The sequence below is a fragment of the Agathobacter sp. genome, from assembly GCF_977054825.1.
In genome coordinates this window covers 57,672-288,357 of the sequence record NZ_CDRTEH010000002.1, presented here as the reverse complement: position 1 = coordinate 288,357, position 230,686 = coordinate 57,672, and the positions used below count along the sequence as shown (strand labels likewise).

The window sequence follows — 230,686 nt, the reverse complement described above, 5'->3', positions numbered from 1 at the left end:
GTGTGCGCTCTATTTTTTTGGCGAAGGCATCAAACTGTCCGAAGACGTTTGGTATATATTCGCCGGGTATTTTTATAGATACTTCATTTAAACTCATTAGTTTATGTGCCTTTCAATCAAAAATATTTTTCATTATAACATAAAAATAAGATTTGTCATAATTTACCTGTAATTTATTCCCTCTGATATATCAATTTTCAGGGTGTTTTTTTCTATGTATATGCTGCACCAGGTGATATCGGGATATTTTTCTTCAAGCTTTTTTTCAAGAAGGCTGTAATCTGCTCTCTTGTGACTGCCTATTGTTACATGTTCGCTCTCCAAAAGTGAGATGACTGACTCATCATAAGTGAAACGGTTTCCATCAGGCACAATATGCCAGATTCTCATGCAGATGAGTGCATATATACCAAAAACACCGACAATGGCAGCCGTAATAATACGTATCTTATATAGGAATGCTTTTATAGCAAAGTATCCCTGCCTTTTTACCACGAGAAGCTTCGTATGTGTCTTTTTCAGGTGCGGCTTCATGAGAAAAATATCGTTTGTACTGCAGCAGGCCTCATATTCCTTTGGACTTACATACTTAAGGTTCCATATTTTAATATGGTTTGCCGTGCACAGATTTGTGAATCGCCTGATATTGCATCCTGTAAGCCTCACCCTTGCATAAGCTCTAATACTCATATATGACACCCTTTAAATGACCGGCTATTATTATTAAATCCTTTGTAAATTCCTTTATTTCAAGGCGGCTGCCGGATATTTTGATGGTACTGTCTGCTGCCCTTACAGTCACGGCCTTGTCCGAAAAAGACAGAATCCCCTTGTGATTTTCTATAGTCAGCTCATTATAACCATATGCTGTTACAATTGGAAGCCCAAGAACTATGTCCTTTGGAAGCTCGAACGAATCAGTTACTTTTTGCATCTTCATATATTAACATATGTTTATTTCGTCTGAATTATGCCGGCTATTTGTGGTACGGCTCATTATTGCTGATACGGAATGACCTGTAAATCTGCTCTAATAAAATTACGCGCATGAGCTGATGTGGGAATGTCATTTTAGAAAATGACAGCTTATAGTCAGCGCGCTTCAACACATCATCGGACAGCCCCAGAGAGCCTCCTATTACAAATATAAGATGACTTTTGCCTCCTGTCATAAGCTTATCCATCTTCTGCGACAGCTCAACCGAATCAAGCTGCTTTCCATCTATCGCAAGACAAAATACATACGCATCGTCTTTTATATTTTTAAGAAGCCTCTCACCTTCTTTATTTTTTACGATGTCTATCTCTGTCTGTGTGGCCTGCTCGCTTGTCTTTTCATCGGAGACCTCAGTGATTTCAAGCTTACAGTAGCGGCTTAGACGCTTTGCGTACTCAGCAATCGCATCCCTGTAAAATTTTTCTTTAACTTTTCCTACACATAATATTGTAATTTTCATCGTTTCATTATAACATATAACTATAATTAAACAATATGGAGGCCGTATGAAAATATACGTTGATGAACAAAAAAGATACGAGGATACCAAGGCAACCGGACAGTGCTTCACCGCAGTCGGTGCGATAGGGCTTATTGCTATTGTGCTGCTTGATACAGGAGTTATAAGCCTTGCCGCTTTAGACTCTGTAAACAAGCTCATGATTTCTATCGTAATGGGGCTTGTTTTCTTGATATTTTTTATCATAGGAATCAAGTCATTTATGGAGCTTAAGGACATTTCAAAAAAGATGGATAAGAATAATTCCCTCGAAAAGGAAATCATGGAGTATGTGACCGTCACTCATAGGGACGAGCTTATGGCTTTGGCATCATCAGATGAAAAAAGCGATGTAAGCTCAGGTGATTTATACTATAAAAGAGCTGAGCTTATCACATCAATCATTACCGAAAAATACAGCCTGCTTGAGGAAAGCTTCCTCGATCATATGGTTGAAGAAATTTATTCTAAAATTTATAGTGATATTGTCGAAGAATAGTGCTATAATAATTACAATTTATTTTTTATGAGGTGAACAAAATGAAAGAACTGCAAGATCGAATTCTCAAGGATGGCCAGGTAATTGGCACAAATATCTTAAAGGTCAACAAATTTATCAACCATCAGGTGGATCCGGTGCTTATGGAGCACATCGGTGAGGATTTCGCAAATCACTTTGCTGATAAGGGAATCACAAAGGTTGTCACAATAGAAAGCTCAGGAATTGCTCCTGCACTTATGGCAGCAGCCAAGATGAATGTACCGCTTGTTATTTTAAAGAAGCAGCCATCAAAGACATTACATAATGATCTGTACCAGACACAGGTTACTTCCTTTACAACAGAAAAGAGCTATGAGCTTACACTCGCGCGTGATGTTATCTCAGAGGATGACAATATTCTTTTGATTGATGACTTCATGGCTGATGGAGAGGCCGCTACAGGTGCTATCAGACTTCTTCGCATGGCTCATGCTACAGTTGCAGGTATAGGAATCCTCATCGAGAAGTCCTTCCAGCCGGGCAGAAGAAAAATCAACGAGCAGGGCTATGAGGTATACTCACTTGCACGAATCAAGTACATGGATGAGTATCAGATAGATTTTATTGAAGAAAATTAACTATTCAGAACAACTGAGAAAAAAGGCTGATGCGTCATGCTTGCATGTATGCATCAGCCTTTTTTTCTCAAGGTGGCTCGAATAGAGCTACCCAAACACATATGAGTAAAATTAGCTGCGTAGCAGCGAGAAAGCACGAGTATCGTGCGGTTTTGCGAATATGTGTGTGGTAGTTCTGAATGGTTATAAAGAAAATCAGATTTATTGGTTTTATGCTAAGCTGCCAGATTATGCTCCAAAATCGAAAAGTGAAAGCTGGTTTGACTCCGGCAGTGAACCAAGCAGTCCCAAATCTGACATAAGGTCTACGGCTGTTCGTGATACATGAGTTCTCTCCCTGAAATCGTCCTTTGACAGGAATGGACCGTCCTTTGCCGCTTCTGAAATATAAATAGCGGCATTGTCACCGAGTCCGTCAATACTGTTTATGGCAGGCATGAGCTTTCCGTCAATTATCTGGAAACGGTTAGGATGAGCCCTGTATATATCAAGAGGCATGAAATCAAAGCCTCTGGCATACATCTCCTGTACGATACGCATGTCCTTGAATACATCCTGCTCCTTATTGGACAGAGTATCCTTTCTTTTCTTATAGTCCTTCATGTAGTTTTCGAGCCTGTCCTTTCCCTGACACATGAGCTCATATGAAAAGCCTGTGGCACGGATTGAAAAGTATGCAGCGTAGTATGCAAGCGGATAAAAAACCTTACAGTAGGCGATTCTCCATGCCATCATAACATATGCTGCAGCGTGGGCCTTTGGGAACATGTACTTGATTTTCTCACATGACCAGATATACCAGTCAGGTACGCCGTGCGCCTTCATATCCTCCTTCCACTCTGGCCACTGAGGACATTTGCCCTTTGCGATAATACCCTTTCGCACCTTCTCCATGATATTGAAGGCTTCCTCCGATTCAAGTCCCATGGAAATCAGATAAGTCATGATATCATCTCTGGTACAGATACAGGTTGAAATGGTAGCTGTGCCTTCCTCGATAAGAGTCTGTGCATTGCCAAGCCATACGTCGGTACCGTGTGACAGTCCTGCAATACGAATGAGGTCAGAAAACTCCTTTGGCTTTGTATCAAGGAGCATGCCCATGGCAAAATCGGTACCAAACTCCGGTATACCTAAAGCTCCAAGCGGACAGCCATCGATGTCCTCCGGCTCTATGCCCAAAGCAGAGGTATTCTGAAACAGTGACATGACCGCCTTATCGTCAAGTGGAATCTTTGTAGGGTCAACTCCTGTCAGATCCTGCAGCATACGAATCATGGTAGGATCATCGTGTCCGAGTATATCGAGCTTTAACAGGTTGTGGTCGATTGAATGGTAGTCAAAATGCGTTGTCGTGATGTCAACAGTCATATCATTGGCGGGATGCTGTACAGGTGTAAAGGTATTAATCTCCTCACCCATCGGCAGCACGACTATACCACCCGGATGCTGTCCTGTAGTACGGCGCACACCGACACAGCCCTGCACTATCCTGTCAATCTCACAGTTACGCTTTCTGACACCGCGCTCCTCGTAATAGTTTTTGATGTATCCAAATGCGGTCTTGTCCGCAAGTGTACCTATGGTTCCGGCTTTAAAGGTCTGTCCCTCTCCGAAAATAACCTCGGTATACTTATGAGCCTTTGACTGGTACTCACCGGAGAAGTTCAGATCAATATCCGGCTCCTTGTTTCCCTTGAAGCCTAAGAAGGTCTCAAATGGAATATCAAAGCCCTCCTTGCTTAACGGTCTGCCGCACTTTGGACAGAGCTTATCCGGCATATCACAGCCGCCACGGCCCGAAAATGCCTTAACCTCAGGCGAATCAAAATCACTGTATTTGCAGTGAGTACAAAGGTAGTGCGCATGCAGCGGGTTAACCTCTGTGATACCTGACATGGTTGCGACAAATGAGCTTCCTACGGAGCCTCGCGAGCCAACCAGATAGCCGTCCTCATTTGATTTCCACACAAGCTTCTGTGCGATGATGTACATTACGGCATAGCCGTTTGAAATAATAGAGTTAAGCTCTCTGTCAAGACGCTCCTTAACTATTGGCGGCAGCGGATCTCCGTACATCCTGTGAGCCTTGTTGTAGCAGATTTCACGAAGCATCCCGTCAGAGTTTTCAATAACCGGTGGACATTTATCAGGCCTTACCGGTGAGATACGCTCACACATATCTGCTATTTTATTGGTATTGGTGATGACTACCTCCTCAGCCTTTTTGCTTCCGAGATATTCAAACTCCTTAAGCATCTCCTCAGTGGTCCTTAAGTAAAGCGGCGCCTGCTCATCTGCGTCCTTAAAGCCCTTTCCTGCCATTATAATACGGCGGTATACCTCGTCCTCTGGATTTAAGAAATGCACATCACAGGTTGCAACAACCAGCTTTCCGAATTCCTCTCCAAGCTTAACAATACGCTTATTTATGTCGATAAGGTCATCGTTTGAAGCAATATCAGAATCCTCGTCACGTATCATAAATGCGTTGTTTCCAAGAGGCTGTATCTCCAGATAATCGTAGAAATTCACAAGTCTTGTGATTTCCTCCTGAGGACGTCCGTTTAAAATAGCCCTGTAAAGCTCTCCTGCCTCACAGGCTGAGCCTATCAAAAGTCCGTCACGGTACTTGTTAAACTCAGATTTTGGTATTCGTGGCCTCTTGTTGTAATACTTGATATGCGACAGCGAGATAAGCCTGTATAGATTGGTACGCCCCTGGTCGCAGGTTGCGAGAATGATGGCGTGATATGTAGGCATCTTTCTTATCATCTCAACAGATGATTTAGCCAGTGCATTTACCTCATCTAAGCTCGATATGCCCCTGTCCTTCAGCTTTTCAATGAATTTGACAAATATCTCCGCGGTACATGCGGCATCATCCACTGCTCTGTGATGATGGTCAAGCGATATATTTAAAGCCTTGGCCACTGTATCCAGCTTAAATCTGTTCAGCTGTGGCAGAAGCACTCTCGCAAGAGCCACTGTGTCCACTATTGTAGGATTACATTCCATGCCAAGCAGTGCGCAGTTTCGCTTTATAAAGCTCATATCAAAGTCAGCGTTGTGGGCAACCATAATACAGTCCTTGCAAAACTCCATAAACTGTGGCAGTATGACATCCACAGTAGGCGATGAGATAACCATGTCATCTCTTATCGAGGTGAGCTCCTCAATCCTGAACGGAATAGGCACCTCAGGGTTTATAAATGTGGAGTATCTGTCTACAATCTCGCCACCGATGACCTTCACAGCACCTATTTCTATGATTTTATTTTTTTCAGGAGAAAAGCCTGTTGTCTCTATATCAAATACCACGTATTTATCATCCAGCGACTGACCGGCTGCATTCTCCACAATATCCTTTGTATCATCGACCAGATATGCCTCCACACCGTAAATGACCTTAAATTTGTCGTCCACCGTATGGTTAGCGTCAGGGAATGCCTGCACATCACCGTGGTCTGTAATGGCAATGGCCTTGTGCCCCCAGCGCATTGCACATTTCACAATATCTTTTACGTCAGATACGCCGTCCATGTCGCTCATCTTGGTGTGACAGTGAAGCTCAACACGCTTTTCGGCAGCAGTATCCTCCCTCTTTGAGGTAAAATCAGGTATCTTTTTAAGTCCGACAATTGAGCTTATTGACAAATCACTGTCATATTTATCTATAGTCACAACTCCCTTTGCCTTAACAAAGTTGCCTGGGGCAATATATGCAAGGATGTCTGCTACATCGTCATTTCTGGCAAAGAGCTTGAGCATGATGGTGTCTGTAAAGTCAGTGACAGCAAACATTATGATGGTCTTTTCATTTCTGATTTCACGTGATTCTACAGTAAGGATCTTGCCCTTTATTGTAACCTCACCGATAGGACCGTCAATTTTTTCAATGGCCATCTCCTCATCATCAAAGCTTCTTCCGTACACGATATCCGGGTCATTGTCATATTTGCGTCTGAAATCGCCCCTGCGCTCGAACTTCTTTTCAAATTTCTTTTCAAACTTCTTCTCAGGTTTTTTCTCGGATTTTTTATCAGTATCCTGGCCTGTTTTTGATTCATTTTTCTTGTCTGAAGCTTTAGGCGCATCTGATGTGACACCATTTTTTGCAGAGGATGCATTTTCATTGCCTCCTACAAACATTGCACCGTCATCGACAGCCACCTTAGCTTCTTCATCACCGTCATCCTTTGCCATGGCAAATTTAGTGCGGGCAACAATATTTTGTACCTCCTGCTCAATCTGCTTGTCTGCATTCTGACGGTATTTGCTGACCTTTGGTTTTTCGTACTGCAAATTAACGATAAAATCCATTCCACAGCGCTCACAGAACACCTTCTCAAGAAATTCTATGACAGTATTGCCTCTGGTCTTTGCGATTATTGTCTCCTCGAGTGTGACTGTGACATGTGTATCATCTGTAAAGCTCCATTTTGAGGTGCGAAGCAGATTGTACAAAAGCACGCTGTGACTGTTTATTTCGTCAAGAATACTGTCAAAATAGACATCAAAAAGAGTCTTCGGTGTGTACTGCGAAGACAACTCGTAAGACTCTATAATTTTTACTGTGATATCTTTACTTTTAAAGATCTGTTTTTTAATGCTTTCCTCAAGCTTCCAGATATTTTTTTTGAAAATAAGGCGTTTTGCTTTTACATATATTTTGTAAAAATCTCTTGCATGGTTGACGGAAATTCTGGTGACATCTGCAGTTTCCAGCAGATTCTCCATATCCTTGTCCAGCTTAAGTGTAGGGAAAACTTCCTTAAATGTCTTTGTCAAAATTATTCACCCCAATGGTCAAGCTCATATTTCAATGCACCTAAAAGCTCGCTCTCAGGCACCTTTTTAAATACCTCACCGTGCTTTATGATAAGGCCCTCGCCGATTCCTCCGGCTACACCAAGGTCTGCTTCCTTTGCTTCACCCGGTCCGTTTACGACACAGCCCATGACAGCAACCTTTATGTCAAGGTCATAGCCTGAAACCATTGTCTCCACCTGATTTGCAAGCCCGATAAGATCTATCTGTGTACGGCCGCAGGTAGGACATGAAACAACCTCTATGCCACCCTTCCTAAGCCCAAGTGTTCTTAAAATGAGCTTAGCAGACTTGATTTCCTCGAGAGGGCTTCCAGTGAGAGATACACGTATTGTATCACCAATGCCCTGACTTAGTATCAGTCCAAGTCCGATGGCTGACTTTATATTGCCGCTTATTATTGTGCCTGCCTCTGTGATACCCACATGGAGAGGATGATTGGTTTTATCTGAAATAAGCTCATGTGCTTTCACACACATCATGACATCGGACGATTTGATGCTAATTACCAGATTGTCATAGCCCATATCCTCTATGAGCTTTACCTTGTCTAAAGCACTCTCCACAAGTCCCTCAGCTGTCACACCATGATACTTCTCTACCAGATCTTTTTCAAGGGAACCGCTGTTTACACCGACACGGATAGGGATATTTCTTTCCTTTGCCGCATCCACCACAGCCCTTACTCTTTCAGCACTTCCTATGTTGCCGGGGTTTATTCGGATCTTGTCGGCTCCGTTTTCAATTGCAGCTATTGCAAGCTTGTAATCAAAGTGTATATCCGCAACAAGCGGTATAGTAATTTGTTTCTTAATCTCCTTAAGTGCCTTTGCAGCCTCCATAGTAGGCACAGCACATCGGATTATGTCACAGCCCAAGGCTGTCAGGGCATTTATCTGTGCCACTGTGTCAGCAACATTCTCAGTCTTTGTATTTGTCATTGACTGTATGAGAATCGGGTTTCCTCCACCGATTACCTTATTTCCGATTTTTACTATTTTTGTCTCCATGTGTATATCTCCAATCTGTTATAAAATCAGACAATTAGCTTTCTGATATCATTGAACATGACAACAACCATAAGAAGAAGTAAAAGCACGATGCCAACAAGATGTACATAGCCCTCCTTCTCAGGGTCTACTCTCTTTCTTCTTATAGCTTCAACTATCAAAAATACAAGTCTGCCACCATCAAGTGCCGGCAGCGGCAGCAGGTTCATCACACCGAGGTTTGCAGAAATCAACACTCCCCAGTTTAGCATATTTAGTATGCCAAGCCATACTCCCGACATCGAAACCGCCTGCTCATAGGTGTCTCCCATGTTCTTTACTATGCCGACAGGTCCACTTAAATTATTTACAGAGGCTGCTCCTGTGCAAAGCATCTTAAGCCCCTCTATTGTTGTATAAATGTTGTACTTCACCTCATAGCAGCTATATAGCAGCGCCTTTCCAAAGCCGGGCTTTGTACGCTCTCCCGATACATTGAAGCCATACAGATATCTCTTTGTTGTCTCATCATATTTAGGCTTCAATGTGGTGGTATGCCTTTTGCCGTCCCTAAGATAGGTCACATCAACTGTTTCACCCTCATGAAGCATCGAATAGAGGCTTATCTCACGGTAAAAGTGTATATTTGTATTGTTCAGCTTTACAATCTCATCACCGGCCTTAATACCGGCCTCCTCAGCCGCATAGCCCTCAATAACACCGGCAAGCTTTGGACTGTCATAGCCTACAGAGCAGATAATAATGAGAGCAAAAATAAATGCCATGATAAAATTAAAAAACGGTCCGGCAAAAACAACACTTATTCGCGCCCACACGGATTTGTTGTTGAAGGCTCTGTCATCACCTGAGCTTTCATCCTCGCCCTCCATGATACACGCTCCACCAAACGGAAGCAGCTTTATGGAGTATTTGGTCTCTCCACGCTGCACTCCAAAAAGAGTCGGTCCAAGGCCCAGACAAAATTCATTGACCTTTATGCCATTTGCTTTTGCAAGCCAGAAATGTCCGAGCTCGTGAAAAATTACTATGATGCTGAATAATATGATTGCAATAATAATACTAATAATGTTCAAAATTACCACCTTTTACTGATATAGTCATACGCACACTGTTCTGTATCAAGTATCTCATCCACTGAAGGATTCTCAGTAAATGATGCATTTTCCATACATGCCTCGATTATATCAATTATTTCCAGATATTTAATCTTTTTATTCAAAAACAGTGCCACTGCCCTCTCATTTGCAGCATTGAAGGCCGTTGGAATATTGCCTCCCGCCCTTGCAGCCTTCATGGCGAGTGCAAGCCCTTTAAAGGTGTCAAGATCCGGTGCCTCAAAGGTCAGATCCTTAAGCTTAAGGAGATCAAGCCTGTCACCGGAAAGAGCCGGTCTGTTCGGATAATACAGGGCGTACTGTATAGGTATACGCATATCAGGAGTACCAAGCTGTGCTATAACTGCTCCATCCGCATACTCGACAGCCGAGTGAATGACGCTCTGAGGATGCACCACAACCTGAATCTGTGACAAATCGACATCAAAAAGCCATTTTGCTTCAATCACCTCAAGACCTTTATTGACCATGGTTGATGAATCAATAGTGATTTTCTGACCCATTGACCAATTTGGATGCTTTAATGCATCCTCCACCCTTATACCTTCAAGCTCAGAGAGCTTTTTGCCTCTGAACGGACCGCCGGATGCTGTCAGAAGAATCTTTTTAATCGGATTCATAGAATTTCCCTGCAGTGACTGGAAAATGGCACTGTGCTCACTGTCCACCGGTAGTATGGACACGCCGTATTCCTTTGCAAGCGGTATAATGATATGACCCGCTGTAACAAGAGTCTCCTTATTTGCAAGTGCGATGGTCTTTTTTGCCTTGATTGCGGCAATTGTAGGACGGATGCCAAGCATACCGACAATTGCGGTTACAACTATATCGCAAGGCTCAATGGTGGCACATCTGATGAGACCATCCATGCCATAGCCCACCTCGATATCTGTGTCCGCAAGGCTTGTGCGAAGCTTTTTCGCATCGTTTTCATCACTTACACTGACAAACTGTGGCTTGAATTCTCTAGCCTGTTTCTCTATAAGCGAAAGATTTTTTCCACAGGAAAGTGCTACAATCTGCATATCGCCGTGCTCTCTTACCACATCAAGTGTCTGTGTTCCGATAGAGCCGGTAGAACCAAGTATTGATATTTTTTTCATGATAATTCCTCGATTTTTATTTTCTCAGTGGTTCTGAATAATTAACTTAGTTTTTTGTTCTCAATGGTTCTGAATAGTTACTTTTTAACTTAAAAAGTAGCTTGCCAGATAATAAATGATTGGTGCTGTGATAATCATGCTGTCAAAGCGGTCTAAAATTCCGCCGTGTCCGGGAATCAGATGTCCGTAATCCTTGATATCATAGTTACGCTTAATAGCTGATGCACACAAATCTCCAACCATTGAGATAAGGCCTGCAACAGCAGCGATGACAGCAAGTATAGCAATCTCTGTACCGTCTATATTCATGTGATTTCTGAATATAAAGCAGTATAAGGCTGTAAGAAGAGCGCTGCCAAGCACACCACCTACTGCACCCTCTATGGACTTCTTTGGTGAAAGCTTTGGTGCCATTTTGTGCTTTCCAATCAGCACTCCGACACAGTAGGCACATGTATCACAGCCCCATGAGCACAAAAATACCAAAAATGCAAGGTAAAGCCCGTTGTTGAGTGTGCGAATCTGGTAGACATATGAAAGCATTGCTCCCACATAAAACATACCAAAAAAGGCTGCCATGAGCTGCTTTGCATCATATTTCGGATATGAAAGCACATACACGAACATCAGTATGATAAGAAAGCCCATGAAAAGCATCATTACATCAGGTATAAAGCTCCACCTCAAGTTAATGTAATACAAAATCAGAGCAATATACGGTACAACTGATAAGAGTGATTTTTCAAACTTAAACACTCTGAAAAGCTCAAACATACCTATACACGAGATCAGAAGTGTAGAAAAAAGAAGCACCTCGTTTCCCGTTACTATAAGAAATATAGCGGCAATTACAAGAACTATACCGCTAAGAAGTCTTGTCTTAAACATTATTTATCCTCCGTGTCGTTTGTATCTTTTAATCCACCAAAGCGACGGTCTCTTTTATTATATGCATCTATAGCCTTTTTAAGCTCATTTTTATCAAATGCAGGCCATGGAACGTCTGTAAAATAAAACTCAGCATAGGCAAGCTGCCAGAGCAGGTAGTTTGACAGGCGCTGCTCACCGCTTGTGCGGATAAGTAAATCAGGATCCGGAAGCTCTTTTGTGTCAAGATATGATGAAAAGGTATCTGCATCTATATCATCTGCTGACAGCTTTCCCTCATCATGGTCGGCTATCATATGCTTTACAGCTCGTATCATCTCATCACGGCTTCCGTAATTAATTGCTATTGTCAGGTTAAGGCCTGTATTTACTGATGAAACTTCTTCAAGGTTTCTTATTTTCTCTTGAAAATTCTCTGAAAGCCTGCTTATCTCACCAATTACGCGCACACGCATATTGTTTTTATTGGCAGTCTTTATACAGTTTTTAAGATAGCTTTCAAGAAGCTTCATTAGTGCAGCAACCTCAGACTCAGGACGATTCCAGTTCTCGGTAGAAAAAGCATAAAGTGTCAGATATTTAACACCGAGGTCATTTGCAGCCTTACAAATATTTTCAACATTTTTGGCACCTACAGTATGACCGTAGTTTCTTGGCATACCCTTGCTTTTGGCCCAGCGGCCGTTTCCGTCCAGAATGATTGCTATATGTTCCGGAGTACTCATATTTAATTTCCTTTCGTTTATGTATATTATATGTCTATACGTTCAATAATCCAGGGATAGTAACTATTTAGCTACCGGGAATAAGGTGACTAAATAGTTACGAAATAAGCAAATAAGGGACACGAATAACATGTCCCTTGTTTGTATACGTGATATAAATACTATACAGTAAGTATCTCTTTACATTTTGCATCAACCGTGGCGTCAACCTTTGCAACAAACTTGTCGGTAAGCTTTTGAGCATCATCCTCAAGGCCTTTAATCTCGTCCTCTGAAATGCCCTCCTCTTTGCCGGTCTTCTTGATGCTGTCGATTGCATCCCTTCTGATATTGCGGACAGCAACCTTAGCTTCCTCACCCTTTTTCTTGATGTCCTTTGCAAGCTCCTTACGTCTCTCCTCTGTGAGCTCAGGGAAAACAAGTCTGATAAGCTTTCCATCGTTTGTAGGATTGATTCCGATGTCAGAGCAGTTGATTGCTTTCTCAATCTCCTTAACCATAGAAGCCTCCCATGGCTGAATCTGAATCATTCTAGGCTCCGGAACACTTACATTGGCTACACTCTGAATTGGTGAAGGTGTGCCGTAATAATCTACACGAAGCTTGTCAAGAATATGTGGATTGGCTCTTCCAGCACGGATGCCTGCATACTCTTCCTCGAGATTATTTAATGTTTTTTCCATTTTATCCTGGAAAGGGTTTAATCTTGAATCCATATTATCCTCCTGATATGCATTATATGCAATTTACTATACAGTAACCTTTGTACCGTTGAATTTGCCTGTAAGAGCATTTACAATGCTGTTTTCCTCATTGAGTCCGAATACATACATAGGCATCTTGTTCTCAAGGCACATGATAGACGCTGTGAGGTCTACTACTGCAAGCTTCTTCTCAACAACCTCTTCGATTGAAAGCTCATCATACTTCTTTGCAGCAGGATTGGTCTTTGGATCACTGTCATATACTCCGTCAATAGCCTTGGCAAGGTAAATACCATCTGCCTCAATCTCAATAGCACGAAGCACTGTAGCTGTGTCTGTTGAAAAATAAGGATGACCTGTACCACCGGCAAAGAAAACAACCATATCATGTGCGAAATACTTGTTTGCTCTGTCCTTAGAGAAAAGCTTTGTCATATTGCCACACTCAAACGGAGTGAGAACCGCTGTCTTCATTCCGACATATCTGAAAATCTCAGATACATAAATGCAGTTCATAACTGTAGCGAGCATGCCTATCTGGTCAGCCTTTGTGCGGTCGATGGTCTCACTTGTTCTGCCTCTCCAGAAGTTACCACCACCGATAACAATACCTACCTGTGTACCATTATCAACAATCTGTTTAACCTGTTTTGCAACTTCAATGACTGTTGCTTCGTCAAAGCCGTGGTGCTTATCACCGGCAAGTGCCTCACCACTTAATTTTAATAATATTCTACTCATATTTATTTACCCTCGAAAAGTCCCTGAACATCGATATCAGCGTATGTCTGAGAACAGAAGCCCTCGATAACGGCACCGTTGTTAATCTGTACTGAACGTGACTTGATATTACCCATGATAACTGCAGAAGTATCTACTACAACCGGTCCCTGAACATCAATATCACCCTTTACAGCGCCTGCAATAACTGCTGAAGCTGCAGAGATATTGCCGATAATAACAGATCCTGCACCTATCTTGACAGTTCCTGTTGAAGCAATTTCTCCCTCAACCTTTGCTACATCAGCGAAAAACTCTGAGGAATTTGTGTTACCGTTGACAGTTCCTGTAACAACAATTTTACCGTTACACATTACGTTTCCATTGATGGTTCCCTGAATATCAAATGATCCTGATGACTGTAAATCACCTGTGAGTACAGTGCTTGCTGTGATGACAGATGTCTCATCCTGTACATTTCCTGATAAAACGTTGTTGTTAACTGGCTGTGTGCTTACTGGCTGTGGTATCTCATTCATTGGTAGTATCTGCTCCTCTTTTTGTGTATTGATTGTCTGCTCTGCGAAATTCTCGCTTGGAGTTGGTCTAGGTACAGCTGTCTCCTGTGGCTGCTCCTCGACATGCTCAAGTAATCCGTCGAGCTTTGAAAGCTCTGATGCAACGTCAACATTCTCACCTATAGTATCTACTACAAGGTTGTCCGCTGTCTGAGCCTTTGGCTCTACTTCCCTCTCAGGCACATCTCCGGGTACAAGCTCGTTTACTGCCTGCGAAAAATCATCCTTAAATTCTTTGAATAATCCCATGAATATTTCCTCCATTTATTATCTTATCCAACAGTATCTGATTTGATATATTGAACTTTATATGTATTGTTATCAATCGGCAATATTTCGGCACCCTGCGCTTTTATGCTTTCAACAAGCGGCTCAATAGCCTCTGCCGTGGTTGATCGGTTTGAATCATCATGTAATAGCACAACTGAATTGTCATATTTGGCAATACCTGAGGTGACATTATTGACAATATCATCGACACTGCAATTGTCTGCCGTATCACCCGAATTGACATTCCAGTCAAAGTATGTGATATGCTTTGAATTGAGTATCTTTACAAGCTCAACCATGTCTACATTGCTAATCTGGTTCATGCTGCCACCGGGAAAACGATAAATATCCGGTGCTGCTCCGGTCAGATTAGTAATATAATCACAAATCTGTGTCAGGTCATCGGTAAATGCCTCTGTGGATTCATAAATCTTACTGTATGAATTACTGTAGGAAGCCATCGCAATAGTGTGGCCGTCCTGCACTATACGCTTATAGACATCATCATACTTGCCGGAGGTATCTGCTGTTACAAAGAATGTGGCCTTAACGCCACATTTGGCCAGCGCATCTAAAATAGCCCCGGTGTTATCACCGGGAATACAATCAAAGGTAAGATATACCTTTCTTGTATCCCCCTCATGATACACGTTGTCTTCTGACTCAAGCTGTTTTACAACAGCCTGAGTTTTCGCGCCAGAGTTTTCATCATCAGAAGCGGTGTCACCATCATCAGACTCTGTATCAGGAACTGTGCTTGATATGGCTGTGTTTAACTGCAGCTCGAGCTTGTATATTCTCGAATTCAGTTTTACGACCATGATGCCCAGTACAACTATGGCGAGGATAGATATCGCCATCCATATTGCTATAGTCATAATAATACTTGTCTTAATGCGGCTCACACGTTTACGACGCTCCTGTTGCTGTCTGGCTAATTCATTATCCCTTGAGTCCATATGCGTCTCCCATTATGAGTGATTTTGTTTCCTTTAACTATTTTACCATATTTTTATATCTTGTAAAGATAAAAAAATTCCGCAAAAGTTTAAAATTTAAACTTTTGCGGAACAGCATTCGTTTAATCAGTATAAAGATACAGTTTAGACTCCAGCCATCTGGGCAGCAACCTCAGCAGCGAAATCCTCCTGCTTCTTCTCCATACCCTCACCTACCTCGAAACGAACCATCTCGGTAATTGTAAGATCCTTAGAAACAGACTCAAGATACTTTGCAACTGACTGCTTTCCATCCTCTGCCTTAACATATGTCTGATCAAGAAGACAAATCTCTTTTAACTGCTTTGATACACGACCCTCAACAAGTCCGTTGAACATCTTCTCAGCTGCGATAGACTCCTTGTCTGCCATAGCAAGCTCACCAAGCTTTGCCTTAGCAGCATCTGATAAGAAGTTCCATACATAGTTCATGTTGTTCTTGTGCTCGTTGAAGTTGTTGATATCATCATCGCTCCAAAGATTCTCATTAATAGCCTTGTCAATTAACTTGTTGAGAATAGGCTTTGGAAGAGTTGTAGCATCATTTAATGCACTGTCAACAGTAATCTCTCTAAGCTTTGCAAGCTCATCATCAGAGATATCGTTTCTGCTGATGTACTGTGGGTTCATAGCTGCAACCTGCATAGCGATATTTGTGATTGCCTCTTTAGCTGCATCATCTGTTGCACCATTTGCTGCAATGATAACACCGATTCTTCCACCACCATGGATGTAAGATGTAACAACATCACCTGTAACCTTTGCAAATCTACGAACAGATAACTTCTCTCCGATTGTAGCTGTCTTCTCTACAAGAAGCTCGCTAAGTCCGTTTGTTGCAAGAAGAGCGTCGATATCCTCTCCGTTTGCACCACCATTTAAATCAGAAGCAAGTGCTGTATCAGCTACAGTCTGAACAAACTCCTGGAATGTCTCGTTCTTAGCAACGAAATCTGTCTCAGAGTTAACCTCTGCTACAACTGCAACGTTTCCGTTTACGGCAACACGTGCAATTCCCTCAGCGGCAATTCTGCTCTGTTTCTTTTCCATCTTAGCTGCACCGCTTTTTCTTAATACCTCAACAGCGGCATCCATATCACCGTTTGTCTCTGTTAAAGCCTTTTTGCAGTCCATCATACCTGCGCCTGTCATTTCACGCAGCTCTTTTACCATACCTGCTGTAATAGCCATTTGATTATCCTCCGATATTAATCTGTTTTATTCCTCAACTGTCTCTTCAGAAGCTTCCTCAGCAGTAACCTCTTCCTCAGCTCCCTGCTTTGCCTCGATAACAGCATCTGCCATCTTAGATACGATTAATTTAACGGCTCTGATAGCATCATCATTTCCAGGGATAACATAATCTAACTCGTCAGGATCACAGTTTGTATCAGCGATACCGATAAGAGTGATTCCAAGTGCCTGAGCCTCTTTAATACAGATACGCTCCTTCTTAGGATCTACTACGAAGATTGCATCAGGGATTCTCTTCATATCCTTGATTCCGCCAAGGTTCTTCTCAAGCTTATCCCACTCCTTCTTGAGTGCGATAACTTCCTTCTTAGGAAGAACATCGAATGTGCCATCCTCTGCCATTGTCTCGATAGCTTTAAGTCTTGCAATACGGCTCTCGATTGTGCGGAAGTTTGTAAGCATTCCACCTAACCATCTCTCGTTTACATAGTACATACCGCAACGCTCTGCCTCAGTCTTGATAGCATCCTGAGCCTGCTTCTTTGTACCTACGAAAAGGATTGTACCACCCTGAGCAGCGATATCAGATACTGCATCATATGCCTCATCAACCTTTCCTACAGACTTCTGTAAGTCGATGATGTAGATACCATTACGCTCTGTGTAGATGTAAGGAGCCATTTTAGGGTTCCATCTTCTTGTCTGATGTCCGAAATGAACACCTGCCTCGAGTAACTGTTTCATTGAAATTACGCTCATTTTATTTACCTCCGTTTGGTTATTAATCTTCCGTGTGTTTCCAATTAGATCAGCCACCGGTAAGCGTTATCCGGCACCGGCGATCATCCGCACACGTGCTTTATAGTATTTAAGCCTTTGGAATTATAACATACCAAAGGCTTATATGCAAGTAAAAAATTTATTTCTGTGTCAGAATTGTGATTATGTCATCATATGATGCCCCCTGCGGGATTGAATGATCACCATCTGCTATAAAATGATCAGCTCCCTTTTGTCCCATATAAATGCGAAATTGTTCAGCATCATCCACAAGCCCTAAAGCTTTAAGCTTTTCCGCAATGGTACGGCAGGTGTCCTGCCTTGTTACCGTAATGGTGTATGTTGTAGTGGCAGTATCCTGTGGTGCTACAGTCTCAGGCTGTGCATCTGCCGCCGGAACTACAGCTTCCTGCTGTGTGTCCTCCTGCGTGGTCTGGCTGTCCTGCATCTGACTGTCCTGTTCAGCTTCGGATTTTTTGGAAGAATCGTCGGAATTTGCGGCAGATGAGTCTGTTTTTTCACTATTATATTCGTCTGCAACTGTCCCGGAAGACTTCTTTGCTTCAACCATACCAAGTGTTTTGGCTTTTTCTATTATTTCTGTATCAGACATGGACTGCTTATTGCCGTGAAAACCAATCGTCATGATTATTACCGCAAAAATAATACCAAGACCAAGTCCTCGCAAATAGTATTTTAATCTCACTTTATTTGCCCTCTTTATATAAATCTATTATAAGCTTTACTTCTCCGGTACCAAGAGACAAAAGCTTCGCTATCTCTACATTGCTCTTGCCGGCCTTATAAAGCTTAAGGATTTCATGTGTGTGGTTTATTATATCAGCGTTTGCATTGCTGCCTGCAGGTGTACCCAAAGCAGCATCAGAGGCTTCGACCGATATAGAGGCTGCGGCAGCCGGTGCAACTGTTGCTTTTGTCTCTGACACACGGACAGCTTCGGCAGGCTGGGTTCTTTTGACACCGGAAATATCTATACCTGTCGTCTGCTTCATGGCAGGCTTTGTATCCTGCTGCATTGCGCCGGGCTTAGGCTCTGCAGGCTTTTGTACGGCTACAGCCGGTTTTTCAGCCTGCTTGACAGAGTCAGCAGAAAGAGGCTCAAAGGAGCTTCTAAGTCTTGATGATGCTTTTTCAATATCCCCTGAAAGCTGTGTAAGCTCATCATGCTTGTCATTTAGCATACTGTATAAAAACATTATTTCATTGTGAGCCTTATTTATCGAATCAAGCACTGTATCGGAATATTCATTTATCGCCATTATTTTGGAATTTGCTTCCTTTTCAAGACTTCGCTTTGTCTCATCCTGTTTTTGTGTTATTTCCTCGTCCAAGGCATCACTTAAGTCCTTTTTGGCTGCAGTCACTTCTTTTTCAGTTATTATTTTTAGTTCCTCAGCACTCATATCTGCTATTTTGTCTAAATCCTTATGTGAAAGCTTGTCATTTACCATAAAGCTTCCTATAAGAAAAACAACACCTATGATGATGAGAGTTATTTCTAATGTTGTCATATAAACCTCTGCACTCTTATGCGTTTGTAAGTATATTCATATAAGGACCCATGACCTTACGCATTTTAATCAGTCCCTTTGTGTGAAGCTGTGATACTCTTGATTCTGAAACCTCGAGGATATTGCTTATTTCTTTGAGGGTAAGATCCTCATAATAGTATAATTCAATAACCCTTCGCTCCTTCTCGGTCAGATTGTCAAGCGACTTAACAAGCATTGTTTTCAGCTCTTCCTGTGTAATAATATCCTCAGGCTGTGCATAATGTGAATTGTGTACAGCATCCACGACAGGCTCAGGTCCTGCCTCTTCAAATTCGTCGAGAGATACTATATTTGTTACTTTAAGCTGTGACTGCCAGCTGCAAAGCTCATCCTCTGAGATAGAAAGCTCCTTTGCCAGATCGGTATCATTTGCTGTTTTGCCTGTACGCAGCTCTATGTTCTTTATTGCCTCGTCTATTTTTCTTTGTCTTTGTCTGACTGTTCTTGGAATCCAGTCCATTTTCCTGATCTGATCAAGTATGGATCCGCGGATTCTCAGACTTGCATATGTCTCAAATTTGACATTTTTTTCAAGATTAAACTTGTCTATGGCATCAATGAGGCCAAATATCCCATAGCTTACCAGGTCATCATACTCCACATTATGCCCCAGATACATACTGAGGCGTCCTGCCACAAGCCTGACCAGCTGTGCATATTCTATTATGAGCTGTTCCCGTAGCTTAGGAGTGGGATTTTTTTGATATTCCTCCCACAGCTTTTCCTTTTCTATAGCTTTCATTATGCCCCCTGTTTATCAGTTTATTATTCTGCAGCTAGCCGTTTTGCTTATCATCGTCATTATCGCTATCCAAGGCTATTGAATCATCCGGCTGTGCTTCATCCGCCTCTGCTTTACTTTGTCTGTCTTCCATCGCCTTAAAAGCACAGCTTAAAACAGCTTTAAGTATTGCTCCGATTATATAGAATACCACAAGCACAGCTAAAAGTCTTGTGGTAAAGCTCATCAGATCAGCCTTCTGCTGCAGGGATATAATACTGCATATGAAGCCTGCTAAAAGCATAACAAGAGATGGTAATAAATTATTCTTCATGTTAAATCACCTTTTGCTCTTTTCCGACTGCTTTGATGATATAGTCACCGGTTTCACAGTCAAGTATAACAGTTCTTCCGTAATTGAGACCGGTATCCTGTGCCTTAAGAGGAATTTTAAGCTCCGAAAGCACATGCTTTGCCATATCTGTATTGCGATCCCCCACATTCCCGATTGTAGAATTGCCTGACATTTCGAACATCTTAGCTCCACCGGCAATCTTTGCAACCATACGTCTGGGATTTGCCCCATTGCTTATCATTTGATTATAAAGCTCCCTGATTCCCGTATCACCAAACTTGGCTATATTTGTATTATTTCTGAGTTTGGTGCTGTCAGGCAGCATATAGTGTACAAGCCCGCCGATTTTTGAAACCGGATCATAAAGTGTAAGTCCTATGCATGAACCAAGTCCAAGTGTGGTCAGAGAATCAGGGGCTTTGGCAACCTTAAGGTCTGCCATTGATACTTTAATAGTACTTGCCATATAGATTCTCCTAAATACTAATTCCTAAAGCCGATAAAATATTATCATATGAATCCGGATCAGGCATAAGGATAAAGTATCCGTTCATCATTATATCATCACCAAACTCCGTTTCTATAAAAAGTGCATTGTCACCGTATTGTCCAAACTGAATTGCCGGCACACTTAATATGGAAGCCGCCATATCTACGGCAATATACGGAACAGAAGGCAGAATCGTAAGATTTGTCATAGTTGAAAGCGCTGACAAATATGCGCCTGCTATTATGTTTCCTATCTCCTTCATGGCAGATAGATCCATCTCGTCAAACGGCTCATTATAGTCCTGCGGTCTGCCCATCAGCTTGTTTACCAGAAAGTGTGCTGCAGGAAGCTTCATGAGAAACATCATACTGCCTGAGATATCGTTGGTAACCTCAAGAAATATACCAACTATTGTCTCTTCCTCCGGACATATGGCATCTCCCAGCTTTGTCGCATCCATTAACAGAACTCTCGGAACCTCCATTTTCATGGTAGTGCCAAGCATGCCGGCAATCGCTGTTGTGGCATTGCCGGCACCTATATTTCCGATTTCCTTAAGGACATCCATATACATCGAATTAACATTATCTAAAGAAAATTCACTCATCGTATTCACCCTTTTATTTATTAAAACTTATATAGTGAGGCTTTCACACCTCACTATACACTGCTTCAAATCAGTTGTTGTCCTTATCTGTGACGATTGAGCCTATTTCAAACAGAGAAATCAGTTCATCTCCGTTTTTACCTATACCGTTTATAAACAGCTCCTTCCCTGTAGATGAAGCATCAATATTAGGCTTGTCTATTTCGTCAACCACAAGTGTGACAACTTCACAAACCTCATCGACAATCAGACCTATCTCGCCCTTTTCCTCGAGCTTTAGGATAATTATTCTGGTTGATGATGTATATACATCATCGTCCAGTCCCATTTTTATACGGGCACTCATTACCGGAACGATATCTCCGCGCAGATTTATGATACCCTTAAAGTACTTCTGTGCCTTTGGCACTCTTGTAATCTTTTGCATTCTGACTATATTATCAACATAGCCTATATCAATTCCGAATTTTTCTTCGCCTATTTTAACTGAAATATATTGCTTTGTTTCTTTTTCCTGTATATCAAATTCATTGTCTGGCATGTACTTCCCCTCCATTACATAAGTGTATTTACATCAAGTATCAAAGCTACATCACCATCTCCAAGTATTGTCGCTCCGCTGATAAGCTTGTTGCCGTTTATGTATTTTCCTAAAGACTTGATTACAATCTCCTGCTGTCCGATCAGATTGTCAACCACAAGACCTGCCTGCTGATCTCCCTTTTGGACAATTACTACAGTAAGATGATCCGGCTCCTGCTCCTTTGGCTCAATGTCAAGCATCTTGTCGAGGCGGATGATCGGAATAACGCTTCCACGCAGGTGGATAACCTCCTTGGCCTGTACATATTTGATATCCTTTACAGGAATATCCTCTATATTTGAGATAGAACCAAGTGCGATGGCATATATTTCATCACGGATTTCGACCATGAGAGCCTGAATGATTGCAAGTGTAAGAGGAAGACGTACAGTAAATGTAGTACCCTTACCAAGCTCGGTTGAAACCGATACATCACCACCCAGCTGTTCAATGCCGGATTTAACAACATCAAGACCAACTCCTCGTCCGGAGATATCGGTAATCTGCTTTGCCATTGAAAAGCTTGGCATGAAAAGAAAGTTGATGATATCCTTCTGAGATAGATTTTCAGCCTGTTCAGCTGTCACTATGCCACGCTCTATAGCCTTGGCCTTTACGGCTTCGGTATTGATTCCGTTTCCATCGTCACCAACCTTTATGACTACGTTGTTGCCCTCCTGGTATGCATTCAGGAAAATAGTACCTACCTCAGGCTTTCCGCGCTCAAGTCTGACCTCATTGCTTTCAAGTCCATGGTCAGCACTGTTTCTAAGCAGATGCTGCAGAGGATCTCCAATCTGATCAACAACTGTACGGTCCAGCTCGGTATCTTCACCGGTTATGACAAGATTCATCTTCTTATTCAGAGTACGGGAAAGATCTCTTATCATTCTAGGATATTTCTGTGTAACACTTTCAATAGGAACCATTCGTACCTTCATGACAGATTCATGAAGATTGGTTGTGATTCTTTCCAGATACTCAATCTGTTCATGGAATGACTGGTTATTATTGTTTTCTCCATCAGATGAGCTCATGGCTACAAGAGAGTTCTTTGCAATAATAAGCTCAGATACCTGATTCATAAGCATATCAAGCTTTTCGATATCTACTCTGACAGTTCTGCTTGTAGTAGCTTTTTTGTGAGAAACTGCCTGCTTTTGAGAGTCATTTGATGTCTTTGGCTTTGCAGTCTCGGTCTTTGCTGCCGGAGCCTTTTCCTCTTTCTTTTCCTCAGAAGCCTTTTGTGTCTCTTCAGAAGCCTGTGCTGTCTGCTCAGCTTCACCCTCTATGTGAAACTCAGTGATTTCTTTTCCGAAAACCTTATCTATCTCAGATACGTTTGAGGCTGCATGCTCTAATTTATCAAAGGACTCGCCGGATGCAACATAAAAGCTGAACGATAAATCAAATTTCTCGTCCTCAATATCCTGTGAGCTTGGTCTGTAAACCACAATCTGTCCCAGCTCCTCAACTGCCCTGAAAACAAGAAAAGCCCTTGCAGCCTTGAGCAGACAGTCGCTTGCTACTGTAACTGTCATGCCGTATATTTTAAGCCCTGCTGAAATTGCCTCGTCAATTAGATTTTTCTCGTTATTTGTCAGTTCGATTGTATCAAGTACGTTTGGAGAAGCATCTGATGAAGCCTGTGCTTTTGCTTCAGTCACTGTTTCCTGAGCCTCAGCCTGTTTGCTTACAGGCTGTCCGTTTGCTTTTGCAATAAAATCGTTGAGCTCCTTTATGATAACCTCATTGTCATCAGTACCCTCATCAGATGTAGATTTGATATTCTCGACGTAGCTGTCTATAGCGTCAAGACACTTAAAGAGCAGATCAATCATTGAGCTGTCCACTTTTATTTTATCGCTTCTGACCTCCTGAAATACGTTTTCCATATCATGGGTAAGGTGCTGCATGCGCTTAAAGCCCATTGTACCTGCCATACCCTTTAAGGAGTGAGCCGCACGGAAAATCTCATTTATAGTGTCTTTGTTTTCCGGCTCCTGCTCAAGAGTCATGATACAGTCAGATAAAGTCTGAATATGCTCTGAACTTTCATCAATAAAAATTTCTAGATACTGGCTAACATCCATTTTATTTTACCCCCACATTTTTTGTGATAGCTTTGGCAACATCTGATAATGTAACGACTTCATCAACCACACCTGCCTCATAGATAGCTCTTGGCATGCCATACACCACACTTGATTTCTCGTCCTGTGCAATGACATAGATAGGCTTTGATTTGCCAAGTGAGAGAATGCCGTTCGTGCCGTCTGCACCCATACCTGTAAGTACAACACAAACAACCTCATCATAATTAGAGGATGTTAGTGAATCGAACATGATATTGGCACAAGGCTTTAGTCCTCCGATAGGTGGCATATCGTTAAATGATATAACGTGTGAAGCACCTGATTTCTTTACAGCTATATGTGTACCGCCCGGAGCTATATACACTACTCCGTTTTTAAGCACCTCACCGTTTGAAGCCTCCTTCACCTGAACCTGACTTAGCTCATTAAGGCGCTCAGCCATGCTCTTTGTAAAACCGGCAGGCATGTGCTGTACTAAAACAACCGGTGCCGAAAGATTGGCCGGAAGAAACGGTATCACACTCTGCAGTGCCTTTGGACCACCTGTAGATGATGCAATTGCAACGATTTTATTGCTGCCTGTTGCTTTGTGTTTGTTTACAATAGTACCGGCTTTCTTTTCAACAGCTGTGACATTGCGTGAAGCACTATGGACAGTTGCGGTTCTTATGGCAGCTTGTACAACCTTTAGTAAAGTTTCCTTAAACTGATTTCCCTTTGCCTCTATGATATTGTTTGGTTTTGTGACGAAATCAAAGGCACCAAGCTCTAACGATTTGATGGCTTCATCTGCACCCTTGACGGTCAGAGTGCTAACCACCACTACAGGTGTTTTTATGCTCTCCTTCTGCAGATGTGAAAGCAGCTCGAGTCCATTCATCCTCGGCATATTTATGTCAAGAATAACAGCATCGTACTTTTGTGTACGGAGCTTTTCAAGCGCTTCAAGCCCATCCTTACATGTATCAGTTGCCTGTAATTTATTGTCTGAATTGATTATATCACACTCAACCCTTCTCAGGAGTGCAGAATCATCAACTATTAAAATGTTAGACTTCATATTATTACTCCATTTCCCTTCTTCGTATGCGTCGTTCTTCCTCAAACACAAATCTGACTATTTTCTCCCGTTCTGCCATGCGGTCAAAAATAAACTTTGAGCGTGCAAAATATCTGTCTGTATGGTCCAAAGCAGGAGTACAGCTTATCACCTTACAGACGATATTGAATTGCTGTGTGCTTTCTTCAAGTGCTAAAGAAAACTGTGCCATGAAATATGCCCCCTCCTCCAAAGGTGTGCGCAGAGAAAATCTGATGCCACCGCCGCTTATATCAAGGATAACAGACTTGACGGTCTGCATATTTTTGCTGTTTATTGCATGATTCTTATACATGCTTTTACAAAACTCAGACTCACTCTCAGCTTTATCGTCATATCTGACCTCATAAAAGCTCATGTCTATAGTACATGGAAGCCTGAAAAACTGACGCCTTTGAATCTTTTCCAGATTGTTTGTGAGCTCTATGGCAAGAAAATACATATTTCCTTTACGATAACGCTGTCTGACTATAGCAGCGCTTTTTAGTATGGTTTTGTTTTGGGTATATACTATAAAATCAAATTGCATGCCCAGCTGAAATAAAACCACTCTGCCGTTGTCAACAGGCATGGTTATCTCCCACCTGCTGTCTGTCAGATTGTCAGAAAAGCTGCTCTTATATGATGTGCTGTTATCGGATAAACCGGATGCAAGGATATCAATTTTGTCACCCGGAAAAATCAAACTTGTATAGTCCATATGTCTTCCTCTTAAATTAACTATTGCTTTCTGTTAAAAAAATTTGAAAAAATATGTGAGATTGTTCTTTTCTCTTCCAAAGCAGCGGACTCATTATCCAAAAGTCTTTTTGCAATTTCTTCAAATGACCGTGCAGCCTTTGAAGTTGGATCATAAATTGAAAGTATCTTCTGCTGCCTGACAGCCTTTTCAACCATTGTATCAGACGGCACATATCCCAGATACTCGAGGCTTCCGTTTAAGAATTGCATAACAACGGAATTAATCTTGTTGAACACTATACTGCCATCCTCTTTTGACGCAGCCCTGTTGGATATAACACGTATACATGCTTTTGACGGATCAAAATCAGGCCGCTTATACAGTGCTTTAAGCAATGAATATGAATCAGTGATGGAGGTCGGTTCAGGGGTTGTAACCAGCACAATTTCGTTACTGGCCGCAACAAATTCCATGACCTGCTCAGATACTCCTGCGCCGGTATCGATTATTATAAAATCGTACATGCTGTTTAACTCATTTATTGCAGAGACAATGAAATGAATCTGTTCGTGGTTTAGGTTATTAAGTCCTACAACACTTGAGCCGGCTGAGATAAAATCAATGCCCAAAGGTCCGTTTGATATGATGCTCTTTATCGTTTGATTTTCATATATCACATCAGCAAGAGTGTACTTAGGAATGACTCCAAACATCACCTCGACATTGGCGAGGCCGAAATCAGCATCAAAAATAATCACTCTCTTGCCGAGTCTGCTGAGCCAGACTGCCAGATTAACAGAGGTATTGGACTTGCCTACGCCACCCTTGCCACTTGTAATGGTAATAACACGGGCCGGTTCTATGTAATTTTGATTACGCTGCTTAATGACATTTCTAAGCTGCTGTGCCTGGTCCATTATTGTCTGCCTCCCAGTAATTGTTTGACAATCTTTTGTGTATCAAATACCTCAATATCATCCGGAACGTTTTGTCCATTGGTCACGTATGATATACCGGCATCTGAGTATAGCTTTATATTTAAAAGATTGCCGTAAGATGAGGTTTCATCAAGCTTTGTAAATATCAGCTTGTAATCGTCAATATCCTTATATGAATCGATTATAGATATAAGATCCCTGTACTTGGTTGTTGCACTTAAAACGAGATATACAGATTTCTCGTATTCAGGTGAAAGACCTGCAAGAAGCGCTCTCATATCACTTCGCTGTGTCTCGTTCTTATGGGAAAAGCCGGCTGTATCAACGAAAATCACATCTGCCTGCTCATATTCAGCCACTGCACTATTTAACTCTGCGGCAGTGTAAATGACAGACATAGGTGTATCCAGAATATTTGCAAATGTGCGCAGCTGATCTGTTGCGGCTATCCTGTATGTATCTGCTGTGATAAATGCAATGTTTTTATTATAATTCACCTTGAATTTTGAAGCAATTTTAGCAATTGTGGTTGTCTTTCCGACACCTGTCGGTCCGACAAAGAAAACAACTCTTGGTTTTTTACCGTTTACCTTTATAGTGTCAGGCTGCCCGAATCTTAAAATGAGCTTCTGGTATACATTTGACAGAATCACATCAAGACTGTTGCCGGGACGTAAGAATTTCTCAATTTCATCCAGAATCTGATTGATATATTTCTCATCCACCTCATTATCGAGCAGTGTCTTGTATAAAATGCGCACAAATTTAAGCTCCTGTGCACTCTGAGGCTTTGATGTTTCATTTTTTTGAGGCTTATCAAATGTGCTTTCCATCATTTTGGCAATGGAATCAAGCTCCTTTATTTCCTTTTCAATATCGCCGGTCTGCTCAGCCGTCTTCGGAACTGCCGGTGCAGGGGAAGGCTTTAAGGTCTCAGGTGCAGGTTTTGCAGCGAATGAAGGCATCTTTATCTCTTCATCTGCCTTGTAATCAATTTTACCGGGAAGTGTAGTCCTTGCAAGCTGCGAGGCCGTTATTGTCTGTGTCTGTTTTTTTTCATCCATAGCCGCAGTCACCTCATAGGTTGAGCTTTTGAATATACCAAATAATCCCTTTGGCTTAATCTCCTTGATATTCATAATCACGGCATTTGCCCCAAAGGCCTGCTTTGCACATTCAATCGCTTCTTCTTTTGTTTTTCCAGTGAATTTGTTAATAGTCATTTATGCAGTCACCATTCCTACCGACTGAAGCTCTACATTTGATTCCACCTCATTGTAGGACAATACAATGAGATCCTTGAAATAGTCCTCAGTCATTTTCTTAAAGTACATTCTAACAATTGGGGATGTAATAATAATAGCACTCTTTCCCAAACTTTCCAACTTACCAATTTCAGTTTCGACAGATTTTATGATAGCCTTTATCCTGTCTGGATCAAGGGAAAGGTAAGAGCCCTGCTCTGTCTGTTTGACAGATGACATAATTTCCTGCTCCACAGAAGGGTCAAGTGTGACGACACTTGTGGTTTCATTTGCAGGAAAATACTTGCTTGATATGGCTCTCTTTAAGCCCTGACGCACATATTCGGTAAGTACATCCGTATCTCTGGTGGTTTGTGCATGATCTGCAAGTGTCTCAAAAATTGTAAGCAGATCCCTGATAGAAATCCCCTCGCCCAAAAGATTCTGAAGCACCTTCTGAATCTCACCAAGACCAAGAAGCTTCGGTATAAGCTCGTCCACAATGACAGGGTTTGACTCCTTGAGATTGTTGACCAGATTCTGTACATCCTGTCTGGTGAGAAGCTCTGCAATATGAGATCTGATAACCTCAGTCAGATGCGTTGCTATGATGGATGGCGGGTCAACAACCGTATATCCAAGACTCTCAGCACGCTCTCTCTGACTTTCCGTAATCCATATGGCCGGAAGATGGAATGAAGGCTCAAAGGTAGGAATACCTGTTATCTCCTCCTCCACATAGCCCGGATTCATAGCCATGTAGTGATCAAACAGTATCTCACCCTCTGTCACCTGTATGCCCTTTATCTTGATGATATACTGATTAGGATTAAGCTGTATATTATCCCTTAATCGTATGATAGGTACGACAGTTCCAAGCTCTAAAGCAATCTGTCGTCTTATCATTACAACTCGGTCAAGCAGATCTCCGCCCTGATTCACATCGGCAAGAGGTATGATACCATAGCCGAACTCAAGCTCAATAGGATCAACCTGCAGCAGTGAAACGACATTTTCGGGCTTTCGTATTTCCTCGGCATCACTTTCAGCCTGTGCTGTTTCATCCTCAATGCTTTCAACACCGGCCTTTTTATCCAGATTTTTAGCTGTTACAAAGAAAGCAACTGCAAGTCCTATGAAAAGCCACCACTCATTGCGAAGCGGTGTGAGCACGCCTAAAACCACAAGCACAATTGATACAATATAAAGCACCTTGGCTGTGCCAAAGAGCTGACCTAAAAGCTCACCGGAAAAATCATTTTCATTGGAGCCCTTTGTAACAAGAATACCGGTTGAAAGTGAAATAAGTAACGACGGTATCTGTGATACAAGTCCGTCTCCGATTGTGAGCAGACCAAACTTTTGTATGGCCTCATTTGCATCAAGTCCCTGAAACATAACGCCCATGACGGTACCGCCAACCAGATTGATAAGAGTAATGATAATACCTGCTGTTGCATCTCCCTTTACGTACTTTGTAGCACCATCCATAGCTCCGTAGAAGCTTGATTCCTTCTGGATTTTATCACGGCGGGCCTTTGCCTCCTTGTCAGTGATGGCACCGGTGTTTAAGTCAGCATCGATTGCCATCTGTTTACCGGGCATCGCATCGAGCGTGAATCGCGCAGTTACCTCAGCAACACGCTCAGATCCCTTGTTGATAACAACAAACTGGATGATAATAAGCACTATAAAAACGATTGCACCGATGACTAAATTACCGCCACCGACGAACTGACCGAACACATTTACAACAACACCCGGATTTCCGGTTGATAAAATAAGTCTGGTAGATGAGACATTAAGTGAAATCCTGAATATGGTCGTAAAAAGTAAGAGTGTCGGGAAAAATGACATATCAAGCACTTCTTTTACAAACAGCACCTTAAAAAGTATTATGAGTGCTATTGAGAGGTTGAATGCAAGCATAATATCTAAAAGGAATGAGGGAATAGGTATGATAAAAAATAAAACAGCACATAACAGATATACTCCAACACCTAAATCTGTCTTTTTTAACATATTCTATTCCTCCTTTCCGTTAAATCACGGACTGCATATATAAATAAAGTCCGTATTTATCTTTTAGTTTTATAATAATATATTGGATTAATTATTTTCCCTGTAAATCATAGCAAGTATTTCCGCAACCGACTGGTAAAGCTCAGGCGGTATCTCAGCTCCAAGATCCACATTATGAAAAAGCATTCGTGCAAGAGGTTTATTCTCGACTATACGTATATTATTATCTCTTGCTATTTCCTTTATTTTCTGTGCCACATAATCCTGGCCCTTTGCAACAACGACAGGAGCCTCATTTTTTTGTGCATCGTATTTTACGGCAACAGCAAAGTGGGTAGGGTTGGTGATGACAACATCAGCCCTTGGCACATCCTGCATCATCCTTCGCTGTGAAGCCTCCTGCATACGTTTACGCTGCTGACCCTTTATAACAGGATCTCCCTCTGTGTTTTTAAACTCATCCTTGACCTCCTGCTTGGTCATCTTCATATCCTCATTAAACTTGTGCTTATTGTAAGCAAAGTCAGCAATACCGACAATCAGATAGACTATGCTGATCTTAAGTCCGGTATTTATGATGATATCACCAATCAATACTATTGCCTGTTTGAGCGGAAGCTCATAGAGTATAAATATATCATTCTGATGCGATTTAATCGATGAATAAGCCACATACATAATGATTCCAACTTTAAGTACAGACTTAAGAAGCTCGAAAATGGAGTCCTTAGACAGTATTCTCTTAAATCCGTTTATAGGATTAAACTTGCTAAGCTTTGGAGCCATCGGCTTAGTGGATATTTTAAATCCGACCTGAATGATACTCACAAGTATCGTGATTGCAACTCCAAAAACAAAAAACGGCAGCACAGTTAATAAAAACTGAAGTATCACATTGTTTAAATAATGTGATACCGAAACAGATGAAATCTGCTCCTGAGCCTCCTTTAAAAAATCAGGCATTTTCTTATATACAACAGAAAACAATCCAATCAGGTTGCCACCTACAAAGGATATAAATATCTTTAATACTAAAAACAGAACTATAAGATCAAAGGCAGCTGTAAGCTCCTTGCTTTTTGCAACCTTGCCCTCTTCTCTGGCATCCTTTAACTTCTTTTCGGTTGCCGGCTCTGTTTTTTCGCCACCTTCACCATCCTGTGCAAACCATTGCAGATTGTAGCGCATCACTGTATGCAATTTGGAAAATTTATCTAAGCTGTCAGTACATTCCATCAATTATTGAAACCACCATAGTCTTAATTTCTGTAATAATAAAATTGGCAATGCTCGGAATTAGATATACTATCAAAAATAATACAATAAATCCGACTACAATTTTTAACTGGATACCTACAGAGAACATATTCATCTGAGGCGCGACCTTTGCCATGATGCCAAGTATACAGTTCATTATCATCATGCACGCAAAGACCGGAAGAAATATCCTGAAGCCAATTACAAACATATCACCCATATACTTAATAATTGTGGAGAGCATATTGTCAAACTGAAACTGTGCTCCTCCAAGCGGTACAACTGAAAAAGAGTCACAAACTGCCCTTATAAGATACGTATGCATATCAGAAACAAGAAGCAGGACAAGAACTACGTAATAATAAAAGTTACCTGTAACAGTTGTCTCTGAATTCATAGATGGATTAAATTCTGTAGCCATGGACAGACCGATATCCATATCAATCAGATTTCCCGCAAAAATAACAATGGAATTACATATATTGGCTGCAAAACCTATGAGCAGTCCTGTAATTCCTTCTTTTACGACCAGTACAGCAAAACCTACTGCACTGACATAGGAAAGCTGTGGTCTTTCTATGATATTGTACATAAACAAAGCAACAAAGGCGGATAAGCCGGTCTTGACACGTGCCGGAACCGCATTATCTCCAAAAAACGGAGCTATGTACACAAACGATGCAATACGCACCAGAATCAGCAAAAAATATTCAAAATTCGCAATAGAAAAAGAATAATTAATCATATATCATCCTATCCCATGCTTATATAATAACTGAATTTGGACCACAAATCAGTCATGAAGCCGGACATAGTGTCGAGCATCCATGAGCCACAGAGCATCATTACAAGAAAAATTGCAATAATCTTAGGCACAAAGGTAAGTGTCTGCTCCTGAATTGACGTAACTGTCTGAAATATACTGACTATAAGTCCGACAATCAGTGAAACAAGCAAAAGCGGAGCCGATGTAATGATTGTAGTGTAAATTGCCTCTCTGGCAATATCTAAAACAGCTTCCTGGGTAATCATATGTACACCTCCTAGTAAAACGTCTTGACCAGATTACCAATAACCAGATCCCAGCCATCCGCCAGGATAAACAAAAGAACCTTGAACGGCATCGAGATGGTAGTCGGCGGAAGCATCATCATACCCATTGACATGAGCACTGATGAAACAACCATATCTATTACAATAAATGGAATATATATTAAAAAGCCCAATATAAAGGCTGTTCTAAGCTCACTAAGTATAAAGGCAGGAACAAGTGTTGTAAAAGGTACATCATCATAGTCATCGTACTCTTCTCCTGAGATATCCACAAACAGCTTTATATCCTTGGTCTGTGTCTGTCCATACATAAACTCCCTGAATGGACCCTCAGCCTCCTTTATAGCCTCCTGCTGTGTGATTTTACCCTCATCAAGGGGCTTTATAGCCTTTTCGTTAATCTGTGAAAATGTTGGCCACATAATAAAAAGTGTCAAAAACAAGGCAAGTCCGATAAGCACCTGATTAGGCGGCGCTGTCTGGGTACCGATAGCTGTTCTGACAAAATGCAGTACGATTATAATTCTTGTAAAAGAAGTCAGCATGATGAGAATAGAAGGTGCTAAAGACAATACCGTAAGCACCAAAAACATCCTGACCGGTGTGGACAGAGAGCCTGATTCATTGTTGTAATATATGTTCAGACCGTTTGTGCTGTCAGAGGTGGCATCGGCTAAATCCTTGTCGCCACTGTCAAGACTTTTAACGTCATCTAAATCCTTTGTCACATCATTTGTGCTGATATCACCGGATGCTGTGCCTGTCTGACTGGCATTTACACTGTCAGGATAAAATATGCATAATGAAATTGTTACCGTAAGTACTGCAATTGCAAAAATAAATGACGCTTTGCAATATACAGCCTTGAATTTCTTCATGAATTTATTCATGTCTGCTCCTGTTACTGTACTTTTCTTTCAATTTATCCATAATCGCAGAAAAGGATTCCGTATTCTGAGTCGTGTTTTGAGGATCCTTAAATGATAAATCCTTTAATTCATCCTCCTTAAGCTCAGTCAGAAAATTCACTTCATCCTTTCCGATTGAAACAACGATATATTTGGTGCCGGCTTCGACAATACTTATCATCTTATTGTTTCCGACACTTATTGTTTCAATAATTTTAAGATTCCTGTTAAAGCTTCGCCCCTTCTGGATGCCTGCCATCCATCTGGTGGTAAAATACGTCAGGATAAGCACAAAAACAAAAATTATTAAAACTGTGATAAGCTGGACAAAGCTGTCCAGTGATGTTGCTGCTAATATCATTTTAATTCCTCTGTATTGTATTGGTTAAATATCAGCCGACACTATTTTGTTTTTCCGGTGTTTATCTTTGAATTGACTATCTCAGTGATTCGCACACCAAAGCTTTCCTCAATTACGACAACCTCACCCTTAGCTACATATTTGCCATTGACAAGAATGTCTATAGGCTCTCCCGCGAGCTTGTTAAGCTCTATAATCTTGCCCGGGCCAAAATCAAGTATCTCGGAAATAGACTTTTTGGTGCGGCCAAGCTCAACAGTCACCTCAAGCGGGACATCCATGATTAAATCAATGTTTTCCGGCTGGTAAACCTGATTTGGCATGGCTCCAAAAGGGGTGAATTGAGCAGTCTGTACATTTACCTGATTGCCCATCATATTCTGTGCCCCCATATTCTGGTTCATCATTCCCTGATTCATCATGTTCTGACTATTCATATTCGGATTCATCATATTTTCGTTTATCATGCTCTGATTGTTTGCGGAAGCATTATTCATGCTGCCACCATCCTGTGGCTGTTGTATAGGCGCAGCCTGTGTGGCGGTGTTTGAACTTTGAGGAACATCCTCTGTCACACTTTGTGTATCAAGCTCCATATTCTGAGATACCCCCTTACACATATCCTTTACAAATGTCGGCGGGTAAAGCTGCATTATTTCACTGTCTACAAGATCTCCAATCTCCATACGGAAGGAAATCTTTACAAACTCTTCAGACAGGAAGCTGTCAATTTCGCCCTCGTTTAAGGTATTTTTCAAATCAACTACCTCTGCAATAGGCGGGCTGATATCGATAGTGCGATTGAGCATAGATGAAAGAGATGTAGCGGAAGAACCCATCATCTGGTTCATAGCCTCACTTATAGCACTGAGATGTAATTCTCCGATTTCACCATTTATATTTGTTCCATCCCCACCCATCATAAGGTCTGTTATAATCTTAACATCCTTTTCTTTCAGGACGAGGATATTGCTTCCGTTCAAGCCCTGTGTGTATCCGATTTTTATAAATACGCACGGCTTTTCGTACTCGTCAACAATTTTGTCCCAATTTGAAAATGAAACTACAGGTGTAGAAATCTCTACTCTTCTATTTACAAGTGAAAACAGTGTGGTTGCAGCTGTTCCCATACTGATATTGGCAATTTCTCCAATCGCGTCCTTTTCGGATTCCGTCAATATCTCATCGCTCGAATCCGCAGCATCGTTATTGTTTAACAATGCATTTATTTCCTCCTGCGATAAAACTCCATCCATGATTTATTGCTCCTCTCTGACTACTGATGTAATTCTTACCGCATATTTCTCACCGGAAGAACCAGGTAGTGCAGTAAACTTTTTGATATTTCCTACATAGATATCCAACTCATCATCCACACTGGTGTCAAGCCTTATTACATCCCCCGGCACAAGTGTAGAAAAATCCTTTACTGATATAAGACTCTTGCCAAGTACCGCCTTGACCGGAATCTGCGATTTTTGAATAAGGCTTTCTATGGCATTTCTATAGTTGGTTTCATCATGATTTTGTATGTTAGAATACCAGTATCTGGTATTCAGCTTATCTATAACAGACTCAAGAGTGATATAAGGCAGACATATATTCATCAAGCCCTCAACATCACCAATCTTTATATTCATAGTGATAATAGCTATCATCTCGCTTGGAGATATAATCTGTGCATACTGGGAATTGGTCTCAATCCGCTCTAAATGAGGACTTATATCAAGCACATTCTGCCACGGCTCATTGAGCAGATTGATGCATATAACCAAAATACGCTCAATAATCAAAAGCTCAATCTCTGAAAACTCTCTCGTCTTATCGAGAGAATCTCCCCTTCCGCCCAGCATGCGGTCTACAATAGCATATCCAAGGCCGGAAGCCATTTCAATTATTATGTTTCCCTGCAATGGTGCGAAATTGACAATGCCAAGTAGCACCGGATTTGAAAGTGCATTTGTGAATTCAGAATATGTAACCGCCTCCGAGTTCATCACCTCTACCTGCACTGATTTTCGCAGATAAACGGGAAGGTTCGTTGTAAGAAGTCTTCCATAATGCTCAAATATTATTTCAAGGGTCCTTAGATGTTCCTTTGAAAACTTAGATGGGCGGGCGAAATCATAGTCTTTGACCGTCTGTTCACTATTTTCTTTTATTTCATCTACATCAAGCTCGCCGCTGCTTAGGGCATTGAGCAGATTGTCTATCTCACTCTGAGATAAAACATCACCCATCTGTTAATCACCACCTGTATCCAAATTATTAAATATCTGCCTGTTTTAATACCGGCATAAGTATTTGTAAAGAAATCATCACTGGGTAAGTGAAGATACAATGTTTACATCTACTATATAGTCTGCTCCGAATTTCTTCTGGAGAGTTTTGAGAATCTTATCATGAACAGCACTCTTATCGGTGTTGTACTGTTCCATTGTATAATCGCCTATTATGTCTGTAATGTCTGCTAAGATAACATTTTTCTTGGTGGACAGATCCTCGCCGTAGGTCTTATATCCATCACTCTTTTTGTTGAGTGAAAGTGATATGCCACAAACCAGATAATGAGTATTGCCATCCTCAGATGGGGCAAAATTGAAGGTAAGTGTATCACCATCGGCTGTAAGTGCATAATCAACAATCTGATCCTGTGGCAGCTGTGAACCACTTGTGGCAGCGCCACTGTTTAAATCCAGTGATATAGCCTGACACACCTGATCTATCAGGTTATTTGCTTTTTTTGTCTCAGGTATTATTGTAAATATAAGCAGTGCTGTAAGCACAAGGTTTGCAAAGCAAAGTGCTAAAATCAGTACTGAAATTAAATTCTTTTTCATATGCATTCCTTTCCGGATTAATTGGTATTGAACTCTGAATTGTAAGAATTATACACCTTAATCTCTACACGTCTGTTCCTTGCTCTTCCCTCAGGAGTGGAGTTATCCGCAACCGGATCATAGTCTCCTCTGCCGGACGACTTTATATGGGCAGGATTTAAGCTTGTGTTGTCCCTTATATAATTTGCAACGCTCAGTGCTCTGTACATAGAAAGCACATCATTGCTCTCATACTTGGAGCGTGATGAAACCGGAACATTGTCAGTATGTCCTTCAATCTCTATCAGATTATCCTGATATGTAGCTAAAATAGATGAAATCTTGTTCACTACAGGATATGCCTCTTCCATTACATCAGACTTACCCGATTCAAACAATAGGGCACCATTCAAGCTCAGCTGCACGTACTGTGCATTGAAATCAACCTCAACAGCATCCTGTAAGCTTGTGTTTTCAAGCTGTTTTTCTATCTGCTCCGACATTTTCTCAGATTCAGAAAGCTCCATCTGCTCATACTGCTCTTTTGCGTTCTTGTCATCACCCTCTGTGGTGCTTTCGGTGTTTGACTTGGAATTGGCCAGATCGTTATAATACTTGTCCAAAAACTCAAGCTGGCTGACTCCTGCTCCCACAAGCCTGCCATCACCTATAGATGAACTGCCTCCCGGCAAAACGCTCACACTGCTTGTCAGTGACGCAATGACGAGCTGGAATTTCTCAGCATCAACAGTTGACATAGAGAATAAGAGCACGAAAAAGCATAAAAGCAGGTTCATAAGATCCGAGAAGGTCGACTGCCAGGCCGGCGCTCCCTTTGGCGGATCCTCAGGTCTCCTTTTCGCCACTATTCCTCACCTCCGCCTTCTGGTGAGAGAGCCTCTCTCTTGTCAGGTGAAAGGAAGGACTTGAGCTTTTCCTCAATAACTCGTGGGTTTTCACCCGCCTGAATGGAAAGCAGACCTTCTATGATAAGAGTCTTGAGAGTGAGCTCAAGCTCGTTGTTAGCCTTCAGCTTGTTTGCAAATGGGGCACACAGCCAGTTGGCAATAAGTGAACCGTAGAATGTAGTAACAAGGGCAACAGCCATGTTCGGGCCTATTGTTGAAGAATCCTCGAGGTTTTTAAGCATATTGATAAGACCGATAAGCGTACCTATCATACCCCACGCAGGTCCCTGCTCTCCCCAGAATTCCCAGAAAGAAATTGTTTTCTTATGACGATCCTCCATGCTCAGCATATCTGTTTCAAGAATGCCTCTTACAAGCTCTGCATCCGTACCGTCAACTACAAGCATAATGCCCTTCTTTAGGAATTCATCGTCTATGCTGCCGGCAGCCTCCTCGAGTGCTAAAAGGCCCTCCTTACGGCTGACGTTTGACAGCTCAATTATTTTATTTATTGTCTCTCCCGGGTCTATGCTCTTTTCCTTAAAGGGAAGTGCAAATGACTTGATTCCGGCTATAAAGCCCGAAAGCTTATTAGAGCAAAGCACAGCCGAGAGTGAACCACCTATCGTGATAATTGCCGAGGGCGCATCAAGAAAGTTTAATAATGCTGGTACCCCACCATTTTGAATGATACCGAACAAAACCATTCCGATACCAAGAATTACTCCTAAAAGAGATGCTATATCCACTTATACACACCTTCCATAAATAAATATTTGTCGAATGACCTTAGTTATAATTTTACTAAATTTTAGTGTAAATGTCTATGTAAAAATAATATTTTTGTCAAAAAATACACAAAATATTGGGAAATGGCCTAAGCCATCCCCCAATACCTTGCGAAATTATTATCTCTTAAGATTGATAAGCTCCTCGAGAAGTGTATCAGATGTAGTGATGACACGTGAGTTTGCCTGAAAACCACGCTGAGTGACAATCATATCTGTAAACTGTGAAGATAAATCTACGTTTGACATCTCAAGCTCTCCTGATGAGATAGAGCCTCCGTCAGCCGATATTTCTACTCCTATTCCATCAAACTCACCTGAGTTTAATGTGCTCTGGTAGCAGTTGTCTCCGATTTTTTCAAGACCAGATGCATTGGCAAACTGTGCTACAGCTATCTGGCAAAGCAGAACTGTATTACCATTGTCGTATGAACCATAAATCTTACCGTCATCACTGACAGATATACCTGTAAGTGCTCCGAGTGCTTTTCCCTTGCCATCACCCTGCAAGTCACCGTTCATACCACCGATAGTAGAGGTTCCGTTGTTGTTATAGTTCATGCACTTGCTGAAATCCACCTCTATATTGCTGAAATTACTTCCGTTTATTGAGGCATCCTGTGTGTTTAAGACAGAAAGATTCAGGTTTATTGTCTTTTCAGCCGGTGAGTTTGCACTTGAAATTGATGTAAAGGTACCCTCACTCTGATCAAACACAAGTGAAGCGTCCTCGAATATAGTCTGTGGATCCACAGCCCTTCCTTTATATGAGTACATTGTCTGTCCGTTTGGACCCTGGCTTGTAATAAAATTACCATCCCTGTCCACATCGAATATGGAATTACCCTTAGAATCAACGATATCCTTGAGAGTTACATCGTATGTACCATCGGTATTCGTCTTTTTAATACCAAACTTTGCAGTATAGTTATATCCCAGATCATCAAAAAAGCCTATGGTTATGATTCTTCCGGTGTCGGCTGCCTGGGCATCATTTTTGTCAAGCACTCCTGATACATATGCCTTTGTAGTAGCCTCAGGTGCTGAGGTTTTAGTAGCAGACGACATAACCTGCAGTGATGACACGGTATCCTTCATCACATTGCCCTTTGCATCTACCTGCCAGCCCTGCAATGTGTATCCTGTAGAGCTCATGCACAAAAAGCCGTTGCCATCCACATAGAAATCGCCGGCACGGGTGAAAAGGCGGTTTGTTCCATCACTTACCACAAAAAAGTTGGTCGAATTTTTGTCATTTAATCGAAGATCAAATGGATTGCCGGTAGTCTCAGCCGAACCTGCTCCTGTAATATTTACAGCTGTGGCACCCGACTTAACACCGAGACCTATCTGCTTTGCATTCTTTCCACCGGTGCCTGTAGCTCCGTTTCCGGCCGAAGCGCCCGATGTGGTCTGGTACATAATCTCACTGAAACGCACTGAAGATGCCTTAAAGGCCTCAGTATTTACGTTTGCGATGTTGTTACCAATAACATCCATTCTTGTCTGATGTGTCTTAAGTCCTGACACAGCAGAATAAAGTGATCTCATCATAGTTGTTTGTCCTCCTATAGTATGGATGGACGGTATGGGCTTTTTCTGTCATTCGAAAGCCCTCTGCCTCCTTAAAAGGTCCGGCTACATAATTACCGCTCCATCAATATTTGTAAATACATTTGAATTAGTTTCTGCCTGATCCATTGCAGTGACAACAGTCTTGCTTGGCACATTTACTATAAATGCCATATCATCCACAAGCACCAGTGAATCGTTTACACCCTTGCTATTTGCTGCCGCTATCCCCTTTTGAAGGCGCATGCTCTGGTCGTCGGAGAGATTAATATTTCTCTGTGTCAGCCGCATTGCTGCATGCTTTGAAAATTTAACAGGCTGCGTCTGCTGCTTTAATATATCCTCAAAGGATATACCATTTGTCTTCGTGTCTGTAGATTTTTGCTTGTTTAGATATTGGTTTGTCAGCTGCTCTATGGATGAGTAATTATTAATGATATTCTTCATAATTCACCTCACGCAGTCTGATTTGTATCGTTTTCTTTGCTGTCCGACTGATTATTTTTTTCTGCCGCAATAAGCTTCTTTAGCTTATCCTCGTAAGCCTGAAGCTTGCTGTAATCACTCGCATTTATAAACTGCTTTCCATAATCCGAAAGCCCGTCATACAACTTTCTTGCTTCCTCTATGATGTCCTTTGAAGCTGTTGTCAGATTCTCTATCTTTGGAAGCTTTGCTATAAGACTTGAAAATGTACTTGAATTTACAATCGCATCATAGTACTCGTCTGTTGAAACAGAGTAGAGACTTGAGTAATCGTACATTTTTTCATTGATAGACAGCTGAATCTTGCCATCCTTATATGTAACATAGTCTACCTTGCCACTGTAGTATCCGGAAGCACTGTCCTTATCAGTCACAATAACCTCCTTGCCCACAAGTGAAAGTGCTGCACTCTTTGTAGTCTGGTCATATGACGATGCCATGGATTCCTTCATAGAAAGAGTTGCCTCCAGCTGTGAGAATGTAGCCATCTGTGCCACATAGTCGGTGTTGCTTGTCGGCTCAAGTGGATCCTGGTACTGCATCTCTGCACTTAAAAGCTTTAAGAAATCATCATAGCCCAGATTTGAGCCACTTGCTTTTGTACTGCTTTTTTTTCTGTTTTGTGTCGGAGTGGTATTTGTCTTGTCTAGCTTTCCGTTTGTAACATTTGCTGTAATTGCCATTTGTCCTCCTTTTTCATGACACCTTATGCTGTGAAATCTACCGAATTTCCGTTATCTCTCATAATCTGTGTCACAAGTCTTTCTTTATCACTTGCCTGCATCATATCGCTGTCTATTCCTCTGTCAGAGCTGCTTGAGCCATTATAGGAATTTGTGCTCTCCTGCTGTCTGCTGTCGTTTGCAGCACCCTGCTCGAGATTTCTCTCAAACTCATGTGATGCAACGGTGATTTCCACCTCATTTACCCTGATACCGGAATTGTTCAAGGCTTCCTTGAGATTGACCATCTGCGTCTGTAAGGCTTCCTTTACAGCCTCATTGGAAACTGCAATTCTTGCTGTTATCTCGCTGTTCTTCTGAGATATGTTGATATACATTCTTCCCAGGCTTTCAGGTGTAAGCTGAAGCTCAATCGCCGATTCTTCAGTGGTATTTGATATGCTTATACTGTCGACAATCTGTCTGATGATATCTGTCGTATCAATATGTGAACGGTTTTGCGACTGTGACAGCTCAAATGAAGTATCGGTATTAAGCTGTTCGCTGACAGATACATGAAGCACTGAATTGTCTGAGTGTGCGACATCTTCATGCTGCAATATTCGTTCATCAGAATTATCAGGGCTGCTGTCAGCCTGTACCTTCGTCTGAGACTTGTCGGTATTTTCACCTGATGTAACACCATTGCCTGTTTCGCCTGAAGAAGTGCCTTCGTCTGTGTTTTGGTATGAGCCATCCTGCGTACTGCCATCATATACCTTAACAGCTTCATCCGCAGTGTCGTTTATATTTTGATTCGAAGCAGTGGCATTGTCATAGCTTATGTCAACTGTTTTTTCAGGTGTGGTTACGCCATCTGCAGCTTCAGCGGTCTCCGGTGCATCAGCCGAAGAAATTATATCTGTATTTAGTATTTCACCATCATCTGAAGCAGTAAGCTGTGACAATAAATCAAGCTGTGCAGCATTTTCAGATGCAATCTGAGACATATCATTAAACAATGCAGTAAAGTCAGCATTTAGCACAAGCGCCTGTGGATCAGATACACTTCCTGTAACCTCACAATATAAGGCTGCCAGATTTGCAGGATTGAGTAAATCCATAGCTGTCAGTCCAAGAAGCTGCATTGCATTATTAAGCTCATCCTCAGATATATCGAGGTCATCAGTTACCTTTTCAACTATCTGCGAAGATATATCATCTGTGATTTCCTGTGCTTTTTTGTCTGTGATGCTGCTATTTGAAGCAGTTTTGATGCTCATTTCCTTTGCAGTATTTTTATTTACAGCATAAGAACTGCTTTGGTTTAAAAACGTAGTACCATTATCCTGCACTACTGTTCGGCTGCCAAGATAGCTTTTAAAGTCAATACCGGACTGCTTGGCTGTTTGTGACATAGCCTTCTGCCCTGTCGAAGCTGTCATACCGCCTGATATATTTGGTACAACAGGTGATATTGTATTGTCCGCCATATTCTCCTCCTTTCTTTTATTATTATAGTCAGATATGCTATCAGTTCTGTGAAGGATTCATGATCTTAGTAACCTTTGCCGCCGTAGCCGAATCCATTTTGCCAAGGATATTACCTCTTGACTGGGCATCCATGGCATTTAATATCTTGGCAACAAGTGACAGATTGTCGGTCATGCTGTCAAAAATAGCTGCGGCCTCCTTAGGCTTCATCTTGGAATATGTCTGGGCATAATCCTTTATCTCATCGTCCTGTTCAAGCTGTTCACATACCTGTTTATATAAGATTTCTGCATTGGCAGGATCTACCTGCTCGTAGAATTTCTTATATTCTTTTATATCGGGTGCTTTATCGGAAAAAACAACCTCCTCGTAGTATTTTTCTTTTTCCTCCTCAAAGGCTGCCTGATCCTCCTTATAGGTGCTCAAATCCTGTATCTGGGCATTTAAGTCATTGATTGTCTGGGCATCCGCCTGATTCTTGCTATTGGCATCATCCAATTGTTTTTCAAGCTCCTTAATTCTTGAAACCGCGTCGTCCAAATTTGTGTAGCCTGCGGTCTCTGTAGACTCAGATGCAGTGATATTGCCGGAATCAGGAAGTATCTTACTTAGTACAGGCACATCCTTTAGCGCCGGCGCAAGTACAGTCGAGCCAAAGCCACCCACATCTGCTTTTACAAAAACTGCAAATATTCCAAGCCATATTGCGATAATAAGTATAGTAACAAGCACCATGACAATCTTGCTTGAGACAGAATCACCGTCATCATTTTCTGTATCGGGCTTATTGGTGTCATGATTCTTCTTTGCTTTTTTAGCAGCCTTTTTAGCGGCTTTTTCCTCCATTTTCCTTTCTTTTTTAGTTTTCTTAGCATCCATATTTTCTTCTGCTTCGTTTAGTTCTGCCATATTTCCTCCGGACTACGAATTATAGGTAAAGCTCACAAGCTGGTCTATTTCTTTGGATTCGTTGTCTTTTTCCTCTTTTTGAAAATCCTCAAATTTCTTATCGCGCAGCTTCTCATGTGTCTTGCGCTCCTTCATAAGCTCATTCAATGCCACTCTTTTAACCTCAAGCATATCCTCTGCTTTTTTAACATTCATAAGCTGTGTGCGGATAGCTGATTTGAGTGAATTTATGTTTTTTTTGCAAATATTAATCTCAGATATATTTAAGCTACCTGAAAGCTGCTCCTTAAGAGCTGCTTCATAGGCTGCACGCTTTTTAAACAGTGCTTCGAGCTTTTCTTTTTCAGTCAGATACGCACGATTTGCCTCAGAAAACTCGTTTTTAGCCTGCGTTTCAAGCTTAATCTTTATATCAAGTATATTTTGCATGCTGTATTTAAATTTTCCCATACTACTCGAACACCTTCTCTAAAAGCTCAAGCTCTTCCTCAAAGCTGAATTTCTCATCTGTTCCCTGACAAAGGAATGAATTAACGGCACCAATTTTTTGGATAGCATAGTCGATATCGGGGTTAGAGCCGTTTTTGTATGCGCCGATATTGATAAGGTCCTCCGCCTCTGTGTATGTGGCTAGCACGTTTTTTAATCTGCCGGCTAGATTTTTGTGTTCCTTTGTTGCTATAGCACTCATAACCCTCGAAATACTCTGCAGTACATCAATAGCCGGATAATGATTTTTATGTCCCAGCTTTCTATCGAGCATGATGTGGCCATCCAAAATAGAACGTGCCGTATCTGTAATCGGCTCGTTGAAATCATCTCCGTCCACAAGTACAGTATACAGCCCTGTGATAGAGCCTTTATCAGCTCTTCCGGCTCTCTCTAAAAGCTTTGGCATCTCGGAATACACACTTGGTGGATATCCTCTGGTCACAGGTGGCTCTCCCGATGCCAGTCCTATCTCTCTTTGAGCCATGGAAAAACGTGTCAGTGAATCCATCATCAAAAGCACATCTTCACCCTTATCACGAAAGTACTCAGCGATACTGGTAGCTGTCTTTGCAGCCTTGTTCCTTATAAGAGCCGGCTTGTCAGAGGTTGCAACTACTACGACGGAGCGCGCCATACCCTCAGGGCCGAGATCCCTTTCTATGAACTCTCTAACCTCCCTGCCTCGCTCTCCAATCAGGGCAATTACATTGATATCTGCCTTTGTATTGCGGGCAAACATACCAAGAAGAGTACTTTTACCGACTCCTGAGCCCGCAAAAATACCGATACGCTGCCCCTTTCCTACAGTGATAAGTCCATCTACCGCCTTTACTCCCAGAGGAAGCACATCACTTATAATTTCTCTGGACATCGGATCAGGCGGCGGTGCTTCTATCGGATATGCACTGTCAAGCTTCAGGTCTTTTTCATCGCAGTCGGTTACACGGCCTATTCCGTCAACTGTATGGCCTAAAAGCTCATCTCCGACAGCTACCGTGAGAGGATGTCCTGTATTTTCAACTATACAGCCGACACCAACTCCCTCAACATTGTCAAACGGCATTAGAATAAGATGTGAATCTTTAAACCCTACCACCTCTGACATGACATAATCCCTGCGTTCCTTGTCAAGAAAAATCATGCAAAGATCATTGAGCTTAGCCTTGGGACCGATTGATTCTATCGTAAGACCTACTACTTTGGCTACCTTGCCAAAGCATTTGTAGTACTCACCGTTTTTTAATTGTAAATACTTTTGTGCTACCTCTAACAATTAAAATCCCTTTCTCTCAACAATCATACAGCTATATCAGCTGCAAAGTGAGCGTATATCCTTCACCAGATTGTTGAGTTCCATATCAATTCCACAATCAAATACTCCAAAGCTTGTCTCAATAAAGCAGCCACTTGTGTCAAGATTTGCATCATTTACAACCTCGATATCAATATCATTGCCTATACGCTCCTGAATCTCAGCCAGATGCGACATCATAAACTTGTAGTTTGAATGAGCTACATGGATACGGAACTCTTTGCCCACCTCTATATTTGACATGGTATTTTCTACCAGATGAAACAAAATATCCTTTTTATCATCGAACTGTATTTTAAAAACCTTGTTAAAGACCTGGATTATTGCATCAATCAGATCTGATTCAAGCTCCTTTGAATAAGCATCGTATTTTGATTTTAAAGAGCTTTCTTTATCCGAAAGCTCCTGTCTTAAAGAAATTTCTTTTTCGTCAAAAGCTCTCTGACACTCAGCCAGACCATCCTCATAGCCCTTTGACTTGTTGTCAGCATACAGTATCTGTGCACGCTGCTTTGCCTCATCCAAAAGTCTCGAGGCCTCTGCCCTTGCTTCTTTCACTATACTGTCAGCCTCAAGCTTTGCGCCCTCTAAGAGCCTTTCTTTATCAGCTGACACATCAATTTCCGAGACCACAGCAGCATTTATGCCCTCATTGAAGTCAGCCTCCTGCGCATCAGAAGTTATGGATTCTGCTCCCCCCGGGCTTACCTGTAAATCAGACGTCATGCCTGCATAGTTGTCAGCGGTGCGACTTACGGAATCGGCAAAAATCTGTTTTATCGTGGAATTGCTGTTTATCACGCGGACATTTTTATCTTCTGTGGCAACACGATACTGCTTTAATATATTAGACAACTATATCATCACCTCCGCCTCTTGAAATGACAATATCACCTGAATCCTCAAGCTTTCTTATAACTGCAACAATCTTTTGCTGTGCCTCCTCAACATCCTTCATACGTACAGGACCCATGAAATCCATATCCTCTTTTATCATAGCGGCAAGTCGTTTTGAAAGATTCCTGAATATGACATTTTGTACTTCCTCAGTAGAGCTCTTGAGAGCAAGCTCAAGATCAGCATTCTCCACATCGCGAAGCACTCTCTGGATAGATCTGTCATCAAGAAGAAGTATATCCTCGAATACAAACATCTTCTTTCTGATATCCTCGGCAAGCTCAGGCTCATCAACCTCAAGTGACTCCATGATACGCTTTTCTGTAGCACGGTCTACACTGTTTAATATATTGACGATAGAATCTATGCCACCGACAATCGTATAGTCCTGATTGACAAGAGATGAGAGCTTTCTTTCAAGCACTCTCTCGACCTCCTTGATGACATCCGGCGATGTTCTGTCCATCTGGGCAATACGTCTTGCAACATCAGCCTGCTTTTCAGGAGGCAATGCTCCAAGTATCATGGCAGCCTGTGAAGATGACAGATAGGATAAAATCATGGCTATTGTCTGAGGATGCTCATCCTGTATGAAATTAAGCAGCTGTGCAGGCTCTGTCTTTCTGACAAACTCAAATGGTCTGACCTGCAATGACGCTGTAAGCTTGGAGATAACTCCCTGAGCCTTTTCATTGCCGAGAGCCTTTTCAAGGAGCTCCTTGGCATAGCCGATACCACCTTCAGCAATATACTGCTGCGCGAGACATACCTGATAATACTCATCCAAAACAGACTCTTTATCCTGCGGTGAGACGCTTCTGGTGTTGGCTATTTCAAGAGTCAGACTCTCTATCTCATCCTCCTTCAGATGCTGGAAGATAGCGGAAGCCTTTTCCGGTCCAAGTGTAATTAAAAGAATAGCAGCCTTTTGTAAACCACTGTAATCATCTATCATATGTAACTACTCCCAATCCTCATTAAGCCAGTTGCGCAACAACTGCGCGGCTGCCTCGGGATTTTCATCAACAAATTTTTCTATCAGAAGACGTGTCTCAGTCTTCTCGTTATATCCAATATCCTCAAGAGGCTCATTATTCTCAGCCGTCTGTTCTAAAAGAGAATCTACAGACAGCTCCTCCTCCTTTGGCTCTTCCTCACTGCTTCTTGTACTCTTAAATACTACAAAGCCAAGCAGTGCGAAAATAAGGACAGTGATTGCAATCTGTAATATATCACTCCATGAGCGCATGCCCGATGCCTTATCAACAAACTCAGGCTGTTCATATACAAGGAACGAAATCTGTGAAATACCTGTTGCATTCTGCACAGATGTCACAAGATCCTGGTCTACATCCGTCACCTTGACCGGATCCGCATGCTTTACTTTGTATTCCTCCCAGCTTGTATCCTTGAGCTTTCCGCTCTTTTCAAGGGCACTCTCATCATATACCTTATACCTGGTCGCAACCACTGTAATGGATGAAGAATCATACTTGATGGAGCCACCATCGTTTTTACTTGTTGTGATTTTCTCATCATTTAAGTACTTTTTGTCAGTATCGGTGATTGATGACTCTGATGGAGTGCCATCCTGTGTAGTGTATGTAGTGTCATCACTGTTTGAATCAGTTCCAGGAACCGCAGCCTGACCATTGGTTGCATCCGACTGATAATTCGACTCACTGTCCAAAAGGCCTGTATCTGTCTGACCGTCAGGCAGCGTGTAATTTTTCTGGGCTGTTTCAGTCTTGCTGAAATCTATGTCCAGATTCATGCCAACCTCAATATTCGAGAAAATATTTGAGCTCTCTAAGGTCTTTTTAACTTCATTTTTTACCTGCTCCTCAAGCTTTTGCTTGTAGGAAAGCTGTGATGTCGCAAGACCTGCCGAGGTATCGGAATCTCCACCCGAATAAAGTACATTGGCTTTTTTATCGATGATAGTAATGCCCTTTGTGGTATCGTTTCCAAGAGCTGTTGCAACAAGACGTGCTATTGCGTAGGCCTGGTCATCTGTAATCGAATCCTTAAGTCCAAGAGTGACAGCCGCAGTTGCCTCCTCTTTCGATTTAAGAATTGTTCCATCCTTATCAGGCATAGTGATATCAACACTTGCCTCATTTACGTATGACTGTTTTTCCAGATGATCCTTAAGCTTATCCTCCAGATATACCTGGTACTTTTTTTGCTTATCGGCCTCTGTTGTAGAGAAGCTTCCGTCTGTTACATTGTCTATCGAGTATGCCTGCGCCGGGATACCGTTATCGCCCAGTGCCATAATAGCATTTACCTCATCTGATTTATTGACAAAAAAGACCAGCTTGCTATCCACCTCATAGCTTATATTGTTGTCCTCAAGTACTCCCTTTATTGTTGAAGCCTCTGATGCACTTTCTGCCTCGACCAGCTCAACCTGTGTAGGTCTTGATATGACCACACCAAGTATTACAAGAGCCACTATAACCACAGCAGCTATGCTTATGAGTACAGAGCGCTGCTTTGTATTGAATTTTTTCCACCATGCAGCTATTTTATCTAAAATAGCCTTTAAACGTTCCGGCATTTTGTATTACTCCTTATATTGACATCTGCATAAGCTCTTTGTATGCGTCAATTATTTTGTCCCTGACAGCAACAGTGTACTGCAATGCCACAGCCGCCTTTGTTTCTGCAACAAGCAGATCGTGTGTATTGTCAGACTCGCCAAGTGCAAATCTCACTTCCTCCTGCTCTGCCGCATTCTGCAGATCATTCGTCTCGCCTATGCTCCCCATGGCGGCAGATAGCACATCGGAAAATGAATCGGTCTTGTCAGTTTTGGTAAGAGATGTATTGTTAAAAAAAGATTTAATATCTCCTGTTGAAATTCCATTAATGTTTGAAATATCCATTAAAAAACTCCTTTATGTAAGTATCTTTCAGACTATTTACCTATCTGTAAGCCCTTCTCTGCCATTGACTTGCTTGCCTCAAAGGCTGTTGCGTTGGCTTCATATGCACGTGTGGCATCTATCAGATTGGTCATCTCTGTAACCGTATTGACGTTTGGATAAGAGACATAGCCGTCTGCGTCAGCATCAGGATTTGAAGGATCATACTCCTTAATAAAATCAGTTGAATAATCTGATGTCACGCTGCTTACCTTTACGCCGTTTCCAACAGCCGCCTTCTTTGATGAAGAGTATATCTGAGAAAACGGTGTGACGTTTTTCTCGGAAAAGGTCACAATCTTTCTGCGGTATGGTGTGCCATCCTTGGTGGATGTGGTGTTGACATTAGCAATATTCTGCGCAATGATATCTGTTCTGAAGCGCTCAGCCGTCATGCCGGACGCACTTATATTAAATGATTGAAATAATCCCATATCATTAAACCTCCATAATTACTACAGTACGCTTCTCATACGTGAAAACTGCGAGCTTATACTGCTTGTGAGTGCCTCGTACTTAATCTGTTCAGACGCCAGCTCGACATTTTCAGTGTCTATATCCACGTTGTTGCCATCCATCCTGTATGAGTAATTTGAATGGTCTGTGTATACGTTTGCATTCAGCTTTGAGGTATCAAGCTCACTTATTTTCTTGTCAAGCGACTGATGCTTGCATCTGCCAAGCTCCTGCGAAAGCACTCCCTCAAAATTCAAATCCTTGCGCTTGTAGCCGGGAGTATCAACATTTGATATATTGTTTGCCAGTATAGCTTCTCTCTGGTAGCTTGCATCAGCTGCTTTGGTCAATACATTGACATAATCAAAGGCCGTTGAGTTTATCATAAATATTCCTCCAATACACTTTTTGCATATCATAAAAATACCACATATGTACCCTAATATATATATTATAAAGTAAAATCGACAAAACACAAGATGTTTTTGTTGTTTTTTACATTATATTGTATTATTTTGTCGATAGACGCACTATATATATGCCGAAAACATAGAAAAGACCTATGTTCTTTCAAACATAAGTCCTTAAAAATAATTTATTTACTTGTTTTTATTCCGGATTCTGTCAAGCTCATCAAAGACCACATCATTTACCACCTTGATATATGTGCCCTTCATGCCTGATGAACGCGATTCGATAACACCTGCACTTTCAAACTTGCGCAGGGCATTTACGATTACCGAGCGGGTAATGCCTACCCTGTCAGCTATTCTGCTGGCAACAAGTATACCCTCATTGCCGTCAAGCTCATCAAAGATGTGCAGAATTGCCTCAAGCTCTGAGTAAGAAAGTGTATTGATAGCCGAACGGACAATGGCTACCTTTCTCTTTTCCTCTTCATTCTCCTCATTTACGGATCTCATCATCTCAAGCCCTACTACTGTCGTGCCATACTCTGTAAGAATGATATCGTCAATGTCATACTCTCTGTCACTTCTGTACTCAAAAAGAGTTCCAAGCCTCTCACCGGCTATATCAATCGGAGTGATAATAGCCTTGTACATTCTTGTATCCTCACCAAAGCCAAGTGTTTCTAGGTTTACATTCTCCTTTGTTGACAGGATGCCAAGAAGCCTTTCATTGAGCTCAGTGTCAATATAGCCTCCAACCTCATCAACGATCAGCTCATGAAGCTCATCCACGCCCTTGCAGATACTCGAGCCAAGCACCTTGCCCTTTTTGCTGATTACAAGTATGTCCGAGTCGAGCACACCGGTGAGCACCTGACATATATCATTGAACACAACCTTTGATGAATTGTTGTTGTGAAGAAGCTTATTAATCTTACGTGTCTTATCTAATAATTGTACTCCCATTAATTGTTATTCCTCTCTTTCGGGCTTTTTATCTGTTACGTAGCCGCACTGCTCATCTGCGCAGGCAATCTTGTTTCCCTTTACAATCATATATCCTCCACAACGAGGGCATTTCTCTTCAACAGGCCTGCCCCAGCTCATAAAATCACACTCAGGGTTGTCTATACAGCCATAATATTTCCTGCCCTTCCTTGTTTTCTTGAGCACAACATCCTTACCGCATTTAGGGCAATTGACGCCGATTTTCTCAAGATAAGGCATGGTAAATCTGCAGTCAGGGAATCCCGGACATGCTAAAAACTTGCCGTGCGGACCGTATTTTATCACCAGATTGCGTCCACATTCAGGGCAGATTTCATCTGTCACCTCATCTTGTATTGTAACCTTCTCAAGCTCGTTTTCAGCCTTGTCTATAGCCTCCTTAAGATCAGGGTAAAAGTTCTCAACAACTGCTTTCCAATTAACCTTACCCTCAGCTACCGCGTCTAAAAGCGACTCCATATTGGCTGTAAAATGCTCATCGACAATAGTCGGAAAGGATTCCTTCATGATGGAATTTACAACCTCTCCAATCTCTGTCACGTAGAGATTTTTACTCTCCTTAGTGATATAACGTCTAGCAAGTATTGTAGAAATGGTCGGAGAATAGGTACTTGGACGTCCTATTCCAAGCTCCTCAAGTGTCTTTACAAGAGAAGCCTCTGTGTAGTGTGCCGGTGGCTGTGTAAAATGCTGCTTAGGCAAAAGTTCCTCAACTGTAAGAAGCGATTCTTCTGTCAGAGGATTTTTAAGCACAGGCTGCTTTTCCTTCTTTGCATCATCTGCAGCGGTATATGCAAGCTCAAAACCATCAAATAAAAGCCTTGAGGTAGCAAAGCTGAATATATACTCTCCGACAGAGAGCTTTACTGTAGTAGTCTCATACTCAGACTTTGCCATGCGACTCGCCGTAAAACGCTTCCAGATAAGCTGATACAGCCTGAACTGATCTCTTGACAGTGACTCCTTAATCTCAGAAGGCACTCTGTTTATATCAGTAGGCCTGATTGCCTCATGGGCATCCTGGATATTTTTGCTGCTCTTTTTAGCACCCTCACCGCTTGACAGGTATTTGTCTCCATAGCTTTTTGAAATAAAATCCTTTGCCATGGCCTCAGCCTCATCTGACACACGGACAGAATCAGTACGCAGGTATGTGATGATACCTACCGTACCCTGACCCTTTATGTCAACGCCCTCATAGAGCTGCTGTGCTATACGCATAGTCTTTGATATCGGGAAATTCAAGGCCTTTGAAGCCTCCTGCTGTAAGGTACTGGTTGTAAAAGGAAGCGGAGCCTTATTGCTGCGCTGTCCTTTTTTGATATTCTGCACCTTGCAGGCCTTCCCCTCTATTTCGCTAAGCACCTTATCCATCTCTTCCTTTGAGGAAATGGCTATCTTGTCGTCACCCTTGCCGTATAGCTTTGCAGTAATCGGCTTCTTCTCGCCCTCCACATCAACCGTGGCATCAAGGCTCCAGTACTCCTCAGGGATAAATGCATTGATTTCATCCTCCCTGTCGCAGATGATGCGAAGCGCAACAGACTGTACTCTTCCCGCACTAAGCCCTCTCTTGACCTTGGCCCACAGCAGCGGACTGATTTTGTAACCTACAATACGGTCCAAAACTCGTCTGGCCTGTTGAGCGTCCACAAGATCCATATCTATTTTTCTTGGATGCTTTAAGGATTCCTTGACTGCATTCTTCGTAATCTCATTAAAGCTGATACGGCTGACATCCTTGCCCTCAAGCTTAAGCGCGTGAAGCAGATGCCATGAGATGGCTTCTCCCTCACGGTCGGGATCGGTTGCGAGATATATCTTCTCGGCTTTCTTAGCTTCCTTGCGAAGCTTAGCGAGTATTTCACCCTTTCCGCGGATTGTGATATATTTCGGCTCAAAATCACCGTCCACATCTATTCCAAGGCTGCTCTTTGGCAGATCCCTCACGTGACCGTTTGATGCCATTACCTCATAGTTTTTTCCCAAGAATTTCTTTATAGTCTTTACTTTTGCAGGCGACTCTACGATAACCAGATATTTAGCCATTATAAACTCCTTATATAGTAATTTGGAATTGTCTCCTTAACAAATCCTTTTTGTATAAGATTCTCTAATAATTCAAATAGTTCCGATAATTCATACGGCACTTTTTGAGACAATGTCCCGATTGCGATAGGACAAAAATCGAGTAAACTATACACCAATGCTTCTTTTTTATCAAGTATATTTTTTCTGAAATCCATCTGTGTGCACTCTGTAAACCCAGTCATTGTAATGTCTGAGACAAATTCATCAATATTATAAATAATGTCTGCGCCCTGTTTAATCAGGCTGTTGCAGCCATAGCTTAAGGTGTCGGTGATACGCCCCGGAATGACATATACATCCTTTCCCTGCTCCATAGCTAAATCAGCCGTAATCAGTGATCCGCTTCTCTTTTTTGCCTCGACTATAACTACTATATCGGATAACCCAGAAATTATTCTGTTTCTCATCGGAAAAAACATTTTTTGAGGGTCTGTGCCCGGCATAAGCTCGCTGATTATTCCTCCGGATAGCTTTATTTTATCATACAAAAAGCGGTTTTCTTTAGGATAACAGATATCGGCTCCCGAGCCAAGGACTGCATATGTGTTTCCACAAGCCTCCAGACACCCCATGTGGGCGTCTCTGTCTATTCCTCTTGCCATGCCGCTTATTATCTGTATTCCCTGCCTTGAAAGTGCTGCTGCCAGTGCCTTTGCTACCTCACAGCCGTATGCGCTTCTGCCCCGGGCTCCGACTATAGAGACACTTTTTCTTGATTTGTCGGGAAGAGCGCCTATGTAAAATAGGCCATACGGCGGATTGTGTATGTTTCTAAGCTTGTCCGGGTAAGCCTCATCCTCTATTGTTACAAAGCCTATATCCTTCTGCTGAAATAATATCCATTCATTCTCCACATCATAGGAAGCCCTTGATTCAAGGATTATTTTTCTGTCATCATCTGTGAAAAACAAAATATCAAAAAGCTCGTTCTTTGGCATAAAAAACAGCTTTTCCGCCGTTATATCGCAGTCAAATAAAAGCTTTTTCTTTGCATTGCTTATTTCCGTAAGGCCTGTGAGCCAGTATTTAAACCTCATGAAACAGCACCTCCCCAGAACTTCTCATTGATGCTTCTGTAGCATATGGCTTCGTTCAGATGCTTTGTCTTTATGTTTTCACAGCCATCCAGATCAGCTATAGTACGTGCAACCTTAAGTATCTTGTGGTATGTGCGTGCTGTCAGTCCAAGCTTGTCAAACATATTTTCCATGTAGCTTTTCTCACGACCTCCAAGGAAGCAGTATTTTTCCAGCTTGTCGGTAGATATCTTTGAGTTATACGAAAAGCCCTCGTCTTTAAACCTCTCCTTTTGAAGCTCGTGGCAGTGCATAACACGCTTTCTGATGTCCGCAGACGATTCATTGGTTGTAGTACTGTTTATATCCTCAAAGCTAAGAGGTGACGCCTCCACACATATGTCAATCCTGTCTATTATAGGCTGCGAGACCTTATCAAAATACCTGCGCAGGGTAGGCTCTGAGCAGCGACACCTTTGCATATCGGGATAATAGCCGCAGCTACATGGATTCATCGCGCCAAACAGCAGAAAATTAGCCGGATATGTCACGTTTCTGCCGGCTCTCGAAAGCCTGATACAATGCTCCTCAAGCGGAGCCCTGAGCAGATCCAACAGACCTCCCTTAAACTCAGCCAGCTCATCCAAAAACAAAACGCCATTGTGTGCAAGCGATATCTCGCCCGGATTGATTCTCGTTCCTCCGCCGATTAATGCCGCCTGAGTGACGGAATAGTGAGGATTTCTAAAGGGTCTGTTGTCCCTTAAGGAGCTGTCATTGTCCAAAAGACCGCAGATGCTGTATATTTTTGACAGCTCAAGTCTCTCATTTTCACTAAGAGGAGGCAGAATGGACGGCATACGCTCTGCTATCATTGTCTTGCCTGCACCCGGAGGTCCAACAAGCAATATATTGTGCATACCACCTGCAGCCACCTCACAGGCTCTTTTAATGAATTTTTGTCCGTTAACATCGCAAAAATCGGCGTATTTTTCATCTTGCTGCAGCGCATGTGCTGTGCTCATTTTCTGGCAGGTAAATGACGCGTCATCAAACTGTGCAATAACATCATTCAGATGGCTTATTCCAAATATTTTTGCACCGCAGACCAGCCTGCCCTCATTTTCATTTTGTTTTGGAATAATAAACTTTCCAATGCCTCTGTTGTACTCATCAAATACAATCGGCAGTATGCCGCTGACCGGCAGGATTTCACCGTTTAGATTAAGCTCGCCTGCCAGTGTGCAGCCGTTTATGCTTTCCGCGTCAATTACTCCCATAGCTGTTAAAATAGCGACAGCTATTGGCAGATCAAAGCCTGTTCCTGTCTTTTTAATATTTGCAGGCGACAGGTTTACCGTGATCCGCTTCGCAGGCAAAACAATCCCAAGGCTGTGCAGCGCTGTTTTAACACGCTCCTTTGCTTCCCTCACCTCTGAGGTGAGATTTCCAACCATATCAAAAACAGGCATACCGGTTGAAATATCAACCTCCACCTGCACCGGAATCGCACTGATTCCGTCCAAAACAGCCGTTCTGACTGTACTGTACATATATACTCCTATTCCAATTGGGGTAAATGCATAGACAAATGCACAAAAGACATGGCTCTATGATAACATATTTTTGCCTTTTGTAAACACCTATTCGAGCAGTTTTCGTAATTTTTTTAACCCGGCCTTTTCTATTCTTGAAACATATGACCTCGAAATACCAAGATTTTTCGCAATCTGCCTCTGTGTCAGCTCTTTTTCGCCGTCAAGCCCAAAGCGTTTTGTAATAATATAGTATTCTCTGTCAGACAGAACACTTCTCATATTTTTCTTTAAAATCTTAAGCGATTCAGATGCCTCAATATCCGATACCACGTCAGATTGTCCGTTCTCAATCACATCCACCAGATGAATCTGGTTTCCCTCCTTGTCAGTGCCTATTGGTTCAAATATGGACACATCACCCCGGCTCTTTTTACGGCTTCTGAAATGCATCAGAATCTCATTTTCGATACATCTGATTGCAAAGGTTGCAAAACGGTTTCCGTAATCAGCCTTAAATGAGGACACTGCCTTTATCAGGCCTATGGTGCCTATGGATATGAGCTCTTCCATCTCATCCTCGCTTACCGCATATTTTTTTGTAACATGTGCCACAAGGCGCATATTGTGTAATATAAGCTCATCCTTAGCCTCTTTGTCATTTTGAGCCACTTTTTTCAGGCATTCCGTCTCACGTTCCAAACTAAGCGGTGATAAAAATGTATTCACATAGCACCCTGCCATTATTTGCTTATAATATATTATGTTCAAATCTGTATTTTGTGATATAATCTTTGCCATGAATAGAAAATTAGACTACAAAATCACTGAAAATGATACAGGAAAAACAATAGAAAGCTTTTTGAAGGAGCTTGGCTACACACATCAGGTGCTTGTAAGGCTTAAGCAGACAGACCATGGCATACTAAGAAACGGTGTATGGGCCTATACAAACGAAAAGCTATGCAAGGACGATTTAATCACAGTCTGCATTGTCGAAAACGAGCGCTCTGATAATATTGCGCCTGTAAAGCTGCCTCTTGATATAGCATATGAGGATGATGATATCATCGTAATAAACAAGCCGTTTGACATGCCTGCCCATCCCTCCGCCGGAAACCATGACAACACACTTGCAAATGCGCTCATGTACTACTATGACAGTCAGAAAAAGCCGTTTACATACAGATGCATTAACAGACTGGACAGGGATACCACAGGGCTTACAATTGTCGCAAAGCACGCACTTGCAGGAGGGATACTCGGCAATGCTGTCGCAAAACGTACCATACACAGGACCTACTATGCCGTCTGCAGCGGGTGTACCCCGGAATGCATGCGCATCAATGCTCCGATCGCAAGAAAGGACGCTTCCACAATAGAGCGGTGTGTTGATTTCAAGCGAGGCGAATATGCTGTAACCGATTTTATCAGGATTAAATACAACCCGGATAATGATTTATCACTAATCAAGCTAAGGCTCCTTACCGGACGCACTCACCAGATACGTGTCCATATGAAGTATATCGGATTCCCACTGATAGGCGACTTTTTATATAATCCGGACTATACATATATATCCAGACAGGCACTGCACTCAGGCCGTCTTGTGTTTACACATCCTGTCACAGGGCAAAAAATGGACCTCAGGTCTGATATTCCATCAGACATGAAGTCCTTGTTCTAGTTGATTTATTTTATCCTTTTCGTATGGGATATGTCCCTTTAAAACCTCTTTCTTTATATAGCGATACGTATATTCCTCTCCCTTTACAGAGAGCATGACAAGCAGATACTCAAGCATCGCCTTTGTATCGGGATGAATCATGTAGTGATCCACGCTTTTTTCGTAGTATTCCAGTGCGCTTTTGTCGGTGTACTTTTCCTTCTGATAATTCTTAGAGGCGCTCACACGGTCTATAAACATCTCACAGACATACCTTATTGGCATTTTCATGCCCTCCATTTTGGTATGCTCTTTATCGTCACCCGGCTTTGAAACAGCATAGTCAATCCAATACTCCAGGTGATGCTTATTGCGCCCCTTATGATGAAGCCAGGCGGATGAATAGCCTCTGTCTGCTCTTTCTGCATTATTCGGACTCATATACCCCTTATAATACTTACAGCCAACAAGAAACTCTGTCGGTGAATATTTTGACAGGTCATGAAGAAGCCCCTGCTTATAAAGCCCTATCTTAAAACACCCCTGCAGGACTAAAAGCTTGTGATGTGTAATTGTTATAAAATGTCTTATTGCTTTCATATGTTTATCTGCCTATGAGGATGTATACCGACTGCGGTGAGACATCTGCATACTGCTGGTTTTCACACAGCATCGGAGTGTCATAAAACGGTTCCTTGAGCGCAGAATCGCAGACTGCATACCATTTCATTCCTTTCTTTAGCTTAGGGAGAGCCAGTTTCTCCCTGGATGAATAAAAATTGTAGGCTACGTATACATAGTCCTTATTAATTTCATTGTAATCCCCACAGTACATCACACCCACACAAAGCTTTGTGGCATCGCATTCGCCTATCCATGCATTCTTGCAGTGATAGGATAAATCAGGATACCCCACAGCCTTATAATCGCTGAATTTAAACGGCTTTGGACAGGAAATAACAGGATGCTCATTCCTGAATTTGATAAGTCTGGTTAAGAACCTGATATTTTCCCTTCTGCTCTTCTCATTTGACCAGTTTACCCAGCCTGTAGGATTGTCCTGACAGTAGGCATTGTTGTTGCCGTCCTGCGAATTGCAGATCTCATCACCCGCCATGATCATAGGCACTCCCTGTGCCAAAAATAAAAGAAGCATGGCATCCTTCCACTTAAGCTTTCTTATCTCACGGATAAACCTCTTTCGCGAAGGACCCTCACAGCCGTAATTATTGCTGAAATTCCAGGAAGGACCGTCTGCATTTTTCTCGCCATTGGCCTCGTTGTGACGGTCATTGTACATGAATAAATCGCTCAGTGTAAAGCCGTTATTGCTTGATATATAGTTTATAAAGCCGGCATTCTCCCCCTGCTTTTTCTGCTGGTTTAAAAGCTCATACATATTGCAGTTGATATGGTTTAACATCATACGCGCCGCAAACTGATACTCCTCCTTGTCGATGTAGAGATTTTCATATGTCCTGTTTTGCGGCACGACCGACATATCAAAGCCATCATAGAGTATCTTTGTACGGCTAAGAAGGGCATCCTGCACTATCGCAGTAACAGGCAGCTTATCCCCAAGAAGCTTAAAACCATCTACATGAAAGCTCATGACCCAGTATCTGAGCGCATCGAGTATCAGATTATGGTCAGTTCTATCAGGAAAATACATTTCTACGATACATTCCATGCCGTTTTTGTGCAGCCTTTCGACGAGACGCCTAAGCTCATTGGAGGCATTTGAAGCGTCACTAGCATACGATGCTTTTACGGCAAAATAATTGCCGGCGGTATAGCCCCAGAAATTGACCTTGTCATTTTGCTTGTTTGTGGACACACTTTGCTCATCCCTTATGGAATACTTTGGCTTTGCATATTCCGGGATATCATGCTTTACAGGGATTGTCATCTCTTCAAACTCGTATACAGGCATGAGGAGAATTGAAGTAAAGCCCAATTTCTTGATGTAATTTATCCTGTCAGACACAGCCTCAAAGGTACCCTTATGCTTTTTATCCCCTGCTGCATCCATGGAAAAGCCTCTTACATGAAGCTTATACAGCTTCATCCTGTCGCGTGTAATCTCAGGAAAGTTGTCATTTTTCCAGTCAAAATCACAGTTATCTATCCCGCAGGCTATTTCGTAGTCGTTTTCACTTCTTGTTTTATCATTCCATTTTTCCCTGCCGAGGATTCTTGTGGCGTAAGGATCTATGCACCTTTTTCCATTAATTTTAAAATAATAAGCATACTCATTCCCGCAAAAGCCATGAATTCTCACAGAGTAAAGAGAGCCGGTCGAATACTCTGCAGGTATATCAAGCACACAGGCGGTATTTCCTGATTTATCAAGTAAAACAATGCTGCATGCGTCCTCTTTTTCTGCCGCAAAGGTGAATATCGCACTATCCCCGTCAATATAAGCACCTGGTTTTAAAAAGTTTCCCTTTGTTAATCGAAATTTCATGCAACACCATCCAATCAAAAATTCTAGTATTTATTTATTATACTAGTTTTGACTTTTTTTGTATAGAATAATTTGATATAATGTAATAGATTAATATAATATTTACTTTAGATTACTAAAAGAAAGAGGTACAATATGGCAGAAAAAGCAACACCTGTTACACCTGATGAGGCAGACGACATCCGCGTGACACTTGATCTGGACAACGGAAGTGTCGAATGCAAGATTATCACTATTTTTGACGCAGATCACAAGGATTACATAGCTCTTCTACCGTTAGATAAAAATGGCAACGAGAATGAGAGCGGCGAAGTGTATCTGTATCGCTATTTCGAGGACGAGGAAGGTCTTCCGAGAATTGAAAACATCGAATCCGACGACGAGTACGAGGCTGCTGCCGACAGATTCGATGAGCTTTTGGATGACGAAATGTTTGATGATATTTAAACATCACTACTATTATTTTGTCTAGTCTCTTTACTTTCACGGACAAATCTGGAGGCCTGGGCTGATTTATCGTTTACGGACTTGACCGAATAAACAGACAAGCTTGTCTTGGCACGGGTCATGCCTACATAAAACAGCCTGCGCTCCTCCTCTATGTCCTTTTCAAGCACTGCCTTTTTATAAGGCATTATCCCCTCATTTGCATCAATTATATACACATTTTCAAACTCAAGCCCCTTTGAGCTGTGAAGAGTTGCAAGTGTCACGGCATTAGGATCACTGTCTTTTGACAAAGCCATAAGCTTCATCTGCTTTGTGTATTCCTTTATATGCTCATACCACTCTTCATAGGTGGCAAAGCCCTTGGCTCCGGACTGGATCTCATCAAGTATATCAAACAAATCCTCTTTATTTATACTCCGATACTCGGCATATTCAGATAAAAAGTCATCGTAGCCTACGCCTCTTCTGATATAGTTTATACTGGCATACGGATTCATCCGGCTTATAAGCTTCATATCATACTCAAGCTTTTCTATTCTCTCGGCTATCCAGGGCTTCTCATCAAAAAGCTTAATCCACTCGTCAAAAGCCACAGTGGCATCGCACAGGCTGTCTCTTGACAGATACCGCTTTGGTCTGTTCATAATCTGCAAAAAGTCAGCTCTGTCCCTGCTGCCACCTGCAATTCTTTGGTATGTAAACAAGTCTCTGGCAATCCAGTGCTCATATATATTAGGGATATTATCCTTTGTTTTGAATGGGATATTGTAGCTCATAAGCTGTTCTATGAGCTGTCTTGGCTGGGTATTTGTCCTGAAAAGTACGGCAAAGTCGCTGAATACAGCTCCTGCCTTTATCTTTTTATCTAAATCGCGTATAAGAAAAATATTTTCATCTCTTCTGTTTTCAAAATCAGCAAACGTAACCGGCACCTTTGATTTACTTGCCGCAATAATTTTCTTATCAAACCGCTCCTTGTTGTGAGAGATGAGATTTAACGAGGTCTCCACTATATATCTGCCACATCTGTAATTAGTATCTAAAAGGATTCTCTTTGCATCAGGATAGTCCTTCTCAAACCCAAGCATTATCTCCGGCTTTGATCCTCTGAAGCGGTATATGGACTGATCATCATCACCTACAATAAACAGATTATTCTGTGGAGCGGCGAGCATTTTTATAATCTCATACTGCAGACGGTTAATATCCTGAAACTCATCAATCAGTATGTATTTATACTTATTCTGCCACAATGCCAGTATATCAGGCCTCTCCTTAAACAGCTCATAGGTATACGAAAGCATATCATCAAAATCAATGAGCCTGTTTTCCTTAAGCCTTGTCTCGTATTTTTTGTAAATATCCCTGAATATTTCCTCACCGCACACTCCTGAATAGAAATTTTCTATATCGATGCGGCTATTCTTGATCAGACTGATTTCCGCAAGCAGATTGCCTATAAACTCGTTCTCATCCTTATATTCTAGGCGGTAGTAGGACAGAATTTCCCTGATAAAGCCGTACCTCACAGACTCATCAGCAATATTGGCACTCGTGAAACGATATGCATATTTGAGTATCGTAAAAAAGACAGCATGAAAGGTACCAAAAGATACATTCACCCTCTCGCCGTCCATCAGTGCATTAAAACGCTCCTTCATCTCATTTGCAGCCGCCTTGGTAAAGGTGATGACCAAAATCTCAGAAGGCTTGACATGATACTTTGTTATTAAGTTTTTAGTCCTGTGTGTGATAACTGCGGTCTTACCTGAACCCGGTCCCGCTAAAACAAGCATAGCGCCATCCTTATGTTCGATGGCGCCAAGCTGGGCTTTGTTAAAATTCATAAATTACCCTTTAGTTAATAGATTAGTTGTTAGAAAGCTTTTCTATGCCTTTCTTAATTCTGGCTATAGACTCCTCTTTGCCAAACACCTCCATAAGCTCTGTAGCTCCACCCGGTGTCATCTGCTTGCCTGAAACTGCTGTACGGATCGGCCACATAACATAGCCTATCTTATATCCCTTTTCTGTGGCATATGCCTTAAGAGTCTCAAAAAGCGAATCATTTGAGAAATCATCACAGCTTAAAAGAATAGGAACCACATCGTTTAATACCTCAAGTGAGGTCTCCGGGTTTGTCTTCATCTTTTTATGTGTATACATGGCAATATCATAGTCCGGAAGCTCTTCAAAGAAATCAATATGCTCCTTGATATCAGGGAATATCTCAATACGTGTCTGAACCATCCTTGCTATCTTCTTAAGATCATAATCCTTTGTGACAACCTCCTTGATGTATGGCAATGCCATCTCATAGAATTGGTCAAAATCAAGCTTCTTTATATACTCACCATTCATCCATTTAAGCTTTGTGAAGTCAAATACAGCAGGTGATTTGCTCATATGATGATAGTCAAACTTCTCAACAAGCTCAGAAAGTGACATAATCTCCTGATTGTCTGAAGGGCTCCAGCCAAGAAGCGCTACAAAGTTTACAATAGCCTCTGTAAGAAAGCCCTGATCCAGCAGATCCTCAAAGGACGAATGACCGCATCTCTTTGAAAGCTTATGATGCTCCTCATCTGTGATAAGCGGACAGTGTACATATACAGGCACATCCCATCCAAATGCCTCATAAAGCCTGTTGTACTTAGGAGATGATGAAAGATACTCATTTCCTCTGACTACATGTGTGATACCCATAAGGTGATCGTCGACTACATTTGCGAAATTGTATGTTGGATATCCGTCAGATTTGATAAGAATCATATCATCAAGCTCTGAGTTGTCTACTGTGATATCTCCGTAAATTTCATCCTCAAATGTAGTTGTTCCCTCTGTAGGGTTATTCTGTCTGATGACATATGGCTTGCCGGCCGCGAGATTTGCCTCAATCTCCTCCTTTGACAGATGTAAGCAGTGCTTGTCATAGATAGAGATTTCCTTGCCTGCGACTGTTGTTCTAAGGCTCTCAAGACGCTCCTTATCACAGAAGCAGTAATATGCCTCTCCCTTGTCAATAAGCTCCTTTGCGTACTTCATGTAGACGCCCTGTGCCACACGCTCACTCTGCACATACGGACCGCATCCGCCATCCTTGTCAGGTCCCTCATCATGGACAAGTCCTGTTTCCTCAAGAGTCCTGTTGATGATATCAACAGCACCCTCCACCTGACGTACCTGATCTGTATCCTCTATACGCAGAATAAAATCACCGCCCTCATGCTTTGCAATCAGGTAAGCATACAGTGCTGTTCTTAAATTACCTACATGCATCCTTCCTGTTGGGCTTGGTGCAAATCTTGTTCTAATCTTACTCATTTTGAAATGTGCTCCTCTATATTAATATTTTTTATTCATTTTTCAACTTGAAATTATATAACAATATGGAAATTTTATCAATCCTCAGATTGAACTTCCATATCAAGCTCCGCGATTTTATTTAAAATTCTGTTTACCTCGTGGATTCTGTCACCGAGCTCACTCCTGTGTGACAGTATCTCACGCCTAAGCCTGGTTATAGTCTCCACATTGAAGGACATCCTGCCCCTTAGCTTTTGTCTCCTGACTATGAGCTCATGCTTTTGCTCAACCATCTCCTTATGGTCTACAATTGCGTTTGTATAGTTGAGCCAGACTCTGGCATCATAGAAATTATTTTTGCTCAGCACTGAAACAAGCTTTTTGCTGTTGTACTCCAGATCCTCGTTCGTCCTCCTGAAACGCTCCTTGTCTTTTACAGCAAGAAGATACTGCTCGTAGTTGTATACAAATTCCTTTGAGTTCTTTACATTATACTTCTCATATGTGTAGTCAACAGCATTTTTTATGCTTACATACTTGATTTTTACTCTGTTTTCAAGAGCTACTGCTTTATTTTTTGATGCAGCAGCGCTTTTTACTTCATCCGAATAGCTTTGATAGGTCAAAAGCACAAATGAGCCTGCAACCGCTGAAAGAAGCGCCCCTATAAGCATAAAGACAGTAGTATCAACTCCATACACAAGCTGCATCAGCGTACATACGGTTACCACTACAGCAAAAAATACTACCAAAAGCACTGCATACACTCTAAATGTCTTCTGTCTGCCCTTGGCATACTCACCATCTATATCAAACTGCACCTTTTCTCCCTCAAGATACCTTAGATCTTTATTTATCAGATTAAGACAGCTTTCGTTTTTTTCAAGACGTTTTATTGCCCGAGGAATCTCCTCCTCCAGCTGCTGCATCTGAGCATACTGGCTGTCTGATATGCGGTTTTTGGTCTTTAAAAAATCACTTCTCGTCTTTTCGAGTGTCAATATGTTTGCAGCCGCATCATTCATGGTCTTTTTATCTGTCTCTGACATATTGTCCATCCTTTCTATGTCAGTCAGATAATTTGTGACAAGCGCGTACTCTGCCCTGTTATCCTCCAGCTCTCTTGCAGCATCAACCATCTGTTCACATATCTCAACTACATTGAACCCTTTAGTACTCTCATCAGGTATACTCTCAATATGTAACTGTGTCTCATCGGTCTTTTTTTTGCGTTTAAATAACATGCGCCCTGTAATCCTCTTTGTATTTCAAAATTATTTCTTTTGGTCTGCTCTCCCCGCAATTATCTGAAGCTTCTGCATACACACCCTTTAATACACTGTCCAGATTATTAATCTCCTGCTCCGTAACACTATATTCCCTGACAATCCGGGCATATCCAATGTCATTATTATCAAGCTTATAGGCATATAGACAAGACCACAGTGATTTTCTGTCTCCGTTTTGCTTAAAAGCCTCAAGATATAAATCTGCCGCTATATCAAACAAAAACAGCTTAACATAGGCGGTAGCCAGATTGTGATATATATTTCCGAACAATACTCGCTCAGCATGCCTTGCATCCTCACATGCCAGCAGCTTTTTGTATTCAAAAATAGCTGCAGTGTACTTTTTCTTGTCCATCAGTCTGTCTGCCCTGATTTTCAAGCACTCAAACTCGCTCTTTTCCTCCAGCTCCTTAAGTGCATCATGTGTGCGCTTAAGCTCCTCCTTAGTGCAGTAGCCGGTATACTCCAAAAGCTCTGTCACAAAAGCAGACAGTCTGCCGTTTGTGGATATAATGGTTCTAAGATGCATTGCAAGCTTCGGAAGACGTGCATGGTTTTCAATCCAGGTACACAGCTCAAGACTCATAAAGTCAGCATCCAAGAGATATGTATTGTTGATTATATAATAATTAAGCTCCTCTATCGAGTAAACATTTATAGACACACCCTCTATGTAATAGGGCATGGCCGCTATAGCTTCATTACACAGTAATAATTCTCCCATATGCCCTCCTACATAGTCATCTCATAGTGCCAGACCTTGCCCGAGCCCATAAATATCTCGCCAAAGCCCAAATCCTTAATCTCTATATCTATCCTGTCATCAGATACAGGCGTTGCCGTAATTCTGATGCGTGTAGCCCGATCCGGACGAGGTGGCATATCCGTAAGTCTTAAGGTCTCAATCTTTGCCTCTCTGCTTTTAGGAAGCTGCTTCCAGAAATCCACCTCATAAGAGCCGGAAATAATAACCTCACACTGCCCCTTTGCTTCAAACCAGTTGCTTCCGGCGCTGATCAGATTATAAAACGACAATTCTCCCTTATCATGCACCTTAAGGCTCAGGTTGAACTTCATCTCATTCTCGCCCATATACACAAAGGGCCATTCTGCTTCCTTATCCCTCGTGGCTGCCGCATAGCATGCCCCCTTGGTAAAGAGGTTATTGCCCATGAACACTCGTCTGCCCTTGCACAAAAGTGCAACAGACTGCTTCATCCAGCCCTCTGCAAACGTATCTCCCACGAGAAACACCGTTGAAATAACCCGGTTTTTAAAGCTCTCATTTATTATGTCAGAAAAGCTTTTATCCTTATCATTTGTATCCAGAGTATAGCTTATGCTTTTATCTATAGATACTACCTGTGGCGTTGTGCGTAGATCCCTCTTTAAGGAATAAAAATATATGCTCTCATTTTCCTGCATAAACAGCACTACATCATGAAGCCACAGCGATTTGTCCTGATTCAGTGCAAAATAGTAAAAGCTCTCCTTACGGTCTATGACAGTAAGCTGTCTGGAATTGATGCCAAGTCTGACCGACATACCGTAAAACATGCTCATGTTCTCCTTAGTCAGCCTGTCAACACATATAACAAGCCTGTCAAAGGACGAAGGATTACCAAGCTTGGATGGCAGCTCCATCACCTTTTTAAGGAACAATGCCAAAAGCTCCTCCGCCATAAATGAATCATCATCAAGGACTATTTTTTCATTATTCAGCGCTCTCTTAAGCAGCTGGTCAATACACACCATCTCACCGCTTTTAGATAGCTTTCGCGCCTCATCGCCATAGTACCATTTACCAATACTTTTGCGGCGTGCAAGCACAAGAGGAATCTGAAACACCTCACTGCCAGCAACAGTGCTGACAGTTTCCGGCTCTTTCATATTCTGTTGAAAAAAACTAACCATCGCATAGCTGTCATTTAAGTCTATGCCTATATAGTATGAATTGCCATTATGTCCCATTATAAATCCTCTTAAATAAGCTTAAAAAGCTGCTTTGTCGCAGCATCCAGCCTTTTATATTCGTCTATATTGCTCTTTAAGGTCGTCTCATCAGACAGTGTATCTGAGATAATCATCTCATTAATCAGGTTATAGCGGCTGTGGTCATTATCCCCCGGTATATTGTTGCATGTAAGACGGCTACTCTCCTTTACCTCTATTCGGTTGTCCTGCTCCTCAGTAATATAATACCTGATAAGCTCACCGAAAAATATGACAAAGGTCTTTACGTATATGCCGTCGTACATCTCGACCATATCCTCAGAGTTAAACTCTTCACCATCCTCGTCACGGCTGTAGTGCAGCACAACATGAGCCCCTGGAGTGCTCTCATACTGCAAAAATGCCTTGTCATAGAGGAAATACTTCTGCAGCAGTCTGTGATCGAGCCTTGCAAAAAAATCAAAATACATATTGTTATATATATAATACTTAAGCAATGCATCTTCAATCTCAAGCTCTGCCTGAGAGATATCTGTTTTTTCAGCATAATTCTTCAATAAAGCTAACTGACAGGCATCATTTAGTGTTCTTTTTCCAATAAATCGCTTTTCGATAATATCGAAAATAAAATCAGCCTTGCATTTGCCACTATGCAGATATCCATGCGACACAAGAGATATGTAAGCTAAAATCAGCTTTTCATTTCCGGCTCTTTTATAGTACTCCATAAAGATATCCGATATCTTTTCGGGCTTAATCTGCGTATAAATACCCTGTTCGAGAATGCGCTCATCAAGCTTCATGGAAGATATTGAAAACTTGTCAGCGGCATGCCACAGATTTATAAGCTCATCTGTAGGCCCCGAATAATTTTCGCACAGATATTTAATCACAAGGTCACTGTATTTGCCTGTTTTAAAGGCTGATATGGCAAGCTGCACCATAAAATCATCATCTATATGCTGCACCTTAAGCGCATTCTCGCACAAAACTGCCTGCGATGAGGCTGCAAGCATGTCTATTCCATACTCCATGGCCATATCATATGCCTTTTCATAGAGCCGGTTCGATACAAGCATGTCGATAAGATATTTTCTTGCATCCTTTTTAAGAATATCAAAATCAATGCTTTGTAAAAATGGCCTGACATAATCCTCATAATCGTGAAGCTGACAGTATTTTAAAATCCTGTATCCCATAAAGGCTTTGTAGTAATCAGAAAAGGCTTCACTATAAAATACAGGCTTAAAAAGCTTTAAATCATCCTTTGTAAAATCAGAATAATCCCTTACATGCTTAAAATGAGACACTATATACTGTGGTCTCTCAGGCGAGAGGCTTATGCACCTGTCAAGGTATTTCTCGGCATCCATCAGCCTCTGAAGTCTGTATGAGATGCTTTTAACGTATCTATAGCCCCTTGAGTCCTCAAAAAGTATGACATAGTCGTTCGAGAACAGTTCAAAATAAGCACACTGATCTGTAATCGGTACAATCTGAGGCTCCTTCATTTCATTCTGATATATAATGGCTCTCACCATGCGCTTATCAAATACAATAAGCTTGTGGGTAAATATAATATCAGAAAAAGCAGCTGACAGTTCTTCATTGATAAAGCCCAAATCAAGCATATCCTCGTATAAAACAGCCAGATTGTCATCAATATGCCCAAGCTGTGCCTGATCCATGGCAAACCTGCCCATAGCCTTTCTGTACTTGTGGTAGACCTCGGGCTCTGTTTCCTTTGCAGCAATTATATTGTTGTAAAGCACCGCAAGCTTGCGGTATGGCAGCTTGTTATCATAGCTGAAATACATCTGGATGATCTTTGGCACAGGTGATACCTGTCTGTCATCCATGGTAATGAGATATGACTCATATAAGCCTGTCAGACGCAGCTTGTTCTCGATACCCAGCTCAAACCATTTATGAAAACAGGTATCATTTTTGTGTCCCTTGATCAGGTAGCTGCATATGATACCGACATACTCCGCCTCCGGGCAAATCTCATAGGCCGCTGTAAGAAGCTCATATACTCTGTTATCGAATCCGCCTGCCAGGTCAACCGCTTCAAAAATCGCTCCGGCAAGCTCCTTTGTCAGAGCCTTTTTCTTTACAACCCAGCTTAGGATGCGAAGCTCAAATACAGACAGCTCCTTTATCAGATAAGGATCCTGTGATATGAGATAATAGGCTTCAATGTACAAATACGGAGACGAACAGCCCCTAAGTATCCAGTATTTTATATCCTTAAGCTTACCGGCACTGTCATCGAAATACTGATCTCTCAAAAACAAAAGTACCCAGAATAAAAGCACAGAGTCGGGATTTTCATAGAAAATCAGCTCAACCTCGTGTGTCATATTGTCAATGTATGAAGGCTCTCTCTCTAACAGCGTCATCAGATACAGATAATAGCCCCAAATCGGTGTCTTCTTATCAGGATTACTGTGCTTGAAATCATCAAGAATCCACTTAGCCTCCTGTCGCTGCCTGTTTATGATAAATGCCTGAGCCTTCATCAGCTCATACATAGGCTTATCCGGCATGAGTGCATGCAGATGGTTTAAAATGCTGATTGTTTCGTTTGCCCATACCCCGGTCACTATCCGTTTCAGTCTGAAGCTGGTATAAAGCTCCATGATTCCGACCATGCATTCCTTTATGTCCTTTGTCACAGCTGCATCACTTATGCTGTCATCATCCTTTACGCCGGCTGTGATATCTATGTTAAAGCTCTGATATGCACCATCGATATAGATACGGCCAAAATTACGTCCGGCATGCATTGCGGATGCATCGATGATATACTCATACAGATAGGTTTTACCTATAAAATCATCAAGCGTTAAAACAGGCTTAGACAGCTTTATAAATTCACAATCCGTGCGCAAGCGTATCTCGGTATAGCCCCAGTTCTCCTTTGTTATGGTAAAGCAGCCACTCTGAGGCTCTTTAGAAGCCATAAAAATCTCCTCTGACTTGTCTACGCTTATTGAAACAGGCTGTTTTTGATTTACACCAATCAAAAACTCCTCCATATTCTGACCGGATGGTCTGGCGCATGCAAAGCCCTCATAGGCCAGCCTGTCATATACATTGTCATAAGGAATTGTGTTTAAGAAATTGCGATTGTAAAACAGATGATAAGCCTCATCCCAATTGGATGCAGCAAGCCTTGTAAAATCGCTGAGACTCTTTACAGCACCGGTGGATGCTTCTGCATATAGCCTTGTGATTCTTGCACAAAAAGAAAGACTGTACTCAATCTGATTACATACAATCACAAATTTGCCCTCACAGACATCGCCCTCCGTGAGCCCCTTACTGTTAAATTGATAACGAATCCTGACTTTCTCGCCCTCGAAGTGCGGATTCAGACACTCCATCCTCGGATTGGTTGAATAAACTATGCCACGGATTTTTATCTGATTCGTACTTTCTATCACAAAGCTTCCCGCTTCGCTTCTTCCCTCAATGACCGAAAGGTCAATTGTCTCCTCTGAAAACGCCAAAATCGGTTTCGTGCTATTAAATCTGCCGGCAGCTATCTGCCCTATACGTGCTCGCACAATTGTTACCCCGTTTACGTTAAATGTTGATTTTTTATACACTTATTATATAATGTAAATTATATACGATTTGCATTGTTGTTGCAATGCAATTAGAAAGGAAATTGCAGTTTATGATAGAACAAAAAGAACATTTTCACGGCAGTGACCTTGAAAAAATAGAAAAAATATATGGTATAAAAAAAGAAAACATTGTAAGCTTTGCAGCAAATGTCAACCCACTAGGCGAATCCGGTAAACTAAAGACAGCGCTGTCTGAGCGCATTGATGCAATCACAAAATACCCTGACAGAGAGTATACCTCTCTCAGAAAGGCTATCGGCAGCTACTGCAAGTGCGATTACAATCACATAACAGTCGGAAACGGATGCACGGAGCTCATCTCACTCTTCATTCAGATTACAGCTCCTAAAAGGACTCTTCTGTTAGGTCCTACTTACTCTGAGTACGAGCGTGACTTAAGGATAAACGGCAGTGATATATCCTACTATTTTCTTAAGGAAGAGGATGATTTTAGGATTGATCCGGATGGATTTATCTCTGCAATCACAGCGGATACCGACCTTGTCATCATCTGTAACCCAAACAATCCGACCGGCAGCCTTATCACACCTGATGAGCTTAAGACGATTTTAACCCACTGCAAAAAGACAAATACCTATGTGATGATTGATGAGACATATATAGAGTTTGTGCCGGATGTGGATGAGCTTTCGGCAATTCCTCTGACGGCCTTGTTTGACAATGTGATTATACTGCGTGGCACATCCAAGTTTTTTGCCACTCCGGGGCTGCGTCTGGGCTATGCCATCACATCAAATTCACAAATTCTTACAGACATAAACACAAACAAGAATCCATGGATGATCAACTCACTCGCCGTTGTCGCAGGTGAAACCATGTTTTTGGATGAGGAATATATAAATAAAACAAGAAGCCTGATACTTTCAGAGAAAACCAGATGCAGACAGCTGATAGAGGAATCACATAAATTCAAGCTTTATCCATCCTACAGCAACTTCTATCTGCTTAAGATACTTGATGAAAATATAGATGCACATACTCTCTTTGAACGTGCCATCAGGCAGTGTATGATGATAAGAGACTGCTCTACCTTCCCGGGGCTTGAGGAGCGGTTCATACGCTTTTGCATAATGAAGCCTGAGGATAATACAAGGCTTATTAATTGTCTTACACAATGATGCTAAATGCCTTTATATAAACATAACATAAAACTTAATATTTAAATTCTCTAAATGTATAACCAAAAAGCTTCCGGAAAGGATTTAATCCAGCCGGAAGCTTTTTTGTATGAAGCATAATAAATAATGCTTTAAGCTCTATATTATTTTGCGGATAAGAACTCGTCAATTCCCTTTGCCGCTGCTTTTCCTGCTCCCATGGCAAGAATAACCGTTGCAGCACCTGTTACGGCATCTCCACCTGCGAATACACCCTCTTTTGAGGTTGCGCCTGTATCCTCGGTAGCTACGATACACTTTCTCTTGTTTGTATCAAGGCCGACTGTTGTAGAGGAAATAAGTGGATTTGGTGATGTACCAAGTGACATGATCACTGTATCGCACTCCATCTCATACTCTGAGCCTGCTATCTCAACAGGGCTTCTACGTCCTGATGCATCAGGCTCTCCAAGCTCCATCTTGATAAGCTTAACACCCTTAACCCAGCCATTCTCATCAACAAGAATCTCTGTAGGATTCTCAAGGAGATCAAAGATAACTCCCTCTTCCTTAGCGTGATGTACTTCCTCCTTACGTGCAGGAAGCTCTGCCTCACTACGTCTGTATACAATGTGTGTCTCTGCGCCAAGACGAAGAGCTGTTCTGGCTGCGTCCATGGCTACGTTTCCACCACCGACAACTACAACCTTTTTACCTCTTGAGATAGGAGTCTCATAGCCCTCCTTAAATGCTTTCATGAGGTTATTTCTTGTAAGGAACTCATTGGCTGAGAATACACCGTTGGCCTGCTCGCCAGGGATTCCCATAAATCTTGGAAGTCCTGCTCCTGAACCGATAAATACAGCCTCAAAGCCCTCTTTCTCCATAAGCTCGTCAATCTTAACTGACTTTCCGATAACCACGTTTGTCTCGATTTTGACGCCAAGTGCCTTGACATTCTCTACCTCTGCCGCAACAACCTTGTCCTTTGGAAGACGAAACTCCGGTATTCCGTAGCTTAATACTCCGCCGGCAGCGTGAAGTGCCTCAAAAATAGTTACATCATAGCCAAGCTTTGCAAGGTCTCCGGCACATGTAAGTCCGGCAGGGCCTGAACCGATAATAGCAACCTTTTTGCCGTTTTTCTCTGCGGCTGTCTTTGGCTTGATACCGTTCTCTCTTGCTGTATCAGCAACAAATCTCTCAAGCTTTCCGATTGATACAGGATCACCCTTGAAACCTCTGATACACTTGCCCTCGCACTGGCTCTCCTGTGGGCATACACGTCCACATACAGCAGGAAGTGCTGATGACTCTGAGATAATCTCATAAGCCTTTGTGAAATCACCGTTTTTAACCTGCTCAACGAATGCAGGAATATTGATAGAAACAGGGCAGCCCTTCATACACTGTGCATTTTTACAGTTTAAGCATCTGCTTGCCTCTGCCATTGCCTCTTCTTTATTGTAGCCGTAGCAAACCTCTTCAAAGTTTGTGGCACGAACCTTTGGATCCTGCTCTCTGACAGGTACTCTCTTTAATACATCGACTTCCATTATTTGTCACCTCCGCAGTTTCCGCAGCCACCGTGATGTGTTGCGCCCTCTTCATATGCAAGCTTAGCTCTGCCTTCCTCTGTCTTGTATTGCTGCTGTCTCTTCATAGCCTGGTCGAAATCAACAAGATGTCCGTCGAACTCAGGTCCGTCAACACATGCGAACTTAACCTGTCCGTCAACGATCAGACGACATGCACCACACATACCTGTTCCGTCAACCATGATCGGGTTCATTGAAACGATTGTAGGAATCTCAAGCTTCTTTGTGAGCAGACATGTGAATTTCATCATGATCATAGGTCCGATAGCTACGCAGCAGTCATATGTATTGCCGGCATCAACAAGTGCCTGAAGCTGCTGGCTGCCGTTGCCGTGGAAGCCGTATGAGCCATCATCTGTACAAACATAGAGATTCTTTGCAACAGCCTTCATCTCATCCTCATAGAAAAGGATATCCTTATTTCTAAAGCCCATGATAACATCAGCATCCACTCCGTGCTCTTTAAGCCACTTAACCTGTGGATATACAGGAGCTGTTCCAAGTCCTCCTGCGATAAATACGATGTGCTTTTTCTTTGTCTCCTCGAGATTTTCCTCCTGACAAAGCTCTGATGGACAGCCGAGTGGTCCGACGAAATCCTCTAATGCATCTCCCTCATTAAGAGCCATCATTCTCTCTGTTCCTGCACCGATAGTCTGTACTACGATAGTAACAGTCTCTTTTTCCCTGTCATAATCACAGATGGTAAGCGGGATTCTCTCTCCTACCTCATCTGTCTTTGCGATGATAAACTGACCAGGCAGACACTCTTTTGCAACTCGTGGTGCCTTTATATCCATAAGGATAATGTTGTCAGCCAATTTTTCCTTTCGAACTATTGGATACATAGTCTTCCTCCTAGTTAAATCTTATCCCATTACATATGTAATCTGATACTCAATTTATTTCATACTTTTTTAATTTTAAATGAAATGATATAATTTTTCAATATGTTTCTTTAGATATTCCATAAAAATATGTTATAGGCTTATGAAATTGTGTTATTCTTTGACATTTGTCCGGTACTTTATATCAAAAACAGGAACCAATCCATGTAAAAATGAACCGGTTCCTGTATTTTATTATCATCTGTTATGAGAAGTATACAAGCTCATCCTGCGGCTTCTCGGCAGGCTCGATGGAAACCGGATAAAGCACCGGTCCCTTTCCTTTGTATTCCCTCGCAAACTCCACATGCACCCTTGCGGTGATGGTAATCCACGATTTGTGAGGAATGCTGCTCTCATCCTCATACTTGCACTTAAAGCCTATAAAGGTCACGTCCTCTATACAGCATGTCATTGCGAATCTGCCAGGTACCATGACACCCTTTCTAAGCTTATCAGGATTGTATACAAGCGCAAGGAATTTGACAACCTTGCCGTCGTACTTTTTGTAATTCTCCATGGCATCCATATACCAGATGGCATAGTCTGCATCGGAAAGCTCAATTACATCCTGATTTATGTCAAACGGCAGCTCCTCCGGACGCTCATCAATAGTACCGTCCTTGCGCTCATAGACTATCTGTGCCTTGCGGTTGATATTCTTGATGGTGCGCCTTAAGTGGCCTCTGTCTGTATCATCGTCTGTCCTGTTAAATATGACAACATCACTTGCAAACACCTGCTCCTGCATCATCGCACGCATATTGTTCATATAAAGGTCAAATGTGGTGGAATCAACTGTGGCGAGCGACTGCACGATAACCCAGCCCTTTGGCAGCTTTGCTTCAATTATCTTATCAATGCCCCATGTGCCGTTGTACTCGATAAATACCTGCTCAGGCAGATACTGCAGGTTGAGCTCGTTAAGCTTAGCTTCTGTAAACTCATCCTCAGAATCTATCTCTGCAACCTGGAAATTGGCAGCCTTAAGCTTGTCCATATCATACTCCACATCACCATCCTCGCACATGATAATAAGCCCCTTTGAGCCGTTTGCAAAATCATTCTCGAAAATGGTATCCTTAATCAGTGAAGTCTTGCCACTGTCCATGAATCCGGTAAATAAATATACTGGAATCTCTTCAGCCATTTTGTTAGTTCCTTTCTGATTATTGTGTTAATGTGTAACTATTTAAAATATACTTAAGCAAGTCCGAAGAGCTCTTCAAGCTCGTGCTCGTGGATATCTGTTCCGATAACAACGATACGTCCTGTATAGTCAGGCTCTCCGTCGCGAATCTCATACTCGCCCGGAACCATATCAAAGTAAATCCACTTGCCGTCTGTTCCCTCTACCATGCCCTTTGAACGAAGAATCTTGTCATCCTCTACAAACTGCTTAAGGATTTCCTCGAGCTTAGCGCGCTCAAACTTGTGAGGAGTCTCCTTGCCCCAGCTTGTAAATACATCGTCAGCATGATGATGTCCGTGCTCATGATCATGGTCATGGCAGCCACATGTGCAGCCCTCGCCATGCTCGTGATGATGCTCGTGCTCGTCATGGTCATGATGGTGTTCATGCTCATCGTGGTCGTGATGGTGCTCATGCTCATCGTGATCGTGATGGTGCTCATGCTCATCGTGATCGTGGTGATGCTCATCATGGTCATGATGATGGTGATGATGCTCTGCCTCATCCTGTGCATGACGTGCCTCTGCAAGCACCTTCATCTCGAGATTGTCCTGACCCTCCATAGTCTTTAGTATCTGCTCTCCTTTAATAGCATCCCAGTCAGTAGTGATAACCGAAGCCTTTGGATTTAATGCCTGAATCTGCTTTACACAGAACTCAAGCTGCTCAGGTGTAGCATTCTGGCTGCGGCTTAAGATAACTGTTGTAGCATACTCTATCTGATTGTTGAAAAACTCACCAAAGGCCTTCATCTGCTTGCTTGCCTTAAGTGCATTTACCACAGTAACAAGAGCATTGAGCTTGACCGGCTGCTCTTTTTCGATATCTATAACTGATTTCATGACATCTGATAATTTGCCCACGCCGGAAGGCTCGATTAAGATACGGTCCGGATGATACTTAGTAATAACCTCATTTAAGTTCTTGCCAAAATCACCAACCAGTGAACAGCAGATACAGCCTGAGTTCATCTCTGTAATCTGGATGCCGGCATCCTTTAAAAAGCCACCGTCTATACCAACCTCACCGAACTCATTCTCTATGAGAACGATCTGCTCACCCTTAAAAGCCTCATCTATCATTTTCTTGATAAATGTAGTCTTTCCAGCTCCAAGGAAACCTGAAATAATGTCAATTTTTGTCATTGTAATTCACTCCTTTTCTTTTCACTAAGTCCTATTTTACTAGCAATAATGCAAATATGCAAATTAAATTTTTATTATTAAATTGTATTGGCACATAACAAAAGAACTACCGCACGCGGTAGTCCTCTCTAATACATTAATTGTATTTTCTTTTTCTAGCTGCTTCAGATTTCTTCTTACGCTTTACGCTTGGTTTCTCGTAATGCTCACGCTTACGGATCTCCTGCTGGATGCCTGCTTTTGCACAGTTTCTCTTGAATCTGCGTAATGCGCTATCTAAAGTCTCGTTTTCTTTAACTATTACACTAGACATAACCTAAAACCTAACCTCCCTCCAGTTGTGTATTGTGCATCAACTGTTAGGTATCTATACTTAATTGCACTAACATGTATTTTATCAAAATATCCGGATTTGTCAAGATAAATCCGGATATTTTTTGAAGAAATTATTATTTTTATTTTATTTGAGAAATCATTATCCCAAAACGGCTCTAATCAAGCTTGATAAAGATAGATGTTTCCTTTTTCAAAGAATCTGCAATCTCATAGTTTTCATCCATCTTATGTGAGATATTATCCATATCCTCAACAATAAGCTGTGTACTGTCTGCTGCCGAAACAACTCCATTAACACCCTCGCTGATAGCATGTGAAATGGTGTTGATTGAAGAAGAAATCTCAAGCATTGACTGTTTCAGAGAATCAGTCTTCTCCTTGAAATCAGTCATGGTACCCTCTATAAATGAAGCCTTGTCATTGTACTCCACACCGGACTCAACAAATCTCTCAAACTCAGGAAGAATTGAATCATTCATGTAGCTTACAAGACCATTGGCGTTGTCTGCAAGATTGTTAACCGCATTGGTAACAATTGCATTGATACGCTGGATATTGTTGGCTGCTTCCTGGCTGGCCGCTGCAAGCTGGCTGATCTCACTTGCCACAACCGCAAAGCCTCTACCTGCCTCTCCTGCTCTGGCCGCCTCAATAGAAGCGTTTAACGCCAACAGATTGGTCTGGCTTGCAATGTTTAAGATATCATTGGTAAGCGAATTGACCTGCTTTACACTGTTACTATCCTCAATAGCCTTCTGTAGTACCTCGAGAATCTCAGAAACCTTCCTGTCCGTCGTCTCCATGTTTGTACGTGCAACAGACTCCATTGACTGCGCATGAGCCTTCATATCCTTGGTGTAGCCGCTCAGCTCCTCTGTCTTTTCAGCAATAAGCTCAACCTCTTTTGCCACATTATCTGTGTTGGCATTGATAACAGATGCGTTTTCAGAGATATCCTGCATTGTAGCAGACAGCTCCTCTGTTAAAGCTGAAAGATCAGACACACTGCTGTTGCTTGTCTGAACACTCTGACGTACATCATCGACAACCCTCTCCATCTTAGCCGAGTTCATGACAACAGCCTTGAATATAGCCTGCAGCTTTGTCATAAACACATTGATACCCTTACCTACAGCGTCAACCTCAGCATTGTTGATAGGAGTAACCCTCTGTGTCAGATCGCCCTTCTTGTTATCAATATTGACTATGATACCATTGATTTCCTTCTGTGTACGAAGCAATGGCTTGATAACCATGGTGACAACAGCAAAAACAACAAACAGTAACGCTGCAATACTTATAACAATAGTAAATGTACATGTGACAACAGATGCATGATAAGTACTTTCGAGGCTTTTCCTCTCCTCCTGTGTGACAGAATTGACATGCTCACGCATTGATGAAATTGCTTTTTCAATGTTATTAGTATATTTTGCAATAGAGCCATTTGCCGTTTTATACGCATCTTCGCTTTTACCGGCAGCAGAATAAGCCATTACATTGCCACACTCCTTAACCAGGCTTGTGTAGTTTTCGCAGATAATATTGTAGTTTCTCTTGGTCTCAAGAGTGACATAAGGATTATAATCATCAAGGAGCTGCTTTAGCTTTTCCTCATGACTTCTTATCTCACTTACAATATCAATCATCGACGAAAGATCTGTCGATATAATATGAGACAGTGCCAGGGTATGGATATTCATGGTCTCCATCTCAATATCATTGAGCATCTCAGTGCCGACCATGGAGTTGTCCACAATCTGAGAAGCCGCATCATTTACCTTTGATAGGTTTTTAAGAGACAAGCCACTTGAAATAACACTTACAAATCCTACAACAAAAACAGGAATAAGTATCAATTTGGTACTTAGCTTTTTCTTTCCCTTAGCCTTTTGTTTGTTATTTAGCTTTTGAGCTTTTTTTGTTTTGAGAGTTTTTTTCATTTTTGGTGCTTTAGCCGGCTTTGGAGCTTTTGCTTTCACCTTTTTTTGTTTTACTGCGCTGTCTTTAACGGCAGCTTTACTTTTTTTTGCATCTAATTTCATGTTAAATACCCCTCTACTCAGCGACAGATTGTGTTATCCCGGCAGCAAGATCATCCATTATCTTCTGAAGGTCTGTATTTTCAGGATTACCGGCCGCCATTTTTTCTCCAAACTCTGTTGCAGCATCCCAATAAGAATTTCCAACTCTTTGGAGCTTGCCGTACTGTGCCTGATCCATAACGGCCATAATAGCGGGAACCTTTGTGACAGCATCATCTGCTGCTGCCGCTTTGTTTGCGGGACCTGCATTCTTCATCTCAAAGCGCAGCTTCTGATTATCCTCGTTTGTAAACCACTGGGCAAGCTTGTTTGCCCACTCAGGATACTTAGTGTATGCATTTACAGCCATATATTTGTAGCCCTTAAATGATGACATCTGAATCTGCTGTCCGGCACATGTGTATGTAGGAAGCTTAACAGCACCATAATCATCGCCCCATAACTCCTTGATTTTTGCCGCATTCCAGCATCCGCTGACACCGGCAATAACACTTCCATCCTGTACTCCTGCAATAAAGTCATCCTGTACACAGTTCTTAAAGCCCGGCTTAGCTGCAATATCGAGCATAGCCTGTGCTATATCAACGCCCTTGATGCTTGTGATGACAGCATTCCAGTTGCAGTGGTTTGTCACACCATCATCATTCACGCCAAAATCAAGCCCTGTATTTCCAAAAAATGAATAAAGATACCAGCCTGAGCTCCAGTCCATAGTCACGTACTTACCATTGGAGCCTGCAATGTCGAGCATACCATCAAGTGTAGCCACATCGCTGTCTGAGAAATAATCCTTATTGTAATACATGAAATATCCATTGTCAGCGGTCAGTGGATATCCATATAATTTGCCATCGATGGTGGCAGCCTCAACCGCACTCTCATCGTTAGCCTTTTTAACGGCATCCACATCCTCTATCTCATAAAGAGCACCACCTGCTACCATGGAAGCAATCTGGTCATCCGCTATAGAGAACACATCCGCACCATTATGCACATTTGATAATATATTATCTCTGGCATCAGAATCCTCTGACTCCTCGATAATTATATTAAAATCAGTTCCCTTGTTAGCCTCCTTGAAGCTTTCAATCATCTGTGTAGTAATATCCACATCATTCTTCGAACACCAGACATGCATCTTTACTTCCTTATTCTTCGTTTTATCCGAAGAATCCTCCGTTGTCCCCGCCTGTGTATTGTCATGTGATTTATTTGATACTCCACATCCTGTAAGTAATGAAACCCCCATGGCCGCCACAAGTGTTGCAGCTATTAACCTCTTCATACATATTCATCCTTTCAGTTTATTCTCAATTTATAATTTAGTACAATTTTACCATACTTTCACAAAAAAAAATAGGTCTAATTTGATTTTTTTTACAAATTTAGACCTATTTTTAAAAATATGCATTTTTAAGCACCATATATGCAATTTTTTTACTTGATCATGCCTGAAAGTGCGTCCTTTACAGAAGCAATAGCGTCAGGAATACCTGCCGGATTCTTTCCTCCGGCCTGAGCCATATTAGGGCGTCCACCGCCGCCACCGCCTACCTTTGAGGCGATTGCCTTGATTAAGTTTCCGGCATGTGCACCGCTCTTTATAGCAGCATCTGTTGCCATCGCAACAAGATTTACCTTGCCTTCATTTGAAGAAGCAAGCACGATAACTCCCTCTCCAAGCTTTTCCTTGAGGGAATCGCCCAGATCACGCAGTCCATTCATATCAACACCGTCAACGCTTGTTGCAAGAAGCTTGATGCCGTTTACATCAACCACCTGATCCATAACATCGCCGAGAGCATCCTTTGCTGCCTTGCTCTTAAGAGACTCATTCTCACTCTGAAGTGCTTTCATCTCAGCCATCAAATGCTCAAGCCTTTCTGTGAGGTTTGCAGGAGTTGATTTAACAGCCTTAGCAGCCTCCTCAAGCTCTTTCTCCATATTGCTGTAATAAGCGAATACATTGTCACCTGTGATAGCCTCGATACGTCTTACGCCTGCAGCCACACCGCTCTCTGAAAGAATCTTAAACACTTTAATATCAGATGTATTCTTTACATGTGTACCACCGCAGAACTCCTTAGAGAAATCTCCCATTGATACGACACGTACCTTTTCACCGTATTTCTCACCGAAGAGAGCCATGGCACCTGTCTTTTTAGCCTCATCGACAGTCATGATATCTGTGCGTACATCAATAGCCTCGTTGATTTTCTCATTGACAATATCCTCAACCCTTTTAAGTTCCTCAGCAGTCATAGCAGAGAAATGTGAGAAATCAAAACGTGTTCTCTCAGCATCCTGATAAGAACCGGCCTGCTCTACATGTGTGCCGAGCACCTCACGCAGTGCCTTCTGAAGCAAATGTGTGGCAGAGTGATTTCTGCATGTGTTTGTTCTTGTTTTCGTATCAACAGAAAGTGTAGCGGTCTCGCCTGTGCGGATCATGCCCTCTGACACATAGCCTACATGTGCGTATCTGTTGCCGACAACCTTTACAGTATCCTCAACAACAAATGTACCGCTCTCTGTCTTTATGATACCCTTGTCACCCTGCTGTCCGCCCATTGTGGCATAGAAAGGTGTGTTTGGTACGATCACAGAGCCCTTATCACCATCTGAGAGTGCCTCAACAACATCATCAGATGTGGTAAGAAAAGCAATCTCAGCTGTATCTGTAAGCTTGTCATAGCCTGTAAACTCTGTAGTGATTTCAGAATCTATATCATTGTAAACATTGGCATCAGCGCCCATATAGTTTGTTTCCTTGCGGGCTCCTCTTGCCTTCTGTCTCTGAGCCTCCATACAGCTCTCAAAACCGGCCTCATCATATGTGAAGCCCTTCTCCTCGAGAATCTCTGCTGTGAGGTCTACAGGGAAGCCGTATGTATCGTAAAGCTTAAAAGCATCTTCTCCTGAGAGGACCTTGCTTCCATCAGCCTTCATGCGCTCTTCCATATCTGCAAGGATACCAAGTCCCTGGTCAATAGTCTTTGCGAACTTCTCCTCCTCCTGAGTGAGTACCTTAAGGATGAAATCCTTTCTCTCCTCAAGCTCCGGATAGCCGTCCTTACTCTCATCAATGACTACCTGTGCGATTTTGCCAAGGAATGCTCCCTGTATGCCAAGTGTACGTCCATGCATAGCGGCACGTCTGATAATACGGCGAAGCACATAGCCCCTGCTCTCGTTAGATGGCATAACTCCGTCAGAAATAAGGAATGTAGATGAACGGATATGGTCTGTGATAAGACGGATAGAAACATCGTCCATCTCATCGACATGATATTTCTTGCCTGAAAGCTCGCAGACCTTATCGCGGATAGCCTTCATGGTATCGATATCGAATACCGAATCAACATCCTGCATTACAACAGCAAGACGCTCAAGTCCCATACCTGTATCAATGTTCTTGTGCTCAAGCTCTTCATATCCGCCATGTCCGTCACCGTTGAACTGTGTGAATACATTGTTCCATACCTCCATGAAGCGGTCACAGTCACAGCCTACCTTACAGTCAGGCTTGCCACAGCCATACTTCTCACCACGGTCGTAATAAATCTCAGAGCAAGGACCGCAAGGACCTGCACCATGCTCCCAGAAGTTGTCACACTCACCTGTCTCAGGATCTCTGTAGAAACGTGTAATACGATCTCCAGGCACTCCTACTTCCTTGGTCCAGATATCAAAGGCCTCATCATCCTCACCATAGATGGAAGGATAGAGCCTGTCCTTCTCAAGCCCGAGCACCTCTGTCAAAAACTCCCATGACCATGCGATTGCCTCGTGCTTGAAATAATCGCCAAATGAGAAATTTCCGAGCATCTCGAAAAATGTAAGATGACGTGCTGTCTTACCTACGTTCTCGATATCACCTGTTCTGACGCACTTCTGACATGTAGTCACACGGCGTCTTGGCGGAACCTCCTGTCCTGTAAAATATGGTTTAAGTGGTGCCATACCTGCATTAATAAGAAGCAGACTGTTGTCATTGTGAGGCACCAGTGAAAAACTCTTCATTGCGAGATGTCCCTTGCTCTCAAAGAACTCAAGGTACATACGACGTAATTCGTTAACGCCATAACTCTTCTTCATTACTTGAATCTCCTATTCTTTCGTCTTTGCGTCCTTCATTTTACGAAGCTTTACCCCAATCAGTGCCCCGCAAAAGCCTATGGCCGCCAAAACAATCATAATAATAACATATTGTGCTACGCACATGAAAAAGTCCCCCATAATTACCCTCCTAAAATTTATTGAACTAACTTATTATAAATGAATTTGTGAAATAATTCAATAGTTCTCTCCAAAAGCGAATGTCTGATTTTCACGTTCAATCTCAATAACCCTGTCAGCCATATCCTTATTGCTCAGTCTCTTCTTGTATTCGGCTATGCCGCTGTAATCCTGCCACATGTGCATAGGGAACACAAACTCTGCCGAGGTATTTTGTAAAAAGAAGTCAAATCCATTGAACTGATACTCCGTAAGCTTTGGATCCATCGGGAAAAACGCTACGTTTATTGGCCTTTCCGAAAGCTTTTTTATCTCATGCCTAAAGGCTCTGCGCACTCTGCCGTTTATCAAATCACCTGCGCCATCCCACTCCCAGTCGTTTAAATCACCGGCATGAAACAGACTTACTCCGTTTGAGGTAACATAAAATGCTACACCGGCATCAGTGGATCTAAGTGTCATTATATCCAGATCATCCACATGATATGTATTGTCAGGTGAAGCAAATGTCACGCGCTCCCTGACAGCAGGATCAATGCCGTGCTTTGACAGAAAATGCGGGCTGATACGTATATCCTTTGAAAAAATATAATGTATATTTGAATATTTATCAGCCAGGCGCAAAATATCCATATCATAGTGATCCTTATGGCTATGGCTTGCAAACATATAGATTTTGGTATCAGGCTCATAAGACGGCAGCTTGCCTGTAAAATGCACACCCTCTACCTTATCTCCGTCAAAATAATCGAATATAAGTACCTTGTCATCCAGCTCCACAAGAAAACAGCTGTGATGTATAAAAACTATCTGCATGTAACCTACTCTCTTTCGCTTTTTTTCTCTCTTTGTGCAAAGAAATCATCGATGCATAAAATTGAACTCTTTTTTTAATTATAGAACACATCGAGCTGTGAAGCAATATTTTTCACAAGCCCAGGTACCTTAATCGGCCTGATAAACAAATCCATCACCATCTGCTGCTTTCTCGGTGTAGTGCGGGTCACTAAGGTATACATCGAATTGTATGCAAGCATGCATCGATGATACCTTTTGACCCTTTTTAATCATATAATTATGCAAATCATGCCGCCATTTGAGTCATTCACAATCTTTTGCATGGTTTCCTGCAACTTTATCTGACATTCATCATCCATCTGCATTATTTTGCTTCTTATTCCATCCTCCATAAGCTCGCCGACGGATTTTCCGAATATATTGGTCTTCCAGACTCCGCTGTCACTGTTCTCACCATTTTTGATATAATCTATCAGATCCTCAGCCTGTTCCCTGCTTCCGACTATCGGTGCTATCTCTGTCTCGATATTTGCTCTTATCATGTGTATTGACGGTGAAAGAGCCTTCATTTTAACCCCAAACTTATTTCCATGCGCTATAAGCACCGGCTCCTCCATTCTGATATCCGAAAGCTGCGGCATCACAACACCATAGCCCTTCTGCTGCACCGATGAAAAGGCATCCTTAATCTTTTCGTATTCATTCTTTTCCTCAGTAAGTGAGAGAATCAGGGAAATCAGCTCCTTTTCCCCGGAAATGGTCACACCGCACAGCGCGGAAATATTTTCATAGTAGTATTTCTCTGTAATCTCGATTTTGACCTTAATAACACCATCAGATAACCCCATCGTAACAAGAGATACCGATTTTAATATATCACCGTCCGATTCAGGCATATCGTTACTCATCTGTACGATATCCTTTAGCTTTGAAGCCCTCGCAAGAAAAGTCTTTGCATATGTAATAACAGCCTGCTTTACATAATTGTCGTAAGGCAGCAGCTGCACCCACTTCGGTATATCATAATCCACTCTCGTGACTGCAAATTCGTACAACAGCTTTTCCATGATATCTGTAATCTGTCCCATGCAAAGCTTTTCACAGTCTATTGGAATGGCGGCCGCTTTGTACTCTCTGCTAAGTGACTCGCATAAAAGCCTCGTTTCTGCCGCAAAAGGCTTTGTAGTATTTACCACAATTACAAACGGCTTTCCTGAAGCTTCAAGCTGCATGACTGTTTCTCTTTCCGCCGCCTCATAGCTCTGCCTTTTTATATCGCCAATGCTGCCGTCGGTGGTCACAAGCACAGCCACTGTCGAATGCTCCTCTATTACCTTTTTTGTACCTACAACAGCGGCCTCCTCAAAAGGTATATCCTCATCGAACCATGGTGTTTTGACCATCCGCTCGCCATCCTCCTCGAGATATCCGACAGCATCTCCCACCGTAAAGCCCACGCAGTCCACAAGGCGCACCTTCACCGCACTGCCATCATCCAGACTGATAGTAACCGCATCCTGTGGAATAAATTTTGGCTCAGTCGTCATAATAGTCTTTCCTTTGCCTGATTGCGGCAGCTCATCGACCGCGCGCTTTTTGGCATATTCATTGTCCATCTTCGGGATGACGCAAAGCTCCATGAAATGCTTTATAAATGTGGACTTGCCTGTGCGCACAGGACCGACGACACCTATGTAAATCTCGCCGTTTGTGCGGCATCTGATATCTTTATATAAATCAAACTCTTTACTGTCCATTTTACTGCCCATAAAAGCTTCCTCCATACACTTTATTCTATAATCAAAGTGTATTCACCGGTGTAGTAAATTATTACAAATAAAAAGACCACAGGCATCAAAACAGATAACCTGTGATCTTTAAAATAACATATAATATTTAAGTCAAACTACTTAGCAGCCTTTTTCTTGCAGCCGCAGGCCTTGCCGGTAGAAGCATCAGCCACCTCATCGGCATCTGTCTCATCAACAGGCTCCTCGCGCAGACGTGCGTACATCTGCATACACTTGTGGAGCTTCTTTGCAAGCTTATTGTCTATCTGCTCAGGAGTAGCTCTCCACTGCCAGTTGCCACCGGTAGTTGAAGGAATATTGATACGGGCCTTTGAATCAAGTCCGAGCAGATCCTGCATAGGAACAATAGCCATATCGGCAACTGATGACCATGCTGCACGCATCATGCCCCAGTTGTAGCCCTCCTCCTTTGTGAGGTTTAGGTATTCCTTTGCAAACCTTACGCTCTCCTTTGGTGCTGTCTTCATCCAGCCCATAACTGTGTCATTGTCATGGGTGCCTGTGTATACAACACAATGCTGTGGATAGTTGTGTGGCAGGTAATCGCTATCCTCTCTTGAATCAAATGCAAACTGGATAACCTTCATGCCAGGGAAGCCGGAATCCTTTAAAAGCTTCTTTACAGAAGGTGTGAGGAAGCCGAGATCCTCCACGATGATAGGAAGCTTACCAAGCTTCTTCTCAAGGACATTGAATAAATCCATGCCAGGACCCTCTTTCCATACACCGTTCTTTGCCGTATCATCCTTTGCAGGAATGGCATAGAATGAATCAAAGCCTCTGAAATGGTCGATTCGTACGATATCATAAAGCTTTGCCATAGCACTGATACGCTTTGTCCACCAGCTGTAGTTATCCTTCTTCATAACATCCCATCTGAAAAGAGGATTGCCCCAGAGCTGTCCGTCAGCTGAGAAAGCATCAGGAGGACATCCTGCCACCTCGATTGGATTTAAGTCATTATCGAGATAGAACTGTGTAGGATTAGCCCAAACATCTGCTGAATCCATAGCAACATAGATAGGTACATCTCCGATAATTCTTATTCCCTTCTCATTGGCATATGCCTTTAAAGCAGTCCACTGCTTGAAGAAGAGATACTGAAGCATCTTGTAGAAGGCAATATCATCAGCATACTTCTCCTTTGCCTCCTCTATAGCCTCAGGCTTTCTCAGCTTAAGCTCCTCATCCCACTCGCTCCATGCTACTCCTCCATTGGCATCCTTTAATGCCATAAAGAGCGTATACTCGTCAAGCCACTCAGCCTCTTTGCTGCAGAATGCTTCATAATCATCAGGTGTCTTCTTTGAAAAACGCTCATAAGCCTTTCTTAAAAGCTCATATCTGTTAATATACATAATGCCATAGTCTACATACTGTGGCTTTTTGCCCCACTTATATGACTCGCACTCCTTCTTTGTCAGAAGCTTATCCTTGCATAAAAGCTCCAGATCGATAAAATAAGGATTGCCGGCAAAGCTCGAAAATGACTGATATGGAGAATCTCCATAGCTGGTAGGACAGATTGGAAGAATCTGCCAGTATGTCTGACCTCCCTTCTCAAGGAAATCGACAAAACGTCTTGCCTCCTTTCCCATAGTTCCTATACCATACGGTGATGGCAGTGATGAGATTGGCATTAATACACCGCTAGTTCTCATGTTATTTTTCCTCCCTTTTGTTGTATACGCATTGTATGGGCTGCGTGAGCCTGTATTTTAAATAATATATAATATACATATGAAATCATATGATATTTTCGTTTTATTTAGTTATTATAACATCATAAAGTGCAACTTGTAAATTATTTTAGTTAATGTTACTATAAAATTAATAAAAAGTTTAAAAGAGGTGTAACATAATGAATGAAACAACCAGGCAATTGATTATGCATAAGGTAAAACATAATACAAAGCGCCTTATAACCTCCATTAAGTGGGTAATCTTTTCTATCGTTGTCGGCATAGTCGCAGGAAGCTGCGGCACTGCATTTTACTTTGCACTGTCGGTCGTAACCGATTTCAGGATGAAATACCCATGGCTCATTTATTTTTTGCCAATCGGCGGACTTGCCATCGTGGGACTCTATCATCTGTGCAAAGACGATAACGATACCGGAACCAATCTGGTAATATCGGCTATCCACTCAGGCGAGAAGGTGCCCTTTAGAATGGCCCCGCTTATATTTGTATCCACACTTATCACTCACCTGTTCGGTGGCTCTGCCGGCCGTGAGGGTGCTGCTCTGCAGATGGGAGGCAGCATCGGAAGCTCTATAGGCAGAGTATTCAGATTTGATGAAAAGGACAAGCATGTCATGATCATGTGCGGCATGAGCGCTGCATTCAGTGCGCTGTTTGGCACTCCGATGGCAGCTGCTATTTTCTCCATGGAGATGATAAGCGTCGGTGTCATGTATTATATAGCGCTTGTCCCATGTGTGATAAGCTCTTTAATCGCTCACGGTATCGCAACGTACTTTAATGTTACAAATGAATTTTTTGCTATCGAAAACATACCGGATTTTACTATCTTAAACTCAATAAAAATCTCTGCGCTCGCAATACTGTGCGCACTCGTAAGTATACTCTTTTGCGTGGCTCTCCACTCCGGTGAAGCGCTGTATAAAAAATATCTGCCAAACAAGTATACAAGAGTATTCATCGGCGGCTGCCTTGTAATCATAGCAACCATACTTGTCGGAAGCCAGACCTACAACGGCACCGGAATGAGTGTTATTCAAAGCAGCATAGACGGCTCTGTCAGACCTGAAGCATTCCTGCTAAAAATCATCTTCACCGCACTAACTCTTGGCGCAGGCTTTAAGGGTGGTGAGATTGTACCGTCCTTTTTCATAGGAGCAACCTTTGGATGTCTGTTCGGCAATCTGACAGGCTTTGAGCCATCGCTGTGTGCAGCTGTCGGCATGATTTCACTGTTCTGTGGTGTCACCAACTGTCCGATCACATCACTGCTTATAAGCTTTGAGCTTTTCGGCTACGACGGCATGCCATACTTTCTTTTGGCAATCCCATTCAGCTATATGCTGTCAGGATACTTTGGCCTGTATCGCAGCCAGAAAATCGTATATTCTAAATACAAAACAAGCTACATCAATAAATCAACTCACTAGCATTTGCAAACCGCTACCAGGCATGATACCGCAGGTATTATTGCCTGGTCTTTTATTGTATAGAGAGCTTTATCTCCCGCAGCCGATTCATCTGCGAGAACCTCCCATAAAGCATCTGATAGTTTAATTGTGATTTTATTTTTGCCGGCATTGTAAGCTACGAACACCTTCTCTGTATCAGTATCAATAGTGTATGCCACCCCCCCATCAGGCATATCATCCAGGAAATTCACGGATTTCTTAATCTCATCTACTGTGTCAAGGTAAAATGCCTTGTGAGCCCTTCTTAGAGCTATAAGCCCCTTATAATAAGCTCTAAGCTCTGCAAACTGCTCTGCTCTGTCATAATCTATTGCATTGACAGAAAGCGGACTGCAGTAGCTGTTCTCTATAGGAGCCCCATCAGCTTCACTAATCTTTGTTCTCGCAAACTCCTCTCCATGCAGGAAAAACGGAATACCCTGCGCTGTAAAAAGAATGGATGCCGCAAGCTTATTCATGCGGATACGCATCTCTTCACTCTCATGTGAATTGGATATAATAAACCTATCCCAGAGAGTATAGTTATCATGACATGAGAGATAGTTGATGGACTGCATAGGTGATTTAGCCCACCTTGGACAAATCACAGCTTGCTTTAGCTCATCACTTCTATCTGTAGCTCCATTGACAAAGCCCAGCTCATCCATATAGAATACATGCCCCTTTACCACATCACGTATATCATCCGAAAACATGCCGATGCCCGGTGTTTTTTTTGCATTTATTTTCATGCCACGCTCCGACTCAGGCAAAGCACTTTCTCCACCTGTCCAGCCCTCTCCGTACATTATTATATCAGGATTTATTTTTAAGAGAGCTTTCCTTGCTTCGTTCAAGGTCTCGATATCAAGTACCCCCATCAGATCGAACCTGAAGCCATCTATGTGATACTCGCTCGCCCAGTAGCACAGAGAATCAATAATATATTTTCTGACCATAGGCTTCTCTGATGCAATTTCATTGCCACAGGCTGATGCGTCAGAATACTTTGTAGCATCCGATGAATCCATACGGTAAAAATAATTGCCCGCGGTCTTGTAAAAGCAGCTGTCATGAACATTGAAGGTGTGATTGTAAACCACGTCCATAATCACGCCAAGGCCCGCCTCGTGAATTGAGTGCACCATCTCCTTATACTCTCTCACTCTCACTGCACCATCAAACGGATCTGTCGAGTAAGAGCCCTCCGGCACATTGTAATTGTACGGATCATAGCCCCAGTTATACTGCTCCTTTAAGGCATCGCTCTCATCGATGCTTGCAAAGTCATACGAAGGCATCAGCTGCAGATGTGTCACTCCCATATCCTTGAAATATGAAATGGTTTTATCCTCAGTGAATGCCTTGAACTTACCGGGATATAAAGAATGAGCAGATGCAGCTGCAGACACATCAGCGATGGACACCTCGGTGATAACCATGCTCATAGGATCGGCAAGCTTTGGCCTGTCCTCATTCGCAAATCCATCCGGATTAGTCTTAGCCAGGTCTATAACCATAGATCTGTGCCCGTTGACACCACAGGCCTTTGCATAAGGATCATGCGAACAAAATACGCCGTCCGGGGTGTGAACCTCATATGTATAATACACACCATCCAAATCTCCCTCTTCTACAGCTGAGAAAATACTGCTAAGCTCTCCCTCGCCGCGCATCATCTCAAGCCTGCCTGTCTCGGCAGAATCATTTCCCTTATCATAAAAAATAACAAAAACACTGTCCGCAACAGGCGAAAACAGTGTAAATGTTGTCTTTTCCTTTGAATAAATCGCTCCTAATTTCATAATACTATCCTTTTCGTTTATTTTCGTATACATTATAATAAAATTTACAATAACTGTAAATAGGGCAATTCAACCAATTTTTAAAGACTTTTTAGTCAATGTGCCATTTTTTCTTTTGCTGGTGTGAAACAAGCTTAATATACAGCGACTGTGGGATAAATCTGCCACAAGTCGTAGCAAGCTTCATCCTGAGCGTAGGTACAATTACCGTTTTGTGCTTCATCATCCGGTCAATGGCATAATTGGCGCAGTACTCAGCAGAAATTCCCTTCAGTGCAAAGCGCACATTTGCCACATCATTGAACTCTGTATCAACCGGTCCCGGGCACAGACAGCCCACATATACATGGCTGTGTCTCTGTCGAAGCTCGCAGGCAACAGCTCTTGACAGGCTTGCAACATATGCTTTAGTGGCATAATATGTGGCCATGTACGGTCCTGCAGGAATAAGCCCCGCAGAGCTTGCCACATTTAAAATAAAGCCTCTGTCCTTTACCCTCAGCTGCCTTAGCAGTTTTTTGGTCAGAAAATGAACAGCACGTACATTGACATCTATCATGCCTATTTCCTTAGCTATATCAGTCTCCTCAAACAAGCCACAGTCACCGTAGCCTGCGTTGTTGATAAATATTTCTACATCCTTTTCCTCGATATAATCCGAAAGCCTCTGACACTCATCAAGCTGCATCAGATCCGCGGTAAATATATCGCACTCAAGCCCCTTATGTGCGGCTCTAAGCTCATCAGCAAGAGTTGCAAGCCTCTCCCTTCTTCTTGCAACAAGAATCAGATCATAGCCTTCCTTCGAAAGCCTTTTTGCAAACTGCTCACCTATTCCCGAGCTTGCCCCTGTAATCACTGCATACATTATATACTACACCTCTATTCTTCAATAATCAGCTCTCCTGCACTTGCATCAAGCTCTACGCTTGTGTTGTCGTTCTTATACATCTCAAGCAGTAAAAGCCACAGCGTGTGAATCTCATATGTAAGAACATTGGAAGCAGGTACCGAGTATGGAAGCAGGGTGCTGATATCAAAATATCTGATGCCAAGCGGCGGTAAAAAAACAAGATTGGTTGTCTGTCTTTTATCACCGGCAGTATGAATCATCTCATATGTAATCATCACAAAATCACTGCCCTTATAATTGCATTCATATGACACATAGCACTCATCAACAGTCCAGGTGATGCCATCCTCTGTGACTGTCGGTTTTACTGCCTCATCATTGTACTCTGTAGTCTTACAGGTCAGCTTCCACTTTAGCTGTCCCTTCTTTGTCTCTTTTACCATATCGGTAAGCTCTTTAAGTAATTCATCTTCTTTTTTCATTTTACGCACCTGTATATATATTTCAAATTATCATTAGAGAGTTTATTAATTTACGAATTAACAATCCATTCATACTGCTTATCTGCCAGCATTAATGCTCATCTACCCTCACTCCGTGAACCACAAACCTGTATGTCTCACCGCTTGTGGAGCAGGTAGAAAGAGTCACAACCTTGTCATCCTTTGTCGGGACAATGCCTGTATCCTTCATAGAAGAAGCAGCCATCCTCTGCACAAATTTGCCAAACGTCTCGTCAGGCTCAAAGCCCACGGTATACTCATCACTGTCATCGCTTACCGTCTCATATGAGAAAATCCGGTACCTGTACTTTTTGCCATCGACAAGGATCTGGAAATACTGATGGCCGTCATAGTAATTCTCATCACGGTTATAGTACTTGAGCTTTCCAAACATGGACAGATTCTTCATATTGTGTCCGTAAATGATTGTATGGCAGTCGCTGAAATCAGTCTTGTTTGAGCCCTCAAGGAAGATGGAGCCTGCAGTGGCATGCTCTCTCTTAAAGGTCTTTCTAAGGTAATAGCTGTTATCCCCTGAATACATGATAGGATAGCTGATATCCTCATTCTCAAAATAAATCCATCCAACCACATCCGGATTTTCACTTTTCAGACCGGCAAAATCAATATCTATATCATCATACCACGGTGTATCAGTAGCTTCACTATCATTGTCATCAGACTTCTTTGAATCGTCCACAGCATACTCATCCTGCAGCTTCTCATATGTCTTATCCGATGTATTATAGTCAGAATAAATCTTAAACAGATGATACCCTGAATAAGCCACCAGAGACAGACCAATTATAAGAACTATAAATCTAATTACCTTTTTAACCATTTGTTTTCTCCATTTTTTTCTCAGTCAGCACTGTAATGCCTGTAAAAACAATTAACAATGCGATAAATACAAATTTGCCCTGCGTGGTTCCTAAAAAAGAAGCAGGATAACCGAGCACCGGGATATCAAACACCGGTACTCCGACCACATCAGACCACGCAACCGGCTCTACATCATTCACCTGATTGGCATCGCCCTTTGTAGTGTAGGTCTTTTCATCTGTATTGATTTCAACCACCCTGTGAGTTACCAGCTCACCGTTTCTGTAAAAGGTAATGGCATCACCGGTCTGTACACCACCGGTGTCCTCCTTTACATACAACAGGCTTCCCTTCATGTAGGAAGGCTCCATGCTGCCGCTAACAACCACCATCGGCTCGATATGAAACAGCTTGGGAGCAAATATCGCAGCAATAATTAAAACAAGAATTAATAAAACTATACTCGAAATAATATTAATCAGTCTCTTCACGAAAACACCTCTGTACCACAAAATCATTTATCACTCACAAAGCTGCTATGGCAGCTTACCGGCTCAACGTCAAAGTGTATTGTCATATTACAATGTGCATCACATGTATGATCGAACCTATCGATAATACGCTTCATGACATCAGAAGCAGTATCGCATGAGCACTTCGATAAAAGCACAATGTACTGTGAATCACTGTACTTTGCCGCCACATCACCCACACGCAGACACTTCCTAAGCGCCCTCTCAAGCGTGACCATGGAATCCTTCATCTGACTCTGCTTCTTATCCGGCAGACTGTTGTACATTGGAGCAACAGTGACCAGAACAAGACTCTCCGAAACAGTGGAACGTGCACTCTTTCTGACCTCCAGATGATAAATCTCCTTGAATACGGGATATCCGCACATGAAAACGCCCTCCATGCTCTCCTCGTTGATATCCTCCTTCACCTCATCTATATTGTAGCTTGAAACACCCTTTGTGACAGATAAAAGCTCCTCATATACCTTGTTGAGCATGACAGTCTTTCTGACACCCAGATCGTTGTCCATAATAGCCTTGGCGGTCTCATAGGTATCGAAAGCCATCTGTACCTTTTTGGTACGCATGCGTGCCATAATCAGATAAGAGTATATCTGCTCATCCGAGCGCTCATATACAATCGCCTTTGTGCACAGCTGTTCAAGCTTCTCATAGCAGCCTGTATCAATATACAGCTTCGCCAGAGCCTTTACCGTATTCACGTATCTTGAATGGTAAAATGCATTGAGTGTCATAAACCAGTGTGTATCTGTCCTAAGAGGCAGGAAATCGCCATTGTAAATGGCTATAGCCTTCTCATAGCTTTCAATAGCGGTCTCCTTGCTTCTGCTGAATGCAAGCTCCGCCTCATTTATATATCTGTCAAACTCTTCGGCATCGATGGTTACTTCCACATCATCATTCCATTTGTACAAGCCGCCTCTTACAGAGACTATGCACTCCTCGTCAAAGGAAGCATCTCTTAGAGCCTTTCTGAGTCTGTATGCCAGATTCTTAAGTGCTCCAACCGGATTATCGGTCTCCTCCTCGACCTGCCATATAGCCTCTGAAATGTCCTCTATGCAGACACCCCTGTTTCTGTTCATCGCCAGATATACAAACAGCTTTTCAAGTTTCTCAGACCTCCATGCGCCTTCCTGTACAGAGGTTATGTCATTACCTACCGTAAAGCTGCCAAAAGTTTTTAATTTAATCATATAAATCTCCCCATTTCTGACATTAAACATTATTATATAGTCATAAACAGATTAAACTATTAAAATACCAATAAAACGCAAAAATTAAACCCTGATTAAAATTTACGTAGATCATCACTGCCGTCGTCGACAGTGTTTTCTATCTTCATAATTTTGACAAAGTATGAGTAGTCATCATTTACCTTTACCTCACACCTATCACCCACCTTGTGTCCGAATATGGCTGCACCAAGCGGTGACTCCTTGCTTATCAGATTCTTTAAGGAATTGCCCCTTACGGTTGTGACAAGCTTGTATGTCTCAGTCTCATCATCATCCTCAAAATACACATCGACCGTATTGAACATACCCACCTCATCATCCTTTGACTCATCGGATATGACAACAGCAGTCTTAATCATCTTCTCAAGGTATCTGATACGGCTCTCGTTCTGGTTCTTAAACTGCTTGGCTGCCTTGTACTCGAAGTTCTCGCTCAAGTCACCCTGGGCTCTCGCCACCTTTACGTCATCAAGAGCCTTCTTTCTGACAACGAGCTTTCTGTACTCTATCTCGTCCTCCATTTTCTTTATATCATTTGCTGTCAATTCATCATGCATATCTTAACCCTCTTCCTGCAAAATTGCGTCAAAATGTATTTAGAGAAGTCCTGCGATACCACAAAGCAGCACAATCGCGCCAAGCACTATACGGTACCAACCAAACACAATAAAGTTGTGCTTCTTTATGTAGCCCATCAGGAATTTGATAACAATAAGTGAAACAACAAATGCTACAATCATACCGATAATCAGAATGGCAGCCTCTTCTCCTGTAAAATGAAATCCAAATTTAATAAGTTTCAAAAGGCTCGCACCAAACATAACCGGAATGGCAAGGAAAAATGTATACTCAGCGGCAACAGTTCTTGATACACCGATTAAAAGAGCTCCGACGATGGTAGCACCTGAGCGTGATGTACCCGGAAAAACAGCTGCAATAAGCTGGAAAAATCCAATCATAAGAGCTGTCGTGTAGCTGATGTCGACAAGTGAATTAATCTTAGCCGACTTGCCATTATGTCTGGTCTCAATCACAATAAAAGCGATACCAAAGAGTATGAGCATGATAGCTACTGTCTGGAAATTGTAAAACAATCTCTCGAATACGTCATCAAAAAGTACTCCGATAATAGCTGCCGGAATAGTTGAAACAAGAATATGAAACCAAAGCACGAAGATATCAGTCTTGATCCATGCACCGATACCGGTCTTTGCAAGAGGAGCTTTGTTATCCTTCCTGCCGAATGGCCAGATCTGGCTCCAGAACAAAACAACAACCGCCATAATAGCTCCAAGCTGTATAACAACCTCAAACATACTGTAAAAATCATCCGGGTTCTTTCCTATTCTAAGTGGTAAAATCTCATTTAAAAGAATCATGTGGCCGGTACTGCTGATAGGCAGCCACTCTGTAATGCCCTCCACAATTCCAAATATAACAGACTTGATAATGTCAAAGATTTCCATAAATAATTTCCTTCCTTTAAAATATTTTCTACAACCAATTTATTATATTATTTTTCCAATCACAAGTCTATGGAATTTAAGAAAAATTTAAATTAAATCTTTTCATATTATAGATTTTTTTGTAAAATACTCATAGCAATTATGAAAATTTGAAAGGATAAAGACAAAACATGAAGAAAAAAATCAGTATCATGCTTTGCATAGTACTCTTCGCCCTGACAGGCTGCACCACCTCCAGCAGCACCGTACGCTTCGGAGCAGCCGATATCGGCGGAATGTACTATTCATTTGCAAATACATTTACAGAGCTTGCCAATGAGCAGGGCTATGACTTTACCTGCAAGGTTCGAACCACAGCAGGCTCCAATGCCAATATAAGGCTATTATCCGATGGCTATATAGAGATAGGCATTGCACAGGCAGACCTGATAGCCGACGCCTACAAGGCAAATGAAGATTTAAGGGCTATAGCAGGGCTTTATACCGAGACCTGTCAGCTTGTGGTCCGCGCTGATTCAGACATCCAGACTCTTGATGATTTGTCCGGACACACGGTAAGCATCGGAGCAGATGAATCCGGTACCGAGCGAAATGCCACACAGATTCTTGAATTCGCCGGTATGCCGTCATCCCTTGTTGCCACCAAAAATCTGGACTATATAGAGGCCACAAAAGAGCTTGAGGCCGGTGATATAGATGCATTTTTCTGCACTGCCGGACTCACCACCACTGTCATAGATGAGCTTTCAAAGGAATGTAACATAAGACTTATCCCGCTGACAGACACTGTGATAAGCAAGATGCTTGAAAGCAGCTCTGCCTACACAAGCGAGGTCATACCTGCCGGCACATACACAGGCCAGACTACAGATATAAGCACTATAGGTGTAAAATCCATGCTCATCACAACGGCTAATGTATCCGACGATACAATTGAGCAGCTTACATCGCTCCTGTTTGAAAAGGAAAAGGAGCTATCCTACTCCAACTCACTTAAGCTTGAGCTGACGTATAACTTTGCAACAGGCGATATACCTATTCCATTTCACGATGGAGCGAAAAAGTATTATGAAACCTGCGGATATAGTGTAAATTAATTCGCGAATTAATTTTTAGTCCAATATATAATGATATAAGGGTCAAAAGGTATTTTTCCCCTTTAATCATATAATGTTCAAAATTATAAGAAGAATATAATTAATTAAAATCGAAAGGTAACACATGAAAATACAACTTGACATGTACCAGACGCTGGCCGTCGCCGTGCTGGTACTACTACTTGGAAACTATTTAAAAAAGAAAATATATTTTCTTCAGAAATTCTGTATTCCGGCGCCTGTCATAGGCGGACTGATTTTCGCCATCATGACATGCATATGCTATGTCACAGGAATCGCAGAATTTTCCTTTGATGACACGCTGCGCGAGGTCTGCATGGTATTTTTCTTTACATCTGTAGGCTTTCAGGCAAATCTCAAGGTATTAAAAAGCGGAGGCAAATCACTCATCATATTCTTAGGACTGGTCATCGCGCTTATCATATTACAAAACCTAACCGCCGTGGGGCTTGCAAAGCTCTTAAACCTAAATCCGCTAATCGGCATGTGCACCGGCTCTATCCCTATGGTAGGCGGACACGGCACAGCAGGAGCTTTTGGCCCGGTTCTTGAGGACTTAAACATAAAGGGCGCCACAACCATCTGTACAGCCGCAGCTACCTTTGGTCTCATTTTTGGAAGCTTAATAGGCGGACCTCTTGGAAAAAGACTGATTGAAAAGCATAGCTTGCTTAATACAGTAGCAAACGATGATGACAGCCTGCTGGTGGAGGATGAGAAAAAGCATGAGCGCCACACAAATATGTATGCTGATGCCGTATTCCAGCTCATCCTGGCAATAGGTGTCGGAACCATCTTTACAATGCTCCTCACAAAGACAGGGCTCACCTTCCCGATATATATAGGAGCGATGCTCGCAGCCGCACTCATGCGAAACATCTGTGAGTACACAGGAATCGCCACCATCCATATGGGAGAGATAAATGACCTTGGAGGTATAAGCCTATCTCTCTTCCTTGGCATGGCAATGATCACACTGAGGCTCTGGGAGCTTGCATCACTCGCTCTCCCACTCGTCATACTGCTCGCAGCACAGGTGCTTCTCATAATCATATTCACGTATGTTATCGAGTTCAACATCATGGGGCGCGACTACGATGCCGCCATCTTAGTATCAGGCACCTGCGGCTTCGGAACCGGAGCCACCCCAAATGCCATGGCAAATATGCAGGCAGTCTGCGACCAATACGTGCCATCCATCAAGGCATATCTGCTCATACCACTTGTAGGAAGCCTGTTTGCAGACTTTTTGAACAGCCTTGTAATCACATTTTTTATAAACCTACTGTAAAACAACCGGAGAAAAATATGTTTGAAAAATTGAGAAAAATATTTAAAAAAAGAGAAGAAAAAGAAAAACATAATTACGATTTAACTTTTGACAACGTAGCAATACCAGAGGTGCACGTAAAAAGCACCGAAAGCCACGAGGATACGGATAAAGAAAATGCACCTATCAGCTATGACAATGTTGCCATACCTGAGGTGCATATCAGAAACAAGAGAAATAATTAAACTAAACAATATGTGTATAATGCAAAAAGGAACTCGAAGGTTCCTTTTTACATGTAAATCATCAAATCACTCCATATGCCTTTTAGGCTTTCACAAAGCTCCTATCCTTCACCGCCAGTACGATCACAAAAATTACATCCAGTGTGAAAAAGAACTGGAATATGCCTGCAAATACAGACATCACCTTTCCTTGTACTCCCTCACTGCATGCCCTTACAATATAGGCAATTGAAAAAGGTGCCGCTCCTAACAGCCCCAGCCAGCCAATAACTGATAGCACAATTGCAACAGTCGGTCCTACAAATATCATGACAACAACCGGTGTTAGCATTAAGAGAAGTGCCACTATAATGCAAAAACCACCTATTACATAAAATGGTATTAATGCATATTTGATAATCCTTGTACAAATGAGCAACTGTACTCTGCTTATTCTTTTCCCAAGGATAAGCACCACAGCCAGATTAACCAGCCCCAGAACAATCGGCATGACCATTATCCAGCCCGCATCAAAGCTGTCTGTTGATTCCTGCATATTGCATATTATCCAAAATAAAACCGGCATCATGTACATTCCAAGCACATATATTACAGGAACTACGTAAACAGCTCGTGATACTTTATTTGATTCATTCATAAAAATAATTCTCCCTTTTATAAACATTCATCTTCTAATACTCCCTTCCCTACTTTTTGTCCTTATTCTGCTTTCTCAACAGATATTATCTTTCCCTCAAACGGATCCACCTCTGAAATAGTTCCGGTATATTTTACAGTCACCTTGTCTCCGCTTGCTACACTCTCAAGTCCGTCCGGCTTTTCATCGAAGGTAAAGCTGTAAGGTGTATCCTTATCATCTGTCACTACAAACATGAAGTCCTTTATGTCATCTATTGTTCCGGTAAGCTCCTTCTCTTCCTGTGAGTCCTTATCACCTTCATCCTGTGTCTCAGCCTGCTTTGAATTTTCGGTGCCTGCTGCCTTATCCTGCTTTGTATCGCTCTGTCCACAGCCTGCAAACAAACCTGCGCAAAGCATAGCTCCTATGACAATTGTAATCAGTTTTTTCTTCATTATGATATACCTCTTTCTTTATTTATAAGCACTGCTATGAGTACGTTTTCTAAAGAGTACTCTCCTATCAGCCTAAAGTAAATAGAATACATAAAATATTAAAGAAATCTTACGAATTACTGCTTTTTTGAGCCTCTTGCGAGCCTTGCAGGATACCATTTTTCAAACCATCCTGTAAAAATGCCCATCAATACAGGCATCAGATTGTTTACGACAATAAGTGCGGTTCCAATGCCTGCCTTTTTCAGCAGAAAGGTCCATACAGCCGTCAACACATATAATATTCCCCACGCTGCCGCAAGGATATAATTCGTTTTCATAAAAAGAAGATTTTTATGTGCTGCTTCACCACCATAATTGTACTTTACATATGCTGCACATAGGGGCTCCTTTGTCATACATGAAACCAGCCAGAACAGTCCAAACACCAGGTATCCGATATCTGTTGATATGTCACCTGCTCCGGTCAGGCTTGCTATCGCAGAAAGCATGGCAACAGCCACAATTGAGAGCTGATCCCATATTACAAATTTGTGTTTTCTCATAATAAAAGGCATAGCGGCTGCCACCAAAAGAGCAATCACAGCCCCTTTTTCTGTATTGACAGAAACTGCTATCCAAAACGCAATCCATGGTATGAGCATTGTCATCATGGAAGGATTTTTCTGCACCTGAACGCCATGTGATGTTTTTTCTGTTTCTTTGACTGCTGATGTGCTTCCGAAGAATTTATCCCAGTTTACCATCAAGGAAAAATCACCTGTTACCGTATACATCTGCTTTCCCAATGCCTCTGCGCCACCTATCTCGCCTCGTGAAATGGCTGACCATACTGTAAAAGGCGTATCTATGCGGGTAGTCGGAGTAAGGCTTTGATCTGTAAGCACCTCACTGCCTTTACCATCAAGCTTTATCTGATATGTATGCTTCAAATCGGTATAGCATATCTCAAGCACACGTTCCTTTCCATCATAGGCATCCTTATTGTATAATGATGCCATCTGTCTGGTGAAAACAAGGTCATCAGCTTCATTTTCTCCTGTTGTCCTGCTGATCCCCCAGCTGGCATCCGCCATCCTTTCAAACACGTCCCTCGGATATAAAAGAGTATGTAGCGCTGCTTCTGTTTTTTCAGATATTTTTCCTGTCATGGCATATTCTGCCCCGGCATTTTTTACCGTGGCCAGATATTCGTCTGTCCTTTCTGACAGCTCCTTAACACGAAACAGTTCTCCCTGTCCGCAAAAAACAGTTGTATAATGCCCTTTTCCCAGGAAATGGTCAAACATCCGAAGTACACTGTCATAATTTCTCTCTGCAGAATAAAAACCGCAGGTAGAGATCAGCACATGCCTTTTGCCTTCCATGTCATATCTGCAATCATGGCTGCCGCTTCCGTATCCGTCCTCCTTTGTGCTCATAAACGGCAGACTCATGGGAAGCTGCCTGTCAATTAAATTCTTTAGTATTCCCGGTACGCTAAAATAGTACAGAGGAAACGACCACACAACAATATCCGCTTCAAGTATTTTCTCAATAACCGTCTGCATATCGTCCTTTATGCAGCATATGCCCGGTGTATTCTGCCAGCACGCAAAGCAGCCCTTACACGCTCCTATATCCATAGAAGCTATATGCATTTCATCAATGGATATATCTTCATTTTTGCTCTTATATCCTTCTTTGAAGCCTTCTATAAAGCTGTTTGCAAGCTTTAACGAATTGCTTCGTTTGCCCTTTGGGCTTCCGTTAATCAGAAGTATGTTCATGCTTTATGCCCTCCTATAAGTATATAGTTAATTTTAGTATAGCGGATTGACAGGCAAAAAACAATTAAAGTTTAGACTCAGAAACAATACCCTAATTATACATTCAAAATTCATTCAATTTCAAATTCTTAAGTATGCCTTGTAATTATAGTACTATGATAGTAAAATAAAGCTATATAATTTACGAATCAGGAGAATTCATATGGGTTACGATGAAAAAATTTTTAAAGCAAAGGCGAATATCAAGGCCCGCAGATTATGGCTTGTTTTTGCTATTCTGCTGACCGCCAATTATGGTACCGACACAGCAAATGGCGCTTATTCTATGAGTAATTATATCATTTTTGTTATTTTATGCTGGCTGCCTTTCGTGTGTGGTGACATACTTCTAAAAATGAAGGGGAAGGATAACGATCATTACCGGCTTGCATTTGTCATCGGATATGGTATTTTTTACGTATTTCTTTTGTGTACGACAACCTCACCGATTGCATTCACCTACATCCTTCCGATAATCAGCCTTATTGTTATTTTTAAGGATGAGAAATTCATGATTTACTGCGCTGTTGCAAATATGCTAAGCCTTATTGCAAGTATTGCATTTCACATATTAGTACTAGGTCAGAACACTGCTGTAGACCAGAAAAACTATCAGCTTCAGATAGCATGTCTTTTACTTTGCTACATAGGCTATATCATGTCGGTGCGTCACCTGACTGAGTCCGATGCTGCACTCACCGAGAGCATAAAGTCTGATTTGAATCGCGTTGTCACGACAGTTGAGCAGGTTAAAACCGCTAGCAACACTATAATGGATGGTATAACAGTGGTACGTGAGCTTGCTTCTGAAAACAAGCATGGCTCCGATGTTGTCGTTGATGGAATGAATGAGCTCACCGGAAATAATGAGCAGCTTCAGTCCCACACTGCTTCTTCACAGGAAATGACTACCGATATAAGCGCGCAGGTCGAGAATGTGGCAGCCATGATAAACGATATGGTTTCCCTGACAACCGAATCCGGCAAGCATGCCAAGGTCAGCTCTGAGGATCTTGAAGGTCTTGCCCAGACAGCAAAAACTATGTCGGAGCTTTCTACAGAGGTTGAAAACATCCTGACTACATTCAGAGATGAATTTGAGATGGTTAAAAACGAAACCGGAACAATTGATAATATTTCAAACCAGACAAATCTCCTTGCACTTAACGCTTCAATTGAGGCAGCGCGTGCAGGTGAAGCAGGTAAGGGCTTTGCTGTTGTTGCCGAACAGATCCGCACTCTAAGCACTGAGACAAGAAATTCATCCGGTCAGATCAGTGAGGCGCTCTCTCGTCTTGACGAGATTTCCGGAAGGATGACCTCATCCATTGAAGAAACACTCCGCCTCATCCAGCTTACCCTTGAGAAGGTAATGCAGACCGGCGAAAATGTAGAGAAAATCACAAAGGATTCCAATAAGCTCGGAAGCCATATCCGTGAAATCGACACCGCAATGCAGGAGGTTGAAGCATCTAACCAGCAGCTTGTTGACAATATGGAAAAGGTATCTGATATCGTAGAAACCATGACCTCATGTATCGGTGCTTCTGATGCGATAAACCGCAAGATGCTCAGTAAATATGATGAAAGTGCAACAAATATCAATAATATCGAGACTGTTATCCAGTCTCTCATGCACGAGCTCGGAGTTGGTGGATTTATGGGACTTGATGATATCCGCCCGGGTATGAAGGCAAAGGTCATTCTGACCGATGTAGCAACCGGCAACGAGTTCCATTGTGAGGTAAAGGCAGTTTACGAAAATGCTCTTAAGCTTATATCAGGCGGCTTATCTCTAGACTCATCCAGACCTTGTAATCTGTATGTTACAGTCGGCAATGTAATGTACTGCTGGAAAGACCTCACAATCACAGATGACCTTGTGGTAGCGGTCAATACACAGCCTGAAATTTTAAACCGCAGGAAATACCCTCGCATGGATTTATCAAACAATTGCACTATAAAGCTCAAAGGAACTGATACTACATTCAAGGGCACACTTGACAATATAAGTGCAAACGGATTTGCATTTTTGACAAAGGATCCTTATTTCGTGGATCATAAAGGAGCGAAGGTTACTATCTCAATAGAGAACTTTGCTCTTGCTGACCACTCAGTATTGGATGGATATGTAATCCGCTGCTCAAATAATGAAGGAACCTATATCGTCGGCTGCCAGATGCCTGAGGATAATTATTATATCCAGACATATGTCGATGAACAGCTTCGTGCTCACTCATAAAAATAAAAGCTATGAAAGCCTTTAACCGGGCTCTCATAGCTTTTTTATGAATGATAATCTTCTATCCTATTATCTTCTATCTATCATCTTCTATCTGCATGATGTTTTTCCTTCTCTGCATACATCCGGCTGTCTGCTATCTTAAGCAGGCTTTCAACCGTGTCAGCATCGGACGGATAAAGTGCATGTCCACAGCTTACTCCGATATTTATTTTATGACCATGTATATTATATGGATTGCAGATAACTTTTTGAAGTCGCTCTATGCTCTCTAAGCAATTTTCTTCATCTGCATTGCCATCTATTATACATGCAAACTCATCCCCTCCAATACGGAATGCATAATCAGCTGTTCGTATGCTATTTACAATGCGCTTTCCTACGTTGCAAAGAACCTCATCTCCGACCGGATGACCATATGTATCGTTGACCGGCTTGAAAAAATCAAGATCCATAAAAATCAGTGCGAATGCTTTTCCTTTCTGGACTCTCATATTCATAATGGTCTCAAAATATCTCTTATTATAGAGTTCTGTAAGCATATCCGTGTTTGCCAGATCTGCCATCTTATGCTTTTCGCCTATATTCTGTGAAACAAGCAGATACTGCGTCAGTCTGCCATCCTCCCATCTTGCCGGAATGACTGTCATTGAAAGAAAAAGCTTGCTGTTCTTCTCTGCACATTCAAATTTGAAAAAATCACGCTCATTTTTGATTTTTCCGTAAATATTTTCAAGAGAAAGAAGCTCTGAGATATCCTTATTCTCCTCCTCTGAAATAAGCGTATACCTGTTTGATATTGCCTCCACAAGGTCTCTGTAGCTGCCACGCTCAGGATAAAGCTTACGCGCCTGTCTCTCATGGTATTCGTACGTATCATTTTCGATATCGCACAATGCGTATCTGTCCACAATTCTCGCCAGACTGTTCAACAGCATATCAGAGATTTCCTTTTCATGAGATACTGCCATGACAGTGAGCTTCTCCTTCTGAAGCTTAAGCCTGGTATTCTTCAATACATACATAAAAATAAGCAGAATTACACAGATGAACATTATGCCTATAAGTAAAATTGTGCTGTACTGTACCTGAAACATGAACGAGCTGACAGCCTTTGCTTCAACAATACCGACTATAGACCAGTCCTTTATGCCGGTAGGCTGATATGTCATATAATAATCCTTATTATTGTATGTAAAGGAAAAGCAGCCATCACTGCCATCAGCTATTTTGTTTTTTACATCTTTAAAATCAGCTGTATCGTAATCTGTTGCGTTATCACCTATGAAATCAATCAGATTATCAACCATATCATCAATCTCTGTCTTCGGTTCGATAGAGAGTATGACATTGCCTGCAGAATCAACAATATAACAATCACTTTGGTCTTTATAGGCCTCGTCTCCGAGCATCCTTTCCACGTCTGTATTGTCATAGCTCACAGCAAGCCCGGTATATGTAATTCCATCCACAGTTATCCCATCAGATGGAAATGCAAAAAGCACCTTTCTGACACCCTTTGTTGATATATAGCTCGATATCACAGGCTCATTTGCCTTAAAAAGCTCATTGAATGCATCTTTTGCATTGTCAGCCACTCCGCTTCTGCCCTCTATGGTGATAAACTGATTCTGCTCATTAAACAGATAAAAATCACTGTAATGCCAGGTCTCTTTTTCCCTGACAAAATCATTCCACTGCAGACTACTGTCGCTATTTAGTACCTTGGTCAAATAAACATTCCAGTCCGATAGAACGTTCCAGTTGCGTTGCGCAAACATGTTAAAGGTCCGGTTCACCTGACTGTATGAGGCTTTGATATTTGATGTGCCCTCATTATATATCTGACGGCTCATATATACATTGTAGCTATGAATGCTGAATATTATGACACCTAGCAGTGCACAGGTTATCACAATTGTACGGATGTTCTTCTTTTTTATAATCATAAATGCGCTCTCTCCATACCTTAATACCTACATCATATCTGTGCTTCGTTCTCTATTCATATCACATATACTTGTATTTCTAGTACCAATTATACAACATATAGTGTCTACAATCTATAGTTTTGGCGCGAAATGTCGTTTTCAGGGTGTGAAATGCAGATTGGCAATAAAAAACAAGGGGACAAGGGAACAAGGACAAGGGAACAAGGGAACAAGGGAAAGTATTGAATACTTTCCCTTGCAAAATTTATATATAGACTTTTAAATTAGAACCTTTGTCTATTTTGCCTGCTCAGCGATAGCAGCCTGTGCTGCAACACATTTTTTGAGGTCTGTTCTGTTTGGGATATTGTATAATTATCTTTTTTTCCGTCAACCTTTATTTCATATTCTTTGTCCGGAAAAATATTCAATTTCCATTTAAAGCAATCCTTACAAACAACAATCTGTTTTACAAATACATCAATAATCTCATCCGGAATATTCTTAGTTGAAAAATCAAAATCCTGTTCCAATCCATACTTTAATATTTCGAGTTTATCTTTGTACATATCATCAGAGATATCTAACTGATCATCTAAACAAGACAATTGCTTATTAAGTTTTTCCTGCTCTTTTAATATTTCCTCACGTTTCTCGTCATATCTGTCTTTTTCAATTTCGCCTGCCATACGCATATTAAGCAAATTATCATATTTAAGATTCCATGACTGTATCTTTTCTTCTAATTCTCTCTTCTTATCCAGAGCTTCATTATCACCTTTATCTTCATAGCAGCTATCAAGCATTTCATTTGCGATAGCAATTATGCCTTCTCTGTCGTTCCAGAATTTCTGGAATATCACATCTGCCATGACCTCTAATTTCCACCTTGAAACCATTTTAGTGACACATATTCCTTCAATGCTTAGCCCTTTATTTATTCGAGTATTCACCGAACCCGTTTTGATCTGATTGTAGCATTGATATGCATACTGCCGAGAACCATCAGGATATTTATGCCATGTAACACGATTAAGTGTACTTCCACACTCGCATATCAGTTTACGACACCATACATCCTTGGACACTTTCTTGCCTTTTCGCGGACCGCCATTGTTTGATTCTATCCGACTATCTATCATCGTCTGTACTTTATCAAATTGCTCTTTAGAAATGATAGGAGTATGATTTCCTTCAATAACAACCTTTTCAAGTTCTCCATTGTTTCTCTTCCTTTTTTGCTCCAAATAATCCGGTACAAATTGTTTTCGATAAACGATTATGCCACAGTAGAACGGATTTCGTAATATCCTACTAATATTTCCTTGTTGCCATCTTGTCAATCCAGTTGCTGTCAGATGTCCTTCTTTTTCTAAAGCAAACTGAATACTTCTAACACCATATCCGTCCTCATATAGATCAAAAATACGACGAACTGTTCTAGCTTGTGATTCATTAATCACGTACTCTTTTCCTTTTCTGTCATAACCTAATATATTGCCATTTCCATATGGAACACCATTTTGAAACGAAACCATCTGTCCAGCTTTAACTCGCATAGAGGTTTTTTTACTCTCATTTTGAGCAAGCGTTGCCATGATAGTCAATCTCAATTCGCCATCTTCATCGTTCATTGTCCAGATATTATCCTCTGTAAAATAAACCTCCACACGAAAGAAATCTAGTAATGCCAACATTACATCAACCATCAAGAATCCTGAGACTTGGCTGACCAACAGTGTTTTCACGCAAAAAAGGAATTTCGTAAAACATCTACGAAATTCCTTTAATTGCAATTATAGTATATGACATTTTAGCTGGTTAGTCTACCACCATTTACCACCATTTACTGCCAGGTGCCATCAACAACCACCAAGTACCGCCAAGTACCATCAGCTACCATCAATACGCACTCTTAAATACTATGATAATGAAATTACAAAATAATAACTCTCATAACATTATCTCCAAAAGTGAAAAATAATCCAATAGACTGCTCAACAATCGTTCTATCATACTCTTTTTGAGAGCACGAAGCGTATAAAGTAACATTATTATCAATTTTTGCAACCACAAATCTATTTCTAGACCTATTAATTAAATCCTTGCTTTTCACCGACTGCTTTTCAGTAATTATGGCTCTTCGTACACTAAGAGAATCAATCTTAACACGCCTCAAGTTTTTAATATTCTTAATACAAAGTATAGCTATATATATAAATAATACTACAAATAATATATCCCAGATTACATCCTTAGAAATACTATTCATATACTCTTTTGTCAAATAAGAAATCATAATTCCTAACAGCATTATTACTATCACTAATAGAAAAAACCATTGTTTAATCTTATTGTTTCTACATTTATATATACGATTCAACTCATCCTTTGATAATACAGTTTTCTGTAATACAGTTGTATCTAATTTTTGATTTGCCATTAATTTTCACCATTTGCTTTTAAACTATCAGAATATGAGCCATAAACATGATTAACTACTGTAATAGTATTTGTTTTGGCATCAATGTCAAATACATGCCAAACATTTCCAACAGCATCACTAGGCATGTTATATGACGTAAGCAATGTATCACCTGCATATACCTGAACCTTTGCCCCAGATATAGTCATTTCTTTATCAAGTAAATCTGATCCGTTGCTATAATCTCTGACATAATAACTATATGTACCATTTTCTGCTTTTTTATAAATAGTTAATGTTTCAGGACCATAAGAAGTAGTATCATCTCTATCTAAGTCTGATAACTTCTCATCATTCTCATCATATGTATCTTTATTTGCATAATATATATGATAATTTTGGTTTTCTTCACCTTTATAAATTAAATGTGAATCTAAATCCATTGGATTTTCGCCCCATGTCAGAACAATTCGAATTTGCCCTGCCGGAATATTTTCTGTTCCATCATTTGGATTCATTGTCAAATTATTACCATCATGTATTCCAGACATCACCGCAACATTAATATGATTTGTTATATATCCAGCCTTTTCACATAAAATAGTGTAATTACCTAACGGAAGTTCCACAGTATATAATCCATTATCATCTGTTGAAATTGTAGAGATAATACTATCTGAAACATTATTCCAGCCTTTTCTTATGCTTAATTTCGAATCACCAATACCAGCTCCATTAACAGCATTTATGATTTTTCCGGAAATCGTTCCCTTAGCATTAGGATCTGAACTTCCCTCAACCATTAAATATGTTTCAACATATATTGATTGTTTATTTTCCACCGTTTCAAAGCTCTCAAAAGCTATATATCCATCCGCAGATATTCTTAATATATGAGTACCTCCATCAACCGAAATAGTATAATTTCCCTTATTATCTGTATGTGTTGTATTTTCCACTTCAAAAGTGGTATTATTCAACACTTCAATTTTTGCTCCAGAAATTGTTTTACTTCTATTTCCAGCTTCTGCAACAGCCCCCTTAATGGTTCCATTTTCTTCGTAAGTACACTTATCTACTTTTGTTCCATTTTCCCAATGAGCAGAAAAGAGAGTTTTGTCTATAATATCCCAATGTATTGAAATATCTAGCCAATCTTCTACCAGTGAATCTTTAAATGCATCCATTTCTACATAAGTCCCTACAGATCCATCCACGCACACAATACCAGTGGTTCTAACTTTTATACTTCCTGATATTTTGGCTCCTGCTCCTGCTGAAAAGCAAATCAATTTTTTATTAAATAATTCAAGTGCACCTTCAAGCTCAGGTCCAACTTTTCCTTCAGCTTCTATTCCCACAGATGCAGATGTTTTTAGTGCCGATATATTACGAGGCTTGTTATGATATATCTGACATCCAATATCTCCTGATACATTATACTCAACAGTCACTTTTCCAGTAATAGAAAATCTAAGATCTACTTCTAGTACAGCGCCGACCGCATTTGTTCCAATAAGAGGTACTTTTCCAAGAGGAATATAAGTGTCAACCATATCATTTAACATTGGATGATTTTCTCCTGGATCCTTTGTAGAAACTTCAACACCTGCACTTGTATCTTGTTTAATTTTAAAATATGCATTCTTTACATAAGGTACAATGCCATGAAAATCTACATCTGAAGCATAACTTACAGATGGAATACCAACATCTAGCGAATAGTTAATATCTATTTTCTTTCCTGCGTTTCCAAGAAATTTTTCTGGAATCGTACCATCTAAATGTACTTTTGCTCCTGTATCAATTGTTGTATCATCAAAATCAAGCAATCCACTGCGTGCTATATCTTCATCGCTTGTTGTAACATTGACATCCATTCCCTCAGCTGGAACAAATTTACTAAAATCCGGAACTAGCGTTCCCGCCATGTCAACAGAATCCAAAAATTCATTTAAATCTGGCTCACTATATGTAATTGTCGTAGTATCATCATTATTGTTTTCATATGATATTATTTTATAAGCCTTTTTATCATCTATTACTATTATTGAACCAACATCAATATTCTCTACTGCTGATGTTTTAATAATTAAAATATTGCTTTCATCAGATATAACATTACTTTTATTAGTTGTTTTTATATTATCTTTATATTTGATGATATTCTTATCTGGCACATCTAATGAACTATTAATTGATTCAAGTATTTGTAATGTGTTATTCACTTCATTCTCTGATATTGCTCTGGCTGGATAAAAATAATTATTTTCTAATGAGACAATTCCTAATTCAACAGCATTAGCATCATGAGAAACATATTTAAGTTCTTCTTTATCATTACACTCTATTGTGTTGTCCTGTGTATATCCTAATGAATTTATAACTGTAAATGCCATAAATTCTCTTGTTGCTGGTTCATTCGGTTTGAATTCAGATTCGTCTGCTTCTAGCAAACAGTAATCTTTAGCTGTTTGAATTTCATCTGCATACACAGAATCTTGTATATCTGTATAAGAGTATTCAACACTGGCATCTTTTTTATTTACAGGATATCCAAACTCATCAACTAAAATATCAATCCACTCAGCTCTTGTATAAGTCTTTTTACCTTCTGATGAGTTTGATAACTTCTTATACTTAATAGATGAGCTAATTTTTACCTTTTTATCTCCAACATTAACACTATCATTTACAACAATTTCAGATATTCCGGAATTTGTTTCTTCCGCTTTTACAGTTGATATTCCTGTTGGTAATGACGTAAATGTTGTTACTCCAATCAACATTAATGCCATTAAATTAATGTGTTTCTTCTTTTTTTGAACTCCTATAAGAATTACAAATCCTAAACCTGCTAATATAATCCATAAGCCAATCAACATATTATCACCTGATTTAGGTGTATTTGTTGATTTTATCTCACCCTTCTTTGGAGATACATCCTTTGTTGCCGGTGTATCATTTGCTCCTGGCTTTGCTTTGTCTAAATTATCGTCACTTATTTTACCATTATTTTGTGGACAATAAGTAACTTTTAGCTCTACTGTCTCTCCAGCCGATAGTGATTCTACATGTTTTTTTGATACATCACCATCCATTAGCTTATAGCCATCTGGTATAAGTGATTCAATGTCAACTCCACTCACAGCATACGAATTTTGGTTCGTTACACTGATCGAAGTGCCTATCTTTTCCCCTTTCTCATAATTTACCTTATCTGTAGATAAAGTTACCACCAATCCATCTTGGGTTGATGTCGCTGCCAAAACTGGTACCATCCATACTACTAATATAGACATGGTCATCATGAATGCAGCTATTAATTTCTTACATTTTTTCATAAGAACCTCCTTTGTTTGATTATAATAGTTTAGCATTAATGCATTATATTGTAAATACTTAATAACAAAACTTCCCACATCCCACATCATAATACGGTGTGGGAAATCTCGAAAAATCAATATTAGAATATTTATAGTAACAAGTTGCTTCTAAATAATATACTTATAGCCAACATACTAAGCTCTGCTCTCAACATAGGAAATAATCATTAAAATACCTTTTTTGTGATAACGCTCAAACTGCCCCTCCGACAGCTTCAAATCATTCTGTACATTGTAATACTGTCCATTCTCAACATACAGCTTGTTTATTACATCATAATAAGGTTCATCCAACAGAAGAAAGCCTGCCCATACTTTGTCTATTCTTTTTTCTGTTTGTTAAGATGAATTATCAGCCTGGAAAGCTCTTTACGTCTGTCGGCATTATGTTCTTCTATATCTATTATCACATCAGACAAATCACTGTGATCACCGCCCTTTGATGATGTCTGGCTGAGTTTCACTGCTGACAGACACCTCTCCTTTATCATGTCGTCATTGCTCAGTTCAGTTACAAGTGCCGCTATCTTTCTGTCTATGTCTGAGAGCATGTTGTGCTTATTCCGGAGTATTGTTTTTACTTTGTTCTGTGTTATATTCCCATTCATTTTCTTCGCCTTTCCCTTGGGTGTGGCAGATGCAAAAACGCACCTGCCACTAAGGTCTTATGATTGCTGTCATGTGACAGCAAATACACTTTCTGCTTTTGTAGCCACGTCGACTGTACTGCAAATTGTAAGATTAATTCAGGACAGTCACGGAAAGCGTATATGTATCAATGAGATACATTCTAATCGGATAACTTTTCCTGTTCTTCAAAAAGTTCAAGGCCTCTTACTATGTATTCCTGACGTATAAGGTCCTGTAATGGCTGTTTTGTATCTGCATGAGCCTTCTTCATGGACAAAAGGATATTTTTCTGTTCGTTGAGAAAATATCCTATATCTGTATGAGTGATATTTTCTGTGGTACGGCTATTATCTGTGGCACAAGTATTTTCTGTGGTACAGCTATTATCTGTGTTACTGATATTTTCTACGTGGCATACATTATTCGTACCAGTGTTGTTATGTGGTATGTTTATAACATCTGTCTCACAGATATTATCACTGTCATCTTTTGTTCGTTTAACGCTATGCTCTTTATGTTCTTTTATCGCCTTCATAGTTGTCTTTCCTTCATCCACAAGCGCATCCTGCTCTGGCTCCGGCAGGCTTGAAAGAACAAGAGCCGCACTTTTATTAATTTTTCCTTTCTCAAACTGCTCCATTGCCTTGTCACTAAGATTTTTTGAAATGCTCACATAGTCGCCTACTGTGGTTTTTCCCATTTTCATAATATTTGCTATCTTTTCAATGATTCTGCCAGAGTTGTCTGCTTCCTTGAACTGGTCAGGATATTTCTCAAGGAGATATTTCATACGTTCTATCTCATGGAGTTTCTCTGCATCGGTCTTTGGCATAAATGCATTTGTGGCATAAAGCTGAAATTCCGCTTGAACATCATCCACATTTTCGATTTTACATGGCAGGAACTCATACTCTTTCAGTCCCTCTACTTCGACAAGGTACTTACAGGCGAGCCGTCTATGGTGTCCTGCTATGATTTCATATTTGTCCGGACCGGATTTTCTGACGAGCAGGTCCTGAAGTACTTTTCCGGCCGACCTGATTACCTCTGCAAACGCTGCTATATCTTCATCGGTCGCGCTTTTCCTGTACTGGTCAGTGTTGTCGATGAGCTTTGTGTAATGCAGCCATTTTGTCTCACTGCGTGGATGTGTATTTGGCTTTTTCACTGCACTCTCTTTAAATACTTCACCAAAATTAGCCATTGTAAGCACCTCCCATCTCTACTGAAAGGATTTCTTCAGCCAGTTCACTGTAATCACTGCTGACTACGCTGTGAATGCGGTGCTTAATAATCGGCTTATATAAAAGCAAAGCATTTTCAACCGCCGATGTACTGCTCACACATGTATTTAAAAACGGATAATCGTGTCTGCCAACCATATCTACATATATCTCACGCTGTGCCCTGCGCCTCGCATTTACCTTCGTGGCAAAGACTTTCCATGTTTTGTCCGCTGTTACATCCATCTTTGACAGTTTCTCCTCCATCATTGAAAGATTGTCCCTGCAGAAATTATCAAGACATACTGGTGTAAGTATCATATCCGATGCATTTATACTGCTCACTGTCAGATTTTCCATTGCAGGCCTTGTATCAATGATACAGAAATCATATTCATCTGCTACGATATCCAGTGCCCTTTTCAGAGCCTCCCTGTCAACGGCATCATTTTCTTCAAGCTCAGTGCTTCCGGGTATTAAATCAATCGCTGTATATCTGGTTCTGTAAATACATCTCCTTACATGCTCCGGATCAGTAAGCACATCCTTTATGTTTCTGTTTTTCCAGCCATTCACAAAGAATGGCGTAGCATTTGACTGTGGATCCATATCCACGACAAGAATTCTCTTTTCCTCTGTCATGAGAGCATAATATAGATTTACGCATGTGGTTGTTTTTCCTACTCCGCCTTTTAAGTTGCTGATTGTTATAATTTTTATCATAAGACCTCTTTTCCGCATTTTTCATGCTTTTGTGTTTTTTGACCTTTTACCCTTTGATTTGATTAAATCCTAACCTGCTGTTTATGCTGCTTTTCGACATCACCTCCCAAATTGTCCAAATCAAGCCCTAGAAGTCGGATAAGTCTTTCTTCTGCCTCAGTGTCCGCTTTTCTCTTTATATCAGCGCCATTCACATAATGTGTTTTAAACACCCCACCACTATAATTGCAAAGGATTTCTGAACTATGTTCCTTACTGTCAGTGACACCTATCCATGTACCTCCGGCCTGTGAGGTAATCTTGATTGTTGAACTTTCAAGCCACTCACAACCCTCAAACTGCGAGTATGCAAGTTCTTTCAAGCCAGGCAGTTCAATGTGAAGCACATTCTCTGCCCTTCTGTAAATCTCTCTCTTCCCGATATACTCGTATTTTTTTCCTGACATATGCTACTCCTTTCCACATGCGTACATGTCATGCTGAACTTCTTGCTGATAATAGTGATTCATGGTTGCCGGCGCATTATACAGAGCCGTAATCATATATGCTTTTATGTTTGTTATCTTTGTATTCGTGTGCTTCATGCACTCCATGACATACTCTAGATGACTGTTGTTGAGCTTCAAAAACCTGGACCTCACAAGCTCGTAAGGATATTCCTGTCCTCCTACATTGACAGTTCGTCGCTTTACACAGACCACTTCACAAATGACCTGGAATAGCTCATCATACATCTCACGTATTTCCAAACCCGGGCTTCTCATGTAGCCTGCATAGTTGATGTTTTCCTTGATGATATCAACATATGCATTCGCATCATCTATCACATCAATCACATCAGTCGGTGGTATTTTATTATTCTCTTGATTGATATGATTGATATAATTAGTCTCAGTATGATTCATATCAGTATAATTATTATTAGTATAATTAGAGTCAATTTTTTTACCTCAACAGGTAAAACATCTTTACTTCTTAAATTTAAGATAGTTGACTTCTGCAAGTTAAAATTCTTTACCTCTTGAAGTAAAAGTTCTTTACTTTCAGAAGTAAAACTATTTGACTTCTTGAAGTTAAAGTTTTTTACTTCTTTGAGTTCATCAGCATTTGATGGCTTTTTATCACTTTTATTCTGACTAATGGTGGCAAAATTTTTAACATATATAATATCCGGCTTTCCAAGTCCTCTTCGTTTTTTCTCAATCAATCCAATTCCCTTTTCTGAATCAAGCTCCTTCACAATCTTCACACATGTCGGTTTAGAACATCCCAAATCATCCATTATATTTTCAATTGAATATACAATATATGCTCTATTCTTTTCATCAAACCAACCATTTTTGATTGAAAGAGACATTCTGTCAAGCATCAGACCATATAGCAGCTTCGCATCACTTGACAATTTTTTGAATCTATTATCTTTAATCAGAAGTCTAGGAATCCGATAAAAAGAAAATTGTTCAGATTCAATTCCGTAGTAATAATCGAATTTTGGATTTTTGTCCATTATTCTTCTCCTCTCAGATTTTTACTGTTAAAGCATTATTCATGATTAAACACCCCAAAATTCTTTGTTTTAAAATAGAAAAAGGGAATAAATCCACACTTTTGGATTTATTCCCAAACATAATACAAGGGAAAGTATTGAATACTTTCCCTTGCAAAATCTTATATATAGACTTTTACGTTAATATCATTAAATTTGTTAGCTTTGGTATACTCTGGGCGCTCAGCCATAAAGGCCTTAACATCATCCTTTGTTACCGTCAAGTCACAAAAATGAATGAATTTTTGTCTATTTCCCCTGTTCTGCGATAGCAGCCTGTGCTGCAGCAAGACGAGCGATTGGTACACGGAATGGTGAACATGAAACATAGTCAAGTCCAATCTTGTGGCAGAACTCAACTGATGAAGGATCTCCACCGTGCTCTCCACAGATACCAACGTGAAGGTTAGGATTAACCGGCTTTCCAAGCTTAATAGCTGTCTCCATTAATTTACCAACACCTGTCTGGTCAAGCTTAGCAAATGGATCGTTCTCGAAGATCTTGTTGTCATAGTAAGCGTTAAGGAACTTACCTGCATCATCACGAGAGAATCCGAATGTCATCTGTGTAAGGTCGTTTGTACCGAAGCAGAAGAAATCAGCCTCTGTAGCGATCTCATCAGCTGTAAGAGCAGCTCTTGGGATCTCGATCATTGTACCTACATGGTACTTGATGTCAGCGTTTGCAGCAGCGATCTCAGCATCAGCTGTCTCAACTACAATCTTCTTAACGAACTTAAGCTCTTTGATCTCACATACTAATGGAATCATGATCTCAGGCTCGATATCCCAGTCTGGATGAGCTTTCTTTACATTGATAGCTGCACGGATAACAGCCTTTGTCTGCATCTTAGCAATCTCAGGATATGTAACTGCAAGACGGCATCCTCTGTGACCCATCATTGGGTTGAACTCATGGAGTGACTCACAGATAGCTTTGATTTCCTCAACTGACTTATTCTTAGCCTTTGCAAGCTTCTCGATGTCAGCCTCCTCTGTAGGAACGAACTCATGAAGAGGTGGATCAAGGAAACGGATTGTTACTGGGCATCCCTCAAGAGCCTCGTATAATTTCTCGAAATCTCCCTGCTGATATGGAAGGATCTTGTCAAGAGCTGTCTCTCTCTCCTCTACTGTATCAGAGCAGATCATCTCACGGAATGCAGCGATTCTCTCTGGATCGAAGAACATATGCTCTGTACGGCAAAGTCCGATTCCCTCTGCACCAAGCTCACGAGCCTTCTTAGCATCTGCAGGAGTATCTGCATTTGTACGAACCTTAAGTCTTCTGAACTCATCAGCCCATGCCATAACACGTCCGAACTCACCAGCGATTGAAGCATCAACTGTTGGGATGATTCCAGCGTAGATGTTACCTGTTGTACCATCGATAGAAATCTCAGATCCCTCTGTGAATGTCTGTCCTGCAAGTGTGAACTTCTTGTTCTCCTCGTCCATGTTGATGTCACCACAACCAGATACACAGCATGTTCCCATACCACGTGCAACTACGGCTGCGTGAGATGTCATACCACCACGAACTGTAAGGATACCCTGAGCAGCCTTCATTCCTGTGATGTCCTCTGGAGATGTCTCAAGACGTACAAGTACGACCTTCTCTCCTCTTTCAGCCCATGCCTCAGCATCGTCAGCTGTGAATACAACCTTACCACAAGCAGCTCCCGGAGATGCTCCAAGACCCTTTCCAAGTGGAGTTGCAGCCTTAAGTGCAGCAGCATCGAACTGTGGATGTAATAATGTATCAAGGTTACGAGGGTCGATCATAGCAACAGCCTCAGCTGGTGTCTTGTGTCCCTCATCTACTAAATCGCAAGCGATCTTAAGAGCAGCCGGAGCTGTTCTCTTACCATTACGGCACTGAAGCATATAGAGCTTCTTGTTCTCAACTGTGAACTCCATATCCTGCATATCATGGTAGTGATTCTCAAGAGTCTCACAAACCTTAAGGAACTCAGCGTATGCCTCTGGGAACTCCTGCTCCATCTGAGCGATTGGCATTGGAGTACGAACACCGGCAACAACGTCCTCACCCTGTGCATTGATAAGGAACTCACCCATAAGCTTGTTCTCACCAGTTGCAGGATCACGTGTGAATGCAACACCTGTACCAGACTCGTTATTTAAGTTACCGAATACCATTGGCATTACGTTAACAGCTGTTCCCCATGAATAAGGGATATCGTTATCTCTTCTATAAACATTTGCACGTGGGTTGTCCCATGAACGGAATACAGCCTCGATAGCAAGCTTTAACTGCTCTACAGGATCTGAAGGGAAATCTGTTCCTAACTGATTCTTGTACTCAGCCTTGAACTGCTCTGCTAACTCTTTAAGGTCAGCTGCTGTAAGGTCTACGTCAAATTTAACACCTCTGTCCTCTTTCATCTTGTCGATAAGCTGCTCGAAGTATTTCTTTCCTACTTCCATAACAACGTCTGAGAACATCTGGATGAAACGTCTGTATGAATCATATACGAAACGCTCGAATGCTGGATCTGGGTTACCAGCGATCATAGCTGCAACAACGTCATCATTAAGACCAAGGTTAAGGATTGTATCCATCATACCCGGCATTGAAGCTCTGGCACCTGAACGAACAGATACGAGAAGAGGATTCTTAAGGTCACCGAATTTCTTTCCGTTAACCTCTTCCATCCATTTTACACCTTCCATAGTCTGAGCCATAATCTCATCATTGATCTTACGTCCATCCTCGTAGTACTGTGTACAAGCCTCTGTAGTGATTGTGAAACCCTGTGGTACAGGAAGTCCAATCTCTGTCATCTCAGCGAGGTTAGCACCCTTACCACCGAGAAGATTACGCATGGTCATGTTACCCTCTTTGAAGGTATATACCCACTTGTTTGCCATTTTGCAATTCCTCCTAAATTTTATTTCTGGTATGGTAAAAAAACCATCCATATACTTGATTAATGTGTGCCCTCATATAAGCGCACACATTAATAATACCATAATTTCAGCAAATATCAACTAATTTTTGCTATCTTTTCCTTTATGTTTCATACTATTTTTTTGAACACGGATAGACTTAGCATTCTTTACTATGACAAATATCATAATTGCAAGAATTGCAACTATTCCAAGTGCTCCTATAGCTAACGGAACGACCATTCCACTCTCGCTGATCATGGTGGCAAGCGGTACCTGCTCGTCTTCTATATCATGCCTATTATCGTTTGCCGCCTGCGGTACCTGCTCATCTGCTATATCAGTATTTGGCTGTGCCTGCGGTGCCTGAATGCCATCCTGCGGATTATTCTGTCCGTCAGGCACTATTGTATTTCCGGCATTTGCTCCATCTGCGGCCCCGTTATTTGCCGCTCCTGCTGCATTGCCCGCTGCATTAGCTGCCCCTGCTGCATTTTCTGCTCCTGCAGCTGCCTGATTGCCGCCTGCTGCAGTATTGTCATTTGCTCCATTTCCGGCAGCTGCCATGCTTGATGCAGCCCTTGAATATACAAAGTTGAACACGTTTTCTGATGCATTTGACGACAGCTTTCCTGTCTGATTATAGCTGTCCGGAATATATCCATCTATATACAGATATGCTATGACGGGCTCATCGCCCACATTACCATAATAGGTACGGCTTTCAGCAAGCTTATTGCCATCTGTATCCACATAGTTGACTGTATACTCAGCAAGCTCGCCCGGTATGCCGTATGCTACAACATAGTCCTGATCTCCCGATACAAGAAAAGCCGACTGTGCAACCGTATTATTGTCACGGCCGCTTAGTCTGATTCCCTTTACGTAGTACTTACTGTTTTCATCAAGCACCACACTGCCCTGTGCATCACAGCTGATGACATCTCCGTATTCAAGACCTGTAACAATTATTTTGTCACCTTTAACAGAAACCGAAGCCGAAGCCCCATTGCCTGATGCCTTGCGCACCTGTACACCACCATTTATGCTTCCCTGCCCGCCGGCCGAGAAGGAAACAGTGTACGTATATGAAAATGCCTTTACATCTGCTGTCTGTGAAAAAACACCGGTTATGACAACAAGAGCTGCAAGAAAATATTTAAGCAATCTTTTCATTTTGCTTAGCCCCCTTTCTGTCACTTACGAAAGCCAGTATCATCAAAATAATACCGATCACAAACACTACAGCTGATGCTATTGACCAGATATCTCCTGTCTTTACCTTGCTTGTTGTAGTTGTAAATGTAGGTGGATTTGATAAAGTCGGATTTGAGTTATCCTCTACCGCAAAGTTCATCATAAGCTTTGCAAGTGTATCCTGATATATATTACCCTGACTCTCTCCATCAAGTCCTACCAAAAGCTTCACACTGCCTCCCTCTCCCGGCTCTAATGTCTTTAAATAAAAGAACCTATCCAGAGAGTTTGTAGCCTCGTTGAGTCCTTTTCCGGCTGTTGTCTCCTTCTCACCACCTACGCTGGTGCTGCTGTATATAGTGTCCTCTTTCCCATCCGGTCCTACGAAGGTAAGAATATATGAGTATCCACCGTTTTCAGCCACGGCCTGTGTATCCTCGAGACTCTTTAATACATCATTCGACATATACCATTTCGTTGAAATACTGCTGTTATTCTTTATATCAACGGAAAATGTAACAGAATCTCCGGGCTCCATCTGTGAGACAGAGGCTGCTATTTTATTTGAATCAAATGAGCTGACCATCTCCTTGCCTGTAAACTCACACGAGCCGGCTACAGTAGTATTCTCATCAGCAAATACAGTGCCTATCGAACCAAGGATAAACAACATGCATGATAATAATGCGATAAATTTTTTCATATTGTCCTCCTTTACTCTAAGCTTAGTGCTCCATCATCTGATATATTTACATCAACACCCCACGCACTCTTAATCGCGTCCTTTGCATTGTGTGTCTGTACTGCATCAACTGTTGCCTCCAGCACAAATCTCGCCCCATCATACTCATAGGTAGTAGTAATGGTGGTAAGTCCATTATCATCAGTCTGTGATGTCTGATCCACTATTGTGGCAATATCACCGGCTATACTGATTTTGTCCGTAAAATCAGGTGAAGTCTGACCCTTTTTCAAAATAGAATTATAGTAAAATACATTTCTCTCTGTGGTCTTAGCGCTCTCATCCTCTGTCCAGCCATCGTTTGTAAAACCAATCTGTATCTTGGATGGATCAAGGTTTGCAAGCTTATCACCTGTCTCCTTGTCTGCCCAGTAATGCTGCACTGTCACTCTCACATACTCATCTATCGAGCCGCTGTTTTTGACAGCAAGCCTCTCGTCGTACTTTTTGTCGAGAATCAGCTTTTCATCTCCGGCATTTTCTAACATATCGCCAAGCAGCACTCCTGTTGCCTCGCTCCAGTCATCATCCTTATGCTTATAATCACGCCAGCTCACATCATCGCCATTCTCAGTTAAAGTGACACCGATGGATTTGATGTCAATCTGAGCCAGATAATTATCACTCATATATGTAAGAGTCGCTTTTGTAGATCCTATCGTAGATGCTGCAAGCATTATCGCAGAGGATGCTACAAGTATAATTGGAAGTTTTCTCTTCATTACTCTTCGCCCTCCTCTTTATCATATTGTGCTGTCGCATCCCATTTTGCATCAGGTGCGACACACGGATTGCCATTTTCATCATATGTGACAGGAGTACACTCCTGAACCACAACTACATTGAAGCTGGTCTTTACCTTTTCACTGACTGTGATAGCCGCAACGATTGGCTCGGTTTTGCCACCAACCTGCACTACCTGACTGTAATACCAGTAGCCATCATCGGAAAGGCTCCAGTTTGAGCCTGATGCCTGTATATCAAACTGGCTTGCTGCAATTACCTTTACCCTGACAAAACAGTCTGCTTTTCCTGTATTCTCAATCTCAATAGTTTTCTTCCAGTCCTTAAACTTCTCCTTGACATCAGTTGTAGGACCGATATCTACTGAGATACCGCCCTTTGCCGTAGCATAGGTTGTAAAATATGCCAGTGTCGGTTTAACTGAAACACCACAGACAATGAGTGTAGCAGCAAACACTGCACATACAAGAATACGATGATTTCTATTAAGTTTTTTACAAGACTCTGATAATTTTTTCATTAATTCTGCACCCATTCCCATCCGGTTCCGTCATACTCAAAATGGTTTACGACACCGGTACTATAAATCAATTTGTCGTTGTAATCGTTTGTGAAATCAACATCTGCGGTCTCACCGGCCACAATCTGTGTCTCTATGCTGTCTGAGGAGGTCACCTGATAACTGCCAGCGGCATATACCTCCTTTACAATCACCCTTGACCCTGCCGGGATATTGTCAATAACTACGCTCTTAGCTCCTGTACTGTCAAATCTGATTGACGCAATATCGGAAAACACCACATTGCCATCCCTGTCGTAGGCCTCAACATCAAATGCAAACACCGGCTCACCGAGTGCTGTATTGTATGTCTTTAATGTCTTGTTAATCTGTAAGCTTCCCATGAGCTCGGTCTGTTCAGGCTTCAGCTCGATATCGATATCATCATATATCCATGAATCTGAGCCGCTTCCTGTCATGGCAAACTCATTATTAGGAGCAGACACCAGATACGGCACAAATGTGTATCCAAATCTGGCTGAATTAGCAGACTTTGCATACACCAGATACAGTCCCGTCTTAACACCTGTGATGGTTCCCTTTCCGTTTGAGACATTTATTGTCTCGTCTGCTGTCAAAGCACCTTTGTCTGCAATGCCCGCAGCTGTCTTTGCCATCTTTTCCCAATCATCTGCGGTAGTTTTACTGCTGATATCTGATATAGATTTAGCCAACTCATCAAACTGCTTCGTTGCTGTATAGACATCATTCTCATCTACATCTGCCACTCTGTAAAGCTCTACGGGAAAATCCACAGTGTACAAATCCTCCCATGTATCAGGGATATCAACTGTTATAGAGCATTTCTTGTCAATGTCAATGTGCGTCCTTGCGAAAATGCTTCCACACGGCAGGGAAAACAGAACAATCGCTGCTATAGCTATACTGACAGCTCTTTTTATACTATTGTGCATTTTTCCTCCTTCCTGATTCTATCTGAATCTATACAATATCGTTTTACTAAGTATCTTACAAATTATAATATACAAAACCAGAAACAGAATGCCAAGCACTATGGCTTCATGTAACGGCTGTACCTGCTTTACATCCTCGACAATAAGTCCCTGTGCATCATTTGCAATCCTGTGACCTCTGATAAGAAGCCTGTGGGAATTCACACCATACGGTGTACATGTGATAAGTGTACAGTAATCCTGCCCTTCCTCAATCTTTAAGTCATTAAGCTCATCAGGCAAAACAATCCTTATCTGATCAACCTCGTAGGTCAGTGTCTCGCCAAGCACATACAGCTTAAATGTGTCACCCTCTGCCATCTGGTCAATATCCGTAAATAGCTTAGATGACGTAAGTCCCCTGTGTCCTGAAACAGCACAATGTGTGCTTGCTCCGCCAACCGGAAGCGATGTGCCCTCGATATGGCCAACACCTATCTGAAGTATTGTATTGTCTGTGCCGTGGTAAATCGGCAATGAGACATTGATGGACGGAATCTCAACATAGCCCATGACTCCTGTGCCTGATACATCAAGAAGACTTTCATACTCTGCTCTGTCTGAATCAGACATATCATATCTGTCCTGCTTGCTTAATAGCTTTTCATTGTAAGCCTCTGCCGCCTGTCTCATTTCTTCAAGCTTCTGTTCATCTGTATTGTCTACTGCATCGACATAGCTTGCAATTGCCCTTGACTGATGGAATGAATTCCAGTAATCACTCACCGTCGGATATAGCAGTAAGGACAGTCCTGCAAGAAACACTATGACAAACAAAATAGTTGATAATTTTCTTCTCATAGCACTCTCCTTACTGTTATCATTTGCATATAATTATGCCTATTGTAACTGCCACGAACCACTAAAGTGGCTCATGGCAGATATATTTTATCATAAAATGATATTATTTAACACGCTTCTTTGTTACAAGAACAATTCCGCCACCTACAACTAATATAGCACCGATTACATAAATTGCAACACGTCCGGCACCACCGGTTGAAGGAAGGACTGAGCCCTTTAAGTTCTGTACAGGTGTGCTTAAGCTGCCCTCAGCTTTATCTGCTTTAAGTGTAATATTACCGGTCACCTTATCTCCGCTTAATGAATTAAGCTCAGGAGCATCAGACTCAATTGAGTGGTCTGCTGTGATTGTGAATGCAATATCATTTGCAGTATTGTATTCATCAGGAGTCTTTGTCTCCTTAAGTACATAATCACCATCATCAAGACCGCTGAATGTGAAGACATCATTCTTATCACCGGAAATTACCGCTTTGATTTCTTTGTCTGCTTCGCCTTTAATCTTTTTATAAAGAGTGAACTCCGCACCATCGAGTGCTTTATTGTTCTCATCTACCTTGTTGATTACAACCTTGTATGTAAATACGATTACTGTATCTTCCGGAGTCTCACCTTTGTCTCCATCTCCACCATTGTTAGGGTTATTAGAGAACTCAAGCTTAACCTTATTTGGGTTTCCTTTTGAACCGATAACAGCATTCTTATTGAGAGTTGCTTTGTACTCAACTACAACCTTATCACCATTTTTAGCTTCAAATCCCTCTGCTAAAATGTTGTCACATGTAAAAGTAAGCTTTTTGCCAGCTGCGTCATAATTTGTTTTAAAGAATTCTGTAACATCCTTATCACCTAATTTGACAGTAACAGTTCCTTCATTGAAATCAAGCCCCTGTGAAAGAGTATCATCAAATTTGAGGAAATATGTCTTATATGACTGAACATTTGCAGGTAATGTGGCTGTAAGCTGGAATGGAACCACATCTCCGATATCATAATCGGCTGAATCCTGCCATTCTGTTGTATCACCTGTTGTGTCGTTTGTGTCTTTTACTTTCTTCTCAACAGAAGGTACATCTGTCTTTGGTGTGATTGTTGTATCAGCAACGATATTGAGGATATACTCAGTGTAAGCCTCGTCACCTGTTAAAGAGCTATCCTTATCCTTGATGAGATAGTAACCAGGCTCAAGTCCTGTAATCTCAGCTTTTGCATTGTCCTGTGTTACTGAAACAGAACCTGCTACTGTAGTGCTTAAAGCTGATGCAATTTTCTGTGCCTCTGCCTTAAGATCTGAAGAGTTTGTCTGCATTCCTGAAAGCTTCTCTACGTAAGCTTTTGCATCATTAGCAAGATCTGTCTTTTTGTCTGCCTTGATACCGGTACCCCAGTCAACGTTTGAAAGTGTTGTCTGTGATTTTGAAAGATCTCCCTTTAAAATCTGGTAAGCCTCATAAGTGTGGCCTGCCTTTGCCTCATTAACCGTGATGGTAAATGTTTTTTTGGCGCCTTCGCCCTCAGCAAATACTGTAACGCTCATTGCAAGTGTAAGTATCATTGCAAGAACTAAAGCAATGCTTCTTTTGATCGTTTTCATATTGCATTCTCCTTTTTATAATGTTTCATGTTTTTTATAGAAAAGTGTTATTACGGCTATTGCTATAAGCACAACTCCACTTAACATATACAACCATCTGTTACCGCTTCCACCTGTTTCCGGAAGCTCATACTCTATGAGTTTGTTTGTAATCTCAACAGTACCGGACTCTATTGCATTGGCGCTGCCCGGTGCAACGTTTGCATCGGTCTTTGACATTTGTGTACCATTTATATCCTTAAATATATATGAAACATCATAGCCTGACATACTATTGTTCTGATTTATTCCAACCTCTGTCACAAAATATTTATATGTGGTACCGGTCAGAATACCATTTTCATTTACATCCTGCAATGGCAGATTTTCAAATACATATGACCATTCACCTGCCGAATCAGCTGTCACCTCAACCGGACTGCCATACTTCTTATCATTATCAGCCGAATCCACCTGATGCAGCTGCAGAAAGATCTTTCCATCAGTCTTATCTAACGGATTATTCTTTGAATCAGTCCATTTTTTATCGACTGAGATGCTGGTGGTCGCAACTGCTACATCCTCATAATAGTATGGTGTATTTACCTTTGCCATATCACTTCCCTGTAATGAGCTGTTTTCAGCTACAACAGGATGTGCTGAGTTATCTGCACTGAAATAGAAATACTCCTTGTGTGGCTCTGCCGAGAGTATGTAACCATCCGGTGCCTTTGTCTCAACTATGTAATACTGTGTATTATACTCCAGATTGTCAGTACTCATACTGATATCAATTCTGCCGTTCTTATCGGTGGTATACTTACCTAACGGCGTATAAGAGCCATCCGGTGTGTATCCAAACAATTCAAACTCAGCGCCCTCAAGCTGCCTTCCATAATCATTCTTATCTACCTTATACAAGGTAAATGTATTGCTCTTAATTACTCCGGCAGATGATTTTGACTCTTTGTAAACTGTCCGGTTATCCTTTCTGTCTTCTCCCTTTTCGATGCCCTCAAGCTTTGCTGTATTGCTGACATCCATTATAATCGGACTATGTTCACCAGGAGTACCAATAACCTGTGCATTGACCTGATAAGTATATGTCAGCATAATGGTTTTGCCATCAGGTACATCTGCATTTATGTTTCTATATGAATAAGCACTCCTTTCATAGCTGCCATCCTGTGTACTGTAATTCCACTTACATTCATCAATCGTTTTTCCCGGCTTATATGTTCCATCGTTTTGCTTAATAGCTTCTCTAAACTTAACTGTAGCCGGCATTAAATCAATATACCATAATGTCTGAATACCATTGCCATATGTGCGTGTCGTAAATTTAAGCACATCTGTCAGCTTTAATGTATCGCTATCAGGCAGATAGTCCTTGCCATCAGGGTTTATTATAACCGTATAACGCAGCCTGTGATTATCCTCATCCCACTTGTAGTTCTTGGAAATAACCTTATCCCCCTCAGTAGGATTATCACTGCCCGATTCGTCAGGCTTTGACATGGTCTGTGTCTGATAAGCCGATCCGATTTCTTTATTTGTATTTGAAGATGCTGTGGCTGTATTCTTATAAGCCACTGTTTTACCGGCTTCAAAATTCTCAAAATCATCTATCGTGCACTTGTATACTACATATATGTGAGAGTTCTCATTCCAGCCATGTATAGTTGTATTGGCTTTATCAGGCTTTATAACCCTTGTAACCACAGTATTTGTGTTTTTATCCAGCGTAGTACCTGTTTGAATTCCATTTATAAACCAGTCGCTGCCTGATACCGTATGTGGCGTACCATCAAAGTCAGGATAACCAAAGCCCTCCTGATTAGGATATTTTAGCATTATCTTTACACTCTGCAGTGTAACACCCTCCGGAAGCTTATCAGTGATAGTATACTCTGTAGCATCAGCATCCATAAGTACATCAACGCGCCATGTGAGTGTTCCATCGCTTTCTGTGGTTTTCAAATATGTCTGACCTGTTTTACCGTTTCCATCAGTCTTTACAATCTTTGATGTCGTATGGCTATAAGATGCAGATGCACTTGAATTTAAAGCTTCGAACTTATTCACATACTCAAGCTTTCCACTTGCTGTTGTGTCGGCAGTTGTGCTGTACGTAAATACTACTTCTTTTTCACTGTTGCTTGTCGGATAATCCTTATTAAAGCTGACATTTACCGAGGTAAATCTGTAGTCATCAGATTCGGATACTTCATTAAATTTTGCTGTTTTTGAATTATTATTCTTATCCAGATATTTAACAGTAATGTCACCGATATATCCATCAAACTTTTCCTTAACCTGACTTACAAAATCATTCATCTGGGTATACGTCATGTAATGATAATTGTTCTGAGGTTTGGATGACATTGTATCAGCAATGCCAAACGCCTTAGGAAATCCCGATGCCGGAATTGTAAATTTTGCTTCCCACTTTAAAGTATACAGCCCATTATCTGTCTTTTGAGCATCAACAAGCTTCTTTGTAATATTCTGCTTTGTTTTTGGAACATTTACACTTGAAGAGCTCTTATATGACTTATCATCCTTAGTGAGAATAGCATTATTATTAAATTTCTGGTCATCAAATGTCTGCAATGCGTCTGTATAATATTTGACAGTATACTTATTACAGTTCTTATTACCATCTGTAGGATTAAATGTAACCGATGTCACCTTGCCACTGCTGTCCTCGTTAATTGTATATCCCGCACTAGGTGATATGTCAATGCCTGTAATTTTATCAAACATATCATCTGTCAGGACAGCTCCCGCAATATCCTCACAGCTTTTATTTACTGTAACCGTCCAGATAATCCGGTTATTAGTCTTATCATATTTACCGGATTTTTGTATAAGATTTTTGTAATACTTCACATAGCTGCTTGATGTATCTATGACAGTTTCTTTTGATTTTTGGTCTGTTGATTTACCGGTAACGAAATTAGTTGCCTGCCATGTAGCATTATTTCCCAAATCTCCGGCATTGGTCAGGTAATATCTGTATGTAATAGAACAGCTCTCACCTGCACTCAATTTTGGAAGCTTTGCATTAAGTGTTGCCTTTCCCGCATCTGCCGGGTCAACCTTTCCTGTCGCCTTTGCAGTATAACTACTGTCAACAGCCTGACCGTTTTTCTTTATGCTGTAGGTAAATCCGGTAGTATCAACCCTCATACCATTGCCGTTAAATTCATCTGTGATTTCGATATCATCAGGTGTACCTTTTGTAGAGGACACATCCACAGTAAACTCAACATAATAATTACCATTTTCATCAATAGCAATATTATTATTATTTGTATTGCTCTTCTTTACAGAAATATCGTAGTTTAAGGAATCATTTCCATTCCAGTGGATATTATCCTTGTCTACTGTTATTGTGACATCACCACCGATATAGATATTCACATCACCGGAATCATTGGTCTTGCCCTCACCAAAAGCTTCTACCTTTGCCCAGCCATTTATATCGCTGCTGTTACCCTCAATATAACCATCTACAAACTTGATAAGAATTGCATATGTACCATCCTCATTCTTGATATATCTGTACTGAAACTGTTCCTTATCGCCGTTGTCATCACATTTTGTCTTCCAGTAATTGCACAGCTCATCCGGAATAGTCACCGACTGATCATAGACATAATAGTAATTCTTAACAGTATTGCCATTGGCATCTACCGTATCATTCTTTCCGATTCCAAAGTCCAGCTGAACCTCAAGCTTGAACTTCTCGCCGTTCCAGTCCACCGGTTTGCCCTCACTTGACATTTTGGTATATGAGCCATTTGATTGCAGTTTTTGAAGATTAACATAGTTTTCTGTGACATTATCTATGGTAAAATCCTTCTGATTCTGATCTGCTGCTGATGCAGGTTGTATAAGTCTGTACGCAGTAATGCCCAGCACTATAACAGCCATCGATATAATAAATGTAGCAAGCTGTCTACGTCTTCTCACTCTTTTAAGCCGTTCTTTGCCGAGACGTTCCATATCCTTATCCATTCTGCATCCTCCTTTCATAGAGTTATATATAATTCATTTTACTTAATCGTTATTCAACAGCTAATATATTACACCCTTTTGGTCACACAACGGTCACACGAGACTTTAAATCGGGATTTTCTATTTTTTTACCAAAAAGTTCCAAATAACACTAATCAATTTTGCCAATTTTAGACAATGGCCAGATGGCAAATGTGATTCTGCCGACCACCTGTTCCTCTGAGACACAGCCTATAGCTGTATTTCTCGAGTCAAGTGATACGCTTCTGTTATCGCCCATCACGAAAATTTTCGACTCCGGAACCTGATAAGGCAGCTCTATATTGCAGTCTCCTAAAGCTTTTTCCTTGAGATACGGCTCATCAATCGCAATATCGTTTACATAAACCGTGCCATCCTCTGATATATTGACCCAGTCACCCGGCATCGCAATAACTCTTTTTACAAGTATCTTGTTATTGTAATAAAAAGCTATGACATCACCTGTTTTAAAGTCATGCCCCTTTGATGCCATAAGCACCTGTCCCTCCTGTAACGTCGGTGACATAGAGGTTCCGGTCACCTGCAAAATCGGAAGCCACAGGTTTGCGACCAATATTGCTGCCGCTGCCACTACCACAAGTGTTCCTACGGTATTGAAGAGTGTTGCTGCAAATTTGTTGTTATACTTCACCCTTCTTAGCTCCTGACGCAGCTCCTTTATGCCAAGATCATCGCTATAACGGTCATAGTCGTCTGTCATGATACTGCGATAGCCCGATGTATCTTCAGTCTTCTCAGCACTTTTATTCTCAACTTCTTTATTCTCAACTCTGTTTTCTTCTGAAACCTTCCTTGATATTTCCTTTTCTATATGTACAGATATATCCTCCGGCCGGTTTTCCTTTTTAGTCTGCTGATATTCCTTCTCTATTTCAATATTTTTTTCTATATCAGGAGTTATGTCTGGCGCCGGTGTTACATATTTGACCGGAATTATTTCCGCTATTTCCTGTGATATATTTTCATCAACCTTCTGTGTCTGCTTTTGTACCTGCGTTACTTTTTCAGATGAATTAACAGGTGTTTCCATCATCTGTGCCAAAAGTAAATCAAGCTTATCCTCATTGGTAAGTGGTTTCTGTTCGACATCCTTTAACTCCTTGTCTTTGCTTAAATCCACTACATCAATATTATTTTTGCTTTCTGCAACAGCTGCAGTATTGTTATGATTAATCTCTGCAACTACCTTTTTATTGTATTCAGCATCTGTGCAGCTTTTTGTCGAATTTGTGAGGTTAGCTGATTTATTCTGCTTAATTTTCTTCTGTTCTCTTTTTTTTCTTAGCTCAATGTACTTTACGGCAGCTCTTGCCAGAGCATATATTGCCTTTTTATATATTTTTTCTATCATTCTTTTGTCCAATTATCCATTTCATAACCACAAAATATTGCTTCTATATTATTTTCTTGTCAGATTATTTGAAGCCATTGATATTACGGCGGCAAATTTCTGGATTTCCTCTGTTGCTGACGTGAGTTTATTAATTGCAGCATTGATATCACCCGATGTCTTTACCTCACGCTCAAGTGTCTGAATATGTTTTTTTGTCTCGTCAAGCTCTTTTCTTAAGTGTTCAACCTCTTTACTTCTGTCTAAAAGCATCTCTAGCAGCTCACTTCTGCTAAGCTTCTTTAATTCTTTTGCTTCCATATTCACAATCTCCATATATCAAAACAACCAAAGAATAGCTTACTATATCTTTGGTTGTCATTTATTATCTGTATTATATTATAAAATTAAAATTCAAATTTCTTTGCAAAATAAGCATCAAGCTCATCAATTGCGATACGCTCCTGCTCCATTGTGTCACGGTCACGTACTGTCACACAATGGTCTTCCTCTGAGTCGAAATCATATGTCACGCAGAATGGTGTTCCGATTTCATCCTGACGACGATATCTCTTTCCGATTGTTCCTCTGTCATCATACTCACAGTTGTATGTCTTTGAAAGCTGTGCAAATACCTTTTCAGCACTTTCATTGAGCTTCTTTGACAGCGGAAGCACTCCAATCTTTACAGGTGCAAGTGCAGGATGGAAATGGAATACTGTTCTTACATCCGGCTTCTCCGGTGTACCGATATCCTCTTCGTCATAAGCTGCGCAAAGGAAGGCAAGTACTACACGGTCTGCACCGAGTGATGGCTCGATAACGTATGGCAGATATTTTTCATTCTTCTGGTCATCGAAGTATGTAAGATCCTGTCCTGAAACTTCCTGATGACGTCCGAGGTCATAATCTGTACGATCCGCAATGCCCCAAAGCTCGCCCCATCCGAATGGGAATAAGAACTCGATATCTGTAGTTCCCTTTGAATAGAAGGCTAACTCAGCAGGATCATGATCACGCAGTCTCATCTCCTCTTCCTTGATTCCGAGAGAAATGAGCCAGTCACGGCAGAAGCCTCTCCAGTACTTAAACCACTCAAGATCTGTTCCAGGCTCGCAGAAGAACTCAAGCTCCATCTGCTCGAACTCACGTGTTCTGAAGGTGAAGTTACCAGGTGTAATCTCGTTACGGAATGACTTACCAACCTGTCCGATACCGAACGGAATCTTTTTACGTGATGTACGCTGTACATTTTTAAAGTTTACAAAGATACCCTGTGCGGTCTCCGGACGAAGATATACTGTATTCTTAGCATCCTCTGTAACACCCTGGAAGGTCTTGAACATGAGGTTGAACTGTCTGATATCTGTGAAATTGTGCTTGCCGCATGATGGACATGGAACATTGTGCTCCTTGATGAAATCTACCATCTGCTCGTTTGTCCAGCCATCAACTGATGTCTCAAGCTCAATACCATTGTCCTGCGCAAAATCCTCGATGATTTTGTCGGCTCTGAATCGCTCGTGGCACTCCTTACAATCCATAAGCGGATCTGAGAAGCCGCCGAGATGTCCTGATGCAACCCATGTCTGAGGATTCATGAGGATGGCACAGTCCACACCTACATTATAAGGATTCTCCTGGATAAATTTCTTCCACCATGCTCTTTTTACGTTGTTTTTAAGCTCTACGCCCAGGTTTCCATAATCCCATGTATTTGCAAGACCTCCGTAAATTTCTGAGCCCGGATATACAAATCCTCTTGCTTTTGCTACCTGTACGATTTTGTCCATGGTCTTTTCCATAATTCTTGTTTCCTCTCTATCTTACTTATGATTTATTTGTATTCGTAACTATTCAGTACCTTCACAGCTGCAAGCTGCAGGCGCATTTGAATCAGCTGTACTGAATAGTTACTTGTATTCTTAATTATAATTAAATAACAATTCACGCCTTAATCTACTTATATATAACATATGTGATATATGATACCGGCACAGAATTATCCTCCCCGCTGTCAAAGTCGAATGTAACCTCGTTATCTTCCTTGACCGAGTTTAATATATCATCATCGCTGACACTGTCATCCGCTCCGTTTTCCGTTCCTTCCGTCGCATCGGATTTTACTGCTTCCATGCCCTCCGTGGCACTCTCTGTCCCTTTAGTCTGTGATGCAAGCAGGCTGTACTTGTCACCAATCGCAACTGTATTGTCATCTACAAGCTTTACATTGTCGACAGATGCATACAATATTTTCCCTTTCACGTGCAAATTTGAGTTGCCTTCGTAAACAACGACCCTGTAGCCGGTTTCATCCAGAAACTCAGATGATTCACATTTCTTTGCCTTGCCATCATCTATCGCTGCGAAACCGGTCTTGAAGTCATATCCGGCTGCCAGAGCCTCCGCAATCGTCCCTGAAAAAAGCTTTGTCCCATTGAAATCAGTATATTCGTCGGTTGACGCATAGCTCATGGTAAGAGATGCCTTCTTTTTCTCGACAGTCAGCTTTTTGAGCTTGATCGAACCGTCATTCTTCTTATTGTAGTCGTCTATTGACTTGTCCACATAGCTTTGTAAGTCATCCTGCTTGTATGTAGCTGTATCAAAGTCCTCGACATCTGTAGATACCACACTGCCGTTTTTTGCAACAAACACCGTGCTGTCCTTGGTATAATAATATGTACCGCACCCGGCAAGCAAACAGCATGTCGCAATAACAGGCAACAGCATTGATAGCTTTTTATTCATAGCTGCCTCCTAAAATATAATCTATGATATTATACCCTTTTGTATATATGATTTCAAGTATCATATTTTAAAGGGCAACGACATGCATAGTATCTATTAATTATTTCATGATTTAATTTCATGCTTTAATTTATCACAGAAAAGCTGCTGATTTAAAATCATGATGCACATAGATTGAAAGATATTCCTTCATTATGCTTCTCAGCTCCTCAAGCACATCGTCTGACACTGCAAATGTGTACAGCTTCGTGATATCAGCTGAAACAATATACTGCATGGTATAGAGTGTATCACTTAGTATATGCCTGCCCTGCACCTGCGTGCCACAGCTATCGCAAAACACGCCTCCGCGTCTTGCCGAAAAGACATTAAGTCCTTCCCTTGAATGACAGTGTATACATGAAAACAGCGATGGACCCTCGCCATTTATCGTAATAGCTTTAAGCTCAAAAACAGCCCTGACCAGCTCATTCTTATATGCCGGTGATTCAAGAGCCCGGAGTGATTGATAAAGGAGCTTTAACATATCCTTCTCGTCATTGTTCTCCTGACAAAAATATCCGCAGAACTCCAGAAAGTAAAACCCGGTGTATACTGCTTCCAAATCCTGTGTCAGCTCCCTGAAATAGTTGCTGATTGTGACCTTTGAAAGAGAATATGCGCTTTTACCCTCAAACAGCTCAAACTCACCGAACGAAAATGGATTGCTTCCTGCCATAAGCTGGCTGTTTGGACGTCTTGCGCCCCTTGCAAAGGCTGTGATTTTTCCTCGTTCCTTTGTGAGAATCGTTATTCTTTTGTCAAAATCCCCTACCGGCATGGCTGAAAGCACCATACCGGTCAACACTACACTCTGTGACATCTTAATCTTACTTTCAAAATACTATTCTTCCTCTTTGTATCCAAAGTTCTTGATGAGGAAGTCGCTGTCTCTCCAATCCTTCTTTACCTTGACCCATAGCTTCAGATTCACCTTACAGTCGAGCAGTCTTTCCATCTCATAGCGCGCATTGGTGCCGATTTTTTTAAGCATGCTGCCCTGCTTTCCTATAATGATTCCCTTATGGGAGTCTCGCTCGCAGACAATTGTGGCATCCATATCTATAATAGAACCACTCTTTGTCTTTCTTGTCTTCATGCGGTCAATTCCTACTGCAATGCCATGCGGCACCTCGTCATTCAGAGCATGGAGCGCTTTTTCCCTGATAATCTCAGCACAGATTGCACGCTCCGGCTGATCTGTGATGGTGTCCTCATCATAGAACTGCGGGCCATAAGGCAAATACTTAAATATAGAATTAATAACATCATCCGTATTCTGCCCTCTTAAGGCTGACGTAGGAATAATCTCTGCAAAGTCGTATACCTTGCGGTAGGTGTCTATATACTCAAGCACCTTTTCCTTTTCCACTGTATCCACCTTGTTGATAATCAATATAACAGGTGTATTGACCTTTTTGAGTTGCTCTATGATATGCTGCTCTCCCGCTCCGATAAAGTTGGTCGGTTCCACAAGCCACAGCACAACATCCACCTCATTTAATGTCTTTTCCGCCACATTGACCATATACTCGCCCAGCTTGTTTTTGGCCTTGTGTATGCCCGGAGTATCAAGGAACACTATCTGTCCCTTTTCCATATCCGTGTATACTGTCTGGATGCGGTTTCTTGTGGTCTGAGGCTTGTTTGATGTGATGGCAATTTTCTGACCGATAAGCCTGTTCATCAGTGTTGATTTGCCCACGTTTGGTCTACCGATTATTGTAACAAAACCCGATTTAAAATTCTGTATCATTTTTCCTCCTATGTGAATCTGTATTTATAAGGATATGAGGGTCAAAAGGTATTTTGCCCCTCATTTATGATTAATCAGATTACTACATGCTACGCATTCCCGTAATCTGACTCCACCTCGAAATCCGCTAATTTGCTGCATTTGGGCAGCAAATTGCTACTTTCTCGGTGTAGTGCGGGTCACTAAGGTATACATCGAATTGCATGCAAGCATGCATCGATGATACCTTGTGACCCTTTAATCATATAAGCTTTTCAACATTCTCAAAGAGCCCTGCCGACTCTTTAATCATATTTTCATTGCCGATGACACATATACTGTCCTTCTTAAGTACTGCCTCTACAAGGTCTGCAAGCCTTCTGATATCCTCCGGCTGTGCATTTAATATCTCATTTCTCTCCTTTTGAATCTGCTCGTAGGTAATACCCTCGAGATATGCAGACAGTGATCTGCTTCCCTTTGCTTCCGGATTCATAGGCGTATCAAGTGCACTGAAGGTACCGATAATATACTTGGTCATATCCCTCTCATCAGGTGAAAAGCTCTTTATATACTCAGGTATCCTGTCATAGACATCAAGTGTGTCTGAAAGGTTAGGGTCTCTATATGAGACAAAGTAGCTCTCTCCGCTTCTAAGGAATGTATTCATGCAGCCGTAAGCACCACCCTTTACCCTGACATTTATCCAGAGATAATCATAGCTTAAGATGATACGCAGCAGTCTCAGTGCTCCGGTGTATTCATAGCCCTCACAGATGAAATCACCTGTTTTTGCAACATATTGTATCTGGGATGCATCAATAAATGCTTCCTTTGCTGTATTAAAATGGACCTCTGCCTGATTGCCTACAGCACTCATTTTATTAAATCCAGTTATAACTTTTTTCAACGAAGGCTTTGCATTGCCGTAAGCCTCGTTATTTCCGGTAAAGCTGATAAGCATTCTGTTTCTTGCAAACAGCTTTTTGGCTATTGCAGCAAGCTTATCTGACACACTCTTTGGTGACTCGGAAAGCTCCTTTTCTATGCGGCATATAGAGCGGTAAAAAGCAATACCCTTTAGTTCGTCCTGATAAAGTGCATAGCGCGAGAAGCTCGACATGCTTCGCATAGCCGCAACCAAATGACCGGAACTGCTAAGGTTAGCCTGAAGCCTTGCCTTAATCTGCGCTACAATCTCGCCCAGTCTCTTTGTATCGGTAAAATCAGATGTAAGAAGCATCTGCTCCATAAGCTCAAGTGCCTTGTCAAGATTTTTCTCCAATACCTTCAGCTTCACCTCAAACTTAAAAACAAAATTATTTCTATCCTTAATATCCGGGTGGCTTGCAGTACCTGTGCTGATTCCGCCGGTATATATATTGGTCGCATTGGCTAAATCGGTATAGCTGTAATTTTCGGTACTCACCAATCCGAGTGCGTTTGTGAAAAAGCCAAGATAGCCAAGCTCGCTCTGTGCAAAATCACCTGCATCAAATAAAAATGATATATAATCAATACCGTTTGACTCTATGTCATGGCGCACAACCTTTACATCTGAAAGTGTGTCCTCAATGTTTGAAAAAGGCATAGCCTCCTTTTTCATGTCAGCTCTTGTAAGCATCGGAAGCTTACGCAGATCCTCATCTGACGAAGGCTCCTCCTGATATTTCTTTAAATGCTCTGTCTCCTCAATCAGCTTGTCAATCTCTTCATCCGAAAGAGATGCCTTGTAATCGGAAAGCTCCTTTGCCAAAGCTTCCTCCCTCTCATTGCCAAGTCCACGCTTTGGCTTAACAGTAACAGATGAACCATGGGTATTGTCAAGCAGATATTCCTGTATAAGCTTTTCAAAATAATCCGTATCAACAGCCCTTCTAAGCTTGGCAAATGTATCAAGACACTCCAGATGTATAAAAGGCTTCATATCATCAAACAGCCAGCTGTCTAAGCAGTTTAACCCAAAAAGAAGTCCCTTAGGGAACTGTCCGAAGTCAGCCTCCCTGAACTTAAACTCACTGCTGTTGATTCCCGCAAGCAACGCTTCTTTATTAATTCCTGTTTTAACAACCTCTTTAAGAGTGTTTTCTATAATGCTTTCAAACTCATCCGCCTGAGATGCATTGGCATTCTTTGCCACAAACGAGAACACCGGCTGCAGAATGCCCGCATCATATGAGCCATACACATCATCACCGATTCCCGCATCTATCAATGCCTGCTTCACCGGTGCTCCCGGTGAGCTGACAAGTGCATAGTCAAGCACATCAAATGCCTGATAGAGCATCTCATCAAGCGAATCCCCTACCACACGGTTATAAGATAGATAGGTCTTATTTTCCTGTGAATCATCCATGGTAATTGAATACTGTGCCTCAACATTCTTTATTTCATCAAATGCAGGCTGTTTATTAATTTCTGAATTAACTTTTTTATAATCATACAGGCTCAGATATTCCTTATCCAGCCACTCAAGTCTCTCGACAACATCCATATCACCATACAGATAAATGTATGAATTGGATGGATGATAATACTTGTGATAGAAGTCCAGATATGCTTCATACGTAAGCTTAGGAATATACTCCGGATTGCCGCCTGAATCCTTGCTGTAGGTATTGTCAGGGAAAAGCGAGCGGTAAATCTGGCTTGAAAGCACCTCGTCAGGCGATGAGTATGCTCCCTTCATCTCATTGTACACCACTCCGTTTATCTTAAGCTCATCATCCTTGCCTGTAAGCTCGTAGTGCCAGCCCTCCTGCTTGAAAATCTCCTCGTACTTTGTGATATTCGGATTAAACACTGCATCCAGATACACATCCATGAGATTCTTAAAATCCTGATCATTGCAGCTGGCGACAGGATAAACTGTCTTGTCAGGGTATGTCATGGCATTTAAAAATGTATTGAGCGAGCCCTTTGCCAGCTCGATGAAGGGATCCTTTACAGGGAACTTCTTTGAACCGCAGAGTGTGGTATGCTCAATAATATGCGGTACACCCGTCTCATCCTCCGGCGGAGTCCTGAAGCCTATATAAAAGACCTTGTTATCATCATTATTTGATAAAATGGCAATCCTTGCACCACTTTTTTTGTGTCTCAGAATGAATCCGTCCGACTGGACATCCTCCACTCTGTGCTCATCTAAAATCTCGTATTCAGCCAAATCGTGAATTGTCATCAATTATTCCTCCTAAAATGCGATGATGATAGTATACCACATTTTTACATATTATAGTTAAATTATAAGTATATTTACCGCAAAAAATCTGTTAAAGTAATATTCTGCAACATCCGGCTTTAAAAGTCAGAGTCTATGCTCCTCTTCTGAATATTAACATCCATCTGTGGAAACGGAATTTCGATGTTATTTTTATCAAATGCTGTTTTAATTTCTTCTGTAAGCTGCCATTTTGTGTTCCAGTAATCCTCGTTCTTCACCCAGATTCTCGCACCGAGCTCTATTGCCGAATCCTGCAGCTCACTCACAAACACATTGCTCGGCTCATCGCGAAGCATCGTATCTGCTGATGTGACAACAGATTCCAGCACACTCTTTGCGAATGCTAAATCTGTGCTGTAGGATACTGTTACTCTCAAATCAAGCATCCTCTTATCCATCATAGATACATTTGTGATACACGAATCAGCAAGCTTTCCGTTTGGTATCATAACCATCTTGTTATCTATTGTCAAAAGCCTTGTATAAAACAGATTTATATCCTTTACAGTGCCCTCTGTACCACTTGAACCGTCAACTATGTAATCGCCCACACCAAACGGCTTCATCATAAGAATAAGCACGCCTCCTGCGAAATTCGACAGACTGCCCTGCAATGCCATACCTACAGTAAGTCCGGCAGAGCCAAGAACCGCTATAACAGAGCCTGTCGCCACTCCAAATCCCGAAAGCAGTGCCATGACAAGGATAAAATACAAAAAGTATTTAATAACATTTGCTAGAAATGATGCCACTGCAGCGTCCATTCTGCTTTTATCAAATCCTTTTTTAATTATTTTTACGACTGATTTAATCACCTTAATACCTATAAGCAGTATCACTATCGCAACAACAAGCTGCACGAGAAAGCTTATAAGCGATGGCATATATTTCTCCAGATACGTCTTTACAATGCCCGGGTTTTCAATAACCTGCTGTACTTCGGTATTTGCAACCGGCACTGATACTTCACTAAGAATTTGTCTGATCATATAATCTCCTATATATCTCTTATATTTCTTATATCTCTTATATATTTTCTATATTTGTTATATTTGTTATTTCCTTATAACCCACTAAATCCCCCATATAAAATATGGGGGATCAGTATTTAAATCAAATATTAATTCACTATTTAATAACTCTCACTCTGAGCACTCCGTCAATGGCAGAAAGCTTCTCAACGGTAGAAGCATCAATAGCTGAATCAAGATCAAGAAGTGAATATGCATAGTCACCCTTGCCCTTGTTTGTCAGATCAGATACATTAATATCAGCCTCTGCAAGAGCTGTTGTAATCTGTCCAATCATACCCTTAACATTCTTGTGAAGGATTCCGACTCTGCCTGAAGCTGTGCATGCACCCATGCTGCAGTCAGGGAAGTTTACTGAATGAACGATATTACCATTCTCTAAGTAATCTCTCAACTCCTTGACAGCCATAACTGCACAATTGTCCTCTGACTCTGCTGTAGATGCTCCAAGATGAGGTGTTACGATGCAGCCCTTTGCTCCAACAGTTGTGTTGTTAGGGAAATCTGAAACGTACTTCTTAACCTTTCCCTTGGCAAGTGCATCTACCATAGCCTCTTCGTCAACGAGAAGATCTCTGGCAAAATTTAATACGATAGCGGTTGGCTTCATCATTGCAATAGCATCAGCGTTTACCATCTTCTTTGTTGAATCAAGAAGAGGTACATGGATTGTGATGAAATCACAGTTCTTGTAGATGTCCTCAACATTGCTGATATGCTTAACGCTTCTTGAAAGGTTCCATGCAGCATTTACTGAGATGTATGGATCATATCCGTAAACATCCATGCCCATATGTACTGCAGCATTTGCAACAAGTACACCGATGGCTCCAAGTCCGATAACACCGAGCTTCTTGCCTGAAATCTCTGTTCCTGCAAAGTTCTTTTTCTGCTTCTCAGCTGTCTTTGCAATATTCTCATCGTTCTGGTTTGCAAGACACCAGTCGATACCTCCAACGATATCTCTTGATGCATAAAGCATTCCGGCAAACACAAGCTCCTTAACACCATTTGCATTGGCTCCCGGTGTGTTGAATACAACGATTCCCTGCTCGGCACACTTGTCAAGCGGAATATTGTTTACTCCTGCTCCTGCTCTTGCCACAGCAAGCACCTTGTCACCAAGCTCCATGTCATGCATAGCGGCACTTCTTACAAGTGCTGCATCTGCATCCTTAATATCATCAACCTTTTTATAATCGTCAGAGAACAGGTCAAGGCCTACTCCTGCGATTGGGTTTAAGCATGTGTAATTAAACATTATGCATTCTCCTCCTCAAACTTCTTCATAAACTCTACAAGCTTCTCAACGCCCTCTTTTGGCATAGCATTGTAGATAGATGCTCTCATTCCGCCAACTGTACGGTGTCCCTTAAGGTTTACAAATCCGGCTGCAGTTGCCTCCTTTACAAACTTGGCATCAAGCTCTGCATCTCCTGTTACAAACGGAACATTCATGAGTGATCTGTCCTCTTTTCTTACTGTTCCCTTAAAGAGCTTGCTCTGATCAAGGAAATCGTAGAGAATCTTGGCCTTCTCCTCATTTCTCTCCTTCATAACTGAAAGACCGCCCATCTTCTTGAGCCATTTGAATACCTTGCCACAGATATAGATGCCGTAGCATGGTGGTGTATTGTAAAGAGAATCATTATCGGCCTGAGTCTTCCACTTGAGCATGGTTGGTGTGCCCGGTAGACAATCATCTGTGATAAGGTCCTCTCTGATAATTGCTATAACTACTCCGGCAGGTCCTACATTCTTCTGTACTCCGCCATAGATAACAGCATATTTTGATACATCTACAGGCTCTGATAAGAAGCATGAAGATACATCAGCTACAAGGTTCTTTCCCTTTGTGTTTGGAAGCTTCTTGTACTTTGTTCCGTAGATAGTATTGTTCTCGCAAATGTATACATAATCCATATCATCTGTGATTGGTAAATCTGAGCAGTCAGGTATGTATGAGAAGGTCTCATCTGCAGATGAAGCAAGCTCTACGGCGTCTCCGTAAATCTTAGCCTCGGCAAACGCCTTTTTAGCCCACTGACCTGTGATAATGTATCCTGCTTTTTTATTTTTCATAAGGTTCATCGGTACCTCAGCGAAGAACTGTGAAGCACCACCCTGAAGGAAAAGTACCTTGTAATTGTCAGGTATATTCATAAGCTCGCGGAGATCCTTCTCGGCATCCTTGATAATGTCATCAAACCATTTAGATCTGTGGCTCATCTCCATAACCGACATTCCGCTTCCCTTATAATCCATCATCTCTGCTGCTGCTTCCTGCAATACCTCCTCAGGTAAAACTGCAGGTCCTGCTGAAAAATTGTAAACTCTACTCACTCTAATTTCCTCCTTGTGTCGCATTGTAGTCCTCTTCATCGAAAGACTCGTTGATAGGCTTGCCCGGTGCAACCATAGGCCATACCTTGTCATCTGAATCAATGATACAATCGATGACAAACGGTGTCTTGCTCTTTAAGGCATCTGCAAATGCTTTTTCAAATTCTTCCTGGGTCTTAACACGTCGTGCGGTGGCTCCCATTGCCTCTGAAAGCTTTACATAATCCACCCCATCATCGAGTACGGTTGCCGAGTAATGCTTCTCGTAAAAAAGAGTCTGCCACTGGCGTACCATTCCAAGTACATGGTTGTTTATTATAACCTCGATAAGAGGAAGCTTTTCTCTTGAAGCTGTTGCAAGCTCGTTCATGTTCATTCTGAAGCATCCGTCACCTGCAATATTGACTACAGTCCTGTCTGGATTAGCTGTCTGGGCACCGATTGCAGCACCGAGACCGTATCCCATGGTACCAAGACCTCCTGATGTAAGAAGAGTTCTCGGCTTACTGTATTTGTAATACTGGGCTGCCCACATCTGATGCTGACCGACCTCAGTAACCATTATAGCATTTCCTTTTGTCATTTCATAGATTTTTTCAATAACAAATGGTCCGCTAAGTCCCTCTTTGTGATATGTAAGAGGAAAAGTCTTTGCATATGCAAGCACATGCTCAACCCATGAATTGTGGTCAAGCTGTGTGAGCTTTTTGTTGATGCGTGTAAGTATTTCCTTCACATCGCCTATAACACTCGATGTAACACGGATATTTTTATTAATCTCTGCTGCGTCTACGTCAAACTGTAATATCTTGGCCTGGTCTGCAAACTTTTTAGGATTGCCAAGCACTCTGTCCGAAAAACGCGTACCAATCGCAATCAAAAGGTCGCACTCTGAAACTCCAAGGTTTGAGGTCTTTGTGCCATGCATACCAAGCATGCCTGTGTAGTTATCACTTGTGCCGTCATATGCACCCTTGCCCATGAGCGTATCGCAAACCGGTGCATTCACCTTGTCTACAAACTCCTTAAGCTCTTTGCTTGCTCCGGAGAGAACCACTCCGCCTCCAACAAATATATATGGCTTTTTGGATGCTTTTATGAGTTCAATTGCATTATCAATGTCACTGTCTGTAATTGTTTCTGTCACACGCTCAGGAAGCTTGATTTCCTGCCTGGTGTACTCTACCAGCTCTGCCGTAACATTCTTTGGAATATCCACAAGTACAGGACCCGGTCTGCCTTTTCTTGCTATGTCAAAGGCTCTGCGTATTGTATCTGCAAGCTTCTCGACATCCTTTACAATAAAGCTGTATTTGGTTACAGGTGTTGTAATTCCGGCGATATCTATCTCCTGAAAGCTGTCCTTTCCAAGTAACGAGACTCCGACATTACATGTGATTGCGACGATTGGAATCGAATCCATGTATGCTGTCGAAATTCCTGTGACCAGATTTGTCGCTCCCGGTCCGCTTGTAGCCAGACAGACGCCAACCTTTCCGGTGCTTCTCGCATAGCCGTCGGCCGCATGGCTTGCTCCCTGCTCATGTGAGGTCAGCACATGCTTAATCTCCGGATGCTTGTAGAGCTCGTCATAGACATTAAGGATGGCTCCTCCCGGATAACCGAATACTGTGTCAACACCCTGTTCTTTTAAGCATTCTATAATAACCTGTGATCCTGTTAACTGCATCTTGTATTCCTCTTTTTCTTATACGAATCCTTTACGATAATAGATAAAAGCCTTATTCGTATTGAATTTTCTATCAAAATATATACTACGCGTTCTGCTCGCCCGGAAGTGCAAGGATGGCTCCTCTGTTTCCTGATGTAACAAGTGCTGCGTATCTCTTCAAATAGCCTGTTGTAACCTTCGGCTCTCTAGGCTGCCACTTTGCCTTACGCTCAGCAAGCACCTCATCTGACACGTCAAGCTCAAGCTTCATGTTTGGAATATCAATCTTTATGATATCTCCCTCTTCAACCAGGGCAATCGGTCCGCCTACTGCGGCCTCAGGTGAAACATGACCTATTGAAGCTCCTCTTGAAGCTCCTGAAAAACGTCCGTCTGTGATGAGTGCTACAGAGCTTCCAAGTCCCATTCCGGCAATAGCGGATGTAGGGTTAAGCATCTCTCTCATTCCAGGGCCGCCCTTTGGTCCCTCGTATCTGATGACAACCACATCACCCTCTACGATCTTGCCGCCCTTTATTGCTGCAATTGCATCTTCCTCACAGTCAAATACTCTTGCAGGTCCCTCATGAACCATCATCTCATCGACAACTGCTGAACGCTTTACTACAGAGCCGTCCGGAGCCAGATTTCCTTTAAGCACTGCAAGTCCTCCGGTCTTTGAATATGGATTGTCTACCGGTCTGATGACCTCAGGGTCTCTATTGACTGCATTCTTTATATTCTCTCCAACTGTCTTTCCTGTAACGGTCATACAGTCTGTATTTAAAAGTCCGATATCAGCAAGCTCTTTCATGACAGCCCACACACCGCCGGCCTCATTTAAGTCCTCCATATATGTAGGGCCTGCCGGGGCAAGATGGCAGAGATTTGGTGTCCTCTCACTGATTGGATTTGCAAAGCTGATATCAAAATCAAAGCCTATCTCATGAGCGATAGCCGGAAGATGAAGCATAGAGTTTGTAGAGCAGCCGAGTGCCATATCAACTGTGAGTGCGTTCATTATTGCATCCTTTGTGATGATATCTCTCGCCTTGATGCCCTTGTTGTACATATCCATAACAGCCATTCCGGCATGCTTTGCAAGACGGATACGCTCTGAATATACAGCAGGTATTGTTCCGTTTCCGCGAAGTCCCATACCGAGCGCCTCTGTAAGACAGTTCATAGAGTTGGCTGTGTACATTCCAGAGCATGAACCGCAGGTAGGACATACCTTGTTCTCATACTCACATACATCATCCTCAGTCATAGTACCGGCAGCGTATGAGCCGACAGCCTCAAACATCGATGAAAGACTTCTCTTTCTGCCCTTTACGTGGCCTGCGAGCATTGGTCCGCCTGATACAAATACTGTAGGCAGATTAAGACGTGCAGCCGCCATCAGAAGTCCCGGCACGTTCTTGTCACAGTTTGGAACCATTACAAGTGCATCAAACTGATGAGCGATTGCCATACACTCTGTAGAATCTGCAATCAGATCTCTTGTGACAAGGGAATATTTCATACCCACATGTCCCATTGCAATACCATCGCAGACTGCGATTGCAGGAAATACTACAGGCACTCCTCCTGCCTCTGCAACTCCAAGCTTTACAGCCTCAACGATTTTGTCTATATTCATATGGCCCGGAACAATCTCATTGAATGAGCTTACGATTCCTACCATAGGCTTTTTCATTTCCTCCGGTGTAAAACCAAGAGCATTAAATAAACTTCTTGCCGGTGCCTGCTGCATTCCGGCTCTTGCGTTATCACTTATCATATTTTATCTCCTTATTTATCTCCGACTATTTCTTTGAGTACTTCATCATTACTACTGTATACACAACAATCTGCATATCTATAACCTGTTAGCTGTCTATTATAAGTCATGCAGCTACACACGTTCTGCGATGAGATCACCCATCTGTGCTGTGCCTACCTGTGTGATACCCTCTGTAGTCTCACCCGGCTGTGGCATGATGTCGATTGTCCTGTAGCCCTCCTTAAGCACCTGCTTTACAGCATCCTCGATTGCCTGTGCTTCCTTGTCCAGATCAAATGAATAGCGAAGCATCATGGCTGCTGAAAGGATTGTTGCGATAGGATTTGCAATGCCCTTTCCTGCGATATCAGGAGCAGATCCGCCACTTGGCTCGTAAAGTCCGAACTTTGTATCGTTAAGGCTTGCTGATGAAAGCATACCGATTGAGCCTGTCACCATACTTGCTTCATCTGATAAAATATCTCCAAACATATTCTCTGTGAGGATAACATCAAACTGCTTAGGATCCTTTACAAGCTGCATTGCACAGTTATCAACAAGCATATGCTCGTATGTAACCTCCGGATAATCCTTAGCGACCTCCTCGACGATCTTTCTCCATAATCTGGAAGAATCAAGCACATTTGCCTTGTCTACGGATGTGACCTTTTTCCTTCTCTTCATGGCTATATCAAAGCCTCGCTTTGCTATTCTTCTGATTTCATTCTCATTGTATGTCAGTGTATCTGTGGCTGTAACAACTCCGTCCACCTCTTTTGTCTCTCTGGCTCCGAAGTAAAGACCTCCTGTAAGCTCACGCATAATCATCATATCAAAGCCATCTCCGATGATATCGGCGCGGAGCGGACATGCTGCAGCAAGCTCCTTGTACAGGTATGCCGGTCTAAGATTTGCAAACAGATTGAGCGACTTTCTAAGCTTTAAAAGTCCTGCCTCCGGACGAAGCTCAGGGGCCAGCTTGTACCATGGTGATGTGGCTGTGTTGCCACCGATAGAACCCATCAGCACCGCATCTGAATCAAGCGCAGTCGCAATAGCCTCATCTGTAAGAGGAACACCTGTAGCATCAATTGAGCAGCCACCCATAAGGATGTCTGTGTAGTTGAAGCTGTGTCCATACTTGTCTGCTATTTTGTCCAATACCTTTTTTGCCTCAGTGACTATCTCCGGTCCGATTCCGTCTCCGGAAATTACACCAACTTTATATTCCATAATTTCTTACCTCTTTTACATAAAAATACATATTCTTATATTAAAGCATTAAAGTAGTTATTTCAATATGCCGGGATATTTTACTTTTTCATGCAATTTATAACTGCAGCTTATAATAACTGCATACTATAATAACAGTTTTTTATTATTATTGCAAGAGATGCGGATAATAAGAAAACCGCCACTTATGTGACGGCTTTACAAATCTGCATTATTTAGCTGAATCCTCTGCTTTCTCAAGGTCAGCGATAGCTGCCTTCTGCATTGGGATACGGCAGTTCTTGTTGTTACCAAACTCAACGATTACAGTATCGTCCTCGATATCGATAACTGTACCGTAAAATCCACTTGTTGTAAGAACTGTGTCTCCTGTTGCAACCTCTTTAAGCATTAGCTCCTTTTTCTTCTGCTCCTTCTTCTGTGGACGGATCATAAGAAAATACATAACTGCGAAAAGTACTACTAACCAGACAATCATTCCAATTGTTCCTGCTGCCTGACCGTTTGCTAAAATTGATGTCATCAATTGTTCCTCCTAAATATTCTATAATTGATGTGTTCTAAGCACTATTACCATAATACACGTTAAACGTGCTAACGGCAAGGATTTTTTATCATTTTCGAGATTTTTTATATTTATCTGCTAGCTCTGCTCTCCCTGTGTCATTCCATAGAGCTTTTCAGCCTTGTATGAGGCAAAACGGCCTGCATCAAGTGAATCCCTTATCTCCTCCATCATGTTGTTGTAGAAATACAAATTATGAAGCACGCACAGTCTCATTCCGAGCATCTCCTTTGCCTTTAAAAGATGCCTGATATATGCACGCGAATATGTGCGGCAGGCAGGACAGTTACATCCCTCCTCAATAGGGCGCATATCCTTCTGATACTTCTGGTTGAACAGATTAAGCTTGCCGTGATTCGTGTATACATGTCCGTGACGGCCGTTTCTGCTTGGGTATACACAGTCAAAGAAGTCGATTCCTCTCTCTACACCCTCAAGTATATTGGCAGGAGTTCCTACTCCCATCAGGTATGTAGGCTTATTCACAGGCAGATGAGGCACTGTTTCATCAAGAATATGGTACATCTCCTCATGGCTCTCTCCTACCGCCAGTCCGCCGACAGCATATCCATCCAGCTCAAGCTCAGAAATGCGCTTTGCATGGTCAATTCTTATATCATCATAAATAGCTCCCTGATTGATGCCAAATAAAAGCTGCTCCTTATTGATAGTATCCGGTAAACTGTTTAAGCGTGCCATCTCCTTTTTGCACCTCTCAAGCCAGCGCGCGGTCCTGTTTACAGAGTTTGTCACATACTGTCTGTCTGCAACGCTAGATGGGCACTCGTCAAATGCCATAGCAATCGTGGAGCCGAGGTTTGACTGTATCTGCATGCTCTCCTCAGGTCCCATAAAAATCTTGGCACCATCAATATGCGAGTTGAAGTACACGCCCTCCTCCTTTATTTTGCGAAGACCTGCCAGTGAAAACACCTGGAATCCGCCGGAATCTGTAAGGATCGGTCTGTCCCACACCATGAATTTGTGCAGTCCGCCAAGCTCTTTAATGATTTTGTCTCCGGTTCTTACATGCAGATGATATGTATTTGACAGCTCAACCTGACACTTTATCTCCTTTAAATCGTCTGTAGAGACAGCGCCCTTTATCGCGCCGACTGTTCCTACATTCATAAATACAGGGGTCTGTATATCTCCATGCACAGTATGGAATGTACCTCTCTTGGCACGTCCCTCCTGTTTTAGTAACTCATATTTAGCCATATTTTCGTTTAATTCTCCTGTTTCTTTTACTTATCGTCATTGCCCACGATTTTTCTGATTAATATTCCGTTGGTCAGCAATGTGTTATCTATGCAATGCCTCTCAAAAAGCACCTCGCCGTCCTTTGGCACCTCAATATCCTCATCAGAGCAGTTGACTATAACCTCCACATATGTATCCACCCAGCCCATCTTTCTGAACTGGATTACCCTTGGATTGTCAGCAAAATCATCAGGGAAATGGAAGTTTCTGCCCTTTAAAAGCGGCTCACTCGCTCTTAAATGAATGAGCTTTGATACCATCTCAATGCGCTCCTTAAACCTGCCTGCCTCAATATCATCCCACGGCATACATCGTCTGCAGTCAGGGTCATAGCCGCCCGGCATGGCAATCTCAGTACCATAATATATACATGGGCTGCCCGGCATGGCAAAAAGCACTGCTAGCTGTGCAAAGTACTGGTCGAGATTCTTTGTATCAGAGCGAAGGCGCTTTGTATCATGTGAATCAAGCAGATTGAAAAGCACATCATTGGTCTGCTGCATGTAGTTGGTATAACATCTGTTTATAGTATACTCAAAATCCTGATTCGTCTGGCTCTTATCTATCCAGAAATCCTTGATGCTCTCTCCAAGCGGATAGTTCATAACCGCATCAAACTCATCTCCACGCAGCCACGGAAGAGCATTATGCCATATTTCTCCCAAAATGTAAATATCCGGATTGATTTCCTTAAGCCTTGCCCTAAGCTCCTTGCAGAATCGGTGTGACACCTCATTTGCCACATCAAGGCGCAGTCCGTCTATATGATAATTTTCTACCCAGTTGGCGCAGATATCGATAAAGTATTTTCGCACCGCCGGATTATTTGTATTGAGCTTTGGCATATTGTCAAAAAATCCAAACGTATAAAACTGACCCTTTTTAGCCGCTCCATGCTTAAAGTCAAGAGGCCATTCATTGATCATAAACCAGTCATAATACTCTGAATCCGCTCCCTTTGCCAAAACATCCTGCCACGGTGCAAAATAATAGCCACAGTGGTTGAACACTCCGTCCAGCATTATTCTCATATCACGCTTATGTGCTTCTAGCACAAGCCTCTTAAAGGTCTCTTCGTCGCCAAAGCTTGGGTCAATCTTTGCATAATCCGTTGTATCATACTTATGATTGCTTGGCGACTCGTTTATCGGTGTCAGGTAGATACCGTTTATTCCAAGCTCCTTTAAATAATCAAGCTTTTGAATGATTCCTGCGAGGTCTCCGCCGAAGCACTCCTCATTCTTGACCTTGCCTCTATTTCTCCACGGAACAACATAATCAGGATCTATCGAGTGGTCTCCATTGCAGAATCTATCCGGAAATATCTGATACCATATAGTGTCATTTACCCACTTCGGTGTGACCGGAATATCACACGGATTCATCCATGGAAATACAAAACACTGGCGGCTTCTGCCCTCAAGTGCCATCTGCTCTGCACTCACGAAGCCATCCTCAAAGTAAAACCATCTCTCATCTTCTGTTATGAGCTCAAAATAATATTTAAGTCTCTTGAATTGTGGCTTTACCGTGGTGGTCCACCATATCTGGTGCTTTAATTTCTTTTTAAATATAATCGGCTGCTTATCGCCATTCCAGGTCTCCCCACCGCCTAATATACCGGCTGCGAATGGGTCACCGAGTATGATATTTACTTCCTTCACATCATAACCGGTCTTTATATTTATGATTAATTCATCCTCATTTAAAGGATAGCAGTAGTTGTCGTATGCCTGGTGAAATACACCGTTAAATTCCATGTTTTCTCCCTCTTTTGCTGTCTTATTGTAGTTGTTTATCATTGTGGCGCTAAGGACGGCTCGTAAGTCGCGGTCACCGTGAGCGTCCACGCGCTGCCCTGTTCGCTACGCTGCGCTGTTAAGATTCTGTACGAATTATGCTTATAGATTTTCTCTGGCTGACGAAACCGTCGCTACTCGCCCTCCGTGGCTCGATAGCTCCTTGCCCCGGCGTCCCTGCCGGTGCATTTCTGTGTATCGAAGCATAATTCTACAGACTCTAAACAGCTTCGCTATTCGCTCCCAGGGCAACACGTGTACGCCCGCGGTGGCCGCGGCTTACGTGCCTTACGTTGTGGCAAAATTGCTACAAATGATGCTGCTTAATTATGCTTCGCTTAAATTCTGCTTCGCTTAATTTGCGCTTTGCATATACAGGCATGCAAGCATGCATCGATGATACCTTTTGACCCTTTAATCACATAATTACATACAAACATAGTTCGAAAGTTACCTAAATAAAATAATATCATAGTTTTCTTGACTATTCAACTTGCTATTAATTATAATGTATTTATTATCGTAACTATTCGAGTCACATTGAAAACCCAAAATGCTGTTTACATGCAAGCATGATGTATCATTTTTTGTTCTCAGAGGTTTAAATAGTTACCCATTATTATTTATAATAAGGAGACCATCATGGCAGGTTCATCATACGGAAATATTTTTAAGGTAACAACATGGGGAGAATCACACGGAAAGGGCTTAGGTGTCGTTGTGGACGGCGTTCCTGCGGGGCTTGAGCTGTGTGAGGAGGATATTCAGATATTCTTAAACAGAAGAAAGCCGGGACAGTCCAAGTTCACTACTCCACGCAAGGAGGATGATGCGGTTGAGATTCTCTCCGGTGTGTTTGAGGGAAAGACTACAGGCACACCTGTTTCTATGGTTGTGTGGAATAAAAATCAGAAATCAAAGGATTACAGTGAGATTGCTTCGTACTATCGTCCGGGGCATGCTGACTTTTGCTTTGATAAGAAATACGGCTTCAGAGACTACAGAGGCGGAGGTCGTTCTTCGGGACGCGAGACAATAGGCCGTGTTGCAGCAGGTGCTATCGCTGTAAAGATGCTCTCGAGCCTTGGCATAAAATTTCTTACATACACCAGATCAATAGGTCCTGTTACAATTAATGAGGTTAATTTTGATGCCCATGAGATTTACAACAATTCACTATATATGCCTGATGCCGATGCAGCGCTAAAAGCTTCTGAATATCTGGAGGAATGCCTTAAATCACTCAATTCCTCAGGCGGTGTGTGTGAATGTGTCATCACAGGTCTTCCTATCGGGCTCGGTGATCCCGTATTCGAGAAAATTGATGCCAATCTGGCAAAAGCTATTATGTCTATCGGAGCTGTAAAGGGCTTCGAAATCGGCGATGGCTTTGATGCAGCAAGGGCAACCGGACTTACAAACAATGATGCCTTTATTATGAGGGATGGCGCTGTTTCAAAAGAGACAAATCACTCCGGTGGTACTCTCGGCGGCATGACAGACGGCTCACCGCTTATTTTCAGAGCCGCCATAAAGCCTACTCCTTCAATCGCAGCTACACAGCACACTGTAAATAAATCCGGTGAAGATATAGAGATTTCCATCAAGGGACGTCATGACCCGATTATCGTGCCACGTGCTGTTGTTGTTGTTGAAGCTATGGCTGCAATTACTATTGCGGATGCACTGCTTATGAATATGGGAGCACGCATGGACCGCATCACAGATTTTTATAAAAAATTATAACTTTATCTTATAGTAAAAAGCATCTATCCTGTTTTTTCCGGACAGATGCTTTTTTATCTATTTCATTGGAACAATCTGTAATGTTTTTCCTAATGAATTTAAAATATATTTTAGAATATATTTCCAAGAAGCAGCGGATTTAACAACATATACTGCGCATTCGTCACCCCAAAAGCCACAAGCGCCAGTGGCAGCACAATAAAAAGGACGCATGATATAATCACAGACATGCCGCTTCTTAAGTATTTAAACATTGCAAAAACAAACAGGCTGACCAGTAATCCCCCTATAAAGCGCATCAGCATTATGATAAGTATATACTGCCCTACCGATATATTCTGCGAAACACGCCACAAATGCTCCATACTTGCCGCCGGAGCATTAAGCCCCTGCGTGCCATATGCCAAAAGCACATTGCACAGCCGCACAATATATACAAGTGCAAATGCTGTGACAGTGCCCAAAAAGCCAAGTATGCATTTGATTCCCATATGCTGCTTCCTGCCACGGCGGGTAGTCCTTAAAAGCCGGATTTCATGGTTTGCATAATCCGCTCCGCATATACCGCAGGCTATTGCTATTAGGAGAATAACATACACAAAGGCCTGTGCTGTATCACGGTTTTTGAAGTCTGTTCTGTCGGTAAGGATATCATAGCCCTTTTCAAAAAACAGCCAGCCCTCATTTAACGTCTTAAGATAATCCACATGTGCTGTAAGCTTGTTGAATGCCTCCTGTCTGCTCAGTTCATCCTTGTACTTTATATTGATATAGCTTTCACTCTTCCCCTGTGCCATATCGTAAGCAATGTTATCTGACAGCCGGTCGTATTTTGCTCTTTCTTCATCCAGAAGCTCATTGGTTTTGGCAGTTAAAGGTCCATAATATTTGTCCATATATTCCTTGTAATACACCTCATCAACCGAGTCATAGGAAAGCTTCTCTGCCGGATTCCACCATACCACAAAAAGAGCTGCTGCAATCAAAATAAGTAACACTTTTCCCGGAACAAGTGCCTTATAGCATTCGTGCAAAAATAAAGATGTATGGCAGCCTGTATTTTTACCGCAGGCAAAGCCGGGCAGTAAAAGCAGCTTCTTTTCATGCACCGAATTGAGATAATTTGTAACCGCAAAAATACATACAGCTATACACACAAGCCAGAACAAGCCATACAATACCCCGGTATTAAGCGGATATCCAAACAGATTGATATTGACATAATCAGAAAAAAGTCTGCCTGTCCTGACTCCGTACATGATATTTATGTACTTAAGGAAGGCTAGGAAGCTGGTTCCTGATATCGTTGTGTAGCAGATAGCCTCAATAACCACGGTCACTGCAGAAGCAACGAACACAAATATAATATTGTCAAGCGCTGCGCATATCAGCATAAAAAACAAGCCAAGCAATATAAAGCTTATTATTTTCACAGGAAAATAGCATGCCAGAAATTGTCCTATACTAAGCTTAAACGGACTGCCATAGTACAGATAAACACTTTGAAGCGGACTTTTCAGATTTATCGGATTGTAAAAGCACATGCTTATGACTGCATTGATGCCATACAACAGCAAGGTGATAAGCACGACCGCCATAATCATCACAAATGACTTTGACGCCATAAGCTGCCTTCTGCCCCTTGCAGTTGTTCTAAGCAATGCAAGCTGGTTCTCGCTTTTTTCATAAAACACAAGATTGAGCGCAATGATAAAAAGCATAATCACAGCCACATAGTCGGTAAGCTCATTGTCTGTAATATTCAAAAGTCCCGATGCATCAATAACCTCAGGCACTGTACCTTTAAGCTTACTGTAGACTCTGCTCGTTTTAGCAGCATTTTTCTCTGCGAAGCCTCCATTGCCGGAAAACTTATTCATAATCGAAATCTCGTCAGCCTTTTCATTTACAGAGTCGAGATACTCATCATAAGACAGACATGCTCCTACTTCCTTGTATACCCTGCTGCACAGACTAATCCTGCCGTAAGTTTCTGCCGTCATCTGCCTTTGTTCAATTTCCGGCAAAACCTCCTCACGGCTGTAATTGCTTATTTCGCCATACAGCGCGCTGTAGTCCTTATCTGTATACCCATCATCATTTACAGTATTCATGGTATACAGTCCAAGAACAGGATTCAGAACAAGCAAAAACAAAAGAATAAGCACTGTTCTTTTAGTCAATAGTTTACATATTTCGTTTTTTACTATATCCATTTTCAGTCCCCATTAAGATACAAATACAAGTCCTCAAGATTTGGCCGCACAGCCTCCTTCTGCCAGCTGCCATCATACGAATCGGCAATAATGCGGGCTATGACACCGTCTGCATCCCTTGAAATATTGCTCACCTTGTATCCGGTGTTCACCTCATCTATCTCATTATCCGATAAAAAAATATTCCATACCTTTCCATCCAGCTCCTGAAGCAGCTTTGACGGAGAACCACTCCTTATTATTTTACCGTTGCTTAACATAACTATCTCTTTGGCGATAAACTCAACATCCGTAACCACATGAGTCGCAATAATAACGATCTTGTCCTTTGCAACCTCTGATATCAGATTACGGATTCTGATTCTCTCCTTTGGGTCAAGCCCCGCCGTCGGCTCATCCAGTATAAGGATGCCGGGATTGCCTATAAGTGCCTGTGCTATCAGTGCTCTCTGCTTCATTCCACCCGAAAAAGCTCCAAGCTTCTTTCCAAGGACATCATCAAGCTTTACCATGCGCACATAGTGATCTATATCTTCCCCGGCTTCACTCTTTTTTAATCCTTTCAGGGATGCCATAAAGTAAAGAAAACGCCTAAGACTAAGCTCCGGATAAATATTCTGCTGCTGTGGCATATATCCGAGAAGCTTCCTGTATTCACTTCCAAGCTCGTCTATGCCCCTTCCGTCAAGCAGCACACGGCCTTTTGATGGAGTCAGATTGTCAGAAATGAGATTCATCATAGTTGATTTACCGGCTCCATTAGGTCCCAAAAGCCCATATATGCCGGGTGTAAATGAAAAAGACACATCATCCAGCGCAGTTTTATCCTTATAAACTTTTGTAAGCCCCTCCAATTCAAGTGTCATTGTTTATATTCCTCCCACTGGTTTCTTACACTGTCAAGATAGCTGTCCATTCCATCTGCTGTAAGCTTTTCCTTTGCACCTTCTATACTCTCCTCAACCGACTTACCATTTAAGCCATTCATGAAATCCGAAAGATCATTTGAGATATTGTTCAAATTCTCCGTATCAGGCTCAAAACCGATAAACGGAGATACTCCGGCATTGTCATAAAGGGCAAAAAACTCATCTTTTCGATTTTCCATGTATCTTTCACCTGTTACCGGATATACATTTATAAACAGATCCAGACAGAGCTTACTTAAATAGTCATCCTCCAGATCAGTACCATCCGTATTGCATGCAACACCGTCTACGACCTTGTAATCCGTGCCTTCCTGTCCATACAGGAGAATATCTGCGTACTTTCCGTTTCCATATAACAGACCTAAAAACTCTACCACAGCATCAACATCCTTAGTGTTTTTCGCTATACCAATGGATGCGTTTACCCTTGATGTCAGATAATGCTCTACTGTTTTTACCGCTATATTATCTTTTTGAAAATTCTCGTCTATCTCTCCGGAACACAAAGCTACAACAAAATTGCCGGACTTAACATTTTGTAATATTTCCTCATTATTTAATCCGATATTATTAAGGTATGTTATCTCACCGGTCTCATCGTCCTTCAGGTATCCGTCTTTTTTCATCTTATCGAGCCCCTTAAGATATTCCGTAAACTTTTGCGATTCCAGTGGATTTTCGACTGACATCGTATCATAATCGAAGCAAAGTCCGTTTCTTATCTCACAGCCGATCATATCTCCAAATACATATCCGTTTATGAGATATTGAAATCCCGGAGCTTTGCTGTTATCCCACTCTGAAGCCTTGAGTATCTGATAAATTCCATCTATGCTTCCATCCCACGAATTTATGACATCATCTGAGATATAATCCCTGTTAAATGCAGCATAAACTCCATTATCATCTGCAAGTGCCGATGGTATGGAATAAATATGTCCGTCACATTTTGCCATCTCCCAAAGATTCTTTGGGAAAGCATCATAAAGTGTCTTTCCCTGATCTTTCGACAAAACATCATCGAGATTTAAGACAAGATCCGAACTTATAAGGTCATATACCGGATTATTTCCATTCTCATCGCCTAAACCTAAAAATGCAACATCTGTTTCCCCGGCAGCAAAGGCACTTTCAAGCTTCTGGCTGTATTCATCATACTCCAGATATTTTATATTCAGCTCATAGTTGTAGCCATCACTCATAAGTGCAGCATTAAACTGCTTAAGGTTATTCTCATCAATCCTGCAAATATCGGGTACAGCAAATGTTATGACCTTTGTATCCGACTTTTTGACTGTTGTCTCGGTCTGTCCCTCTTTAAGTTTTCCTGAATCGCCTGCTTTTTTATTAATACATACCGCTGCTACTGCCGCCACGATCAGGGCAATCACTACAACTGCTATTAAAACACCCTTTTTCTTATTCTTCATTATAGCACCTCAATTTTCTCGGATTAAAATTGCCTTTATTCAGATTATCAAGACTTATAACTCCAAGTGAAAATTCGCCTTCATCATCAGTATAGTTGACATATACCGACTGACCGCATATGTTTTCAATACCAAATGCCTTTTCAGTAGACAGCTTCATCAGTTCTTCACTCTTATCATCCTTCAAGCGGTAATATGTCACTTCATCACTGTTTTCTTCAGAAAGGGCATAATATAGAAAATCTCCGCTCTTTTTTAATGGTCCATATTGTGTTTTTCCATCCGCATCTATCGGAAGCTGTCTTGTCTGTCTGCTTTCGGTGTCAAACACAAAATATCCATCCTTTGACGAATAATAACCATCGCCATCTAACAGCCTAAGATTGTTAATATGGTCTATTTCCGTCAGACATGTTGTCTTTTCATCTGCTATATCATATTGATATATTCCATTAAGCATATTATCGTAGGCAAAAGACTCTGCATCAGCTGTCGCGCCCTCCTCTATCATCAGCTCTGTAACATCATCTCCAAACCGCACAGTCGAATAGTACACTGCACCGTCTTCATAATATATGTCCATAATATTTGACTGTTCGCTTGTTATCTTATCACTCATATACACCTTGTAATTATCAAGATCTATAACAAAAATACCGGCTTCAGGCTTATCATCATTTATAATCTGTCCTTCATCATTAAGCTCCACACTGTTGCTGTAAGCTCCTATAACATAATTATCCCTGTACAAAACAGCCTTAACATGTTGAACATTCTCTAATTTAGCTGTTTTTTTTCGATTCTCACCATTAGAATCCATCACATACAGATACTGTATTGTCATGTCTTCATCTGACATATTTCCTATAAAATAGAGATGATCATTGTAAATTACCGCTCCAGCTTTTGACAATCCATAAAAAGCTGCAGGGCATGAAGGATTCTGATTTGTGCGTGAGTATCCTTCATGTGTGCAGTTTGGCTTGTCACAATAGACAATGTCCTTGCCGGATACTGTATCAATAAGATGCAATATTCCCGAGCCATCAAGATATAATACATTATCCTCAGAGTAGTTATAATCCGGATTTACATTGGAATATGTGTATACCGTATTAGAGGTACTGCGGTTTTTATTCTTTATTATAAAAACCGCAGTCACAATACAGGTGATAAGTATGAAGATGATGAATGCGATAAATATATGTTTTTTCTTCATACTACCTTCCCCCCCCAAAAAAAATATATATTAATTAACATGTTGCTGATGTCTTTGTACTCCATATTTGACCAAAAGCTGAAACTTTATGTGAGCTTACTATCTTAACACTATGACAATTACTTGGAGCTGAAAACTCAACTGAACAATGACTATAATGTGCATTATTCTTTGTATATGTCCCTGTAGCCAGAGTATTAACATCTACATAACTGTAAGTAGATGATACACTAACAGATCCATTATAATCATATGATGTAGAGGCACTCGCCTTTTGTTGACGAATAGTTGATGAAGCTCTAGTTGTATATCCATTGATAGCACCTGTAGCCGCAAACACTGATATACTCATGCCTAAAGTCATTACTAACGTTAATGCTAATGCTAAAACTAATTTTTTAAAATTCGCTTTTGTGATTTTGTTCATATTTTTTCCTCATCCTTTTCTTTTAATAATATTACTAAATTATACTGATAAAATCAATATACCGCTGTTGAATTTGAAGACCATGTCTGACCATATGCAGAAACTTTATGTGAACTTCTTATTCTAACACTATGGCAATTATATGGTGCTGAAAAATTAATTTCAACTGACGTATAATAGCCTTTACTTTTAGTACTACTACCTGTCGCAAGCGTATATGTGTTAACATAACTATAGGTTGAGTCTACCGAAATAGAACCTGTCCTTTTTTCATATGTTGTTGATGCGCTTGCTGTTGTACGAGTTATATGAGATGAGCCAGTAATAGCGTATCCATTAATGGCACCTGTAGCTGCAAATACTGATATACTCATACCTAGAGTCATTACTAATGTTAAAGTGAGTACTAAAACCAATTTCTTAAAATTCGCTTTTGTGATTTTGTTCATATTTTTTCTCCTTCTTCTTTGATATAATTAATTATATGTTTCTATTATTTGTTACCTGAAATCTTCCTTTTTCAGGTCTTTTAGGTTGATATAAAATACAAGCGCAAAATGAATGGGTTTCATTATCTCTTTTTATCTCGAAAATAACTACTTTTTTGACAAGTTCTAATGTTAGTCTTTTCAAACTATTCATTTTCAAATTTCACCTCCTGTTTAATAATTTTTGCCAACCCCAAAAGTAATGCGCATAATATAATAGAAGCAGACATATAACAAACACATAACCTACATACATCAAGCACAATAAGCAATACTATTATAATACTTTCTATTGCTAAAATACATCTAGCAGCCTTCTTTGACTCGTTAACTTCAACATAATCCAATGCCAAATTAGGATGATTTACTGTTCCTATAAAACTTATTACTAATACAGAGCATATAACCAGTAAATAAACAACCATCATGTAACGAACTGATATTAAACACATATGAATAACAACTATACTAATAATTATTGTTTCTATATAACAATGCAAAAATGAACTTGCATGATATCCCCCAGTCCTTTTCCTTAATAATAGAAAAAAGAATAAAAATAACATCATTTGAACAAACTGTTTAAAAATCCCGCCAACAAATAGCACTGATATAATAGTAATCCATTTTTCTATAATCATAGCTATACTATATGTGAAATATTCTTTCATCTCTATATTCAATAAATTTTCTTTTTCCATTTGTTCCACTATAGCATTAACTATATTTTTCACCATGTCTTTTTCTTCCCTTTTTTATAATTTTATCTAACATAATAGATAAAATCAATAATCCCTGCACAAATCGGACATTTTTTGCAGAAAATGGACATAAACTACGGTTACATATTATAACGGGATAATTATAGAAAAACTAAATTCATCGTCCTTATTTTCAATAACATATTCGCCATTGTATTTTTCTACAATTTGAATAATATTTTTTATGCCAATGCCATGCATTTCCGGTTCATCTTTTTTACTTGTTTTTATTTCATTATCACTGTAAATAATTGGATTACTGCATGTATTTTTCACTGAAAGAACTATAAGATTTTCCTCTATCACAAATTTTAGTTTTATAGTTTTCTTTTCCTCACATTTTTCACATGCTTCAATGGCATTATTTAGCAGATTTGCTAAAATTACTACCAGATCCTCATCCTTTATTACAATTTTTGATAAATCATTTACCTTAAACACAAAAACAATATTCTTACTGATAGCCTCCTGATACTTTGTATTAAGAATCGCATTTATTATCACATGATTTGTATTGATTACATTTTTTTCTCCAATAAAAGTATTGCTGATATTTCTTACATATTTACTTGCCTTGTCATATTCATGAGCTTCCAATAAAGATTCTATACACAATATATGATTTTTAAATTCATGTGACTTTTTTTTCTGAATTTCATAATTTTCCGAAATAGAACGGTACATATCAATTTGGTTTTTAAACTGTAGTCCCAATATTTCCTTTTCATGCAATTTAGCTTCACTGGTTACAATATCGTTAATCAGGAAATATACAAATATATTCATCACAGCCAATCCCAAAGAGATAGAATATAAAACGTTCGCCTGCACTTCATTTTTTGTATATTGAAACGTCATAATCATTGCTATAATTGTAATTATTGTAAATACAGGAAAAAACAAAAATCTTCCCCATATTTTGTCAGGTAAAGTCTCTGTTGATTTTTTTCCAAAGTGTTTTTTTAGCAGTAAGATACATAAAAATACAGTAATCTTGCTAAAAATAACAACCAAGCTTCCCTCTAACGCATATCCTTTTTGTACCTCACCCGCTTTTGAAATAATTGTGTTATTACTAATATAAGCTATATAATCAACTATGATTGATAATCCTTGATATAATAATGCAAAAATGACTGATTTTTTTATACTAATTTCAAAATAAAAACTCATAATTATAACTGCAGCCAGTACAACCAACGTCATTTTCAATATAAGCATATCAGACAAAAATAATCCGCATAAATAATAGCAGCAAATCAATGATAGCATCAGCAAAACTTTTTGACTTTTTCTTAATCTCGAATTTTCTTTGCAAAAAACATCGTAAAATAAATTACAACATATCGCTTCAAATATAATAATTACTAAACTGAAAAAATATGTAAACATATATCACAATTCTCCCTTATATGAAATGAATGCATCCTTCACATTCTTATATCTTGCCTTAGGTATGAGCAATTCCTGATTATTACATAACAGTACTTTATAGCATTTAACACTCCTAATATATTTCAAATTAGTCAAATAGCTTTGATGGATTCTAATAAAATGGAAATCTTTTAGTTCATTTTCCAGCTCATTTAATGTGCCATATAAATTATAGATTTTGATTTTATCCTCCATGATATAGAATTGCAGTTTATGTAATTTGCTTTCAATATATAGTATATTGTCTATATTAATCTCCTTTTCTCCTTCATTGAACTTGAATTTTTTCTTTTTTACTACCAAATTCATCTTATGAAGAATGGCATCCATGCATTCGCTTATGGAAGCCTCCAAATTAGTATTATTTTTCAACAGATATCTTATGGCATCGACCTTGTAGCCCTCCAACGAATAATTTATATAGGCTGTCACAAATACAATATATATTTCAGAACTATATTCCCTGATTTTTTGTGCCGTAACAATTCCATCAACATCATCCATATTAATATCCAAAAAAATGATGTTGTATTGTTTAATTTCAATTCCTAAATCTATTATTTCCTTACCTGATGAAAATGTATCTATTTCATAAGAAATCTCTTTTTCATTTAAATAGGCTGCAACATATTTATTTATATTATCTCTAAATACTTTTTCATCATCACATATAGCTATTTTTAACATTTTTTCTCCATTACTATCTGTTGTATTTCAACAAATTTTTAAATAATCTGTATATATTTTTTTACAAAAAAATCCGCAATACTATAATTTAGTATAGCGGATTCATTCCTAAAAAACAATTATTTTAATCTAAAGCGATAGCCTCATTCTCCTGACGTCTTAAAATATCAAACTCATCAGGTGTCTCTGACAGCTTTACATAGAATACCTGCTGTGGATGCGGGCAGGATTCCATCTCATTGCCATCCTCATCAACAAGTGCAAGCACTGTTGCAAGCACATTGTCTCCGTTTGGCTTCATGATTTCAATCTGCTCGCCAACTGAGAACTTGTTTCTCTGCTCCATACGGTAGAGACCTTTTTCATTTGGAGCACCAACTATTCCAAGATAGGTGTAGCCCTTCTCGTAAGTATTGTTATCGTATATCTGAGTCTCCTCCGAAGGCTTTCCGTAGAAAAAGCCTGTGGTAAACTGTCTGTAGGTACAGCTCTTTATCTGCTCTAAGTACCATGGCATATTTGCCTCGTATTTCTCAGGTGACTCAAGATAATCATCTATCGCCTTGCGGTAGGTTCTTGCTACTGTTGCCACATAGAGAGCGGTCTTCATACGTCCCTCTATCTTGTAGCTGTCTATTCCTGCATCAATCAGATCCGGGATATGCTCTATCATGCACAGATCCTTTGAGTTGAAGATATATGTGCCACGCTCATTCTCGTATACCGGCAGATACTCACCCGGGCGCTTTTCCTCCACAACAGAGTATTTCCAGCGGCACGGATGTGTACATGCGCCCTTATTCGCATCACGGCCTGTGAAATAGTTGGAAAGCAGACATCGGCCGGAATATGAGATACACATTGCTCCGTGCACAAAGGTCTCTATCTCCATCCTGTCATCTATATGCCCTCTTATCTCCTTTATCTCCTTAAGCGAAAGCTCTCTGGCTGTCACCACGCGGCTGGCTCCGAGATTCCACCAGAACTGATATGTGCCGTAGTTCGTGTTGTTGGCCTGTGTGCTGACATGTCTTTCTATCTCTGGGCAGACCTCCTTTGCAATCATGAAAACTGCCGGGTCTGCAATAATCAGTGCATCAGGTCTGTCCGGCTTCATGTTGTGAAGCTCTGTAAAATATTCACGCACTCCGTCAAGGTCATAGTTGTGAGCCAAAATATTGGCAGTAACATACACTCTCACACCGTGAGCATGTGCAAAGGCAACACCCTCTGCCATCTCCTCCATGGAGAAATTCTTAGCCTTGGCCCTTAGTCCAAATGCCTCTCCACCGATGTAAACTGCATCAGCTCCATATATAACTGCTATCTTAAGTACCTCCAGGCTGCTCGCCGGACAAAGTAATTCTATTTTTCTCATTTTTTCTCCCATACAGTTTTGTATTCATCCAATATATTCTACACCGGTTACTATAGCTTTGTTGACACCGTAATTCCATCGCCTATAGGCATCACTGCCGTCACCAGCTCATCTGAGTGTGTAAGCTCGTAGAGATACTCCCTCATACGCTTGTAGATGGTACGGTTTCTGCGCTCAACGATATAGTGCGATTCTATGATATCGCCATCCTGCAGCACATTGTCGGACACCAGCACCCCGCCTGTCTTTAAAAGGCGAAGCACCTGCGGCATAAAGTTGATATACTGTCCCTTTGCCGCGTCCATAAATATCATGTCAAACTGTCCTTCAAGCTGTGGAAGTATCTCCGTTGCATCGCCCTCTAAGAGTGTAATCTGCTCCTGCTTCCCGGCTCTTTCAAAGTTGGCCTTTGCGATAGGTATTCTTTTTTCGTAATTTTCAATCGTCACTATCTGACAACCCTTCGGTGCATACTCTGCCATCAAAACGGCAGAAAAACCAACCGCTGTTCCCACCTCGAGAATACGCATTGGTTTTTGCATTGCAAGAAGCAGCTTTAAAAAGCTCTGCATCTCTTTTCTGATAATCGGAACGAAGTCTCTTAAGGCTTCCTTCTCTATCTCATCTAATACAGGCGTGTTGCCTCTGTCCAAGGAATTGATATATGTGACAAGTCTCTCATCAACTATCATTCTTGTATTTCCTAATCTAATTATTGACACAAATGTGCTTAACGGATAATTACTGTGTATCCGAAGGCTCCGTAGTCTGTGTCTGTTCTTCATCGCTCTTGTCGGAGGACATGATTACCATCATATCCTTTGCCGTCATTGAAGTGTTGAGTGTGTATATCCCTGGCTTTATATGTCCTGAGTAAGCAGACAGCTTAAGCTGGAGATAAAATAAATTGTGATCCCTTACAAGGCCCTTGTCCTCTAAAAGCTGTCCAAGCTCCTCTGCGGAGATGCCCTTTTCCACCTGAACGAGTACATCCTGACCATCGCCATTTGTCATGGCAGGCTCAGTAAAAACTCTGTAGCCAAAATCATAGCAGATGCTGCAGATTTTTATGCCCGCAAACAGCACTAAAAGAGCAATCATTATTGAAAAAGCAACCCTTATAAAACCAAATAAAGCCTTGTTAAAATCCATAAGCTGTTCCTACACTTCCATAATTATAGGTATAATCATCGGTCTTCTCTTTGTTTCCTTCCAAACAAAGTCTCCCAATGCATCCTTTACCTCTGTCTTTATCTTGCCCCAGTCTGTCACATTGTTGTCTGTCAGACGCTCCATTGTGTCATCCAGCACGCATTTTGCCTCATCCATCAGGCTCTCTGAATTGCGCACATATACAAATCCTCTCGATACAATATCAGGACCTGCAAGCAGCTGTCCTGAGCCTGCCTCAAGTGTCATCACAACGATGATGATTCCATCCTCAGCCAGACGCTGTCTGTCACGGAGCACGATATTTCCTACATCTCCTACACCAAGTCCATCGACCATGACATTGCCCACATGCACTCTGCCTGTCACCTTGGCACCGTCCTCATTGATTTCAAGCACATCTCCTGATGAAAGGATCTTGATGTGGTCTGTATCATATCCGAGCTGCTCGGCTATTTTGGCCTGTGCCACAAGATGCTTGTACTCTCCATGAACAGGGATTGCGTACTTTGGATTGACAAGAGAATAAATAAGCTTGATATCCTCCTGACAGGCATGACCGGAAACATGGACATCCTGGAATATAACGTCTGCACCCTTCATCATGAGCTCATTAATGATACCTGTAACCGACTTCTCATTTCCCGGTATAGGGTTTGAGCTGAATACAATGGTATCGTTTGGCTTTATGGATACCTTTCTGTGGGTACCGTTTGCCATACGTGAAAGAGCTGCCATTGACTCTCCCTGGCTTCCTGTCGTGATGATGACAGTCTGCTCATCAGGATAGCTTCTAAGCTGTTCTACATCTATAAGAATATTGTCAGGCAGCGACAGATAGCCAAGCTCTGAGGCTATCGAAATGATATTTACCATGCTTCGTCCCTCGATGGCCACCTTTCTGCCATACTTCTCCGCACAGTTGATAATCTGCTGCACACGGTCTACATTTGATGCAAATGTAGCAATGATAATTCTGTTTTTCCTGTGATCCTCAAAGATGCCGTCCAATACCTTTCCGACAGACTTCTCAGACTGTGTGAAGCCCGGTCTTTCTGCATTGGTACTGTCGCACATAAGCGCGAGCACGCCCTTCTTTCCAATCTCGCCAAACCTTGCAAGGTCGATTGCATCTCCAAATACAGGTGTATAATCCACCTTGAAATCGCCTGTATGCACAACTATACCTGCCGGTGAATAGATAGCAAGCGCTGCTGCATCCTGGATACTGTGGTTAGTCTTTATAAACTCAACTCTGAAGCAGCCAAGGTTGATGTGCTGTCCGTATTTTACGACTTTTCTCTTGACAGTCTTAAGCATGCCATGCTCTTCGAGCTTTCTGTCAATAATTCCGACGGTAAGCTTTGTAGCGTATATCGGTACATTTATCTCCTTAAGTACATAAGGAATAGCACCGATATGATCCTCATGTCCATGAGTGATAAAGAAGCCCTTGACCTTATCGATGTTCTCCTTAAGATATGTGATATCAGGGATAACCAAATCTATTCCCAGCATATCGTCCTCAGGGAATGACAATCCGCAATCTACCACAATAATACTGTCCTCATACTCAAAGGCAGTAATATTCATTCCAATCTGCTCTAATCCTCCAAGTGGAATGATCTTAAGCTTACCTGTATTCTGTTTTTCTGTTTTCTTCAAAATATTACCTCCAAATTTATTTCACGTACAACTGCAATCCTAATATTCAAGTGCAGTGTCATCATCCGTAAGCTCAGAAAATACCTTAGCAATAGCCGAAAACTCAACATCGTCTTCAACCATCTGATAAAGCACCTCTTCATCCTTTGTGCTTACTTCTTTTAAAATATATGCTTCACAGTCTCCGCTTTCTTCTCCTTCGGAAACTAAAAGATATCGTGTTCCATTAAGTGTTGTCTCTTCTTCAACCGCAAACTCGACAACATCATTGGTCTGCGGATCAGTAAATTTAATTTTCTGCATAAAAACTAAGACCGACTATTTGACAGATAATCCAAATATCCCTGCAAAATAAAAATCGCTGCTATCTCATCAACAAACTCCTTGCGATTCTCCCTGCGTATGCCGGTTTCCATCATAGAACGGTCGGCTGCGACTGTAGTAAGACGCTCATCCCAGTATATGACCTCAAGACCTGTCCGCCTTGCAAGCATATCACCGAACTCCTTCGTCTTCTCGCAGCGTTCTCCTTCCGTGTTATTCATGTTTTTAGGATAGCCGAGCACAATCCTGTCCACCTTGTACTCTGCTATAATCTCCTCAATACGTGCCAAAGTCTGTCTGAGCTTGGATGGCGACTTCCTACGCACTATCTCAACGCCCTGTGCTGTGATTAAGAGCTCGTCGCTCACCGCTACTCCGACTGTCTTTGAACCAAAATCAAGACCTAATATCCTCATATTAATCCCATGCGCTGTTCTCAATGTATGTCTTGAGAACCTCCTCCACAAGCTCGTCTCTCTCAACCTTCATGATGAGACTTCTAGCGTTATTGTGGCTTGTGATATATGTTGGATCTCCGGACATAATATATCCAACAATCTGATTAACAGGATTGTAGCCTTTTTCCTTTAATGCCTTGTACACAATCTCGAGTACATCGCTTACCTGAAGCTCAGGCTCCTTTTGAACTGTAAAAAATTGTGTGTTGTTAATATTTTTTTCCATACGTTTCGCCCTTCTTGTAATATTATTTTATTATAAATGTAATAAAATTACAACCTTTTATTATTCGAAGAGTAATATTTCGTCCGTAAGCATACCCGATACACGGCCTGAAACTATCTGATTTTCAAGGTTTTCGTCAGTTTCCTTAGCGACCTTGACATATTCCTTAGTATATCCGACAAAATATTCTTTATCACCGATTACGGTCCTTTCCTCAAAAAGGACCTCCTCATTCTTTCCGATATAGAATTTCCTGAACTCCTCAGACATGGCATGACCAAGTGCTATGAGCTTTTCGCTTCGTGCCGCCTTAACCTGCTCATCTATCTGGTCAGGCATCACTGCGGCGCGGGTGCCTTTTCGCTTTGAGTACTTAAAGATATGCATCTCATAAAAATGTATACGCTCAAGATATGCCTTAGTCTGCGCAAACTCCTCCTCTGTCTCGCCCGGAAATCCCACGATCACATCGGTTGTGATGGCCGGATGAACAAAATATTTACGCAAAAGCTCACAGCCTCTCTCGTACTCTTTAGTGGTATATTTTCTGTTCATCCTCTTAAGCGTTGCATCGCAGCCGCTCTGGAGTGACAGATGGAAATGAGGACAGATTTTATCAAGCTTTGAAAGCTCGCTCGCAAAGTGCTCTGTCACAATCTTTGGCTCGAGTGAGCCAAGCCTGATACGCTCTATGCCCTTTACCGCGTTCACCGCCTGTATCAGCTCAAGAAGGCCTGTAGCTTCCTCAAAATCCACACCGTATGAGCTTAGATGGATACCTGTCAGCACAACCTCCTTGAAGCCGTTTGCCGCGAGTCTTTCAACCTCTGCTATTACATTTTCAAACATACGGCTTCTGACACGTCCTCTGGCATACGGAATGATACAATAGCTGCAAAACTGATTGCAGCCGTCCTGCACCTTGATGAAGGCTCTCGTATGCTCCTTTGTCTGGTCTATAAAGAGCTCCTCAAAATCATGCTTTCCATCATTTATATCGTCCACAGTATCGCTTACACTGTCCAAAGAGTATTCCTCAAGCAGCCTTACCAGGTCATGCTTTCTGTCATTTCCGATGACAATATCCACCGATAAGTCGTTTAATACTTCTTTTTCACTTGTCTGCACATAGCAGCCGGCTGCCACAACTATTGAGTCCGGATTGTTTTTCTTTGCCTTGTGAAGCATCTGTCTGGATTTTCTGTCAGCCATGTTGGTGACTGAGCAGGTATTTATGACATACACATCAGCTTTTTGTGTGAACGGAACTATCTCATAGCCCGCCTCCTCAAGCAGATGCTGCATGGCCTCTGTCTCATATGCATTTACTTTACATCCTAAATTATGTAAGGCTGCTTTTTTCATTTTATTTTTTTACTCCTATTTAATTGACTTTTCCTTAAAAAACTATTACTATCTATATGACAGTAGTTATTTAAGGAGGTTTTCAATATGAAAACAGTACAGATTTCATTAAATTCCATTGGGAAAGTAAAATCATTCGTTAACGCTATTACTCAGTTTGATTTCGATTTTGATTTAATATCAGGCAGATATGTCATTGATGCTAAATCAATTATGGGTATCTTCAGCTTAGACCTTTCTAAGCCAATAGAGCTCGCTATACATACAGAAACCGGACTTGACGAGATTATGGAAGTATTAAAGCCATATATCATCGACGAAGCCAAGTAATACAGACACAATGATTTGATTAATTAGGACCTGAAGCTCAGGTCCTTTTTATTTTGCTTAAAGGTGGCACTGATTACTCAGCATCCACCATAATCACCTCTGTAGTATCTATAGCTGTCTTCATAAGCTCATCTATCACATCATTAAGTCTTTCCTCAGACTTCTTAATCCTGTTGATATTCGGCTTTGTAACAGGATGCTTTGCCACGAAAATAGTACAGCAGTCCTCATACGGAAGAATCGATGTCTCATAGGTATCAATTTTGTTTGATATATCAATGATATCATTCTTGTCCATGGCAATGAGCGGTCTGTATACAGGCATATGGCACACCTCGTTTGTTGCAGCAAGTGACTGCATTGTCTGGCTTGCAACCTGTCCGATGCTCTCTCCTGTGATAAGGCCTAAGCATTTATCCTCATCGGCAAAGTGCTCTGCTATCTTCATCATGTATCTGCGCATGATGATGGTCAGCTCATCATGAGGACATTTCTCATATATGGCAAGCTGTATATCTGTAAAATTGACAACATGCAGCTTTATCCTGCCTGAATATCTGGCAACCTTCTTTGCGAGGTCTACAACCTTCTGCTTTGCTCTCTCGCTCGTATATGGCGGTGCATGGAAATATGTGGCATTGATTACCACGCCTCGCTTTGCAATCATGTATCCTGCAACCGGGCTGTCGATTCCACCGGAGAGCAGAAGCATTGCCTTTCCTGCTGTGCCAAGCGGCATACCGCCCGGTCCAGGAATCTCCTCTGAATAAATATTTATCATAGGTCTGATCTCGATATTGATCATAACCTGCGGATTATGTACATCTACCCTTGTCTCAGGAAATGCCTCAAGCACCTTTTCACCTACAGCGGCATTTATTTCCATAGATGTCATCGGATAGTTCTTTCTGGCACGTCTCGCGTTTACCTTGAAGGTAAAGCTCTTATCCTTGTATACATGGTTGATATGCTCGATAACTGCTTCACAGAGCTTATCAAAGCCCTCGTCCTCATGCAGCTCGACCGGACAGATACCCACGATACCAAAGATTCTTGACAATGTGGCAACTGTCTCGTCATAATCATAGTCTCCGTCTGTCTCCACGTACACACGTCCGCTTTCCTTTCTTACCTCAAAGCTTCCATCCACATTGCGAAGCTGATATTTGATATTCTTAACGAGCGCGTCCTCAAAAATGTATCTGTTTTTGCCCTTTATCGCAATCTCAGCATACTTGATCAAAAATGTCTTATACATGTAACTCTCCTGTTCTGGTTTTATTTACTATTTTTAATTACTAAATATTTCATTGTATACGTAACCTTTTAGCGTCTTGTATATCTTCGAAGCATTGGTATCACCTCAGCCATCACTGATACAGCGTAATCAATCTCCTCCTGGGTGGTATTGACACAAAAGCTGAATCTGATCGTGGAATCTAAAAGCGACTGCTTAAGCCCTATGCTCTTTAGTGTTGAGCTGATTGCCGGTTTGTTTGATGAGCAGGCACTTCCTGCAGACACATATATCTGCCTGTCCTCAAGAGTGTGGAGCATAACCTCTGCTCTCACACCATCCACGCTCACACTTACCACATGAGGGGCATTGGTATGATCCGTGCGTCCGTTTACTGATACACCTTCAATACGCTGCACTGACTCTATGAAATGATCTCTGAGCTCATACATATGTGCTGTTTTTTTGTCAAAATCTGTGTAAATTTCCTCGGCTGCAACTCCAAGACCTGCATATGCCGGAACATTTTCCGTGCCTGAGCGCATGCCCTTCTGCTGGCCTCCTCCGTATATAATCGGCTTGATTTTGGTCTTGTCCTTTATATATAAAAAGCCGCTGCCCTTGGGTCCGTGAATCTTGTGTCCGCTGACCGAAAGCATATCTATATTCATGCGCTTCGGCCTGATTTCAAGCTTGCCGTAGGACTGTATGGCATCCACATGAAAAAGTGTTGCAGGATTTTTCTCTTTTATAGCTGCTCCTGCCTCCTCAATCGGCATGACAGCGCCAATCTCATTGTTTACATGCATAAGCGATACAAGAATCGTATCCTCCCTTACGGCATTTTTCAGCTCCTCAACACTTATCACGCCGTCATGGTTAACAGGCAGATATGTGATTTCAAAGCCCTGCTCCTCAAGAAACTGCATCACAGACAAAACCGATGCATGCTCGACAGAGGATGTGATGATGTGCCTTCCGGCTCGCTTATTTGCCATTGCAGCACCTATTATTGCCGTATTATTCGACTCTGTGCCACCGGATGTAAAGAGTATCTCCTTGTCCTGCACCCTGAGTGTCTTTGCAATCTTTTTCTTAGCATCATTAATATAATTTTCTGCCTCAACGCCCTTCATATGAAGCGATGAAGGATTACCGTAATCCTCTGTAAGCAGCTTATAAACCATATCTGCCGCTGCCTTTGAACATCTGGTTGTGGCAGAATTATCCAAATATGCTTCCATTTTTTCTCCTGACTTCTACTTTGTAACCGATAAATATCTCTGTATTTTAATTTTTATATTATGAAAATTAAATATCTGCATACTTTAATGTTGTAACTGCTAAATATCTCTATTTAATTATTCATAACTATTCAAAACCACCATATGCATTTGCAAATCTACACGTCCAGATTGTATACAAGCATGGCAAGTGTGGCAAGCCCTGCTGTCTCCGTGCGTAAAATCCTGCGCCCCAAGCTTATTCTGTGCATTGTGGCACGCTCATCCACAAGTGCTATCTCCTCCGGCGCAAAACCGCCCTCCGGGCCCACTACAACACCAATTGTCTGACCAGACCTAAGCTGCCCCATTATCTCTCTTGTCGCATCCATGCCACGCTCATTCTCATATGGCACCAGCGTGACATCAAGCTCTGATGCGCTTTTTAATGCTTCCCTGTATGTAACCGGCTGCTTTACAGTGGGGATCACTGTGCGCTTTGACTGCTTTGCGGCGCTCTCAGCAATAGCCTGCCATCTCTGCAGCTTTTTTGCTGCCTTTTTTTCGTCCAGCTTTACCACACAGTTTTTCATGGCAACCGGAACAATCTCGGATACACCAAGTTCCACAGCCTTTTGAATAATAAGCTCCAGCTTATCGCCCTTTGGCAGCCCCTGATACAGCACAATGTGGTTGTCAAGCTCTGTACCCGCCTCATCTGCACTGTCGATAGCTGCGATGACCTCATCATCCAAAATCGATGATATATGACAGAAATATGCCTGTCCCGACTTTGAGCTCACTCTTATTTTTTCCCCGTTTTTCATGCGCAGTACATTCTTTATGTGATTTACGTCACCTCCGATGATAGAGATGCTGTCAGAATGAACCTGCTCTTCCTCTACAAAAAACTGATACATAATCCACCAAACTATTTAGCCTGCTTCTGCGCAGTGATATTGACCCATTCACCCTGATGATTGATTTCTACCACCTTAAGCCCTGCTGCTTCGATAGCCTCTTTTACTTCATTTTCCTTGAAATCTATGATTCCCGATGTGATAAAATATCCGCCTTCCTTTAGCCTGTCCGGAATAACAGGTGCCATAGGAATGATGACATCGGCAAGGATATTTGCAACAACGATATCGTATTCTTCGGTGCCGACCTTCTTTTGAAGCTCTGTATCATCTATGAGATTGCCGACATAGAACGTGCCAAGCTTCTCATCCAGATGATTGACCTGCATATTGTCACGAGTAGAAATCATGCAGTCAGCATCAAGGTCTGTACCTACAACCTCCTTTGCCCCAAGCTTTAAAGCTACAATGGAAAGGATTCCGCTTCCACAGCCCACATCAAGCACTTTAGGTGCTTCCTTTGCACCCTCAATATACTTGATAAGCTGCTTGATACAAAGCTGGGTTGTCTCGTGCTTTCCTGTACCAAAGGAGATTCCCGGATCAATTTCTATCATAAATTTATCCGCATCCTCCGGTTTTACCTCCTCCCAGGTAGGCTTGATCAATATATCTCCGATTGTAAAGGATGAAAAATACTTCTTCCAGTTATTGATCCAGTCGAGGTCCTCTGTCTCAGATGATGAAATCACACCGCTTCCCACATCAACAGTGTCTCTTAAATCCTCAAGTCCAAGCTTCACCTTCCTAAGCATATCTGACTGGTCACTGCCATCATCCTCAATATAAAAGCTGACATGGCTTATGCCCTCATCAGGAGGCAGCTCCGGCAGAAAATCAATAAACATATCCGCCTGGTCCTCCTTGGTCAAAGGAATATTGTCCTCAATCTCGATTCCCTCGATACCAAGCTCCATAAGCATGCTGCTCATGAAATCCTCAGCCGCGGTTGTTGTCTCAATCGTGTATTTCTTCCACTTCATATAAAAATCCTCTCTTAATAAAATAGATACATAGTATAAATACAGTTTTATTTCAAAACATTTCCGTACATTTTACAAGGCAGTCATACGACTGCCTCCACAACTTACCTCATATAATACCATAAAAATGTGCTGTATAAAAGCCCCAATTTTTACATTGAAATTGAATATTGAAATTGGTTACTGTTCACACCTAACAGTGTGACCAGCAACGATTACAGCCCATTTAAAATGCCTCTACGAGGCAGGGGCTGTAATCACTCAATAATTAACACTATGGCGCATAGCTTGACAGCGTGGTGTCAAGCTTGCGTCTGAACAGTAACTGAAATTGTACATATCGACTGTTAACAATAGTTTTATACGTAAAGACAGCCGAAAAAATGCCCCGCCACACATGGCGGGACATCTATCATAGAACATCTATTACAAATCATCTATTTACAGATCATCCAAAGACTCCTTGAGCTTATCCATAAATCCTTTTTTCTTTTTAGAATCAGTAGAAGCTCCGCCCTCCCTGGTCAGAGAGCCGCCTGAAAGCTCATCAAACTTCTTAAGAGCCTCCTTTGCTTCCTTAGAAAGGCCTGTAGGCGTACTGACAACGAGTGTGACATAATGGTCACCTCTTATTGCTTTATTTCTTGTTGAAGGAACACCCTTACCCTTTAAGCGGATTCTTGTACCGGTCTGTGTACCCGGTGCAACTGTGTATATAATATCTCCATCAACAGTCTTGATTCTTATATCTCCACCTAAGGCTGCAATAGCATATGAGATGGATGCCTTTGAAAAGATATTAACATCCTGACGCTCAAAATCCCTGCTGCTTGAAACAAGAACCTCAACAAGAAGATCTCCACGCGGTCCGCCATTTATGCCCGGCTCACCGTATTCACGTATTCTGACACACTGTCCATTATCTATACCGGCTGGAATCTCAACAGTCTTTCTGACCTTCTTGGTATTGTAGCCTGTACCGTGACATGTAGGACACTTATCCTTTACTACCTTGCCCGAACCACCGCAGGATGGACATGTTGTGACATTCTGCACTACTCCAAACAGAGACTGGCTCTGTCTGACAACCTTACCTGTACCATTACACTGAGTACATGTCTCAGGAGATGTGCCAGGCTTAGCTCCGTTTCCTCCACATGTAGAGCATGTCTCCTTATAGTTGAATTCAAGCTCCTTTGTGCAGCCAAATATAGCTTCCTCAAAAGAAATTCTTACACTGAGACGGACATTTGCACCCTGTGCAGGACCATTTCTTCTGCCACTGCTTCTTCCACCTCCGAAGAAATCTCCGAAAATGTCCCCAAAAATATCCCCCATATCCATGCCTGAGAAATCAAAGCCACCGGCTCCACCACCTGTGCCGTCAAATGCTGCATGACCAAACTGATCATACTGGCGTCTCTTATCCGGATCAGACAATACGGCGTAGGCCTCCTGAGCCTCCTTGAACTTCTCCTCACACTCTTTATCACCCGGATGAATGTCAGGATGATATTTCTTTGCCTGCTGTCTGAAGGCTTTTTTAATCTCTGCATCTGTTGCGGTCTTAGATACTCCTAATACCTCATAATAATCTCTTTTTTCTGCCATAATTGAAAATTCCTTTTATTATACAACTAATTCGCAAGGCCGGCCAAGCGGCCAACCTTGCGAGTGATTTTACTTGCGCAGCCATTCTGATGCTTTGATTAATAACCCGGATTACAGGTCATTAATCCTCATATCATTATGGCAGCATCTGTTTAATTATACTTCCTTGAAATCTGCGTCGATGACATCATCATCTGCACCGTTTGAAGCACCTGTATTCATATCAGGACCTGCCTGACCTGCTCCTGCGTTCATATCAGGACCTGCTCCTGCTGCACCCTGTGCTGCCTGAGCCTGCTCATACATCTTTGCAAATACCTTCTGTGCACTCTGTGTGAGCTTCTCCTGTGCTGCCTTGAGCTCTGCAACATCAGCCTCTGTCATAGCCTCTGCCTCTTTATGTGCATCAAGGAATGACTTAACTGCTGCGATATCAGCCTCAACTGCTGACTTATCAGCGGCATCAACAGAATCTCCAACCTGCTTTAATGCATCCTCTGTCTGGAATACAAAGCTCTCAGCATCATTTCTTGCATCGATTGCTTCTTTTCTCTTCTTATCCTGTGCCTCAAACTCAGCAGCCTCTTTAACAGCCTTATCGATCTCATCATCAGACATATTAGATCCTGCTGTGATTGTGATGTGCTGCTCTTTACCTGTTCCAAGATCCTTAGCAGATACATTTACGATACCGTTTGCATCGATATCGAATGTAACCTCAATCTGTGGAACTCCACGACGTGCTGGTGGGATACCGTCAAGTCTGAACTGTCCGAGTGATTTATTGTCGCGGGCGAACTGTCTCTCACCCTGTACTACGTTGATATCAACGGCTGTCTGGTTATCAGCAGCTGTAGAGAATATCTGGCTCTTTCTTGTAGGAATAGTTGTATTTCTCTCGATAAGTCTTGTAGCAACACCACCCATTGTCTCGATTGAAAGAGAAAGTGGAGTTACATCAAGGAGAAGTACTTCGCCGGCACCGGCATCTCCTGCAAGCTTACCACCCTGGATAGAAGCACCGATTGCTACGCACTCATCAGGGTTAAGAGACTTGCTTGGCTCTTTTCCTGTCATCTGCTTTACTTTGTCCTGTACGGCTGGAATACGTGTAGAACCACCTACAAGTAATACCTGTCCAAGGTCTGCATTTGTAATGCCCGCATCCTTCATAGCGTTCTGTACAGGGATTGCTGTTCTCTCTACGAGGTCATGTGTCAGCTCATCGAACTTAGCTCTTGTAAGAGTCATATCGAAATGCTTTGGTCCCTCTGCTGTAGCTGTGATGAATGGAAGGTTGATGTTTGTAGTAGTAGCTGAAGACAGCTCCTTCTTAGCCTTCTCAGCAGCTTCCTTTAATCTCTGGAGTGCCATCTTGTCTGTAGAAAGATCAACACCCTCTGCCTTCTTGAACTCGTCAATCATCCACTGTGTTACCTTGTTATCGAAATCATCACCACCAAGGCGTGTATCACCGTTTGTAGATAATACTTCGATGACTCCGTCACCAATCTCGATGATAGATACATCGAATGTACCACCACCAAGGTCATAAACCATAATCTTCTGCTCTTTCTCGTTGTCAAGACCATAAGCAAGTGCTGCTGCTGTAGGCTCGTTGATGATACGCTTTACATCAAGACCTGCAATCTTGCCTGCATCCTTTGTAGCCTGACGCTGAGCATCGTTGAAGTAAGCTGGTACTGTGATAACTGCCTCTGTTACCTTCTCACCGAGGTAGCCCTCTGCATCAGCCTTTAACTTCTGAAGCACCATAGCTGAAATCTGCTGTGGGCTGTAGCTCTTGTCATCAATCTGTACCTTGTAATCTGTACCCATATGTCTCTTGATAGAAGAAATTGTCTTCTCAGCATTTGTAACTGCCTGACGCTTTGCAGGCTCACCGATAAGTCTCTCTCCTGTCTTTGTGAAAGCAACTACTGAAGGAGTAGTTCTTGCACCCTCCTGATTTGCTATAACTGTAGGTTTTCCACCTTCCATAACTGCTACGCAGCTGTTTGTTGTTCCTAAATCAATACCAATGATTTTGCCCATTTTATTTTCCTCCTATTAAATATAGTGTTTTTACCTGTTTTATATATTATTTGTAACCATCCTATGCCTCACATGAATCACAAAATCCGATTCACTGTCATGCCGGATAGATGTACACATCATTACTGTACTACGGATACCATGCTGTGGCGTACCACTGAATCCTTGTACATATAGCCCTTCTGGAGCTCCTGTGCTACGGTGCCTGACTCAAGCTCATCGTTTTCAACCTGCATCACTGCATTGTGGAAATCAGGATCAAACTCCTGTCCTACACACTCTATAGGCTTTACTCCTACAGCATCAAGCTCTGTGAGCATCTGCTTGTAGACCTTATCCATACCTGTGATAAAAGGATCATCCTTCTTATCATCCGGTACTGCTGCAAGACCTCTCTCGAAATTGTCGATTACAGGAAGGATTTTCTCAACTATTGTCTTTGCTCCCATGTCAAACATCTGGGATTTTTCCTTCTCGCTTCTCTTGCGGAAGTTCTCGAACTCTGCCATCTGTCTTTTCAGACGATCGTTAAGCTCTTCAATCTGCTCATCCTTCTTGTCTTTTTTCTTTTTCTTGAAGAGACCTTTCTTTTCATCTGCTTTGGCTTCTGCATCAGCTGGAGCATCATCCTCTGATTCAGCTTCCTTCACATCTGTATCTTTAGCTTCTTCGGCTGCCTGAGTGCTTTCCTCATCAGCTCCTTCAATCTCTATCTCTTCTGCTTTATTCTCTGCAGTCTCATTGTCGATTGTTTCTTTTTTAATATCCTCTGGCATTTTTGACCACCTTCCTATGTTTCATCCTCAGACTTCTTATAAATTCCATCTAACTGGGATTTAAGAGTCTTTAGATTATCCATTACTTTTTCATAATCCATGCGCTTTGGTCCGACAATTCCTATCGTGCCCTTTACGCCCTCACCCAGATCATATGTCGCAGTGACAACACTGCAGTCCTTCATGGTCTGGATTGGAGATTCATTTCCTATATAAACCTGAATACCTGTTCCATTGTCCTTCTTCTCAGAATCGGAAAGGGATTCGGTAACAAGGCTTGCTAGCTCTTCCTTTTCCTCAAATGCTGACAAAAGTGTCGCTGCATTATTGGAATCCGAAAGCTCAGGATACTTCAGAATATTTGTCGCTCCGCTGGTGTAAATCTTAAGATCCTCACTCTCCGCGAAGGTCTGTGCCAATGCATCAATCACATCAGAGACTATTCCTGAATGGATACCAGCGCGTTCCTTTATGCTTGCAATGTTTCCAAGATTAATCTCGTTCATTGCGAGTCCGTTTAATGAGGTGTTAAGCAGAATGTTGAGCTTAAGTATTGTCTCATTGTCAAGCGGCTCATATAAATCAAGCATCTTGTTTCTGACCATATTGTTGTTCATAACAATTACTGCAAGCAGGTGCTGCTCATCAACCTGTGAAAGCTGGATGAACTTCACCTTGTTGTGATTGACATCCGGTGCAGAAACGAGTGTGGCGTAATTGGTATTGTTTGCAAGTACCTTTGCCGCCTGCTTTAACACCTGCTCCATCTTCTCGGTATTTTCAATGACCAGCTCCTTCATATCAGAAAGCTCTTTTTCCTTCTTATCGTTTGTCTCTATAAGATGGTCTACATATAATCTGTAGCCCTTATCCGAAGGGATTCTTCCTGCTGAGGTATGTGGCTGTACTATATAGCCCATCTCCTCTAAATCGCTCATCTCATTTCTGATTGTTGCCGAGCTTAAATTAAGGTCTGTATATTTTGAAATTGTACGTGAGCCAACCGGCTCTCCTGTGGCGAGATAATTACGGATGATCGCATCCAGTATGGTAAGCTGTCTCTCGCTCAACTCTAGTTCTTTGTTTTCATTTTCCATTGGTCACACGCTCCATCTGAAGTATGCTTTTTATTTGTTAGCACTCTATATTTTGGAGTGCTAATTTTTTATCTGTACATAACATACCACCACCTATTAGCAATGTCAACCCTTGAGTGCTAATTTTTTGAATAAAATTTTTGAAACCCTTGATTTTACTGGGGTTTCAGGCTTTATAAATTTTCTATTAAATGGTTTTTAGCGTTTACTACACCACTACTGTACCATTTTTTTCAAGTTTTTTTATTTCCGCCTTGCATCATGCATCAATTATCTAATCCCTAATATTAAAAAACAGCAGGAAATCCTGATAGATAGACTTCCTGCCATATTTTTATGTTATGCAATAATCACCAATCACTATCCCAGTCACTTCCGCCTGAATCCCAGCTATCACCGGAATCCCAATCATAGTCGCTGTCATAATCACTGCTCGAGCTGCCCGAGCTCTCATAATGGTCTTCATAATAGCCGCTATTCTCAAATTTAATAATCGAGCTGTCCCACACCAGATCTGCATAGTCAAAGCCATATAGGGATTTGTTGTCCAAAACCTCCTGCGGAACATCCGAACGGCTGATTTCATTATAATCATAGCTGTCATCATCGTATTCGAACCAGCTATAATGACTGTTTACATAGACCGTGTCATTATACTTAAAGTAATCTGTTTTGCAATAATTGTGTATAGGTGTAATGAGCACAAGTGCAATTAAAACTACAGTAATAAAATAATGCATGGCATGACGCATAGCACTGCACTTTGGCTTTTTAAGCCAGGCTGCGTACAGTCCGAACGGCTTAAACCTTTTGTGATTTTCAATAAAGTCCGTCAGAAAAAATGCGCCTACAATACCGGCAATACCCGATATCAGCAAATCCCAGCCAATGCCCTTATACGTATCATTGAGTGCAAATCCAACTATAATCAGGACAATGAACATAACAATGCCTATAACCATAGCAATAGAGGGCTTAATGATATACTCATTTACATTTTTAGATGAAAATGTATCTGAAAAAACCTTCTTCGTTTCCTGTGCAAAATTCTCATTCGTATGCTTCTGCTGATGCGCTTTTTGATTTAAAATCTCATCCTTTAATTTAAGATACAGCTCATTAACAGCATACGCCTCATCTGTACCCTGATATCGCACCGCACGAGTGCCGTCGGCCTTATTTTTGTAGACGATAAATTCATTTCCAGCCTGATAAATACCAAATGCCCTAGGCTGTCTGTAGTCGATTCCTATAAAAAATCGTGTAATTTCATATGGTGGAAGATGTCTGTCCTCGTACCATTTTGCAAGCTCTGCTATGGTCTTTGGTGTACCGTCTGCCGTCCTCTTTATTGAATTGTTGCTGGCACCACAATATGGGCACTGCTCAACATTCTCAGGTATCATGGAACCACAATACTCACATTTAATCTCCAATTTAATTCCCTCTGACTTTCTAAAACCTAAATTTCCATAAATATACTATCAAATATACTCCCAAAAGTCCATAAATCAGTTATTATTATTCCTAATCAAAATCTGTATGATTTTATCATAATTTTCCGGTCTGTGTGGAAACGTACAGTCTGTGCATACCTTGATTTTTTTACCATTCTTCTCTATATAGGTCTTACTTCCGGGACAGTTTGGCATACTATACATCGGGCAATAGCAGAACAGGCAGTTAAAGTCCTCTGATAGTCCCTTGTGACACGGAAAATATTTGCAATCTGTATTTTTAAAATATTTATAAGAGTTTTCCATTTTTATTCCTTCTATATTCATATGCTTTTCTCACAAGGCTCTCTGCAAAATGCGGATTTGACGGATAATACAGGTGCGGAAACCCAAGCCAGTAATTATCATGGCTTATCACGCAGTCGTACCTTCTACCTGTGGCCGGCTTTGTCGCAATACAATCGGCTCCGTTATCGGCGCTGTCGTAATAATGAAATTCATGCGCCTTTATTTTTTCATTTGGCAGCAAAAAATTGCTATGCTTTTCCGCAAGCTCAATATATCCGAACCTGACCAGCTTTCCCTTAAAATGACACCACCCATCAAGTACTCCAGCCATATCAAAAACACAATTTTGATTATGGATATATTTGTGAAGATACATAAATCCACCACACTCGGCAACCGTCGGCAATCCGGCTCTAAAAGCTTTTTTTATGGACTCCCGCATAGATACGTTTTCACTCAGTTCCTTTGTATACAGCTCCGGATAGCCTCCTCCAAGCAGCATTGCATCACAATCCTTTGGGAGCTTGGTATCATGAAGCGGTGAAAAATACTGTAATTTTGCACCGCATTTTTCAAGAAGCCTCAAATTATCTTCATAATAAAAGCAAAACGCTTCATCCATGGCAACAGCTATGTTTACGGTATTTATTGCTTTATTTTGTGAAAATTCATTTTGATCATAATTACCTATATTTTTTTCATTATATATTTCTGCATTTCCACTGTCACCGATTTCATCTGCCTCTGCTGCAATGTCCATAAACAAATCCATATCTATTGTCTTTTTTAGTCTGTCGGCAGTTTCATTGAGCTGTTTTTTTATATCTGAAAGCTCATCCGGCATGACAAGCCCCAGATGTCTGCTTGAAAGCCCGATATCCTTCTGTTCCGGGAAATACCCAACTACTTTTACGTAAAGCTCCTTCTCTATCAAAGGCTTAATAATGTCATAATATCCCTTCGACATCCGATTGAGCAGAACCCCCTTAATCAAGTGCTGCGTATCATACTGCAAAAAACCGGCTATAAGAGCAAGCACTGACTTTCCCATGCCCTTTGCGTCCACCACGAGTATTATCGGAGTCTGCGTCACCTTTGCCAGATGGTATGACGAACCCTGCTCATATATTCCGCCAAGCCCGTCATATAATCCCATCACGCCCTCAAGCACTGCAAAATCCCCATCAGCCTTTTTATCTAAGAAAAGCTGCACTGTTGTCTTTTCATCCGTAAAAAACGTATCAAGATTTTTTGAAGGTACACCAAGCACCTTTTTGTGAAACATCGGGTCGATATAATCCGGTCCGCACTTATATGATGATACGTTTTTTCCGCTGTCCTTTAATAGTTGCAGTAAAGCGCAGGTTATCATTGTTTTTCCACTGCCGCTTTTGGGCGCGGCTATCATAAAACGGTTTATTTTCATGTGTTCATCCTTTTCTATCTATTCAAACAAACATATCCACACCGGATTTTCTGCCTGCATCAGATGATAATGTCCTATCTGCTTTGAGCGGCTGACCTGCAGCTGCACAATATCCTCATTTTTCACATCATATGCCGCCAATATTTCCTTTATCTCACAAATTGTTTCCATGGAAATTGCATTTATCACTATACGGATGTGTGGATTTTTTGCTTTAAGAGCTTCTATTATTTCCTTTAGATTGCCGCTGCTGCCTCCGATAAATGCGTGTGTCGGCACCGGAAGATTTTCCATTCCGTCAGGAGCCTTTGCGTTTATCACATGGATATTTTCAAGTCCATGCTTTTCTTTATTTTGTGTGATAAGCTGCACGGCATTTTCCTTCTGCTCGATGGCATAGACCTCCATATCATCTGAAAGTGATGCGGCCTCTACCGCTATGGAGCCTGTTCCGCTTCCCACATCATATAGCACTGAATCCGATTTTAAATGAAGCTTGCAGATGCTTACATGCCTTATTTCCTCTTTGGTCATAGGAACCTTTTCACGGATAAACTCTGCATCTCTTATATGAGGTGTGACATTTGCTGCAACCGGATTGGGATTTTTTATCATGCAGATATACAGCCCATCCCTTTGAAGCTTTGTACACTCCTGCGGTGAAAGAACCGATATATTTTCATCCGGATATGATAGCTGGTAGCCTACAGTTACCGAGCTATTTTGTAATCCATACCTTTCGTCACTGCTTAATAGCTGTCCAAGCATATTTACATCCTTTACACCGGACATCAGCATAAATGTTTTTGCATTGCGGCTAATCCGTGATGTGATATTGGACAGCTTTACTCCGTGGATGCTGCATATATACGCATCGCTGTAGGTTTCACCGACTGCTGCCGCCATATATGACACAGATGAAATTCCAGGAAGGATTGACACATCCGCATTTAATTTTCCTTCAGAGATTTCATTTTTTATCGCCATATACAGCTTTCTGCTTCCACTGTAAAAGCCTGTATCTCCCGAAAATAATATAAGAACATTACATGATTTTTCAGTATCTTCACATATTTCATGCAGATATGGAATTATCTGCTCTGCAAGATAATACGGCTTTTTTTCTATCTTAGCACTGTATTTTTCTATCATGCGGCTTGCGCCAAGCAGTATATCTGCGCTTTCTATTGCATCCGAAACCGCCTTTGTCATGCAAGCATCATTTCCCATTCCAATGCCGGCAAGCATTATATGAAGCTTGTTATATTTACTGTCAATATATTCACAAACAGCTTCAAATGACATTCCATCATCTTTCCCACTCTGCCCCACAATATAGACCGGAATGCTTTTATTTTTGGCAGCAGCTATTTTCTCAATAAAGCCCCCTGCCGCACCGCTTTTTTTGGTGACCAGACATCTGATATCATACTGGTCAATAAGCGCCTCATTAAGCTGTGTGCTAAACGGTCCCTGCAATGCCAGAATATGCTTTCCTGCAATATCATTGTGCATGCACAAGCTTATGCTCTCAAGCCCCGGAAGCACGCGCACATACAATCTTTCCCTGACACCGGAGTTTTTACAATACACTGACAGCTCCTTGCTTCCTGTTGTGAGAAGTATATTTCCGTCTGTATTGTTAAGTGCCCTTGCACAGGCTTCATTGTCCTCAAAATAGCGGATATTGTCGTAATCTGCTGATATATCCGTATCTCTCTTAAGACGCACATATTCGATATTTTCTGATACGCAGCTATCCGCCTTATTGTCTGTAACAGCATGAGCCTTATTAAAAGCATAAACTGCCTGCTTTATATTTTCAGTAACAACTGCTGCATACGGATGTGTTGCATCCACTATAAGCTTGCATTTTTGTTCCGCAAAGAAGCTTCTCATGCCTTCGCTGTCCATGCGCCCCATATGAACATGCGCATATGGATTTTCCTGCAGCACGATTTCACCGTATTCGGTTGCCACGCAAACCGTATGCTCTATACCTCTTTCGCACAGATGCTCTGATAGCTTACGTCCCTCTGTTGTTCCTGCAAAAATCAGTATTTTACTCAATCTGATATCCTCTCCTTGTGACAAGCTTTCCGTCAATTATTTGTGTACCCTCATTGCCGATAAAGACTGTCGTAAACATGTTGACCTGTGCACTGCGAAGCTCACCGAGCGTACAGACTGTATAGCTTGTTCCCTCACGTCCGATATTTTCGACATAGCCGCAGGCTCTATCCGGCTCTATCGTGCGAAGTAAAATATCACAGGCTCTCATCAGATAGTCCTTTCTCTTGTGGCTCGACGGATTGTACAGTGCTATGACAAAATCACCCTCTGCAGCAGCCACAAGACGCTTTTCAATCTTTTCCCACGGTGTGAGCAGGTCACTTAAGCTGATGGTACAAAAATCATGGTTTAATGGTGCTCCAAGCACTGCCGCACCACTGTTTGCCGCCGTAATGCCGGGTATTACCGAAAGCTCTACGTTATCATATTCCTGTCCAATCTCATACATAAGAGATGCCAGTCCGTATATTCCGGCATCACCACTACATACAAGAGAAACTGTTTTGCCCTCAAGTGCCTTTTCAAAGCACAGGTGGCATCTTTCTTTTTCCTGACGCATTGGAGTGGTCAAAAGCTCTTTTGTCCGGAATTTTTCTCCGAGCAGCTTTATATATACTGTGTAACCCACTATGACGTCACTCGCGTCTAGTGCGTCAACGGCCTGCTTTGTCATCATGCTTTCAAAGCCCGGTCCCATACCTACTATATAAATTTTATTCATGTTGATCTCCATCTCTACTAATTTTATATAACCACGCAGCTATTTGCAATTATATTTAATCAGGATACTTTGCTGCCGCAACCGTTACCCCGTCATATTTATGTTTTTTATAGACAAGTTGTCCTGCTTTATTGCATTCCCTGCTGCATGCAAGCACTGCTGCACGTTCGCACACGTTGTCCACCCCCACATGCTCCTTAACAAACTGTGAGGCACTGAATTCACCCTTCACCGCCATGAGCTCATCTGCGGTATAAGTGACAAATTCTATCCTGTTTCTATTGCAAAATTCCTTTATTCCCGTTTCATCTTTTTTCACATCTATTGACGCGATCATGTCTATATCAGAAATATCTATTTGAAGCTCTAAAAGACTTTGTCTGATTGCCCTGTCGATATTTTCAAACACCGTCCCCCTTCTGCACCCAATACCAAGTACAAACTGTGTGGGTTTTAAGTAAATACTGCCATTTTTACGGTCCTTTGCTTTTTCGCATGATACTACAATATCAGCACCGCAAGCAGGCGGGAAATCCACTGTTTTTATTGCATCAGCGCTCATATCAGCTTCATCTAAAAATGCTTTTATAAGCTGCCTTTGCTTAGCCGGAATGTGCTCCCGATCAACCGACATAGTAACCACTTCCCCCGCCAATACCTTTGATGATACTCCTGCGATGCCATCTTTATTGACTATTGCAAGCCTGCATTTCTTTGCAAAAACATCAACTGCAAATTTATTATTGATATCAGTAGCGGTTGTTATAACAGGCGTAGCATTCATCAGTGCAGCTAATAATACCGCAAGCTCATTGGCGCCTCCCACATGCCCTGAAAGAATCGGAATAACAAACTGCCCCAGCTCATCTATCACAATAACAGGACTGTCTTTAAGCTTGTCATTTACAGAGGATGCTATAGCTCTCACCGCAATACCGCATGCCCCGATAAAAATCAGAGCCTTTTTTTCACTCATCTGTGCGGCTGTCCAGTCTGATATATTTTGCGATATGCAGCCGGTATTTCTAAAATATTCATCGTCTGTATTTTTAATATTCACATCCGATAATCTAGAGCATTTGGTAAAAACCTCCACCTCATATGCACTTTTTTTAAGCTTATAAGCTATGTCACATGACAGCTCATAGCCCTTTTTTGTGAAGCTTACAATGCAAATTTTCATATTCTCATTTCCCATAAATTTCCCATATTTATATATTCACGCCCTTTTCAATCGTTATCCTGTGGCTCTACAGAAGCCTTGCGATACTCTGTCGAAAAATCCGGTGCGTAAAGTCTTGATTTCTCATAATGCCGGTGTGCTATGACATCCCCCACAAGCACAATCGCTGTCTTTGTGATATTGTGCTCTCTCGCAGTCTGCTCCAGTGTAGCGACAGTGCACACGTATGCCTCCTCCTGTGGCCAGGTTGCCTTGTATACAATTGCAGCAGGTGTGTCAGCCTCATAGCCTCCCTCAATAAGGCTTTCTGTAAGCTTCCCTAAAAGCCCCGTGCTTAAGTAAATCGCCATGGAAGCGTGATGTGCGGCAAAGCTTGCTATGCTCTCTTTTGGTGGCACCTTCGTGCGCCCCTCCATGCGTGTAATGATGAGCGACTGCGAAATGCCCGGGAGCGTGTACTCGATATTGAGCGATGCGGCAGCGCCAAAGCATGCGCTCACCCCCGGACAGCTCTCATATGGTATCAAAAGCTCATCAAGCTCATCCATCTGCTCACGCACCGCGCCGTATATGCTTGGCTCTCCCGTGTGCAGGCGCACTGTCATTTTCCCGTCTGCCTCAGCAGCTTTCATGACTGCGATGACCTCATCCAGTGTCATTTTTGCACTGTTATATATTTCACAGCTCTCACTTGCATAATCCAAAAGCTGTGGATTAACAAGCGAGCCCGCATAAATTATCACATCTGCCTTTTGTAAAAGACGCATTCCGCGTACTGTTATTAAGTCTGCTGCGCCTGTTCCTGCGCCAACAAAGTAAACCATTTTTCTGCCTTTCTGCTTTTTGCAAGCTCTCCGAATTCGTTTGAATACATGATACAGTCTATCTCAATTCTGCCCTTTGCCCTCTTATCCAGATAAAAGCATATGCGCTCCATCGCATAATCCATCACCTCATAAAGCCTGCCGCTTTCCTTAAGTGCCGCCAAGGCCTCCTCTGTCGTAAAGCTGTCCATAATGCGCTTTATGTAAAAAGGCGCTACACCACACTTAAACGCAAATGCCGTCAATAGCTCTATCCTGCAGTCAGCCTCCCTCGAATGAGTGTTCATGATGCCTCCTGCTACCTTTATGAGCTTTCCTATATGCCCTGTCAAAAGCATCCTCTTAAAGCCCATATCTGCTGCCATATCAATTGTTTCACCGATAAAGTTGGAGCATTTGACACTCCTGTCCAGATCATAGCCATAGCTTTCCTTCATAAAGTCAAGGCCGTAATTTCCCGGAGCGACCGCCACATAATCATATCCAAGCGAATATCTCTGCCTAAGCTCCACCCTTATCGTATCAATAAGAGCCTGTGAGCTCATGGGCTCAACTATACCGCTCGTTCCAAGAATTGATATACCGCCCACTATCCCAAGCCTTGGATTAAAGGTTCTTTGTGCAAGCTCCTTTCCCTTTGGAACCGAGATTGTGATGTCAAGTGTGCCCTTAAAATCCAAAAGTTCACAGACCTCCCTTACCTCTTTTTCTATCATCTCACGCGGCACATGATTGATTGCCGCATTTCCGACAGGCTGGTCTAATCCGGATTTGGTGACTCTTCCCACTCCGTCACCACCGTCTATATTTATGATAGCCAAATCCTGCCTTTTTTTGCATAAAGCAGATGTATCGGAATGCAAAATCCGTACAGAAGCATATATATAGGCTCCGGTGGTCACATCCGGGTCATCCCCTCCGTCCTTTATCACGGCGCAGCTTACCTCGTTTTCACTTCTTTTTATATCTGTGATATCAGCCGTGTAAGCTATTCCCTTAGGTGTCTGAATCGTTATTTTATTTTTAGCCTTTCCGGTTAAAAGCATATATGCCGCCGCCTTTGAGGCTGCCGCAGCACAGCTTCCTGTGGTAAATCCGTATCTCATAATCACTAAATACCTTATCAATCAGCCTCTATCCACCAGACTGTAAATCAATGCATTGCATATAGCTGCCGCGATATTGCTGCCGCCCTTTCGTCCGACATTTACTATGTATGGCACGCCGGTTTCCATAATAAGCTCCTTTGCAGCCTCCACATTGACAAAGCCCACCGGCACACCGATTACAAATGCAGGCTTATATATTCCTTTTTCTATCATATCATACAGCTCTATAAGTGCTGTCGGTGCATTTCCTATCGCAAAAATCACAGGCTTTTCTATCCTTGATGCAAACTCCATGCTTACTGCCGCACGCGTTGTCTGTTTCTCCTTTGCAATAAGAGCGACCTCATCATCTGCCATAAAGCAGTGCGCCTGTCCGCCGAATTTTGCCAGATATTTTTTATTGATGCCTGAAAGAGCCATGTTGGTATCAGTCACTATATCAGCGCCCTCTGATATCAGCTTTTTTGCGATAGCAACGGCGTCCTTAGAGTATTTAAGCGTCTGTACATAATCAAAATCAGCACTCGTGTGTATGACTCTTTTTGTTATCAACTCCTGGTCAGCAGGCAGTGTAATCTGCCTTTCAGACAGCTCATGTGAAATTATCTCAAAGCTTCTCTTTTCAATTTCCATCGGCTTTAGCTGTTTAATTTTTTTCAATGCACTCACCTATCACTTTCAATAATCTTACATTTTCATCATATGTCTTTACCGCAACACGAAAATACCCTTCCGAAAGCCCCACATAGTTGGAGCAGTCCCGTATCAGTATTCCCCTATCAAGCAGTATATCATATAATGGAAGCTTGCTGTAAAACAGTATGAAATCAGCATCACTTTTATATACCTTAAAGCCAAGCTTTTTTAGTCCATCTGACAGCAGCCTTCTTTGTCTTCCCACATACTCCGATGTCTCTTTAATGTATCCTGATTCTCTTATGCATGCCTCTCCTGCCATCTGTGCCAAAACAGACACGTTCCACTCCGGCAGATTTCTTTGAACCTTTTTTCTTATTGTATCATTTTTACTGACCATATATCCAAGCCTTACTCCCGGAATAGCAAAAAGCTTGGTAAAGGCTCTTACAACAATCAGATTGTCATAGTCACATAAAAGTGACAAAACAGAATGCTTTTTTTCACAAAAGCCCATGAAGCATTCGTCTGCCACCACATAAATATGCTTTTCTTTGCAATGCTTTATTATTTGCTTCATGAAAGAGCTGTCTGCAAGGCGCCCTGTCGGATTGTTTGGATTTGCGATAAAAAATATATCTGTATCATCCGTAAGCATATCCATTAAAGCTTCTATCCGTGCAGCAGGAGAAAAATCATTCTGCTCATCCAGCTGGAAATATCTGATATCACAGCCAACTGCCCCAAGTACATGCTCATAGCCGAAAAAGCCCGGAGCTAAAAGCACTGCTTTTTTAGGCTTTATGGCATGAGCTATCGCCATAAAAAGCTCGGAGGCTCCGTTTCCGGGGATTATATCCTCACTTTGTATACTGCAGCCTTGCTGTGTAAAATAACCTGCCACCGCCTTTTTAAGACCGCTGCAAGCTATGTCGGGATATCTGTCTGCATACGAAAGTGCATCACTCATAGCCTCTTTAACAGTATCCGGTATGCCAAGAGGATTGATATTTACCGAAAAATCCATATTTACTTTATTGTTGTATATGTCGCCGCCATGGATGCTTTTCATTCAATTTCTCCACCAATTCTTACATCATTCTTCCATATTCAAAGCCGCATTAAAACAAGACTCATCACCGCCACCGATAAAAGCTCACACAAAAACGCAGTGATATACATCAGCCTGTTTGCACGCTTTATATCCTCGTACTCTATCTCTCGCAGCCTGTCGCCTATGTATTTTTTCTTCACAAGCTTCCCAAAATACACTGCATCACCCGCAAGCTGTACCCTTAAAGCTCCGGCACATACGGACTCTGTCTGGGCTGAGTTGGGGCTTGCGTGATTGAAACGGTCTCTTTTAAAAATACGGTATGCATTTCGTCCATCAAACTGCCTGCCACCGATAAATGCTGCAGTTATCATCAAATATGCACTGATTCTTGCCGGTATGAAATTGACCACATCATCAAGCCTTGCCGCAAATCTGCCAAAATACATATATTTATCATTTTTGTAGCCAAGCATCGAATCCATCGTATTCACGGCCTTGTATACAAAGCCAAGCACCGGCCCGCCGATTGCTGTGTAAAGCATAGGTGCAATCACTCCGTCAGATGTATTTTCAGCTACCGTCTCAACTGCCGCCCTTGTGACGCCTGCCTCATCAAGCACAGATGTATCTCTGCCAACAATCATGGAAACAGCCCTTCTTCCTGCATCAACTCCGTCTGTACTTAGTGCATCGTACACCCTCATGCTCTCCACACGAAGACATTTTGTGGCAAGAATCTGCCAGTTCATGACAGCATCTGCTATTACCCCGGCATATAAATTTATGCTGTATGCTGCCACAAGAATCATCGCTGATACTATAAAAGTGGCAATAATCACTGTGAAAGCAAGAAGCACGCCTCTTTTATATTTTGTTAAATTTGCTTCATTTTCAGAGCTATTATATCTGACATCACTATTAAGTCTCTTATCGAGAAAAGAAATGAGTGAGCCGATAAGCCTGACCGGATGCGGTATAAAATGCGGATCCCCTATTAATAAATCAAGCACAAAGCCTGCTATAAATGCAATAATATGATAACACATATGTTAATCCTTCTTAAACAAACCCATTAATAAATTTATTTTAAAATGTGTATTGGTGGTGGTTCTTAATAATTACAAAAATATATAAATCATAGCGATATGGGCTGTATTTCATTAAACACTATCTCATCGCCCTCAACCGCCACCTCGCACGAGTAGCCACAGCCGTTTTTCACCTGATAATCATAGTAATCCATATCACAGTAATGGCTCATTATCGCCATGATAGTTCCCCCATGCACAAAAAACACTATCTGTATCTCTTTATCAGACACAGCCCTCCTAAGCTCTAACGCCTGTGCGAGTGCACTCTCAAAGCCACCTATGCTTCTTTTACAGAAGTTTTCCCTGCTCTCTCCGTTTGGAAAGGCAAGTGTACCACCACTGTCAATCCATGCCTGATATGATTCCTTGAAACGTACATCTGTGCTAAGCTCCTTATAGCTTTTAAGCTCCCATTCCCCGAAATCCATCTCTGCAAACTCTTTTACGGTATGAATTTTATGGTGTTTTGAAGCCGGCAAAATAATCTCTGCCGTCTGTTTGCAGCGCTTCATTGGGCTTGTAATAATTATCTGCTCCTTTAGGCTGTTTTCCTCTAAAGCCTTGTATATACCATTATCAAGCGCTTTTTTAAGCTCAAAAACCCCGGCTTCATCGAGTGGCTCATCTGTCCTGCCCAGATATCTGTGCTCTCTGTTTGAGGCTGTGCAGCCGTGTCTTATAAAAATACAGTTTATTTTATTTTCTGACCGATTCCACATATTACGCGAACCACCTCGTCTGCTTTTTTTGCAAGCAGTATCTCAGCTCTGCCTGTCTGCTCCCTGTACTCTCTCTCAAACGCATCAAGAGGCACTATGCCGTTTCCAATCTCATCGGCAATGACTATTGTATCCGGATTTTCCTCTGCAAACTGCATGAATTTCAAAACATATTCCTGCAGCGAAAGCTTATTCTCAAGCACCGCCCTGATAAAATAATGGAATTTATCTATTATGAGTACCCGCTCATCATCGACAGCAAAATCCCATGGCCATTCCATGTTTGATGCCTTATCATTGCAGGCATTATCTTTTAGAAAAAAGCAGTCGTACACATCATATTTTTCTGATTCTTCTATCATATTTTCAAGCACATAATCAAGCTTTCCCTGTGCCACTCCGCCTATCACAAGCTTCATATTTTCTCCAATCCCAGTGCCACTGCCACTGCTATGGCGCACTCACATATACACACAAAATACCCTGCCGTATCGCCGGTGATGCCGCCAAGCTCCTTTTTGGTTTTCACATAATAATACCAAAAGCTAAGTGCTGCCGCAATGATCATAGCCACCGCATAAGGCAGTGACACAATAAACAAAACAGCTATACACAGTGCAAGCTGGATGTAAAGCGCTGCCCTGACAATCGTCCTGTGTGCAGTGTCCGCAAACATAAATAACAATCCATCGCTTTTTGCCGATTTAAATGACACAACAGCTATCCCGCTTAAGCACCTTGTGATGAAAAAGCCTGCACAAAAAACAATAAATGCTTTATCATCCATTATCTGAGAAAATGCTCCCATGAATAATAATCCGTAGGCTGCAAGCATTATAACGGCAAACGCCCCTATATGCGAATCCTTAAGTATTGCAAGCTTTTCCTCCCGCGGTTTGTATGAATGAAATGCATCCATTGTATCCATAAAACCATCTATGTGAAAGCCTCCCGTAACCGCTATCGGAATCAGCGCACCTACGCATACATAGCAGATATCCGCCACTCCAAAATGAGAGTATATATATCTCCACAGCATAAGAAGCAGTCCGATCACAGCTCCTATCCACGGAAAGAATACCAGCATGTACTTCATGTCGTCATCCTTCCATTTGAATTGTGGCATAGGTATCTTTGAATACATGGAAAAAGATACTATGCACGACCTTATTAGCTTCATAATACACTTAACCTCCACACTGCTTCACTTAACCGCAACAGGAATGCCTGCAACCACCTCAATGACACTCTCTGCCATAGCCGCAAGCCCTCTGTTTACAATTCCCATTGCCTTTATGTAATTCATCGTTGATTCATCATAGCAGACTCCGTCTTCAAATACATTGTTTGTCACAATTACAAGCTCTGCAACATTTTCACTTAAGATACTTACATCTTTTAACACCTTTTTGCTCACACGGCTGATTTGAGCAGTATCATAATCCTTCATATTATCAGGTTCATCCAATGCCTCTTTTTTAACCCCGGCTTCCTTAGTATCGGAAGCATCTACAGGTGGAAACATCTCATTTGCCACAAGGTTTGACATACACTCAAGCAGTGCTGACCGCCCTGCTTTTAAACAATTTTCTGATTGCAGCTTAGAAACCGCATCCTGGATATCACGAGGCTGTTCTATAGTAATAAAGCCTTTTCCGGCACGAAGCCTTCTGTGCCTGTCTATCTTACGCTGCCCCTCATCATCAAATACCTGCATGGTGGCAATGTAATATTTTTCTTTGCATCCTTTTTTATTTGACGCGTGACAAATATATTTTTCTGCATATGCTGATTTGCCGCTTCCGCTGCCGCCTGTTATAAGTGTAATCATCTATACGTACCTCTCATACTGTGATACCGAGATATCGTCAAAGGTTGTACGCCCCTTGTATACGCTAAGCGCCATATCCAAAAGCAAAAACATCATCACGGCGCCTGTTCCCTCTCCAAGCGCAAGGGAAGCTCTTATGACAGGCTTTACGGAAAGCGCCTCACATAAAAGCGCCACTGCAGGCTCTTTCCCCTCATGGGATGGAATGATAAAATCAACAGCTCCCGGAAGAAGCCTTTCTGCTGCCAATGCTGAAACCATGCTTATCACACCGTCCAGCACAACAGGAATATGATATATTGCACCACCTATACACACTCCGACAAGTCCTGCAATATCAAGGCCTCCGACTGTCATAAGTATCTCAAAGGCATCCTTATTATACAAATCATACTTTTCTATTGCGTCCTCAATTACACAGATTTTCCTCTCAAGCCCACTGTCGCTTAGGCCAGCACCTCTTCCTGTCACTGTGGCCACATCGCACCTTAGCATGGCGGCTGCCATTGCTGCGCTGGTGGTGGTGTTTCCTATCCCCATCTCACCGGTTGCAATAATTCTGTAGCCGTTTGCCTTGCACTCCCTAACTATATCTATACCTGCTGCAATCGCTTCAAGTGTCTCTGCCTCTGTCATGGCAGGCTCCTTTGCAAAGTTTCTTGTGCCCATACGCACCTTTCTTTGAAGCAGCCCTTTAACACTCTCGTCACTGTTTATTCCTATATCCACAGGAATTGTATCAGCCCCTGCAGTCATTGCCATGCGTCCGACAGATGAGGCCTTCCTTGCCATGGATTTTGCAACTGCAAGTGTCACCTCCTGTCCGGACTGGCTGATGCCCTCAGCAACCACACCATTGTCCGCACACATCATTATGACAGCCTTTTTTGAGATATCTATATTTTCATCTCCCAAAACAGCGCCGATTTGTGCCGTTAAAGGCTCAAAATCACCCATGCCGTCGAGCGGCTTTGCCACCGAATCCCAGTTTGAACGGATTTTTTTGTACATTTTTTCATCTGGTGGAGTTATCTTTAATTTTTTTAATTCTTCAACTGTAAAATCAATCATATCTTGCCTCTCGAAGCATGCCGTACACTGCATCCATATCCAGATACTCCCTCAGTGTATCCGCAAGCCTGTCATACTGTTTTTCCTTGAAGCTCTCATAGCTTACAATAGCGCTGTCATTCACATCAATGCCCTTTTTATCGGCAATATAATCCACTATCACTTTTGCGGCCTCTGCAGTGTCAAAAATGCCGTGGATGTACGAGCCATACACATTTCTGCCATCAGATATGACATTATTTAACTCATTTTTCCTGTCAGCACAAGATACCTGCTCATCCATATCTGCGCAATACATGCTCTTTCCCATATGTATCTCATAGCCCAAAAAGTGACAGCCTGAAAGCCTGCTCAATACACCGTCAACCTGTGCTATTTCACCGCTTGTCTGCAGCCGTGTCTTACTATTTTTTTGAACGGTATCTATAGGAAGAAGCTCCATGCCACGCATAAAGCCTCCCTCCTCGACACAGTCAGGGTCGGCTATTGAAGCTCCCAGCATCTGATAGCCTCCGCATATTCCAAAAACCGGTATCTCACAGGAGAGCTTTTTGACAGCGGCCTCAAGTCCGTTTTGTCTCATCCACAAAAGATCACCCATCGTATTCTTGCTTCCCGGCAGAAATACAATATCAGGATGACGCAGCTCATTTACTGTTGTCACATACCTCACTGTCACCTCCGGCATCTGTTCAAAGACATTGAAATCCGTGAAATTTGATATTCTCGGGTATCTGATAACCGCTATATCAATAAGCCCGTCTGTCTTTTTGTCAAAGCGCTCTGTCAGGCTGTCCTCATCCTCAAGCTGTACATCCATATATGGAACCACTCCGGTGACAGGCACCCTGCCCCTCTCCTCAAGCATCTGTATACCGGGGTCAAGGATTGTCTTGTCACCACGGAATTTATTTATAATAAGCCCGCAGACACGCTCCTTTTCCTCAGGAGTTAAAAGCATAAGCGTGCCGAGAAGCTGGGCAAAAACGCCACCTCTGTCTATATCCCCCACGAGCAGCACCGGTGCATCCACCATATGCGCAAGCCCCATGTTTACAATATCATTTTCCTTCAGATTTATCTCCGCCGGGCTTCCGGCGCCCTCAATCACTATGATATCCGCATACTCCTCAAGCTTTTTAAATGCCTTTTTTATATCCGGTATGAGAGTTTTCTTGTATGCAAAATACTCTCTCGCCGGCATGTTCTTAAGCACCCTTCCGTTTACAATCACCTGTGAGCCTGTGTTATTTGTAGGCTTTAAAAGAATAGGATTCATGCACACCATAGGCTTGATGCCTGCTGCCTCAGCCTGCATCACCTGGGCCCGTCCCATCTCAAGTCCTTCGTCTGTTATATAAGAGTTGAGCGCCATGTTCTGTGATTTAAACGGTGCCACCCTGTATCCGTCCTGTCTGAAAATGCGGCACAAGCCCGCAACAAGAAAGCTCTTGCCTGAATTGGACATTGTACCCTGTACCATAATTACCTTTGCCATATCTTTACCTGCTGTCTGAATTTATGTGATAAACTGTTGCTTAATCGTCATGAAATGGAATTTTTATAATTTTCCCTGTAGAGGCTGCATACTCATAAAGCCTGCTGTTAAACTGCTCATATGTGCCAAACTCTGTTCTGTCACATATGACGCCCTCGCATGCATCAATAAGCTCCTTTGCCTTTTCAATAAGGGCATCGTCTACAGGCTCAAACCCCTTTGCGCTGACAAGCTCTGTCGCAAGAGCCTTTGCCGCAGGATAATCCAGATCATTTTCATAGATGATTCCTGTCGCAAACGGGATGCCCTTTCGCTGCAAGCTTCTGAAGCTTTTCCTGCCCAGGCCGCCTCCTGCTATGACAAATACCCTTGCCCTTCCATCCGGTTTTTCAAGCTCCAAATCCTCTCCTGTTTCATCAAAGCTTCCGGCTTTAATTCCAAAAAGCCCGGAAACATATGAGTCTGTAAATACCTCCTCAGGAGTGCCGTATCTGTCCACATATCTGCCATCTATACACATGATATGGTCTGACACGCGCTTTGCCATATCAAGCTCGTGAAGAGACATAATAACTGTAAGGTTCTTCTGTCTTTTAAGCCTTTGAAGTATTGATAAAAACTCAAGCTTGTACTTTATGTCAAGATACGAGGTAGGCTCGTCTAACACTATAATCTCCGGCTGCTGGCATATGGCTCGCGACAACATGACACGCTGCCTTTGTCCATCGCTTATTTTTGTAAAATCCTTATCCCTTATCTGTGATACGTTGACCAGCTCCATCGCCTCATCCACAGCCTTTTTGTCCTCATCCGAAAGTACTCCGAACCGCCCTGTATATGGATATCTGCCCGTCGCAACCACATCATAGCAGGTCATAAGCTCTGTCTTTAGCTTATCGGTGAGCACAACAGCCATTTTCTTTGCAAATTCATTGCCGTTCATCGTCACTACATCACTTTTATCGAGATATACTGTACCGCTCACAAGCGAAAGCTGTCTTGCAATGCTCTTTAAGATAGTCGATTTCCCGGCACCGTTTGGTCCGATTAATGTGAGAATCTCTCCCCTTTTCAGGGAAAAATCAATATTTTCAATGAGCGGCCTGTTATCATATCCAACGGCCAGCTTTTGTGCAGTAAAATAATATTCCATCAGACATTTTTCTCCTTGCCACGTCTTATCATGATAAAAAGCACTACCGGTGCACCAAATACTGCCGTAACCGTGCTGATACTAAGCTCCGTAGGCGCAAACATCATCCTCGCAAGCAAATCGCAAAACAGGCAGAACACCGCTCCACCAAGGAAGCAGGCCGGTATCATATATATAGGCTTTGTGCTCTTTAGCATGCTTTTTACTATGTGTGGCGCAGCTATTCCGACAAACGATATCGGTCCCGCAAACGCCACTATACATGCGGAAAGCAGGCTTGAAAGCAGCACCAGAAGCACCCGGATACGCTTTATGTTTACACCCAGGTTTACGGCATATGACTCTCCGAGCTGATATGCCATAAGAGGCTTTGACATGATAAAAACAAAGATAAATGTGATTCCCACCACAATGCTCATCACCCCGACACTGTCCCAGGTCATGCCCGAAAAGCTTCCCCTCGACCAGTTGTGCAGGTTTACTATGTCTGAATCATCTGCAAATGTCACCACAAACTCGGTAACTGCAGAGCATATGTAGCCTATCATGACACCGCTCACCACAAGCATTGACATGCTGCTTACCTTTCTTGAAATGATAAGCACAAAGCCCATCGAAAGCATTGCTCCCAAAAACGCTGCTGCAATCATGGCAAGCGAGCTCACGCGTATGGCGTTTCCAAGCAAAAATACCATAACAAGTGCCACAACCATCTTGGCTCCCGAAGATATGCCAAGCACAAAAGGGCCTGCGATTGGATTATGAAAAAAGGTCTGCAAAAGGTAGCCTGCAAGCGCTAATGCCCCGCCCAATATCATCGCAGCGATAGCTCTTGGCATACGGATATCCCACACAATACGCCCCACCCTGTCTGAGTGGTCATAAAGTGTCTCAAATGCAGCCTTAAATGATATGTGTACAGTTCCTATACACACATTCATGATAAGCAATATGATAATTAAGATTATAAGGATAATAAATGTTGTAAAACACCTTATTTTTCTGGTTTTTTCCATGTTGTAGCTCCGCTTTTATCTTTTACGCTATTGGTTTTTCCTGCACACCTATCTGAGCTTAAACAGATATTTCATGCCACTGTCGGGTGCACCTGTAATCATCGAATGCATATCATCAATCATATATCCGATGGACATAGACTGCTGATACATATCGTTCGTGGTACAAAATACATTGCCGTCTTTGACAGCCCTAAAATCAGCAAGCACCGGACACTTATCCAAAAGCTCAGCTATACTCTTCACTCCGCCGTCTATTGCACTGTTATATATCAGATAGTCCGCATCTATTGCTCCATTGTAGAAATCCTCCAGCTGCATATTCATGGTTGACCTGCCTGTATCGTCGTCATTTGATGCATCAAAAATATATTCTCCACCGGCGAGCGAAATCATCTTTGGCACATAGTCTGTGCTTTTGCGCACCTGAATTTGTCCATTGGACGTGATATAGAAAAATGCAACTGTCGGTGTGCTATCATCATTTGCAGCTGAATCACCATCTGTCTTTGCGATGCGATTTACGATATCCACCTGCTCATTAAAAAGCTCATCGGCCTTTTCATCCCGGTCTGTGAGTGCTCCGAAAAACTTCACCCACTCCACTCTGCCAAGCGGCTCCTCCTCATAGCTTGAGTACTCAATTATTGAAGGGATATCAAAGCTTTTAAGCTTTTCCGTCACCTGTGGTGAATGGGTAATCATAGTATTTTCTATGGCAAGAGAACAGTTTTCCGACACCAGAAGCTCGTAATCAGGCTTTGAATATTTGCCGGCATAAAGCATTTTGCCACTTTCAAGAGCCTCACTTGCGCTGTCAATGTACCAGCTGTCACTGTCAAGCCCCGAAAATTTAATAGTGTCCACTGCATCAAGCTTATCAAACATATCCATTACCCCTGATGCGACCAGATACAAATCACTTACAGGCTCCTTTAATACAATGATATCTTTGTCAATATCCTTTGGAGTCTTTTTGCCCTTTGGTACGGTAAGTATTTTGGTACCGTCCTTTGTCGTAAGTATCTTGTATCCACCCTCATAATAGTCAACAGAAAAATTCTTTGCATATAAAAGCTTCATACTGCTCTTATATATAAGACCGTTTTGTGCCTCTGCCTCAGCCTTCGATTCGGTATTCCCTGAATCGGAAGAAGGACTGTCACAGCCTGACAGCCAGAACAGTCCTATAATTGATATCATTATATATATAATTATCTTTTTTCTTCCATGCATAGCTTAATTACTCTCCATCCTCACCAAGCACCTCTGTAGCAGAATCTGAGTGGAAGGTAAGTGTGTACTCAACCTCATGTGGTTTGCTCATGGCAACTGTATCTCCGATAACCTGCATAGGTGTATCAAGCTTAACCGGAATTTCAAATACAGAATTGCCATCTGTATTTACAGGCATGTATTTTTGTCCGTCAACTATCATATAGTCATAGTTTGGACTGCTCCACTGCACAGTTGCAGTGGCAGCTCCACCGCTTATAGTCACCTCGGCAGGTGATGCGATGCTTGCCTTACCGCTTCCGCCCTCGAAATCGAGATTGATATTGTATGTTCCGTCAGGAAGCTGCTCTCCTGCACTCTCAGATACGCTTGCATCTGCGTCCGCAGGTGTGGCATTTGAGACCTTTACCTTGTGGTCATACCATTTGCCCTTTGTACCGATAAGTGCAAGGTCAAATTCCTCATCCAAAACAGGAACCGGTATATCAAACGCATTGACCTCCTCAGTTGTGCCATCGCCGTAATCGACAGTCTCAACAGTTGGCTCTAAAAGCTCTGCATTGTCCTTTGAGGCATCCTTTGCTGTTCCCAAAAAGAGATTTACAATGTGTGTGGATGTGAGAGCAACATGTATTGTTGCCTTGCCATCCTTCACGGTGAGTGTGCCTTTGTTGTCATATGCATCATTCACATGGAACATTGAGCTGTCTGTAGTAAACTCTGCTGTATATGTACCATCCGAAAGTGCTATCTTTTCTGTTTTTTCAGCCTTTTTTGTACTCTCTGTCGCATCCTGTACTGCTTTTTTGCTTTCTGTGTCAGGCTTTGTATTCTTATTGCCGCAGGCTGATAAGCTCATGGCACAAACCAGTGTCATTGCAACAATACAAGTGAACTTGTTTCTAAATAAATTTCTCATGTCTGATATACTGCTCCTGTTATTTTATAGCTTCCCCACTATACATTTAATTAACTGCTATTTGCTCAGGGCTGCTGCTGTATGCTCAACATAAAGCTTCTGGATGCCCTCAATCTCACCAAGTCCGTTAATCTGTGTATCGATTTTATCGAACTTTCCTGATGCCTTAAACTGTGAAAGCCATGAATCATCATCACTTCCTGCCATATCATTGTTGGCATGGTCTCCTGCAACAACCATAAGCGGGCGAAGAATGACGTTCTTGTAGCCGGCGGCTGACACCTTCTCAATGACAGACTCACATGATGTATCCTCCGGCTCACCCTCTACAGTTCCGATAAATACGTTCTCATAACCCAAAGCTGTCATCTGGCTCTGCATCTGGCTGTATGAAATCTTTGCTGTATGGCTTGTTCCGTGTCCCATGAATACAAATGCTGTGCCCTCTTCCTTTGCAGCATCAAGGCTGTCATAGCCTGCCTTTTCTACTGCTTCCTTTGTAAGAATTTCTGCAACGGCCTTTTTATCCTCATTTATAGCAGTTGCATCACTTCCAACCTCACCAAGGAGTGGCTCTGCAATCTTTACAGACTCAAATTTATCCTTGTACTTCTCTACTGCCTCTGAAAGCTCATCATACTCTGCTCCATGCATCAGATGTGTAGGCTGTACCACAAGATTCTTTACACCATTTTTGACCGCACGCTCAAGTGCCTGATCCATATTGTCAATCTTCTCGTCATCTCTTGCCTGTACATGATTGATGATAATCTGCGCAGTGAAGGCTCTTCTGACTGACCAGTCAGGATTTGCTGCTGCTATAGCATCCTCCACACCCTTGATATCAGCCACACGGCTGTCGTTGAAGGATGTACCAAAGCTTACTACAAGAATCTCGTTCTCGCCGATATCATCCTGGTTTCTCGGATCATCCTTTGAGGCATCTCCTGTATCTCTGCCGAAATAGTCAGGATCTGCATTCTCACCCTCTACAAGCTCCTTCTGTGCGTCTGTGAGCTTGTCCCAAGCCTCCTTAGCCTCCTTGCACTGCTTATCTGTATCATCTGTTCTCTCCTGCACGTAGATTGCATCGATTAAATCTGCCACATGCATTGCTGCCTCCTGATCTGCGTTTGCGCTTGTCTCACTCTCTGAAGCCTTAGATGCCTGTGTATTATTTTTAGCATCATCTGCCTTGCTGCCACAGCCGGTCACTGCTGTCATAGCCATAACTGCTGCCATCAGTACTACTACTAATTTCTTTTTCATGTTTTCTCCTTTTCATTTTCCTTGCAGCTGTTAAGCTGCACATTATTAAAATATGTAAGACGAAAACATTTAAAGTGTCAAAAATAAAAGCTCTTTGTACTATTATGTCAAAGAGCTATACATGTCAAAATCCTTCTAACTCAGACTATACGGCTATCATAGCCTTGTCTGTAATCATAATTATTTCATCACGTACAGCCAGTTACTCGTGGCTTGAAACACTATTGTTTCCGTACAACACAAAGGCAGGTCTCCCGGCTTATATATCATCGCTTCGGCCGTCTTCCCGGTTGCCCAGTGACCTCTCGGCCGTCACTCCTTAATTACGGTGACGAGTTCGTACAGGATTTACACCTGTTTCCCTTTTCACCGGAGCCAGCCTCACATCACTTGTCATAAATCTGATAAAAATGCTTGTCTGCTCCGACACCTTTATGCTACATATTCAGTTTCTTTGTGCGCTGCTTACGCAATCGCCTGGATTATTATATTACATCCTGCTATATTATTCAACTGATTTTTGTAACCAACTGCTGCCTACTGCTACAATAGTGGTGCAAAAAGCTGCAAAATACTCTGCAGCAGCCTGCCCGCAAATGAGATATCATTTGTGCTTTCCTCATCCATCTCCTCAGAGACTGCAAACGTCTCTATCGCATCCTCTTTTATTTTTCCGATGCACTGAGTCCTGTACATGTATACAAAATCCTCAAAATTCCAGTACATACTCCTGAAATCCAGATTACATGTGCCAACTATCGCAGTATCATCATCTGCCACTATACACTTTGAATGTATAAAGCCGGGTGTGTAAAGGTATATTCTCACCCCCGCCTCAATAAGAGGCCTGAAATTGGCTTTTGTCTGCAGATAAATCAGCTTTTTATCGGGAATCTTAGGTACAACAATGCGCACATCAATGCCTGCTCTGGCTGCCGATATCATAGCATGCGACAGCTCCGTTCCAAGTATCAGGTACGGTGTAAAAATATAAACATATTTTTTAGCTCTTGAGATGATACTCACATAGAGATTCTCCCCTACATCATCATGCTCAAGCGGCGAATCGCAAAACGGCTGGACAAAGCCGCTTTCCTCTGACCGGCTGAAGGTATTGTGTGGATTTAGATATTCATCATGCACAGCATTGTCCTTATTTATATAATTCCACATCTCAAGGAACATCGTCGTGAAACTGTTTACACACTCTCCCTCCACACGTATACCGGCATCCTTCCAGTATCCAAACCTGATTTTTTTGTTGATGTACTCATCTGCTATATTGTAACCACCGGTATGCGCCACACGTCCATCTACCACCAGTATTTTTCTATGATCCCTGTCATTCATAATTACTGAAAGCACGGGCTTATATGGATTGAAGCGTCTGGTCTGTATTCCGATGCTCTCCATCTCCTTTATAAAGTGTGGCGGAATAGCATTTATACTGCCAAAATCATCATATATGATTCTGACGACAACTCCATGCTTTACCTTTTCTTTGAGTATATCAAGTATCTGATCAAGCATAACTCCGCTGCCGATTATGAAATACTCCATAAAGATAAACCTTTCAGCCGACCTTAAGTCTTTTAAAATGCTCGCAAAAGCCTCCTCACCTGACTTAAAGTACTCTGTGCAGTCTTCAGCATAAAGTGGATACCTCTGATTTTGAGTGATAAGCCGGCTCTGTCTGTATGCATCCATGTCCGTCTGTCTGAGCGTCTCATTTAGCAGCTCGTTCTCAGGCCTAAGCGGTGCATATGCCTCCACGATTCTTGCCATTCTTTCTCGCGTCTTTGACGTAAGCTCCGGTCTGCCGAAAAAGAAATAGCATGGAATACCCACGATTGGAACACTCAGTATCAAAAATATCCATGACATTTTTATATACATTTTCATCCGCCTGTTGACAATATAAAGCGAAAGCAATATAGCTGCCACATACAGCAGATCCTGAAACACCCTGCTGGCAACAGATGCCGTATAAAATAAAAAGAACCACCATATCATCTGTATGATTATTATTGTTGAAACGATAAAAAGCTTTGAAAGCAGTTTTTGTAATACTTTTCTCATCTGAGCCTACCTTAAAATTACAATCTTTAAACAAAATATTACTATATTTTCTATAATAAATCACTACTACATATTATATTATTCCAAGCAATTTATCAACATTTATAATCCCCCACGAGCCTTTGTGACTATCACCTCCCCTGTCGCATGTATTATACAGGGCAAGCTTAACCGCCTCCGGTCTCATATCTGGATTTTTTTCCAATAGAAGCGCTATGGCACCTGATACAATCGGTGTAGCCATTGAAGTACCTGTTTTTCTTACATATGTGCCATCCCTCGTTCCAAGGCTTATGATATCATGCCCCGGTGCAAGAATCTCGGGCTTTACAATACAGCAGTCGGTCGGACCTTTGCCACTTCTTATATCGTCAAAGCTTCCGACGGTTATTATCTTTCTTGAAATCCCCGGCACAGTTACAGAAAAAGGTGCCGGGCCGTAATTGCCCGCTGCCGCAACCACCACAACTCCCATATCCCACAATTCATCTATCAGCTTCAATATCTTAATGCGCTCTGCTGTATCAGAATACGGCAGATATCCTACAGAGAAGTTGAGTATTTTTATATTAAGTCTGACACAGTTTTCTTTTATATAAGTCAGTGCACGAATAGAGTCCGATGTCTGTCCCATTCCAAGATAGTCAAGCACCTTAAACACGTAAAGTCCTGCTCCCGGAGCCATTCCAATATCTGCTGCCGACAATATACCGCATACATGTGTACCATGCCCGTTATCGTCATAACAATTTTCCTTACCACCCACAAAATCCATAAAGTGCTTTATGCATCCATCAAGCTGTTTGTGTTTAAACACACCCGTATCAAGCACTGCTATATTGACATTTTTACCACTATATCCATTTTTATATACCAGATTTGCATTTATACTATATTTTGCATTTTTCATTATTTATTTTATTTTTTAATTTAGTATATGATTCATTTTCACAATATGACACAGACGCACCTGTTTTGCCTTACATCAAACCTTATTATTATAATTTCATATATTAAAAGGACTGCACCTGCGTGCAGCCCTTTATTGGGTATTATTGTTATACTTTAACGTATATTAATTAATCCTCTTTTACATCCTTCATAGAGAAGCTGATTCTTCCCATCTTGTCCTTACCGAGGCAAACAACCTTTACCTTGTCTCCAAGTGTGAGTACATCCTCTACTCTGTTGATTCTCTCTTTTGCAATCTTTGAAATGTGAACCATTCCCTCTTTGCCAGGAGCAAATTCGATGAAAGCACCGAACTCCTTGATGCTTACAACTGTTCCCTCAAGGATCTGTCCCTGTTCAAAATCAGTTGTGATAATCTTAATCATGTCGATTGCCTTTGCAATCATCTCTTTATCTGTTCCGCAGACTGAAACAGCACCATCATCTGTGATATCGATCTTGACACCGGTTCTGTCGATAATCTCGTTGATTGTCTTGCCCTTCTGTCCGACAACATCACCAATCTTTGATGGATCAATTGTAATCTGCTCAATCTTTGGAGCCCACTCATTTACTTCTTTTCTAGGCTCAGCTATTGCCTTGCTCATAACCTCATCCATGATGTAGAGACGAGCCTCACGTGTTCTTGCAATTGCCTCCTCAACGATAGGTCTTGTAAGTCCGTGAATCTTGATATCCATCTGAATAGCTGTGATACCCTTATGTGTACCTGTTACCTTGAAATCCATATCTCCGAAGAAATCCTCAAGACCCTGGATATCTGTAAGCACAAGGAAATCATCATCTGTATCGCCTGTTACAAGTCCGCATGAGATTCCGGCAACCATAGCCTTGATTGGAACACCAGCAGCCATAAGTGACATACATGATGCACATGTTGAAGCCATTGATGTAGAGCCGTTTGACTCAAATGTCTCAGATACGGCACGGATAGTATATGGGAACTCCTCAACACTTGGGAGTACAGGAACAAGTGCCTTCTCAGCAAGTGCTCCGTGTCCGATCTCACGACGTCCCGGTCCACGTGATACCTTTGTCTCTCCTACAGAGTATGCAGGGAAGTTATAGTGATGCATATATCTCTTTGTTGTGATATTTGCATCAAGTCCGTCGATTTTCTGAAGCTCTGATAAAGGAGCAAGTGTTACAACATCACAAATCTGTGTCTGTCCACGGGTAAACATTGCAGAGCCGTGAACTCTAGGAATCAGATCAACCTCTGCTGCGAGTGGTCTGATCTGGTTGATTGCACGGCCGTCCGGACGCTTGTGATCCTTTAAAATCATCTTTCTGACTGTCTTCTTCTGATACTGGTAAATAGCCTCACCAAGCACTGCAAGGTACTCCTCATTGTCAGCGAAGGCTTCCTCTAACTGCTCTGTGATAGCTCTGATATTTTCCTCACGCTTCTGCTTCTCATCTGTGAATACTGCCTCCTCCATCTGCTCAGGAGTAACAATTTTCTTGATATCCTCAAACATCTGCTCCGGAATAGCACAGCTCTCATACTCGTGCTTTGGCTTGCCGATCTCATCACGGATCTGATCCATGAATGCGATAACTGTCTGGTTGATATCGTGGCACTTGTAGATAGCCTCAAGCATCTGATCCTCAGGAATCTCATTGGCTCCTGCTTCAATCATGATGACCTTTTCCTTTGTAGAAGCAACTGTGAGCTGTAAATCGCCATCATCCCACTGCTTCTGTGAAGGGTTTACGATAAACTCTCCATCAACAAGTCCCATCTGTGTCATGGCACATGGTCCGTCAAACGGAATATCTGAGATGTGAACAGCAAGAGCTGTACCAATCATGGCAACTATCTCAGGACGGCACTCAGGATCCACTGACATAACAAGGTTGTTTAATGTAACATCGTTTCTGTAATCCTTTGGGAAAAGAGGTCTCATAGGACGATCAATTACACGGTCTGTAAGGATGGCGTTCTCAGATGCCTTTCCCTCACGCTTGTTAAAACCACCCGGTATTTTTCCTACAGAGTACATCTTCTCCTCGAACTCAACGCTGAGTGGGAAGAAATCCACACCATCACGTGGCTTGTCAGATGCTGTAGCTGTTGAAAGGACTGTTGTATCACCATACTTGATGAAAACAGCTCCGTTTGCCTGAGCTGCAACTCTTCCGATATCTACAGTAAGAGTCCTGCCGGCAAGTTCCATTGAATAACTTTTGTACATATTAATTCTCCTTAAAATTCTTTTGCAGAAGTGTATTCCTCTTCCGAAACTACTAAACAATACATGTACTCTCATGCACTCTTTAGTGGTCTCGGCTTACTTCTGCTTTTCAAAAACAATAATAAAAACAATAATAGAGCGGAATAATAATTACTCCGCTCTAAAGAAAATACTATTTTCTGAGTCCTAAACGCTCGATAAGTGAACGATATCTCTCGATATCAATCTCCTTAAGGTATGCAAGTAATCCACGTCTCTGACCGATCATCTTTAACATTCCTCTTCTTGAGTGATGATCCTTTGGGTTCTGCTTGAAATGCTCAGTTAACTCTGCGATTCTTGCTGAAAGAATTGCAATCTGAACCTCTGGTGAACCTGTGTCATTTGGTGTTCTACCGTACTCTGCGATAATAGCCTGTTTCTTTTCCTTTGCGATCATTGTTGATCCTCCTTAATATTATAATGCGCCCTGATAACTGTATGATGCTCAGCAATAGGTCGGAGTGTCCAACTACCGAACATGGGCAAAACCATACTTATGCAGTATAGCATAGTAAGCATTTGTTGTAAACTGTTTTTTTATTAATCCGGCAAATATCTTGCGGCACAAATCGGATTTCTGTAAAATGCGTTTGAAACCTTGATTCCATCACGCTTGTTGCTGGCATGGACAATCTGTCCGTTTCCGATATAAATTGCAACATGCGAGATACTCCTTCCGCTTCCGTAGAAGAATAAATCTCCCGGCTTGGCTTCAGATGCACTGATTTTTGTGCCGTATGAAGGCTGTGCTTTTGATGAATGCGGTAATGAGATTCCATACTTTCCAAGAATTCTCATTGTAAAGCCTGAGCAGTCAACTCCCTTCTCAAGGCTTGTACCACCCCACACATATCTGTTTCCTACAAACTGTAATGCATATGACACAACGGATGCCCTTACATCTGATACACCGTCACCATACTTCACCTGCTCAATTGTCTTGGCAGTAGGAAGTGCCTGTGCCACTGTCACATAATCCTGTGATATATATCCTACCGAATCATCCACACTTATCTCAACCCAGCCGTCAGCGATAGAATTAACCGTGAATGCCTCTGAGTTTCCAACCTGCGAAAGCACTGCAGCCTCTGTTGACTTATCGGCACGTACATTCAGTGTTTCCGTATTTACTGTGGCAACCGTCTTAATCTCCTGTTGCGCAATAGCCTCTGCCTCAGCTCCTGTTACAAGATACTGCTTGCTTACATATCCTGTCACCTTGCCCGATGTGACCTTGTACCAGTCTCCGGCATCCTCTAAAAGCTCACAGGCATTGTGATTGGTAAGGATTCCAACTACTTCGCTGTCTGTAGATGCCTCCTGTCTGATATTTAAGTTTCCGTTGCTTATAACTGACATACCAAGATTTGTATAACCACAGGTCTGTGCGGCTGTCGGTGTCTGAGCTGCCTCATCTGCCTGCTCAGACTCCTGTGAGGCATCGTCTGTCTGCGGTGTGCCCTGTGCAGATGCTGTTACAACATTGCTGTCATTTTGCGCAACAGTAAGCTCAGCTCCGTAGTATGTGAGCGCAGATGTTGCTCCTGCTGTGAGAAGCTCCGTGGCATCTGCGACCTCTGTCATATCAAGCGCCACCCCCGCATTGACTGTTCTGTTTTCCTTTAATACTGCTCTGGCATCTACTGTGCTGCTTGAGCTCATAGATACCGCACCTATAATAATAGCAAACGCTACAACGCCTGCTGCCTGTCCTAATTTTAATTTATTTTTCATATAGCCTCCAATTCATGCTATCCATAATCCCATGGTTACGAGTATAGCACAAATTGTTAAAATGTCAATATTTTTCCGTAATATTTCCGTAATATTTGTCATTTTTTCGTTATTTTGGGCAATTTAGTAAAAAAACAGCCACACTAAAACGTGTGACTGCCCGCATAATTGATTGTATAATTGATATCTGCACTCATCTGGCTCTTTAACGCTTCTATCGAATCAAACTTCATTTCAGCTCTTACGAACTTATGAAGCTCTACCATGATATCCTGTCCATAAACATCCTGCCCAAAATCTATGATATATGTCTCTGCACCGATTGGATTTTTGCCCTCTATAGTAGGCTTGCAGCCTATATTGGTTACGCCAAGGTACCAGTTGTCCCTGACAAGAACTCTCGACATATACACTCCCTTTGGTGGGAGCAGCTTATCGTGCGGCACCGTAAGATTGACTGTCGGAATGCCAATAGTCCTGCCCAACGCTCTGCCATGCACTACCCTTCCTTTTATGAAAAATGGATAGCCCAGCAGCTCATTTGCCTTCTTAATATGTCCTGCCGCAATCTCCTCACGGATATAAGTACTGCTTATATCCCTGTCTCCGTCCTTTATCTTGTCCACCACAATAAGCTCATATCCAAGCTCTCCTGCCATCGCAGAAAGCAGCCTGTGGTCTCCTGCCCTGTTGTGCCCGAAACGGAAATCATCTCCGACAATGATACACTTGACATTAAGACTTTTAACTACCCATCTGACAAACGCATCTGCCTCCATCGTCATCACCTGTGGCACAAACGGACACTCTATCAGATAGTCAATACCTGATTTTTCAAACACATACTCTTTTTCATCGTTTGTGATTATAACCTTTGACTCAATGCCAAGCACCTCCGATTTCGGAGGAATATCAAACGTAAATATGATGCGCTTGTAGCCATGCAGATTGCTCTGTTCAATTTGCTTTTCCATCAGAAATTCATGTCCTCTGTGAAGCCCGTCAAACTTTCCAAACGAGATGACGGACGGCTCCTTAACATGAAAATCCAGAGTTTTGCTTATATATTCCATAATATCTGTATACTATTCTATTCCATAAAAATCTTTACCGGCTTAAACTCACCGGTCTCATCAAGATACGAATACACGCCGACAAATATGCCCTCATGATTGTATACTCTGTATCTTATATCAGAGTCAGCACCGTGTTTTAAATAATCCGTAAGCACTGCCGGAATTTTATTTCCATTTCTGACAAGCTTATCGGCCTCTGCCACAGCATGTACTGCAGGCAGATTTTCAAACACTCCGTCAACAGGCATAACCATATCAAGGCAGCCTTCATCCACCTTAGACTGAAGCTGTGAAAGTGTCAGTGAATGCTCCAAGTCAAAGCCCGCTACCCTTACTCTAAGCAGTGACTTCATGCAGCCATGACAGCCAAGTCTCTCTCCGATGTCATTACACAGTGTCCTGATATATGTGCCCTTTGAACAGTGCACCGTCATCGTAACCTCAGGCAAATCAATGCTTTCAACCTTGATGTCAAACACCTCAATATCCCTGGCTTTTCTCTCAATCACCTTGCCCTCTCTGGCAAGCTCATAGAGTTTTTTCCCATTGACCTTTAAAGCCGAGTACATAGGCGGCACCTGCTTTTGCCTGCCAACAAACTGTGATATTACATCATACACTTCCTGCTCAGTCACATTGACCTTAGCCTGATTTAAGATTTGTCCTGAAATATCCTGTGTATCTGTCTCCTGTCCCAAAAGCAGCACAGCTTTATAGACCTTGTCCTTATCTGTCAAAAGGTCACACACTCTGGTTGCCTTTCCAAGGCAGACAGGGAGGACTCCCTGTGCATCCGGATCAAGTGTACCTGTATGACCAATCTTTTTCTGGTGGAATATGCCTCTAAGCTTTGCCACAACGTCAAAGCTTGTATAGCCCTTTTCCTTGTATACATTGATTATTCCGTTAACCATCTGCCTAAGAATCTCTCCCTAAATATTGTCCTTAATTGCTGTAAGAATGCGCTCTGTTGCCACATCAAGCGGTCCTTCGATCGTAAATCCCGCGGCCTTTACATGTCCGCCGCCACCAAATACCGACGCAACCTTTGCCACATCATAATCACCGTTTACGCGCAGACTGCCCTTGTAGGTACCATCCTCATTTTCGTAGAGAAATACCGCAACCTTTATATCCTTTGTCACACGCAGCTGGTTTACAATACCGTCAAGATGCTTCGGAAGCACCTCGTACTTTTCCATCTCAGCACGCGATATGGCAGACAGTATCACATCACCATCCTGATACAGAGCGGCATTCAAGAGTGCCTGCCCCATAATCTTGTTCTGAGCGAATGTCTTTGTATAAAATGTATCATCGATTATTCTTGAATAATCAATGCCCATCTCCATCAGGGAGCCTGCTATATCCATAGTCTTCTTTGAAGTGCATGAATACTGGAACACGCCTGTATCATGCACCATGCCTGTGTAAATACACTCTGCTATCTGTATTGTGATGCGCTCCTTCGGCAGAAGCTCAAACACAAGCTCACAGGTTGAGCTCGCATCCGGAAAAATGTAATTTGCGTCTGCAAAAGCCCCGTTTGTGACATGATGATCTATGCAAAGCGTCCTTTTTGCAGACTCAAAATACTTAGCTGCACTTCCCAGTCTGCCTGTGTCACTGCAGTCACATGCTATGAACAGATCGTATACTGTATCATCCGCATAGCTGCTGTCAATCTCATCTGCTCTTTGCATAAACTTAAAGATGTTCGGACTTGGCTCCAAATAAAGCTTTGCATTTATATTTGGATAATAATCCTTTATGTAATTGTATACCGCAAGCGTAGAGCCGACACAGTCACCGTCCGGTCTCACATGACCGGAAACGGCAACTGATTGTGCATCCTTTAAAATAGAATCAATCTCTGTCATAATCAATCCTCTTTGTTAATCCTCTTTGAGATTTTTTGTTACTTCATCAATCTTTTTAGACATCTCAACACCATACTCTATAGACTGGTCTATGATAAATGTAATGGCAGGTGTATTTCTTAAATTGATGTTTTTTGCGAGAGTTCTGCGTATATATCCCTCCGCTGACTTAAGTCCTGCAAGTGTATCAGCCTGTGATTTCTTGTCACCAAGCACACTGATATAAGCCTTTGCGGTCTTTAAATCAGGTGCCACCTCTACAGCAACAACACTTGTCATGGGATTGATACGCGGATCCTTTATCTCACCGCGTATGATATTTGACAGTTCACGCATTACCTCTTCGTTGATACGAATATTTTTTATGCTGTTCTTTCTCATATAATCCCGCTTTCTTTTATATTAAACCACAGCTATCCGAATAGCTGCATTAATTCAAGATAACCAATATACGATTATCTTGGAACCTCTACCATCTTGTAGGCTTCAACGATATCAAATTCCTGAATATCATTAAATCCGTCAAATACAAGACCACACTCGTAGCCTGTCTTGACCTCCTTGACATCATCCTTGAATCTCTTGAGTGAAGCAAGGTCTCCCTCGAATATCTGCTCACCCTCTCTGCTTATTCTGACACGGCAGCCTCTCTCCATAAATCCGTCAAGCACATATGAACCTGCAATATTTCCAACGCCTGAAGCCTTGAAAATCTGTCTGATTTCCGCATGTCCGATAACCTTCTCCTCAAATACAGGATCAAGCATACCCTTCATGGCAGCGGATACGTCCTCGATTGCATTGTAGATGACCTTGTAAAGTCTGATATCTACGCCCTCACGGTCTGCTGTAGCCTTGGCAACAGGGTCTGGTCTGACATTAAAGCCGATGATGATTGCATTTGATGCTGATGCAAGGATAACATCCGACTCGTTGATGGCACCAACACCACCGTGGATAACCTTGACCACAACCTCCTCATTTGAAAGCTTGACAAGACTCTGCTTAACAGCCTCAACTGAACCCTGCACATCTGCCTTTACGATGATATCAAGCTCCTTCATGTTGCCTGACTGAATCTGTGAGAACAGATCATCAAGTGACATCTTTGCCTTTGTATCCTCGATGAGCTTATTCTTCTCCTCTGAAATATATGTGTCAGAGAATGCCTTTGCCTCCTTCTCTGAATCACATGCCACAAATGTCTCTCCTGCTGAAGGAACACTGTTAAGTCCAAGTATCTCTACCGGTGTAGAAGGCTTAGCCTCCTTTACTCTGCGTCCCTTATCATCAATCATGGCTCTTACCTTACCATAGCTGCTTCCACATGCGATAGGATCTCCGACATGGAGTGTTCCTTTTTGTACAAGCACTGTGGCAACCGCACCACGACCCTTGTCAAGCTGTGCCTCGATTACAAGACCTCTTGCGTTTCTGTCAGGATTAGCCTTGAGCTCAAGCACCTCTGCTGTAAGAAGAATCATCTCAAGGAGATTGTCGATACCCTCCTTAGTATGTGCAGATACAGGACAGAATATTGTGCTTCCGCCCCAATCCTCAGGGATAAGCTCATACTCTGAGAGCTCCTGCTTAACCTTGTCGATATTGGCACTTGGCTTATCTATCTTGTTGACAGCAACGATAATCTCTACACCGGCTGCCTTTGCATGGTTGATAGCCTCAACAGTCTGTGGCATTACACCATCATCTGCAGCAACAACAAGGATTGCGATATCTGTAGAGTTTGCACCACGCATACGCATTGCTGTAAATGCCTCATGTCCCGGTGTATCAAGGAATGTGATGTTCTGGTCATTGATTGATACAACAGATGCACCGATGTGCTGTGTGATACCACCTGCCTCACGGTCTGTAACACGTGTCTGTCTGATGGCATCAAGCAGTGATGTCTTACCATGATCTACGTGACCCATTACGCAGACTACAGGTGGACGAGGAACCATCTTGCTCTCATCCTCTTCATCCTCCTTGAGAAGCTCTGCAATCACATCGACCTTCTCCTCTTCCTCACAGATGAAATTAAACTCTAACGCAATTTCCTCAGCTGCCGCAAAATCAACCTCAGAGTTAACTGTTACCATCTCGCCCTTCATGAAAAGCTTCTTTACGATGGCAGAAGGCTGCACCTTCATCTTGTCAGCTAAATCCCTGATTGTAATCTTCTCCGGAAGAGAAATTGTCTTAATCTCGTTCTCATCCTCTTTTGGCTGTGCCTTAGGCTGCTGTGGCTTTTTCTTGCCACCGTGCTTCTCGAGATTGATGTAATTCTCCTGCTTCTTTCCAAGCTTATCCTGCTTTTGGCTCTGATTGTGATTATGCTTATTCTTTCTGTCGTTGCCTCTGTCTCTGCTCTCCTTGCCTCTTACATCATCAGGAGCTGCCACTGCAACGGTTTCTTTTCTGAAACGGTTTCTGTCATCGCTTCTGCCGCCTGCTCTCTCGTTATTTCTGTCATTGCTTCTGCTTCTGTCATTATTTCTGTCAAAGCTTCTGCCACCTTCAGCAGGACGTCTTGCGTCATTTCTGAAGCCTCTGTTGTTGTCCCTATTGTTGTCTCTGCTGTTATCACGGTTATTATCGCGATTGTTTGGTCTTCTATCGCTGTTTCTGTCCGTATTTCTGCTTCTTTCGGCATTTCTGTCAGTATTTCTGTTGTTGGTTCTTTCACCATTGTCCTGACGTCTGTCGCCTCTTCTATCAGCGTCAGCCTGACGTGCCGGACGCGAATTGGCTGTCTTCATATCTGCATACGGATCCGCTGTACGCTCACTTATAGGGCGCATAGCTCTCTCTCCGACAGGTCTTGGCTTGATAATACTGTGCTGCTCAGGACGTGATGACTGATTATCGCGTCTGCCATTGCCATTCCTGCGCTGTGAACCGTTATTTCCATTATTTCCGCTGCCGTTTCCACCATTTGGTTTTCTTCCCTGCTTACTGTACTGGGCATTGAAAACTGCTGTGATGCTTGCCTTTTTCTTTGGTCTGTCGGCTGCCTTTGCCTCATCCTTTTTAGGCTCTTCCTTCTTAGGTGTCTCTTTTTTTACTTCTGTTTTTGTGTACTTCTTTCGCACAATTTTCTGTGCCTCGTCCTCAAGACCGCTCTGCACATTTTTGACAGCAAACTGTGTGCCGTTTAATGTGTCTATGACGTCCTGCGACTTTATATTTAATTCTTTTGCAAGTTCATGAACTCTCATTTTTGCCATATATCTATTTTCCTCCACTATTCAGTTTTATTCGACTGCAGCTTTTTTATCACTGCATTTGCAAGGTTTTCATCCGTTACCGCAAGGGAAGCTCGAAACTCTTTGCCTATTGCATTCCCTAACCCCACCTTGTCACTATAAAAATAAATCGGAACCTCATAGAAAGCAGTCATATCCGAAAAATGCTTCTTGGTATTGTCTGACGAATCATCTGCAACTATTACTAAATATGCCTTTCCTGTCTTTACTGCCTTCTCTGTTGAAAACTCTCCGCTAACCACATTGCCTGACTTTGCTGCTAATCCCAGCATTGAAAGCACTCTATCTGTCAATTTGGTTCATCTCCTTTTCAAGCTCCTCATATACCTGTTCTGATACACAAACACCAAGGGAACGCTCAAGTGCCTTTGTCTTTTTTGCCTTTTTAAAGCATTCAAGACTCTTACATATATAAGCACCCCTGCCATTTTTCTTGCCGGTGTCATCGAGAATTATGTCTCCCTCCGCAGTCTTTACCACGCGGATAAGCGACTTCTTTTCCTTCATCTCCTGACAGCCTACGCATTTACGCATTGGAATCTTTTTATTTGCCATTACTGCTCATCACCACTATCTGCTGTATCATCTGTCTCTTCGAAATCTAAAGCATCCGTATCCTCGGCTGCTGCAGCATTTTCTACATCTGCTGCTTCGTTTTCATCAGCATCTGCATCTACTAAGCTTTCGTTCTCTGCAAGCTCCTCATCTGAATAATCATAATCGTCATCATAATCATCCTCTTCATAGTCATTCTCATAATCCATGAAGTCTCCTGACTCTCTGGCCTGTGTCTCGCTCTTGATATCAATCTTGAAGCCTGTAAGTCTTGCTGCAAGTCTTGCATTCTGACCTTCCTTACCGATTGCAAGTGAAAGCTGATAATCCGGAACAACAACCTTTGCTGATTTCTCATCTGCATCTGCGATAACAGAAATAACCTTTGCAGGGCTAAGCGCGTTCTGGATAAGTATTGCAGGATTCTCATCCCATGTGATGATATCGATTTTCTCACCGCGGAGCTCATTTACGATAGCATTGACTCTGGCACCATTCATACCTACACATGCTCCTACAGGATCTACGTTTGGATCATTTGACCATACGGCAATCTTTGTTCTGCTTCCGGCCTCACGTGATATAGCCTTTATCTCAACTATACCCTCTTTAACCTCTGTAACCTCTGACTCGAAAAGTCTCTTCACAAGCTCAGGATGTGTTCTTGAAACAAGAATCTTTGGTCCCTTTGATGTTGACTTGACCTCAAGGATATATACCTTGATACGCTCTGTAGGCTTGAATACCTCGCCTTTTATCTGCTCACTCTCAGTCAGCAGTGCATCAGCCTTGCCTAAGTTGATGCTGACATTCTTTCCGATGTATCTTTGAACAACACCTGTCACAACATCCTTTTCCTTGCTGTTGTACTCGTCAAATATTACCTTTCTCTCCTCCTCGCGGATTTTCTGAAGGATAACGTTCTTTGCATTCTGTGTGGCGATACGTCCGAATTCCTTTGACTTCACCTCAACTCTCACGATATCTCCAAGCTGGTAGTTACCGTTTACCTTGTGCGCATCTGCTAAGGAAATCTCCTCAACAGGATCCTCAACCGCATCCACAACTGTCTTCTCCTGGTAGCATGAGAAAGCACATGTCTCAGGATCGATTTCTACCTTTACGTTGTCTGATTTACCAAAATGGTTCTTGCAGGCAGTCACAAGAGAGTTCTCAATTGCCTCAAGTAAAGTTTCTTTACTGATGTTTTTCTCCTGCTCTAATATATTTAACGCTTCTAATAACTCATTGCTCATTATTTTTTCCTCCTATTTGTGTTATCGTGCGCTTTAATTAAAAATCCAATGCCTGACGTATAAGCGCAATGTCACTCTTATTGAATGTAGTCTCATTGCCGTCTTCATCGGTTATTGTCACTGTATCCTTATCATAAGCTGTCAGCAGACCGTAAAATTCCTTGGACTTGTTGATAGCCCTGTATGTGCGAATCTCTATTTCCTTATTCATATTGCGCACATAGTCCTTTTCCTTCTTGAGAGGTCTTCCAAGCCCCGGCGAGCTGACCTCGAAGGTGTACGAATCAGGAATATAATCCTCTCTGTCGAGAATCTCATTCATCTGCCTTGCAACCACTTCACAGTCATCAACAGTTATGCCACCCTCTTTATCGATATATGCTCTCAGGTAGTTCATGCCACCTTCCTTAACATACTCGACATCAACAAGCTCAAAATTCATGCTGTCAAGAATTGGTTTTATAAAACTCTCTGTCTTTGTCTCATATACACTTGCCTTTGACATTTTATCACCTCTCTTTTGATTATTGATGTTTATAAACGTGAATTGAGAGAGGACTTTTGCCCTCTCTCAATCTAGTCAACGTTGTTATCATAAGTATAATAGCACTATCAGAAAAAAAAATCAAGTTTTTTTAAAAAAGTACTTGCTTTTTTTGAAACTCCATGATAGTATAATACACGGTTCGTTGGTCAAGCGGTTAAGACGCCGCCCTCTCACGGCGGAAACACGGGTTCGATTCCCGTACGGACTGCTCACTGATATTTATTTAATTAAATACAGCCCAACCCGAAAGCATCGCATTTATGCGATGTTTTTTTATTGTTACTGCTGCGGGTGCGTCCGGCGTCTATCCACGCTGTGATAAATAAACATTTAATATTTTTATATCAATATCATGTAAAATGCCCCACCATGGACGGTGGGGCAAGGCGTTACGCACCACGGACGGTGCGTAAAAGCCGGTTTCGTCATTCTGCGAAACTCTATATGCATAATTCATACAGTATCTTAACTGCAAAGCGTTAGCGCATGCGAGGTATTGTGCGTCACAGAGCGTACTCCGGGCGCCAATATTTCTGATAATTAGTCATCATATCCGTTAGGATTGTTCTTCTGCCATCTCCATGAGTCGGCACACATCTCCTTGATACCATACTGTGCTTCCCAGCCGAGCTCTCTCTTTGCCTTTGATGGGTCGCAGTAGCATGTAGCGATATCGCCAGGTCTTCTAGGCTTGATTGTATAAGGAATCTTAACACCTGTTGCAGCCTCGAAATTCTTTACGATATCAAGCACGCTGTAGCCATGTCCGGTTCCAAGATTGTAGATGCAAAGACCTGCATTCTCCTCGATTTTCTTTAATGCCTTTACGTGTCCAACCGCAAGGTCAACTACATGTATGTAATCTCTCACACCTGTTCCGTCAGGAGTATCATAGTCATCTCCGAATACTCCAAGCTCCTTAAGCTTGCCTACTGCCACCTGTGTGATATAAGGCATGAGGTTGTTTGGAATACCGTTTGGATTCTCACCCATTGTTCCGCTCTGATGAGCTCCGATTGGGTTGAAGTAGCGAAGCAGGATGACATTCCATTCATTATCTGCTTTGTAAATATCCATAAGTATCTGCTCAAGCATAGACTTTGTCCAGCCGTATGGGTTTGTACACTGTCCCTTCGGGCACTCCTCTGTAATAGGAATCTGTGCAGGATCTCCGTATACTGTAGCTGATGAAGAGAAAATGATGCTCTTGCAGCCATTCTGTCTCATCACATCAACAAGTGTAAGTGTTCCTGCGATATTGTTGTTATAGTACTCCCAAGGCTTTGCCACAGACTCTCCTACTGCCTTGAGTCCTGCAAAGTGAATACAGCTATCTATCTTTTCTTCCTTAAAAATCTTATTTAAGATGTCTCTGTCAAGGATATCTCCCTTATAGAACTTTACTTCTTTGCCTGTAAGAGCCTTAACTCTGTCAAGTGACTTCTCAGAAGAATTTGAAAGATTGTCAAGTACTACCACATCGTAGCCTGCATCAAGAAGCTCCACGCATGTGTGGCTTCCGATATATCCGGCTCCACCAGTAACTAAAATTGCCATAATAAATATCTCCTTTTCATTTTTGTTAAATTTATTGTAGCGCATTTGCTCATTTTTGTATAGAATAAAATGTAGAAGAAATATGTAAAAATGTTGTAAAGGTGGGTAATATGAACAATAAATACAAAAATTCCTATATCGTAAAAGAAAAAGAGCTTGTATCCCTGTCCGTATATAATGTAGGCTTTCAGAGCTGCGACAGCCTGTATCAGTGGGGACCGGGTATCAGGGATCATTATCTGATTCACTATATCATAAGCGGTAAGGGCCGCTACACTGTAAACGGCAAGGTTCACACGTTAACCCCGGGCGATGCATTTCTCGTATACCCAAATACCGAGGTGATTTATCAGGCTGATGAGGAAGATCCCTGGGAATATACCTGGGTGGGCTTTACCGGCAGCGATGCCGCAACCATTTTAAGAGCAACGGATTTCACAAAGGCGCATCCATACATACACAGTGTATCAAACGGAAACGAAATAAAAAGACAGCTCATGCATATATACGACGCCAGAGGCACAGAATTTGAAAATGCACTCGAAATGACCGGGCGACTCTACACTACCCTCGCCCTCTTTGTCAGCGCAGCCACATCAAAGCCACCGCAAAACAGCGCCAACTCCTATGTACAAAAGGGCATCGAATACATATCTGCCAACTATTCATACCCTATCACTGTTGAGGATATCGCATCATATATAGGCTTAAGCAGAAGCCACCTGTTCCGCTCCTTCCAGCGCATACTCGGAGTATCACCAAAGGAGTATCTGACCGATTTCAGAATCAAGCAGGCTTGCTATCTGCTTAAGCACTCCCCATTATCCATCACAGCAATTGCAGGCTCAATAGGGTTTGATAACAGCCTGTATTTTTCAAAAACCTTTCATAAAATAAAAGGGCTGTCGCCGAAGGAGTATCGCAGTAAATATAAAAAGATTCAGGAATAACATAAAAAAGCTACCAAGCTTCACATGAAGCCCGGTAGCTTTTATCATATATTCGTTTATGCTAAATTAAGCAAGCTTAGATTTAGCAACCTCTACTAATTTAGCAAATCCTGCTGCATCAGTAACAGCCATATCAGCTAATACCTTACGGTTAAGGTCAACGTTTGCTAACTTTAAGCCGTGCATGAACTGGCTGTATGAAAGTCCGTTGAGACGAGCTGCTGCGTTGATACGGGCAATCCATAACTGACGGAACTGTCTCTTTCTCTCTTTACGTCCAGCGTATGAGCTTGTAAGTGCTCTCATAACTGACTGCTTTGCTACTCTATACTGCTTAGATCTAGCGCCTCTGTAACCCTTTGCTAACTTTAATGTTCTGTTATGTCTTTTCTTAGCGCCTAAACCGCCTTTAACTCTTGCCATTTGTTGATTCCTCCTTAACTAATACTACCGATTACATGTATGGTAAAATCTTCTTCATATTCTTAACATTTGTCTCATCTGTCATTGTTGCTTTTCTGAGATTTCTCTTTGTCTTTGTTGTTTTCTTAGTTAAGATATGTCTCTTGTAGGCTTTATTTCTCTTTAACTTTCCTGTTCCTGTAACTTTGAAACGTTTTGCAGCTGCTCTGCTTGTTTTCATTTTTGGCATTGTGTGTTCCTCCTTAAATTGTTATCTCTTTTCTGCCAGCACCATACCGATGCTTCTTCCTTCAACCTTTGGTGCTTTCTCCACTACCGCTACATCCGAAAGATTCTCAGCTATGTCATCAAGGATATGCTTGCTTGCATTCATATGAGCCATCTCACGTCCCCTGAATCTAAGTGTGATCTTTACCTTATTTCCTTTTGCAAGGAATTTCTTTGCAGCATTCATCTTGGTATTCAAGTCGTTAGCCTCAATGTTAGGTGAGAGACGAATCTCTTTCAATTCAACGGTCTTCTGCTTTTTCTTTGCATCCTTTTCCTTGCGGGCCTGCTCATAACGATACTTACCATAATCGATCACCTTACATACAGGTGGCTTCGCATTTGGTGCAATCTTTACTAAATCAAGTCCTGCCTCGTCTGCAATCTTTTGAGCTTCTCTTGAAGAAACGATTCCTAACTGCTCTCCATCCGCTCCAATCAGTCGAACTTCTCTGTCTCTGATCTGTTCATTAATCATTAATTCGCTAATGGTCTTGTACCTCCATAAAAAAATAGTGGATAGGCAGACTATCCACTATACAATCTTCAACACAAATGTTTGAAAATATTAACACTAAGTCGCGCGATTGCGCTTAGGTGAGAGTGGATACTCTACTTTGTTTTCATACAACTACTAGAATATATCACAGACAATTCCTGTTGTCAACACTTTTATCTGAATTTCCGGTATTTTCCGGTATTTAATATTACAATCATTGTCTATTCAGAACCATTTATTAATATGTACCAAGAATCTTAAGGGCAATTGCCTCTTCCCTTATGCCTCTTAGAGCATTCTGCACTGCCGTATCCGTAAAACGGCCTTCAAAATCAACAAAGAATCTGTACTCCCAGGCCTTATCGGATATCGGTCTCGACTGGATATTTAACATATTGATTCCATTGTATATAAAGTGGGCGAGCATATGATACAGTGCACCACTCTTGTGAGGAGTCTCAAAGCAGATGCTTATCCTGTCCGCATCCCTGCGGCATACCCTTTTAGCCGACACAATTATAAACCTTGTTGCATTGTTTTTATTGTTCTGTATGCGGCTCTCCAGCACCTGAAGACCATATATATCAGCTGAGATATGGCTCGCTATGCCGGCCTGTGTTATATCTCCGTCATCCTTTACTTTCTTTGCTGAAAAAGCTGTATTCCTGACAGCTACCTGATTGATTTCCTTATGCTCATCAAAAAAGTCCGAGCACTGCATAAGTGCCTGTGGATGCGAGTACACTGTTCTGATATCAGAAAGCTTTGCGCCCGGAAGTCCCATCAGACTGTGGTCAATTCTGATAATCTGCTCGCCAACTATGTAATTGTCGTACTCAACAAGCAGATCATAGTTTTCCGATACGATACCGGCTGATGAATTCTCTATAGGAAGCACCGCATAATCAGCCTTTCCGCACTTGATATCCTCCATGGCATCCTTCCATGTATCCACATTGTAGCCATTGCAGTTCTCGCCAAAGTATGTCTTCATGGCAAGCTGTGAGTATGCGCCCTCGACTCCCTGAAACACAATCCTTGCATTGGAAAAATCAAGGCTTTCCACCTCTGTAAAGTCCTCCTTCTCCACTATGCCATGCTCAGTCATGAGCTGATACTGCTTCTTTCTGCTGGTCGACATAATCTGCTCAAAGAGCTCGACTATGCCATGCTTTAAAAACTCATCCTCTGCAAGAGACGATAATTTTTCAAGCTTTTCATCCTCTCTTGCCTTATCAAAGACCTTTTTGCCGGTAGTTATCTTATACTCGGCAACGTGCTTTGAGATTTCCATTCTTTCCTTATATAATCTGACTATTTCACTGTCTATCTCATCGATAGACTCTCTTAATTTCATTAAATCTTCCATCATTGTCTCCTAAAAAAATATAATAAAATATTATTACAAAATTTGCAGAAAGGCAAGTAAACCTTGAAAGATTTATTGTATACAGATATAATTTAGTTACATGTATACGAAATCAAGGCAGGAGAATCACATGAAAAAATATATAAAAATAATCATTCCACTCATTTTAATATGCATCGCAGGACTAACGATATATTATTTTGCAACAAAGGTAAAGCTTAATTCATCCTATGTAAATGGCAATACTGCAGGTAATCTTTACAATGCCGGCCTCTTCTGTGAAAGTGATGGTGAAGTATTTTTCTCAAATACAAATGACCACGGCAGGCTGTATGCCATGAATATTGACGGCAGCAATATACATAAGCTGAGCAACGATACTGCCATGTACATAAACGCTGATAAAAATTATGTCTATTACGTGAGAAATAACAATCAGAAAATCACAAGCCAGACCTTCTTTTCATATGACAGGAACAGCCTCTGCCGCATAAAAAGAAATGGCCACGGCTCCACCGTGCTGGATCCTGACCCATGCATCTATGCATCCCTGATAGGCAACTACATATATTATCTGCACTATGATACCAAAACCGCAACCTCTCTATACCGCATCAGAATAGATGGAGAAGATAAAAAGAAGATAAAAAGCCACTATCTGTTCACCTGCAACACATCAGGTCAGTATTTTTATTATAATAATCCCGAAAACGGACAGCTGTACAGATATGACACCGCTTCACAGAGTGAAGCCTTATTCTACGACTGCAACTGCTACAAGCCGGTTGTGCTGGATGACACAAATGTATACTACATGGATGTAAATCAAGACAATGCTATTGTCCATGTCAATATCAACAATCCAAATCCTGTAGTTTTAACGGAAGCAAATATTGAACATTACAATGTGTATGGCAGTCTGATATTCTATCAGCGCGGTGGTGATAATCCGGCTCTGTGTGTTGTAAAAAATGATGGTTCCGGCTTTAAAGAGCTCGCAAAGGGTGAGTTTTGCAACATTAACGTAACATCACAGTATGTGTATTTCACAGATTTTGTCTCAAACAAAGAATACTATACATCCACACAGAATCCTGACACCGTAACAGCTTTACAGCCATAACAGATGTTTTCATAAAAAGAACACGCATATTTATGATCAAATCATGCGTGTTCTTTTTCTTTTATCAATTCATATAAAATTCAAATCTTGATTTGTATATATCACTGCACTTTCCGGTATTCTGGTCTATCGCAATAACAGAAAGCACATTGTTTCCCTCAGGAACAGGTATTGGTGCTGTATACTCTGTTGACGCAGCACTCGGATCTGACGAATCCCAGGTATAGTATACCTTGCAGTTTTCTGGTGCTGTGATTGTGATATCGGTCTGAGCACCAAATGTACCACCATCCGGATCCACCTCCGGTGCTTTTGGTGCCTCAAACTCAATCTCATACCTGGCCGATGCCACCTCGCTCTTGATTCCTCTGTCATCAACCGCAACAGCCGTTATCTCATATGTGCCTTCCTTGTCCAAAGTGATTGGATTATAATATCTCTCTCCTCTAGTCAAGGGATTATCGGAATCATATGAATAGTATATTTTTGTACCGCTGTCCGCAGTTATCGTTAGCTCAATAGCCTCTCCATACTTGCCGCTGCTCTTGCTAAGCTTCGGCTCTGATACTGTATAATCCGCAAAAAGCTTTAAAATCGATTCATCCTTAGCACTGTCACGTAGCGCAACAATCGCATCATAATCCCTCTTGGATTCATAGATTGAGATAAGCTTTTTATATGCCTCCTCGCTCTTTGAATCGGTATTAATAATTTCCTGATACAGCACAAGAGCGGCATCATAATCCTTCTTGGACATATATATATCAGCCAGAGCAAATCTGACATCCGTATTGTCCGAATCAATTGACAAAGCCTTCTCATAATAAGAAACTGCAGAATTTATATCACCTGCCGCATAAGCCTCCTTAGCCTGCTTCACCTGATAATCAAATGAATTGTCATGTGATCTGCCCACATTACGCACAACAGCTGCAACAAGTATAATAATCGCTATAACGCACACTACAGCCGAAATAATAATTATCTTCTTCTGTTGCGCCCTCTTTGCCTTCTGCCCGTCAGACTGTGGCTTCTCACACGGCTGTTTTGTCTGGGTCTGCTGTATTTTAGGCTGAGCCTGTCTCTCCTGCGCCTGTTTTGTCTGCGTCTGTCTTGCCTGCTGCCTTTCAGACTGCGATGATCTATCCTGATTCTGCCTTGTCCGCTGAGTTGCACTTTGAAGCTGCTGTCTCACCGGCTCATCAAACCTGACTGTCTTATCAGATACCGGCCGTACAGTCTTTCGTTCATCAGTTCTCCTATCGTCATTTCCAACCAGATTATCAAGATAATCATCAAATTCGTTGTAATCAGGCACTATCTGCACCGGACGCCCGCAGGCATCGCAGTACAGACTGCCCTCCTTCAATTCATTACCACAATTGGCACATCTCATACATCTAATCCTCTTACATATTGTCTAATTGTCTAATTATCTCTTCATAGCCTCAACACAATTGCTCATGAGCATTGCAATTGTCATAGGTCCTACACCGCCAGGTACCGGTGTGATATGTGATGCCTTAGGCATAACAGAATCAAAATCCACATCACCACACAGCTTATTTTCAGCATTTCTATGGATTCCTACGTCAATGACAACAGCACCATCCTTCACATATGAGGCATCTATAAACTTAGGCTTTCCTATTGCCACGATGAGGATATCAGCATTTTTGCACACCTCTTTTAAGTCCTTTGTATGTGAATGACATACCGTAACAGTTGCATTCTCCCTAAGCATAAGAATTGACATAGGCTTACCGACTATATTGCTTCTGCCGACCACAACACAGCTTTTGCCATCAATATCTATATTGCTTCTCTTTAAGAGCTGAATGATACCGGCCGGAGTACACGGTAAAAAGCCGGGCTTTCCTATAACCATCGCACCAACGCTCTGTGGGCTGAAGCCGTCGACATCCTTTTTCGGATCAATAGCATCAATAACCTTGTCCTCATCAATATGCTTTGGCAGCGGAAGCTGACAGAGAATGCCATTTACAGAAGCATCGGCATTGAGCTTTTCGATAAGCTCCAATATCTCCTCCTGTGTAGTTTCCTCTGCAAGCTCATATGAAAGCGATTTGATTCCGACATACTCACATGCCTTTTTCTTGTTGCGCACATACACAGATGATGCAGGGTCATTTCCGACCTGAATCACCGCAAGACAGCCCTCGATGCCTTTTTTCTTAAGCTGTGCCACCTCTTCCTTAAGCTCATCCTTAATCTGCGTTGAAATTAATTTTCCGTCTATAAGATTAGCCATATTTCCTCCTAGAATAATCCTGTAATCACACCATTGTCGTCCACATCAATGCCATATGCAGCCGGCTTCTTTGAAAGTCCCGGCATAGTCATGATAGAACCGTTTACTGCTACCACGAAGCCTGCACCTGCTGACGCATAAACCTCACGTACATTGATTTTAAAGCCGCTCGGTCTGCCAAGCTTCTTTGCATCATCAGAAAGCGAATACTGTGTCTTTGCCATACATACAGGGAAATCTCCCATTCCAAGGTCTGTAATTCTCTTAAGCTCTCTCTCTGCTGCCGGAGAATATGTAACACCATCTGCTCCATATATTTCTTTTGCAACAGTTTCAATCTTTTCCTTAAGAGACAGACTATCGTCATAGAGCACCTTGAAATTGCTTTCCTTGTGCTCGATTGTTTCAAGCACCTTGTTGGCAAGGTCAATTCCGCCTTCGCCACCCTTCTCCCATACCTCTGAGAGTGCAAACTCACAGCCTCTTTCCTTACAGAACTGCTCTACAAAATCAGTCTCAGCCTTTGTATCTGTGACAAATGAATTTAATGTGACAACTACAGGCACGCCAAACTTGTGAAGATTCTCAATATGCTTCTCAAGGTTTACGATTCCTGCCTTAAGTGCATCAAGATTCTCTGCCGAAAGCTCATCCTTTGGCACGCCGCCGTTATATTTTAATGCTCTGATTGTTGCAACAAGTACAACTGCATCCGGCTTAAGTCCTGCCATACGGCACTTGATATCAAAGAACTTCTCTGCTCCAAGGTCTGCTCCAAAGCCTGCCTCAGTGATAACATAGTCTGCAAGCTTTAATGCTGTCTTTGTGGCACGGACACTGTTACAGCCATGTGCTATATTGGCAAAAGGTCCACCGTGAACTATCGCCGGTGTGTGCTCAAGTGTCTGGATAAGGTTTGGCTTTAAGGCATCCTTTAAGAGAGCAGCCATAGAGCCTGTAGCCTGTAGATCATCGGCTGTTACAGGCTTTCCGTCAAAGGTATATGCCACAATAATTCTGCCAAGGCGCTTCTTTAAATCAGCCATATCATCAGCCAGACAAAGTATTGCCATAATCTCAGATGCTACAGTAATAACAAAATGATCCTCCCTGACCATTCCGTCCATCTTGCTTCCAAGACCAACAACGATATTTCTAAGGACACGGTCATTCATATCCATACATCTCTTCCATACAATCTGGCGTGGGTCGATACCAAGCTCGTTGCCCTGCTGGATATGATTGTCAAGAAGTGCTGCAAGCAGATTGTTTGCAGATGTAATAGCATGAAAATCTCCCGTAAAATGAAGATTCAGATCCTCCATTGGGACAACCTGTGCATATCCGCCACCGGCTGCTCCTCCCTTGATACCAAAGCAAGGTCCAAGTGACGGCTCACGAAGTGCGATAAGCGCTTTCTTTCCCAGGCGTCCGAATGCCTCTCCCAGACCAACGCTTGTGGTTGTCTTTCCCTCTCCTGCAGGAGTCGGGTTTATAGCAGTAACAAGTATGAGCTTTCCGTCAGGATTTTCCTTTGTGCGATTGATGAGCTCATCAGAAATCTTTGCCTTGTACTTTCCATAAAGCTCTAAGTCATCCTCTTTAATCCCTATAGATGCTGCTACATCCTTGATTGGAAGCATTGTTGCTTCCTGTGCGATTTGAATATCTGTTTTCATTTTTCTCTGCTCCTTTGTTAATTATTCTCTAATATTGTATCTAATTCCTCTTTAGTCACCAGAACCTTGCGTGGCTTTGTTCCCTCCTCCGGTCCCACTACACCGGCTTCCTCGAGCTGATCCATGATGCGGGCCGCTCTGTTGAAGCCAATCTTAAGGTATCTTTGAAGCATTCCTATTGAAGCTCTCTCCTTGTCTGTGATAATTGACGCAGCCTCTGCAAAGTAGGAATCCCTGCCATCATCCGTGTTTTCCACATCTGAAATGGTAACGGTTGTATTTGTCGTATCATTCGACAGGCTCTCCATCTTTTGTGCCACATCATTACTGTACTGTGCATTCTCATTATTTTCAATAATAAATTTCACAATATCTGAAACTTCTTTATCTGAAACGAATGCACCCTGTACTCGAAGGGGCTTCGGAACACCCTGTGGGTCAAATAACATATCTCCCTTTCCAAGGAGCTTTTCCGCACCATTCATATCAAGTATGGTACGGCTGTCAACACCGCTTGTAACCGCAAATGCGATACGGCTTGGCATATTTGCCTTGATGAGACCTGTGATAACATTAACAGATGGTCTCTGTGTAGCTATAATCAGATGTATGCCGGCAGCTCGTGCAAGCTGTGCCAGTCTGCATATTGCCTCCTCTACATCCTTTGATGCAACCATCATAAGGTCTGCAAGCTCGTCCACTATAATGACTATCTGCGGCATCTTCGGCGGTTTTTCTGTATCCTTGCCATCCATCGCATCAATCATGGCATTGTAACCGTTTATCTCCCTGACACCGCTGTTTGCAAACTTCTCGTATCTGTCAGTCATCTCTGAAACCGCCCAGTTTAATGCTCCGGCTGCCTTTTTAGGATCTGTAACAACCGGAATCATCAGATGCGGTATGCCATTGTATACACTAAGCTCAACCACCTTCGGGTCAATCATGATCAGCTTAACCTCATCCGGCTTTGCCTTGTACAGTATACTCATGATAATCGTATTGATACAGACCGACTTACCCGAGCCTGTGGCACCGGCAATTAAAAGATGCGGCATCTTTGCGATATCCGTAACCTTAACCTTACCTGCAATATCCTTTCCAACTGCGAAGGTAATCTTTGATTTGGCATTTTTAAACTCCTCAGACTCCACAAGCTCCCTGAATGAAACAGCAACACTCTGACTGTTCGGCACCTCGATACCAACAGCGGCTTTTCCCGGAATCGGAGCCTCGATTCGTATATCTGCTGCAGCCAGATTAAGCTTTATATCATCTGCCAGATTCACAATCTTTGATACCTTCACTCCAAGCTCCGGTGTGATTTCAAACCTTGTAACCGCAGGACCGCAGCTTATGTTATTCACCTTTGCATTCACTCCAAACACATTGAGTGTCTGCTCAAGCTTTGCAGCCGTCTCACGCAGATGCGCCTGCGAATCGCCGGTTTTGCTCCTGTCCGGAGCCTTAAGCAGATCAACCGTTGGAAATACATATGGCTTTTGCTGGATTGCATTTTCTGCATCATTTATTGCTATCTGCTCGCTTACCTTTTCAACCTCTTTTGCTAGCTCATCCTTGTCTGATTTGACATTTTTCTTCTTATTCTCTGCTACATGGGGTTTTACCATGGCTTCCTCTGCAGTCTGGTCTGATAAGTCCGATTTCAGCTTATCATCATCCTTCTGTCCGCCAAAATCATCCGGTATATCAGGCTCCACGCAGCCCGATATAGGTATCTGCGACACATGGCTTTCATCTGCTTCATCCAAGTCATCCGGTTTCATGCCGTTAATCTGCTGCAAGATCTTTCTGCCAAGCTCATCTGCATTGTCGCTACCGGCTCCGCCGCCAAAAACAGGTACAGGCTCCGATGCTACACCAAAATCCGGTTCCTGCACTATCTCTCCTGCATTTCCCGAAGTAAGGCTTGTCGTCTTTTTCTCCTTTATTGCCGGTGAACTCGGATAATTCTCTATAGTTATCTCACCAAGTGCATCTGTAGCAAAAGCCCCCTGTCCAAATATCCCGGCATGTGCTGTATCACCACCTGCTATGCCTGAATCTAACGCATTTTCACTGCCATCAATTTTTGTATCAAGTGACACGCCTGATATCTTATTGTCCATCCTGCGTCCGGCACGCTTACTCCTTCTGCCGCCCTTTGTATCATCCTTTAATTCACTCTCTGTAGCATCCGAAGCCAAAGCAGCTTTAGTCTGACGCTCTCTTGACTTATACTGCCGATACTCCTGGTATCTCTCATTATTCTCACGCGCTGACTCGTATACCTTGCGGCCGCCGTTTCTCATGCCCTTCATAAATGATTTACCGGTAATGAGTACAAGACAGATAATCATCACAACTATCGTCACCACATATGCTCCTATAATACCTACCGCCGGAACCAAAATGCAGCCTATAAGAGCCCCTATAAAGCCACCACCTGAGTGCCTTGCCACACTGTCAATATATGACTGCACCGGCGAAACCGCGAAGTCACCATACACTGCCAGATACATAAATACACATATAAACCATATGAGAATCATGGTCATAACAAGCTTCATAATAGCATATGAATTACCCTTATTTGACACAGCAAAAAAACTGCCTATCAGGAGCACAAGTGGAAAAATATATGCCACCATTCCAAATACGCCAAAAAGGAAACCGCTTACCGCGTTTCCCAAGTGACCGCCTATTCCAAAATTGCTTATAAATAAAAGGATTGAAACAGCTACTACTATCCATAGAAATATTTCCTTTTTAAAGGCCTGCTGTCTCTCTATCTGAGCCATTCTCTCCTTTTTCGTCTGTCTTTTTGCTGAGGATTTCTTCCTCGTTGCCATGTAACTAACCTCCGAATTTTGATTTACAGAGTATATAATAACATATTTCTTCTGTTCTGTGTGAATTTTTCTACAGTTATTTTTCGATTTTATGTTAAAATAAGTAACTATTCAGAGCCACTGAGAACAAAAAATGCCCCACCTTAAACGGCGGGGCATTTTGTTATGCGAGTCCTTTCGCATATAAACCGGTTCCTTCAAAAATATTTTATTCACCAATAAGATAATTGTAAAGTCCCTCATATTTGAACTTAGAAGCATTCCAAGAGAAATCATTGGCCATGCCCCTGTCCACAATCTGGTTCCACTCACGCTTCTTATCAAAGAAGATATGCTTAGAATAATTGATAACCGCAAGCATCTCATCAGCATTGTAGTTGGAGAATGAGAATCCATCTCCTGAATTTTCATACTCATTGTAAGGCTTAACAGTATCCTTGAGACCTCCTGTCTCACGAACAATCGGAACAGTTCCGTAACGGAATGAGATGAGCTGTGTCAGACCACAAGGCTCAAACCTGGACGGCATAAGGAATGCATCAGCAGCCGCATAGAGCTTGTGCGCCAGATCATCTGAGTAACAGATATTTGCTGAAACCCTGTCAGGATATTTCCATGCATAGTGTCTGAACATATTCTCATACTGAGGATCTCCTGTACCGATAACAACAAGCTGTGTGAAATCATCCACGATACCCTCAATCACATGATTGATGAGATCAAGCCCTTTTTGGTCTGTAAGTCTTGAAATGAGACCTATCATGTACTTTTTCTTGTCAACCGCAAGGCCAAGATCCTGCTGAAGCTTTGTCTTGTTGTTGAACTTCTTCTTTCTGAAATCGGAAGCATTGTAATTGCAGTAGATTCTGCCATCAGTCTGTGGGTCATAGGCATTGTAATCAATACCGTTTACGATACCCTGCATGTCAAAATGTCTGGCACTTAAGAGTCCGTTTAAGCCCTCACCATAGTACTCTGTCTGAATCTCGTTTGCATATGTATCACTGACAGTGGTGATATAGTCAGCATATACAAGACCACCCTTAAGCATATTTGCGTCCTTTTTGAACTCAAGCTTATCCGGTGTGAACAGATTGTCTGTAAGACCTGAAACGCCCTGTACCCACTCCCTGTCCCAGATACCCTGGAACTTAAGATTGTGGATAGTGATGATTGTCTTGATACCCCAGAAGAATGGATTCGCGGCAAACTCATTCTTTAAGTATACAGGCAGAAGGCCTGTCTGCCAGTCATGACAGTGTATAATATCCGGCTTAAAATCAATAAGCGGGAGCATTGAGAGTACAGCCTTGTCAAAGAATGTATACTTCTCAATCTCAAACTTTGTGTCAGAAGTATATGGAGAAAATCCTGTAAAGAACTCCTGATTGTCAATAAAGTAATATGTAACGCCGTCCAGCTCATATTTGAGCACTCCGACATACTTGTCCTGCACGTAAGGACCTGAGCTCATGTAAAAATGGGTAACATACTCAAAATTATTGCGATACTGCTCCGGTATACAGCTATAATCAGGTATTACAACCCTTACATCCCAATAGTTCTTGTCAAACTCTTTAGGAAGTGCACCGCACACATCTGCGAGACCTCCTGTTTTTATAAATGGTACACACTCTGAAGCTACAAATAGAATCTTCTTCATATTCTCCTCCCGCTAAAACCCGTGATATATAATATTTAGTTTACTCTTCCCAATTGTGGTATACTTCCTGAACGTCATCATCATCGTCAAGAAGGTCTAAAATACGGCCGATATTTGTGATGTCAGCTTCATCTGTCAGTGTGACATATGTCTGTGGA

At 41.8% G+C, this 230,686-nt stretch carries 209 protein-coding genes, 1 tRNA gene, 2 pseudogenes and 1 riboswitch (2 of these 213 only partly in view); of the genes and pseudogenes, 15 read left to right on the top strand and 197 right to left on the bottom strand.

Going from position 1 to position 230,686, the window contains the following annotated elements; translation table 11 throughout:
* The 4 genes from ACW6PM_RS03470 to rlmH form a co-directional block, all read right to left on the bottom strand.
* Positions 1-97 carry the start of a PhoH family protein gene (locus ACW6PM_RS03470; protein ID WP_456056232.1) on the bottom strand. The gene continues 899 nt to the left of window position 1, outside the view, so only the first 97 of its 996 coding nucleotides appear in the window; it begins with the start codon at positions 95-97; its stop codon lies beyond the left edge, outside the window.
* Positions 98-162: 65 nt separating this feature from the next.
* Positions 163-690, bottom strand: a complete 528-nt coding sequence (locus ACW6PM_RS03465; protein WP_456056231.1) for a sporulation protein YqfD — start codon at positions 688-690, stop codon at positions 163-165.
* Complete coding sequence (locus tag ACW6PM_RS03460) at positions 680-940, bottom strand: YabP/YqfC family sporulation protein (protein ID WP_012742602.1); 261 nt, start codon at positions 938-940, stop codon at positions 680-682. Before ACW6PM_RS03460 ends, ACW6PM_RS03465 begins: the two co-directional genes overlap by 11 nt.
* Before the next feature lie 37 nt (positions 941-977).
* Complete coding sequence (gene rlmH / locus ACW6PM_RS03455) at positions 978-1,457, bottom strand: 23S rRNA (pseudouridine(1915)-N(3))-methyltransferase RlmH (RefSeq protein WP_308668545.1); 480 nt, start codon at positions 1,455-1,457, stop codon at positions 978-980.
* A 46-nt stretch (positions 1,458-1,503) separates the two neighbouring features.
* Here rlmH and ACW6PM_RS03450 point away from each other — a divergent pair, with 46 nt between their 5' ends.
* Together ACW6PM_RS03450 and ACW6PM_RS03445 are read left to right on the top strand one after the other, a co-directional pair.
* On the top strand, positions 1,504-1,995 hold the full coding sequence (locus ACW6PM_RS03450) for a hypothetical protein (protein WP_308649803.1): 492 nt from the start codon (positions 1,504-1,506) through the stop codon (positions 1,993-1,995).
* Positions 1,996-2,036: 41 nt separating this feature from the next.
* A complete protein-coding gene (locus ACW6PM_RS03445; RefSeq protein ID WP_443594281.1) occupies positions 2,037-2,615 on the top strand; it encodes a xanthine phosphoribosyltransferase in 579 nt (192 codons plus the stop codon).
* A 228-nt stretch (positions 2,616-2,843) separates the two neighbouring features.
* Here the strand turns inward: ACW6PM_RS03445 and ACW6PM_RS03440 are convergent, their stop codons facing one another.
* The 53 genes from ACW6PM_RS03440 to sigK all read right to left on the bottom strand — a co-directional run bounded on the left by ACW6PM_RS03440 (position 2,844) and on the right by sigK (position 56,106).
* Positions 2,844-7,406 carry a PolC-type DNA polymerase III gene (locus ACW6PM_RS03440; protein ID WP_456056230.1) on the bottom strand — a complete coding sequence of 1,521 codons (4,563 nt, stop codon included), beginning with the start codon at positions 7,404-7,406 and terminating at the stop codon, positions 2,844-2,846.
* Between the two features lie 2 nt (positions 7,407-7,408).
* Positions 7,409-8,455 (bottom strand): flavodoxin-dependent (E)-4-hydroxy-3-methylbut-2-enyl-diphosphate synthase, encoded by a 1,047-nt coding sequence (ispG, locus tag ACW6PM_RS03435; RefSeq protein WP_443599189.1) that lies wholly within the window; start codon positions 8,453-8,455, stop codon positions 7,409-7,411.
* 26 nt (positions 8,456-8,481) lie between these two features.
* Positions 8,482-9,519 carry an RIP metalloprotease RseP gene (gene rseP / locus ACW6PM_RS03430; protein ID WP_109257278.1) on the bottom strand — a complete coding sequence of 346 codons (1,038 nt, stop codon included), beginning with the start codon at positions 9,517-9,519 and terminating at the stop codon, positions 8,482-8,484.
* An 11-nt stretch (positions 9,520-9,530) separates the two neighbouring features.
* Positions 9,531-10,673 (bottom strand): 1-deoxy-D-xylulose-5-phosphate reductoisomerase, encoded by a 1,143-nt coding sequence (dxr, locus tag ACW6PM_RS03425; protein ID WP_456056229.1) that lies wholly within the window; start codon positions 10,671-10,673, stop codon positions 9,531-9,533.
* An 84-nt stretch (positions 10,674-10,757) separates the two neighbouring features.
* Positions 10,758-11,561 (bottom strand): phosphatidate cytidylyltransferase, encoded by an 804-nt coding sequence (locus ACW6PM_RS03420; RefSeq protein WP_330021652.1) that lies wholly within the window; start codon positions 11,559-11,561, stop codon positions 10,758-10,760.
* Positions 11,561-12,286 carry an isoprenyl transferase gene (locus ACW6PM_RS03415; protein WP_456056228.1) on the bottom strand — a complete coding sequence of 242 codons (726 nt, stop codon included), beginning with the start codon at positions 12,284-12,286 and terminating at the stop codon, positions 11,561-11,563. Before ACW6PM_RS03415 ends, ACW6PM_RS03420 begins: the two co-directional genes overlap by 1 nt.
* A gap of 161 nt (positions 12,287-12,447) precedes the next feature.
* On the bottom strand, positions 12,448-13,002 hold the full coding sequence (frr, locus tag ACW6PM_RS03410) for a ribosome recycling factor (protein WP_456056227.1): 555 nt from the start codon (positions 13,000-13,002) through the stop codon (positions 12,448-12,450).
* A 33-nt stretch (positions 13,003-13,035) separates the two neighbouring features.
* Complete coding sequence (gene pyrH, locus ACW6PM_RS03405) at positions 13,036-13,731, bottom strand: UMP kinase (RefSeq protein WP_012742613.1); 696 nt, start codon at positions 13,729-13,731, stop codon at positions 13,036-13,038.
* Positions 13,732-13,733: 2 nt separating this feature from the next.
* On the bottom strand, positions 13,734-14,537 hold the full coding sequence (locus ACW6PM_RS03400; RefSeq protein ID WP_308649795.1) for a polymer-forming cytoskeletal protein: 804 nt from the start codon (positions 14,535-14,537) through the stop codon (positions 13,734-13,736).
* Positions 14,538-14,560: 23 nt separating this feature from the next.
* Positions 14,561-15,517 carry a polysaccharide deacetylase family protein gene (locus ACW6PM_RS03395; protein WP_308668540.1) on the bottom strand — a complete coding sequence of 319 codons (957 nt, stop codon included), beginning with the start codon at positions 15,515-15,517 and terminating at the stop codon, positions 14,561-14,563.
* 144 nt (positions 15,518-15,661) lie between these two features.
* Positions 15,662-16,747 carry a translation elongation factor Ts gene (gene tsf, locus ACW6PM_RS03390; RefSeq protein WP_456056226.1) on the bottom strand — a complete coding sequence of 362 codons (1,086 nt, stop codon included), beginning with the start codon at positions 16,745-16,747 and terminating at the stop codon, positions 15,662-15,664.
* A 27-nt stretch (positions 16,748-16,774) separates the two neighbouring features.
* Entirely contained in the window at positions 16,775-17,509 is a 735-nt protein-coding gene (rpsB, locus tag ACW6PM_RS03385; protein WP_308668538.1) for a 30S ribosomal protein S2, read from the bottom strand.
* A 160-nt stretch (positions 17,510-17,669) separates the two neighbouring features.
* Positions 17,670-18,236, bottom strand: a complete 567-nt coding sequence (locus tag ACW6PM_RS03380) for a hypothetical protein (RefSeq protein WP_308668537.1) — start codon at positions 18,234-18,236, stop codon at positions 17,670-17,672.
* Between the two features lies 1 nt (position 18,237).
* Positions 18,238-19,062, bottom strand: coding sequence for a DUF6115 domain-containing protein (locus ACW6PM_RS03375; protein WP_456056225.1), 825 nt, complete (start codon positions 19,060-19,062; stop codon positions 18,238-18,240).
* Between the two features lie 16 nt (positions 19,063-19,078).
* Complete coding sequence (locus ACW6PM_RS03370; RefSeq protein ID WP_308668535.1) at positions 19,079-19,846, bottom strand: FliA/WhiG family RNA polymerase sigma factor; 768 nt, start codon at positions 19,844-19,846, stop codon at positions 19,079-19,081.
* A 34-nt stretch (positions 19,847-19,880) separates the two neighbouring features.
* On the bottom strand, positions 19,881-20,159 hold the full coding sequence (locus ACW6PM_RS03365; protein ID WP_456056224.1) for a hypothetical protein: 279 nt from the start codon (positions 20,157-20,159) through the stop codon (positions 19,881-19,883).
* Position 20,160: 1 nt separating this feature from the next.
* Positions 20,161-20,646 (bottom strand): chemotaxis protein CheD, encoded by a 486-nt coding sequence (locus ACW6PM_RS03360; RefSeq protein ID WP_308650661.1) that lies wholly within the window; start codon positions 20,644-20,646, stop codon positions 20,161-20,163.
* A 10-nt stretch (positions 20,647-20,656) separates the two neighbouring features.
* Complete coding sequence (locus ACW6PM_RS03355; RefSeq protein WP_308650660.1) at positions 20,657-21,277, bottom strand: chemotaxis protein CheC; 621 nt, start codon at positions 21,275-21,277, stop codon at positions 20,657-20,659.
* Between the two features lie 70 nt (positions 21,278-21,347).
* Entirely contained in the window at positions 21,348-21,818 is a 471-nt protein-coding gene (locus tag ACW6PM_RS03350) for a chemotaxis protein CheW (RefSeq protein ID WP_308650659.1), read from the bottom strand.
* A gap of 14 nt (positions 21,819-21,832) precedes the next feature.
* Positions 21,833-23,953: a chemotaxis protein CheW gene (locus tag ACW6PM_RS03345; protein WP_456056223.1), complete on the bottom strand. Its 2,121-nt coding sequence runs from the start codon at positions 23,951-23,953 to the stop codon at positions 21,833-21,835.
* 1 nt (position 23,954) lies between these two features.
* Complete coding sequence (locus ACW6PM_RS03340; RefSeq protein ID WP_456056222.1) at positions 23,955-25,016, bottom strand: protein-glutamate methylesterase/protein-glutamine glutaminase; 1,062 nt, start codon at positions 25,014-25,016, stop codon at positions 23,955-23,957.
* A gap of 4 nt (positions 25,017-25,020) precedes the next feature.
* Positions 25,021-25,755, bottom strand: a complete 735-nt coding sequence (locus tag ACW6PM_RS03335) for a flagellar brake protein (RefSeq protein WP_308650656.1) — start codon at positions 25,753-25,755, stop codon at positions 25,021-25,023.
* A 20-nt stretch (positions 25,756-25,775) separates the two neighbouring features.
* Positions 25,776-26,654, bottom strand: a complete 879-nt coding sequence (locus tag ACW6PM_RS03330; RefSeq protein WP_308650655.1) for a MinD/ParA family protein — start codon at positions 26,652-26,654, stop codon at positions 25,776-25,778.
* The gene (gene flhF, locus ACW6PM_RS03325) at positions 26,654-27,898 is read right to left on the bottom strand and encodes a flagellar biosynthesis protein FlhF (protein ID WP_456056221.1); all 1,245 of its coding nucleotides are present in this window, start codon (positions 27,896-27,898) and stop codon (positions 26,654-26,656) included. The genes ACW6PM_RS03330 and flhF overlap by 1 nt, the downstream gene beginning before the upstream one ends.
* On the bottom strand, positions 27,899-29,941 hold the full coding sequence (gene flhA, locus ACW6PM_RS03320; RefSeq protein WP_308650653.1) for a flagellar biosynthesis protein FlhA: 2,043 nt from the start codon (positions 29,939-29,941) through the stop codon (positions 27,899-27,901). It lies immediately after the preceding gene.
* Positions 29,942-30,028: 87 nt separating this feature from the next.
* Complete coding sequence (gene flhB, locus ACW6PM_RS03315; RefSeq protein ID WP_456056304.1) at positions 30,029-31,177, bottom strand: flagellar biosynthesis protein FlhB; 1,149 nt, start codon at positions 31,175-31,177, stop codon at positions 30,029-30,031.
* Positions 31,164-31,943, bottom strand: coding sequence for a flagellar biosynthetic protein FliR (gene fliR / locus ACW6PM_RS03310; RefSeq protein WP_456056220.1), 780 nt, complete (start codon positions 31,941-31,943; stop codon positions 31,164-31,166). The genes flhB and fliR overlap by 14 nt, the downstream gene beginning before the upstream one ends.
* A gap of 8 nt (positions 31,944-31,951) precedes the next feature.
* Positions 31,952-32,230: a flagellar biosynthesis protein FliQ gene (fliQ, locus tag ACW6PM_RS03305; protein ID WP_117714142.1), complete on the bottom strand. Its 279-nt coding sequence runs from the start codon at positions 32,228-32,230 to the stop codon at positions 31,952-31,954.
* A gap of 11 nt (positions 32,231-32,241) precedes the next feature.
* Positions 32,242-33,141: a flagellar type III secretion system pore protein FliP gene (gene fliP, locus ACW6PM_RS03300; protein WP_308650650.1), complete on the bottom strand. Its 900-nt coding sequence runs from the start codon at positions 33,139-33,141 to the stop codon at positions 32,242-32,244.
* Positions 33,134-33,520, bottom strand: a complete 387-nt coding sequence (locus tag ACW6PM_RS03295; protein ID WP_308650649.1) for a flagellar biosynthetic protein FliO — start codon at positions 33,518-33,520, stop codon at positions 33,134-33,136. Before ACW6PM_RS03295 ends, fliP begins: the two co-directional genes overlap by 8 nt.
* A 41-nt stretch (positions 33,521-33,561) precedes the next feature.
* Positions 33,562-34,776, bottom strand: a complete 1,215-nt coding sequence (fliY, locus tag ACW6PM_RS03290) for a flagellar motor switch phosphatase FliY (RefSeq protein ID WP_456056219.1) — start codon at positions 34,774-34,776, stop codon at positions 33,562-33,564.
* Positions 34,777-34,779: 3 nt separating this feature from the next.
* Entirely contained in the window at positions 34,780-35,760 is a 981-nt protein-coding gene (fliM, locus tag ACW6PM_RS03285) for a flagellar motor switch protein FliM (protein WP_308668527.1), read from the bottom strand.
* A 78-nt stretch (positions 35,761-35,838) separates the two neighbouring features.
* The gene (locus tag ACW6PM_RS03280) at positions 35,839-36,360 is read right to left on the bottom strand and encodes a flagellar basal body-associated FliL family protein (protein ID WP_308650646.1); all 522 of its coding nucleotides are present in this window, start codon (positions 36,358-36,360) and stop codon (positions 35,839-35,841) included.
* A gap of 17 nt (positions 36,361-36,377) precedes the next feature.
* The gene (locus tag ACW6PM_RS03275) at positions 36,378-37,205 is read right to left on the bottom strand and encodes a flagellar motor protein MotB (protein ID WP_308668525.1); all 828 of its coding nucleotides are present in this window, start codon (positions 37,203-37,205) and stop codon (positions 36,378-36,380) included.
* The gene (locus ACW6PM_RS03270; protein ID WP_456056218.1) at positions 37,205-37,996 is read right to left on the bottom strand and encodes a motility protein A; all 792 of its coding nucleotides are present in this window, start codon (positions 37,994-37,996) and stop codon (positions 37,205-37,207) included. The genes ACW6PM_RS03275 and ACW6PM_RS03270 overlap by 1 nt, the downstream gene beginning before the upstream one ends.
* A gap of 159 nt (positions 37,997-38,155) precedes the next feature.
* Positions 38,156-39,589 (bottom strand): flagellar hook protein FlgE, encoded by a 1,434-nt coding sequence (locus ACW6PM_RS03265; RefSeq protein WP_308650643.1) that lies wholly within the window; start codon positions 39,587-39,589, stop codon positions 38,156-38,158.
* A gap of 84 nt (positions 39,590-39,673) precedes the next feature.
* Positions 39,674-40,054 (bottom strand): TIGR02530 family flagellar biosynthesis protein, encoded by a 381-nt coding sequence (locus tag ACW6PM_RS03260; RefSeq protein ID WP_308650642.1) that lies wholly within the window; start codon positions 40,052-40,054, stop codon positions 39,674-39,676.
* An 8-nt stretch (positions 40,055-40,062) separates the two neighbouring features.
* On the bottom strand, positions 40,063-40,776 hold the full coding sequence (locus ACW6PM_RS03255) for a flagellar hook capping FlgD N-terminal domain-containing protein (protein ID WP_456056217.1): 714 nt from the start codon (positions 40,774-40,776) through the stop codon (positions 40,063-40,065).
* A gap of 23 nt (positions 40,777-40,799) precedes the next feature.
* A complete protein-coding gene (locus ACW6PM_RS03250) occupies positions 40,800-42,248 on the bottom strand; it encodes a flagellar hook-length control protein FliK (RefSeq protein ID WP_456056216.1) in 1,449 nt (482 codons plus the stop codon).
* Positions 42,249-42,288: 40 nt separating this feature from the next.
* Positions 42,289-43,158 (bottom strand): MotE family protein, encoded by an 870-nt coding sequence (locus tag ACW6PM_RS03245; protein ID WP_448754026.1) that lies wholly within the window; start codon positions 43,156-43,158, stop codon positions 42,289-42,291.
* A gap of 12 nt (positions 43,159-43,170) precedes the next feature.
* Complete coding sequence (gene fliJ / locus ACW6PM_RS03240; RefSeq protein WP_308650638.1) at positions 43,171-43,608, bottom strand: flagellar export protein FliJ; 438 nt, start codon at positions 43,606-43,608, stop codon at positions 43,171-43,173.
* A gap of 1 nt (position 43,609) precedes the next feature.
* Complete coding sequence (gene fliI / locus ACW6PM_RS03235) at positions 43,610-44,923, bottom strand: flagellar protein export ATPase FliI (protein WP_308668520.1); 1,314 nt, start codon at positions 44,921-44,923, stop codon at positions 43,610-43,612.
* Between the two features lie 36 nt (positions 44,924-44,959).
* Positions 44,960-45,817 carry a FliH/SctL family protein gene (locus tag ACW6PM_RS03230; protein ID WP_456056215.1) on the bottom strand — a complete coding sequence of 286 codons (858 nt, stop codon included), beginning with the start codon at positions 45,815-45,817 and terminating at the stop codon, positions 44,960-44,962.
* Positions 45,810-46,814, bottom strand: coding sequence for a flagellar motor switch protein FliG (fliG, locus tag ACW6PM_RS03225; RefSeq protein ID WP_448754028.1), 1,005 nt, complete (start codon positions 46,812-46,814; stop codon positions 45,810-45,812). Before fliG ends, ACW6PM_RS03230 begins: the two co-directional genes overlap by 8 nt.
* 6 nt (positions 46,815-46,820) lie before the next feature.
* Positions 46,821-48,422, bottom strand: coding sequence for a flagellar M-ring protein FliF C-terminal domain-containing protein (locus ACW6PM_RS03220; protein WP_456056214.1), 1,602 nt, complete (start codon positions 48,420-48,422; stop codon positions 46,821-46,823).
* Between the two features lie 13 nt (positions 48,423-48,435).
* Positions 48,436-48,750: a flagellar hook-basal body complex protein FliE gene (fliE, locus tag ACW6PM_RS03215; protein WP_012742651.1), complete on the bottom strand. Its 315-nt coding sequence runs from the start codon at positions 48,748-48,750 to the stop codon at positions 48,436-48,438.
* Between the two features lie 32 nt (positions 48,751-48,782).
* Positions 48,783-49,223, bottom strand: a complete 441-nt coding sequence (flgC, locus tag ACW6PM_RS03210) for a flagellar basal body rod protein FlgC (protein WP_308650632.1) — start codon at positions 49,221-49,223, stop codon at positions 48,783-48,785.
* A gap of 21 nt (positions 49,224-49,244) precedes the next feature.
* The gene (gene flgB / locus ACW6PM_RS03205; RefSeq protein WP_308650631.1) at positions 49,245-49,631 is read right to left on the bottom strand and encodes a flagellar basal body rod protein FlgB; all 387 of its coding nucleotides are present in this window, start codon (positions 49,629-49,631) and stop codon (positions 49,245-49,247) included.
* A 213-nt stretch (positions 49,632-49,844) separates the two neighbouring features.
* On the bottom strand, positions 49,845-50,621 hold the full coding sequence (codY, locus tag ACW6PM_RS03200) for a GTP-sensing pleiotropic transcriptional regulator CodY (RefSeq protein ID WP_012742654.1): 777 nt from the start codon (positions 50,619-50,621) through the stop codon (positions 49,845-49,847).
* A 6-nt stretch (positions 50,622-50,627) separates the two neighbouring features.
* On the bottom strand, positions 50,628-52,712 hold the full coding sequence (gene topA, locus ACW6PM_RS03195; protein WP_308650630.1) for a type I DNA topoisomerase: 2,085 nt from the start codon (positions 52,710-52,712) through the stop codon (positions 50,628-50,630).
* Positions 52,712-53,791 carry a DNA-processing protein DprA gene (gene dprA / locus ACW6PM_RS03190; protein WP_456056213.1) on the bottom strand — a complete coding sequence of 360 codons (1,080 nt, stop codon included), beginning with the start codon at positions 53,789-53,791 and terminating at the stop codon, positions 52,712-52,714. The genes topA and dprA overlap by 1 nt, the downstream gene beginning before the upstream one ends.
* The gene (locus ACW6PM_RS03185) at positions 53,788-55,323 is read right to left on the bottom strand and encodes a YifB family Mg chelatase-like AAA ATPase (protein ID WP_456056212.1); all 1,536 of its coding nucleotides are present in this window, start codon (positions 55,321-55,323) and stop codon (positions 53,788-53,790) included. The genes dprA and ACW6PM_RS03185 overlap by 4 nt, the downstream gene beginning before the upstream one ends.
* 90 nt (positions 55,324-55,413) lie before the next feature.
* Positions 55,414-56,106, bottom strand: coding sequence for an RNA polymerase sporulation sigma factor SigK (sigK, locus tag ACW6PM_RS03180; protein ID WP_456056211.1), 693 nt, complete (start codon positions 56,104-56,106; stop codon positions 55,414-55,416).
* On the opposite strand from sigK, the gene ACW6PM_RS03175 reads away from it, so the two are divergent.
* Positions 56,105-56,992, top strand: coding sequence for an RluA family pseudouridine synthase (locus ACW6PM_RS03175; RefSeq protein WP_456056210.1), 888 nt, complete (start codon positions 56,105-56,107; stop codon positions 56,990-56,992). The genes sigK and ACW6PM_RS03175 overlap by 2 nt on opposite strands.
* Here the strand turns inward: ACW6PM_RS03175 and ACW6PM_RS03170 are convergent.
* Positions 56,969-57,571 carry a DUF5662 family protein gene (locus ACW6PM_RS03170; RefSeq protein ID WP_308650625.1) on the bottom strand — a complete coding sequence of 201 codons (603 nt, stop codon included), beginning with the start codon at positions 57,569-57,571 and terminating at the stop codon, positions 56,969-56,971. The genes ACW6PM_RS03175 and ACW6PM_RS03170 overlap by 24 nt on opposite strands.
* A 4-nt stretch (positions 57,572-57,575) precedes the next feature.
* Entirely contained in the window at positions 57,576-59,438 is a 1,863-nt protein-coding gene (locus tag ACW6PM_RS03165; protein WP_456056209.1) for an alpha-amylase family glycosyl hydrolase, read from the bottom strand.
* Between the two features lie 135 nt (positions 59,439-59,573).
* Between ACW6PM_RS03165 and ACW6PM_RS03160 the strand changes: the two genes are divergently transcribed.
* Positions 59,574-59,885 carry a DUF1292 domain-containing protein gene (locus tag ACW6PM_RS03160; protein WP_015569312.1) on the top strand — a complete coding sequence of 104 codons (312 nt, stop codon included), beginning with the start codon at positions 59,574-59,576 and terminating at the stop codon, positions 59,883-59,885.
* Here the strand turns inward: ACW6PM_RS03160 and ACW6PM_RS03155 are convergent.
* The 6 genes from ACW6PM_RS03155 to ACW6PM_RS03130 all read right to left on the bottom strand — a co-directional run bounded on the left by ACW6PM_RS03155 (position 59,882) and on the right by ACW6PM_RS03130 (position 70,008).
* Entirely contained in the window at positions 59,882-61,735 is a 1,854-nt protein-coding gene (locus tag ACW6PM_RS03155; RefSeq protein WP_456056208.1) for an ATP-dependent helicase, read from the bottom strand. The two genes, ACW6PM_RS03160 and ACW6PM_RS03155, sit on opposite strands and share 4 nt — an antisense overlap.
* Positions 61,736-61,757: 22 nt before the next feature.
* Positions 61,758-63,212, bottom strand: coding sequence for a glutamate--tRNA ligase (gene gltX / locus ACW6PM_RS03150; protein ID WP_456056207.1), 1,455 nt, complete (start codon positions 63,210-63,212; stop codon positions 61,758-61,760).
* 77 nt (positions 63,213-63,289) lie between these two features.
* Entirely contained in the window at positions 63,290-64,438 is a 1,149-nt protein-coding gene (locus ACW6PM_RS03145) for a hypothetical protein (RefSeq protein WP_456056206.1), read from the bottom strand.
* Positions 64,428-65,207 carry a hypothetical protein gene (locus ACW6PM_RS03140; protein WP_456056205.1) on the bottom strand — a complete coding sequence of 260 codons (780 nt, stop codon included), beginning with the start codon at positions 65,205-65,207 and terminating at the stop codon, positions 64,428-64,430. The genes ACW6PM_RS03145 and ACW6PM_RS03140 overlap by 11 nt, the downstream gene beginning before the upstream one ends.
* Before the next feature lie 8 nt (positions 65,208-65,215).
* The gene (locus ACW6PM_RS03135; protein ID WP_308669692.1) at positions 65,216-66,454 is read right to left on the bottom strand and encodes a DUF5716 family protein; all 1,239 of its coding nucleotides are present in this window, start codon (positions 66,452-66,454) and stop codon (positions 65,216-65,218) included.
* An 11-nt stretch (positions 66,455-66,465) separates the two neighbouring features.
* On the bottom strand, positions 66,466-70,008 hold the full coding sequence (locus ACW6PM_RS03130) for a DUF5717 family protein (protein ID WP_456056204.1): 3,543 nt from the start codon (positions 70,006-70,008) through the stop codon (positions 66,466-66,468).
* Between the two features lie 113 nt (positions 70,009-70,121).
* On the opposite strand from ACW6PM_RS03130, the gene ACW6PM_RS03125 reads away from it, so the two are divergent.
* On the top strand, positions 70,122-71,210 hold the full coding sequence (locus ACW6PM_RS03125) for a pyridoxal phosphate-dependent aminotransferase (protein WP_456056203.1): 1,089 nt from the start codon (positions 70,122-70,124) through the stop codon (positions 71,208-71,210).
* Between the two features lie 143 nt (positions 71,211-71,353).
* On the opposite strand, the gene gltA is transcribed toward ACW6PM_RS03125, so the two are convergent.
* The 13 genes and pseudogenes from gltA to malQ all read right to left on the bottom strand — a co-directional run.
* On the bottom strand, positions 71,354-72,745 hold the full coding sequence (gene gltA / locus ACW6PM_RS03120; protein ID WP_308650616.1) for an NADPH-dependent glutamate synthase: 1,392 nt from the start codon (positions 72,743-72,745) through the stop codon (positions 71,354-71,356).
* Positions 72,745-73,635: a sulfide/dihydroorotate dehydrogenase-like FAD/NAD-binding protein gene (locus tag ACW6PM_RS03115; protein WP_308655804.1), complete on the bottom strand. Its 891-nt coding sequence runs from the start codon at positions 73,633-73,635 to the stop codon at positions 72,745-72,747. The genes gltA and ACW6PM_RS03115 overlap by 1 nt, the downstream gene beginning before the upstream one ends.
* A gap of 244 nt (positions 73,636-73,879) precedes the next feature.
* On the bottom strand, positions 73,880-74,824 hold the full coding sequence (locus tag ACW6PM_RS03110; RefSeq protein ID WP_308650614.1) for a TIGR03943 family putative permease subunit: 945 nt from the start codon (positions 74,822-74,824) through the stop codon (positions 73,880-73,882).
* A 53-nt stretch (positions 74,825-74,877) separates the two neighbouring features.
* Entirely contained in the window at positions 74,878-76,011 is a 1,134-nt protein-coding gene (locus ACW6PM_RS03105) for a CobW family GTP-binding protein (protein ID WP_448754041.1), read from the bottom strand.
* Positions 76,012-76,147: 136 nt separating this feature from the next.
* On the bottom strand, positions 76,148-76,324 hold the full coding sequence (gene rpsU / locus ACW6PM_RS03100; RefSeq protein WP_006856185.1) for a 30S ribosomal protein S21: 177 nt from the start codon (positions 76,322-76,324) through the stop codon (positions 76,148-76,150).
* A 178-nt stretch (positions 76,325-76,502) separates the two neighbouring features.
* Complete coding sequence (locus tag ACW6PM_RS03095; RefSeq protein WP_448754042.1) at positions 76,503-78,392, bottom strand: methyl-accepting chemotaxis protein; 1,890 nt, start codon at positions 78,390-78,392, stop codon at positions 76,503-76,505.
* Positions 78,393-78,405: 13 nt separating this feature from the next.
* On the bottom strand, positions 78,406-79,677 hold the full coding sequence (locus ACW6PM_RS03090; RefSeq protein ID WP_448754043.1) for an extracellular solute-binding protein: 1,272 nt from the start codon (positions 79,675-79,677) through the stop codon (positions 78,406-78,408).
* A gap of 152 nt (positions 79,678-79,829) precedes the next feature.
* On the bottom strand, positions 79,830-82,490 hold the full coding sequence (alaS, locus tag ACW6PM_RS03085) for an alanine--tRNA ligase (protein ID WP_456056202.1): 2,661 nt from the start codon (positions 82,488-82,490) through the stop codon (positions 79,830-79,832).
* A gap of 12 nt (positions 82,491-82,502) precedes the next feature.
* The gene (locus ACW6PM_RS03080; protein ID WP_012742678.1) at positions 82,503-82,631 is read right to left on the bottom strand and encodes a hypothetical protein; all 129 of its coding nucleotides are present in this window, start codon (positions 82,629-82,631) and stop codon (positions 82,503-82,505) included.
* Positions 82,632-82,688: 57 nt separating this feature from the next.
* A complete protein-coding gene (locus ACW6PM_RS03075) occupies positions 82,689-83,447 on the bottom strand; it encodes an MBL fold metallo-hydrolase (RefSeq protein ID WP_456056201.1) in 759 nt (252 codons plus the stop codon).
* Positions 83,448-83,521: 74 nt separating this feature from the next.
* Positions 83,522-83,650 carry a hypothetical protein gene (locus tag ACW6PM_RS03070; protein ID WP_456056200.1) on the bottom strand — a complete coding sequence of 43 codons (129 nt, stop codon included), beginning with the start codon at positions 83,648-83,650 and terminating at the stop codon, positions 83,522-83,524.
* 48 nt (positions 83,651-83,698) lie between these two features.
* Positions 83,699-85,198 carry a stage IV sporulation protein A gene (gene spoIVA, locus ACW6PM_RS03065; RefSeq protein WP_456056199.1) on the bottom strand — a complete coding sequence of 500 codons (1,500 nt, stop codon included), beginning with the start codon at positions 85,196-85,198 and terminating at the stop codon, positions 83,699-83,701.
* 137 nt (positions 85,199-85,335) lie between these two features.
* Positions 85,336-86,931: pseudogene (malQ, locus tag ACW6PM_RS03060) on the bottom strand (4-alpha-glucanotransferase); the annotation flags it as partial.
* A gap of 170 nt (positions 86,932-87,101) precedes the next feature.
* On the opposite strand from malQ, the gene ACW6PM_RS03055 reads away from it, so the two are divergent.
* Positions 87,102-88,373, top strand: coding sequence for a chloride channel protein (locus tag ACW6PM_RS03055; RefSeq protein ID WP_456056198.1), 1,272 nt, complete (start codon positions 87,102-87,104; stop codon positions 88,371-88,373).
* Here the strand turns inward: ACW6PM_RS03055 and pulA are convergent.
* The 8 genes from pulA to ACW6PM_RS03015 all read right to left on the bottom strand — a co-directional run bounded on the left by pulA (position 88,370) and on the right by ACW6PM_RS03015 (position 95,617).
* Entirely contained in the window at positions 88,370-90,199 is a 1,830-nt protein-coding gene (pulA, locus tag ACW6PM_RS03050) for a type I pullulanase (protein ID WP_456056197.1), read from the bottom strand. The genes ACW6PM_RS03055 and pulA overlap by 4 nt on opposite strands.
* 91 nt (positions 90,200-90,290) lie before the next feature.
* Positions 90,291-91,067 (bottom strand): SDR family NAD(P)-dependent oxidoreductase, encoded by a 777-nt coding sequence (locus ACW6PM_RS03045; protein WP_456056196.1) that lies wholly within the window; start codon positions 91,065-91,067, stop codon positions 90,291-90,293.
* A gap of 14 nt (positions 91,068-91,081) precedes the next feature.
* The gene (locus ACW6PM_RS03040; RefSeq protein WP_456056195.1) at positions 91,082-91,534 is read right to left on the bottom strand and encodes a hypothetical protein; all 453 of its coding nucleotides are present in this window, start codon (positions 91,532-91,534) and stop codon (positions 91,082-91,084) included.
* A 91-nt stretch (positions 91,535-91,625) separates the two neighbouring features.
* Entirely contained in the window at positions 91,626-92,396 is a 771-nt protein-coding gene (gene srtB, locus ACW6PM_RS03035; protein WP_456056194.1) for a class B sortase, read from the bottom strand.
* Positions 92,389-92,868 carry a signal peptidase I gene (locus tag ACW6PM_RS03030; protein WP_456056193.1) on the bottom strand — a complete coding sequence of 160 codons (480 nt, stop codon included), beginning with the start codon at positions 92,866-92,868 and terminating at the stop codon, positions 92,389-92,391. The genes srtB and ACW6PM_RS03030 overlap by 8 nt, the downstream gene beginning before the upstream one ends.
* A gap of 23 nt (positions 92,869-92,891) precedes the next feature.
* The gene (locus tag ACW6PM_RS03025; protein WP_456056192.1) at positions 92,892-94,109 is read right to left on the bottom strand and encodes a BTAD domain-containing putative transcriptional regulator; all 1,218 of its coding nucleotides are present in this window, start codon (positions 94,107-94,109) and stop codon (positions 92,892-92,894) included.
* 95 nt (positions 94,110-94,204) lie between these two features.
* Complete coding sequence (locus ACW6PM_RS03020; protein WP_456056191.1) at positions 94,205-94,708, bottom strand: GreA/GreB family elongation factor; 504 nt, start codon at positions 94,706-94,708, stop codon at positions 94,205-94,207.
* A gap of 39 nt (positions 94,709-94,747) precedes the next feature.
* A complete protein-coding gene (locus ACW6PM_RS03015) occupies positions 94,748-95,617 on the bottom strand; it encodes an undecaprenyl-diphosphate phosphatase (RefSeq protein ID WP_456056190.1) in 870 nt (289 codons plus the stop codon).
* A gap of 170 nt (positions 95,618-95,787) precedes the next feature.
* On the opposite strand from ACW6PM_RS03015, the gene ACW6PM_RS03010 reads away from it, so the two are divergent.
* From ACW6PM_RS03010 to ACW6PM_RS03000, 3 genes are all read left to right on the top strand, one after another.
* Positions 95,788-96,714: a TAXI family TRAP transporter solute-binding subunit gene (locus tag ACW6PM_RS03010; RefSeq protein WP_456056189.1), complete on the top strand. Its 927-nt coding sequence runs from the start codon at positions 95,788-95,790 to the stop codon at positions 96,712-96,714.
* A gap of 124 nt (positions 96,715-96,838) precedes the next feature.
* Entirely contained in the window at positions 96,839-98,026 is a 1,188-nt protein-coding gene (gltS, locus tag ACW6PM_RS03005) for a sodium/glutamate symporter (protein ID WP_456056188.1), read from the top strand.
* A gap of 17 nt (positions 98,027-98,043) precedes the next feature.
* Complete coding sequence (locus tag ACW6PM_RS03000; protein ID WP_456056187.1) at positions 98,044-98,250, top strand: hypothetical protein; 207 nt, start codon at positions 98,044-98,046, stop codon at positions 98,248-98,250.
* Between the two features lie 82 nt (positions 98,251-98,332).
* On the opposite strand, the gene ACW6PM_RS02995 is transcribed toward ACW6PM_RS03000, so the two are convergent.
* The 3 genes from ACW6PM_RS02995 to ACW6PM_RS02985 all read right to left on the bottom strand — a co-directional run bounded on the left by ACW6PM_RS02995 (position 98,333) and on the right by ACW6PM_RS02985 (position 101,093).
* Positions 98,333-98,887 (bottom strand): hypothetical protein, encoded by a 555-nt coding sequence (locus ACW6PM_RS02995; RefSeq protein ID WP_456056186.1) that lies wholly within the window; start codon positions 98,885-98,887, stop codon positions 98,333-98,335.
* Between the two features lie 62 nt (positions 98,888-98,949).
* The gene (locus tag ACW6PM_RS02990; protein ID WP_456056185.1) at positions 98,950-99,324 is read right to left on the bottom strand and encodes a hypothetical protein; all 375 of its coding nucleotides are present in this window, start codon (positions 99,322-99,324) and stop codon (positions 98,950-98,952) included.
* Between the two features lie 116 nt (positions 99,325-99,440).
* Complete coding sequence (locus ACW6PM_RS02985; protein ID WP_456056184.1) at positions 99,441-101,093, bottom strand: flavodoxin family protein; 1,653 nt, start codon at positions 101,091-101,093, stop codon at positions 99,441-99,443.
* A 202-nt stretch (positions 101,094-101,295) separates the two neighbouring features.
* Here ACW6PM_RS02985 and ACW6PM_RS02980 point away from each other — a divergent pair, with 202 nt between their 5' ends.
* Positions 101,296-103,374 (top strand): methyl-accepting chemotaxis protein, encoded by a 2,079-nt coding sequence (locus ACW6PM_RS02980; protein WP_456056183.1) that lies wholly within the window; start codon positions 101,296-101,298, stop codon positions 103,372-103,374.
* 83 nt (positions 103,375-103,457) lie between these two features.
* Here the strand turns inward: ACW6PM_RS02980 and ACW6PM_RS02975 are convergent, their stop codons facing one another.
* From ACW6PM_RS02975 to ACW6PM_RS02805, 35 genes and pseudogenes are all read right to left on the bottom strand, one after another.
* Entirely contained in the window at positions 103,458-105,323 is a 1,866-nt protein-coding gene (locus ACW6PM_RS02975; protein ID WP_456056182.1) for a sensor domain-containing diguanylate cyclase, read from the bottom strand.
* Positions 105,324-105,589: 266 nt separating this feature from the next.
* On the bottom strand, positions 105,590-107,014 hold the full coding sequence (locus ACW6PM_RS02970) for a recombinase family protein (RefSeq protein WP_456056181.1): 1,425 nt from the start codon (positions 107,012-107,014) through the stop codon (positions 105,590-105,592).
* Positions 107,015-107,241: 227 nt separating this feature from the next.
* The gene (locus ACW6PM_RS02965; protein ID WP_456056180.1) at positions 107,242-107,748 is read right to left on the bottom strand and encodes a hypothetical protein; all 507 of its coding nucleotides are present in this window, start codon (positions 107,746-107,748) and stop codon (positions 107,242-107,244) included.
* Entirely contained in the window at positions 107,748-111,074 is a 3,327-nt protein-coding gene (locus ACW6PM_RS02960; protein WP_456056179.1) for a hypothetical protein, read from the bottom strand. The genes ACW6PM_RS02965 and ACW6PM_RS02960 overlap by 1 nt, the downstream gene beginning before the upstream one ends.
* 177 nt (positions 111,075-111,251) lie before the next feature.
* Positions 111,252-111,410 carry a hypothetical protein gene (locus ACW6PM_RS02955; RefSeq protein ID WP_456056178.1) on the bottom strand — a complete coding sequence of 53 codons (159 nt, stop codon included), beginning with the start codon at positions 111,408-111,410 and terminating at the stop codon, positions 111,252-111,254.
* A 26-nt stretch (positions 111,411-111,436) separates the two neighbouring features.
* The gene (locus ACW6PM_RS02950; protein WP_456056177.1) at positions 111,437-111,724 is read right to left on the bottom strand and encodes a hypothetical protein; all 288 of its coding nucleotides are present in this window, start codon (positions 111,722-111,724) and stop codon (positions 111,437-111,439) included.
* 182 nt (positions 111,725-111,906) lie between these two features.
* Positions 111,907-112,950, bottom strand: coding sequence for a ParB/RepB/Spo0J family partition protein (locus tag ACW6PM_RS02945; protein ID WP_456056176.1), 1,044 nt, complete (start codon positions 112,948-112,950; stop codon positions 111,907-111,909).
* On the bottom strand, positions 112,943-113,692 hold the full coding sequence (locus tag ACW6PM_RS02940; RefSeq protein WP_456056175.1) for a ParA family protein: 750 nt from the start codon (positions 113,690-113,692) through the stop codon (positions 112,943-112,945). The genes ACW6PM_RS02945 and ACW6PM_RS02940 overlap by 8 nt, the downstream gene beginning before the upstream one ends.
* 62 nt (positions 113,693-113,754) lie before the next feature.
* On the bottom strand, positions 113,755-114,138 hold the full coding sequence (locus ACW6PM_RS02935) for a hypothetical protein (RefSeq protein ID WP_456056174.1): 384 nt from the start codon (positions 114,136-114,138) through the stop codon (positions 113,755-113,757).
* A gap of 3 nt (positions 114,139-114,141) precedes the next feature.
* Positions 114,142-115,199 (bottom strand): annotated as a pseudogene (locus ACW6PM_RS02930) (DUF6017 domain-containing protein).
* A gap of 288 nt (positions 115,200-115,487) precedes the next feature.
* Positions 115,488-118,130, bottom strand: a complete 2,643-nt coding sequence (gene ppdK, locus ACW6PM_RS02925; RefSeq protein WP_456056173.1) for a pyruvate, phosphate dikinase — start codon at positions 118,128-118,130, stop codon at positions 115,488-115,490.
* Positions 118,131-118,250: 120 nt separating this feature from the next.
* A complete protein-coding gene (locus ACW6PM_RS02920) occupies positions 118,251-119,324 on the bottom strand; it encodes a MucBP domain-containing protein (protein WP_456056172.1) in 1,074 nt (357 codons plus the stop codon).
* On the bottom strand, positions 119,308-120,048 hold the full coding sequence (locus ACW6PM_RS02915) for a hypothetical protein (RefSeq protein ID WP_456056171.1): 741 nt from the start codon (positions 120,046-120,048) through the stop codon (positions 119,308-119,310). Before ACW6PM_RS02915 ends, ACW6PM_RS02920 begins: the two co-directional genes overlap by 17 nt.
* Positions 120,049-120,059: 11 nt before the next feature.
* Positions 120,060-120,809, bottom strand: coding sequence for a hypothetical protein (locus ACW6PM_RS02910; protein WP_456056170.1), 750 nt, complete (start codon positions 120,807-120,809; stop codon positions 120,060-120,062).
* Positions 120,809-121,351, bottom strand: coding sequence for a hypothetical protein (locus ACW6PM_RS02905; RefSeq protein ID WP_456056169.1), 543 nt, complete (start codon positions 121,349-121,351; stop codon positions 120,809-120,811). The genes ACW6PM_RS02910 and ACW6PM_RS02905 overlap by 1 nt, the downstream gene beginning before the upstream one ends.
* Positions 121,351-122,304 (bottom strand): DUF5979 domain-containing protein, encoded by a 954-nt coding sequence (locus tag ACW6PM_RS02900; RefSeq protein WP_456056168.1) that lies wholly within the window; start codon positions 122,302-122,304, stop codon positions 121,351-121,353. Before ACW6PM_RS02900 ends, ACW6PM_RS02905 begins: the two co-directional genes overlap by 1 nt.
* A gap of 18 nt (positions 122,305-122,322) precedes the next feature.
* Positions 122,323-123,144, bottom strand: a complete 822-nt coding sequence (locus ACW6PM_RS02895) for a class C sortase (protein WP_117689625.1) — start codon at positions 123,142-123,144, stop codon at positions 122,323-122,325.
* Between the two features lie 103 nt (positions 123,145-123,247).
* Positions 123,248-124,741: a SpaH/EbpB family LPXTG-anchored major pilin gene (locus ACW6PM_RS02890; RefSeq protein WP_456056167.1), complete on the bottom strand. Its 1,494-nt coding sequence runs from the start codon at positions 124,739-124,741 to the stop codon at positions 123,248-123,250.
* Between the two features lie 15 nt (positions 124,742-124,756).
* Complete coding sequence (locus tag ACW6PM_RS02885) at positions 124,757-128,743, bottom strand: SpaA isopeptide-forming pilin-related protein (RefSeq protein ID WP_456056166.1); 3,987 nt, start codon at positions 128,741-128,743, stop codon at positions 124,757-124,759.
* 151 nt (positions 128,744-128,894) lie between these two features.
* On the bottom strand, positions 128,895-130,136 hold the full coding sequence (gene lepB / locus ACW6PM_RS02880; protein WP_456056165.1) for a signal peptidase I: 1,242 nt from the start codon (positions 130,134-130,136) through the stop codon (positions 128,895-128,897).
* A 48-nt stretch (positions 130,137-130,184) separates the two neighbouring features.
* Complete coding sequence (locus ACW6PM_RS02875; protein WP_015516470.1) at positions 130,185-130,436, bottom strand: hypothetical protein; 252 nt, start codon at positions 130,434-130,436, stop codon at positions 130,185-130,187.
* 86 nt (positions 130,437-130,522) lie between these two features.
* Positions 130,523-131,920, bottom strand: a complete 1,398-nt coding sequence (locus tag ACW6PM_RS02870; RefSeq protein ID WP_055061699.1) for a glycine--tRNA ligase — start codon at positions 131,918-131,920, stop codon at positions 130,523-130,525.
* A 154-nt stretch (positions 131,921-132,074) separates the two neighbouring features.
* Entirely contained in the window at positions 132,075-132,866 is a 792-nt protein-coding gene (locus ACW6PM_RS02865; RefSeq protein ID WP_456056164.1) for a hypothetical protein, read from the bottom strand.
* A gap of 133 nt (positions 132,867-132,999) precedes the next feature.
* Positions 133,000-133,728: a DNA repair protein RecO gene (recO, locus tag ACW6PM_RS02860; protein WP_109257124.1), complete on the bottom strand. Its 729-nt coding sequence runs from the start codon at positions 133,726-133,728 to the stop codon at positions 133,000-133,002.
* Between the two features lie 21 nt (positions 133,729-133,749).
* On the bottom strand, positions 133,750-134,661 hold the full coding sequence (gene era / locus ACW6PM_RS02855; protein ID WP_015516474.1) for a GTPase Era: 912 nt from the start codon (positions 134,659-134,661) through the stop codon (positions 133,750-133,752).
* 241 nt (positions 134,662-134,902) lie between these two features.
* A complete protein-coding gene (locus ACW6PM_RS02850; RefSeq protein WP_456056163.1) occupies positions 134,903-137,821 on the bottom strand; it encodes an insulinase family protein in 2,919 nt (972 codons plus the stop codon).
* 119 nt (positions 137,822-137,940) lie between these two features.
* Positions 137,941-138,852 carry a mechanosensitive ion channel family protein gene (locus tag ACW6PM_RS02845; RefSeq protein WP_456056162.1) on the bottom strand — a complete coding sequence of 304 codons (912 nt, stop codon included), beginning with the start codon at positions 138,850-138,852 and terminating at the stop codon, positions 137,941-137,943.
* 139 nt (positions 138,853-138,991) lie between these two features.
* The gene (locus ACW6PM_RS02840) at positions 138,992-140,155 is read right to left on the bottom strand and encodes a phosphoglycerate dehydrogenase (RefSeq protein ID WP_012742715.1); all 1,164 of its coding nucleotides are present in this window, start codon (positions 140,153-140,155) and stop codon (positions 138,992-138,994) included.
* Complete coding sequence (gene serC, locus ACW6PM_RS02835; protein ID WP_041254065.1) at positions 140,155-141,237, bottom strand: 3-phosphoserine/phosphohydroxythreonine transaminase; 1,083 nt, start codon at positions 141,235-141,237, stop codon at positions 140,155-140,157. The genes ACW6PM_RS02840 and serC overlap by 1 nt, the downstream gene beginning before the upstream one ends.
* A gap of 1 nt (position 141,238) precedes the next feature.
* On the bottom strand, positions 141,239-142,927 hold the full coding sequence (gene ilvB / locus ACW6PM_RS02830; RefSeq protein ID WP_456056161.1) for a biosynthetic-type acetolactate synthase large subunit: 1,689 nt from the start codon (positions 142,925-142,927) through the stop codon (positions 141,239-141,241).
* An 85-nt stretch (positions 142,928-143,012) separates the two neighbouring features.
* A complete protein-coding gene (gene ilvD / locus ACW6PM_RS02825; protein WP_012742718.1) occupies positions 143,013-144,692 on the bottom strand; it encodes a dihydroxy-acid dehydratase in 1,680 nt (559 codons plus the stop codon).
* A gap of 114 nt (positions 144,693-144,806) precedes the next feature.
* Entirely contained in the window at positions 144,807-145,907 is a 1,101-nt protein-coding gene (gene leuB, locus ACW6PM_RS02820) for a 3-isopropylmalate dehydrogenase (RefSeq protein ID WP_012742719.1), read from the bottom strand.
* 211 nt (positions 145,908-146,118) lie between these two features.
* A complete protein-coding gene (gene yajC / locus ACW6PM_RS02815) occupies positions 146,119-146,430 on the bottom strand; it encodes a preprotein translocase subunit YajC (protein ID WP_055061704.1) in 312 nt (103 codons plus the stop codon).
* 120 nt (positions 146,431-146,550) lie between these two features.
* Entirely contained in the window at positions 146,551-147,693 is a 1,143-nt protein-coding gene (gene tgt, locus ACW6PM_RS02810) for a tRNA guanosine(34) transglycosylase Tgt (RefSeq protein ID WP_012742721.1), read from the bottom strand.
* Positions 147,694-147,719: 26 nt separating this feature from the next.
* Positions 147,720-149,495, bottom strand: a complete 1,776-nt coding sequence (locus ACW6PM_RS02805; protein WP_456056160.1) for a glycoside hydrolase family 13 protein — start codon at positions 149,493-149,495, stop codon at positions 147,720-147,722.
* A gap of 681 nt (positions 149,496-150,176) precedes the next feature.
* Here ACW6PM_RS02805 and aroC point away from each other — a divergent pair.
* On the top strand, positions 150,177-151,280 hold the full coding sequence (gene aroC, locus ACW6PM_RS02800; protein WP_456056159.1) for a chorismate synthase: 1,104 nt from the start codon (positions 150,177-150,179) through the stop codon (positions 151,278-151,280).
* 110 nt (positions 151,281-151,390) lie between these two features.
* Here the strand turns inward: aroC and ACW6PM_RS02795 are convergent, their stop codons facing one another.
* From ACW6PM_RS02795 to mtaB, 18 genes are all read right to left on the bottom strand, one after another.
* On the bottom strand, positions 151,391-153,496 hold the full coding sequence (locus ACW6PM_RS02795; RefSeq protein ID WP_456056158.1) for an ABC transporter permease: 2,106 nt from the start codon (positions 153,494-153,496) through the stop codon (positions 151,391-151,393).
* Positions 153,497-153,498: 2 nt separating this feature from the next.
* Positions 153,499-154,362, bottom strand: a complete 864-nt coding sequence (locus tag ACW6PM_RS02790) for an ATP-binding cassette domain-containing protein (protein WP_456056157.1) — start codon at positions 154,360-154,362, stop codon at positions 153,499-153,501.
* Positions 154,359-155,855 carry an extracellular solute-binding protein gene (locus tag ACW6PM_RS02785; RefSeq protein ID WP_055222645.1) on the bottom strand — a complete coding sequence of 499 codons (1,497 nt, stop codon included), beginning with the start codon at positions 155,853-155,855 and terminating at the stop codon, positions 154,359-154,361. The genes ACW6PM_RS02790 and ACW6PM_RS02785 overlap by 4 nt, the downstream gene beginning before the upstream one ends.
* A complete protein-coding gene (locus ACW6PM_RS02780; protein ID WP_456056156.1) occupies positions 155,845-157,074 on the bottom strand; it encodes a hypothetical protein in 1,230 nt (409 codons plus the stop codon). Before ACW6PM_RS02780 ends, ACW6PM_RS02785 begins: the two co-directional genes overlap by 11 nt.
* 34 nt (positions 157,075-157,108) lie before the next feature.
* Entirely contained in the window at positions 157,109-157,501 is a 393-nt protein-coding gene (locus ACW6PM_RS02775; protein WP_015569360.1) for a hypothetical protein, read from the bottom strand.
* A 53-nt stretch (positions 157,502-157,554) separates the two neighbouring features.
* The gene (locus ACW6PM_RS02770) at positions 157,555-157,950 is read right to left on the bottom strand and encodes a hypothetical protein (RefSeq protein WP_015569361.1); all 396 of its coding nucleotides are present in this window, start codon (positions 157,948-157,950) and stop codon (positions 157,555-157,557) included.
* 31 nt (positions 157,951-157,981) lie between these two features.
* Complete coding sequence (locus ACW6PM_RS02765) at positions 157,982-158,143, bottom strand: AgrD family cyclic lactone autoinducer peptide (RefSeq protein WP_015569362.1); 162 nt, start codon at positions 158,141-158,143, stop codon at positions 157,982-157,984.
* Positions 158,136-158,726, bottom strand: coding sequence for an accessory gene regulator B family protein (locus ACW6PM_RS02760; RefSeq protein WP_456056155.1), 591 nt, complete (start codon positions 158,724-158,726; stop codon positions 158,136-158,138). Before ACW6PM_RS02760 ends, ACW6PM_RS02765 begins: the two co-directional genes overlap by 8 nt.
* A gap of 111 nt (positions 158,727-158,837) precedes the next feature.
* Entirely contained in the window at positions 158,838-160,142 is a 1,305-nt protein-coding gene (locus ACW6PM_RS02755) for a sensor histidine kinase (protein ID WP_456056154.1), read from the bottom strand.
* A gap of 3 nt (positions 160,143-160,145) precedes the next feature.
* Entirely contained in the window at positions 160,146-160,871 is a 726-nt protein-coding gene (locus tag ACW6PM_RS02750; RefSeq protein WP_055162359.1) for a LytR/AlgR family response regulator transcription factor, read from the bottom strand.
* Positions 160,872-160,995: 124 nt separating this feature from the next.
* Positions 160,996-162,249, bottom strand: a complete 1,254-nt coding sequence (locus ACW6PM_RS02745; RefSeq protein ID WP_022293414.1) for a peptidase U32 family protein — start codon at positions 162,247-162,249, stop codon at positions 160,996-160,998.
* A 50-nt stretch (positions 162,250-162,299) separates the two neighbouring features.
* Entirely contained in the window at positions 162,300-162,941 is a 642-nt protein-coding gene (locus tag ACW6PM_RS02740; RefSeq protein ID WP_015569366.1) for an O-methyltransferase, read from the bottom strand.
* Positions 162,942-162,990: 49 nt separating this feature from the next.
* Positions 162,991-163,401, bottom strand: a complete 411-nt coding sequence (locus tag ACW6PM_RS02735; protein WP_012742733.1) for an endolytic transglycosylase MltG — start codon at positions 163,399-163,401, stop codon at positions 162,991-162,993.
* 9 nt (positions 163,402-163,410) lie between these two features.
* Positions 163,411-165,084 (bottom strand): ribonuclease J, encoded by a 1,674-nt coding sequence (locus ACW6PM_RS02730; protein ID WP_308650799.1) that lies wholly within the window; start codon positions 165,082-165,084, stop codon positions 163,411-163,413.
* 39 nt (positions 165,085-165,123) lie between these two features.
* Positions 165,124-165,387: a DUF1292 domain-containing protein gene (locus ACW6PM_RS02725; RefSeq protein ID WP_012742735.1), complete on the bottom strand. Its 264-nt coding sequence runs from the start codon at positions 165,385-165,387 to the stop codon at positions 165,124-165,126.
* A 5-nt stretch (positions 165,388-165,392) separates the two neighbouring features.
* The gene (ruvX, locus tag ACW6PM_RS02720) at positions 165,393-165,824 is read right to left on the bottom strand and encodes a Holliday junction resolvase RuvX (RefSeq protein ID WP_012742736.1); all 432 of its coding nucleotides are present in this window, start codon (positions 165,822-165,824) and stop codon (positions 165,393-165,395) included.
* A 1-nt stretch (position 165,825) separates the two neighbouring features.
* Entirely contained in the window at positions 165,826-166,092 is a 267-nt protein-coding gene (locus ACW6PM_RS02715) for an IreB family regulatory phosphoprotein (RefSeq protein WP_012742737.1), read from the bottom strand.
* Between the two features lie 60 nt (positions 166,093-166,152).
* Positions 166,153-167,457, bottom strand: a complete 1,305-nt coding sequence (gene mtaB, locus ACW6PM_RS02710; protein ID WP_456056153.1) for a tRNA (N(6)-L-threonylcarbamoyladenosine(37)-C(2))-methylthiotransferase MtaB — start codon at positions 167,455-167,457, stop codon at positions 166,153-166,155.
* Between the two features lie 87 nt (positions 167,458-167,544).
* Here mtaB and ACW6PM_RS02705 point away from each other — a divergent pair, with 87 nt between their 5' ends.
* Entirely contained in the window at positions 167,545-167,787 is a 243-nt protein-coding gene (locus ACW6PM_RS02705) for an HPr family phosphocarrier protein (protein WP_012742740.1), read from the top strand.
* A gap of 73 nt (positions 167,788-167,860) precedes the next feature.
* On the opposite strand, the gene thiI is transcribed toward ACW6PM_RS02705, so the two are convergent.
* The 44 genes from thiI to rimP all read right to left on the bottom strand — a co-directional run bounded on the left by thiI (position 167,861) and on the right by rimP (position 215,832).
* Entirely contained in the window at positions 167,861-169,045 is a 1,185-nt protein-coding gene (thiI, locus tag ACW6PM_RS02700) for a tRNA uracil 4-sulfurtransferase ThiI (protein WP_012742741.1), read from the bottom strand.
* Between the two features lie 68 nt (positions 169,046-169,113).
* A complete protein-coding gene (locus tag ACW6PM_RS02695; protein WP_308499231.1) occupies positions 169,114-170,268 on the bottom strand; it encodes a cysteine desulfurase family protein in 1,155 nt (384 codons plus the stop codon).
* Positions 170,269-170,426: 158 nt separating this feature from the next.
* Positions 170,427-171,167: a 16S rRNA (uracil(1498)-N(3))-methyltransferase gene (locus tag ACW6PM_RS02690; protein WP_456056152.1), complete on the bottom strand. Its 741-nt coding sequence runs from the start codon at positions 171,165-171,167 to the stop codon at positions 170,427-170,429.
* 11 nt (positions 171,168-171,178) lie between these two features.
* Positions 171,179-172,150 (bottom strand): 50S ribosomal protein L11 methyltransferase, encoded by a 972-nt coding sequence (gene prmA, locus ACW6PM_RS02685; protein WP_456056151.1) that lies wholly within the window; start codon positions 172,148-172,150, stop codon positions 171,179-171,181.
* A gap of 441 nt (positions 172,151-172,591) precedes the next feature.
* Entirely contained in the window at positions 172,592-173,761 is a 1,170-nt protein-coding gene (gene dnaJ / locus ACW6PM_RS02680; RefSeq protein ID WP_456056150.1) for a molecular chaperone DnaJ, read from the bottom strand.
* Between the two features lie 156 nt (positions 173,762-173,917).
* Complete coding sequence (gene dnaK / locus ACW6PM_RS02675; RefSeq protein ID WP_456056149.1) at positions 173,918-175,816, bottom strand: molecular chaperone DnaK; 1,899 nt, start codon at positions 175,814-175,816, stop codon at positions 173,918-173,920.
* A gap of 122 nt (positions 175,817-175,938) precedes the next feature.
* The gene (gene grpE / locus ACW6PM_RS02670; RefSeq protein WP_456056148.1) at positions 175,939-176,592 is read right to left on the bottom strand and encodes a nucleotide exchange factor GrpE; all 654 of its coding nucleotides are present in this window, start codon (positions 176,590-176,592) and stop codon (positions 175,939-175,941) included.
* Positions 176,593-176,606: 14 nt separating this feature from the next.
* Positions 176,607-177,689 (bottom strand): heat-inducible transcriptional repressor HrcA, encoded by a 1,083-nt coding sequence (hrcA, locus tag ACW6PM_RS02665; RefSeq protein WP_151198352.1) that lies wholly within the window; start codon positions 177,687-177,689, stop codon positions 176,607-176,609.
* Between the two features lie 350 nt (positions 177,690-178,039).
* On the bottom strand, positions 178,040-179,125 hold the full coding sequence (locus ACW6PM_RS02660; protein WP_456056147.1) for a hypothetical protein: 1,086 nt from the start codon (positions 179,123-179,125) through the stop codon (positions 178,040-178,042).
* A 75-nt stretch (positions 179,126-179,200) separates the two neighbouring features.
* Positions 179,201-179,452 (bottom strand): cysteine-rich small domain-containing protein, encoded by a 252-nt coding sequence (locus ACW6PM_RS02655; protein ID WP_456056146.1) that lies wholly within the window; start codon positions 179,450-179,452, stop codon positions 179,201-179,203.
* Positions 179,436-180,860 carry a cobyrinate a,c-diamide synthase gene (locus ACW6PM_RS02650; RefSeq protein ID WP_456056145.1) on the bottom strand — a complete coding sequence of 475 codons (1,425 nt, stop codon included), beginning with the start codon at positions 180,858-180,860 and terminating at the stop codon, positions 179,436-179,438. Before ACW6PM_RS02650 ends, ACW6PM_RS02655 begins: the two co-directional genes overlap by 17 nt.
* A gap of 18 nt (positions 180,861-180,878) precedes the next feature.
* Entirely contained in the window at positions 180,879-182,930 is a 2,052-nt protein-coding gene (gene cobK, locus ACW6PM_RS02645; protein WP_456056144.1) for a precorrin-6A reductase, read from the bottom strand.
* Positions 182,923-183,654 carry a precorrin-3B C(17)-methyltransferase gene (gene cobJ / locus ACW6PM_RS02640; RefSeq protein ID WP_456056143.1) on the bottom strand — a complete coding sequence of 244 codons (732 nt, stop codon included), beginning with the start codon at positions 183,652-183,654 and terminating at the stop codon, positions 182,923-182,925. The genes cobK and cobJ overlap by 8 nt, the downstream gene beginning before the upstream one ends.
* 55 nt (positions 183,655-183,709) lie before the next feature.
* Positions 183,710-184,837, bottom strand: coding sequence for a cobalt-precorrin 5A hydrolase (locus ACW6PM_RS02635; RefSeq protein ID WP_456056142.1), 1,128 nt, complete (start codon positions 184,835-184,837; stop codon positions 183,710-183,712).
* Positions 184,838-184,884: 47 nt separating this feature from the next.
* Positions 184,885-185,661: a precorrin-4 C(11)-methyltransferase gene (gene cobM / locus ACW6PM_RS02630; RefSeq protein ID WP_456056141.1), complete on the bottom strand. Its 777-nt coding sequence runs from the start codon at positions 185,659-185,661 to the stop codon at positions 184,885-184,887.
* Positions 185,619-186,767 (bottom strand): cobalt-precorrin-5B (C(1))-methyltransferase CbiD, encoded by a 1,149-nt coding sequence (gene cbiD, locus ACW6PM_RS02625; RefSeq protein WP_456056140.1) that lies wholly within the window; start codon positions 186,765-186,767, stop codon positions 185,619-185,621. Before cbiD ends, cobM begins: the two co-directional genes overlap by 43 nt.
* A gap of 21 nt (positions 186,768-186,788) precedes the next feature.
* Positions 186,789-187,403: a precorrin-8X methylmutase gene (locus ACW6PM_RS02620; protein WP_442877693.1), complete on the bottom strand. Its 615-nt coding sequence runs from the start codon at positions 187,401-187,403 to the stop codon at positions 186,789-186,791.
* A gap of 13 nt (positions 187,404-187,416) precedes the next feature.
* Positions 187,417-188,478 (bottom strand): pyridoxal phosphate-dependent aminotransferase, encoded by a 1,062-nt coding sequence (locus ACW6PM_RS02615; RefSeq protein WP_456056139.1) that lies wholly within the window; start codon positions 188,476-188,478, stop codon positions 187,417-187,419.
* A gap of 38 nt (positions 188,479-188,516) precedes the next feature.
* Entirely contained in the window at positions 188,517-189,509 is a 993-nt protein-coding gene (gene cbiB, locus ACW6PM_RS02610) for an adenosylcobinamide-phosphate synthase CbiB (protein WP_456056138.1), read from the bottom strand.
* 89 nt (positions 189,510-189,598) lie between these two features.
* Positions 189,599-190,273: a histidine phosphatase family protein gene (locus tag ACW6PM_RS02605; protein WP_456056137.1), complete on the bottom strand. Its 675-nt coding sequence runs from the start codon at positions 190,271-190,273 to the stop codon at positions 189,599-189,601.
* Positions 190,246-190,692: a bifunctional adenosylcobinamide kinase/adenosylcobinamide-phosphate guanylyltransferase gene (locus tag ACW6PM_RS02600; RefSeq protein ID WP_456056136.1), complete on the bottom strand. Its 447-nt coding sequence runs from the start codon at positions 190,690-190,692 to the stop codon at positions 190,246-190,248. The genes ACW6PM_RS02605 and ACW6PM_RS02600 overlap by 28 nt, the downstream gene beginning before the upstream one ends.
* Positions 190,689-191,453, bottom strand: coding sequence for an adenosylcobinamide-GDP ribazoletransferase (locus tag ACW6PM_RS02595; protein WP_456056135.1), 765 nt, complete (start codon positions 191,451-191,453; stop codon positions 190,689-190,691). The genes ACW6PM_RS02600 and ACW6PM_RS02595 overlap by 4 nt, the downstream gene beginning before the upstream one ends.
* A gap of 24 nt (positions 191,454-191,477) precedes the next feature.
* Entirely contained in the window at positions 191,478-192,104 is a 627-nt protein-coding gene (locus tag ACW6PM_RS02590; RefSeq protein ID WP_456056134.1) for a bifunctional adenosylcobinamide kinase/adenosylcobinamide-phosphate guanylyltransferase, read from the bottom strand.
* Positions 192,105-193,175, bottom strand: coding sequence for a nicotinate-nucleotide--dimethylbenzimidazole phosphoribosyltransferase (gene cobT, locus ACW6PM_RS02585; RefSeq protein WP_456056133.1), 1,071 nt, complete (start codon positions 193,173-193,175; stop codon positions 192,105-192,107).
* Positions 193,168-194,673, bottom strand: a complete 1,506-nt coding sequence (locus ACW6PM_RS02580; protein WP_456056132.1) for a cobyric acid synthase — start codon at positions 194,671-194,673, stop codon at positions 193,168-193,170. The genes cobT and ACW6PM_RS02580 overlap by 8 nt, the downstream gene beginning before the upstream one ends.
* A gap of 40 nt (positions 194,674-194,713) precedes the next feature.
* Positions 194,714-195,826 carry an ABC transporter ATP-binding protein gene (locus ACW6PM_RS02575; RefSeq protein WP_456056131.1) on the bottom strand — a complete coding sequence of 371 codons (1,113 nt, stop codon included), beginning with the start codon at positions 195,824-195,826 and terminating at the stop codon, positions 194,714-194,716.
* A complete protein-coding gene (locus ACW6PM_RS02570) occupies positions 195,826-196,842 on the bottom strand; it encodes a FecCD family ABC transporter permease (protein WP_456056130.1) in 1,017 nt (338 codons plus the stop codon). The genes ACW6PM_RS02575 and ACW6PM_RS02570 overlap by 1 nt, the downstream gene beginning before the upstream one ends.
* Positions 196,843-196,890: 48 nt before the next feature.
* The gene (locus ACW6PM_RS02565) at positions 196,891-198,078 is read right to left on the bottom strand and encodes an ABC transporter substrate-binding protein (protein WP_456056129.1); all 1,188 of its coding nucleotides are present in this window, start codon (positions 198,076-198,078) and stop codon (positions 196,891-196,893) included.
* A 7-nt stretch (positions 198,079-198,085) separates the two neighbouring features.
* Positions 198,086-198,997: an iron transporter gene (locus ACW6PM_RS02560; RefSeq protein WP_456056128.1), complete on the bottom strand. Its 912-nt coding sequence runs from the start codon at positions 198,995-198,997 to the stop codon at positions 198,086-198,088.
* Between the two features lie 57 nt (positions 198,998-199,054).
* Positions 199,055-200,266: a sirohydrochlorin cobaltochelatase gene (locus tag ACW6PM_RS02555; RefSeq protein WP_456056127.1), complete on the bottom strand. Its 1,212-nt coding sequence runs from the start codon at positions 200,264-200,266 to the stop codon at positions 199,055-199,057.
* A gap of 227 nt (positions 200,267-200,493) precedes the next feature.
* Positions 200,494-200,673, bottom strand: a riboswitch (cobalamin riboswitch).
* A gap of 136 nt (positions 200,674-200,809) precedes the next feature.
* The gene (gene cls, locus ACW6PM_RS02550; protein ID WP_456056126.1) at positions 200,810-202,345 is read right to left on the bottom strand and encodes a cardiolipin synthase; all 1,536 of its coding nucleotides are present in this window, start codon (positions 202,343-202,345) and stop codon (positions 200,810-200,812) included.
* Between the two features lie 73 nt (positions 202,346-202,418).
* Entirely contained in the window at positions 202,419-203,255 is an 837-nt protein-coding gene (locus ACW6PM_RS02545; protein ID WP_456056125.1) for a S8 family peptidase, read from the bottom strand.
* A gap of 169 nt (positions 203,256-203,424) precedes the next feature.
* Positions 203,425-205,515 carry a polyribonucleotide nucleotidyltransferase gene (locus ACW6PM_RS02540; protein WP_308650310.1) on the bottom strand — a complete coding sequence of 697 codons (2,091 nt, stop codon included), beginning with the start codon at positions 205,513-205,515 and terminating at the stop codon, positions 203,425-203,427.
* A gap of 172 nt (positions 205,516-205,687) precedes the next feature.
* Positions 205,688-205,954, bottom strand: coding sequence for a 30S ribosomal protein S15 (rpsO, locus tag ACW6PM_RS02535; RefSeq protein WP_012742776.1), 267 nt, complete (start codon positions 205,952-205,954; stop codon positions 205,688-205,690).
* A 143-nt stretch (positions 205,955-206,097) separates the two neighbouring features.
* Positions 206,098-207,291, bottom strand: coding sequence for a C40 family peptidase (locus ACW6PM_RS02530; protein ID WP_456056124.1), 1,194 nt, complete (start codon positions 207,289-207,291; stop codon positions 206,098-206,100).
* A 143-nt stretch (positions 207,292-207,434) separates the two neighbouring features.
* Positions 207,435-208,364, bottom strand: a complete 930-nt coding sequence (locus tag ACW6PM_RS02525) for a bifunctional riboflavin kinase/FAD synthetase (RefSeq protein ID WP_456056123.1) — start codon at positions 208,362-208,364, stop codon at positions 207,435-207,437.
* 17 nt (positions 208,365-208,381) lie between these two features.
* Positions 208,382-209,281 carry a tRNA pseudouridine(55) synthase TruB gene (gene truB / locus ACW6PM_RS02520; RefSeq protein ID WP_456056122.1) on the bottom strand — a complete coding sequence of 300 codons (900 nt, stop codon included), beginning with the start codon at positions 209,279-209,281 and terminating at the stop codon, positions 208,382-208,384.
* Positions 209,282-209,299: 18 nt separating this feature from the next.
* A complete protein-coding gene (locus ACW6PM_RS02515) occupies positions 209,300-210,247 on the bottom strand; it encodes a DHH family phosphoesterase (RefSeq protein ID WP_456056121.1) in 948 nt (315 codons plus the stop codon).
* 15 nt (positions 210,248-210,262) lie between these two features.
* On the bottom strand, positions 210,263-210,628 hold the full coding sequence (gene rbfA / locus ACW6PM_RS02510; RefSeq protein WP_012742782.1) for a 30S ribosome-binding factor RbfA: 366 nt from the start codon (positions 210,626-210,628) through the stop codon (positions 210,263-210,265).
* Between the two features lie 74 nt (positions 210,629-210,702).
* Entirely contained in the window at positions 210,703-213,477 is a 2,775-nt protein-coding gene (gene infB / locus ACW6PM_RS02505) for a translation initiation factor IF-2 (protein ID WP_456056120.1), read from the bottom strand.
* 17 nt (positions 213,478-213,494) lie between these two features.
* Positions 213,495-213,788 (bottom strand): L7Ae/L30e/S12e/Gadd45 family ribosomal protein, encoded by a 294-nt coding sequence (locus ACW6PM_RS02500; protein ID WP_308650374.1) that lies wholly within the window; start codon positions 213,786-213,788, stop codon positions 213,495-213,497.
* Positions 213,789-213,798: 10 nt separating this feature from the next.
* Positions 213,799-214,071 carry an RNase P modulator RnpM gene (gene rnpM / locus ACW6PM_RS02495; protein ID WP_308668455.1) on the bottom strand — a complete coding sequence of 91 codons (273 nt, stop codon included), beginning with the start codon at positions 214,069-214,071 and terminating at the stop codon, positions 213,799-213,801.
* Positions 214,071-215,327, bottom strand: a complete 1,257-nt coding sequence (nusA, locus tag ACW6PM_RS02490; protein ID WP_456056119.1) for a transcription termination factor NusA — start codon at positions 215,325-215,327, stop codon at positions 214,071-214,073. The genes rnpM and nusA overlap by 1 nt, the downstream gene beginning before the upstream one ends.
* 37 nt (positions 215,328-215,364) lie before the next feature.
* Positions 215,365-215,832: a ribosome maturation factor RimP gene (rimP, locus tag ACW6PM_RS02485; RefSeq protein WP_308650317.1), complete on the bottom strand. Its 468-nt coding sequence runs from the start codon at positions 215,830-215,832 to the stop codon at positions 215,365-215,367.
* Between the two features lie 178 nt (positions 215,833-216,010).
* Here rimP and ACW6PM_RS02480 point away from each other — a divergent pair.
* Positions 216,011-216,082: transfer RNA gene (locus tag ACW6PM_RS02480), tRNA-Glu, on the top strand.
* A 332-nt stretch (positions 216,083-216,414) separates the two neighbouring features.
* Here the strand turns inward: ACW6PM_RS02480 and galE are convergent.
* Positions 216,415-217,431 carry a UDP-glucose 4-epimerase GalE gene (gene galE, locus ACW6PM_RS02475; protein WP_308650318.1) on the bottom strand — a complete coding sequence of 339 codons (1,017 nt, stop codon included), beginning with the start codon at positions 217,429-217,431 and terminating at the stop codon, positions 216,415-216,417.
* A 110-nt stretch (positions 217,432-217,541) separates the two neighbouring features.
* On the opposite strand from galE, the gene ACW6PM_RS02470 reads away from it, so the two are divergent.
* A complete protein-coding gene (locus tag ACW6PM_RS02470) occupies positions 217,542-218,381 on the top strand; it encodes an AraC family transcriptional regulator (protein WP_456056118.1) in 840 nt (279 codons plus the stop codon).
* A 66-nt stretch (positions 218,382-218,447) separates the two neighbouring features.
* Here the strand turns inward: ACW6PM_RS02470 and rplT are convergent, their stop codons facing one another.
* From rplT to ACW6PM_RS02450, 4 genes are all read right to left on the bottom strand, one after another.
* Positions 218,448-218,804 carry a 50S ribosomal protein L20 gene (gene rplT / locus ACW6PM_RS02465; protein ID WP_012742790.1) on the bottom strand — a complete coding sequence of 119 codons (357 nt, stop codon included), beginning with the start codon at positions 218,802-218,804 and terminating at the stop codon, positions 218,448-218,450.
* 31 nt (positions 218,805-218,835) lie between these two features.
* Positions 218,836-219,033 (bottom strand): 50S ribosomal protein L35, encoded by a 198-nt coding sequence (gene rpmI, locus ACW6PM_RS02460; protein ID WP_012742791.1) that lies wholly within the window; start codon positions 219,031-219,033, stop codon positions 218,836-218,838.
* 21 nt (positions 219,034-219,054) lie between these two features.
* Positions 219,055-219,549 carry a translation initiation factor IF-3 gene (gene infC / locus ACW6PM_RS02455; RefSeq protein ID WP_012742792.1) on the bottom strand — a complete coding sequence of 165 codons (495 nt, stop codon included), beginning with the start codon at positions 219,547-219,549 and terminating at the stop codon, positions 219,055-219,057.
* Between the two features lie 259 nt (positions 219,550-219,808).
* Entirely contained in the window at positions 219,809-220,939 is a 1,131-nt protein-coding gene (locus ACW6PM_RS02450; protein WP_456056117.1) for a bifunctional chorismate mutase/prephenate dehydratase, read from the bottom strand.
* A gap of 130 nt (positions 220,940-221,069) precedes the next feature.
* Here ACW6PM_RS02450 and ACW6PM_RS02445 point away from each other — a divergent pair, with 130 nt between their 5' ends.
* Positions 221,070-222,062 (top strand): DUF5050 domain-containing protein, encoded by a 993-nt coding sequence (locus ACW6PM_RS02445; protein WP_456056116.1) that lies wholly within the window; start codon positions 221,070-221,072, stop codon positions 222,060-222,062.
* A 64-nt stretch (positions 222,063-222,126) separates the two neighbouring features.
* On the opposite strand, the gene ACW6PM_RS02440 is transcribed toward ACW6PM_RS02445, so the two are convergent.
* The 6 genes from ACW6PM_RS02440 to ACW6PM_RS02415 form a co-directional block, all read right to left on the bottom strand.
* Positions 222,127-223,458, bottom strand: coding sequence for a chitobiase/beta-hexosaminidase C-terminal domain-containing protein (locus tag ACW6PM_RS02440; protein ID WP_456056115.1), 1,332 nt, complete (start codon positions 223,456-223,458; stop codon positions 222,127-222,129).
* Positions 223,459-223,494: 36 nt separating this feature from the next.
* Complete coding sequence (folD, locus tag ACW6PM_RS02435) at positions 223,495-224,334, bottom strand: bifunctional methylenetetrahydrofolate dehydrogenase/methenyltetrahydrofolate cyclohydrolase FolD (RefSeq protein WP_308650323.1); 840 nt, start codon at positions 224,332-224,334, stop codon at positions 223,495-223,497.
* 8 nt (positions 224,335-224,342) lie between these two features.
* A complete protein-coding gene (locus ACW6PM_RS02430; protein WP_456056114.1) occupies positions 224,343-226,013 on the bottom strand; it encodes a formate--tetrahydrofolate ligase in 1,671 nt (556 codons plus the stop codon).
* 17 nt (positions 226,014-226,030) lie between these two features.
* Complete coding sequence (locus ACW6PM_RS02425) at positions 226,031-228,865, bottom strand: DNA translocase FtsK 4TM domain-containing protein (protein ID WP_456056113.1); 2,835 nt, start codon at positions 228,863-228,865, stop codon at positions 226,031-226,033.
* Positions 228,866-229,073: 208 nt separating this feature from the next.
* Complete coding sequence (gene glgA, locus ACW6PM_RS02420) at positions 229,074-230,528, bottom strand: glycogen synthase GlgA (RefSeq protein WP_308500745.1); 1,455 nt, start codon at positions 230,526-230,528, stop codon at positions 229,074-229,076.
* A 40-nt stretch (positions 230,529-230,568) separates the two neighbouring features.
* Positions 230,569-230,686, bottom strand: partial view of a YebC/PmpR family DNA-binding transcriptional regulator gene (locus ACW6PM_RS02415; RefSeq protein WP_012742800.1) — the 3' end only. 611 nt of this gene lie beyond the right edge of the window; only the last 118 of its 729 coding nucleotides appear in the window; its start codon lies off the right edge, out of view; its stop codon occupies positions 230,569-230,571.

Coding starts and splice junctions, on each gene's coding strand:
- ACW6PM_RS03465 (WP_456056231.1), bottom strand. CDS start 690: ATGAGTATTAGAGCTTATGCAAGGGTGAGGCTTACAGGATGCAATATC.
- ACW6PM_RS03460 (WP_012742602.1), bottom strand. CDS start 940: ATGAAGATGCAAAAAGTAACTGATTCGTTCGAGCTTCCAAAGGACATA.
- rlmH (WP_308668545.1), bottom strand. CDS start 1,457: ATGAAAATTACAATATTATGTGTAGGAAAAGTTAAAGAAAAATTTTAC.
- ACW6PM_RS03450 (WP_308649803.1), top strand. CDS start 1,504: ATGAAAATATACGTTGATGAACAAAAAAGATACGAGGATACCAAGGCA.
- ACW6PM_RS03445 (WP_443594281.1), top strand. CDS start 2,037: ATGAAAGAACTGCAAGATCGAATTCTCAAGGATGGCCAGGTAATTGGC.
- ispG (WP_443599189.1), bottom strand. CDS start 8,455: ATGGAGACAAAAATAGTAAAAATCGGAAATAAGGTAATCGGTGGAGGA.
- dxr (WP_456056229.1), bottom strand. CDS start 10,673: ATGAAAAAAATATCAATACTTGGTTCTACCGGCTCTATCGGAACACAG.
- ACW6PM_RS03420 (WP_330021652.1), bottom strand. CDS start 11,561: ATGTTTAAGACAAGACTTCTTAGCGGTATAGTTCTTGTAATTGCCGCT.
- ACW6PM_RS03415 (WP_456056228.1), bottom strand. CDS start 12,286: ATGAGTACTCCGGAACATATAGCAATCATTCTGGACGGAAACGGCCGC.
- frr (WP_456056227.1), bottom strand. CDS start 13,002: ATGGATTCAAGATTAAACCCTTTCCAGGATAAAATGGAAAAAACATTA.
- pyrH (WP_012742613.1), bottom strand. CDS start 13,731: ATGAGTAGAATATTATTAAAATTAAGTGGTGAGGCACTTGCCGGTGAT.
- ACW6PM_RS03400 (WP_308649795.1), bottom strand. CDS start 14,537: ATGGGATTATTCAAAGAATTTAAGGATGATTTTTCGCAGGCAGTAAAC.
- ACW6PM_RS03395 (WP_308668540.1), bottom strand. CDS start 15,517: ATGGACTCAAGGGATAATGAATTAGCCAGACAGCAACAGGAGCGTCGT.
- tsf (WP_456056226.1), bottom strand. CDS start 16,747: ATGGCTATTACAGCAGGTATGGTAAAAGAGCTGCGTGAAATGACAGGC.
- rpsB (WP_308668538.1), bottom strand. CDS start 17,509: ATGAGCGTAATTTCAATGAAACAGTTACTCGAGGCAGGTGTTCATTTC.
- ACW6PM_RS03375 (WP_456056225.1), bottom strand. CDS start 19,062: ATGACAACATTAGAAATAACTCTCATCATCATAGGTGTTGTTTTTCTT.
- ACW6PM_RS03370 (WP_308668535.1), bottom strand. CDS start 19,846: ATGAAAGCTATAGAAAAGGAAAAGCTGTGGGAGGAATATCAAAAAAAT.
- ACW6PM_RS03365 (WP_456056224.1), bottom strand. CDS start 20,159: ATGAAGAATAATTTATTACCATCTCTTGTTATGCTTTTAGCAGGCTTC.
- ACW6PM_RS03360 (WP_308650661.1), bottom strand. CDS start 20,646: ATGGCAAGTACTATTAAAGTATCAATGGCAGACCTTAAGGTTGCCAAA.
- ACW6PM_RS03355 (WP_308650660.1), bottom strand. CDS start 21,277: ATGAGTGAATTTTCTTTAGATAATGTTAATTCGATGTATATGGATGTC.
- ACW6PM_RS03350 (WP_308650659.1), bottom strand. CDS start 21,818: ATGCCAGACAATGAATTTGATATACAGGAAAAAGAAACAAAGCAATAT.
- ACW6PM_RS03345 (WP_456056223.1), bottom strand. CDS start 23,953: ATGGATGTTAGCCAGTATCTAGAAATTTTTATTGATGAAAGTTCAGAG.
- ACW6PM_RS03340 (WP_456056222.1), bottom strand. CDS start 25,016: ATGAAGTCTAACATTTTAATAGTTGATGATTCTGCACTCCTGAGAAGG.
- ACW6PM_RS03335 (WP_308650656.1), bottom strand. CDS start 25,755: ATGGACTATACAAGTTTGATTTTTCCGGGTGACAAAATTGATATCCTT.
- ACW6PM_RS03330 (WP_308650655.1), bottom strand. CDS start 26,654: ATGGACCAGGCACAGCAGCTTAGAAATGTCATTAAGCAGCGTAATCAA.
- flhF (WP_456056221.1), bottom strand. CDS start 27,898: ATGACTATTAACAAATTCACTGGAAAAACAAAAGAAGAAGCGATTGAA.
- flhA (WP_308650653.1), bottom strand. CDS start 29,941: ATGTTAAAAAAGACAGATTTAGGTGTTGGAGTATATCTGTTATGTGCT.
- flhB (WP_456056304.1), bottom strand. CDS start 31,177: ATGGAATGTACTGACAGCTTAGATAAATTTTCCAAATTGCATACAGTG.
- fliR (WP_456056220.1), bottom strand. CDS start 31,943: ATGATTAATTATTCTTTTTCTATTGCGAATTTTGAATATTTTTTGCTG.
- fliQ (WP_117714142.1), bottom strand. CDS start 32,230: ATGATTACCCAGGAAGCTGTTTTAGATATTGCCAGAGAGGCAATTTAC.
- fliP (WP_308650650.1), bottom strand. CDS start 33,141: ATGAATAAATTCATGAAGAAATTCAAGGCTGTATATTGCAAAGCGTCA.
- ACW6PM_RS03295 (WP_308650649.1), bottom strand. CDS start 33,520: ATGATATTAGCAGCAACATCACTGGACAGCTTTGTCCAGCTTATCACA.
- fliY (WP_456056219.1), bottom strand. CDS start 34,776: ATGGATGGAGTTTTATCGCAGGAGGAAATAAATGCATTGTTAAACAAT.
- fliM (WP_308668527.1), bottom strand. CDS start 35,760: ATGGGTGATGTTTTATCTCAGAGTGAGATAGACAATCTGCTCAATGCC.
- ACW6PM_RS03280 (WP_308650646.1), bottom strand. CDS start 36,360: ATGAAAAAGAATTTAATTTCAGTACTGATTTTAGCACTTTGCTTTGCA.
- ACW6PM_RS03265 (WP_308650643.1), bottom strand. CDS start 39,589: ATGATGAGATCACTTTATTCTGCTGTGTCAGGACTTAAGACACATCAG.
- ACW6PM_RS03260 (WP_308650642.1), bottom strand. CDS start 40,054: ATGAAGAATATCATTAATAATTACTCATCCATAGAGCAGCTGACAAAC.
- ACW6PM_RS03255 (WP_456056217.1), bottom strand. CDS start 40,776: ATGGCAATTACAGCAAATGTTACAAACGGAAAGCTAGACAAGACAAAT.
- ACW6PM_RS03250 (WP_456056216.1), bottom strand. CDS start 42,248: ATGGCGGACAATACAATATCACCTGTTGTACCAAATATATCAGGCGGT.
- ACW6PM_RS03245 (WP_448754026.1), bottom strand. CDS start 43,158: ATGGCAGAACTAAACGAAGCAGAAGAAAATATGGATGCTAAGAAAACT.
- fliJ (WP_308650638.1), bottom strand. CDS start 43,608: ATGGGAAAATTTAAATACAGCATGCAAAATATACTTGATATAAAGATT.
- fliG (WP_448754028.1), bottom strand. CDS start 46,814: ATGATAGATGATTACAGTGGTTTACAAAAGGCTGCTATTCTTTTAATT.
- ACW6PM_RS03220 (WP_456056214.1), bottom strand. CDS start 48,422: ATGCCGGAACGTTTAAAGGCTATTTTAGATAAAATAGCTGCATGGTGG.
- fliE (WP_012742651.1), bottom strand. CDS start 48,750: ATGGATATTTCAAACATTAATGGAATTTCAACAGGAGATATTAAATCT.
- flgC (WP_308650632.1), bottom strand. CDS start 49,223: ATGGGATTATTTCAATCATTTAATATAAGTGCGTCCGGCATGACGGCT.
- flgB (WP_308650631.1), bottom strand. CDS start 49,631: ATGATAAACTCAACGGCCTTTGATTATGTCAATGTATTGACCAAAGCA.
- codY (WP_012742654.1), bottom strand. CDS start 50,621: ATGGGAGTACAATTATTAGATAAGACACGTAAGATTAATAAGCTTCTT.
- topA (WP_308650630.1), bottom strand. CDS start 52,712: ATGGCTAAATATCTGGTTATCGTAGAGTCGCCTGCAAAAGTAAAGACT.
- dprA (WP_456056213.1), bottom strand. CDS start 53,791: ATGAGGTTTAAATACTGGCTCACAGGCCTTACGGAAATAAGCAATGCA.
- ACW6PM_RS03185 (WP_456056212.1), bottom strand. CDS start 55,323: ATGTACAGTACAGTCAGAACGGCTGTTTTGGACGGAATCAGTGCGATT.
- ACW6PM_RS03175 (WP_456056210.1), top strand. CDS start 56,105: ATGAATAGAAAATTAGACTACAAAATCACTGAAAATGATACAGGAAAA.
- sigK (WP_456056211.1), bottom strand. CDS start 56,106: ATGGCAAAGATTATATCACAAAATACAGATTTGAACATAATATATTAT.
- ACW6PM_RS03170 (WP_308650625.1), bottom strand. CDS start 57,571: ATGAAAGCAATAAGACATTTTATAACAATTACACATCACAAGCTTTTA.
- ACW6PM_RS03165 (WP_456056209.1), bottom strand. CDS start 59,438: ATGAAATTTCGATTAACAAAGGGAAACTTTTTAAAACCAGGTGCTTAT.
- ACW6PM_RS03160 (WP_015569312.1), top strand. CDS start 59,574: ATGGCAGAAAAAGCAACACCTGTTACACCTGATGAGGCAGACGACATC.
- ACW6PM_RS03155 (WP_456056208.1), bottom strand. CDS start 61,735: ATGAATTTTAACAAAGCCCAGCTTGGCGCCATCGAACATAAGGATGGC.
- gltX (WP_456056207.1), bottom strand. CDS start 63,212: ATGAGTAAGATTAGAACAAGATTTGCACCAAGCCCAACAGGAAGGATG.
- ACW6PM_RS03145 (WP_456056206.1), bottom strand. CDS start 64,438: ATGTTATTTAAACGCAAAAAAAAGACCGATGAGACACAGTTACATATT.
- ACW6PM_RS03140 (WP_456056205.1), bottom strand. CDS start 65,207: ATGGGAGAATTATTACTGTGTAATGAAGCTATAGCGGCCATGCCCTAT.
- ACW6PM_RS03135 (WP_308669692.1), bottom strand. CDS start 66,454: ATGGGACATAATGGCAATTCATACTATATAGGCATAGACTTAAATGAC.
- ACW6PM_RS03125 (WP_456056203.1), top strand. CDS start 70,122: ATGATAGAACAAAAAGAACATTTTCACGGCAGTGACCTTGAAAAAATA.
- gltA (WP_308650616.1), bottom strand. CDS start 72,745: ATGGAAGTCGATGTATTAAAGAGAGTACCTGTCAGAGAGCAGGATCCA.
- ACW6PM_RS03115 (WP_308655804.1), bottom strand. CDS start 73,635: ATGTATCCAATAGTTCGAAAGGAAAAATTGGCTGACAACATTATCCTT.
- ACW6PM_RS03110 (WP_308650614.1), bottom strand. CDS start 74,824: ATGGCTGAAGAGATTCCAGTATATTTATTTACCGGATTCATGGACAGT.
- ACW6PM_RS03105 (WP_448754041.1), bottom strand. CDS start 76,011: ATGACAAAAATTGACATTATTTCAGGTTTCCTTGGAGCTGGAAAGACT.
- rpsU (WP_006856185.1), bottom strand. CDS start 76,324: ATGTCTAGTGTAATAGTTAAAGAAAACGAGACTTTAGATAGCGCATTA.
- ACW6PM_RS03095 (WP_448754042.1), bottom strand. CDS start 78,392: ATGAAATTAGATGCAAAAAAAAGTAAAGCTGCCGTTAAAGACAGCGCA.
- ACW6PM_RS03090 (WP_448754043.1), bottom strand. CDS start 79,677: ATGAAGAGGTTAATAGCTGCAACACTTGTGGCGGCCATGGGGGTTTCA.
- alaS (WP_456056202.1), bottom strand. CDS start 82,490: ATGAAGAAGAGTTATGGCGTTAACGAATTACGTCGTATGTACCTTGAG.
- ACW6PM_RS03080 (WP_012742678.1), bottom strand. CDS start 82,631: ATGGGGGACTTTTTCATGTGCGTAGCACAATATGTTATTATTATGATT.
- ACW6PM_RS03075 (WP_456056201.1), bottom strand. CDS start 83,447: ATGCAGATAGTTTTTATACATCACAGCTGTTTTCTTGTGGAGCTGGAT.
- ACW6PM_RS03070 (WP_456056200.1), bottom strand. CDS start 83,650: ATGTATACCTTAGTGACCCGCACTACACCGAGAAAGCAGCAGATGGTG.
- spoIVA (WP_456056199.1), bottom strand. CDS start 85,198: ATGGGCAGTAAAATGGACAGTAAAGAGTTTGATTTATATAAAGATATC.
- ACW6PM_RS03055 (WP_456056198.1), top strand. CDS start 87,102: ATGAATGAAACAACCAGGCAATTGATTATGCATAAGGTAAAACATAAT.
- pulA (WP_456056197.1), bottom strand. CDS start 90,199: ATGAAATTAGGAGCGATTTATTCAAAGGAAAAGACAACATTTACACTG.
- ACW6PM_RS03045 (WP_456056196.1), bottom strand. CDS start 91,067: ATGTATGCAGTGATTACAGGGGCAAGCTCGGGAATAGGTGAGCAGTTT.
- ACW6PM_RS03040 (WP_456056195.1), bottom strand. CDS start 91,534: ATGAAAAAAGAAGATGAATTACTTAAAGAGCTTACCGATATGGTAAAA.
- srtB (WP_456056194.1), bottom strand. CDS start 92,396: ATGGTTAAAAAGGTAATTAGATTTATAGTTCTTATAATTGGTCTGTCT.
- ACW6PM_RS03025 (WP_456056192.1), bottom strand. CDS start 94,109: ATGATTAAATTAAAAACTTTTGGCAGCTTTACGGTAGGTAATGACATA.
- ACW6PM_RS03020 (WP_456056191.1), bottom strand. CDS start 94,708: ATGCATGATGAATTGACAGCAAATGATATAAAGAAAATGGAGGACGAG.
- ACW6PM_RS03015 (WP_456056190.1), bottom strand. CDS start 95,617: ATGGAAATCTTTGACATTATCAAGTCTGTTATATTTGGAATTGTGGAG.
- ACW6PM_RS03010 (WP_456056189.1), top strand. CDS start 95,788: ATGAAGAAAAAAATCAGTATCATGCTTTGCATAGTACTCTTCGCCCTG.
- gltS (WP_456056188.1), top strand. CDS start 96,839: ATGAAAATACAACTTGACATGTACCAGACGCTGGCCGTCGCCGTGCTG.
- ACW6PM_RS03000 (WP_456056187.1), top strand. CDS start 98,044: ATGTTTGAAAAATTGAGAAAAATATTTAAAAAAAGAGAAGAAAAAGAA.
- ACW6PM_RS02995 (WP_456056186.1), bottom strand. CDS start 98,887: ATGAATGAATCAAATAAAGTATCACGAGCTGTTTACGTAGTTCCTGTA.
- ACW6PM_RS02990 (WP_456056185.1), bottom strand. CDS start 99,324: ATGAAGAAAAAACTGATTACAATTGTCATAGGAGCTATGCTTTGCGCA.
- ACW6PM_RS02985 (WP_456056184.1), bottom strand. CDS start 101,093: ATGAACATACTTCTGATTAACGGAAGCCCAAAGGGCAAACGAAGCAAT.
- ACW6PM_RS02980 (WP_456056183.1), top strand. CDS start 101,296: ATGGGTTACGATGAAAAAATTTTTAAAGCAAAGGCGAATATCAAGGCC.
- ACW6PM_RS02975 (WP_456056182.1), bottom strand. CDS start 105,323: ATGATTATAAAAAAGAAGAACATCCGTACAATTGTGATAACCTGTGCA.
- ACW6PM_RS02970 (WP_456056181.1), bottom strand. CDS start 107,014: ATGGTTGATGTAATGTTGGCATTACTAGATTTCTTTCGTGTGGAGGTT.
- ACW6PM_RS02965 (WP_456056180.1), bottom strand. CDS start 107,748: ATGGCAAATCAAAAATTAGATACAACTGTATTACAGAAAACTGTATTA.
- ACW6PM_RS02960 (WP_456056179.1), bottom strand. CDS start 111,074: ATGAAAAAATGTAAGAAATTAATAGCTGCATTCATGATGACCATGTCT.
- ACW6PM_RS02950 (WP_456056177.1), bottom strand. CDS start 111,724: ATGAATGGGAATATAACACAGAACAAAGTAAAAACAATACTCCGGAAT.
- ACW6PM_RS02945 (WP_456056176.1), bottom strand. CDS start 112,950: ATGGCTAATTTTGGTGAAGTATTTAAAGAGAGTGCAGTGAAAAAGCCA.
- ACW6PM_RS02940 (WP_456056175.1), bottom strand. CDS start 113,692: ATGATAAAAATTATAACAATCAGCAACTTAAAAGGCGGAGTAGGAAAA.
- ACW6PM_RS02935 (WP_456056174.1), bottom strand. CDS start 114,138: ATGTCAGGAAAAAAATACGAGTATATCGGGAAGAGAGAGATTTACAGA.
- ppdK (WP_456056173.1), bottom strand. CDS start 118,130: ATGGCAAACAAGTGGGTATATACCTTCAAAGAGGGTAACATGACCATG.
- ACW6PM_RS02920 (WP_456056172.1), bottom strand. CDS start 119,324: ATGAAAAGATTGCTTAAATATTTTCTTGCAGCTCTTGTTGTCATAACC.
- ACW6PM_RS02915 (WP_456056171.1), bottom strand. CDS start 120,048: ATGAAAAAATTTATCGCATTATTATCATGCATGTTGTTTATCCTTGGT.
- ACW6PM_RS02910 (WP_456056170.1), bottom strand. CDS start 120,809: ATGAAGAGAAAACTTCCAATTATACTTGTAGCATCCTCTGCGATAATG.
- ACW6PM_RS02905 (WP_456056169.1), bottom strand. CDS start 121,351: ATGAAAAAATTATCAGAGTCTTGTAAAAAACTTAATAGAAATCATCGT.
- ACW6PM_RS02900 (WP_456056168.1), bottom strand. CDS start 122,304: ATGCACAATAGTATAAAAAGAGCTGTCAGTATAGCTATAGCAGCGATT.
- ACW6PM_RS02895 (WP_117689625.1), bottom strand. CDS start 123,144: ATGAGAAGAAAATTATCAACTATTTTGTTTGTCATAGTGTTTCTTGCA.
- ACW6PM_RS02890 (WP_456056167.1), bottom strand. CDS start 124,741: ATGAAAACGATCAAAAGAAGCATTGCTTTAGTTCTTGCAATGATACTT.
- ACW6PM_RS02885 (WP_456056166.1), bottom strand. CDS start 128,743: ATGGATAAGGATATGGAACGTCTCGGCAAAGAACGGCTTAAAAGAGTG.
- lepB (WP_456056165.1), bottom strand. CDS start 130,136: ATGATAGAAAAAATATATAAAAAGGCAATATATGCTCTGGCAAGAGCT.
- ACW6PM_RS02875 (WP_015516470.1), bottom strand. CDS start 130,436: ATGGAAGCAAAAGAATTAAAGAAGCTTAGCAGAAGTGAGCTGCTAGAG.
- ACW6PM_RS02870 (WP_055061699.1), bottom strand. CDS start 131,920: ATGGAAAAGACCATGGACAAAATCGTACAGGTAGCAAAAGCAAGAGGA.
- ACW6PM_RS02865 (WP_456056164.1), bottom strand. CDS start 132,866: ATGAATAAAAAGCTATCAATGCTGTTGCCTGTTATTGCGACATGCTGT.
- recO (WP_109257124.1), bottom strand. CDS start 133,728: ATGTCACAGAGTGTAGTGTTGACCGGTATGGTGCTTTCAGCCATGCCG.
- era (WP_015516474.1), bottom strand. CDS start 134,661: ATGATACAGAATTTTAAATCGGGTTTTGTTACAATAATCGGTAGACCA.
- ACW6PM_RS02850 (WP_456056163.1), bottom strand. CDS start 137,821: ATGACAATTCACGATTTGGCTGAATACGAGATTTTAGATGAGCACAGA.
- ACW6PM_RS02845 (WP_456056162.1), bottom strand. CDS start 138,852: ATGATCAGACAAATTCTTAGTGAAGTATCAGTGCCGGTTGCAAATACC.
- ACW6PM_RS02840 (WP_012742715.1), bottom strand. CDS start 140,155: ATGTTTAATTACACATGCTTAAACCCAATCGCAGGAGTAGGCCTTGAC.
- ilvB (WP_456056161.1), bottom strand. CDS start 142,927: ATGCAGTTAACAGGATCACAGGTTATTATAGAATGCTTAAAAGAACAG.
- ilvD (WP_012742718.1), bottom strand. CDS start 144,692: ATGATAAGTGATAACGCAAGAGCCGGAATGCAGCAGGCACCGGCAAGA.
- leuB (WP_012742719.1), bottom strand. CDS start 145,907: ATGGAATATAAAGTTGGTGTAATTTCCGGAGACGGAATCGGACCGGAG.
- yajC (WP_055061704.1), bottom strand. CDS start 146,430: ATGACATCAATTTTAGCAAACGGTCAGGCAGCAGGAACAATTGGAATG.
- tgt (WP_012742721.1), bottom strand. CDS start 147,693: ATGGCTAAATATGAGTTACTAAAACAGGAGGGACGTGCCAAGAGAGGT.
- ACW6PM_RS02805 (WP_456056160.1), bottom strand. CDS start 149,495: ATGGAATTTAACGGTGTATTTCACCAGGCATACGACAACTACTGCTAT.
- aroC (WP_456056159.1), top strand. CDS start 150,177: ATGGCAGGTTCATCATACGGAAATATTTTTAAGGTAACAACATGGGGA.
- ACW6PM_RS02795 (WP_456056158.1), bottom strand. CDS start 153,496: ATGGATATAGTAAAAAACGAAATATGTAAACTATTGACTAAAAGAACA.
- ACW6PM_RS02790 (WP_456056157.1), bottom strand. CDS start 154,362: ATGACACTTGAATTGGAGGGGCTTACAAAAGTTTATAAGGATAAAACT.
- ACW6PM_RS02785 (WP_055222645.1), bottom strand. CDS start 155,855: ATGAAGAATAAGAAAAAGGGTGTTTTAATAGCAGTTGTAGTGATTGCC.
- ACW6PM_RS02780 (WP_456056156.1), bottom strand. CDS start 157,074: ATGAAGAAAAAACATATATTTATCGCATTCATCATCTTCATACTTATC.
- ACW6PM_RS02775 (WP_015569360.1), bottom strand. CDS start 157,501: ATGAACAAAATCACAAAAGCGAATTTTAAAAAATTAGTTTTAGCATTA.
- ACW6PM_RS02770 (WP_015569361.1), bottom strand. CDS start 157,950: ATGAACAAAATCACAAAAGCGAATTTTAAGAAATTGGTTTTAGTACTC.
- ACW6PM_RS02765 (WP_015569362.1), bottom strand. CDS start 158,143: ATGAATAGTTTGAAAAGACTAACATTAGAACTTGTCAAAAAAGTAGTT.
- ACW6PM_RS02760 (WP_456056155.1), bottom strand. CDS start 158,726: ATGGTGAAAAATATAGTTAATGCTATAGTGGAACAAATGGAAAAAGAA.
- ACW6PM_RS02755 (WP_456056154.1), bottom strand. CDS start 160,142: ATGTTTACATATTTTTTCAGTTTAGTAATTATTATATTTGAAGCGATA.
- ACW6PM_RS02750 (WP_055162359.1), bottom strand. CDS start 160,871: ATGTTAAAAATAGCTATATGTGATGATGAAAAAGTATTTAGAGATAAT.
- ACW6PM_RS02745 (WP_022293414.1), bottom strand. CDS start 162,249: ATGAGAAAAATAGAATTACTTTGTCCGGCGAGCAGCCTGGAGGTACTT.
- ACW6PM_RS02740 (WP_015569366.1), bottom strand. CDS start 162,941: ATGATAGTTGATGAGAGACTTGTCACATATATCAATTCCTTGGACAGA.
- ACW6PM_RS02735 (WP_012742733.1), bottom strand. CDS start 163,401: ATGGATTTTAACAAGGCTTTATTTGGTTTTATAAGGGTTGCTTTTTCA.
- ACW6PM_RS02725 (WP_012742735.1), bottom strand. CDS start 165,387: ATGCAGAAAATTAAATTTACTGATCCGCAGACCAATGATGTTGTCGAG.
- ruvX (WP_012742736.1), bottom strand. CDS start 165,824: ATGAGGATATTAGGTCTTGATTTTGGTTCAAAGACAGTCGGAGTAGCG.
- ACW6PM_RS02715 (WP_012742737.1), bottom strand. CDS start 166,092: ATGGAAAAAAATATTAACAACACACAATTTTTTACAGTTCAAAAGGAG.
- mtaB (WP_456056153.1), bottom strand. CDS start 167,457: ATGAAAAAAGCAGCCTTACATAATTTAGGATGTAAAGTAAATGCATAT.
- ACW6PM_RS02705 (WP_012742740.1), top strand. CDS start 167,545: ATGAAAACAGTACAGATTTCATTAAATTCCATTGGGAAAGTAAAATCA.
- thiI (WP_012742741.1), bottom strand. CDS start 169,045: ATGTATAAGACATTTTTGATCAAGTATGCTGAGATTGCGATAAAGGGC.
- ACW6PM_RS02695 (WP_308499231.1), bottom strand. CDS start 170,268: ATGGAAGCATATTTGGATAATTCTGCCACAACCAGATGTTCAAAGGCA.
- ACW6PM_RS02690 (WP_456056152.1), bottom strand. CDS start 171,167: ATGTATCAGTTTTTTGTAGAGGAAGAGCAGGTTCATTCTGACAGCATC.
- prmA (WP_456056151.1), bottom strand. CDS start 172,150: ATGAAGTGGAAGAAATACACGATTGAGACAACAACCGCGGCTGAGGAT.
- dnaJ (WP_456056150.1), bottom strand. CDS start 173,761: ATGGCAGAAAAAAGAGATTATTATGAGGTATTAGGAGTATCTAAGACC.
- dnaK (WP_456056149.1), bottom strand. CDS start 175,816: ATGGGCAAAATCATTGGTATTGATTTAGGAACAACAAACAGCTGCGTA.
- grpE (WP_456056148.1), bottom strand. CDS start 176,592: ATGCCAGAGGATATTAAAAAAGAAACAATCGACAATGAGACTGCAGAG.
- hrcA (WP_151198352.1), bottom strand. CDS start 177,689: ATGGAAAATGAAAACAAAGAACTAGAGTTGAGCGAGAGACAGCTTACC.
- ACW6PM_RS02655 (WP_456056146.1), bottom strand. CDS start 179,452: ATGGAAAACTCTTATAAATATTTTAAAAATACAGATTGCAAATATTTT.
- ACW6PM_RS02650 (WP_456056145.1), bottom strand. CDS start 180,860: ATGAAAATAAACCGTTTTATGATAGCCGCGCCCAAAAGCGGCAGTGGA.
- cobJ (WP_456056143.1), bottom strand. CDS start 183,654: ATGAATAAAATTTATATAGTAGGTATGGGACCGGGCTTTGAAAGCATG.
- ACW6PM_RS02635 (WP_456056142.1), bottom strand. CDS start 184,837: ATGAAAATTTGCATTGTAAGCTTCACAAAAAAGGGCTATGAGCTGTCA.
- cobM (WP_456056141.1), bottom strand. CDS start 185,661: ATGGTTTACTTTGTTGGCGCAGGAACAGGCGCAGCAGACTTAATAACA.
- cbiD (WP_456056140.1), bottom strand. CDS start 186,767: ATGAGATACGGATTTACCACAGGAAGCTGTGCTGCGGCAGCCTCAAAG.
- ACW6PM_RS02620 (WP_442877693.1), bottom strand. CDS start 187,403: ATGGAAATTGAAAAGAGAAGCTTTGAGATAATTTCACATGAGCTGTCT.
- ACW6PM_RS02615 (WP_456056139.1), bottom strand. CDS start 188,478: ATGAAAAGCATCCATGGCGGCGACATATACAACAATAAAGTAAATATG.
- cbiB (WP_456056138.1), bottom strand. CDS start 189,509: ATGTGTTATCATATTATTGCATTTATAGCAGGCTTTGTGCTTGATTTA.
- ACW6PM_RS02605 (WP_456056137.1), bottom strand. CDS start 190,273: ATGTGGAATCGGTCAGAAAATAAAATAAACTGTATTTTTATAAGACAC.
- ACW6PM_RS02600 (WP_456056136.1), bottom strand. CDS start 190,692: ATGAAGCTTGTGATAGGCGGAGTGGCACAGGGAAAGCTTGATTATGTG.
- ACW6PM_RS02595 (WP_456056135.1), bottom strand. CDS start 191,453: ATGAAGCTAATAAGGTCGTGCATAGTATCTTTTTCCATGTATTCAAAG.
- ACW6PM_RS02590 (WP_456056134.1), bottom strand. CDS start 192,104: ATGATTACACTTATAACAGGCGGCAGCGGAAGCGGCAAATCAGCATAT.
- cobT (WP_456056133.1), bottom strand. CDS start 193,175: ATGATTGATTTTACAGTTGAAGAATTAAAAAAATTAAAGATAACTCCA.
- ACW6PM_RS02580 (WP_456056132.1), bottom strand. CDS start 194,673: ATGGCAAAGGTAATTATGGTACAGGGTACAATGTCCAATTCAGGCAAG.
- ACW6PM_RS02575 (WP_456056131.1), bottom strand. CDS start 195,826: ATGGAATATTATTTTACTGCACAAAAGCTGGCCGTTGGATATGATAAC.
- ACW6PM_RS02570 (WP_456056130.1), bottom strand. CDS start 196,842: ATGGAAAAAACCAGAAAAATAAGGTGTTTTACAACATTTATTATCCTT.
- ACW6PM_RS02565 (WP_456056129.1), bottom strand. CDS start 198,078: ATGCATGGAAGAAAAAAGATAATTATATATATAATGATATCAATTATA.
- ACW6PM_RS02560 (WP_456056128.1), bottom strand. CDS start 198,997: ATGAGAAATTTATTTAGAAACAAGTTCACTTGTATTGTTGCAATGACA.
- ACW6PM_RS02555 (WP_456056127.1), bottom strand. CDS start 200,266: ATGAAAAAGAAATTAGTAGTAGTACTGATGGCAGCAGTTATGGCTATG.
- cls (WP_456056126.1), bottom strand. CDS start 202,345: ATGAGAAAAGTATTACAAAAACTGCTTTCAAAGCTTTTTATCGTTTCA.
- ACW6PM_RS02545 (WP_456056125.1), bottom strand. CDS start 203,255: ATGAAAAATGCAAAATATAGTATAAATGCAAATCTGGTATATAAAAAT.
- ACW6PM_RS02540 (WP_308650310.1), bottom strand. CDS start 205,515: ATGTACAAAAGTTATTCAATGGAACTTGCCGGCAGGACTCTTACTGTA.
- rpsO (WP_012742776.1), bottom strand. CDS start 205,954: ATGATCGCAAAGGAAAAGAAACAGGCTATTATCGCAGAGTACGGTAGA.
- ACW6PM_RS02530 (WP_456056124.1), bottom strand. CDS start 207,291: ATGAAAAATAAATTAAAATTAGGACAGGCAGCAGGCGTTGTAGCGTTT.
- ACW6PM_RS02525 (WP_456056123.1), bottom strand. CDS start 208,364: ATGGAATATATAAGCAAAACTCTGGATTTTCATGTTAAGGAGCCGTCC.
- truB (WP_456056122.1), bottom strand. CDS start 209,281: ATGGTTAACGGAATAATCAATGTATACAAGGAAAAGGGCTATACAAGC.
- ACW6PM_RS02515 (WP_456056121.1), bottom strand. CDS start 210,247: ATGACAGAGATTGATTCTATTTTAAAGGATGCACAATCAGTTGCCGTT.
- rbfA (WP_012742782.1), bottom strand. CDS start 210,628: ATGAGAAAGAACAGCATAAAAAATATTCGTATCAACGAAGAGGTAATG.
- infB (WP_456056120.1), bottom strand. CDS start 213,477: ATGGCAAAAATGAGAGTTCATGAACTTGCAAAAGAATTAAATATAAAG.
- ACW6PM_RS02500 (WP_308650374.1), bottom strand. CDS start 213,788: ATGCTGGGATTAGCAGCAAAGTCAGGCAATGTGGTTAGCGGAGAGTTT.
- rnpM (WP_308668455.1), bottom strand. CDS start 214,071: ATGGCAAATAAAAAGATTCCAATGCGTAAATGCGTAGGCTGTCAGGAG.
- nusA (WP_456056119.1), bottom strand. CDS start 215,327: ATGAGCAATGAGTTATTAGAAGCGTTAAATATATTAGAGCAGGAGAAA.
- rimP (WP_308650317.1), bottom strand. CDS start 215,832: ATGTCAAAGGCAAGTGTATATGAGACAAAGACAGAGAGTTTTATAAAA.
- galE (WP_308650318.1), bottom strand. CDS start 217,431: ATGGCAATTTTAGTTACTGGTGGAGCCGGATATATCGGAAGCCACACA.
- ACW6PM_RS02470 (WP_456056118.1), top strand. CDS start 217,542: ATGAACAATAAATACAAAAATTCCTATATCGTAAAAGAAAAAGAGCTT.
- rplT (WP_012742790.1), bottom strand. CDS start 218,804: ATGGCAAGAGTTAAAGGCGGTTTAGGCGCTAAGAAAAGACATAACAGA.
- rpmI (WP_012742791.1), bottom strand. CDS start 219,033: ATGCCAAAAATGAAAACAAGCAGAGCAGCTGCAAAACGTTTCAAAGTT.
- infC (WP_012742792.1), bottom strand. CDS start 219,549: ATGATTAATGAACAGATCAGAGACAGAGAAGTTCGACTGATTGGAGCG.
- ACW6PM_RS02450 (WP_456056117.1), bottom strand. CDS start 220,939: ATGGAAGATTTAATGAAATTAAGAGAGTCTATCGATGAGATAGACAGT.
- ACW6PM_RS02445 (WP_456056116.1), top strand. CDS start 221,070: ATGAAAAAATATATAAAAATAATCATTCCACTCATTTTAATATGCATC.
- ACW6PM_RS02440 (WP_456056115.1), bottom strand. CDS start 223,458: ATGAGATGTGCCAATTGTGGTAATGAATTGAAGGAGGGCAGTCTGTAC.
- folD (WP_308650323.1), bottom strand. CDS start 224,334: ATGGCTAATCTTATAGACGGAAAATTAATTTCAACGCAGATTAAGGAT.
- ACW6PM_RS02430 (WP_456056114.1), bottom strand. CDS start 226,013: ATGAAAACAGATATTCAAATCGCACAGGAAGCAACAATGCTTCCAATC.
- ACW6PM_RS02425 (WP_456056113.1), bottom strand. CDS start 228,865: ATGGCAACGAGGAAGAAATCCTCAGCAAAAAGACAGACGAAAAAGGAG.
- glgA (WP_308500745.1), bottom strand. CDS start 230,528: ATGAAGAAGATTCTATTTGTAGCTTCAGAGTGTGTACCATTTATAAAA.